Genomic DNA, 229293 nt, shown 5'->3' with positions numbered 1-229293 from the left:
GGTGGAACGGGTTGCACGGTTTCTGGTGGGGCATGAGCGTCCCTGTGCCATCGTCGATGTCGGCCATGCCCGCCAGCGCGACCTGGCCATCGAGGTCCCGCCCGTACCACTCGGCGCGGTCATGGCCACCGATGCCTGGGGCCTGGTGTACGACCGTCTGGCCGCCCTCGCCCGCGAGCACCGCACCACACTGGTATTCGTCAACACCCGGCGCCTGGCCGAGCGCATCACCCGCCACCTCGGTGACCGCCTCGGCAAGCAGGCGGTGGCCGCGCACCATGGCAGCCTGGCCAAGGAACTGCGCCTGGATGCCGAGCAGCGCCTGAAGAACGGCCAGTTGCAGGTGCTGGTCGCCACCGCGTCGCTGGAGCTGGGCATCGACATCGGCGACGTCGACCTGGTCTGCCAGATCGAATCGCCCGGCTCGATCGCCGCCTTCCTGCAACGGGTCGGTCGCTCCGGGCACCAGGTCGAGGGCATCCCCAAGGGGCGGCTGTTCGCCACTTCGCGCGATGACCTGATCGAATGCGTGGCGCTGCTCGACTGCGTGCGCCAGGGCGAACTCGATGAGCTGCACATCGCCAAGGCACCGCTGGATGTGCTGGCCCAGCAGATCGTCGCCGAAGCCAGCAACCAACCCTGGCAGGAACAGGCGCTGTTCGACTGCCTGCGCCAGGCCACGCCCTACGCCGAACTCGACATCGACCACTACCAGGCCCTGCTGCGCATGCTCGCCGAAGGCTACAACGGCCGCCTGGGCGTGCGCAGCGCCTACCTGCACCGCGATGCGGTCAGCGGCACCTTGCGCGGGCGCCGGGGCAGCCAGCTGACCGCACTGACCAGCGGTGGCACCATCCCCGAAACGGCCGACTATGCCGTACTGCTCGAACCCCAGGCGCTGAGCATCGGCAGCGTCAACGAAGACTTCGCCGTGGAAAGCATCGCCGGGGATATCTTCCAGCTGGGCAATGCGTCCTACCGCATCCTGCGGGTCGAACCGGGCCGGGTGCGGGTCGAGGATGCCCAGGGCCTGCCGCCTACCATTCCGTTCTGGCTCGGCGAAGCACCGGGGCGCAGTGACGAACTGTCCTTCGCCGTCGCCCGTCTTCAGGCGCGCCTCGATGAACAGCTCTCGCAGCCTGACGGCGATGGCGCCGCGGTGCTGGCATGGTTGCAGGCCAGCTTCGCGCTGAACCCAGCCTGCGCCAACCAGCTGCTCGACTACCTGGGCCGTGCCCACGCGGTTCTCGGCGCCCTGCCCTCGCAGCAGACCCTGGTGATGGAACGCTTCTTCGACGAGTCCGGCGGCACCCAGTTGATCATCCATTCGCCCTACGGCAGCCGCATCAACCGCGCCTGGGGCCTGGCCCTGCGCAAGCGCTTCTGCCGCACCTTCAACTTCGAATTGCAGGCGGCCGCCAGTGAGGACGCCATCGTGCTGTCGCTGTCGACCAGCCACAGCTTCGAACTGGATGAAGTGTGGCGTTACCTGAACAGCCGCAGCGCCGAGCAGATCCTGATCCAGGCCGTGCTCGACGCCCCGTTGTTCGGCGTGCGCTGGCGCTGGAACGCCGGCGCGGCCCTGGCCTTGCCGCGCTTCGTCGGCGGACGCAAGGTGGCGCCGCAGATCCAGCGGATGAAAAGCGAGGACCTGATCGCCGCGGTGTTCCCCGACCAGATCGCCTGCCTGGAAAACATCGCCGGCGAACGGCAGGTCCCGGATCACCCGCTGGTCGAGCAGACCCTCGACGACTGCCTGCACGAGGCCATGGACAGCGAAGGCTGGCTGGCCCTGCTGCGGCGCATGGAAAGCGGCCAGGTGCGGTTGCTGTGCCATGACTTGCCGGCACCGTCACCGCTGGCCTCGGCGATCCTCAATGCCCGGCCCTACGCCTTCCTCGACGATGCGCCGCTGGAAGAGCGGCGCACCCAGGCGGTACTGAACCGACGCTGGAACGAGGTACACAGCAGCGATAACCTGGGGGCGCTGGACGCCGATGCGATCGAGGCCGTGCAGGCCGAGGCGTGGCCTGAGCCGGGCAATGCCGATGAAATGCACGAAGCCTTGATGAGCCTGGGCGCCATCAGCCAGCAAGAGGTTCAGGCCAACCCCACCTGGGAACTGCCGCTGCGCCAGCTGGCCAAGGCCGGCCGTGCGCTGCGCCTGGTCGACGAGCGCCTGTGGCTGGCCCGCGAGCGCCAGAACCTGCTGCAGGCGCTCTACCCGGGATCGCGCCTGGAACCTGCACTGGCCCTGCTCCCGGGGTTCGACCAAGACATCGACCCGGACAGCGGATTGAGCGAACTGCTGCGCGCCCGCCTCAGCGGCCATGGCCCGCAGACCTTGGCACAGATCAGCGCGCCGCTGGGCAAGCCCGCCGTCGACGTGGAACAGGCCCTGGCCCGCCTGGAGGCCGAAGGCTACGTGTTGCGCGGCCATTTCAGCCCCGGCGAAGCCCAGCTGCAATGGTGTGAGCGGCACCTGCTGGCGCGTATCCATCGCTACACGGTCAAGCGCCTGCGCCGGGAGATCGAGCCGGTCAGCCTGCAGGATTTCATGCGTTTCCTGTTCGACTGGCAACACCTGGCAGCCGACGAACGCCTGCGCGGCCCGCAGGCGGTGGCCGAGGTGCTGGGCCAGCTGCAAGGCTTTCCCAGTGCGGCCGGTGCCTGGGAGGCAGAGTTGCTGCCCGCCCGGATCGAGGATTACAGCCGGCACTGGCTCGACGAAGTCTGCCGCAGTGGTCAGTTCGCCTGGAGCCGCCTGGCGGTGACGCTGGCCAGCAATACCCTGGCCAGCACGCCGCTGGTGTTGCTGCCACGCGAGCACCTGGGCCTGTGGCGCAGCCTGGCACCGGAGGCGTCCCCGGAGGCCCTCGGCGCCCGGGCGCAGCGCGTCCACCAGGCCTTGCAGGCGCAGGGGGCGCTGTTCTTCGACGAATTGAGCGACGAGGCCCACCTGCTACCGAGTGAGCTGGAAGCGGCCTTGCAGGAACTGGTCGGCGCCGGCCTGGTGGGCGCCGACAGCTTCACCGGCCTGCGCAGCCTGATCACCCCGGCGGCCAAACGTACGTCACGCAACAGCCGGCGCGGTCACCCACCGATCTCCAGCAGCATGGCCCATGCCGGGCGCTGGGCCTTGCTGCGCCGGGGCAGCACCGGCGTCGACGAGCAGCGACGCCTGGAGTACATCGCCCGCGCCCTGTTGCGCCGCTATGGGGTGATCTGCTGGCACTTGCTGGAGCGCGAAAGCGATGTGCTGCCGCCCTGGCGCGAGCTGCTGCGCTGCTATCACCGGCTGGAGGCACGCGGCGAGATCCGCGGAGGGCGTTTCATTGCCGGTTTGGCGGGCGAGCAGTTCGCCTTGCCCGAGGCGGTCGGGCTGCTGCGCCAGGTACGCCGGCGAGCGCTGGATGGCGGGCTGGTGGTGGTGAGTGCCAGCGACCCGCTGAACCTGATCGGTTCATTGCTGCCGGGAGCGAAGGTGCCGGCGGTCAGTGGCAATCGGCTGTTGTATCGCGATGGGGTGCCGGTGGCGGTGCGGGTTGCCGGGCGGTATGCGTATCTGCTGGAGGCGCCGGCAGAGGAACAGGACCTCTGGCGGCTCAAGCTGCTGCGCGATACGACCTGACAACGGTTTCGGGTTGCGCGGTCCCACCGGTCTGTATCCGTCTCAACGCCGGACCCAGGCGAGAATGATTTTCGCTACCCCGATTTTAATTTGCAGTGCCACACAAGTTGGCTATGGTCGGGGTTTGCCCCAGGCCCTGAGCCTGACCGCGCCATCGCAAGGATCCCGTATGAGCCTGTCACTTCTCAGCCGCTATGCATTCTTCACCGCCTGTGTCCTGTTCACCCTGGCCAGCCTGCCGTTCCTCCACCACGAGTGGCTGTGGCCGTTCGCCCTGGCCACCGGAGCGCTGAGCCTGATCGGGGTGTTCGACCTGCTCCAGCAACGCCACGCGGTACGCCGCAACTACCCGATCCTCGGCAACATCCGCTACCTGGTTGAAGGCATCCGCCCGGAGATCCGCCAGTACCTGCTGGAGGCCGACAGCGACGCCCTGCCCTTCTCCCGCGCCCAGCGCTCGCTGGTCTATGCCCGGGCCAAGAACGAAGCCTCGGACAAACCCTTCGGCACCCTGATCGACGTGTACCAATCCGGCTTCGAGTTCATCGGCCACTCCATGCGCCCGGCGCCACTGACCGACCCGGCCAGCTTCCGCGTCAGCGTCGGCGGCCCGCAGTGCAGCCAGCCGTACTCGGCGTCGATCTTCAACATCTCGGCCATGAGCTTCGGCTCGCTCAGCGCCAACGCCATCCGCGCCCTGAACAAGGGCGCCAAGCTGGGCAACTTCCACCATGACACCGGCGAAGGCAGCATCAGCCCCTACCACCGCGAGCACGGCGGCGACCTGGTGTGGGAACTGGGCAGCGGCTACTTCGGCTGCCGCACCGCCGACGGCCGTTTCGACCCGCAACGCTTCGCCGCCCAGGCGCGTACCCCGCAGGTGCGGATGATCGAGATCAAGATGAGCCAGGGCGCCAAGCCCGGCCACGGCGGCATCCTGCCCAAGCACAAGGTCACCGCGGAAATTGCCGAGACCCGTGGCGTGCTGATGGGCGAGGACTGCATTTCCCCCTCGCGCCACAGCGCCTTCTCCACGCCGATCGAGATGATGCAGTTCATCGCCCAGTTGCGTGAGCTGTCCGGCGGCAAGCCGGTGGGCTTCAAATTCTGCCTGGGCCATCCGTGGGAATTCATGGGCATCGCCAAGGCCATGCTGGAAACCGGCATCCTGCCCGACTTCATCGTCGTCGACGGCAAGGAAGGCGGCACCGGCGCGGCACCGGTGGAGTTCACCGACCATATCGGCGTGCCCCTGCGCGAAGGCCTGTTGTTCGTGCACAACACCCTGGTCGGCCTGAACCTGCGCGACAAGATCAAGCTCGGCGCCAGCGGCAAGATCGTCAGTGCCTTCGACATCGCCAGCGTGCTGGCCATCGGCGCCGACTGGGCCAACTCGGCGCGCGGTTTCATGTTCGCCATCGGCTGCATCCAGTCGCAGAGCTGCCACACCAACAAGTGCCCGACCGGGGTGGCCACCCAGGACCCGCTGCGCCAGCGCGCCCTGGTGGTGCCGGACAAGGCCCAGCGGGTGGTGAACTTCCACCACAACACCCTGCGCGCGCTGGCCGAGATGCTCGCCGCCGCCGGGCTGGAACACCCGGCACAGCTGGAGGCCAAGCACCTGGTGCGGCGGATCTCGGCCACCGAGATCAAGCTGTTCTCGCAGATGCACGTGTTCCTCAAGCCGGGCGAATTGCTCACCGATGAAGTCAACGGGCAGTTCTATTCGCGCATGTGGCAACTGGCCCGGGCTGACAGCTTCGAGCCGCACAGCGACGCTGCGGCTTGATCGCCCTTGGGCCTCATCGAGGCCCGAATTCCCCGCCCATCCCAAGTGCCCCGACGTCAGGCAACTGACAAAAATGTCAGTTGACGGCGTCGCCTGCCGGGCGCTTGATCGAATTCCGAGAGGCCACCGGTCAACCCATGCGCAGTAGGGGGGAACCGTCGTTCACGGCCATGACTCTTCTGTAACACTTCCACACCAGGGCAGACACCATGAACAACGGCCGCGACCTGCGCATCGACTTCTTCCGCGGCCTGGCCCTGGTGTTCATCTTCTGGGACCACATCCCCGACAACCCGCTGGGCAATTTCACCGTGCGCAACATCGGCTTCAGCGACGCCGCGGAGATCTTCGTGTTCCTCGCCGGCTACGCTGCCGTGCTGGCCTACGGCAAGGTCGCCCGACGCGACGGCTGGCTGGTGGCGAGCATGCGCATACTGCGCCGGGTCTGGGTGCTGTACGTGGCGCATATCTTCCTGCTGGTGCTGCTGATGGGCATGGTGTTCGTCGCCAACCAGCATGCCCAGCGGGACATGATCGAGGGCATGGGGCTGACCTATTTCCTCAATAACCCGCAGCAGGCACTGGTGGACGAGCTGATGCTGCGCTTCAAGCCCAACCTGATGGACCCGTTGCCGCTCTATATCCTGTTGCTGCTGGCCTTGCCCGTGCTGTTGCCGCTGCTGATGCACCGCCTGGCACTGGCGCTGGGCCTGTCGCTGGGCCTGTACGCGCTGGTGCAGGTATTCAAGTGGAACCTGCCGGCCCAGGCCGGTGGCGTCTGGTATTTCAACCCCTTTGCCTGGCAACTGCTGTTCTTGCTCGGTGGCGCGGCGGCGTTGCATGGGCAGCACGCGATAGCCGCCGCGTCCACGCCGGCATGGCGCCAACCACTGTGGCTGGCGGCCGCCAGCGTGGTGCTGGCCAGTGCCGTGATCACCCTTTCCTGGCGCTGGCCGGCCTTGCACGACGTGCTGATACCGCGCGGATTGGGGGAATGGCTCTACCCGATCGACAAGACCAACCTGTCGCCGCTGCGTGTGGTGCAGTTCCTCGCCCTGGCCTACTGCACCGCTCGCCTGGTGCGCAGCGGCCCGTGGCTGGACGGCTGGCTGGCCCGGCAGAGTTGCCGGATGGGGCGCTATTCGCTGGAGGTGTTCTGCCTGGGCGTGCTGCTGGCACCGCTGGCGGACCTGCTCAATGCCCAGGGTGGAGATCACTGGCCGGTGCAACTGCTGACCGCTTTGGGTGGTGTGCTGGCGATGGTGATGCTGGCGGGGTGGCTGGACTGGAGCAAGCAGTTGGGGCGGACGGTGGAGGCACCCGCGGTTGTGGTGTAAAGGGGGGCGCTTTGCGCCCCTTTCGCGACGCAAGGCCGCTCCTACGAGGGATCGCGTTTCCCTGTAGGAGCGGCCTTGTGTCGCGAAAGGGCCGCAAAGCGGCCCCCGGCTTCACATCAGGCGACCGGGCTTGCCAGCCCCGGTTCCTGCTTGGGCGCCAGACGGAACAGGTGGTAGAGCACGGTCAACAGCACCAGGAACGCCGGCCCGATATACAGCGCCACGCGGGTATCCTCGAAGTACGCCATCAGGCCCACCACCAGCACCAGGAAGGCCAGGGCCAGGTAGGAGCTCAGCGGCCACAGCCACATGCGGTACTTCAGTGCCTTCTGCTCGGCGCTCGACAGGCCGGCGCGGAACTTGATCTGCGCCAGCAGGATCATCACCCAGGTCCAGATCGCGCCGAAGGTGGCGATCGAGGTCACCCAGACGAACACTTTCTCCGGCACCAGGTAGTTGGCCAGCACACCCAGCAGCAGCGCGCCGATCGACAGCAGCAAGGCGTTGCGCGGCACCCCGCTCTGCGAGGTGCGGGCGAAGGCGGCCGGGGCCTGGCCGTTCTGTGCCAGGCTGTAGAGCATGCGCCCGGTGCTGAAGATGCCACCGTTGCACGACGACAGCGCCGCAGTGATGACCACGAAGTTGATGATGCCGGCAGCGGTCTTGATGCCCAGGCGCTCGAAGGTCATGACGAACGGGCTGCCCTGGCTGCCGATGCCGTCCCACGGGTAGATCGACAGGATCACGAACAAGGCGCCGACGTAGAACAGCAGGATGCGCCAGAACACCGATCCGATCGCCTGGGGAATGGTCTTCTGCGGGTTGCGGGCCTCGCCGGCGGTGAGGCCGATCATTTCCACCCCCAGGTAGGCGAACATCACCATTTGCAGCGACATCAGCACGCCGGTGACGCCATTGGGCATGAAGCCGCCATTGCGCCAGAGGTTGGAAATGCCCAGCGCTACGCCATCATTACCGAAGCCGAAGGCGATCACGCCAATGCCACCGAGGACCATGGCGATGATGGTGACGATCTTGATCAGGGCGAACCAGAACTCGAATTCGCCGAACGCCTTCACCGCGATCAGGTTGACCGCGCCCATGCTGCCCAAGGCCGCCAGGGCCCAGATCCAGCGCGGTACGTCGGGGAACCAGATGCCCATGTAGATGGCCACCGCGGTGATTTCCGCGACGCAGGTGACGAGCCACAGGAACCAGTAGTTCCAGCCAGTGAGAAAGCCGGCCAGCGGCCCGAGGTAGTCCTGGGCATAGCGGCTGAACGAGCCGGCGACCGGGTTGTGCACGGCCATTTCGCCCAGCGCGCGCATGATCACCAGGATCGCCAGGCCACCGATGATGTAGGAGAGCATGATCGCCGGGCCGGCCATTTCGATGGCTTTGGCCGAACCGAGGAAGAGACCGACACCGATGCAGGCACCGAGGGCCATCAGACGAATGTGCCGCTCGCCCAGCTCACGCTTGAGCGGGCCGCCCTGGGTGGGCTCGGCAGGGGCAGGATGGTTGCCGACTGGCATAGCAATACAACCTCATTTTGTTATTGGATTTGACCTTCGTGCAGCACCGGCCAGGCCGATAGGCGTGGCGTTGGCTCGCCGGGCTGGCCTTGTGGGCCGGCCCGCCTGCCGGACCAGAGCGGTCGGCAAGGCGAAGGGGGCGAGCAGTATAGGAAGACCTTTGCAGGGGTTTTCACTGTAAATGGGCCGTTATTTGGCGAGAGTTCTGCAAGCGGCCGCTTCACTCCGTCACCCTAGCAATATCGCCAGGCGAAGAAACCCACACCAAAGCCGCATATCCCCAGCGCAGCTTTCATACCTTCCTACAAATTTTTCACCTAATCCCGTCAACGTCTAAGCTTCAGACAAGCAAGACGAAAACACCTGGCCGGAAACAAGACTATGGGCGCACTGTGGCAGTCGGAACCAACCAGAAGGGAAGCACCCGAAGCATCGCCGGCCGAGACGCCACCCAGCAAATCCCCACGTCAGCGCAAGCTGTGGTGGCGGCTGATCATCCTCATCCTGCTGGTGGCGCTGGTGGCCATCGGCTTTGCCGCCTATGACGAGTTCCGCACCTCCAACCTGCAATCGCGCGAATTCAGCAAACTGGCCACCACCCTCACCTACTCGCTGAAGTCGGGGCCCAGCGATGCCATCATCTACCCCGGCGAAGGGCCGTTCGACAAACGCCTGGGCTACAGCTCGCTGGGCGAATTCCTGCCGCGCCTGCTCAAGCGTGATTACCTGGTCAGCCAGCAGGTGCAGTTTTCCCCGGCACTGATGAACTATGCCGAGCATGGCCTGTTCGTCCCTTACATCGAGAAGATCCAGGCCGGCCTGTCGATCACCGATTGCCGCGGCGACACCCTGTACCAGTACAACTACCCGCAGCACCTGTACCCGAACTTTGCGGCGATCCCGCCGGTAATGGTCAACAGCCTGCTGTTCATCGAGAACCGTGACCTGCTCGACACCCACGACCCGAAGAACAACCCCGCCGTCGACTGGCCACGCTTCGCCAAGGCCGCCTACAGCCAGGTAGCCAAGTACCTGGCCCTGCCCGGCCAGTCCGCCGGCGGCAGCACCCTGGCCACCCAGCTGGAGAAGTACCGCCATTCGCCCGATGGCCTGACCGTGTCCGGCGCCGAGAAGATCCGCCAGATGATTTCGGCCAGCGTGCGTGCCTACCAGGGCGGCGCCGACACCACCGAGGCGCGCCAGCGCATCGTGCGCGACTACCTCAACAGCGTGCCGCTGTCGGCGGTGCCCGGGCATGGCGAGGTGCACGGCATGGCCGAAGGCCTGCGGGTGTGGTACGGCGCCGATTTCGACCAGGTCAACCAGGCCCTGACCTCCACCGCCAGCGACCCTGACAGCATGGCCGCGCGCGGCCTGGCCCTGCGCCAGGTGCTGTCGCTGATGATCGCCCAGCGCCGGCCTTCGCATTACCTGTCCAAGGGCCGGGTGGAACTTGCCGAACTCACCGACTCGCACATCCGCGTGCTGGCCGCCAACCAGGTCATCGAGCAGCCGCTGGCCGACGCCGCGCTGGCCAGCAAGGCGGTGTACCGCGACTGGGTGGCGCAGCCGACCATCGTGCCGATCATCACCAACAAGGGCATCAGCCTGGCGCGCAACCGCCTGGCGGCGATGCTCAACCGCCCGCTGTACGATCTCGACCGCCTCGACGTATCGGCCACCAGCACCTTGCAGGCCGACCTGCAGGTGCAGGTCAGCCAGTACCTGAAAAACCTCGCCGACCCGGCATTCGCGGCGAACATAGGCCTGATCGGCGAACGCCTGCTCACCGCCAAGACCACCGACCAGGTCAGCTACAGCTTCACCCTGTTCGAACGCACCGCCGACGGCTCGCGGGTGCGGGTGCAGACCGACAGCACCAACCAGCCGTTCGACATCAACGAAGGCAGCAAGCTGGAACTGGGCTCGACGGCCAAGCTGCGGGTGCTGACCACCTACCTGGAAATCATCGCCGAACTGCACGACAAGTACGCTGGCAAGAGCCCTGCCGAGTTGAAGAAAGTCGAGGTCGCCGAACTCGACCGCATCAGCCAGTGGTCGCTGGAGTGGCTGGCGCAGAACAGCAAGAACCAGAGCCTCGACGCCATGCTCGACGCCGCCCTGGAACGCAAGTATTCGGCCAACACCGGCGAAGCCTTCTTCACCGGCGGCGGCATGCATGTGTTCAACAACTTCCGCAAGGAAGACAACAACCGCAACCCGACCCTCAAGGACGCCCTGCGCGAGTCGATCAACCTGCCGTTCATCCGCCTGATGCGCGACCTGGTGCGCTACTTCACCTACCAGCAACCGTTCAACCGGGTGCCGCTGCTCAAGGACGACGCCGACCCGCGTCGCCAGGAATACCTGGCGCGCTTCGCCGACAAGGAAGGCACCAGCTACCTGATGCGCTTCTGGAAGAAGTACCAGCGCAAGACCTCGCAGCAGCGCCTGGACACCTTCCTCGACAGCATGCGCGCCACCCCGCAGCGCCTGGCCGCGGTGCACCGCTACCTGTTCCCGGAAGCACGCCAGGAAACCTTCAACGCCTTCGTCCGCGCCCACAGCAAGGACGACAAGGTCGCCCTGGGCAAGCTCACCGACGGCAAGCTGGCGGAAATGTACGAAGCCTATGGCCCGGGCAAGTACGACCTGCCCGACCAGGGCTACATCGCCAAGGTCCACCCGCTGGACCTGTGGCTGCTCGGCTACCTGCTGAGGAACCCGGCCTCGACCCTGACCGAAATGGTCAACGCCAGCCGCTTCGAACGCCAGGAGGTGTATGGCTGGCTGTTCAAGAGCCGCTACCAGGGCGCCCGTGACAGCCGCATCCGCACCATGGTCGAGATCGAGGCGTTCCTCGACATCCACCAGCGCTGGAAGCGCGTGGGCTACCCGTTCGACCACCTGGTGCCGTCGCTGGCCACCGCCATCGGCAGTTCCGGCGACCGCCCGGCGGCGCTGTCGGAATTGGTCGGCATCATCCAGAACGACGGCGTGCGCCTGCCGACGCTGCGCATCGACACGCTGCACTTCGCCGCCGACACCCCGTACGAAACCCAGCTGGTCAGCGACCCTGACCGTGGCGTGCGGATCTTGCCGGTGGAAGTGGCACGGGCACTCAAGGGCGCCATGTCGCAAGTGGTCGATGCCGGTACCGCACGGCGCATCTCCGGCAGCTTCAAGCTCGACGACGGCACGCCGCTGGTGATGGGCGGCAAGACCGGCACCGGCGACAACCGCATCGAAAGCTTCGGTGCCGGTGGCCGGCTGATCGGCTCGCGGTCGCTGAACCGCACCGCGACCTTCGTGTTCTTCCTCGGCGACAACCATTTCGGCACCTTGACCGCGTTCGTCCCGGGCCGCTCGGCGGAGAAGTTCACCTTCACCTCGGCGCTGCCCGTACAGGTGCTCAAAGGCATGGCGCCGATCCTGATGCCGTACCTGCAGCCGGGCAACCCGAACGAATGCAAGCCGCCGGAGGTGGCCATGCCGGCCCCGCAACAGGGGCCCGGGAGCGATGCATCTAAAACGTAGATGATAATCATCGGCATTTAGCGGCTTGTGTTTCGATATATCTTGAGTAATATCTTGCGATATATCGAAACACAAGGAACCCACCGATGCGCGACCCCGGCGCCCATGATCCTTTCGAACGCCGCCCCGCTCGCGGCGAACGCGGCCCGCGGGTATTCGCCCCGGGCGACCTCAAGTTGCTGATGCTGTCGATGCTGGCCGAGCAACCTGGCCATGGCTACGACCTGATCCGCCAGATCGAAAACCTGTTCGACGGCAGCTACAGCCCCAGCCCGGGCGTGATCTACCCCACCCTCAACTTCCTCGAGGAAGCCGAGCTGATCAGCGGGCAGGTGCACGGCAGCAAGCGCCTGTACGCCATCACCGCCGCCGGGCGCACCGCGCTGGCCGACCAGGCCGTGGCCCTCGATGGCGTGCGCATGCGCATCGAAGTCAGCAAGCGCGCCTTGCGCGGCCATGATCGCCCGCCGCAAATCCACGAAGCCGTCGGCAACCTGCGCCACGCCCTGCACATGCACAGCGGGCGCTGGACGCCGGAAGAAATCGATCGGGTACGCAACCTGCTCAACGACACTGCCAAGGCCATCGCCTCCGGGCCGGCCGATCCAGTCAGGGAGAATCCCCATGAGTGACACCATCCACCGCGTCAACCACGAAATCCGCCAACGCCGCCTGCAAGTGCTGCGGGTCACCGAACTGACCCCGCGCATGCGCCGCATCACCCTCGGCGGCGATGAACTGCAGGGCTTCACCAGCCTGGGCAGCGACGACCACATCAAGCTGCTGTTCGCCGAAACCGCCGAGCAGCAACAGGCCATGGACGCCCGCAACCTCGGGCGCGATGGCGGGGCCCGGCCGACCATGCGCGAGTACACGCCACGGCGCATCGACCTGGTCAACAACGAGCTGGACATCGACTTCGTGCTGCATGGCGATGGCCCTGCTTCGACCTGGGCGGCCCAGGCGGCGCCGGGGCACGTGCTGAATATCGCCGGGCCGCGGGCTTCGCTGGTGGTGCCGGATATCTTCGACAGCTACCTGCTGGTGGGCGACGAGACGGCGATTCCGGCCATTGGCCGGCGCCTTGAGGAACTGCCGGCGGGGCGTCGGGTGCTGGCGGTGATCCAGGTCGAGGATGAGCAGGAGCGCCAGCCATTGCCGAGCAAGGCTGACGTGGAAGTGGTCTGGATCAGGCGGGATGAGGACCTGCTGGCGATGCTGCAAGGGCTGACATTGCCGCAAGGCAAGCTGTACGGCTGGGTGGCGCTGGAGAAATCACTGACCCGCCAGGCCAAGGCGTTGTTGCTGGAGAAAGGCGTGGCCGAGGATGCACTCAAGGCCGCTGCCTACTGGCGCGCCGACGGGACTGCAGACGACGAATAATCTGTGCTCGCCTGCACTGGCCTCTTCGCGGGTAAACCCGCTCCCACCGGATCTCCACTGGCTTGAGTAAGGTGAGATCCCTGTGGGAGCGGGTTTACCCGCGAAGAGGCCGGTACAGGTCAAACCGATCTGTAACGCCCCCGCCACCGATCCAGCCCCAGCAACACCAGCCCGATCCCCCAGAACCCCGCCAGCACCCCCAGGGCATTGAGCATCACCTGCCCATATCCCAGGCTCGCCACATCGATGAACGGGTAGGCATACACGCCGATCTCGCTCCCCCGCCACAGCGCATAGGCGAAATACACCGCCGGGTACAGCGCCCACACCGCCAGGTGCCAGAGCCGCAGCCTGCCCTTGGGCACCTCGAACCACCAGTACAGGACGAACAGCAGCGGCATCACGTCGTGCAGCAGTTCATCCGCCAGCCATTGCCAGCCCTGCGGATGCCAGAGGTGGCGCAGCAACACGCTGTACGCCAGCGCCACCAGCACAATGCTCGCCGCCACCGCCGAACTCACTGCAGGCGACAGGAAAAACCGCCTGGCGCCTGACGCCCGACCGAACGCTGCGTAGCTGAGCACCGTCGCCACCAGGGTGTTGGTCAGGACAGTGAAGTAACCGAAGACATTGACCAGGCCTCCGATCAGGCTGGCCTGCTCCTGCCAGCGGGCCAGCAGCACCAGGTACACCTGCACCGCCAGGGCAAACCAGCCCAGCACGGCCATCGCGGTCAGCCAGGGACGTCGCGGCATGTCAGGCCTGGCGCTGTAGCTTCACGTACAGTTGCTCGACCTTTTCCCGCGCCCAGGGCGTCTTGCGCAGGAAGGTCAGGCTCGACTTGATGCTCGGGTTGCTCTTGAAACAGCGCACGTCCACGCGTTCGGCCAGGCCCTGCCATTGGTAGTGCGCCACCAGTTCGGTGAGGATCTGTTCGAGGGTCTTGCCGTGCAGCGCGTTGTGTTGGGCCGTGCTCATGCCAGTGCTCCGTGGGAAAGATGCGCACCTTACACGAGTGTAGTGGCAGGTGGGATCAGTGATGTCCGAGGAAAAATCGCTGGCCAGGGATAAAACCCCTGTGCTGAAATAGTGATGTTATACAGTAACAATACAAAAGCATCTGCCAAGGAACGCCTCATCCCCATGCTGCACATCCCGCTTCGCCTCTCCCCCCTCGCCGTCGCCTTGTGGCTGGCTTCCGCGCCCAGCCAGGCGCTGGAACTCGAACCCCAGGTGATCACCGCCAACCCCTTGGGCAATCGCCAACTGGCCGCGCCCAGCACCGTGCTCGAAGGTGACGCGCTGCTGCAGCAACAGCACGGCAGCCTCGGCGAGACCTTGAACAAGCAACCCGGCGTCAGCTCCACCTGGTTTGGCCCCGGCGCCAGCCGCCCGGTGATTCGCGGCCTGGACGGCGACCGTATCCGCATCCTGCGCAACGGCGTCGGTGCCCTGGATGCCTCGTCGCTGTCCTATGACCACGCGGTGCCGCTGGACCCGGTCAATGTCGAACGCGTCGAGATCGTCCGCGGCCCGGCCGCGCTGCTGTACGGTGGCAATGCCATTGGCGGGGTGATCAACACCTTCGACAACCGCATCCCCGACTCGCCCATCGACGGCATCCACGGCGCCGGCGAACTGCGCTACGGCGGCGCCGACACCACGCGCAGCAGCGCCGGCAAGCTGGAGGCCGGTGACGGCACCTTCGCCCTGCACCTGGACGCCAACAGCCGCCAGTTCAATGACCTGCGCATCCCTGGCTACGCCCGCAGCAGCAAAGTCCGCGATGGCGACGAGCCAGGCAGCCGCCACCGCCTGGAAAACAGCGACGGCCGCCAGGACGGTGGCGCGATCGGCGGTTCCTACCATTGGGATCACGGTTACGCCGGCCTTTCCTACAGCCGCTACGACAGCAACTACGGCTCGGTGGCCGAGTCCGGCGTGCGCCTGGACATGAAGCAGGACCACTACGCCTTCGCCTCGGAAATCCGCGACCTGGACGGCCCGTTCAGCTCGGTCAAGGTCGACGCCGGCTACACCGACTACGAGCACCGCGAGATCGAGGACGGCGAAGTCGGCACAACCTTCAGGAACAAAGGCTACGAAGCCCGCATCGAAGCCCGCCATCAGCCGCTGGGCCCGCTGCAGGGCGTGATCGGCGCCCAGGTCAATCGCAACGAGTTCTCGGCGCTGGGCGAGGAAGCCTTTGTCCCGCAGAGCGACACCGATAGCCTGGCGCTGTTCATGCTTGAACAATGGCAAGCCACCGAGCGCCTCAACCTGAGCTTCGGCGCGCGCATGGAACACACCCGTGTCGACCCCGACGCCAAGGGCAACGAAAACTTCGTCGACGCCGACAGCGCCAGCAGCTTCAATGCCTTCAGCCTCTCTTCGGGCGCGGTGTATCAACTCGACCCGGTCTGGTCCCTGGCCGCCAACCTCGGCTACACCGAGCGCGCACCGACGTTCTACGAGCTGTACGCCAACGGCGCCCATGTGGCGACCGGGACGTTCGAAGTCGGCGATGCCAGCCTGAACAAGGAAAAGGCCGTTTCCACCGACCTGGCCCTGCGCTTCGACAATGGCACCCACAAGGGCAGCATCGGCCTGTTCTACAGCCACTTCAGCAACTACATCGGCCTGATCGGCAGCGGTGTGCTGCGCGAAGGCGAAGAAGGCGACATCCCCGAGTACCGTTACCAGGGCGTGCGCGCACGCTTCTATGGCATCGAGGCGCAGGACCGCTGGAAGCTGCTCGAGAACCGCTACGGCAGCTTCTCCCTGGAGCTGTCCGGCGACTACACCCGGGCCAACAACCTCGACAGCGGCGAGGCGCTGCCGCGCATCGCGCCGCTGCGCCTGAACAGCGGGCTGGTGTGGGAGCGGGAGCGCTGGCAGGCGCGGGTCGACGTGGAGCATGCCGCCTCGCAGCAGCGCAAGCCGCAGAACGAGACCAGCACCGATGGCTTCACCACCCTCGGGGCGAGTGTCGGCTACCGCTTCGACATCGGCCAGAGCCAGTGGCTGGCGTTTGTGCGTGGCGAGAACCTGACTGACCAGACGGTGCGCTACGCCAGCTCGATCCTGCGCGATATCGCGCCGGCGCCTGGGCGTAGTGTCGAGGTCGGGTTGCGCACTACTTTCTGACCTTACGCGGCTCCCTGTGGGAGCGGGTTCACCCGCGAATGCGATGTTGAGGCCACCGCCGCATTCGCGGGTGAACCCGCTCCTACAGGACATGCATCCTGACTCCAGTTCATCGACACTGTTGCCGGATCGGTAATAATTCCCTGCGACAATTTGTCTTTTTTTATTACAACTTCCCCTATATCCTCTGCGCCGCTGGCTGAATCGCTTCACCCAGCCATCCCTTTTTTTCATCTCCATCGATGCGTTCGCGTCTCGATGCGCTTGCCGTTTGCTCAATAATCAAAAGATAGCGCTATCTCATGTTCCAACTGCCAAAAACCCGCAACACCGGCTTTGCCCTCCTCGCCCTCGCCGCAGGCCTGCCGGCCGCCGCCGGTGCCAGCGAACCCTTTGCCAAGGACTCCCCATGGATGTTCGGCGACTGGGGCGGCACCCGCACCGAGCTGCTGGAAAAAGGCTACGACTTCACCCTTGGCTACACCGGAGAAATGGGCAGCAACCTGCACGGCGGCTACGACCACGACCGTACCGCGCGCTACAGCGACCAGTTCACCTTCGCCAGCCACCTGGACCTGGAAAAGATCCTCGGCTGGCACGATACCGAGTTCCAGCTGACCGTCACCGAGCGCCACGGCGACAACATCAGCAACGACCGCATCAACGACCCGCGCGTCGGCGGCTTCACCTCGGCCCAGGAAGTCTGGGGCCGTGGCGAGACCTGGCGGCTGACCCAGCTGTGGGTCAAGCAGAAGTACTTCGACGGCGCCCTGGACGTGAAATTCGGCCGCTTCGGCGAAGGCGAGGACTTCAACAGCTTCCCCTGCGACTTCCAGAACCTGGCGTTCTGCGGCTCTCAGGTCGGCAACTGGGTCGGCGGCATCTGGTACAACTGGCCGGTCAGCCAGTGGGCCCTGCGCGTGCGCTACAACCTCAACGACGCCCTCTATGCCCAGGTCGGCGTGTACGAGCAGAACCCGTCCAACCTCGAGTCCGGCAACGGCTTCAAGCTCAGCGGCAGCGGCACCCAGGGCGCCGTCATGCCGGTCGAGCTGGTGTGGAGCCCACGCCTGAACGGCCTGAAAGGGGAATATCGCGCCGGCTACTACTACAGTAATGCCAAGGCACAGGATGTTCTCAAGGACAGCGACGGCCAGCCGGCCGCCCTCAGCGGCGCCGCCTACCGCAGCCGTTCGAGCAAGCACGGCATGTGGCTCGGCGCGCAGCAGCAGGTGACCTCGCTGGCGTCCGACCAGTCGCGCGGCCTGAGCCTGTTCGCCAACGCCACGCTGCATGACAAGAAGACCAATGTCATCGACAACTACGTACAGGCAGGGCTGGTGTACAAGGGCCCCTTCGACGCCCGCGCCAAGGACGATATCGGCTTTGCCGTCGCCCGCGTGCACGTCAACCCCGCCTACCGCAAGAACGTCCGCCTGGCCAACCAGGTGGCCGGCCTGGACGACTACGACAACCCGGGTTACCTGCCGGTGCAGGACACCGAGTACAGCGCCGAACTCTACTACGGCATTCACCTGGCCGACTGGCTCACGGTGCGCCCGAACCTGCAGTACATCCGCCATCCGGGCGGGGTGTCGCAGGTCGACAGCGCGCTGGTCGGCGGCCTGAAGATTCAAAGCACTTTCTGACCCTTTTCACTGAACGGAGAACCCACGATGAGCACTGAAGGTGCCACCCAAGGAACCCACTGGCTACCGCGCTTCATGGGCGTGCTGCTGTTGCTGATGGGCCTGGCCCTGCTGGCCGGCGGCATCAAGCTGAGCCAGCTGGGCGGCTCGCTGTACTACTTGGTCGCCGGCCTCGGCTTTGCCGTGTCGGGTGGCCTGCTGCTGGCCCGCCGCCGCCTGGCCCTGGGCCTGTACGGCCTGGTGCTGCTGGGCAGCACCGTGTGGGCACTGCTGGAAGTCGGCCTGGACTGGTGGCAACTGGTGCCACGCCTGGCCATCTGGTTCGCCATCGGCGTGGTCCTGCTGCTGCCGTGGGCGCGCCGCCCGCTGACCGGGCCGGCCGCGAAGCTCAACACTGCGCTGCTGAGCGTTGCCGTGCTGGCCTCCGGCGCCAGCGCCCTGGGCAGCCAGTTCACCCACCCCGGTGAGGTGTTCGGCGAACTGGGCCGCGACAACAGCGAGATGGGCAGCGCCGCACCGGCGATGCCGGACGGCGACTGGCAGGCCTATGGCCGCAGCGAGCACGGCGACCGCTATTCGCCGCTGCGCCAGATCACCCCGCAGAACGCCTACCGCCTGGAAGAAGCCTGGCGCATCCGCACCGGTGACCTGCCGACCGACAACGACCCGGTCGAACTGACCAACGAGAACACCCCGCTGAAGGCCAACGGCATGCTCTATGCGTGCACCGCCCACAGCAAGGTGCTGGCCCTGGACCCGGACACCGGCGCCGAGATCTGGCGCTACGACCCGCAGATCAAGACCCCGGTCGGCACCTTCAAGGGCTTTGCCCACATGACCTGCCGCGGCGTCTCGTACTATGACGAGAACAGCTATGTCAGCCGCGACGGCAGCCCCGCGCCGAAGGTGACCGACGCCGGCCAGGCCGTGGCCCAGGCCTGCCCGCGCCGCCTCTACCTGCCGACCGCCGACGCCCGCCTGATCGCCATCAACGCCGACACCGGCAAGGTCTGCGAAGGCTTCGCCAACCAGGGCGCGATCGACCTGACCACCGGCATCGGCCCGTTCACCGCCGGCGGCTACTACTCCACCTCGCCAGTGGCGATCACCCGCAGCCTGGTGATCATCGGTGGCCACGTCACCGACAACGAATCGACCAACGAGCCGTCCGGCGTGATCCGCGCCTACGATGTGCACGATGGTCGCCTGGTGTGGAACTGGGACAGCAACAACCCGGACGACACCAAGCCGCTGGCCCCTGGCAAGATGTACAGCCGCAACTCGGCCAACATGTGGTCGCTGGCCAGCGTCGACGAAGACCTGGGGATGGTCTACCTGCCACTGGGCAACCAGACCCCTGACCAGTGGGGCGCCGACCGCACCCCGGGCGCCGAGAAGTACAGCGCCGGCGTGGTGGCCCTGGACCTGGCCACCGGCAAGGCCCGCTGGAACTACCAGTTCACCCACCACGACCTGTGGGACATGGACGTCGGCAGCCAGCCGACCCTGGTGCACCTGAAGACCAAGGATGGCGTGAAGCCGGCAGTCATCGTGCCGACCAAGCAGGGCAGCCTGTATGTGCTCGACCGTCGCGATGGCACGCCGATCGTGCCGATCCGCGAGATCCCGACGCCGCAGGGCGCGGTCAAGGGTGACCACACCGCGCCGACCCAGGCCCGCTCCGACCTCAACCTGCTCGGCCCTGAACTGACCGAACAGGCCATGTGGGGCGCCACGCCGTTCGACCAGATGCTGTGCCGCATCCAGTTCCGCGAACTGCGCTACGAAGGCCAGTACACCCCGCCGTCCGAGCAGGGTTCGCTGATCTACCCGGGCAACGTCGGGGTGTTCAACTGGGGCGGCGTGTCGGTCGACCCGGTGCGCCAACTGCTGTTCACCTCGCCCAACTACATGGCCTTCGTGTCGAAGATGGTGCCGCGCGAGCAAGTGGCCGCCGGCAGCAAGCGCGAAAGCGAGACCAGCGGCGTGCAACCGAACACCGGTGCACCCTATGCGGTGACCATGCACCCGTTCATGTCGCCGATCGGCATTCCGTGCCAGGCCCCGGCCTGGGGCTACGTGGCCGCCATCGACCTGTTCACCAACAAGGTGGTGTGGAAACGCAAGAACGGCACCACCCGTGACAGCACCCCGGTGCCGATCGGCATGCCGGTGGGTGTGCCGAGCATGGGCGGTTCGATCGTCACCGCCGGCGGCGTCGGCTTCCTCAGCGGCACCCTCGACCAGTACCTGCGCGCCTATGACGTGAACAACGGCAAGGAACTGTGGAAGGCCCGCCTGCCAGCGGGTGGCCAGGCCACGCCGATGACCTACACCGGCAAGGACGGCAAGCAGTATGTGCTGATCGTGGCCGGCGGGCATGGCTCGCTGGGCACCAGGATGGGCGATTACATCATCGCTTACAAACTGGCCGAGTAACCTCCGGCTGCGGTGGTGACCTCACCGCCGCATTCGCGGGCAAGCCCGCTCCCACAGGTACTGCAGCGACCTTCAGCTCTGTGCAGTACCTGTGGGAGCGGGTTTACCCGCGAAGAGGCCGGCAAAGATGAAACCCGCCCCCACTCCCTTCGTCTACCATTGAAACCCATCCCCCATCGCCCCATCTAAGCACCATAGTCATTCACGCAGGTGCCCCATGAGCGACCAGCAGGATTTCCCGGAACAACCCGACGAACACAGCGAAGTCGAACACCTCGATGCCAAGGCCGGAACCGGCCATGCCCTCGCCCTGCCCGGCCAGCAGCTGCCGGACAAGGTCTATGTGATCCCGATCCACAACCGCCCGTTCTTCCCCGCGCAAGTGCTGCCGGTGATCGTCAACGAAGAACCCTGGGCCGAAACCCTCGACCTGGTGGCCAAGACCGAGCACCACTCGCTGGCCCTGTTCTTCATGGACACCCCGCCGGAAGACCACCGCCACTTCGACACCTCGGCTTTGCCGGAATACGGCACCCTGGTCAAGGTGCACCACGCCAGCCGTGAAAACGGCAAGCTGCAGTTCGTCGCCCAGGGCCTGACCCGGGTACGCATCCGCACCTGGCTCAAGCACCATCGCCCGCCGTACCTGGTCGAGGTCGAATACCCGCGCCAGCCGGCCGAGCCGACCGACGAGGTGAAGGCCTACGGCATGGCCCTGATCAATGCGATCAAGGAACTGCTGCCGCTCAACCCGCTGTACAGCGAAGAGCTGAAGAACTACCTCAACCGCTTCAGCCCCAACGACCCCTCGCCGCTCACCGATTTCGCCGCCGCCTTGACCTCCGCCACCGGCAACCAGTTGCAGGAGGTACTCGACTGCGTGCCCATGCTCAAGCGCATGGAAAAGGTGCTGCCGATGCTGCGTAAGGAGGTCGAGGTCGCCCGCCTGCAGAACGAGATCTCCGCCGAGGTAAACCGGCAGATCGGCGAGCACCAACGTGAGTTCTTCCTCAAGGAACAGCTCAAGGTCATCCAGCAGGAGCTGGGCCTGACCAAGGACGACCGCAGCGCCGACCTCGAACAGTTCGAGCAACGCCTGGCCGGCAAGACCCTGCCTGACCAGGCGAAAAAGCGCATCGACGAAGAGATGGGCAAGCTGGCCATCCTCGAGACCGGCTCGCCCGAATACGCCGTCACCCGCAACTACCTGGAATGGGCCACCGCCCTGCCCTGGGGTGTGTACGGCAAGGACAAGCTCGACCTCAAGCATGCGCGCAAGGTGCTCGACCAGCACCATGCCGGCCTGGACGACATCAAGGAACGCATTCTCGAATTCCTCGCCGTCGGCGCCTGGAAGGGCGAGATCAGTGGCTCGATCGTGCTGCTGGTGGGCCCGCCCGGGGTGGGCAAGACCAGCATCGGCAAGTCCATCGCCGAATCCCTCGGCCGGCCGTTCTACCGCTTCAGCGTCGGCGGCATGCGCGACGAGGCCGAGATCAAGGGCCACCGCCGCACCTACATCGGCGCCCAGCCCGGCAAGCTGGTGCAGGCGCTGAAGGAGGTCGAGGTGATGAACCCGGTGATCATGCTCGACGAAATCGACAAGATGGGCCAGAGCTACCAGGGCGACCCCGCCTCGGCGCTGCTGGAAACCCTCGACCCCGAGCAGAACGTCGACTTCCTCGACCACTACCTGGACCTGCGCCTGGACCTGTCCAAGGTGCTGTTCGTGTGCACCGCCAACACCCTGGACTCGATCCCCGGCCCGCTGCTCGACCGCATGGAAGTGATCCGCCTGTCCGGCTACATCACCGAAGAGAAACTGGCCATCGCCAAGCGTCACCTGTGGCCCAAGCAGCTGAACAAGGCCGGCGTGGCGAAGGCCAGCCTGAGCATCAGCGACAGCGCGCTGCGCACGGTGATCGAGGGCTATGCCCGCGAGGCCGGCGTGCGCCAGTTGGAAAAACAGCTGGGCAAGCTGGTGCGCAAGGCCGTGGTCAAGCTGCTCGACGACCCCGACGCCAAGCTCAAGATCGCCAACAAGGACCTCGAAGCGGCCCTGGGCATGCCAGTGTTCCGCAGCGAACAGGTGCTGGCCGGCAAGGGCGTGATCACTGGCCTGGCATGGACCAGCATGGGCGGCGCGACCCTGCCGATCGAGGCCACGCACATCCACAGCCTCAACCGCGGGCTGAAGCTCACCGGGCAGTTGGGTGACGTGATGAAGGAATCGGCGGAAATCGCCTACAGCTACATCAGCTCGAACCTCAAGCAGTTCGGCGGCACTCCGGGTTACTTCAACGAGGCCTTCATTCACCTGCACGTGCCCGAGGGCGCTACGCCGAAGGATGGCCCCAGTGCCGGGGTGACCATGGCCAGCGCCCTGCTGTCCCTGGCCCGCGACCAGGCGCCGAAGAAAGGCGTGGCCATGACCGGCGAACTGACCCTCACCGGCCAGGTGCTGCCGATCGGTGGCGTGCGCGAGAAAGTGATCGCGGCGCGGCGGCAGAAGATCTTCGAACTGATCCTGCCCGAACCCAACCGCGGTGACTTCGAGGAACTGCCGGACTACCTGCGCGAGGGCCTGACCGTGCATTTCGCCAAGCGCTTTGCCGACGTGGCCAAGGTCTTGTTCTAACCTGGACCGGCCCCTTCGCGGGTAAACCCGCTCCCACAGGTACAGCACAGTTTTCAGATACTGTGCAGTACCTGTGGGAGCGGGTTTACCCGCGAAGAGGCCGGCACTGGCAACACAAAACTCCTCAATCATCGGGTATCCTCGGGCCATCGCCAGCCTCCGGAGCCACCATGACCGCCCCTCGTCTGCTCGTTCCCCTGAGCTTCGCCCTGCTCGCCGCCTGCGCCCAGCAGCCGCAACCGAATGTCGAACTGGACGCCGAAAGCGAATGCCCCAAGCGCCTGCAAGTCGGCCAGACCATCACCCTGACCCTGCCCAGCAACCCCTCCACCGGTTACCGCTGGAACGTGCAGGACCCTGCGGCCAACGTACTGCATGGCCTTGGCCCCGAGGTCTACAGCGCCCCTGAAGACGAAGGCGTGGTCGGCAGCTCGGGCCTTTCCACCTGGCGCTACCAGGCCACCGCCGCCGGCGAAGGCCACCTGGTACTGGTCTACCAGCAGCCCTGGGCCCCGCAAGTCGCCCCGGTGCAGACCTTCGATTGCGCCATCCGGGTACGTTGATCGCACAGCGCTGGTCAGCCGACCATGCATCCGCGCCGCGGTTTGGCTAGAATGCGCCCCCTGCATATCGCCAGCCGCCTGGATCCACCGTGAGCAAACAACCCGACCGCCTTTTCGCCCAGCCCCTGGAGCAAGTCCCCGACTTCGTGTTCAACGAAGACGTGGTGCGTGTGTTCCCGGACATGATCAAGCGCTCGGTGCCCGGTTACCCGACCATCGTCGAGAACCTCGGCGTGCTGGCCGCGCGCTTCGCCCAGCCCAATACCGCGCTGTATGACCTGGGCGCCTCGCTGGGCGCCGTGACCCAGGCCCTGCGCCGCCATGTACGCACGGATGGTTGCCAGGTCATCGCCGTGGACAACTCCGCGGCCATGGTCGAGCGCTGCCGCCAGTACCTCACCGCCCAGGACTCGATGTTCCAGGAGCTGCTGCCGGTGCAGGTGCTGGAGGCCGATATCCTCACCCTGCCATTGGTGCCGGCCTCGGTGGTGGCGATGAACTTCACCTTGCAGTTCATCGCCCCGGAGCAGCGCCAGGCCCTGCTCGCCCGCATCCGCCAGGCGCTGCTGCCGGGCGGTGCACTGATCCTCTCGGAGAAGCTGCGCTTCGCCGATGACGACGAGCAGGCCCTGCTCAACGAACTGCACCTGGACTTCAAGCGGGCCAATGGCTACAGCGAACTGGAAATCGCCCAGAAGCGCAGCGCCATCGAGAACGTGATGAAGCCCGATACCCTGCAGGCGCACAAGGAGCGCCTGCACGCGGCCGGTTTCACCAAGGTCGTGCCCTGGTTCCAATGCCTCAACTTCGCCTCGCTGATAGCCCTGCCATGATCGATCTGTCCCCCCTCGTCCGCCGCCTGGCGGGCACGCCCCTGGCTTGCTGGTCCGAAGGCCTGCAAGCACAACTGGATGCCAAGCTGGAAAAAGGCCACGGCGACCTCGACCGCTGGCGCGGCGCGCTCGACGCCCTGCCGGCACTGACGCCCACTCGCGTCGACCTGGCTGACGGCCTGCGCCTGGACTGCGCCTGCGACGATGCCACCCGCGCGCAACTGCGCCAGGCGCTGATGGGCCTGTCGCCCTGGCGCAAGGGGCCGTTCGAGCTGTTCGGCGTACACGTCGACACCGAATGGCGCTCGGACTGGAAGTGGTCGCGGGTCGGCCCGCACCTGGACCTCAAGGGCAAGCGCGTGCTCGATGTGGGTTGCGGCAATGGCTACTACCAGTGGCGCATGCTCGGTGCCGGGGCCGACATGGTCATCGGCGTCGACCCCAACTGGCTGTTCTTCTGCCAGTTCCAGGCCGTGCAGCAGTACCTGCCGGAACTGCCCGCCTGGCACCTGCCGTTCGCCCTGGAAGACCTGCCTGCCAACCTCGAAGGTTTCGACACGGTGTTCTCCATGGGCGTGTTCTACCACCGCCGTTCGCCCATCGAGCATCTCCTGGCGCTCAAGGACTGCCTGGTCAAGGGCGGCGAGCTGGTACTGGAAACCCTGGTGATCGAGGGCGACGAGAACCAGGTGCTGGTGCCCGAGGACCGCTACGCGCAGATGCGCAACGTCTGGTTCCTGCCGTCGGTGCCGGCCCTGGAGCGCTGGCTACGGCGCGCCGGTTTCAGCGATGTGCGCTGTGTCGATGTCAGCGTCACCAGCGTCGAGGAGCAGCGCAGCACCGAATGGATGCGCTACCAGTCGCTGGGCGACTTCCTCGACCCCAATGACCACGGCAAGACCCTCGAAGGCCTGCCCGCCCCCCGCCGCGCCACCCTGCTGGCGCGCAAATAAAAAAGGCGCCCCTGCGGGCGCCTGAATCACACCTGCGCCGGGGAGCTGTACCGGCGCCGGCGCTGTTGCCTCAGTCCTTGGCCACCTCGCGGGTCTTTTCCTGCACCTTGCGCTCCGCAATCGCCTGCTGCTTGTCGCCATACAGGCGCGCCTGGTCCTGACGGAAGGCCTCCCAGAACTGCTTCGAACGCTCCGCGCCGCCTTCGGCGTAGACACTGGCGCTGCCCAGAGCAAGGGTCGCCAGCAGCAGGTATTGGCTCAGGTTCATGGTGCTTGCCTCGTGGTGAGCGATCAGATGGGGCAAGCGTAACCATTGCCAGCTAACGGCAAGATGAGGCGGGCATTACAGTCTTGCAATGTGGCCTTGTGTCGCCTGTTCGGGCCCTTTCGCGGGTAAACCCGCTCCCACAGGATCTCCACAGGCTGGAATATTGTGAGATCCCTGTGGGAGCGGGTTTACCCGCGAAAGGGCCCGAGCAGGCAGTTAGATAACACCTGGATTACAAATCCGTTATCTGCGCCGCCGAGCCGTTCTCATGCCGTAACATCCTGCCACTTGACCCTGAAGTCCCTTCAGGCCCGAGAATCCCACCCTTTCCATTAGCCCGAGCCCTCCCATGCGCCTACTGATCATCGAGGACGAACTGCGTACCGCCGACTACCTGCAACAAGGCCTGCGCGAAAACGGCTACGTGGTCGATTGCGCCCGCACCGGCACCGACGGCCTGCACCTGGCGCGCCAGCAGCCCTACGACCTGGTCATCCTCGACGTCAACCTGCCCGAGCTCGACGGCTGGACGGTACTGCAACGGCTGCGCGCCGAATCGGCCACGCGGATCATGATGCTCACCGCCCACGGCCGCCTGGCCGACCGGGTCAAGGGCCTGGACCTGGGCGCCGACGACTACCTGCTCAAGCCGTTCGAATTCCCCGAACTGCTGGCCCGCATCCGCACCCTGCTGCGGCGCAACGACCAGCAACTGCAACCCAGCACCCTGCGCGTCGCCGACCTGGAACTCGACCCCAGCCGTCACCGCGCTTACCGAAGCGGGCAGCGCATCGACCTGACCGCCAAGGAATTCGCCCTGCTGCACCTGCTGATGCGCCAGACCGGCGAGGTGCTTTCGCGCACCCAGATCATCTCGCTGGTGTGGGACATGAACTTCGACTGCGACACCAACGTGGTCGAGGTGTCGATCCGCCGCCTGCGGGCGAAGATCGACGAGCCGTTCGACGACAAGCTGATCCACACCTTGCGTGGCGTCGGCTATGTGCTCGAAGCCCGCCCGTGAAGCAGGCCAGCCTGTCGTTGCGCCTGGGCCTGGGCGTGACCCTGATGGGCGCTGCGCTGGTGCTGCTGCTCGCTTGCCTGGCCGTATTCGCCCTCGACCACGAACTGGACAGCCGCGCGCGCAAGGACCTGGCGCGCAAGATGCTGCAGGTGGAACACAACCTGCGGGTCGACCTGCGCAGCGAAGACCTGGGCAGCCGCGCCCACCCGCTGCTCGACCTGGTGATGGGCCACGACAACCTCAGCCTCAGCGTGCTGGCCCTCGATGGCCGCCACCCGCACCTGCTCAGCCTGGGGCCGGCCGTCGAGTCCCAGGTCGGCACGCTGCACACCGACGCGCGCCTGGCCTTCCATGAATGGCGTGAAAGCGGCGGCCGTCAGATCCTCACTGCGACCCGGCTGATGCGCCTGCGCGACGACACCCCGGTGCGGGTGATGATGTCGCTCGACCGCGCCGACGACAGCGCGTTGCTCCAGGCCTACCTGGAATCGACCCTGCTGGCCCTGCCGTTGCTGCTGCTGCTGATCGGCGCGGGCGCCTGGTGGCTGATGCAGCGTGGCCTGAAGCCTTTGCGCCTGTTCCGCCGGATTGCCAGGCAAGTCTCGACCCAGGACCTGCAGCACCGCCTGCCGGTGGCCGGCCTGCCTCTGGAGCTGGCAGAACTGGCCCGCAGCATCAACGTCATGCTCGACCGCCTGGACCAGGGCGTGCGCCAGCTATCGCAGTTTTCCGACGACCTTGCCCATGAACTGCGCACGCCACTGAGCAACCTGATGGGCAAGGCCCAGGTGACCCTCGCCCGCGAGCGCGATAGCGAGAATTACCGGGAAGTGCTGGCGGACAGCATCGACGAACTGACCCGACTCAACCGCATCATCAACGACATGCTGTTCCTCGCCCAGGTCAGCCAGCCGCAAACCCAGGTGGCACTCAAGCCTCTGGCGTTGGCTGACGAGGCAGCGCAGGTGGGCGAGCTGTTCGCCTTCAATGCCGAGCTCAAGGGTATCGAGCTGTGCTTGCAGGGCTGGGGCACGGCGTTGGCGGACCGGTTGATGTTCCAGCGAGCACTGTCGAACCTGCTGAGCAATGCCATTCGCCATGGGCCGGAAGGTCAGGCCGTGCAGCTGGGCATCGAGCGCCAGGGCAGCGAAGTGCTTGTGTGGGTGGAAAATCTGGGGCCGGGGATTGCCGAGGAGCACTGGCCGCAGTTGTTCGAGCGCTTCTACCGGGTCGGGTCGGGGCGTTCGCGGCTGGAGGGTGGGACCGGGTTGGGATTGGCGATCGTCAAGTCGATCATGCAGCTGCATGGAGGGCGGGTCGAGGTGAGCAGCAGCCCTTCAGGGCCGACTCGCTTCACCCTGGTGTTTCAGACTGAATAAAAGGCTGCCCGCGCCGGCCTCTTCGCGGGCAAGCCCGCTCCCACAGGAACACCATAAGCCTCAAGGCTTGCGCGGTCCCTGTGGGAGCGGGTTTACCCGCGAAGAGGCCGGTACAGGCAACCGATGGATCAGCGCGAAGCCGCGACGATCAATGCCTTCATCTCGGCAACAGCCGCCTTGAAGCCCACGAACAGGGCATGCGCCACCAAGGCATGGCCGATGTTCAGCTCATTGATCCCCTTGATCGCTGCCACCGCCTCGACGTTGTGGTAATGCAGGCCATGCCCGGCATTGACGATCAGCCCCTGCCCCACGCCGAAGGCCACGCCATCGACGATACGCTGCAGTTCTTCAGCCACTTCGGTCGGCGTTTCGGCATCGGCATAACGCCCGGTGTGCAGCTCGATGGCCGGCGCGCCGACCCGGCGCGAGGCCTCGATCTGGCGCTCGTCGGCATCGATGAACAGCGACACCTCGGCGCCGGTACGCGACAACCGCTCCACTGCTGCCTTGATGCGTGCTTCCTGCCCTGCCACGTCCAGGCCACCTTCGGTGGTCAGCTCCTGGCGGGTCTCGGGCACTAGGCAGATATGGGCCGGGCGGATCTTCTCGGCAAAGGCCATCATCTCTTCGGTGACGCCCATTTCGAAGTTCATGCGCGTCTGCAGCACGTCCTTGAGCAGCACCACGTCGCGCTCCTGGATGTGCCGGCGGTCTTCGCGCAGGTGCACGGTGATGCCGTCGGCACCCGCTTCCTCGGCGTCCAGCGCGGCCTTGACCGGGTCCGGATAACGGGTGCCCCGGGCCTGGCGCAGGGTCGCCACGTGGTCGATGTTGACGCCGAGAAGCATGCGGTTGCTGTGAGTCACGAAAGGCTCTCCTGTGATTGAGCCCCACAGCATACGTCGTGCTCAGCGCTTGCGAAACAGTTCCCGGCTGACCAGCGGTTTTGCCCCCAGGTGCACTGCCAGCGCTTGGCGCATCAGGCGCTTGGCCGCAAGCAGCGCGCCAGGGGCGTCCCAGTCGGCCTGGGCCAGGGCCAGCAGCTCGGTGCCGTTGAACAGGCCGGGTTGCACCAGGTGCACGCGCTCAAGCCCGGCATCGACCCGCAGGCGGTACAGGCCCTGGGCTTCGACCGGGTCGTCGTTGATGTCGTGGCTCAGCGAAAAGCTGTAGCCGAGGTCGCCCAGCAGGCGCCACTCGAACGAGCGCAGCAGCGGCTCCAGGGGCCTGCCGGCAGCGAGCGCCTGCAAGGTCAGGGCGTAGTGCTCGAACAGCTCGGGCTGCGGCGCCTCGGCGGGCAGCAGGCGCATCAGCAGCTCGTTGAGGTAGAGCCCGCTGAACAGCGCATCGCCATGCAACCAGGCGGCGATGCCGACGGCGTCAAGGCGCCTGACGTTCTTCAGCTCGCCCTTGCCGAACAGTTCCAGCTCCAGCGGCACGAACGGCCGCACCAGGCTCCCGCCCTTGCCGCGCGCACGGCGCAGCACGGCGCGCACACGGCCTTGAGGCGTGAAGAAGTCCACCAGCGCGCTGGTTTCCTTGTAGGCGCGGCTGTGCAGGACGTAGGCCGGCTGGCCGACTGGCTGATCCATGAGCGGTCTCTAGTCGTTACAAACAACTGTGGGAGCGGGTTTACCCGCGAATGCGTCAGTGAATCCACCACCGCATTCGCGGGTAAACCCGCTCCCACAGAGTAACCTGGGAAGTCAGGCAGGCTTACAGGTCGCCGTAGCCCAGCGAACGCAGGGCGCGCTCGTCGTCGGACCAGCCGCCTTTGACCTTGACCCAGAGGTTGAGCATGATCTTGGAGTCGAACAGCACTTCCATGTCCTTGCGCGCTTCGGAGCCGATGCGCTTGATGCGCTCGCCCTTGTCGCCAATGATGATCTTCTTCTGGCCGTCACGCTCGACCAGGATCAAGGCATGGATGTGCAGCACATGGCCTTGCTGCTTGAACTCTTCGATTTCCACGGTGATCTGGTACGGCAGCTCGGCACCGAGCTGACGCATGATCTTCTCGCGCACCAGTTCGGCGGCCAGGAAGCGGCTGCTGCGGTCGGTGATCTGGTCTTCCGGGAAGAAGTGCTCGTTTTCCGGCAGGTGCTTGGCGATCTGGGCTTCCAGCACTTCGAGGTTGTGCCCCTGTTGCGCGGAGATCGGCATCACTTCGGCATTCGGCAGTTGCTCCTGCAGCCACTGCAGGTGCGGGATCAGCTCGGCCTTCTCTTCCATGCGGTCGGTCTTGTTGACCGCGATGATCAGCGGGCCGGTGACGTACTGCACGCGCTCCAGCACCAGTTGGTCCTCGTCGGTCCACTTGGTGCGGTCGACCACGAAGATCACCACGTCGACGTCCTTCAGGGCCGCCGAAGCGTTACGGTTCATGTAACGGTTCAGGGCCTTGTCGTTGGCCTTGTGCATGCCCGGGGTGTCGACGTAGATCGCCTGCACGTCACCCTCGGTCTTGATGCCGAGCATGTTGTGGCGGGTGGTCTGCGGCTTGCGCGAGGTGATCGCCAGCTTCTGGCCGAGGATGTGGTTGAGCAGGGTCGACTTGCCCACGTTCGGGCGGCCGACGATGGCCACGTAGCCACAGCGGGTCGGATTGTTCTCAGTCATTGCCATTCTCCACGCCCAGGGCGATCAATGCGGCGGCGGCGGCGACCTGCTCGGCGATACGCCGGCTCACGCCCTGGCCACGGCTCTTGTTGTTCAGCAGCACCACTTCGCATTCGACGAAGAAGGTGCGGCAGTGCGGTTCGCCCTGGATGTCGACCACCTCGTAGCGCGGCAGCTCGCAGCTGCGCGATTGCAGGAACTCCTGCAGGCGGGTTTTCGGGTCCTTGTTGGTGTCGACCAGGGTCAGGCCCTCGAACTCGTCGGTCAGCCAGGCCAGTACACGCTCGCGCGCGGTCTGCATGTCCGCGTCCAGGTAGATGGCACCGATCAATGCTTCCAGGGCATCGGCGAGGATCGACTCACGGCGGAAACCGCCGCTCTTGAGCTCGCCCGAACCCAGCCGCAGGTAATCGCCCAGGTCGAAGCCTCGGGCCAGGCGGGCCAGGGTCTCGCCCTTGACCAGGCGGGCGCGCAGGCGCGACAGCTGGCCTTCGCGGGCCTGCGGGAAACGCTCGAACAGCGCCTCGCCAGCCACGAAGTTGAGGATGGCATCACCGAGGAACTCCAGGCGCTCGTTGTTGCGCCCGGCGTAGCTGCGGTGGGTCAGGGCCAGCAGCATCTGCTCCTGGTTCTTGAAGGTGTAGCCGAGCTTGCGCTCGAGACGGGCAAGGGAAGCACTCATGCAGCCACCCGTGGGTTGTTCAACGCGTTGTTCAAATCAACTTCCTGAAAGACTGTTTGGCTGTGGTCCGTCGCGGCGAGCGGCGAATCTCTCGTTCCCTGAGAACACAAGCCTATGTCAGAAATGCATTCGGCGCTGTCTGCAGGACAGCGCCGAAGGGTATCAATGGATCAAGCCGACCCGCGACAGGTTGGGCAGGTGACTGAGCTTGGGCTCTGGCCAGCTCATCCATACCGCGAAGGCCTTGCCGACGATGTTGCGGTCCGGAACCATGCCGTGCAGCTCCTTGGGAATCTTCGGGTCATCCCAGTAGCGGCTGTCGTTGGAGTTGTCGCGGTTGTCGCCCATCATGAAGTAATGGCCGGCCGGCACGGTCCATTGCTGGTCCGGCGGCATGCGGTAGCGGGTCATCTCCTTGCGGATCAGGTGCTCGACTTCGCCGAGTTTTTCCTTGTACAGCTCGGCGCTGCCCAGGGTCCCCGGCTCGGCGCCGACCAGCTGTTCGGCGATCGGCTGGCCATTGACGAACAACCGCTTGTCGTTGGTGTAGCTGATGGTGTCGCCCGGCAGGCCGACCACACGCTTGATGTAGTTGACGTTCGGGTCGCTCGGGAAGCGGAACACCATCACATCGCCGCGTTGCGGGTCACCGACCTCGATGACCTTCTTGTCGATCACCGGCAGGCGGATCCCGTAGGAGAACTTGTTCACCAGGATGAAGTCGCCCACTTCCAGGGTCGGCTTCATCGACCCCGAAGGGATCTGGAACGGCTCGACCAGGAACGAGCGCAGCACCAGCACGATGAACAGCACCGGGAAGAACGACTTGCCGTACTCGACCAGCAGCGGCTCTTTGTTGAGACGCTCGACCACGGCCATTTCTGGCTGGGTGACGCTGCCCTGGTAATTGGCGATCGCCGCCCGCCGGCGCGGGGCCAGGAACAGCAGGTCGATCAAGCCCAGCAGACCGCAGACGAAGACGGCGATGACTAGCAACAGCGGGAAATTTAGCGACATAGGACCTAGCTATCCAACCTGAGCACGGCGAGGAAGGCTTCCTGTGGAATCTCCACGTTGCCCACCTGTTTCATGCGTTTCTTACCGGCCTTCTGCTTCTCCAGCAGTTTCTTCTTACGGCTGACGTCACCGCCGTAGCACTTGGCCAGTACGTTCTTTCTGAGCGCCTTGACGGTTGTCCGGGCGATGATCTGGCCGCCAATGGCTGCCTGGATCGCCACGTCGAACATCTGCCGAGGGATCAGCTCCTTCATCTTCTCGGTCAACGCACGGCCTTTGTAGGCGGCGTTGTCGCGGTGCACGATCAGGGCCAGGGCATCGACCTTGTCGCCGTTGATCAGCACGTCCAGCTTGACCAGGTTGGCCGACTGGTAGCGATCGAAATGATAGTCCAGCGAAGCATAGCCGCGGCTGGTCGACTTCAGGCGATCGAAGAAGTCCAGTACCACTTCGTTCATCGGCATGTCGTAACGCACCTGCACCTGGCTGCCGAGGAACTGCATGTCGCGCTGGACGCCACGCTTCTCGATGCACAGGGTGATGACGTTGCCCAGGTGCTCCTGCGGCACCAGGATGGTCGCGGTGACGATCGGCTCGCGGAAGTCCATGACAGACGAGACATCAGGCAGCTTCGACGGGTTGTCGACGATGATGGTCTCGCCGGTCTTCAGTTCCAGCTCGTAGATCACGCTTGGCGCCGTGGTGATCAGGTCCAGGTCGTATTCGCGCTCCAGGCGCTCCTGGATGATCTCCATGTGCAGCATGCCGAGGAAGCCGCAACGGAAGCCGAAGCCCAGGGCGTCGGAGCTTTCCGGCATGTACTGCAGCGACGAGTCGTTCAGGGTGAGCTTCTGCAGGGCGTCGCGGAAGTCCTCGAAATCGTCGGAGCTGACCGGGAACAGGCCGGCGTAGACCTGCGGCTGGATCTTCTTGAAGCCTGCCAGCACTTCGACCTCCGGGGTCGAGGACAGGGTCAGGGTGTCACCGACCGGGGCACCGTGAATGTCCTTGATGCTGGCGATGATGAAGCCCACTTCACCGGCCTTGAGGTCGGCGGTCTGGGTGTGCTTGGGCGTGAACACGCCGACGCTGTCGACCAGGTGCACCTTGCCGGTGGACTTGACCAGGATCTTGTCGCCCTTCTTGACCCGGCCGTGGCGCACGCGCACCAGCGAGACCACGCCCAGGTAGTTGTCGAACCAGGAGTCGATGATCAGGGCCTGCAGCGGCGCATCGATATTGCCTTCCGGCGCGGGGATGGTCTGTACCAGGCGCTCGAGCACCTCGTCCACGCCCATGCCGCTCTTGGCACTGCACGCCACGGCGTCGGTGGCGTCGATGCCGATGATCTTCTCGATCTCGTCCTTGACGCGGTCCGGGTCGGCCTGGGGCAGGTCCATCTTGTTCAGCACCGGCATGACTTCCAGGCCCTGCTCGATGGCGGTGTAGCAGTTGGCCACGGACTGGGCTTCGACGCCCTGGCCGGCGTCCACCACCAGCAGCGCACCTTCACAGGCCGCCAGCGAACGCGAGACTTCGTAGGTGAAGTCGACGTGGCCGGGGGTGTCGATGAAGTTCAGCTGATAGACCTTGCCGTCCTGCGCCTTGTAGTTGAGCGTGACGCTGTGGGCCTTGATGGTGATACCGCGTTCACGCTCCAGATCCATGGAATCCAGTACCTGGGCTTCCATTTCGCGCGCCGTCAGGCCACCGCACATCTGGATGAAACGGTCGGCCAGCGTCGACTTGCCATGGTCGATGTGGGCGATGATGGAGAAATTGCGGATATGACTCAAATCACTCACGGGTCAACACTCGAAAAGGCTGCGAGCCGGACGCCCGCCGAAAAATAGCCGGGAATTGTACCTTAAGCAGTTGGGTTATGGGAGATTCCTCTGCCGAACTGTACACACCTATCACCCTTGCAATTGTGAACTTTCATGAAAAAGGGCAGCCGAAGCTGCCCTTTGCGCCTTGCAGGCCCGCTTATTCGGCGAGTTTGAAGGTGATGAAGCTGGCACGCCCCTGGCGCAGCACGCGCATGGAGACCGAACGGTTCTTCGGCAGATCCTTGGCGATCTCGGTGAACTGCTTGGCCGAGGAGATGGCCTGGTTGTTCAGGTGGCTGATCACATCCCCCGGACGCAGGCCGATCAGGGCGGCCGGGCCATCCTGAACTTCCTTGATCACCACGCCACCCTTGAGCTCCAGGGTCTTCTTCTGCTCGTCGGAAAGGTCCGACACGGACACGCCCAGGCGGTTGCTGCTGCGCTCGGCGCTGCCGTCCGGGCCGCTGCCGGTGCCAATGTCGGCATCGTCGTCCGGCATCGCGCCAACGGCGACGTCGAGGGTCTGGCGCTTGCCATTGCGGATGATCTCCAGCTTGGCCTTCGCGCCGTCCTTGAGGCTGCCGACCAGGTGCGGCAGGTCGGCCGACATGACGATCGGCTGGCCGTTCATGCTCAGGATCACGTCACCCACCTGCAGGCCACCCTTGGCTGCCGGGCCGTTTTCCAGCACCTGGGCCACCAGGGCACCGGCCGGCTTGTCGAGGCCGAAGGATTCGGCCAGGTCCTTGTTGACCTCCTGGATCACCACGCCCAGCCAGCCGCGGCTGACCTTGCCGTCTTTCTTCAGCTGGTTGGAGACGTCGATGGCCACGTCGATCGGGATGGCGAACGACAGGCCCATGAAGCCACCGGAACGGGTGAAGATCTGCGAGTTGATGCCCACCACCTCGCCTTTCATGTTGAACAGCGGGCCACCGGAGTTGCCCGGGTTGATCGCCACGTCGGTCTGGATGAACGGCACGTAGGTGTCGTTGGGCAGGGTGCGACCCTTGGCGCTGACGATGCCTTTGGTCACCGAATGGTCGAAGCCGAACGGCGAACCGATGGCCAGCACCCACTCACCGACCTTGAGCTTCTCCGAGTCACCCAGCTTGACGGTCGGCAGGTTCTTGCCTTCGACCTTGAGCAGGGCCACGTCGGTGCGCGGGTCGGTGCCGATCAGCTTGGCCTGCAGCTCGCTGCGGTCCGACAGGCGAACGATGATCTCGTCGGCGTCCTGGACCACGTGGTTATTGGTCAGCACGTAGCCGTCACTGGAAATGATGAAGCCCGAACCCAGCGACATGGCCTCGCGCTGGCGATCGCCACGCGGCGAGCGCGGCTGCTGCGGGATGTTGCGCTCGAAGAACTCGCGGAACATCGGCGGCAGCCCTTCGAGGTCCGGCATCTGCCCGGCGGCGACACGGCGATCCGGCAGCTTCTGCTTGGTACTGATGTTGACCACGGCCGGCGAGGCCTGCTCGACCAGAGTGGTGAAGTCCGGAAGGGCTTCCTCGGCCTGGGCGCTGAGCGCCTGGCCGAGCATCAGCACGGCGGCGAACATCGTTAGGTAGGATTTCAAACGTGGTATTGACATACGGCTCCCGTCACAACGAGCGGTAGTTGGAAATTGCCCTGCACAAAGCAGGAAAGGCCAGACTCCTGAAAGCCTGACCTATAGAAAATTTGCCGAAGGATTGCAAATGACAATGCTTTAATTTCATTTCAGCCGCATGTCCGTTCTCCTTGGCGCGGGCCGAAAAAAGCACGCCATCACTGGCGTGCCTGGGCATCCTGGGGGCGCATCGACAGGGCGATGCGCTCTGCCGTACCCAACGGGATTTCGCCGACCACGGTAACCTGCACCTTGCCCTTGGGCGTGTTCAGGCGACGCGATACGGCCGAGGTCGGGCCAAGCTGGGTGCGCACGTCGGTGCCGGCGTCTTCCTTCACCGGCTCGAGAAACACCGAGAAACGGGCCAGGCCATCGTCGTACATCAGGCTGCTGATGGTACTGTCACGCGATGTGTCGCGGCGTACGGCGCTGTCGATCAGCTCGAAACCTGGCGGCAGCCAGTCCGAACGCCAACCGGCGACGGCTTCGCCGGCGCTGCTCGCCACCCGCTCCACCGGCTTGCAGGCAGCACTGGCGTGCAGGTCCTGGTCGGCCGGCAGGTCATCGGTGTCCAGGCGGGTCATCTGGAAGCGTTCCAGCAACTGCCCCTTGTCGTTGAGCATCAACGAACGCAGCGGCAGGCCGGTACGACGGTCCAGGTGCAATTCGAATGCATAGCGGTGCTGGTCGCGCGGCGTCAGGGTGACGATCACCGCATCGCGATCGGCAACCCGAGACTTGCCGGCCACGCTCAAGTCGTACCAGCTCATCAGTTTAAGAGGATCGAGCGAACGCTGCGCGGAGTCCGGGGGGCTTGCCGCCCCACTTGCCAGGCCGCCACTGACGCACTGCACCTTGCCATCCACGCGCACGATTTCCTGGGTGGCGCCATCGAGCTGCAACAGCCGCTCGCTGACCTTGCCATCCTGTACACGGTGCCAGATATCGTGGGAAGAGAAGCTGCCGTTACGTTCGTAGACGAAGGAGCCCTGGTAACTCTGTTTTTGCTCGGCCTGTGCCAGCTTGTTCAGCCACTCGGTCGCCTCAGGCGAAGAGTTGGCTGCCAACGCTGGCACCGTCATGCAGCTGCCAATCAACAGCGACAGGAGAGGTAGCGCGCGCATGATCCTCCTTACTTAGCGGTTTTCCAGGCTGGCAGCACGGGCATACGGCAGAGCGGTTTCGGTGCCCTTGAGCGCGGATTCCTGTGCGTGCTGGCGCAGGTAGCCTGGCAGACGCTGATCCCAGCCGGCCTGGTTCTGCAGCACGCCGTTGGCCATCGGCCCGGTCGGTTGCTCACTGCTTTCACTATAGCCGGCCAAAACGGCTGGGCCCTGACTTTGTGGCATGCTCAGCCCCTGCTGGGCAGGTTGCTGGGCGGCCAGTTCGGCGCCGGTGATGTCGTCCTGGTTGTACATGCGCACACCCGCCAGCACCGCAACGGTGACCGAGGCAGCCACGGCCAGGCGGCCAAGGGTGCGCCACGGGCCCTGCTTGGCCTTGACCGGGACGGCTTCGTCAGCCAGCGCGGCAGACACCGCCGAGGCGATATCCAGTTGTGGCAGCAGCAATTCCTTGTGCATCGCCGCACGGGCGACCTGGTAGCGCGACCAGGTGGCACGGGTTTCGGCATCGTCGACGGCGTTCAACACCCGACGCAGTTCCAGTTCGTCCGCTTCGTTATCCATCACCGCGGACAGCGATTCCTGCAACGCTTCACGACTCATGGCGGTTCCTCTCTTGGCTGTCGCCGCTGTCTCAGGTTTCCTGCAACAACGGCTGCAGGGCTTTATCTATGGCCTCCCGAGCGCGGAAGATTCGAGAGCGCACGGTACCCACCGGACATTGCATGACACTGGCAATGTCTTCGTAACTCAACCCATCGAATTCGCGCAGGGTCAGTGCCGTGCGCAAATCTTCGGGCAGTTGCTGGATGGTGCGATGGACGGTGCCTTCGATTTCATCCCGCAACAACGAGCGCTCTGGGGACTCGAGATCCTTGAGACCATGATCGCCGTCGTAAAACTCCGCATCCTCGGAGCTCACATCGCTGTCTGGCGGCCGTCTTCCACGGGACACCAGATAATTCTTCGCCGTATTGATGGCGATGCGGTACAGCCACGTGTAGAAGGCACTGTCACCGCGGAAATTGCCAAGCGCACGGTAGGCCTTGATGAAGGCTTCCTGTGCTACATCCTGGGCCTCGTGGGTGTCGTGAACGAACCGCACGATCAACCCGAGAATCTTGTGCTGATACTTCAGCACCAACAGATCGAACGCTCGCCTGTCGCCGCGCTGCACGCGCTCTACAAGCTGCTGATCCTCTTCCTGGGTTAGCATGAACACTCCTCAGTGAACTCGAAGGAGCGTTGCGACAGCCTTCGCTCAGGCTTGCAACCATAGACTCGGGCTTTACGCAAAAGTTCTCCCCTCCAAGCAAGTTTCCTGCGGCCCTCTGTCGGCTCGCACGGAAGACGCGGCGCGGTCACGGCCCGCTGCGTCGATAATCGGGTTTCGAATACACAGGTGTCAGCCCGGATAGAGCTGCCGCACTGCGTCGCCGCGGCAAAATTGTGGCGTGCGAACAGCCTTCATAGGATTTCCGGCCGTAGCGGAAAGTTCCCACAAAGATTGCCGCAACCTCATGAGCGGCATGGAAATTCGACGCTACAGGCTGCTATAAAGACAGCCCGGCCAGCATTCACGATAGTTTCACATTGCCATCGGCGCGTGACTATTGTGCCGCGCCCCCTCCAAAGATTACTAGTGTCCTGACATGAGCCAACAATTCCAACATGATGTCCTGGTGATCGGCAGCGGTGCCGCCGGTCTCAGCCTGGCACTGAACCTCCCCGGCCACCTGCGCATAGCCGTGTTGAGCAAGGGCGACCTGGCCAACGGCTCGACCTTCTGGGCCCAGGGCGGTGTGGCCGCCGTACTGGACGACACCGATACCGTGCAGTCGCATGTCGAGGACACCCTCAATGCCGGCGGCGGCCTGTGTGACGAGGCGGCCGTGCGCTTCACTGTCGAACACAGCCGGGAAGCCATCGAGTGGCTGATCGAGCAAGGCGTGCCGTTCACCCGCGACGAACACTACAGTGTCGATGACGGCGGCTTCGAGTTCCACCTCACCCGCGAGGGCGGCCACAGCCATCGGCGCATCATTCACGCCGCCGACGCCACCGGTGCGGCCATCTTCACCACCCTGCTGGAGCAGGCCAGGCAACGCCCGAACATCGAACTGCTGGAACAGCGGGTGGCGGTCGACCTGATCACCGAGCGGCGCCTGGGGCAACCTGGCGAGCGCTGCCTCGGCGCCTATGTGCTGAACCGCAACAGCGGCGAGGTGGACACCTTCGGCGCCCGCTTCACCGTGCTGGCCACCGGCGGCGCGGCCAAGGTCTACCTCTACACCAGCAACCCCGACGGCGCCTGCGGGGACGGCATCGCCATGGCCTGGCGCGCGGGCTGCCGGGTGGCCAACCTGGAATTCAACCAGTTCCACCCGACCTGCCTGTACCACCCGCAGGCCAAGAGCTTCCTGATCACCGAGGCCCTGCGTGGCGAAGGCGCCCTGCTGCGCCTGCCCAACGGCGAGCGCTTCATGCCGCGCTTCGACCCGCGTGAAGAGTTGGCCCCGCGCGACATCGTGGCCCGCGCCATCGACCACGAAATGAAGCGCCTGGGCCTGGACTGCGTGTACCTGGACATCACCCACAAGCCGGCCGACTTCATCAAGAGCCACTTCCCCACCGTCTACGAGCGCTGCCTGACGTTCGGCATCGACATCACCCGCCAGCCCATCCCGGTGGTGCCGGCAGCCCACTACACCTGCGGCGGGGTCATGGTCGACGACCGCGGCCACACCGACATACCGGGCCTGTATGCCATCGGCGAGACCAGCTTCACAGGCCTGCACGGCGCCAACCGCATGGCCAGCAACTCGCTGCTGGAATGCTTCGTCTATGGCCGTGCCGCCGCGAAGGACATCCAGGCACACCTGCCTGAAATCGCCATGCCCAAGGCCCTGCCCTGCTGGGATGCCAGCCAGGTCACCGATTCGGACGAGGACGTGATCATCGCGCACAACTGGGACGAACTGCGCCGGTTCATGTGGGACTACGTGGGCATCGTGCGCACCAGCAAGCGCCTGCAGCGCGCCCAGCACCGGGTGCGCCTGCTGCTGGACGAGATCGACGAGTTCTACAGCAACTACAAGGTCAGCCGCGACCTGATCGAGCTGCGCAACCTGGCCCAGGTGGCGGAACTGATGATTCGCTCGGCGATGCAGCGCAAGGAGAGCCGAGGGTTGCACTACACCCTGGACTATCCGGGGATGCTGGATGAGGCCAAGGACACCATCCTCAGCCCCACCTGAACCCGGCGTCGCCTGCTTCGCGGGCAAGCCCGCTCCCACAGGTACAGCGTCGCCCCTGAGGTCTGCGCTATCCCTGTGGGAGCGGGTTTACCCGCGAAGCAGGCGACGCGGTACTGAACCGGCGACGGCTGAACTTCAGCCTGACCCGCAAGCGCCGATGCTGCTCTGCCTCCAAGGCATCCCGCGGCACGCACTGGCTCTCGCCAAACCAGCACCCCGCCCTGACGAACCGCAACACCACCAGCCCCGGCAACGCCACGCTATCCCGACACAAGCGCACCGGCTGCCAGCCCCGCGCGCGGCAGAACACCTTCCAGCCGAGTGCATCACGGCGCAAGCCGGTCACGGCATGGGGATCAGTCAACAGGATACGTCGGGGAATGGCCCAGCCAGCGTGGGCAATGCAAGCGGCCAGAACCGGCAGGCCAAGCCACCAGGGCAGCGCGCTCAGCCACAGGGCCAGCAGCGCCAGCACCTGGCAACCGAGGTAGGCCGCCAGCAACAGGCGCGAGCCTTGCCAGCGGCACTCGAAGAAATCACTTGGGCTGGACACGGTCCAGAATGATGCGGACCATGCGCTGCAACTCCGGGTCTTCGGACTCGGTGCGCTCCATGAACCAGCCGAACATGTCCTGATCTTCGCAGCTCAACAGGCGCACATAGAGTTCGCGGTCAGCCTCGCCCAGGGTCGGATAGACCTCCTGGGTGAATGGCACCAGCAGCACGTCCAGTTCCAGCATGCCGCGGCGGCTGTGCCAGAAAAGCCGGTTGAGTTCAGTTTGTTCGACCATGGGACCCTCCTCGAATGGCCGCGCAGTATACCGCGCAGTGGACGATGCGACACAGGGCGTTGGTCTAGTCACCTACCTATTTTGTTACCGGCGTTCTATGATGGCCGCCAGTCTTTAGCCACCGCGATGACCCATGGCCGATTCCGCTTTCTTCAGCCCCCTGCTCCACGAGGGCATCCTCGCCGTCCGCGGCTCCGACGCCGGCAAGTTCCTGCAGGGCCAGCTGACCTGCAACATCAACTACCTCAGCCACGAGCACGCCGGCCTTGGCGCCCGCTGCATGGTCAAGGGGCGCATGCAGTCGAGCTTCCGCATCCTGCCCGAAGGCAACGGCTACCTGCTGGCCATGGCCAGCGAACTGCTGGAGCTGCAACTGGCCGACCTGAAGAAGTACGCCGTGTTCTCCAAGGCCACGCTGACCGACGAAAGCGCCGCCTGGGCGCGCTTCGGCCTGCAAGGTGGCGATGCCGCGCTGCAGGCACTGGGCATGAGCGTGCCGACCACCCCGGGCGCCACCGTGCGCCACGAGGGGTTGATCGCCATTGCCGTCTCCCCGGGGCGCGTCGAACTCTGGGCCTCGGCCGAGAATGCCGCCAGCGTGCGCGAGCACCTGACGGCCGCCCTGCCCGAGGGGAGCCTCAACGACTGGCTGCTGGGGCAGATCCGCGCCGGCATCGGCCAGGTCATGGGCCCGACCCGCGAGCTGTTCATCCCACAGATGATCAACCTGCAGGCGGTCGATGGCGTGAGCTTCAAGAAAGGCTGCTATACCGGCCAGGAAATCGTCGCGCGCATGCAGTACCTGGGCAAGCTCAAGCGCCGCCAGTACCGCCTGGCGCTCGATGGGCAGGCCATTCCGGCACCGGGTGCGGAGATCTTTTCGCCGACCCATGGTTCGTCCGTCGGCGAAGTCGTGCTGGCCGCCAGCAGTGGCCAGGGCTGTGAACTGCTCGCGGTGCTGAGCGCCGATTCGGTGGAGGACGACAACCTGCACCTGGGCAGCCTGCAAGGCCCGCGCCTGCAGGTGTTGAATCTGCCTTACGAGCTGGACCGCGACCGGGAAATCCAGCGCTGAAGATTGCACCACCCTTGCCATTGAGACGTTCATGAACAAGCTGTCCGAGATGGTCCAGGCGCAATTGCTGGCGGCCATCGACAACGATGACCTGGTCCTGCCGACCCTGCCCGAGGTTGCCTTGAGCATTCGTGAGGCTGCCGAAGACAGCGAGATCAGCGTTGCCGCCCTGAGCAAGGTGATCGGCCGTGACGCTGCCTTGTCGGCACGCCTGATCAAGGTGGTCAACAGCCCGCTGCTGCGTGCCGCAGTGGAAGTGACCGACCTGCACACCGCCATCACCCGCCTGGGCATCAACTACAGCTGCAACCTGGCCATTGGCCTGGTGATCGAACAGATCTTCCACGCCCGCTCGTCGGCAGTTGAGCAGAAGTTGCGGGATATCTGGTCGAACAGCCTGGAGGTTGCGGGCATCAGCTATGAACTGTGTCGACGCTACGCGCCTGAATTGAAACCTGACCAGGCGACGCTGGGCGGGCTGGTCAACCAGATTGGCGCGCTACCGGTGCTGATCTATGCCGAAGAGCACAACGAACTACTCTCCGACCCGGTTTGCCTGCACCACGTGATCGAACAGATCCAGCCAGTGCTGGGCGACAAGATCCTGTCGTCGTGGGAGTTTCCCGAGCAGTTGGTGAACCTGCCGAGCCAGGTGCAGGACCTGGATCGGCGCACCGACAAGATCGACTACATCGATGTGGTGCAGATTGCCAAGTGCGTGAGCCAGCGTGGCCGCAGCCGGCCGCTGGCGGCTTTGCCGGCCTATCGGCACCTCGGGTTGCCGTATGGCACGGAGCTTGAGATGGGTGAGTTGCTGGAAGCGCGGAGCATGTTGCGCTGACGCGGCTTGGCCTGCTCCGGCCTCTTCGCGGGTAAACCCGCTCCCACAGCCTCCGGCCTGTGATATTCCTGTGGGAGCGGGCTTGCCCGCGAAGAGGCCGGCACAGGCAACACATCAATCGGCGATGAAGCTCACCCGCACCTTCAACCCGCCCTTCTCGCCATCATGCAGGCTGATCTGCGCCAGGTGCGCCCGGCAGATCTCCCCGACGATCGCCAGCCCCAGTCCACTGCCCTGCACCCCTCGCCGGTAGAACCGCTCGAACACCCGCTCGCGCTCATCTTCGGGGATACCAGGCCCATCGTCCTCGACCTCCAGCACCGCCGGCGCCAGCACCCGCAGAATCACGTTGCCCCCCACCGGCGTGTGCGCCAGCGCGTTGTCCACCAGGTTGCTGAGCAATTCGTTGAGCAGGGTCGGCTCGCCTTTCAGCCACACCGGCGCCTCGGCCTCCAGCGCCAGGGCCACGCCACGATTGTGCGCCAGCGGCGCCATGGCCATGCCCAACTCGCGGGCCAGCTGGCTCAGGTCCAGGCGCTGTGCGCCACCTTCGGCAATCGCCCGGGCGCCGTTCTCGACCCGCGCCAGCGACAGCAACTGATTGGCCAGGTGAGTCAGCCGATCGGTACCCTGGGCCGCTGACTCCAGGGTCTGGCGCCACTCTTCGGGCTGCTGCGAACGCAACCCGAGCTCTACCCTCGCCTTCAGCGCGGCCAATGGCGTACGCAACTCATGGGCGGCCTCGGCGATGAACTGGGCCTGGCGCTCGAACTGCCCGCGCAAGCGCTCGGTGAAATGGTTCAGGGCACGCACCAGCGGGCCCAGTTCGCGCTGCACCTGCACCACCGGCAAGGCCCGCAGGTCGTCCGGCTGGCGCTCCTCCACCGCCGTGCGCAGGCGCTCCAGCGGGCGCAACGCCGCGCTCACCGCGAACCACACCATCACCAGCGCCCCCAGCGCCAGCATACCCAGGCGCAGCAGGGTATCGGCCATCAGCCCGCGGGCCATGCGCACCCGCGCCTCCTCGGTCTCGGCCACGCGGATTTCCGCCATGCCATTCATGTTCGGTTCGCTGACCGCCTTGAGCAGGCTGACCACGCGCACGTCCTGGCCGAGATAGGTGGCGTTGTAGAAGCGCGCCAACGCCGGGTAGTCGTCGGTGCGCGGCGTGCCCGGCGGTGGTGGCGGCAGGCGTTCGTAACCGGAAATCAGCTGCTGGTCGATGTCCAGCACCTGGTAGTAGATGCGCCCGGCGCTGTCGTAGGCGAAAGTGTCCAGGGCCACATAGGGCACCTCGGCGCTGAGGGTACCGTCGCGCTGGGACAGGCCCGCGGCGATGGTCCGCGCCGAGGCCAGCAGGGTGCGGTCGTAGGCGGTGTCGGCGGCTTCGCGGCCGTTCCAGTAGGCACTCAGGCCACTGGCCAGCATCAGCACCACCAGCAGCAACGCCAGGTTGCCGACCAGCCGCCCGCGCAGGCTGCCGTTGTCACGCATCGCGGTGCTCGAGCAGGTAGCCCAGGCCGCGGAAGGTGACGATGGCCACCGGGTGGCCGTCGAGTTTCTTGCGCAGGCGGTGGATGTAGATCTCGATGGCGTCGGCGCTGGCCTCTTCGTCCAGGCCGAACACCTGGGCGGCCAGCTGTTCCTTGCTCATTACCCGCCCCGGGCGAGCGATCAGCGCCTCGAGCACGCTCTGCTCGCGGGAGGTCAGGGTCAGGGTGTCATCGCCCAGGCTGAAGCGCCGCGTGTCCAGGTCGTAGACCAGCGGCCCGCAGCGCTGCTGGCGCTCGCCGCCGAGCACGCTGCGGCGCAGCAGGGCCTTGACCCGTGCTTCCAGCTCGGTCAGTTCGAACGGCTTGGCCAGGTAGTCATCGGCACCGAGGTTCAGCCCGTGCACGCGGTCCTTCACATCGCTGCGTGCGGTCAGCATCAGCACCGGCAAGGTCTTGCCGCGGCCGCGCAGGCGCGCCAGCACCTCGAAACCGTCCATCCGCGGCAGGCCCACGTCGAGCACGGCAACAGCGTACTCCTCGCTGGCCAGGGCCAGGTCGGCGGCCACGCCATCGTGCAGCACATCCACGGTCAGGCCATGGCTTTTCAGGGCCTGGGCCACGCTTTCTGCCAGTTGCAGGTGGTCTTCGACCAGCAGCACACGCATCGGGTTCTCCCTGTTCGGGTGGACAGTGGCGCGGAGTGTACCGCTGTCGCCACGCCTGTGAAGCCCCTTGCAACAAACCTTTCGCGCTGAAAGGTTCACGAAAGGTTCGTTACCTAGCATCGCACCACGGTCGCTCCACGCGCCGCAAAAAGCACCAGCAAGGTGCAACGAACAAGAATAAGAAAACGGAGTCATCCCGATGCTGTCATTGCAGCCTCAGGCGTTCGCGCCTAGCCGTTCCCTGTCCGCACGCCCATCCGCCATCGCCAGTGCCCTCGCACTCGCCGGCGTCGCCCCGCTGAGCCAGGCCGCCTTCCTCGAAGACAGCACGGCGACCTTCGAAACCCGCAACATGTACTTCAACCGCGACTTCCGCGACGGCACCAGCGCGCAGCAATCCAAGCGCGACGAATGGGCCCAGGGTTTCATGCTCAACTTCGAGTCCGGCTACACCGACGGCACCGTGGGTTTCGGCCTGGACGCCCTGGGCATGCTGGGCATCAAGCTCGACTCCAGCCCCGACCGCACGGATACCGGCCTGCTGCCGACCCATGACGACGGCAAGGCGGCCAACGAGTACTCCAAGCTCGGCCTGACCGGCAAGGTGAAGATTTCCAGGACCGAACTCAAGGTCGGCACGCTGATCCCCGAACTGCCGACCCTGCAGCCCAACGACGGGCGCATCCTGCCGCAAACCTTCGAGGGTGGCCTGCTCACCTCCCAGGAAATCAAAGGCCTGACCTTCACCGGCGGGCGCCTGGACAAGGCCAAGGACCGCAACGACACCAACTGGGAAGACCTGGCCCTGAACAACAAGAACGGCCGCTTCGGCGGTACCTTCAGCGCCGACAACCTCGACCTGGCCGGCGTCGACTACAAACTCACCGACCGCATCACCGGCAGCTACCACTTCGCCCAGCTCGACGACATCTACCGCCAGCACTTCATCGGCCTGCTCGCCACCCAGCCCTGGGGCCCGGGCACCGTCGGCGCCGACGTGCGCCTGGCGATCAGCGACGATGCCGGCGCGGCCAAGGCCGGGCGCATCGACAACACCACCTTCAACACCATGCTCAGCTACAGCCTGGGCGGGCACAAGGTCAGCGCCGCCTGGCAGCAGCTGTCGGGCGACAGCGCCTTCCCCTACGTCGATGGTGCCGACCCGTACCTGGTCAACTTCGTCCAGATCAACGACTTCGCCGGCGCCGACGAGCGCTCCTGGCAGGCGCGCTACGACTACAACTTCGCAGCCCTGGGCATCCCCGGCCTGACCTTCATGACCCGCTACATCAACGGCGACAACGTCAGCCGCGCCGCCGGTGGCGAGGGCAAGGAGTGGGAGCGCAACACCGAACTGAAGTACGTGGTACAAAGCGGCGCGTTGAAAAACGTCGCCGTGCGCCTGCGCAACGCCACCTTCCGCTCCAACTTCGCCCGCGACGCCGACGAAGTGCGGCTGCTGGTGAGCTACAGCGTGGCCCTGTGGTAAGCCCAAGCGGTAACCGATAACAACAACGCTCACGGAGACATTCGATGACCTTTTCACTGCGCCGCCTCGTCCTCGCCACCGGCTGCCTGCTGCTGGCCGGCAATGCCCTCGCCGCCGAACCGAAACGCCCTGAATGCATCGCCCCGGCTTCGCCAGGCGGCGGCTTCGACCTGACCTGCAAGCTGGTGCAGAGCGCCCTGGTGCAGGAAAAGATCCTCAGCAAGCCAATGCGCGTCACCTACATGCCCGGCGGTGTCGGCGCAGTGGCCTACAACGCCGTGGTCGCCCAGCGCCCGGGCGACGCCGGGACCCTGGTGGCCTGGTCCAGCGGCTCCTTGCTGAACCTGGCCCAGGGCAAGTTCGGCCGCTTCGACGAGAACGCGGTGAAGTGGCTGGCCGCCGTCGGCACCAGCTATGGCGCCATCGCGGTGAAGAGCGATTCGCCGTACAAGACCCTCGACGACCTGGTCGCGGCGCTGAAGAAAGACCCGAGCAAGGTGGTGATCGGCTCCGGGGGCACCGTCGGCAGCCAGGACTGGATGCAGACCGCGCTGATCGCCAAGGCTGCCGGCATCAACCCGCGCGACCTGCGCTACGTGGCCCTGGAAGGCGGCGGCGAGATTGCCACTGCACTGCTGGGCGGGCACATCCAGGTCGGTTCGACCGACATCTCCGACTCCATGCCCCACATCCAGAGCGGCAACATGCGCATCCTTGCGGTGTTCTCGGAAAACCGCCTGGACGAGCCGGAAATGAAAGACATCCCCACCGCCAAGGAGCAGGGCTACGACATCGTCTGGCCGGTGGTGCGTGGCTTCTACCTCGGCCCGAAGGTGAGCGACGAGGAATACGCCTGGTGGAAGGAGTCGTTCGACAAGATGCTGGCTTCGGAAGACTTCGCCAAGCTGCGTGACCAGCGCGAGCTGTTCCCGTTCGCCATGACCGGCGAAGAGCTGGACGGTTATGTGAAGAAGCAGGTGGCTGAGTACAAATCCCTGGCCAAGGAATTTGGCCTGATTCAGTAAGCCATTCACGACTTTCCCCCGATCCCTGTGGGAGCGGGTTTACCCGCGAATGCGTCGGACCAGACAACATCGTTTCATGATCTGGCGCTTTCGCGGGTAAACCCGCTCCCACAGGGTCCGCGTCGTCCCGAAAAACCGAGGATTTCTCGATGATCCTGCAACGCATTTTCGCCCTGGCCCTGCTGGCGGTGTGCGCCGCCCTGGCGGTGATGGCCTGGCCCTACCAGGCCGCGTTTTCCTACGAACCGGTGGGCCCGCGCGCCTATCCGCTGCTGATGCTCGGCCTGATGAGCCTGGGCCTGCTGTACCTGGCGATCCGTCCCACCCCCATCGTGCGCAAGGACGACGAGCCAGAACTGGACCGCGAAACCCTGATCAAGATCGCCGTCTGCGTCGGCCTGCTGATCGTCTTCGCCGGCACCTTCGAAACCTTGGGCTTCATTCTCAGCGCCATCCTCGTCGGCATCCCCATGGCCCGCCTGTACGGCGGCCGCTGGCTGCACAGCAGCCTGGTGGTAGTGGGCATGAGCGTGCTGCTGTACTGGCTGTTCGACCGCGTGATGGACGTACCCCTGCCCCTTGGCCTGCTGAGCGTACTGGAGAACTGACACATGGATACCTTGAGCTACCTGGGCCAGGGCTTCGGCGTCGCCCTGAGCCCCTACAACCTGGTCACCGCCCTCTCGGGCACGCTGATCGGCACCGTGGTCGGCCTGCTGCCGGGCCTGGGCCCGATCAACGGCGTGGCCCTGCTGATCCCGATCGCCTTCGCCCTCGGCCTGCCGCCGGAGTCGGCGCTGATCCTGCTGGCCGCGGTGTACCTGGGCTGCGAATACGGCGGCCGGATCAGCTCGATCCTGCTGAACATCCCGGGCGAGGCCTCGACCGTGATGACCACCCTCGATGGCTACCCGATGGCTCGCCAGGGCCTGGCTGGGGTGGCCCTGTCGCTGTCGGCGTGGAGCTCGTTCATCGGCGCCTTCATCGCCACCTGCGGCATGGTGCTGTTCGCCCCGCTGCTGGCGAAATGGGCGATCGCCTTCGGCCCGGCGGAATACTTCGTGCTGATGGTGTTCGCCATCGTCTGCCTCGGCGGCATGGCCGGCGACAAGCCCCTGAAGACCTTCATCGCCGCGCTGATCGGCCTGTTCCTGTCGGCGGTCGGCATCGACGCCAACAGCGGCGTGTACCGCTTCACCGGTGACAGCGTGCACCTGGCCGACGGCATCCAGTTCGTGGTGCTGGTGCTGGGCCTGTTCTCGATCAGCGAGATCCTGCTGTTGCTGGAAAAGACCCACCATGGCCACCAGGCGGTCAAGGCCACCGGGCGCATGCTGTTCAACTTCAAGGAAGCGGCCTCGGTATTCGTGGTCAACATCCGTTGCGGCCTGCTCGGCTTCATCATGGGCGTGCTGCCCGGTGCCGGCGCCACCCTGGCCAGCGCCGTGGCCTACATGACCGAGAAACGCATCGCCGGTGCCAACGGCAACTTCGGCAAGGGCGACGCCCGTGGCCTGGCCGCCCCGGAAACCGCCATCGGCGCCTCCTGCTGCGGCGCCCTGGTACCGATGCTGACCCTGGGCGTACCGGGCTCGGGCACCACCGCGGTGATGATCGGCGCGCTGACCCTGTACAACATCACCCCGGGCCCGCTGCTGTTCGAACAGCAACCGGACATCGTCTGGGGCCTGATCGCCTCGCTGTTCATCGCCAACATCATGCTGGTGATCCTGAACATCCCGATGATCCGCATCTTCACCCGCATCCTCGCCGTGCCGAACTGGGCACTGGTGCCGGTGATCGCCATCATCACCGCAATCGGCGTCTATGCGGTGCATGCCACCACCTTCGACCTGTTCCTGATGGTCGGCATCGGCATCATGGGCTACATCCTGCGCAAGCTGGACTTCCCGCTGTCGCCGATCCTGCTCGGGTTCATCCTTGGCGGGCTGATGGAGCAGAACCTGCGCCGCGCGCTGTCGATCTCCAACGGCGAACTGGGCATCCTCTGGTCGAGCCCGATCAGCCTGTCGGTCTGGGTGCTGACCCTGTGCATGCTGACCTTCCCGCTGCTGCGCATCTGGCGCAAGCGCAGCGTGCAGCGCCGGGCCATGGCCGATGCCTGATCGGTCGCTGCCGCTGTTCGTTGCGACCGGGCTGGTCGGCCTGGCTGGCGGTTATGCCGCCAGCCAGGTCGGCTGGCCTTTGCCATGGATGGTCGGCGCGTTGCTGGCGATCATCCTGGTGCGCTGCCTGACGCCCTGGCAGCTGTCGGAAATCCCCAATGGGCGCAAATGCGGCCAGTGCATCATCGGCATCGGCATCGGCCTGCACTTCACCCCGGCGGTGATCGAGCAGGTGGCCAGCCACTTCGCGCTGATCTTCTTCGGCGCGCTGTTCACCACCCTCTCCAGCGTGATCAGCGTATGGCTGCTGCGGCGCACCGGCGAGGACCGCGCCACGGCATTCTTCGCCAGCATGCCCGGTGGCTCGGGAGAGATGGTCAACCTCGGCGCACGCAACGGCGCGGTACTCAGCCAGGTGGCGGCGGCGCAGAGCCTGCGCGTGCTGGCGGTGGTGCTGTGCGTGCCGGCACTGTTCAAGTTCCTGCTCGGTGATGGCGTGCCGCTGAACCATGCCGGCAGCGTCAGCTGGGGCTGGCTGGCGTTGATCGTGCCGCTGGGCGTGGCCACGGGCTTTGCCTGGCAACGCTTGCGCCAGCCCAACCCGTGGCTGTTCGGGCCGTTGCTGGTGGCGGCGAGCGTGAGCCTGACGGGCGATCTGCAGATCGCCCTGCCCAATGGCGCCAGCCAGATCGGCCAGTGGCTGATCGGCAGCGGCCTGGCCTGCCACTTCAACCGCGCGTTCTTCCGCCGTGCGCCATCGTTTCTCGGGCGCACGCTGGTGGCCACCGGGTTGTGCATGGCGATTGCCGGCAGTGCGGCGTGGGGCTTGAGCGTGATGACCGCGCTGGACTTGCGTTCGCTGACGCTGGGGATGATGCCGGGCGGGATTGCCGAGATGAGCCTGACGGCGGAGACCTTGCAGCTGTCGGTGCCGCTGGTGACGGCGTTGCAGGTGATGCGCTTGTTGTTCGTGCTGTTTCTGGCCGAGCCGTTGTTCCGGATCTGGAACGCCAACTCCCGATAATCGTGTCGCCTGCTTCGCGGGTAAACCCGCTCCTACAGGGATAGCGCAGGCCGTGTAGGAGCGGGTTCACCCGTGAAGCAGGCGACGCTGTTTCAGAGCGGTGGCAACGCCCAGTTGATCGGCGCCATGCCGCGCTGTTCGAGGAAGCCGTTGGCACGGCTGAAATGCCCGCAGCCCAGGAACCCGCGATAGGCCGACAACGGCGACGGGTGCACCGACTTCAGCACCAGGTGCTTGGTACCATCGATCAGCTTCTGCTTGCTCTGGGCATGCGCCCCCCACAGCAGGAACACCACGTTCGGGCACTGCTCGCTGACCACCTGGATGATCCGGTCGGTAAAGAACTCCCAACCCTTCTTGGCATGGGACGCGGCGTTGGCGCGCTCCACGGTCATGGTCGTGTTCAGCAGCAGCACGCCCTGCTCGGCCCAGCTCTGCAGGTAGCCGTGGCTGGCAATCGGGATGTTCAGGTCACGCTGCAGTTCTTTGTAGATGTTGACCAGCGACGGCGGCGTGGCCACGCCCGGCTGCACCGAGAAGCACAGGCCATGGGCCTGGCCCGGGCCGTGGTAAGGGTCCTGGCCGAGGATCACCACCTTCACCTGCTCCAACGGCGTGGAATTCAGTGCATTGAAGATCAGCGGCCCTGGCGGGTAGATCTCCTTGCCGGCCGCATGTTCCTGGCGCAGGAACTCGCGCAACTGGTGCATGTAGGGCTGGTCGAATTCGGCGCGCAGCGCGGCCTTCCAGCCGGGTTCGAGTTTGATGCGATCGTCGTCAGTCATGGGGCCATCCGTAAACAATGGCGCGACACTAGGTAAGCCTCCCCGGCTTGTCAATCGATCCGACCGAAGACCGGCAGGTTCGGCCATGCGGTCCATACTGGGTGGATGACTTGAGCGAGGTAGTCCATGGCCATTCATTGCGAGGTACTGACCGGCGTCGATGGCGCCCGCATCGGCATTGCCACCCTGGATGCGCCCAAGGCGCTCAACGCCCTGAACCTGCCGATGATCGAAGTGCTCGGCGAGCAGCTGCACGCCTGGGCCCACGATCCCGGCATCGTCTGCGTGCTGCTGCGCGGCAACGGCGCCAAGGCCTTCTGCGCCGGCGGCGACGTGCGAGCGCTGGCCCAGGCCTGCCGCGAACACCCCGGCAGCGTACCGCCGCTGGCCGCGACTTTCTTCGCTGCCGAGTACCGCCTCGACTACCTGCTGCACCGCTACCCCAAGCCGCTGCTGTGCTGGGGCCATGGCCATGTCCTGGGTGGCGGCATGGGGCTGCTGCAAGGGGCCGGGGTGCGCATCGTCACGCCCAGCAGCCGGCTGGCGATGCCGGAAATCAGCATCGGCCTGTATCCGGACGTCGGTGCCAGCTGGTTTCTCGCCCGCCTGCCGGGCAGGCTCGGCCTGTTCCTGGGGCTGACCGGAGCACCGATCAACGCCCGCGATGCGCTTGATCTGGGCCTGGCAGACCGTTTTTTCGGCGAGCAGCAGCAGGAAGCGTTGATCGAGGAGTTGCTGCAACTGAACTGGCAGGAGCAGACCGCATTGCAATTGAACAGCCTGCTCAAGGCCGAACAGCATCGGGCCTGGGCCGAATTGCCGGAAGCGCAATGGTTACCACGGCGGCAGGTGATCGACGCCTTGCTCGATGTGGCCGACGCAGCGGCAGCATGGCGCGCCATCGAGGGTTTGAAACACCACCACGACCCACTGCTGGCGCAAGCAGGCCAAAGCCTGCACGAAGGCTGCCCACTGACCGCGCACCTGGTCTGGGAGCAGATCCGCCGGGCGCGGCACCTGTCACTGGCGCAGGTATTCCAGATGGAATACAGCATGAGCCTGAACTGCTGCCGTCACCCGGAATTCAGCGAAGGCGTGCGCGCGCGCCTGCTGGACAAGGACAACCAGCCGCGCTGGCATTGGCCGGACGTGGCACAGGTGCCGGCGGCGGTTGTCGAGGCGCACTTCACCAAGGTCTGGGAGGGGCGCCACCCGCTGGCGGACATGGTTTGATGCTGCCCGTCAGCGTTGCCAGTTGTGGTCGCCACCGCGCCCGCGATCGGGCCGGCGGTCGTTGTCCCCACGCCCATTGGAGTGCCAGCGATCATGTTGATAGCGCTGGCTGCCATTGCGGTAGTCGTTGCGGTCGCGGTCGCGCCCATAGTCGTAGCGCTGGCGATTGCCATAGTCATAGCGCGGGTTGCCGTGCCACTGGTTCACCCCGGGCCGAGGGTAAGAGCGATATACCGGCGGTGGCGCCGGACGGTAGTAACGCGGAGCCGGCTGGTAGTAGTAGCGCGTTTGCGGCACTACGTAGTAGCGGTCATAGCGGTCGTATCCCGGGTATGCATAACGGTCGGTGGTGTAGTAATCCGAACGGTAATAGCCCCCGCTCTCGTAGTAAGGAGCACAGGCGGATGTCATCAGACCCAACAGGGCGATCAACAGAATTCGATAGGACATGGCGGCCTCCTGGACCGCTGGGGTGCCCGAACAGCGGCGCTGGCGAGCGTCGGCGAAAATGCGTTCGTCGACAAGGCATCAGACAGCGACGGCAAGGTGCAGTGCCCTGCGCGCAATAAATTGATACAGGTCGTCGCCTGCGCCGGTCGGATATACTCCGTCCCAGTACGCCTTAGTGAAACACCCGGAACCGAGCATGACGGATACCCAGCACTGCCCCGCCTGCGGCGCTCTCAACCAGTGCACCCTGGCCGACCCTCGCAGCGCCACCCAACCCTGCTGGTGCTTTGGCGCAAGCATCGACCCTGCGGTGCTCCAGGCCCTGCCCGCCGAGCTGCGCAACAAAGCCTGCCTGTGCCCGCGCTGCGCCGCCGTGGAAGATCAACTCGCGCACGCGGCAGCCCCGAGCAACGGCAAAAACCGCTAGACTGCGCCCCCCTTTCGCTGCCCGAACACCATGCGCCTCGACCGCTTCCTCGCCAACCTGCCCTGCTACAACCGCCAGCAAGTGCGCCTCATGCTGGTGCAGCGGCGCGTGCGCGTGGACGGTGAAGTGGCGTCCGACCCCAGGTGCGAAGTGCGCGAATTCAGCCGGGTCGAGGTTGACGACCAGCTGCTGCAAGCCGGCCGCCCGGCCCGCTACCTGATGCTGCACAAGCCCGCTGGCTGCGTCAGCGCGACCCAGGACCCACAGCACCGCACCGTGCTCGACCTGCTGCCCACCGAGCTGCGCGACGACCTGCACATCGCCGGGCGCCTGGACTTCAACACCACCGGCCTGATGATCCTGACCAACGACGGCCAGTGGTCGCGGCGCCTGACCCAGCCGGCCACCAAGCTGCCCAAGCACTACCTGGTCGAAACCGAGGACGAGATCGGCGAACACTACGTCGCCAAGTTCACCCAAGGCTTCTACTTCGCCTTCGAAGGCCTCACCACCCTGCCCGCCCAGCTCGACATCCTCGGCCCGCGCCAGGCACGGCTGGCGATCGTCGAGGGGCGCTACCATCAGGTCAAGCGCATGTTCGGCCATTTCGACAACAAGGTCGTTGGTCTGCACCGTGAAAGCATGGGCTCGATCCGGCTCGATCCTTGCCTGAAACCAGGTGAGTTCAGGGCACTGACGGCGGCAGAAATCGCCTCGGTCTGAATGCCGTAATACAGGCATACGACCGCCGAGCGGCTGGAGTCACAAATTTGCGCAAACGGAACTTGCGCGATTGCAGACCCACTGCTTGACTCCTACCTCGTCAGTCCATGAGTGACCAGCCAGTCACGTAATCTGGACCCTGACACTTTTTGCCGGCCACCCAGCGCCTCGATACGTTGGGGCACGGCAGATCGCCCGCCAAAAACAATCGTCGACACGTGTGCCAAGGATCGACACAGGGCCCCCCGGTTTACTTCAGGCAAATGCCTACCTGTCATAAAGAACGTGCACCCTAGGTGACGCGAATACCCTTTTTGCGCCAGGAGTCGATGACATGAGGCCAGAAATCGCTGTACTTGATGTCCAAGGTCAGTATCGGGTTTACACGGAGTTCTATCGCGCGGATGCGGCCGAGAAGACGATCATTCTGATCAATGGGTCGCTGGCCACCACGGCATCGTTCGCCCAGACGGTGCGCAACCTGCACCCGCAATTCAACGTCGTGCTGTACGACCAACCCTATGCAGGCAAGTCCAAACCACACAACCGCCAGGAACGGCTGATCAGCAAGGAGGACGAGGCGCATATCCTGCTGGAGCTGATCGAGCACTTCCAATGCGACCATGTCATGTCCTTCTCCTGGGGCGGGGCCGGTACATTGCTGGCGCTGGCGCACCAGCCACGGCGGGTGAAGAAGGCAGTGGTCAGCTCGTTCTCGCCGATCATCAACGAACCGATGCGCGACTACCTGGAACGTGGCTGCCGGTACCTGGCCGCCTGCGATCGCTACCAGGTCGGCAACCTGGTCAACGACACCATCGGCAAGTTCCTGCCGTCGCTGTTCAAGCGCTTCAACTATCGCCACGTGAGCAGCCTGGACCGCCACGAGTACGAGCAGATGCACTTCCACATCAACCAGGTGTTGCAGCATGACCTGGAGCGTGCCTTGAAAGGCGCCCGCAACATCGACATTCCGGTGCTGTTCATCAACGGTGACCGGGACGAGTACACCACGGTCGAGGATGCGCGCCATTTCAGCCAGCACATCGGCAACAGCCAGTTCAGCGTGATCCGCGATGCCGGGCACTTCCTCGACATGGAGCACAAGAGCGCCTGCGAGGACTACCGCAACGTGATGCTGGGTTTCCTCAAGCCTACGCTGCGTGAAGTGCGTCAGCAGCAGCCCTATCCATTTGCACAGCAGGGCCAGCATGCAGTTGCCATCTGAGCGTATCGGCGTCCTGTAGCTTCACCCGCAGGCTATGGGCGCCGACAGCTTTTATTTATAACCGGGGCTTCTAATTCGAGGAGGGTTCTGGTAAAAAGTCGAACGCAAACGCGGGTATAGTTTAGTGGCAAAACGAAAGCTTCCCAAGCTTTAGTTGAGGGTTCGATTCCCTCTACCCGCTCCAAATCGCATTTCCCTCGCATGGCGTTCCAGCAACGTCATCGCTGTCAAAAGGAGCCGAGGCTCCTTTTTTCGTTTTTCCACTTTTTGCTCGACCGCTCGGCGGCGGTTACGGAAAAGCCACTGCGCAGCTGGCCATGGCGACGACGTACTTGAAACCTTTAATGGGAACGTCCCTGTTCAGTTGAAGCGGCAATCGTGGAAGGCCATCCAGTCGCTGCCGGACGTAAACTGCAATACGCATTCGGCTTCGAACTTCTGACCTGGGCGCAGCGTGGTCATTACCGCCTGCTGGGCCTTGTCGGTCGTGCTCAGGCGCGCCAGCTCGTAGCCGTCATCGTTGCCAGCGGCAAGAATCGGTGCACCCTTGAGGTTGGTGGACAGTTCCAGGGCGATAGCGGAAATGCGCAGGGGCTTGTTGCGCTCTTCCATGCTCAATGTGGAGTAGTTGTTATTTTCGTAGGCCTGGTACAGCGACGAGAGCTCCACGGCGGCGTGGGCGGCGGATGGCACGATCATGCAGGCGGCAAGCGCTGCGAGTTTGCAGAGTTTCACACTGGCTCCTTGTGTAGATGATCCAGCGCGCAAACGCTGGAGGCAGGCACTTTGCCATCGCTGACCACCCTGTTCCATCAGGCAAACCCTGATGTAGCTACAGCCAGTAACGCATCCGCAAAGATCGGGAGCCCACCCGGAGCAAAAGGATCTTCGGCAACTTGCCTGACATGCTAAAGTCCCCGCCGTTTCCCGCACCACCGAACGGACCCCGCATGCCAGCTCTCGACGCCCGCCTCGCCCCTTGGCCAGACCTCAACCAGCGCCACCCGTGCACCGCCCTGCTGCTGGGCAATGGCGCCAGTCGTGCCCTGTGGAAGCCGTTCGGCTACTTCTCGCTGTTCGAGGAAGCCCAGCGCGCCGGGCGCAAGAAGGGCCTGGCGATCAGCGACCAGGCGCTGTTCAAGTCCTTGGGCACCGAGCTGTTCGAGCCGGTGCTGAGCACCCTCAACCAGACCGTGCGTGCCAACGCCGCCCTGGCGATCAACTCCACCGCGCCGCTGAACCGCTACTACTCGATCAAGGAAGGCCTGATCCACGCCATCCGCACCTTGCACCTGCCCTGGCCGCTGATGCCTGCCGCCACCCTGGCGTCGATCAACCAGGCCTTGCGCGACTACCGCAGCGTGTACACCAGCAACTACGACCTGATCCTGCCCTGGGCCGTGCAACATGCCGCGCAAGGCTTCGCCGAGCTGTTCGACGAGCAGGGTTTCTTCGACGTGCGCCGCACCCGCAGCGAAGGCACCCGCGTGCTGCACCTGCACGGCGGCCTGCACCTGCTCAAGTTGCCCGACGGCAGCACCCGCCAGCGCAGCGCCGATGGCGCCGAACTGCTCGATGGGTTTGCCGTGAACATTCCCGGTGAAGTGCCGCTGTTCGTCAACGAGGACCGTAGCGAGGAAAAGCTGCGAGCCATCCGCCATTCGGACTACCTGGCCTGGAGCCTTGGCCAGCTGGCGCAGGAAAGCCAGGGATTGTGCCTGTTCGGCCAGCACCTGGACAGCAGCGACCAACACCTGCTCGAGGCCATTCGCCAGGCACGCCCGGCGCACCTGTCGATTGCCATCCGGCCGCTGAGCGAGGCATCGGTCATCAACCAGAAGCAGCACTATGTGCAGCGGTTCGGCGATTTGCCGGGCACAGCCTTGCACTTTTTCGATGCGAGCACGCATCCGTTGGGGTTGCCGGAACTGGCAATCGAGGTGCCGGGCACCAAGCGCTGAGGGGGACCGGACACGGGTTGATCAATAGGCCAGGTTCCGCGAAGCCCCGAACACACGCTCATGAGCACGGGCGACGTTGATCGTCATCGCCACCTGGGCCAGATCCAGGATCTCCTGACCAATCGCATAACTCCCCCGAGCCTGCAGCCAGCGGAGAACATCGGCCAGATGCCACAGCGAAGTACCGCCATCATGCATGGGTGCGGGAAAGCTGTGCATATGCGAGAGCATCAACTTGCGCATGTTCTGCCGCGATACACCGATGATTTCGGCGACATCGGTCAGCCCCACGAGATCGGGTGTCGCCTCGATCAGACGGGCACTGGGAACCGCTTCGCGGACGTCGCTCAAGGCACTTTCAATCGCCTCCTTGGCAGATCGGGACTCTCGCAAGAATGCCAAGGCCAGCCGGCCAGGCTGACCCACGCCGACTACCGCGTCATCACAACCCGCCGCGGCCAGGCGCTCCAGAAGTACGTCGACTTCTTCGTCTTCGATCAGTTGATACTTGAGGGTGAACTCGTATTCCATTGCTACCTCTCCCGAGCTGCTTTCGATGTACGGTTGCCGAGGGGTTGGTGCAGTTATCCACCACACGCCGCAGCTGGCGGGCAAAATTGCCAGGATTCTTCGGGGTGCTCCACACGCTGGTTATGCAGAACTCCCCGCAACGGCAATCGGCATCGTTGAAAGGGCAATACAACTTGCCCCAGCAATGGCCTCCACCCACCACGACCTTCCATCCTTGTGATTCAGCGTGCCTCAAGGCCTGCTCGACCTCTTTCTTGGCATGACTGGGGCGTGACATCAGCGTTCTCCAGTGTGGTCGGCTCAGTGCGAGGTTGTCAACTGACAACCTCGCCCGCTCGACGAGCGAGCACACCACACTACAGATCTCTTCAAGCCAAATACGACCGGCAACAGTGCTTGGGAATTGTCCTACGAGTATTCAGGAGCAGCGCCCACGCGGCGCCTGCTCTTCACCTGGCGACCTTCAGATCAGCTTGTCCGCCTGCAACAAGGTTTCCAGGCAATGCTCGCGCACCCCGTAGAACGCCTTGAGCTGCTCGATCTTCTCCAGCAACGCCGTGTTATCCCCCGCCTGCCGCCGCTTCACCGCGAGGATCATCTTGTTCTTGTTGGTGTGCTCCAGCGAGATGAACTCGAACACCTTGGTCTCGTAGCCACAGGCTTCCAGGTACAGCGCGCGCAGGCTGTCGGTGAGCATCTCGGCCTGCTGCCCCAGGTGCAGCCCATACTGCAGCATCGGCTGCAGCAGCCCCGGGCTGTGCAGTTGCGGGCGGATCTGCTTGTGGCAGCACGGCGAGCACATGATGATCGCGGCGTTGCAGCGGATGCCGGTGTGGATGGCATAATCGGTGGCGATGTCGCAGGCATGCAGGGCGATCATCACCTCGATCGCCTCGGGTACCACACTGCGCACGTCGCCGCACTGGAACTCCAGGCCCGGATGCTCCAGGCGCGCGGCGGCGGCGTTGCACAGGTCGACCATGTCCTGGCGCAGCTCCACGCCAGTCACCTGCGCCTCGCGGCCCAGGGTGTCGCGCAGGTAGTCGTGCATGGCGAAGGTCAGGTAACCCTTGCCCGAGCCGAAGTCGGCGACCCGCAGTGCCTGCTCCGTCGGCACCGGGGCGTTGGCCAGGGCGTGGTCGAACACTTCGATGAACTTGTTGATCTGCTTCCACTTGCGCGACATCGACGGGATCAGCGCACCTTGGGCGTCGGTCACGCCCAGGTCACGCAGGAACGGCCGCGACAGCTCCAGGTAGCGCTTCTTCTCACGGTCATGGCCGGTGCTGGCGGCGGCCTCACGCGGGGCCTGCGCGCCATGGCGCTGGAGCATCGGCTTGCCCTTCTTGCTGAACGTCAGCTGCAGCTCGCCGTCGGCATCGAACAGGTGGGCATTGCGGAAGCTTTCCGGCAGCAGTTCTGCGACCAGCGCCAGCGCCTGGTCCAGGGGCAGGTTGCGGGTAATGTCGCGGGTCTGGTGGCGATAGACCAGCGACAGGTTGGCCTGCCCCTTGACCTGCACGGGTTTGGCGATGATGCGCTGCAAGGTCTGGTCGGCGCCGACATGGCGTGCCAGCACCAGCTTGACCAGGGTGTTGCCGTGCAGGGCGGCGCTCAGCAGGTCGAGGAACTGGGCGCGCGCATCCGGCGCGGAGGAAGCGGAAGAACAGGCGGACATGAAGGGACGGTGCCTCGAATAGCGGGAGCGTTACGCAATGCCGCGCATTCTACACCCTCCGCAGGCCGGCTCAGTCGAGAATCACCAGGCGGTTGGGCAGTTCGTTGCGCGCATGGGTGCGTGGCAGCTGTTCGCCGAGCCGCTCGCCACAGGCCTCGATGCACTCGACGAAGCCCTGCAAGGTCCGGCCCTGGCGCACCTGCTCGGCGAACCGGGCGACGATCAGCGCTCGCGCATCGGCGCCGAAGTGGCGGTCGATCCCCTGGTCGACCAGGATCGCCACGTAACGCTCCGCCTCCGCGACGAAGATCAGCACGCCAGTGGCACCTGCGGTGCGCTGCAGGTTCTGTTCGCGAAACTGCTGTCGGGCCAGGCTCGCCGCGCGCCAGCGGCGCAACGCGCGCGGAATCAGCCAGGCGGCAAGGCGCGGCTGGCGCAGCAGCAGGCACAGGCCGATGAACAGCAGCACATTGGCCACCAGCAGCCCGCGTACCCCGGGCCAGCCGAGCTGCCAGTGCAGCAGGCCCGGCACCGCCAGCGCCAGCACGGCGGCCCAGAACAGTGGCAGGTAGGCGTAGTCATCCGCGCGGCGGGCCAGCACGGTCACCAGTTCGGCGTCGGTGCGCCGCTCGGCGCGGGCGATGGCCTCGGCTATCTGGCGCTGCTCGTATTCGTTGAGGGGGGTCATGCCTTCGGTCTCTTGGGCGTTCTTATAATTGTTGTCCCGGCATACGGGGCTTCCTAACCTGGCGACATATTCAGGCATAATCCGCCGCTGGAAGAAAAGCACGCGAATCGTACAACAATAGCCGCCTGAAAAACTCGGCCGCGCACGTATCCCCGTGGATACGTCACAGGCCACGACAATGGAATTCATGATGAAACTGTCTTTGCTGGGCCTGGCCCTGGGCCTTGCCAGCCAGGCGGCCCTTGCCGCCCAAACCGCCCCGCCCCTGCAGGACAAGCAGGCCTTCATCGATCACCTGATCGGCCAGATGACCGAGGCCGAGAAGATCGGCCAGTTGCGCCTGATCAGCATCGGCCCGGAAATGCCCCACGCGAAGATCCGCGAAGAAATCGCCGCCGGGCGCATCGGTGGCACCTTCAACTCGCGCACCGCCCCCGAGAACCGGCCGATGCAGGACGCCGCCATGCGCAGCCGCCTGAAGATCCCGATGTTCTTCGCCTACGACACCATCCACGGCGAACGTACCATCTTCCCGATCGGCCTGGGCCTGGCCGCCACCTGGGACATGGACGCCATCGCCAAGGTCGGCCGCACCTCGGCCATCGAAGCCTCGGCCGACGCCCTGGACATGACCTTCGCGCCGATGGTCGACATCGCCCGCGACCCGCGCTGGGGCCGCACCAGCGAAGGCTTCGGCGAAGACACCTACCTGACCTCGAAGATCGGCCAGGTGATGGTCCGTTCGTTCCAGGGCAGCAGCCCGGCCAACCCCGACAGCATCATGGCCATCGTCAAGCACTTCGCCCTGTACGGCGCGGTGGAGGGCGGCCGCGACTACAACACGGTCGATATGAGCCTGCCGAAGATGTACAACGACTACCTGCCACCCTACCGCGCCGCGCTCGACGCCGGTGCCGGCGGGGTGATGGTGGCGCTGAACTCGATCAACGGCGTGCCGGCCACCTCCAACACCTGGCTGATGAACGACCTGCTGCGCAAGGAGTGGGGCTTCAAGGGCGTGACCATCAGCGACCATGGCGCCATCCAGGAACTGATCCGCCACGGTGTCGCCCGTGACGGTCGCGAAGCGGCCAAGCTGGCGATCAAGGCCGGTATCGACATGAGCATGAACGACACCCTGTACGGCGAAGAACTGCCAGGGCTGCTCAAGGCCGGCGAGGTGACCCAGCAGGAGCTCGACCAGGCCGTGCGCGAAGTGCTCGGCGCCAAGTACGACATGGGCCTGTTCAAGGACCCCTACGTGCGCATAGCCAAGGCCGAGGCCGACCTCAAGGACTACTACGGCGAGGACCGCCTGCACCGCGACGCTGCCCGCGACGTGGCGCGCCGCAGCCTGGTACTGCTGGAAAACAGGCAGCAGACGCTGCCCCTGAAAAAAGCCGGCACCATCGCCCTGGTAGGCCCCCTGGCCGATGCGCCGATCGACATGATGGGCAGCTGGGCCGCCGACGGCAAACCGATGCACTCGGTGACCGTGCGCGAAGGCCTGCGCCGTGCCGTCGAAGGCAAGGCCAAGCTGGTCTATGCCAAGGGCTCCAACGTCACCGGCGACAAGGCGATTCTGGACTACCTGAACTTCCTCAACTTCGATGCCCCGGAAATCGTCGACGACCCGCGCCCGGCTGCGGTGCTGATCGATGAGGCGGTCAAGGCCGCCCGGCAGTCCGACGTGGTGGTCGCCGTGGTCGGCGAATCCCGTGGCATGTCCCACGAGTCGTCGAGCCGCACCACCCTGGAAATCCCGGCCAGCCAGCGCGAGCTGATCAAGGCCCTGAAAGCCACCGGCAAGCCGCTGGTGCTGGTGCTGATGAACGGTCGCCCGCTGTCGATCGGCTGGGAGCGCGAACAGGCCGACGCCATCCTGGAAACCTGGTTCGCCGGCACCGAAGGCGGCAACGCCATCGCCGACGTGCTGTTCGGCGACTACAACCCGTCCGGCAAGCTGGCCATCACCTTCCCGCGTTCGGTCGGGCAGATCCCGATGTACTACAACCACACCCGCATCGGCCGGCCGTTCACCCTTGGCAAGCCGGGCAACTACACGTCGCAGTACTTCGAGGAGCCCAACGGCCCGCTGTATCCGTTCGGCTATGGCCTGAGCTACAGCAGCTTCGAGCTGTCCGGGCTGACGCTGGCGAACAAGGACCTCAAGCGCGGCGAAACCCAGGTAGCCAAGGTGACGGTGAAAAACACCGGCAAGCGTGACGGCGAGACCGTGGTGCAGCTGTACCTGCAGGATGTGTCGGCGTCGATGAGCCGCCCGGTCAAGGAGCTCAAGCGCTTCCAGAAGCTGATGCTCAAGGCCGGCGAGTCGCGCACCCTGACCTTCAGCCTCAGCGAGGATGACCTGAAGTTCTACAATGGCCAGCTGCAGCGGGTGGCCGAGCCTGGCGAGTTCAATGTCCAGGTCGGGCTGGATTCCCAAGCGGTGCAGCAGCAGAGCTTCGAACTGTTGTAACTGGTTTGCCTGCACTGGCCTGTTCGCAGGCAAGCCCGCTCCCACAGGTAACTGGCATGCAGGTAGCCCTGCACGAAACCTGTGGGAGCGGGCTTGCCCGCGAAAGGGCCGGACCTGTTCCTACTGAATCCGGATCCGCCCCATGCCCTTTTCCTTTCGCGCCCTGCGTCTGGGGCTGATCACCCTGCTGATCGTGCTCGGCACCCTGCTCAGTGCCGGCTGGGCCATGCACCAGGCCAAGCGCCAGGCCATGGAAGACGACGCCCGTCGCGCCGGCCAGCAGCTTGTGCTGTATGCCAACGCCCTGCACACCCTGATCGACCGCTACCGCGCCCTGCCCGCCGTGCTGGCACTGGACCCGGAACTGATCGAGGCCCTGCGCGGCCCGGTCGGCGAACCCGTGCAGCACGCGCTGAACCTCAAGCTCGAACGCATCAACGGCGCCGCCAACTCGTCCACCCTGGAGCTGCTCGACCGCACCGGGCTGGCCGTGGCCGCCAGCAACTGGCGCCTGCCGACCACCTACGTGGGCTCCAACTACGGCTTCCGCCCCTATTTCAAACAGACCCGCAGCCAGGGCAGCGGCCGCTTCTACGCGGTTGGCGTGACCAGCGGCGTGCCGGGTTACTTTCTCTCCAGTGCAGTCAACGACGAACACGGGCGCTTCCTCGGCGCCATGGTGGTCAAGCTGGAGTTTCCCGAGCTGGAACGCGAGTGGCGCCAGGGCAGCGATATCCTGCTGGTCAGCGACGCCCGCGGCATCACCTTCATCGCCAACCAGGACGGCTGGCGCTACCGCGAACTGCAACCGCTCAGCGCTGCCGACCGCGCCGAGCTGGTCGAAACCCGCCAGTACGACAAGCAGCCGCTGGTGCCGTTGCAGCACCAGGTGCTCACCCGCTTTGCCGACAACAGCCAGCTGACACGCGTGCAAGGCCCGGACGGCCCGGCCGAATACCTCTGGGAAAGCCTGCCGCTGGAAGGCGAACGCTGGACCCTGCACCTGCTGCGCAAACCCCAGGTGGCCACGGCCGGGCGCAATGCCGCGCTGGGCGCCGCCGCCGTGTGGCTGAGCCTGGTGTTCGCCGCACTGTTCATCAGCCAGCGCCTGCGCCTGGCCCGCCTGCGCCAGCGCAGCCGCGAAGAGCTCAAGCGCCAGGTCGAGGAGCGAACCCGCGAGCTGCGCACCGCCCAGCAAGGCCTGGTGCAGTCGGCCAAGCTCGCCGCCCTGGGGCAGATGTCGGCAGCCATGGCCCACGAGATCAACCAGCCACTGACCACCCAGCGCATGCAGCTGGAAACCCTGCGCCTGCTGCTCGACCATGGCCGCCACGACGAAGCGCGCAAGGCCCTGGAGCCGCTGGAACAGATGCTCACGCGCATGACGGCATTGACCAGCCACCTCAAGACCTTCGCCCGCAACAGCCCGGTCGGCCTGCGCGAACGCCTGGACCTGGCCAGCGTGGTCGACCAGGCCCTGCACCTGCTCGATGCACGGATCCGCGCCGAGCAGGTCGAGCTGGCCCTGTACCTGGCGCGCCCGGCCTGGGTACGGGGCGATGCGATTCGCCTGGAGCAGGTGTTGATCAACCTGCTGCGCAACGCCCTCGACGCCATGGCCGACAAGCGCTACAAACGCCTGGAAGTGCGCATCGGTCCAGACAATGGGCAATGGCGCCTGAGCGTGCTGGATTCCGGCGGTGGCATCGCCGAAGCGGACCTTGCCAAGGTCTTCGATCCGTTCTTCACCACCAAACCGGTGGGCGAAGGCCTGGGGCTGGGCCTGGCGATCTCCTATGGCATCATTCAAGAGGCCGGCGGCCAATTGTATGCCGAGAATGTCCCTGGCGGCGCCCGCCTGAGCCTGACCCTGCCCCGTGACCTGGAGCCTGTATGTTGAATTCAGTGATCGTCGTCGATGATGAAGCCAGTATCCGCTCCGCGGTCGAGCAGTGGCTGAGCCTGTCGGGCTTCAGCGTGCAGCTGTTCGCCCGCGCCGAGGAGTGCCTGGCCGAGCTGCCAGCGCACTTCCCCGGGGTGGTCGTCAGTGACGTGCGCATGCCCGGCATGGGCGGCCTGCAACTGCTCGAACGCCTGCACGCCGACGACCCCGACCTGCCGGTGATCCTGCTCACCGGCCATGGCGATGTGCCGATGGCGGTCGAGGCCATGCGCAACGGCGCCTACGACTTCCTGGAAAAACCCTTCACTCCGCAGCACCTGCTGGGCAGCCTGCGGCGCGCGCTGGAAAAGCGCCAACTGGTGCTGGAGAACCGCCGCCTGCATGAGCAGGCCGACCTCAAGTCACGCCTCGAAGGCGCGTTGCTCGGCATGTCCCAGGGCCTGCAACAGCTGCGCCGGCAGGTACTGGACCTGGCCGGCCTGCCGGTCAATGTGCTGATCCGCGGGGAAACCGGCAGTGGCAAGGAGCGCGTGGCGCGCTGCCTGCACGACTTCGGCCCGCGCGCAGGCAAGCCCTTCGTCGCGCTCAATTGCGCGGCGATTCCCGAAGCGTTGTTCGAGGCCGAGTTGTTCGGCCACGAGAGCGGCGCCTTCACCGGTGCCCAGGGCAAGCGTATCGGCAAGCTGGAATTCGCCAACGGTGGCACGGTGTTCCTCGACGAGATCGAAAGCATGCCGCTGGCCCAGCAGGCCAAGCTGCTGAGGGTGATCCAGGAGCAGAAGCTGGAGCGGCTGGGGGCCAACCAGAGCATCAGCGTGGACTTGCGGATCATCGCCGCGACCAAGCCCGACCTGCTCGAGGAAGCCCGCGCCGGGCGTTTCCGCGAGGACCTGGCGTACCGCCTGAACGTCGCCGAACTGCGCCTGGCGCCGTTGCGTGAGCGGCGCGAGGACATCCCACTGCTGTTCGAGCACTTTACCCGGGCGACGGCCGAGAAGCTCGGGCGCCAGGCGCCTGCCCTGTCGGGCGCGCAACTGGCGCAATTGCTCAGCCATGACTGGCCCGGCAACGTGCGTGAGCTGGCCAATGCGGCGGAGCGGCATGCGCTGGGGTTGGGCTCGCCGAACATCGAGGTGGCGCCTGCGGGGCAGGCGCTGGTCGAGCAGGTCGAAGCCTTCGAGGCCCAGTGCCTGCGGGCGGCGTTGCGTCAGCATGGTGGGGAAATCAAGGCGGTGATGGAAGCCTTGCAGCTGCCGCGGCGGACGTTGAACGAGAAGATGCAGCGGCATGGATTGGTGCGTGAGGACTTTGTCGTGCGGGAATAGGCGGAAATCCGCTTATCCTCGGGAGTTGCCAGGCAAGAATCCGCTTATGCCTACACAAATTCGGGGCTGCTTTGCAGCCCTTCGCGGGCAAGGCCCGCTCCTGCAGTGAATTCTGATGGCCCCAGGTAGCGCGCGGTTCCTGTGGGAGCGGGCTTGCCCGCGAAGGCGCGAAGCGCCCCCATTTGGATCGCCACGCACCCATTTGGCACACCTTCTGCACTCGTCCTGGCAAGCTGCGCTTCGGCGCGCTCCACAAAAACAACGAGAAGGTATCCCTGATGGATAACGCCACCTCCCTGCCAGCCGGGGCGGCCGTCGCGCCCGCCGCTGAAAAAACCACCGCCAGCCGCCTCAAGTCGATCTTCAGTGGTTCCATCGGCAACATGGTCGAATGGTACGACTGGTACGTCTACGCCGCATTCTCACTGTACTTCGCCAAGGCCTTCTTCCCCGCCGGCGACTACACCGCACAACTGCTCAACACCGCCGCGATCTTTGCCGTGGGCTTCCTGATGCGCCCGATCGGTGGCTGGCTGATGGGCCTGTATGCCGACCGCAAGGGCCGCAAGGCTGCACTGATGGCCTCTGTGCTGCTGATGTGCGCAGGCTCCCTGGTGATCGCCCTGACCCCGGGCTACGACACCATCGGCTACGCCGCACCGGTGCTGCTGGTGATCGCGCGCCTGATGCAAGGCCTGTCGGTGGGTGGCGAATACGGCACCTCGGCTACCTACCTCAGCGAGATGGCCAGCAAGGACCGCCGCGGCTTCTTCTCCAGCTTCCAGTATGTGACCCTGATTTCCGGCCAGCTCATCGCCCTGGCGGTACTGATCATCCTGCAGCAGACCCTGACCACCGAGCAGCTGTATGCCTGGGGCTGGCGCGTACCTTTCGTGATCGGCGCGCTGTGCGCGGTGGTGGCCTTGTACCTGCGCCGTGGCATGGAAGAAACCGCCTCCTTCACCAAGAAGGAAAAGGCCAAGGAAAACCTGATGCGCACCCTGCTGCGCCACCCCAAGGAACTGATGACCGTGGTCGGCCTGACCATGGGCGGTACCCTGGCCTTCTACACCTACACCACCTACATGCAGAAGTACCTGGTCAACACCGTGGGCATGAGCATCAGCGACTCGACCACCATCTCGGCGGCCACGCTGTTCCTGTTCATGTGCCTGCAGCCGGTGATCGGCAGCCTCTCGGACAAGATCGGCCGACGCCCGATCCTGATCGCCTTCGGCGTGCTCGGCACCCTGTTCACCGTGCCGATCCTCAGCACCCTGCACACCATCCAGACCTGGTGGGGCGCGTTCTTCCTGATCATGGCGGCGCTGATCATCGTCAGCGGCTACACCTCGATCAACGCCGTGGTCAAAGCCGAACTGTTCCCCACCGAGATCCGCGCCCTGGGTGTTGGCCTGCCGTATGCCCTGACCGTGTCGATCTTCGGCGGCACCGCCGAGTACGTGGCGCTGTGGTTCAAGAGCGCCGGCCTGGAAAGCGGCTTCTACTGGTACGTGACGGCGTGCATCGCCTGCTCGCTGCTGGTGTACACCACCATGAAGGACACCAAGCAGCATTCGCGGATCACCACTGACTAGGTGTGATGCCGCAACGCAAAGGGCGCCCGCAAGGGGCGCCCTTTTTGTTTGGGGGGCGAAAGATCAGGTTCAGGTCATCTCCGAAGCCAATTTTCAGCTCTTAACCCCCGATTAATTTCAGCCCCTCATCCTGCAATGGCTGGCGAAGCCTTGCACTCGCCCAGGGTTCGATACCGATGACAAAACGCTGACGGGAATGCCCGGCCTTCAGGTGTCACGGGGCAATATATCGATTAATACGATTCATAAGCGTAATTTTTTGCGCTTTTTAATCAAATTAATCGGCGTAGCATTGAACCCATAGAAGCAAACAACCTCTCGCACCCAAAGGAGCAACGACCATGAAAAGCAAAATGATCCTCACCCTGGCCCTGTCGATGTTCGCCGCTGGCGCTTTCGCCGAAGATGGCTTCGACCGCACCAACGCCCACAGCTTCGCAGCGGCCCAGACCCAATCGGCCACTTACGCAGAAGATGGTTTCGACCGCACCGGCGCCCAGCGCTTCGCTGAAGACGGCTTCGATCGCACCGGCGCGCAACGCTTCGCCGAAGACGGTTTCGACCGCACCAACGCGTAACGCTTCGCCGAAGATGGTTTCGACCGCACCAACGGCCATCGCTTCAGTTGAGACCCTGATGTGTGCAACCAGCCCGGCTTCGGCCGGGCTCGATCATTTCCAGGCGGACCAAGGCTTGGCACACTAGGCGCCTCGTCCAAGGAAGTAGCACGATGTACTACTACGAACCCGCCAAAGGCCACGGCCTGCCCCACGACCCGTTCAATGCCATCGTCGGCCCGCGCCCGATCGGCTGGATCTCATCCCGCAGCGCGGACGGCCAGCTGAACCTGGCGCCGTACAGCTTCTTCAACGCCTTCAACTACATCCCACCGATCATCGGCTTCTGCAGCGTCGGGCGCAAAGACAGCCTGAACAACATCGAGCAGACCGGCGAGTTCGTCTGGAACCTGGCCACCCGCCCATTGGCCGAGCAGATGAACCAGAGCTGCGCAGCCGTGGCCGCTGACGTCAACGAGTTCGAACTGAGCGGCCTGACCGCCGTGCCCTCGAACCTCGTCAAGGTGCCGCGCGTGGGCGAGACCCCGGTGGCGTTCGAATGCAAGGTGAGCCAGATCGTCCAGCTCAAGCGCGCGGACCAGGAGCTGGTGCCCAGCTGGCTGATCCTGGGTGAAGTGGTGGCGGTGCACATTGCCGAGCACCTGCTCAAGGATGGCATCTACGATACCGCCGCGGCCGAACCGATCCTGCGTGGCGGCGGCCCGGCGGACTACTTCGAGCTGGGCAACCTGTTCAGGATGCGCCGCCCACAGGCCTGATCACCAGATCAGCTCGCCTTCCTCGCCCACGCCCTGCAGGCGTGCGAGCTCGGCGCAGGCGGCCTCATCGGCCGCCATGGCGCTGCTGAACACTTGCCCATCGAGGACCTTGTGGAAGCGCGGCGCGCCTCCCATGCCCAGTGCCTTGACCGCGATGGCGGCGTTGTAGCCGCCGCCTTCCACCGGGACCATCGCCGAAACGGCTTCGAAATGCGGGAATTCTCTGCGTGACATGTTGCCTTGCGCCTGGTTGATCGAGGGCGGCAATTCTAACCCTGTTTCAGTCGAAGGTATGCAGGTCGAGGCTGCTGACCACCTGCGCCTGCACCAGTTCGCCAAACACCTCGAGTGTGGGCGAGGCAAAGTAGCCACTCATGGCCTGCTGGTCCTGCCAGCTGCCACTGAGCAGCCACAGGTCGGCGTCGGCCTGGGAGCGCTGTACGGTGAAGCTCAGGCAACCAGGCGTGCTCAGTGAAGGCGCGAGCAGATCGCGCAGGCGCGCGCCAAGCTCTGCCGAACGACCGCTGCTGGCACGGATGAACGCCAAATGGGTGACCGGTTGTTTCAGGGTCATTGCACAATCTCCTTGAAGCAGGCGAGCGGACAAACCAGGCTGCCAAGGTTAGGGCCTGCCACGCGCGACACGTTAGGCCAATACTGCCTGCCGATTGCCTGATCCTGCAGCGCGGCAGGATCAGGCAATCGGCGTGCAGCTTTCGACTAGCGCCCGCCATTGCCCAAACCTATGCTGCGTCGGTCAGCAGAGGAAAGCCACCATGACCACCGCCCCGTCCATCGACCCGACCCTGGAACTGCAACGCCAGGAACTGGCCACGCTGATCCGCCGCCATGCCGGCGAGCCCCATGGCCCGGCCTCGGCCATCGACGACCTGTACCTGGTGCGTTACACCGAGAACGTCCGCTCGGTTCCGACCTTGGCCCAACCGGCCCTGTGCATCCTGGCCCAGGGCAGCAAGAGCCTGTTCCTCGGCGACGAACAGTACGCCTACGACCCGCTGCACTACATGGTGGTGTCGGTGACCTTGCCGCTGAGCGGCGTGAAGCTTGATGCCAGCCCCGAAAACCCGAGCCTGGGCATCCGCCTGGACCTGGACCCGGCCGAGATCAGCCAGCTGATCGCCGAGAGCGGGCCGATGCTGGTGCCCAACCTGCCTTCGGGGCGCGGCCTGTATGTGGAACGAACCGATCCGCAGCTGCTCGATGCCTTGCTGCGGCTGATCCGCCTGCTGGACACGCCGCGTGACATCGCAATGCTGGCGCCGCTGATCCGCCGGGAAATCCTCTACCGCCTGTTGCGTGGGCCGCAGGGCCATCGCCTGTACGAAATCGCCTTGGCCAATAGCCAGACCCACCGCGTGTGCCAGGCGATCACCTGGCTCAACCAGAATTACCAGCAGCCCCTGCGCATCGAGGACCTGGCGCGCGAGGTCAACCTCAGCAGTTCGACCCTGCACCACCGGTTCAAGGCGGTGACGTCGATGAGCCCGCTGCAGTACCAGAAGCAGCTGCGCCTGCAGGAGGCGCGGCGGCTGATGCTCAATGACGGGCTGGAGGCGGCGGTAGCGGGGTATCGGGTGGGCTATGAAAGCCCCTCTCAGTTCAGCCGCGAGTACAGCCGGCTGTATGGCGCGCCGCCGATTCGGGATGTGGCGCGGTTGCGGGCCAGTGCGGGCTGAAAGCATTGTTTCAGCCTGTGCCGGCCTCTTCGCGGCTAAAGCCGCTCCCACAGGAATTGCACAAGCCTGAAACTGATACGGTCCCTGTGGGAGCGGCTTTAGCCGCGAAGAGGCCGGCACAGGATTACACCTGACCTCAGCCTGCTACCACCGCCTGCCACTGGTTCTGGTCCACCTGGATCAAGGTCGGCCCCTTGCGCTCCACCGCCCTGCCCAGCGCCGCCTGCAGTTGCTCGACATCGACCACCTGCTCGGCCTCGGCCCCCAGGGCCCGCGCCACGCCAATGAAGTCCGGGGTATGGATATCCACCCCCACCGGCTCGATGGCCCGGTTGACCATGTATTTCTTGATTTCCTCGTAGCCCTGGTTGTTCCACAGCAACACGATCAACGGCACCTGCGCTTCCACCGCGCTGGCCAGTTCCGGCAAGGTGAACTGCAGCCCGCCATCACCGATCAGGCACACCGCCGGCGCACGCTCGCACGCTTGCTCGGCACTGCCCAGCCAGGCGCCCATCGCGGCAGGCAGTGCATAGCCCAGGGTGCCGTAACCGGTCGAAGCGTTGAACCAGCGCCGGGGCTGCTGCATGTCCAGGGTCAGGTTGCCGGTGTACACCGGCTGGGTCGAATCGCCCACCAGCACGGCGTTGGGCAGGCGTTGCAGAATGCTGGTCAGCAGTCGGGTCTGGCTCCGGCTTGGCTGGTCCCAGCCGGCTGCCAGCGTGTCACGCAGACGCTGCGCGCGCACCACGCCCCAAGCGCCATCACGCACCGGCGGCGGCAGATCGCCCAGGGCCTCGAGCAATGCCTGCGCCGCCAGCTTGGCATCGGCCACCAGCGCCAGCTCCGGCAGGTAGTTGCGTACCGTCTGATCGGGGTCGATATCGATGCGCAGCAGGCTGCCCGGGATCTCGAATCCGCCCTTGAAGGTCACGTCATAATCGGTCTCGGCCAGCTCGGTGCCGATGGCCAGCACCACATCTGCCTCCGCCACCAGGGCGCGGGTGGCGACCAGCGACTGGGTCGAGCCGATCTGCAACGGGTGGCTGGCCGGCAGCAGGCCCTTGGCATTGATGGTCAGCGCCACAGGCGCTTGCAGATGCTCGGCCAGGCGGGCCAATGGCACGCCGGCAGCCAGCGCACCACCACCGGCCAGGATCAGCGGCCGACGGGCCTTGGCCAGGCGTTCGGCCATCGCCGCCACCGCCTGCGGGGCCGCGCCGGCACGGCTGCTGCGCACCGGGCGGCCCGGCAGCAGATGGTCGGCCGGCTGCACCAGCACGTCCAGCGGGATCTCGATATGCACCGGGCGCGGCCGCCCACCGTCGAACACGGCAAAGGCGCGGGCCAGCACCTGTGGCAGGTCATCGGCGCTCATCAGCGTGTGCGAGAACGCCGCCACACCGGCCACCAGCGCAGCCTGGTTCGGCAGTTCGTGCAGCTTGCCGCGACCACCGCCGAGTTGATCGCGTGACTGCACGCTGGAGATCACCAGCATCGGGATCGAATCGGCGTAGGCCTGGCCCATGGCGGTGGTGATGTTGGTCATGCCGGGGCCGGTGATGATGAAGCACACGCCCGGCTTGCCACGGGTCCGCGCATAGCCATCGGCCATGAACCCGGCGCCCTGCTCGTGGCGCGGGGTGATGTGGCGAATCGACGAGCCGGCCAGGCCCCGGTAGAGCTCCACGGTATGTACACCGGGAATGCCGAAGACATGGTCGACGCCATAGCCTTCGAGGAGTTTGACCAGTACTTCGCCGCAGGTAGCCATCGGGTTTTCACCTTGTTTTTGTTGAGTGGTTTCGTTGAATGGTGTCGTTGAAATCTGTACCCATTGGACCCAACCCAGCGCTACCGCCACAAGGCAAAAAAACACATACTAGCCATGTCCTGTATTCATGGCTTAGAGCAATGAAACGTCTCCCGCCCCTGCCCGCATTGCATACCTTCCTGGTCACCGCCCAGCACTGCAATTTCACCCGCGCCGCCCAGCAGCTGCACATCACCCAGGGTGCCGTCAGCCGGCAGATCGCCGGGCTCGAGGCGCACCTGGGCTATGCCCTGTTCCAGCGCCAGGCCCGCGGCCTGAGCCTGACCCGCGAGGGCCAGGACTGGCTGCCCCGGGTGCAGCAGATCTTCGGGCTGATCGAGCAAGGTGTGCGCGAAGTGGGCGGGCGCAATGCCACCTTGCAGCTCAAGGCGCCCACCTGCGTGATGCGCTGGCTGTTGCCACGGTTGATGGAATGGCAGGCGCTGCGGCCGGACGTGCCGGTGGAACTGACCACCACGGTGCAGCATGGCGTGGATTTTCGTCGCGAAGGCTTCGATGCGGCGGTGGTCTATGGCGACGCACCCAATCATGGGCTGCTGGTGCGCAAGCTGTTCGACGAGCAACTGACGCCGGTGTGTGCGCCATCCTTGCTGGAAGGGCCGGTGCCGTTGCGCCAGGTTCAGGACCTGGCGCGGCACATGTTGCTGCACCCATCCAGGGACGAACATGACTGGCGGCTGTGGCTGCAGGCGACTGGCATGGTGCTCGAGGCACAGGGGCCGAAGCAGCACTTCGAGACGCTGGACATGGCGATGGCCATGGCGTCGCAAGGAACCGGTGTGGCGATTGGCGACTGGTCGCTGATCGGCGATGACCTGCGCGGGGGGCGGTTGTGCATGCCGTTTGCGCTGAAGGTGCCTACCGGCAAGGGGTATTACCTGGTGAGCCAGGCCAGAAGCCTGCCGCCGGGGTTGCTGGAGTTGCTTGATTGGCTGGAAGAGCGCGCCAGCCAACAAGGGCCCTTTCGCGGGTAAACCCGCTCCCACAGGGGTCAGCACTGAATTCGAAAGCAGTGCTGCCCTTGTGTGAGCGGGTTCATCAAGGCGTCGAACCGCCGCGAAGCAGGCGACTCAGTAGCCGACGGTGAAACGCTGCCGCGAATGGGCCGGCTTCTCCAGTTCATCGAGCAGGGCGATAGCGAAATCGGCAAAGGTGATCCAGCTCTTGCCGTCAGCCCCGATCAGCAAGTGATCCTTGCCCAGCCTGTAGTGCCCGCTGCGCTCGCCTTCGACAAACTCCGCCGACGGCGACAGGAAGGTCCAGTCCAGCTCCTTCTCCTCACCCAGCGCATCGAGGAAGCGCACACCGCCGTTGGCCTCGGCCTTGTACGCTTCAGGGAAGTCCGGGCTGTCGATCACCCGCTGCCCGGAAGGCAGCAGTAAACTGCCCGCCCCGCCCACCACCAGCAGGCGCTTGACCCCGGCGCGCTTGACCGGCTCGATCACCGCCTGCGGCTCGAGGGTAGAGAAATGCGCCGCGCTCAATACGGCATCGACACCGGCCACGGCCTTCTCCAGCGCCGCGCTGTCCCTGGCGTCCAGCGCCTGCACGGTTACACCCGGACGGCCCTGCAGTTGCGACGGGTCGCGGGCGATGGCCACGACGCTGTGGCCACGGCGCAGGGCCTCCTCCAGCAATTGGCTGCCGGCACGGCCGGTGGCACCGATGATTGCGATCTTGCTCATGGATTCACTCCTGTCAGTTGAACGAAACTCTTGATCGGGGCTCTTGATCGGAGCTACCACTTCCACTTCATTTCGCCCTTGGCGACCTTGGCACCGAGCTCCAGCGAGCTTTCATCGGCAAGGCCCGGGTAATGCTGCTTCATCGCCTGGATCAAAGCGCCAGCATTGCTCGCCTTGGCGGTTTCGGCATCGAAGTCACGAATGTAGCTGGCGGTGAACCGCACGGCGTCCAGCGAATGGCTACCCTGTCCCAGGTAGTGGCCGGGAACGACGGTGCGTGGCGCCAGCGTTTCGATTTTCGCCAGGGTGGCAAGCCAGTCGGCATGGGACTTGGCCGTCTGGGTGTCGGCCATCCACACGTGAATGTGTTCGCTGACCACCACGCCACCGACCACCGCCTTGATCGAAGGGATCCAGACGAAACTCCGATCAGGCTGCGGGCCATCCAGGCCAACCACGTCGAGGGCTTTGCCTTCCAGCGTCAGGCCATGGCCTTCGAGCACCTGCGGCAGCACCAGCCGCGCCGGTTTGTCCGCGCCCATCTGCGGCCCCCAGTAGGCGAGCTTGGCGTCCATGGTCTGGCGGATATGGGCGACCGTGGCCGCCGAAGCGACCACCTTGGCGTTCGGGAAAGCCTGGGTCAGGGTATCCAGGCCGAAGTAGTAATCCGGGTCGCCGTGGCTGATGTAGATGGTGGTCAGGTGCTTGCCGCCCGCATGCAGGCGTCGCACCAGTTGCTCAGCTTGGGCCTTGCCGAACTGGGCATCGACCAGGATGGCGTCCTTCTCGCCACTGACGATCACCGAACTGACCGGGAAGATCGCCGCTTCGCCTGGGTTATAGACCTCGAGCTGCAACGGCTCGGCGGCCAGCGCCGGGCCGGCCAGGGTGACGCAGGCCAGCAACAAGCCACGCAAGGGAGTGAAAAGGGACATTGGCAACACCTGTCGGCTTAAACGATGCCCACAGCTTAGGTGCCCGATTCATCACAAAAAATGCGATCCTCGGACATAGTTTGTTTCTGAAATCGGGCAAATCATGGACCGTCTCAACGCCATGCGCGTTTTCGTCACCGTTGTCGACCTGGGCAGCCAGTCGGCCGCGGCGGATCACCTGCAACTGTCGCGGCCAGTGGTGTCGCGCTATCTGGCGGAACTGGAGGACTGGGTCGGCGCCCGGTTGATGCAGCGCACCACACGCAGGCTCAGCCTCACCACCGCCGGCCAGGAAACCCTGCCGCGCTGCCGCCAGTTGCTGGAGCTGGCCGGCGACCTGCAGGCCGCCGTGCAGCAGCCAGGCGATGCGCCACGGGGCGCGCTGCGCATCAGCGTCAGCACCTCGTTCGGCCAGGCGCAACTGGTGGATGCGGTGGCCGAGTACGTGCGGCGTTATCCGGGGGTGAAGGTCGAGCTGCAGATGCTTGATCGCACGGTCAACCTGGTCGACGAGCGCATCGACCTGGCCATCCGCACCAGCAACGACCTGGACCCGAACCTGATCGCCCGGCGACTGAGCATCTGCCGCTCGGTGGTGTGCGCGGCCCCCGCCTACCTGCGCGAGCATGGTGCGCCGCAGCGGGTCGAGGAACTGAGCCGGCACAATTGCCTGACCCATGCCTATTTCGGCCACAGCCTGTGGCATTTCGAGGTGGACGGGCAGCCGGTGAGCGTGCCTGTGGCAGGGAACATCAGCGCCAACGAGGCGATGACCTTGCAAAAGGCAGCCATGGCCGGCGCCGGCATCGCCATGCTGCCGACCTACCAGGCCGCCGAGGCCTTGCGCAGTGGCGAGCTGGTGCGCCTGCTGCCCGAAGCGCGGCCGCGGGAGCTGAACCTGAACGCGGTGTACACCTCGCGCAAGCACATGCCGGCGACCTTGCGCAGCATGCTGGATTTCCTGGTGCAGCGGTTCGAGGACGAACCGGCATGGGACCGCGGCCTTTATTGACTATGCTTAGCGGAGTCACCTGTCGCGTTACAGGAGGTGAGCACCATGGGCATCAGATCAAGAAGAGTAGCCCTCGTCATGGCCCTGACCGCGGTCGTCGCGCTTTATGGCTCGGCCTGCTGGCGCGCCGAGCTGCTGCGCAGCCAGCCCAGCGCGGCCAACGTCTGCGAGCACGAACACTGCGTGCCGCACACCGCCACCTTGAGCGCCGTCCGTTGAGCCGACGGCGCCGCGCCGGTCACTCCTCGACGCTCATGTAATCCTTGGCCCAGCGGATGTAGTCCTCGGGCTGGGTATAGGTGTGCGACAGTTCGGTGGCGCTGAGGTTTTCCGACTTGTTCTGCCGGCCGCGCTGCAGGCGCAGGCAGTCGTAGGTGGCCTTGATCGCGGCGAAGTACGCGGCGTGGCCGTCGACCACGATGCGCACGCCCAGGCGCGCCAGGCGCTCGTCGTCACGCAGGTTGGGGTTGGCGTAGGTCACCAGCATCAGCGGCACGGTCAGGTGCTCGGCAATCTTTTCCAACTGCTCGAAGTCCTTCACCCCCACCATGCAAATACCGTCGGCGCCGGCCTTCTGGTAGCTCTGGGTGCGGACAATGATTTCCTCGGTGGTGAGCACGCCGGCGTTGGTGCGGGCGATGATCGACAGCGACGAGTCGACACGCGCCTCCAGGGCCGCGCGGATCTTGCCGACGCCCTCCTCGACCGGGATCAGGTCGGTGGACTTGCGGCCGAACTGGGCGGGCAGCAGGGTGTCCTCGATGGTCAGCGCGGCCACGCCGGCGCGTTCCAGTTCGATGACCGTGCGCATCACGTTGAGCGCGTTGCCGTAGCCGTGGTCGGCGTCGGCCAGCACCGGCAGCTGGGCCACGCGGCCGATGCGGGTGGCCTGCTCGACGAATTCACTCAAGGTGATCAGGGCGAAGTCGGGCGCGGCCAGCACCTGCAACGACGCGACCGAACCGCCGAGAATGCCGACTTCGAAGCCCAGGTCGGCGGCGATACGCGCCGACATCGGGTCGAACACGGAGGCGGTGTGATAGCAGGATCCTGAAGCGAGCAGCTCGCGGAAGGCAAAACGCAGATCTTGATGGGAAGCCTTGGGCATGATCACTCCGCTTATATAAGAAGAAATTGTACGGTTGCTACCGACCCCTGAATCGGGTCTACCTGACCTGTTCCAACCGTCGCCATCTGGGCGGTCATGCTCGACATGCAGGCAGAGGAATAAAAGGTGTGGGAGACAGTGGCCGCGAAAGCCTGCGGCATTTTGCTGCACCATGCTGGTGCAGGCCGCGGAATTCAGCCTCTGTGGCATACCAACGATATCACGCGGCCATGCAGCACTGGATGAATGCGCCAATGCCGATCTTGCATAGGGGATGCAGATAGTACATAGGAAGCTACCTAACTCGGGTTACAATCCCGGGAAATTCGCGTCGCCTGCTTCGCGGGTGAACCCGCTCCCACAGGCACGGTGCAAACCTTGAAGGCTGCGCCGTCCCTGTAGGAGCGGGTTTACCCGCGAAAGGGCCAGCACCGTAATACGAAGGTACCCCTGTGACAGCCGCCCTCCCCCCGACCGCCCTGCGCAACGTGCTCACCGCCCTGATGCTGGCGATCTTCCTCGGCGCCCTCGACCAGACCATCGTCGCCGTCTCGATGCCGGCCATCTCGGCGCAGTTCAACGATGTCGGCCTGCTGGCCTGGGTGATATCCGGCTACATGGTGGCCATGACCGTGGCCGTGCCGATCTACGGCAAGCTCGGCGACCTGTATGGCCGCCGGCGCATGATCCTCACCGGCATCAGCCTGTTCACCCTGGCGTCGATCGCCTGCGCCCTGGCCCAGGACATGCAGCAACTGGTGCTGGCGCGGGTGCTGCAGGGCATCGGCGCGGGCGGCATGGTTTCGGTGAGCCAGGCGATCATCGGCGACTTCGTGCCGCCGCGCGAGCGTGGCCGTTACCAGGGCTACTTCAGCAGCATGTACGCGGTGGCCAGCGTGGCCGGGCCGGTGCTGGGCGGCTGGCTCACCGAGTACCTGTCGTGGCGCTGGGTGTTCTGGATCAACCTGCCCCTGGGGCTGTTCGCGCTGTGGGCGATCCGCCGCGCCCTGGCCGGCATGCCGATGCAGCGCCGCCAGGCTCGGGTCGACTACCTGGGCGCCGTGTTGCTGATCATCGGCCTGGGCAGCCTGCTGCTGGGCATCACCCTGGTCGGCCAGGGCCAGGCCTGGGCTTCACCTGCGGTGCTGGCGCTGTTCGCCTGCGCGGTGATTGGCCTGGGGCTGTTCGTCGGCCACGAGTGGCGTTGCCCGGAGCCGCTGCTGCCGCTGGGGCTGTTCGGCAACAAGGTCGCAGTGCTGTGCTGGGTGGTGATCTTCTTCGCCAGCTTCCAGTCGATCTCGCTGACCATGCTGATGCCACTGCGCTACCAGGGCATCACCGGTGCCGGTGCCGACAGCGCCGCCCTGCATCTGCTGCCGTTGGCCATGGGCTTGCCGCTGGGGGCCTTCACCGGTGGCCGCATGACCAGCCGCACCGGCCGCTTCAAGCCACAGATTCTGGCGGGCGCGGTGCTGATGCCGCTGGCGATCCTGGCCATGGCCATGACCCCGCCGCAGTCCCTGTTCAGCGCCGTCTTCATGCTGCTGACCGGAATCGCCTGCGGGCTGCAGTTCCCGACCTCGCTGGTGGCCACGCAGAGCGCGGTGCAAAGCACCGACATCGGCGTCGCCACCAGCACCACCAACCTGTTCCGCTCGCTGGGCGGGGCCATGGGCGTGGCGTGCATGTCCAGCCTGTTGCTGGCGCTGCTGCACCAGGGCGGCTTCGAGCTGCTGGGCAATCCGCTGCTGGGCAGCCTCAGGGCGGGCGAGCCGGACCCGGTGATGCAGATGCGCTTGCTGGAGACGTTCCGCCACCTGTTGCTGGGCAGTGCCGGGATTGCCCTGCTGGGGCTGCTGGCGGCGCTGCTGCTGCCGGATCGTCAGTTGCGCGGCCGCTGACGTTGAGGCGACGGTAATCTGTTCTATGCTCGATTACCGAAAGGCATTAATCCTGCCTTAATGGACGAGGGAAACACTTCCTCACAATCCTTAACAAAGTGTCATTTGCGCAGCGCGGGGCTCAAGCGCAGCATATCCAGCCCGGTGTCGACCCATTTTTCCGCGTCGCGCAGCAGATCGAAGCTGTCCGGCAGCAGCAACCAGCGCCCGATCAGGCCATCGACGTAGGCGAACAAGGCCACGGACGCACGCGCCACATCCAGCTCCGCGGGCAGCTGCCCGCGGCGCACGGCATTGGCCAGCGCCAGGTCGATGCCCACATGGCAGTCCAGCACCGCACCCTGGCGCTGCTGGCGGATTTCACACATGTCATCGGTGAACTCGCACTTGTGATGCAGGATTTCATTGATACGCCGGGTACGGGCGTCCAGCACCAGCTCGTTGAGCACCTGCAGCAGCAGCTTGCGCCGGGTCCAGCTCATCCTCGCTTTCGCTGGCGCGTGCCAGGTGGTCATGGGTTTCATGCAGGCTGTCGAGCAATGCCTGCACCAGCTCCGCCTTGTTGTTGAAATGCCAGTAGATCGCGCCCCGGGTAACGCCCGCCAGTTCGGCGATGTCGGCCAGGGTGGTGCGCGCGACGCCGCGCTTGTAGAAGGCCTTTTCCGCCGCCTCGATGATCTGGGCGCGGGTTTCCTGGGCTTCTTCTTTGGTTCGACGGACCATGGCAGTGCGACCTCATTTGGGCCCGCGGGTACGTTGACGGCGCGGGGGATCCGCCGGGGCCACCTCTGCAGGGGGGCTCCCGGATAGGCTGATCAAGGGCTGGGATGATAGCGAAGCAGTACCCAGCGGTATTTACAAACAAGCATGAATGTAAGTATATTCGTTAGTAAGCTATTTATCCACCTGATAGCATTAATTCTGACCCGACTCTTCCATTACTCTTGAGCGTCTCCCTGCTCTTGCGACCCGAGGATCCTCATGCAATTCAAGCCAGCCGTTACCGCTCTGGTTTCCGCCGTCGCCCTGGCAACCCTGCTAAGTGGCTGTAAGAAAGAAGAAGCCCCGCCCGCAGCGCAGGCTCCTCAGGTCGGCGTGGTCACCCTGCAAGCGCAGTCCTTCACCCTGACCTCCGAACTGCCGGGCCGCACCAGCGCCTATCGCGTCGCCGAAGTGCGTCCTCAGGTCAATGGCATCATCCTCAAGCGCCTGTTCAAGGAAGGCACCGAGGTCAAGGAAGGCCAGCAGCTGTACCAGATCGACCCGGCCGTGTACGAAGCCACCCTGGCCAACGCCCAGGCCAACCTGCAGGCGACCAGGTCGCTGGCCGAGCGCTACAAGCAGCTGGTCAACGAGCAGGCGGTGTCCAAGCAGGAGTTCGACGACGCCAATGCCAAACGATTGCAGGCCGAGGCCGCGCTGAAGAGCGCCCAGATCGACCTGCGCTACACCAAGGTCCTGGCCCCGATCAGCGGCCGTATCGGCCGTTCCTCGTTCACCGAGGGCGCCCTGGTGAGCAATGGCCAGACCAACGCCATGGCCACCATCCAGCAGCTCGACCCGATCTACGTCGACGTCACCCAGTCCACCGCCGAGCTGCTCAAGCTGCGCCGCGACCTGGACAGCGGCCAGTTGCAGAAGGCCGGCGACAACGCCGCCTCGGTGCAGCTGGTGCTCGAGGACGGCAGCCTGCTGAAGCAGGAAGGCCGCCTGGAATTCTCCGAAGTCGCGGTCGACGAGACCACCGGCTCGGTGACCCTGCGCGCGATCTTCCCCAACCCTGACCACACCCTGCTGCCAGGCATGTTCGTGCATGCGCGCCTCAAGGCCGGGGTCAACGCCAACGCCATCCTGGCCCCGCAACAGGGCGTGACCCGCGACCTCAAGGGCGCGCCGACCGCACTGGTGGTCAACCAGCAGAACAAGGTCGAACTGCGCCAGCTCAAGGCCAGCCGCACCCAAGGCAGCGAATGGCTGATCGAGGAAGGCCTGAACCCGGGCGACCGCCTGATCACCGAAGGCCTGCAGTTCGTGCGCCCAGGTGTCGAGGTCAAGGCCACCGAGGCCACCAACGTCAAGAAGCCGGGCAGCCCTGATCAGGCCAGCGCGGCCAAAGCAGACGCCAAAGCGGAGTAAACCATGTCGAAGTTCTTTATCGATCGCCCGATCTTCGCCTGGGTGATCGCCTTGGTGATCATGCTGGTCGGCGCCTTGTCGATCCTGAAGCTGCCGATCAACCAGTACCCCAGCATCGCGCCGCCGGCCATCGCCATCGCCGTGACCTACCCGGGCGCCTCGGCGCAGACCGTGCAGGACACCGTGGTGCAGGTGATCGAGCAGCAGCTCAATGGTATCGACAACCTGCGTTATGTGTCTTCGGAGAGCAACTCCGACGGCAGCATGACCATCACCGCCACCTTCGAGCAGGGCACCAACGCCGACACCGCCCAGGTCCAGGTGCAGAACAAGCTGAACCTGGCCACCCCGCTGCTGCCGCAAGAGGTGCAGCAGCAAGGTATCCGCGTCACCAAGGCAGTGAAGAACTTCCTGCTGGTGATCGGCCTGGTGTCCGAAGACGGCAGCATGACCAAGGACGACCTGTCCAACTATATCGTTTCCAACATGCAGGACCCGATCTCGCGGACTGCCGGCGTCGGTGACTTCCAGGTGTTCGGTGCACAGTACGCCATGCGTATCTGGCTCGATCCGGCCAAGCTGAACAAGTTCCAGCTGACCCCGGTCGACGTCAAGACCGCGGTGGCCGCGCAGAACGTGCAGGTGTCTTCGGGCCAGCTCGGTGGCCTGCCGGCCATGCCGGGTACCCAGCTCAACGCCACCATCATCGGCAAGACCCGCCTGCAGACTGCCGAGCAGTTCGAGAAGATCCTGCTCAAGGTCAATACCGACGGCTCGCAGGTGCGCCTGGGCGACGTCGCCCAAGTCGGCCTGGGTGGTGAGAACTATGCGATCAGCGCCCAGTTCAACGGCAAGCCGGCCTCGGGCCTGGCGGTCAAGCTGGCGACTGGCGCCAACGCCCTGGATACCGCCAAGGCGCTGCGCAAGACCATCTCCGACCTGGAACCGTTCTTCCCGCCAGGGGTGAAAGCGGTATTCCCGTATGACACCACTCCGGTGGTCACCGAATCGATCAGCGGCGTGATCCACACCCTGATCGAAGCCGTGGTCCTGGTGTTCCTGGTGATGTACCTGTTCCTGCAGAACTTCCGCGCCACCATCATCACCACCATGACCGTACCGGTGGTGCTGCTGGGTACCTTCGGCATCCTTGCCGCCGCGGGCTTCAGCATCAACACCCTGACCATGTTCGCCATGGTCCTGGCCATCGGCCTGCTGGTGGACGATGCCATCGTCGTGGTGGAGAACGTCGAACGGGTGATGTCCGAGGAGGGCCTGCCGCCCAAGGAGGCGACCAAGCGCTCCATGGGGCAGATCCAGGGCGCCCTGGTAGGTATCGCCCTGGTACTGTCGGCGGTGCTGCTGCCGATGGCATTCTTCGGCGGCTCCACCGGCGTGATCTACCGCCAGTTCTCCATCACCATCGTCTCGGCCATGGGCCTGTCGGTGCTGGTGGCGCTGATCTTCACCCCGGCCCTGTGCGCGACCATGCTCAAGCCGCTGAAGAAAGGCGAGCACCACACTGCCAAGGGCGGCTTCTTCGGCTGGTTCAACCGCAACTTCGACCGCAGCGTCGTCGGCTACGAGCGCAGCGTGGGCACCATCCTGCGCAACAAGGTGCCGTTCCTGCTGGCCTATGCGCTGATCGTGGTCGGCATGATCTGGCTGTTCGCCCGCATTCCTACCGCGTTCCTGCCCGAGGAAGACCAGGGCGTGCTGTTCGCCCAGGTGCAGACCCCGGCCGGTTCGAGTGCCGAGCGCACCCAGGCGGTGGTCGACCAGATGCGTGAGTACCTGCTCAAGGACGAGGCCGACACCGTGTCGTCGGTGTTCACCGTGAACGGTTTCAACTTCGCCGGCCGTGGCCAGAGCTCGGGCATGGCGTTCATCATGCTCAAGCCGTGGGGCGAGCGCTCGGCCGAGAACAGCGTGTTCAACCTGGCGACCCGTGCCCAGCAGCACTTCTTCGGCTTCCGCGATGCGATGGTGTTCGCCTTCGCCCCGCCGGCGGTACTCGAACTGGGTAACGCCACCGGCTTCGACGTGTTCCTGCAGGACCGCGCCGGCGTCGGCCACGCGAAGCTCATGGAAGCGCGCAACGAGTTCCTGGCCAAGGCCGCGCAGAGCAAGATCCTCAGCGCCGTGCGCCCTAACGGCCTGAACGACGAGCCGCAGTACCAGCTGACCATCGATGACGAACGTGCCAGCGCCCTGGGCGTGACCATCGCCGACATCAACAACACCCTGTCGATTGCCCTGGGTGCCAGCTACGTCAACGACTTCATCGACCGCGGCCGGGTCAAGAAGGTGTACATCCAGGGGCAACCCAACGCCCGGATGAGCCCGGAAGACCTGCAGAAGTGGTACGTGCGCAATGGCGCTGGCGAGATGGTGCCGTTCTCCTCGTTCGCCAAGGGCGAGTGGACCTACGGCTCGCCGAAGCTGTCGCGCTACAACGGTGTCGAGGCGATGGAAATCCTCGGTGCGCCGGCGCCTGGCTACAGTACCGGTGAGGCCATGGCCGAAGTCGAGCGCATCGCGGGCGAGCTGCCGACCGGCATCGGCTTCTCCTGGACCGGCATGTCCTACGAGGAAAAACTCTCCGGCTCGCAGATGCCGGCGCTGTTCGCCCTCTCGGTGCTGTTCGTGTTCCTCTGCCTGGCAGCCCTGTACGAAAGCTGGTCGATCCCGATCGCCGTGGTGCTGGTGGTTCCGCTGGGCATCATCGGTGCCCTGATCGCCACCAGCCTGCGCGGCCTGTCCAACGACGTGTACTTCCTGGTCGGCCTGTTGACCACCATCGGCCTGGCGGCGAAGAACGCCATCCTGATCGTGGAATTCGCCAAGGAACTGCACGAGCAGGGCCGCAGCCTGTACGACGCGGCGATCGAGGCGTGCCGCATGCGTCTGCGCCCGATCATCATGACCTCGCTGGCGTTCATCCTCGGCGTGGTACCGTTGACCATCTCCAGCGGCGCCGGCGCCGGCAGCCAGCACGCCATCGGCACTGGCGTGATCGGCGGCATGATCAGCGCGACCGTGCTGGCAATCTTCTGGGTACCGCTATTCTTCGTCGCAGTGTCGTCGCTGTTCGGCAGCAAAGAGCCGGAAAAGGACGTCACCCCTGAAACTCCACGTTATGAGGCTGGGCAATGACCAAGTCTTTGTTGACCCTGGCGGTTACCGCTTTCATTCTCGGCGGCTGCTCGCTGATCCCTGATTACCAGACCCCGGAAGCGCCGGTGGCAGCGCAGTGGCCGCAAGGCCCTGCGTACTCGCCGACCCAGTCGGCCGACGTCGCCGCCGCCGAACAGGGCTGGCGCCAGTTCTTCCACGACCCGGCGCTGCAGCAGCTGATCCAGACCTCGCTGGTGAACAACCGCGACCTGCGCGTGGCAGCGTTGAACATCGACGCCTACCGCGCCCAGTACCGCATCCAGCGTGCCGACCTGTTGCCGGCCGTTTCGGCCACTGCCAGCGGCAGCCGCCAGCGGGTACCGGCGAACATGTCGACCACCGGTGAGCCCAACATCACCAGCCAGTACTCGGCCACCCTGGGCGTCAGCGCCTATGAGCTGGACCTGTTCGGCCGGGTCCGCAGCCTCACCGAGCAGGCCCTGGAAACCTACCTGTCCAGCGAGCAGGCGCGCCGCTCCACGCAGATCGCCCTGGTGGCCAGCGTGGCCAACGCCTACTACACCTGGCAGGCCGACCAGGCGCTGTTCAAGCTGACCGAAGAAACGCTGAAGACCTACCAGGAAAGCTACAACCTGACCCGTCGCAGCAACGAGGTTGGCGTGGCGTCCGCGCTGGACCTGAGCCAGGCGCGTACCGCCGTGGAAGGTGCCCGGGTCAAGTACTCGCAGTACCAACGCCTGGTAGCCCAGGACGTCAACAGCCTGACCGTGCTGCTGGGCACCGGCATCCCGGCCGACATGGCCAAGCCGCTTGAGCTCGACGCCGACCAGTTGGCCGAGGTTCCGGCTGGCCTGCCGTCCGATGTGCTCCAGCGCCGCCCGGACATCCAGGAAGCCGAGCACCTGCTCAAGGCCGCCAACGCCAACATCGGCGCCGCCCGCGCAGCGTTCTTCCCGAGCATCAGCCTGACCGCCAACGCCGGCAGCCTGAGCCCGGACATGGGCCACCTGTTCAGCGGTGGTCAAGGCACCTGGCTGTTCCAGCCGCAGATCAACCTGCCGATCTTCAACGCCGGCAGCCTGAAGGCCAGCCTGGACTACTCGAAGATCCAGAAGGACATCAACGTCGCCAAATACGAAAAGACCATCCAGACCGCCTTCCAGGAAGTCTCCGATGGCCTGGCGGCGCGCAAGACCTTCGAAGAGCAGCTGCAGGCGCAACGCGACCTGGTGCAGGCCAACCAGGATTACTACCGCCTGGCCGAGCGTCGCTACCGCATCGGTATCGACAGCAACCTGACCTTCCTCGATGCCCAGCGCAACCTGTTCAGCGCCCAGCAGTCGCTGATCACCGACCGCCTGTCGCAGCTGACCAGCGAGGTCAACCTGTACAAGGCCCTCGGCGGCGGCTGGTACGAGCAGACCGGGCAGGCCCAGCAAAAGGCCTCGATGGAAACGGCCAAGCGCTGATCCACCGGCAACAGCCTCAAGCCCACCTTCGCGGTGGGCTTTTTTGTTTGTGGATTGCCTGCTCCGGCCTCTTCGCGGGGAAGCCCGCTCCCACAGGATCAGCACAGCCTTCAGCTTCTATGCAGTCCCTGTGGGAGCGGGTTTACCCGCGAAGAGGCCGGCACAGGCTAACAATTAACCGGACAGAACATTCCGTTCGATTATCGCCCCGTTCCGTTTGCGGCGAATTGCCTCACCCCCGCCTCGCCCCGCAACATCGGCCACGCAACGTTGCACGGTTCATCACAAAAAAGACCCGCCCCTGCAGGCCGCATCCTGCAGCAGACCGGCTCGCCCATAAAAACAAGAGATCCACGACAGATGAGCATTTCGCAACCCGCACGCCAGCTGCTGCCCGGCCTGTTGGCCATGTCCTGCGCCCTTCCGGCAATGGCCGCCGACGGCGGATTCCTGGAAGACGCCAAGGCCACCCTCAACCTGCGCAACTTCTACATCAACCGCAATTTCGTCGACCCGGCCAACCCACAGGGCAAGGCCGAGGAATGGACCCAGAGCTTCATCCTCGATGCCCGCTCCGGCTTCACCCAAGGCACCGTCGGCTTTGGCGTCGACGTGCTGGGCCTGTACTCGGTCAAGCTCGACGGCGGCAAAGGCACCACCAATACCCACCTGCTGCCGGTGCACGACGACGGCCGCCCGGCCGACGACTTCGGCCGCCTGGGCGTGGCGCTGAAAGCCAGGATTTCGCAGACGGAACTGAAAGTCGGCGAATGGATGCCGGTCCTGCCGATCCTGCGTTCGGACGACGGCCGCTCGCTGCCGCAGACCTTCCGCGGCGGCCAGCTGACCTCGAAGGAAATCGACGGCCTGACCCTGTACGCCGGCCAGTTCCGCGGCAACAGCCCGCGCAACGACGCCAGCATGGAAGACATGTCGCTCAACGGGCGCGCGGCCTTCACTTCAGACCGCTTCAACTTCGCCGGTGGTGAATACACGTTCAACGACAAACGCACCATGATCGGCCTGTGGAATGCACAGCTCAAGGACATCTACCGCCAGCAGTACCTCAACCTGGTACACAGCCAGCCACTGGGCGAGTGGACCCTGGGCGCCAACCTCGGCTACTTCACCGGCAAGGAAGACGGCGCCGAGCGCGCCGGCGAGCTCGACAACCGCACTGCTTCGGCATTGCTCTCGGCACGTTACAAAGGCCACACCTTCTACGTCGGCCTGCAGAAGGTCAGCGGCGACGATGCCTGGATGCGGGTCAACGGCACCAGCGGCGGCACCCTGGCCAACGACAGCTACAACGCCAGCTTCGACAACGCCAAGGAACGCTCCTGGCAGGTACGCCATGACTTCAACTTCGTCAGCGTCGGCATCCCTGGCCTGACCCTGATGAACCGCTACATCAAGGGTGACAACGTCACCGTCGGCAGCGTCACCGACGGCAAGGAATGGGCACGGGAGACGGAGCTGGCCTATGTGATCCAGTCCGGCACCTTCAAGGACCTGTCGGTGAAGTGGCGCAACTCCACCATGCGCCGGGATTTCAGCACCAACGCGTTCGACGAGAATCGCGTGATCGTCAGCTACCCGCTGAATCTCCTCTGAATTCACCGGCCTCTTCGCGGGTAAACCCGCTCCCACAGGTACAGCACAGACATCGAAATCTGTACTGTACCTGTGGGAGCGGGTTTACCCGCGAAGAGGCCAGATGCCTTCTCAAATAATAAAAAAGCATAAACAAATCAATAAACCTTCTTTGACGACATATAAAACAACCGCTTAAATCGAGCCCCGTTCCACCGCAGAGCCTCGACATGGACCTTCGCCAACTGCGCTATTTCATCGCCCTCACCGAGTACCGCAGTTTCGTCCGCGCCGCCGAAGCCATGGGCATCACCCAACCCGCCTTCAGCCGGGCCATCCAGGGCCTCGAGCACAGCTTCGGCTGCCCCTTGGTCGACCGCGCCAGCAAGGCCCTGCCGCCGACCCCCGAAGGCCTGGTGGTGCTGCAACACGCCCGCCGCCTGGTGCAAGGCGCTGCGCAGTTGAGCAACGAGGTGCTGCAGATGACCAAGCTCGACGCCGGCGAACTGCACTTCGGCAGTGGCCCGGCACTGGCCGTGCGCCTGGTGCCGCAAGCCTTGCAACATTTCATCGCCCACCACCCCGGCATCCGCACCGCCCTGGTGGTGGACAACGCCGAACGTCTCGGCCAGGCCCTGCGTCGCGAACAGATCGAGTTCTTCGTCGACGACATCCGCCCCTTCGAAGCCGATGCCAATTTCCACACCGAACCGCTCAGCCCACGCCCCGGCCTGTTCTTCTGCCGTTCCGGCCACCCGCTGCTGGCCAAGGACAGCCTGTCGACCAACGACCTGTTCGCCTACCCCCTGGCCAGCGCGCTGCTCACCCCCGGCGTGCGCAAGCGCCTGGCCAACCTCAGCGGGCGCAGCGACTTCACCCCGCACTTGCAGACCGAGCACCTGGCGGTGCTGCGCAGCGTGGTGCTGGCCAGCGACACGATCGGCATGGCCAGCGAGGAAGCGCTGGCCGAAGACCTGGCGACGGGCAAGCTGGTGCGCCTGCACTGGCGCAACCTGCCACCGGCGCTGGAGGTGCTGAGTGTGCGCTGTGGGGTGGTCAGCCGCAGTGGCTACCGCTTGTCGCCGGCGGCGCGGGCGATGATCGAGACGCTGGTGGCGCTGGATGCGCCAATGCGCGTGGCTGCCATTCGCTGAGCTGATGATGGTGGTGGCTTCAGGCTATTCTCAGCTATATGGGTTGCCAAGCCCGGCCCTTTCGCGGGTAAACCCGCTCCCACAGTGGCACCTGTAGGAGCGGGTTTACCCGCGAAAGGGCCGGCACAGGCGACACAATGCAGATCCGGCCACCCAGGGAGGAACAACAATGAAAAACCTCGTCGAACACCTGAGCCAGTACGCCAACTACCACCGCGACCCACGCAACATCGCCACCCATTTCGTCGGCATCCCGCTGATCGTCGTGGCGGTCACGGTGCTGCTGTCCCGTCCGGGCTGGGACGTGGCCGGCATCTGGCTGTCCCCCGCCCTGCTCGCGGCCGCCGCTGCGGTGAGGTTCTATCTACGGCTGGACCTGCGCCTGGGGCTGGTCATGGGGCTGCTGCTGGGCTTGTGCCTGTGGATCGGCCAGGCACTGGCGGTGCAGTCCACCGGCCTGTGGCTGAGTGCGGGTCTGGGGGCATTCGTGGTGGGTTGGATCATCCAGTTCGTCGGCCATCACTACGAAGGCCGCAAGCCGGCGTTCGTCGACGATATCAGCGGCCTGATCATCGGGCCGCTGTTCGTGGTGGCCGAGGCGGCGTTCATGTTGGGCCTGTGCCCGGCATTGAAACAGGCCGTGGAAGCCAATGCCGGGCCCGTGGCCGTGCGCGGGGCTTAGCCCCGCGACTCCACGCCCAGCTCATCCCACACCGATTCGGCCAGGTGGAAGGTGGCGTTGGCCGCCGGAATGCCGCAGTAGATCGCGCTCTGCATCAGCACTTCCTTGATCTCGTCGCGGGTCACGCCGTTGTTGGCGGCGGCGCGCAGGTGCAGCTTGAGCTCGTCGTTGCGGTTCATGCCGATCAGCATGGCGATGGTGATCAGGCTGCGGGTATGGCGCGGCAGGCCTGGGCGGGTCCAGATATCACCCCAGGCGTGGCGGGTGATCATTTCCTGGAACTCGCCGTTGAAGTCGTTGAGTTTCTCCAGGCTGCGGTCCACGTGGGCGTCGCCCAGTACCGCGCGACGCACCTGCATGCCGGCGTCGTAACGTTGTTTTTCATCCATGGCCAAGTCCTCAGCGAGCCAGCAGGAAGTCGAGCACGCGCAGGCTGAACGCCTCGCCGATCTCGACGTTGGAAAGGTGCGCCGCCGGGAACTCGGCGTAGGTGGCACCAATGATACCGGCCTGCATGAAGCGGCCATGCTCCGGGGTGGTGACCACGTCTTCGGTACCGGCGACGATCAGCGTCGGCACCTGGATGCGGCCCAGTTGCTCACGGAAGTCGGCATCGCGCACGGCGGCGCAGTTGGCCGCGTACCCCTCGGGGCTGGTTTGCGCCAGCATCTGGCAGATACGTTGCGCCTCCTGCGGCTGCGCCTCGGCGAAGGCCGGGGTGAACCAGCGGGCGATGGAGGCATCGCGCAGGTCGACCATGGCCTGCTGGCCGCCCTTGAGCACGGTGTCGATGCGGGTGTTCCACACCTCGTCATTGGCGATCTTCGCCGCCGTGTTGCACAGGGTCAGGCTGTGCAGGCGCGGGCCGGCATGGATGCCCAGCCACTGGCCGATCAGGCCGCCCATGGACAGGCCGACGAAGTGCGCGTGCTGGATGTCCAGCGCGTCCAGCAGCGCCAGCACATCCTGGCCCAGCCGCTCGATGCTGTAAGGGCCCGGGCTGACCATCGAAGCGCCATGGCCACGGGTGTCGTAACGCAGCACCCGGAAGTGTTCGCTCCACAGCGCAACCTGGCTGTCCCACATGCCCAGGTCGGTCCCCAGCGAGTTGGACAGCACCAGCACCGGCGCATCGGCCGGGCCATCGAGTTGGTAGTTCAGTACGCCATCGGCCAGTTGCAAGTGCGCCACAGCGGTCTCCTTCAGGCAGTGAATCGTTGATGTTCGGCCACGGCGCGCGCCACCCAGACGCGGGCCTGGCCGAGGTAATGGGCGGGGTCGAGCAGGCGGTCGAGTTCTTCCGCGCTCAGCTCGGCACTGACCTGCGGCTCGTCGCCGAGCACTGCACGCAGGTGCCGCTGCTCGGCCACCGCGCGCTGGCAGCACTGTTCCAGCAGGTGGTGGGCGCGGTCGCGGCCCAGGCGCTGGGCGAGGACGATGCTTACGGCTTCGGCCAGCACCAGGCCCTGGGTCAGGTCGAGGTTGCGGCGCATGCGCGCGGCGTCCACTTCCATGCCCTCGGCGATCACCTGGGCCTGGCGCAGGGCGCCGGAGACCAGGCAGCAGATGTCCGGCAGGGTTTCCCATTCGGCATGCCACAGGCCAAGGCTGCGCTCATGCTCCTGGGGCATGGCGGCGAACAGCGTCGAGAGCAGCCCCGGGGCGCGGGTCGCGGCGCCGATCAGCACTGCCGCGCCAACCGGGTTGCGCTTGTGCGGCATGGTCGAGGAGCCGCCCTTGCCCGGCGCGGAAGGCTCGAACAGCTCGCCCGCCTCGGTCTGCATCAGCAGGCTGATGTCGCGGCCGAACTTGCCCAGGCTGCCGGCCACCAGGCCCAGCACCGAGGCGAACTCCACCAGGCGGTCGCGCTGGGTATGCCAGGGCTGTTCGGGCAAGCTCAGGTCGAGCTGCTCGGCGAGCGCTTCGGCGACCGGCAGCGCCTTGCTGCCCAGCGCGGCCAGGCTGCCGGAGGCACCGCCGAACTGCAGCACCAGCAAGCGCGGGCGCAGTTCCTGCAGGCGCTGGCGGTGACGGGTCAAGGCGCCGAGCACGCCGGCCAGCTTCATGCCCAGGGTCACCGGCGTTGCGTGTTGCAGCCAGGTGCGCCCCACCAGCGGCGTGTCGGCATGCTGCAAGGCCTGGCGCGCCAGGGTGTCGGCCAGCTTGGCCAGGTCCGCCTCGACCAGCTCCAGGGCCGCGCGCAATTGCAGCACCAAGCCGGTGTCCATGGCGTCCTGGCTGGTGGCGCCGAGGTGCACGTAGCGCTCGGCCTCGGGCACACCGCTGGCGATCACCTTGCCCAGCGCCTTGACCAGCGGGATCGCCGAGTTGCCGGCGGTGGCGATGGCATCGGCCAGGGCGCCGACGTCATAGCGCTCGGCCTTGCAGGCCGCCTCGATGGCTGCCACCGCGCTGTGCGGCACCAGCCCGGCAGCGGCTTCGGCACGGGCCAGCGCGACCTCGAAGTCGAGCATGCCCTGCAGGCGGCCGCGGTCGGAAAACACCTCGCGCATGGCCGGCGCGGTGAAGTAGGCATCGAACAGTTGGTTGCTCATGCAACGTCCTTAATCATCGTGGTGCAGGTATTCGGCCTGCTTCGGCAAACGCAAGCTGAACAGGAAGGCGATCGCCATCATGGCCGTCACGTACCAGTAGAACGTGTTTTCCATGCCCAGGGTCTTCAGGCCCAGGGCCACGTACTCGGCCGAACCGCCAAAGGCCGCGTTCGCCACCGCGTAGGCCAGGCCCACGCCCAGCGCACGTACCTGCGGCGGGAACATCTCGGCCTTCACCAGGCCGCTGATCGAGGTGTAGAAGCTGACGATGCACAGCGCCAGGGTGATCAGCACGAAGGCCATGAACGGGCTGCTCACGGTCTTCAGCGCCATCAGCAGCGGCACGGTGAACAGCGTACCCAGCGCGCCGAACAGCAGCATGGAGTTTCGCCGGCCGATGCGGTCCGACAGCATGCCGAACAACGGCTGCATCAGCATGTACAGGAACAGCGCGCCGGTCATCACGAAGCTGGCGCTCTTGGCATTCATGCCCGCCGTGTTGACCAGGTACTTCTGCATGTAGGTGGTGAAGGTATAGAAGATCAGCGAGCCGCCAGCGGTGTAGCCGACCACCGTGATGAACGCGGCGGTGTGGTTGCGGAACAGGCCCTTGATGGTGCCGGCGTCCTTGTCCTGGCGGGTTTCCGCGCTGCTGGTCTCGTGCAGCGAGCGGCGCAGCATCAGCGAGATCAGCGCGGCGATGGCGCCGACCACGAACGGGATGCGCCAGCCCCAGGCGCGCAGCTCGTCCTCGCTCAGCACCTGTTGCAGGATCACCACCACCAGCACCGCCAGCAACTGGCCGCCGATCAGGGTCACGTACTGGAACGAGGCGAAGAAGCCGCGCTGGCCGCGCAGGGCCACCTCACTCATGTAGGTGGCGGTGGTGCCGTACTCGCCGCCCACCGACAGGCCCTGGATCAGCCGCGCCAGCAACAGCAGTGCCGGGGCCCAGGTACCGATGCTCGAATAGGTCGGCAGGCAGGCGATCATCAGGGAGCCGAAGCACATCATCAGCACCGAGATCATCAACGAATTCTTGCGGCCATGACGGTCGGCCAGGCGTCCGAAGATCCAGCCACCGATCGGGCGCATGAGGAAGCCCGCAGCGAATACGCCGGCGGTGTTCAGCAGTTGTACGGTAGGGTCGTCGGACGGGAAGAAGGCGGGAGCGAAATAGATCGCGCAGAAGGCATAGACATAGAAGTCGAACCATTCCACCAGGTTGCCGGAAGAGGCACCGACGATGGCGAAGATGCGTTTGCTGCGCTCTTCGCCGGTGTAATAGGCAGAGGTCATGGTGTGTTTACTCCTGGAGGGTCACCGGTAAGTCTAGACATACCTAGTAACACACTCGTTCCGCTTGCGGGCTGGCAATTGGCCTTGTGTCTATAGGTGCCGGCCTCTTCGCGGGTAAACCCGCTCCCACAGAGGGAGGCGTGGTTCCCCCTGTGGGAGCGGGTTTACCCGCGAAGAGGCCGGTACAGGTCAAACCCGCTCGATAGCCAAAGCCAGGCCTTGGCCGACGCCCACACACATGGTCGCCAGGCCCTTGCGCCCGCCACTCTTCTCCAGCTGGTGCAGCGCCGTCAGCACCAGGCGCGCACCGCTCATGCCCAGCGGGTGGCCCAGGGCGATGGCGCCGCCGTTGGGGTTCACCTGCGGTGCATCGTCGGCCACACCCAGCTCACGCAGCACCGCCAGGCCTTGGCTGGCGAAGGCTTCGTTGAGCTCGATCACATCGAAATCGTTCACCGCCACGCCCAGGCGCTCGGTCAGCTTGCGCACCGCCGGCACCGGGCCGATGCCCATCACGCGCGGCGCCACGCCGGCGCTGGCCATGCCCAGGACGCGGGCACGCGGGGTCAGGCCGTGCTTCTTCACCGCTTCCGCCGAGGCCAGGATCAGTGCCGCGGCACCGTCGTTGACGCCCGAGGCGTTGCCAGCGGTGACCGTCTTGTCCGGGCCGTTGACCGGCTTGAGCTTGGCCAGCGCTTCGAGGCTGGTGTCCGGGCGCAGGTGCTCGTCACGCTCGACGATGGTTTCGCCCTTCTTGTGGACGATGCGCACCGGCACGATCTCTTCGGCGAAGAAGCCGGCAGCCTGGGCGGCAGCGGCCTTCTGCTGGCTGCGCACGGCGAAGGCATCCTGGTCGGCGCGCGATACCTGGTAGTCGTCAGCCACGTTGTCGGCGGTTTCCGGCATCGAGTCCACACCGTACTGGCTCTTCATCAGCGGGTTGATGAAGCGCCAGCCGATGGTCGTGTCTTCCAGCTTCATGTTGCGCGAGTAGCCGCTTTCGGCCTTGCCCATGACGAACGGCGCACGCGACATCGACTCGACGCCGCCGGCGATGGCCAGCTCCATCTCGCCGCTGGCGATGGCGCGGAAGGCCGTGCCGATGGCGTCCATGCCCGAGGCGCAGAGGCGGTTCAGGGTCACACCCGGGATGCTTTGCGGCAGGCCGGCCAGCAGCAGGGCCATGCGCGCGACGTTGCGGTTGTCTTCACCGGCCTGGTTGGCGCAGCCGAAGAACACTTCGTCGAGCTGGTCCCACTGCACCGACGGGTTGCGTTCGATCAGCGCCTTCAGCGGTACCGCTGCCAGGTCGTCGGCGCGCACGCCGGCCAGGGCGCCACCGAAGCGGCCGATGGGGGTGCGGATGGCATCACAGATAAATACTTCACGCATCAGGCTTCTCCTGCCAGGGTGCTACGTTGAGCCCAGATTAAGGAGACAGGGGGGTGGCTTACAATTCGATAATCGACTATTTGTGCGGTTATCGAACTGAATGTTTCGCCACTCGCCGTTTCCGATTCTGGGGCTGCTTTGCAGCCCTTTCGCGACACAAGGCCGCTCCTGCAGGGGATCTCGCCTACCTGCAGGGGCGGCCTTGTGTCGCGAAAGGGCCGCAAAGCGGCCCCGCCTTATCAGGTCGCGTCGGCGTGGCTCACCAGGCCCTTGACGATCACGCCCACCGTCGCCAGCGCCGCCGGCACCAGCAAGGCGGTTAATACCTGCTCGAAATTCCAGCCCAGGCCCAGCAGCGTCGCACCACTCCAGGCCCCGAGGATCGCACCGAAACGACCGATGCCCAGCATCCACGATACGCCGGTTGCGCGCCCTTGGGTCGGGTAGAAACGCGCCGCCAGCGAAGGCATGGCCGATTGCGCGCCGTTGACGCACATGCCGGCGACCAGCACCAGGGTGGCGAGCACGGTGATGTTGCCCAGGCTTTGGCCCACGGCGTAGGCGAACACCCCGGCCAGCAGGTAGAAGAGGCCGATGACCTTGTGCGGATTGAAGCGGTCCATGGCCCAACCCACTGCCACCGCGCTGAGCACCCCGCCGAACTGGAACAGCGCGCCGATGAACGCGGCCTGCTCCATGCTCGCGCCGCTGTCGCGCATCAGCGTCGGCAGCCAGCTGGTCAGCAGGTAGACGATCACCAGGCCCATGAAGTAGGTCAACCACAGCAGCATCGTGCCCAGGCCATAGGTGCCGGAGAAGATCACCGCAAACACGTTGCGTGCCGCCACGGCCTTCTGTTCCGGCACGCTGAAGCTGGCGGCCTGGGCCACCACATCCGGGGCGATCGGCGCCAGGGTCTTGCGCACCTTGTCGCTGCCGCGGTTGCGCACCACCAGGAAGCGCGCCGACTCCGGCAGCCAGACCAGCAGCACCACGGCCAGCAGCAACGGCAGCACACCACCGATCACCAGCAGGCTGTGCCAGCCGTAGGCCGGGATCATCTTGGCGGAAATGAAGCCACCGCCGGCCATGCCCAGGTTGAAGCCGCAGAACATACTGGTGACCAGCAGCGACTTGAGGCGCTCAGGGGTGTATTCGGAAAGCAGCGTGGTGGCGTTGGGCATGCCAGCGCCGAGGCCAAGCCCGGTGAGGAAGCGCAGCACCAGCAGTTGGTCGACGTTGCTGGCATAGGCCGAGGCCAGGCTGAACCCACCAAACACCAGCACCGCAGCGACCAGCACGCCTTTGCGGCCAAAGCGGTCGGCCAGCGGGCCGGAGCCGAGGGCACCGAACACCATGCCGATCAGCGCGGCGCTCATCACCGGGCCGAGGCTCGCGCGGTCGATGCCCCATTCCTGGGACAGTGCCGGGGCGATGAACCCCATGGCGGCGGTGTCGAGGCCATCGAGGAAAACGATGAGGAAACAGAGAATCACCACCCGCCACTGGTAACGCGACAGCGGTTGGTCATTGATGAAGGACTGGACGTCGAGGTTGAGGCCGACAGATTGGGGCTTGTTCATTGTTGTTATCCAGAAATGGGCACAGTCGGGCCACCGCACATGCTGAGCGGGTACAGGGTTCGAAATCGATGGCGTGCGGCCTGAATCAGCCTGGATACAACGGCACTGCGAACGGGTGCGGCCGCGGCAGTCGAGTGACAGTGGTCATGGGATGCGCCTCTTATGTTTTTCTTGTATCGGTCGGCTGAGCCGACCGTTGCGAGAGACATTAATCAGCGAACCGGGGCGGCGCAATTCACCCGGAGCGACACTGTGCGTTTATCGCACAGGAAACAGGCCGTCAGCCAAACAACTGGTGGCAAAGGTCACGACTGGCCGCCAGCAGGATCGGCAGGAAACGCTGCTCCAGCTCACTGCGCGTCACCCGCCCGACATGGGTGCTCACGTTCAGCGCCGCCAGCACCTGCCCGGACGCATCATAGATCGGCACCGCGATCGAGCGCAGCCCCTGCTCCAGCTCCTGGTCGACCACGCACCACCCTTGCGCCCGCACTTGCTGGATGCAGGCGAACAACGACTCGGGGTCGTTCAGCGTGCGGCTGGTGCGCGCCTTCAGGTCGGCCCGCTCGAGGTATTCACGCAGGCTGGTGTCGTCCATCGCCGCCAGCAGGATGCGGCCCATCGACGTGCAGTACGCCGGCAGGCGCCCGCCCACCGAGAGGTCGACCGAGATCAACCGCTCGACCGTGGCCGAGCGGGCAATATAAAGAATGTCGTCACCTTCGAGGGTGGCCATGTTGGCCGCCTCGTGCAACTGGTCACTGATGCGATCCAGGTAGGGCTGGGCCGACATCGCCAACGGCGTGGACGACAGGTAGGCATGGCCCAGGGTCAGTACCTTGGGCAGCAGCGAGTAGGTGCGCCCGTCGGTGGTGGCGTAGCCGAGCTTGATCAAGGTATGCAGGCAGCGCCGCACTGCCGCCCGGGGTATTTCGGTGCGGTGGCTGATCTGGGCGATGGTCAGGTGGCGCTTGCGCTCCTGGAACGCCTGGATCACGGCCAGGCCGCGGGCCAGCGAAGTCATGAAGTCCGGGTCGCCGGTGAAGGCCTGGATACGCTTGGCGGGCGAGGCCACGATGGGCGGCGCCATGGCCGGCGCCGTCGCGCGTACCGCCTCTGGGTTGGCAGATTCGTTGACCGGGTTTTCGTCGTTCATCGCTCACCTCAAAAAAATCACTGGCTCGTGCGATTATCGAACGAACGGCCGATAATCGCAATTGACCGCCGACAAATTTACTTATACCTTTCTCCTGCCACATGTGGCTTCTTTGGAGAGACTGGTCAGGTACCCACCGTAGAAGTCCCCAGGCAACGGCCTCGCCTTGTGCGGGGCCGTTTTATTTCCCCTCCCCTGCGCTTCAATTGCAATGAACTTCGCCCAGCAGGCCCGGTTCAAACTATGCACGCGCCACCCTGCGTGGAAACTTTGACAGTTGCTGTCAGGGTTGGGTAAATAACGCTGTTGGACGAATTATCGGTTGCTATACTCGATTCAGCTGGCCCGGTTCGATACAGCGATGGGCAACTCCCGCCCTTGATACCGTCAACCAGCACGCCCGTGCATGGGCAACTTGCACAGGCACACAACACGACCACTTTGACTCATTCGGGTATTACTGTGACGAAAGATGAACTGCGCGCGGAACTCGAGCGCCAGGCCGAACGTTACAAGGAAGTTTACGGTGGTGAAGTCACCACCTATGCCGCGCAACCGGAACCGGAGCGCAAGCCCTGGCGCAAACGTGCCACTGTCCAGGACCAGGCGTTCAGCCAGGAGCTGGAAAAAATGGAAAAGGAACTGCGCAGCGAAGAACCCTGAGCGGCAGTCCCCTTGCCTTCGCGCCGCGGGTCAGTGGCCCACGGCGCGGCCGATCATTACCGATTGGCCGTGTATGAAATGGAATTACACAAATTTCATACACTCGTTTGAAGCCTTGGTTCATCGTCATTTTCTCAGGCTTTTGACGATTTTCCGACAATTTCATGATTTTTCACCGAGCTTTTCTTGCACCATCAGGCATACGCTCATCCACAGGGCCTGCCCACAAATCTGCCATCGGTCAGCTGTGGGTGCATCGATTGCCCAGGTTTTCTGGCATAATCCCGCCCCCCTAAGACCGCCAGACAACCTTCATGATCGATTTATTCAGCGGACTGGATGCCTGGGTATTGGTGAGCCTGCTGCTTGCCCTGACCTTCGTGCTCGCATTCGAGTTCATCAATGGCTTTCATGACACCGCCAACGCGGTAGCCACCGTCATCTATACCAAAGCCATGCCACCACACCTGGCCGTGTTCTTCTCCGGGGTGTTCAACTTCCTCGGCGTTCTGCTCGGCGGAGTCGGGGTGGCCTACGCCATCGTGCACCTGCTGCCGGTCGAACTGCTGATCAATGTGAACACCGGGCATGGCCTGGCCATGGTCTTCTCGCTGCTGGCCGCGGCCATCACCTGGAACCTGGGCACCTGGTATTTCGGCATCCCCGCCTCCAGCTCGCACACCCTGATCGGCTCGATCCTCGGCGTCGGCCTGGCCAATGCCCTGATCAACGACATCCCGCTGGGCGATGGCGTCAACTGGCAGAAGGCGATCGACATCGCCATGTCGCTGGTAGTCTCGCCGATCGCCGGCTTCGCCATTGCCGCGCTGGTGCTGATCGGCCTGAAGTGGTGGCGCCCGCTGTCGAAGATGCACAAGACCCCGGAGCAGCGCCGCAAGCTCGACGACAAGAAGCACCCGCCGTTCTGGAACCGCCTGGTCCTGGTGATTTCGGCCATGGGCGTGAGCTTCGTGCACGGTTCCAACGATGGTCAGAAAGGTATCGGCCTGATCATGCTGGTGCTGATCGGTATCGTCCCGGCCAAGTTCGTCCTCGACCTGAACAGCACCACCTACCAGATCGAGCGCACCCGCGACGCCACCCTGCACATGAGCCAGTTCTACCAGCGCAACGCCGCCACCCTGGGCGAGTTCCTGGCACTGGGCAAGGCCCAGGCGACCGACCTGCCGGAGCAGTTCAGCTGCAACCCGCAGCAGACCGAGCCGACCATCGCCGCCCTGCAATCGTCGCTGCAAGGCGTGACCGACTACCACACCCTGGATGCCGACAAGCGCGTCGAAGTGCGTCGCTACCTGCTCTGCCTGGACGACACCGCGAAAAAGGTCGGCAAGCTGCCAGGCCTGGACGCCCGTGAAAAGGCCGACCTGGAGAAGCTGCGCAAGGACCTCACCGCCACCACCGAATACGCCCCGTTCTGGGTGATCGTGGCCGTCGCCCTGGCCCTGGGCCTGGGCACCATGGTCGGCTGGAAGCGCGTGGTGCTGACCGTCGGCGAGAAGATCGGCAAGCAAGGCATGACCTACGCCCAGGGCATGTCGGCGCAGATCACCGCAGCCTGTGCCATCGGCATGGCCAACGTGTTCGCCCTGCCGGTGTCGACCACCCACGTGCTGTCGTCCGGCGTGGCCGGCACCATGGTCGCCAACAAGAGCGGCCTGCAAGGCGGCACCGTGAAGACCATCCTGCTGGCCTGGGTGCTGACCCTGCCGGCCTCGATGGGCCTGGCGGCCGGCTTGTTCTGGCTGGCGTCCAAGGCACTGGCTTGAACTAGCCCGCTGCATTGAAAAAGGCGCCTTAGGGCGCCTTTTTCGTAGATGCTATCCTGCACTGGCCTCTTCGCGGGCAAGCCCGCTCCCACAGGGATATTGACCAGCCTGAGAGCGGCGCCATCTCTGTGGGAGCGGGCTTGCCCGCGAAGAGGCCGGTGCAGGCAGTCACCTTTTCTTGCCCCCCAGCAAAGACCCCATCAAACCCCGCACCAACTGCCGCCCCAACTGGTTGGCCGCCTGGCGCACCGCCGACTTGATCGCCTGCCCCGCCGCACTCTGCAAGAACTCCCCGGCCTTGTCGGCAAGGCTCTCTTCGTCCGCTTTCGGCACCGGCGCCGGCTCCACGGGCTCGCCTTTGCGCTGAGTCAGCATTTCATACGCCGACTCACGATCGAACGGCTTGTCATAGCGCCCGGCCAGCGGCGAGGCCGCGATCAACGCCGTGCGCTCAGCCGCGCTCAACGGCCCGATCCGCGATTGCGGCGGGGCGATCAGCACGCGCTGGACCATCGCCGGCGTACCCTTCTCTTCCAGCGTGCCGACCAGCGCCTCGCCAATCCCGAGCTCGGCCAGCACCGTCAGGCTCTCGAACGCCGGGTTGGGCCGGAAGCCATCGGCGACGGCGCGCAGCGATTTCTGCTCCTTGGCCGTGAACGCGCGCAACCCATGCTGGATACGCAGCCCCAACTGCGCCAGCACGCTGTCCGGCAGATCGCCCGGCGACTGGGTGACGAAATACACCCCCACGCCCTTGGAGCGGATCAGCCGCACCACCTGCTCCAGGCGGTCCTGCAAGGCCTTGGGCGTGCCGTTGAACAGCAGGTGCGCTTCATCGAAGAACAGCGCCAGCACCGGCTTGTCGGCATCGCCGCGCTCGGGCAACTGCTCGAACAGCTCGGCCAGCAGCCAGAGCAGGAACGTGGCGTAGACCTTGGGCGCCTCGTGTACCAGCCGGCTGGCATCGAGCAGGTGGATACGGCCGCGGCCATCGGCGTCGGGCCGCAGCAGGTCTTCCAGTTGCAGGGCCGGCTCGCCGAACAGCGCCTCCGCGCCCTGCTGCTCCAGGGTCGCCAGGCGACGCAGCAGGGCCTGGGTCGAGGCACTGGTCATCAGTGCGCTGTCCTCGCCCAGCAACTGCGGGTTGTCCTTCAAGTGCGCCAGCAGGGCCTTGAGGTCCTTGAGGTCGAGCAACAGCAGGCCTTCGCGGTCAGCCACCTTGAACGCGGCATACAGCGCGGCCTGCTGACTGTCGGTCAGCTCCAGCAGGTTGCCCAGCAGCAGCGGCCCCATTTCACTGAGGGTGGTGCGCAAGGGATGGCCGGACTGCCCGGCCACGTCCCACAGGCTGACCGGATACGCCTTTGGCGCATGCCCAAGCCACGGCATGCCGGCAATCCGTTCGGCCACCTTGCCCTGTGGCGCACCCACCGCACCCAGGCCGCAGAGGTCACCTTTGACGTCGGCCGCGAACACCGCCACACCGGCATCGCTGAACACTTCCGCCAAATGCTGCAAGGTCACGGTCTTGCCGGTACCCGTTGCGCCTGCCACCAGCCCGTGGCGGTTGGCCAGGCGCATGGCCTGGCCGACAGGCAAGCCGTCTGGGCCGGCACCTACAACTATGGTCGAAGATTCCGACATCTCTCTATTCCTCTACTCAAGCTTTAGCTTAATTGGGCCGATACCTTTGGGTGATATTCGCCTTAATAGACAGGAACAACCGAAAAAGGATTTTTCGGGATGTTGCACTGTTTGCAGCGCTACTTGTGCGAACGCCCGATAAAAACCTTAGCGGAACCGATTACGCCATGAACAAAAGCCTTCGTTTCAGCCACAAGATACTTTTGGCAGCTTCACTGATCGTGATACTCGCCTTCAGCCTTTTCACCCTTTACAACGATTACCTCCAGCGTAATGCGATCCGCCAGGATCTGGAGAATTATCTGGCTGAAATGGGCGAATCCACTTCAACCAATATCCGCAATCTTTTCGACGGCCGCATCAAGCTGGTGGAAAACCTGGCGCAGAACATCGCCCAGCAACCGGCCAACGCCGAAACCCTGATGGGCCAGAACGCGCTGATCTCCAGCTTCCTGACCGTGTACCTGGGCAAGGTCGATGGCGGCTTCAGCGTGCGCCCCGATGCGAAGATGCCCGACGGCTACGACCCGCGCACCCGTCCCTGGTACAAGGACGGCATGAATGCCCAGGGCGCGATCCTCACCGAACCGTACATCGACATGACCACCAACAAGATGGTCATCGGCATCCTCAGCAAGGTATCGGGCAACGTCGGCGTGGTCGGCGGCGACCTGTCCCTGGACGGCCTGGTGCAGATCATCAACTCGCTGAACTTCGGCGGCATGGGCTACGCCTTCCTGGTCAACGACCAGGGCAAGATCCTGGTCCACCCGGACAAGGCCCTGGTGATGAAGTCGCTATCGGACCTGTTCCCCCAGCACACGCCGAAACTGTCCGGTGAGCTGACCGAAGTCGACAGCAACGGCCAGGCCCGCCTGCTGACCTTCACCCCGATCGAAGGCCTGCCGTCGGCCAACTGGTACATCGGCCTGTCGGTGGACAAGGACAAGGCCTTCGCCATGCTCAGCACCTTCCGCACATCGGCGATCATCGCCACGGTGGTGGCGGTGGTGATCATCATCGGCCTGCTCGGCCTGCTGATCCGGGTGCTGATGCAGCCCTTGCACACCATGACCCGCGCCATGGAAGACATCGCCGAAGGCGAAGGCGACCTGACCAAGCGCCTGAGCATCCACAACCACGATGAATTCGGCATCCTCGGCAAGGCCTTCAACCGCTTCGTCGAGCGCATCCACGGCTCGATCCGCGAAGTCTCCTCGGCCACCGAGCAGGTCAACGAGGTGGCGCTGCGGGTGATCAGCGCCTCGAACTCGTCGATGAGCAACTCCGACGAACAGTCCAACCGCACCAACAGTGTGGCCGCCGCCATCAACGAACTGGGCGCCGCCGCCCAGGAAATCGCCGGCAATGCCGCCCAGGCCTCGCAGCACGCCAGCTCCGCCCGCCTGCTGGCGGAAGAGGGCCAGCAGGTGGTGGAACGCAACATCGCGGCGATGAACCGTCTGTCCGACCTGATCGTCACCTCGAGCGCGCACATCGAGACGCTCAACAGCAAGACCGTGAACATCGGCCAGATCCTCGAGGTGATCACCAGCATTTCCCAGCAGACCAACCTGCTGGCGCTGAACGCTGCAATCGAGGCCGCCCGCGCCGGTGAAGCCGGCCGTGGTTTCGCCGTGGTCGCCGACGAAGTGCGCAACCTGGCGCACCGCACCCAGGAGTCGGCGCAGCAGGTACAGGGCATGATCGAAGAGTTGCAGGTCGGCGCCCGCGAGTCGGTCGACACCATGGGCCAGAGCCAGCGCCACAGCCAGGACAGCATGGCCATCGCCAACCAGGCCGGCGAGCGCCTGGACAGCGTGACCGTGCGCATCGGCGAGATCGACGGCATGAACCAGTCGGTGGCCACCGCCACCGAAGAGCAGACCGCCGTGGTCGACTCGATCAACATGGACATCAACGAGATCAACATGCTCAACCAGGAAGGCGTCGAGAACCTGCAGGCGACCCTGCGCGCGTGCTCGGACCTGGAACAGCAGGCCAGCCGCCTGAAGCAGCTGGTCGGCAGCTTCCGCATCTGACCTGACGCACCGCCTGCTTCGCGGGTAAACCCGCTCCCACAGGGAACGCAAATCCCTGTAGGAGCGGGTTTACCCGCGAAGAACCCAGCACCGCCCTCCCGCCGAACTCCGATCGAACAATCTATCCTTCAGAAAGGTCAACCTTTAGGCGCGTCATCACCAGATGACACACCCGAAGACGATCCCGGAGGGATGCTGATCGTGCACATCGCTGACATCACCATGTTCTATGCCCCGGCCAGCGGCGGCGTGCGCACGTACCTCGATGCCAAGCACCATCGCCTCCACGCCCTCCCCGGCGTGCGCCACAGCCTGCTGATCCCCGGCGCCAGCGCCCGCCACACCGACGGTATCCACGAAGTCCCCGCCCCACCCCTGCCCTTCGGCAAGGGCTATCGCTTCCCCGTACGCCTGGCGCCCTGGTGCAATGTGCTGCGCCAGCTCGAACCCGACCTGATCGAAGTCGGCGACCCTTACCTCACCGCCTGGGCCGCCCTCGAAGCCCGGCGCAAGCTGGACGTGCCGGTGATCGGTTTCTACCACTCGGACCTGCCGCTGCTGGTGGGCAACCGCATGGGCAACTGGTTCACGCCCAATGTCGAGGCCTACGTCAGCAAGCTGTACGGCAATTTCGACCGTGTGCTGGCGCCCAGCCAGGTGATGGCCGACAAGCTGCGCCGCCTCGGGGTGCGCGACGTGCACGTGCAGCGCTTGGGGGTCGACCTGGACACCTTCAACCCTGCACGACGCGACCCGCAACTGCGGGCGCAGTTGAGCATCCCGGATACCAGCCGGCTGCTCATCTACGCCGGGCGCGGCTCGCGGGAAAAGAACCTGCCGGTGCTGCTCGACTGCATGCAGCGGCTCGGCCAGCCCTACCACCTGCTGCTGGTCGGCTCGAACATGCCAGCCGGCGTGCCCGACAATGTCAGCGTCATCGACCAGTTCCGCCCGCCCCTGGAGGTCGCCCGGCTGATGGCCAGCGCCGACCTGCTGGTGCACGCCGGCGACCAGGAAACCTTCGGCCTGGTCATCCTCGAAGCCATGGCCAGTGCCACCCCGGTGGTGGCGGTGCGGGCCGGGGCGTTTGGCGAGATCGTCGACGCACGCTGTGGCCGCCTGTGCCCGCCGAACGATGGCCGGGCCATGGCCGCTGCCGTGCACGAGGCGTTCGAGGCCGGTGTACGTCAACTCGGCAGCCAGGCCCGTCGTCATGTCGAGCAACACTATTCGTGGGACAGCGTGGTCAACGGCCTGCTGCAGCACTACGAGGGCGTGCTCGGCCATTGCACGCGGGTGCGCGCCCATGGCTGAGGCCGCCAGCGCGACGGGCAGCCTGATGCTGGTGCTGCACGACATCGCGCCGGAGACCTGGCCGGACTACCAGCCCTTCGTCCAGGCCGTGGACGCCATCGGCAACGTGCCGATGACCTGGCTGGTGGTGCCGGACTTCCACCACCGCAACCCGCTGGCCCGCTCGCCGACCTTCTGCCGACTGCTCGAACGGCGCCTTGCCCGTGGCGACGAACTGGCACTGCACGGTTTCTACCATGCCGATGACGGGCCGCCGCCGCGCAGCCTGGGCGAGTACTTCATGCGCCGGGTCTACACCCATGAAGGCGAGTTCTACACCCTCGACCAGCGCCGAGCCTTGCAACGCCTGGAACAGGGCCTGGCGCTGTTCGACGGCCAGGGCTGGCCAGTCGCGGGCTTCGTCGCCCCGGGCTGGTTGATGAGCCAAGGCACTCGCGAAGCGTTGCGCCAATTGCCCTTGCGCTACACCAGTACACCCCGGCACCTGTACCGGCTGCCGGACTTCAGCGCATACGACGCCCCAGGGCTGGTCTGGAGCGCCCGCAGTGCCTGGCGTCGTGGCCTGTCGCGGGTGGTCTGCGACTGGCAGTGTCAGCGCTGGCGCAGCGCCGAAACCCTGCGCCTGGGCCTGCACCCGGTGGACATGCGCCACCGCTCGTCGCGCGACTACTGGCTGCGCACCCTCGACCAGCTGTTGCTGCAAGGCCGTGAGCCATTGACCAAGTCGGCCTGGCTGGAGCGCCAGGTGCTGGCATGACCCGCTTCGCCTGGCTGGCCCTGGCCCTGCTGGGCGCCGCGCTGGTGCCCGCCTGGCTGGGTGGCAGCGAGCTGCTGCCCCGACTCATGGCCTTCGATACCGGCCTGCTGCTGACCCTGCTGGGCATGATCGTGCTGTGCTGGGTGATCAACGCCCTGCGCCTGCGCCTCCTGCTGGGCCAGCACGGCGCCACCCTGGGCCGCGTGCGCAGCCTGGGCGTGGTGATGGCCACCGAGTTCGCCATCTGCACCACCCCCGGCGGCAGCGGCGGACCACTGACGCTGATGACCCTGCTCGCCCGCGAACGCATCGGCCCGGCGCGCAGTGGCGCAGTGTTCGCCATGGACCAGTTGAACGACCTGCTGTTCTTCTTCTGCGCGATGCTGGCAATCGCCGGCTATGCGCTGTTCCACAGCCTGGGCCGAAGCCAGGAAGGCCTGCTGCTCGGCAGCGCCCTGCTGCTGTGCTCGGCCCTGGCCCTGGTGCTGATGCTGATGCGCTACAGGCGCGCGATGATGCGCTTCAACGGGCAGGTGCTGCGCCGCCTGGGCATGTCGGCGCTACGCAGGCGACGCTGGGCGCGCAAGCTACTGCACTTCATCGATGCCCTGGCCCAGACCTGGCGCCTGCCCAGGCGCACCCTGGCGCTGGTGTTCAGCCTCACCTGCGCACACTGGGGCCTGCGCTACAGCGTGCTGTACCTGGTGTTGCAGGGATTGGGGGTGGAACTGGCGTGGATCCCCAGCTTCCTGGTGCAGATGCTCTCGCTCAGCGCCGGGCAGTTCAGCCTGCTGCCAGGTGGTGCCGGGGCTGCCGAGCTGACCTCGGCCAGCCTGCTGGCGCCGATGGTGGGCAGTCCCACCGCAGCTGCAGCGATACTGATCTGGCGCGCGGTCACCTACTACTTTTATCTGCTGGCGGGCGGGCCGGTGTTCGTCTGCCTGCTGGCGCGTCCGTTGCTGGCGCGCTGGCGGCGTCAGGCGGGTTGAGCTGGCGCCAGAGCTCGGCGGCATCGGGGAAGTCGGTGCCGTCCTCGTCGCCCAGGGCTTCGGGGTCGTAGCGGGCGAGGCAACCTTCGCCCAGGGTGGGTGGGGGGGAAGCGGTCGGTTTGTTGCGCGGCCTGGACATGGTGTTTCCTTCGAGATTGCCGGGGGCGCTCTGCGCCCCTTTCGCGACGCAAGGCCGCTCCTACATGCATCCCTTGTGTCGCGAAAGAGCAGCCGCATCCGATATCAATCGAAGACGACGGTCTTGTTGCCGTGCACCAGCACGCGGTCTTCCAGGTGGTAACGCAGGCCACGGGCCAGCACCATCTTCTCCACATCACGGCCGAAGCGCACCATGTCTTCGATGCTGTCGGCATGGCTGACTCGCACCACGTCCTGTTCGATGATCGGGCCGGCATCCAGCTCTTCGGTGACGTAGTGGCAGGTCGCGCCGATCAGCTTCACGCCACGCAGCGCAGCCTGGTGATACGGCTTGGCACCGACGAACGACGGCAGGAAGCTGTGGTGGATGTTGATGACCTTTTCGGCATAGTCCTGGCACAGCTGCGGTGGCAAGATCTGCATGTAGCGCGCCAGCACCACCACGTCGGCTGCGTGCTCCTGCACCAGGCGCGACACTTCGGCGAAGGCCGGCGCCTTGTCCTTGGGGTCGACCGGTACGTGGAAGAACGGAATACCGTGCCATTCGACCATGCTGCGCAGGTCGTTGTGGTTGGAGATCACGCAAGGGATCTCGCAATCCAGCTCGTCGGTGTGGAAGCGGTGCAGCAGGTCGGCCAGGCAGTGGGATTCGCGGCTGGCCATCAGCACCACGCGCTTTTTCTGCGCCGAGTCGGTGATGCGCCAGGTCATGGAGAACTCTTCGGCGATTGGCGCGAATGCCTCGCGGAACGCCTCGATACCGAACGGCAGCGATTCGGCGCGGATTTCATGGCGCATGAAGAACCAGCCACTCTGTTCATCGGAGTGGTGGCTGGCTTCGTTGATCCAGCCGTTGTACAGGGCCAGGAAATTACTGACTTTCGCCACGATGCCAACACGGTCGGGGCAGGCGATCACCAGACGATAGGTGCGCATGAATAAGACTCCAGAACTTCGCAAAGGCGCTCATTCTAGCGGCCCGCCCGGAAAAACGCAGTAATCATTACGCCAGCCGGTCGGCAAAGGCCGGCACAGGATGATGCGGCGGTATCCCGCTACTACCAGATGGCTGACCGGACAAAGTACAGGGTCAAATGTAAAATTTTTTTAACCTTGAGATATTTTGTCACATGCTTATTAACAGTTAATGACCTGATTAATTGGTTTACTTGGGAGTATCGTCTGTCTATTATTGCCCCCAACACATTCCCCGAACACGTAACAAGGAACACTCCATGTCCCTGATCAACGAATACCGCGCCACCGAAGAAGCCATCAAGGAACTTCAGACCCGCCTGGCCAACCTGTCGCAGGATGACAAGCTGAAGAAAGAACTGGAGTTCGAAGGCAAACTGCGCACCCTGATGGGCGAATACTCGAAGTCGCTGCGCGACGTCATCGCCCTGCTCGACCCTGAGTCGAAACTGAGCAAGGCGCCACGTGGTGCGGCCAAACCCGTTGCCACCAAGCGCGCGCGCAAGGTCAAGCAATACAAGAACCCGCACAACGGTGAAGTGATCGAAACCAAAGGCGGCAACCACAAGACCCTGAAAGAATGGAAAGCCAAATGGGGTGGTGACGTGGTTGAAAGCTGGGCCACGCTGCTGGACTGATAGTCCACGCGCGCTCCGCGAGTTGAAACAACAACGCCGGCATCGATGCCGGCGTTGTTGTTTGTTCATTCAAACATTGATGGCATATCGCTCGGCCAGTTGCCGCGCCTGTGCCTGCCATGCATCCAATACCTGGCGCCCTGCCTCGTCGGCATTGGCCCAGGCGCTCTGGCGGGCCTGTTCGAAATCGCCCAGGGTATTCGGCGCGCCCCACTGCGGATCGCTCAGGCGTTGCTGGCAGAAGCCGAACCAGCGCTGGCGCTCTTCGTTGTTCAAGGTTTCCGGGAAGTTGCGCGCGCGGTAGCGGAACAACAACTCCGGCAGGCGCGGATCATCGAACATCCAATGCCCCTGGCCCAAGTGTGCCGGGTCCTGCGTGCGAACTTGCTCGCACAGACGCCGGTCGCGGTCGCCGATAAAACCGTCATACAGCTGTTGTTCCGGGTCTTCACTCGGAGCAAAGTCTTCCTTGCCGTAGATAACTGCCAGCTTTTCCTGCCAGTCCTCTTGCCGGTTGGCCAGGGCCTCGCCGCGTGATTGCAACAACGGCAAATCGATAGCCAACCGCTGCTGATCTGCCGGGCGTAATACCGAGAGCGGCGCAAGCACCGGGCAACGGTTGATCTGCACCAACTTCAGTGGCACCGGTAATTGCCCCTCGGATAATTGGTCATGCCGGGTATACAAGCGCTCGCGCAACACCTCGGCACTTTCCCTTATCAAGGGTAGGGTTTCCTGATGCAGGTCACACACAATCAGTGCGTTGCGATTGCGTGGATGCCAGGCCAATGGCAAGACCACTCCCAGGTAACTACGCGCCGCAGAAAAACGCCCGGATATATGCACCAGCGGTTGCAACAGGCGAATCTGTTCCATCACTTTGTGCTTGCTGCGCAACTGGAACAGCCAGTCATACAACTTGGGTTGCCTGTGGCGAATCAGGCGCGCCAGGGCGATGGTCGCCCGCACGTCGGAAAGTGCCTCGTGGGCATGGCCGTGGTCGATGCCATTGGCCTTGCTGAGCAGTTCCAGGCGCAGGCTGGTACGCCCATCCTGCTGTGGCCAGTTGATGCCTTCCGGGCGCAAGGCGTACGCCGTGCGCACGATATCGATCAAGTCCCAGCGGCTGTTGCCGCCCTGCCATTCACGGGCGTAGGGGTCGAAGAAGTTGCGGTAGAGGCTGTAGCGGGTCACTTCGTCGTCGAAGCGCAGGGTGTTGTAACCCGCGCCACAGGTGCCGGGGCGTGCCAGCTGCTCATGCACACGGGTCATGAACTCCGCCTCGCACAGCCCCTGGGTGGCGAGCTGCTGCGGGGTGATACCGGTGACCAGGCAGGCGGCCGGGTGCGGCAGAATATCGTCACTGGGGCGGCAATAGAGGCTGATCGGCGCCTCGATCTCGTTGAGGTCGAAGTCGGTGCGCACACCGGCCACCTGCAAGGGGCGGTCGCTGCGTGGATTGATGCCGGTGGTTTCGTAGTCGTGCCAGAAAATGCTGGAAGTCACGGGGTCGTCCTGTTTCGAGGTCGAGCGGATTCTAGCAAGCCGAGCTTGAAGAGGGGTTCAGGCAGAGGCGTTAGCGGGGTGGAAACTGAAATAGTCGCGCAACGAACGGACGAATTCGTCGTACTCGCGCGGGGCCTGCAGCAGCATGAAGCCGGAGTCGTAATGGCCCGGCGTCTGGTCCTCGCGGCACCACAGGCAACTGGCGGTCAGGTTGATGAACTGAAAACCGCCACCGTTCAACGGCAGGCGCAGTTGCAGTTCGAAATCCGGCCCGACCAGCACCGGCAGCGAGCTGATCAGCATCAGCCCGTCTTCGGAGGCATTACCCAACTGCCCGATCGCCTGACCGGTGAAACGGTTGTAGACCTTGAGCACGCAAGGCAACTGGTGGCGTTCGATATGGCGCGGGGTAAACATGGTCGCGAGTGCAGTCCGTATCCGGGGCCAGGAATACGTGGTACTGGCAGTTTTTGTAACAGCTGTTTTACAGATTAGCGCAGCCTGCGCGGCAAATCCCGTGAAATAAAACACACCTTGGTGTTAACGCCAAGTGGGGGTATTCACCGGGTTGGCCACCGCCGCCTCGCCGCCACGGTAGTGGCCAAGCTTCTCCAGGGTCTGCAGGCGCGCCTTGGCGCGGTACGCATATTCGTTGCCCGGGTACTGGCGGATCAGGTACTCGTAGGTCTGTGCGGCATCCACGTAGAGCATGTCGCGCTCCAGGCACTGGCCACGCAAGAGCGACACCTCCGGGTGGATGAACGGCCGCGAACGGCTGGCCCGGTCGACCTGCGACAGCTCGAGCATGACCCGCTGGCAATCGCCGCGGTCATAGGCGCGGTAGGCATTGTTCAGGTGGTGGTCCATGGACCAGCGGGTGCAGCCGACAGTGCTGACCGCCAGGGCGATAACGATAAGGGCGCGCATGGGGAGTCTCCTTTGATGCCAGGGTATCGGCCGGCACAGGCAAATCTTCACAGCCTTTTGCAAGGATACCCCGGCCCGTTCAAATGCCACCCTGCGAGGGTCGCAGGTAGTGCAACGGAACAATGACTACAGCGCAATTGAGGAGTAGCCTTTCGCTGCGCTTCACTATAGGAGTCTGTGCATGACCATCCGCCGTACCAAAATCGTCGCCACCCTTGGCCCCGCCAGCAACTCGCCGGAAGTGATCGAACAGCTGATCCTCGCCGGCCTGGACGTGGCGCGCCTGAACTTCTCCCACGGCACTCCGGACGAGCACAAGGCCCGCGCCCGCCTGATCCGTGACATCGCCGCCAAGAACGGCCGCCATGTCGCGCTGCTGGGCGACCTGCAGGGTCCGAAGATCCGCATCGCCAAATTCAGCAACAAGCGCATAGAACTGAAAGTCGGTGACAAGTTCACCTTCTCCACCGCCCACCCGCTGACCGAAGGCAACCAGGACATCGTCGGCATCGACTACCCGGACCTGGTCAAGGACTGCGGCGTCGGTGACGAGCTGCTGCTCGACGACGGCCGCGTGGTCATGCGCGTCGAAACCGCCACCACCGACGCCCTGCACTGCGTGGTGCTGATCGGCGGCCCGCTGTCGGACCACAAAGGCATCAACCGCAAGGGTGGCGGCCTGACCGCACCGGCCCTGACCGAGAAAGACAAGGCCGACATCAAGCTGGCCGCGGAAATGGACCTGGACTACCTGGCCGTGTCGTTCCCGCGTGACGCCAGCGACATGGAATACGCCCGCAAGCTGCGTGACGAAGCCGGCGGCAGCGCCTGGCTGGTGGCCAAGATCGAACGCGCCGAAGCGGTGGCCGACGACGAGACCCTCGACCAGCTGATCCTCGCCTCCGACGCGGTGATGGTTGCCCGTGGCGACCTGGGCGTGGAAATCGGCGACGCCGAGCTGATCGCCATCCAGAAGAAGATCATCCAGCACGCCCGCCGCAACAACAAGGCGGTGATCGTGGCGACCCAGATGATGGAGTCGATGATCCAGAACCCGATGCCGACCCGCGCCGAAGTGTCCGACGTGGCCAACGCCGTGCTCGACAACACCGATGCGGTGATGCTGTCGGCCGAAAGCGCCGCCGGTTCCTACCCGATCGAAGCCGTGCAGGCCATGGCGCGTATCTGCTCGGGCGCCGAGAAGCACCCGACCAGCCAGAAGTCCAGCCACCGCCTGCACACCACCTTCGAGCGCTGCGACGAAAGCATCGCCCTGGCGGCCATGTACACGGCCAACCACTTCCCGGGCGTGAAGGCGATCATCGCCCTGACCGAGAGCGGCTACACCCCGCTGATCATGTCGCGCCTGCGTTCGCACGTGCCGATCTTCGCCCTGTCGCCGCACCGTGCCACCCAGGCCCGTGCCAACATGTTCCGCGGCGTCTACCCGATCGCCTTCGACCCGGCCTCGCTGCCGGCCGACAAGGTCAGCCAGGCGGCCGTCGACGAGCTGCTCAAGCGCGGCCTGGTGGAGCAAGGTGACTGGGTGATCCTGACCAAGGGTGACAGCTACCACACCATCGGTGGCACCAACGGCATGAAGATCCTGCACGTGGGTGATCCGCTGGTCGGTTGATGGCCCCTGGGGCCGCTTTGCGGCCCTTTCGCGACACAAGGCCGCTCCTACAGGGCATCGCAATTCCTGTAGGAGCGACCGTTGGTCGCGATGAGGCCGGCACTTGCCACACCTGCCTCAGGCATGTTCAACGAACACATCGGCAAACACCTGCCCCCGCGGCACCCCGGCAATGAACAGCCGCCGGGCAAACCGCTCGACACTCCCCGCACCGCCGCACACCAGTGCCACCGTCTGCCGCGATGACGGCCGCAACCCCGCCAGCGCCTCATCCATCCGATCCGCCAAGACCAACTCGACGTTCACTCCGGCCATTTCACGCAATGGCCCGGCCAGATAATGCCCTGCGCCATCGCGCGCCACATGCACCACCCGGATCTCCCCCCGATGCCCCTGGCGCAACGCCTCGCGCAGAATGCCCCACAACGGTGCCAGCCCAGTCCCCGCCGCCAGCAACCACAGCGGCCGATCCTGCCAGTCCAGTTCGTAATGCAAAGCCCCGCCACGAAATTCGCCAAGGCGTATCTCATCGCCGACCTGCAAGCCACGTACAAGGTCGCAGAACGCGCCCGGCCGCTGGCAGTCGATGTGAAACTCGAGACAGTCATCCTCTCCCGGCAGGCTGGCCAGGGAATAAGGCCGGGCCACCGTCCCCAGCCACAGCACCACGTGCTGCCCAGCCTGATAGCGCAGGGCCCGGTCGGGCTTCAGGCGCACACGCAAAACGTCAGCAAACCAGTCCACTGCACACACCCGCGCCGGCACGCCATCCTGTTTCGGTTCGAACACCGCCACGCGCAGGTCCTCGACCACCCGGCACTGGCAGGCCAGGCGCCAGCCCTGGGCATGCTTGTCCAGCGCCAGGGCCTCGGGCAAGGCATCCACCGGCTGCCCGGCCTGGCAATGCACCAGGCAGGCATGGCAACTGCCGGCACGGCAGCTGTAGGGCACATTGAGCCCGGCCTCGTTCAAGGCATCGAGCAGGTTGCTGCCGGTCGGCACTGCCCAGCGGCGTTCGCCCACGCAAAGTTCGGGCATGGTCGGTCTTTCTCCATCGATCATCGGGTCACTGTATGCCAAGCGCGCATCGGCAGCAAAAAGGATGCCCGTCAGCTGCCGACCATGGTCCAGACCACGCGCAGGTGTTTCGCCGCCACAGGCGCGCTATACTGCCGCGCCTTTTTACGTCGGCCTGACCTGCCGACGCCTTGCCAGGCGTTTCGACACAACGGTGTGCAGTGTCGAAGGGCCTTTACGAATGTTCCCGTCTTTAAGAGGAGCGCGCTGCATGACCGTGATCAAGCAAGACGACCTGATTCAGAGCGTCGCCGACGCCCTGCAATTCATTTCGTACTACCACCCCGTCGACTTCATCCAGGCGATGCACGAGGCCTACCTGCGTGAAGAGTCGCCTGCCGCGCGCGACTCGATCGCCCAGATCCTGATCAACTCGCGCATGTGCGCCACCGGCCACCGCCCGATCTGCCAGGACACCGGCATCGTCACCGTGTTCGTCCGTGTAGGCATGGACGTGCGCTGGGACGGCGCCACCCTGAGCGTCGACGACATGATCAACGAAGGTGTGCGTCGCGCCTACAACTTGCCTGAGAACGTCCTGCGCGCCTCGATCCTGGCCGACCCGGCCGGTGCCCGCAAGAACACCAAGGACAACACCCCGGCAGTCATCCACTACTCGATCGTCCCCGGCGACAAGGTCGAAGTGGATGTCGCAGCCAAGGGCGGCGGTTCCGAGAACAAGTCGAAAATGGCCATGCTCAACCCGTCCGACTCGATCGTCGACTGGGTACTCAAGACCGTGCCGACCATGGGCGCTGGCTGGTGCCCGCCTGGCATGCTCGGCATCGGCATCGGCGGTACCGCCGAGAAGGCCGCGGTGATGGCCAAGGAAGTGTTGATGGAATCCATCGACATCCATGAGCTCAAGGCCCGTGGCCCGCAGAACCGCCTCGAAGAGATCCGCCTGGAGCTGTTCGAGAAGGTCAACCAGCTGGGCATCGGCGCCCAGGGCCTGGGCGGCCTGACCACCGTGCTCGACGTCAAGATCATGGACTACCCGACCCACGCCGCTTCCTTGCCGGTGTGCATGATCCCCAACTGCGCCGCCACCCGCCACGCCCACTTCGTGCTCGACGGCTCCGGCCCGGCCGAGCTGGAAGCGCCGTCGCTGGACGCCTACCCGGAAATCGTCTGGGAAGCCGGCCCGAGCGCCCGCCGCGTCAACCTCGACGACATCACCCCCGAGGAAGTCGCCAGCTGGAAACCGGGCGAGACCATCCTGCTCAACGGCAAGATGCTCACCGGTCGCGACGCCGCGCACAAGCGCATGGTCGAGATGCTCAACCGCGGTGAAGAACTGCCGGTCGACCTCAAGGGCCGCTTCATCTACTACGTCGGCCCGGTCGACCCGGTCGGTGACGAAGTGGTAGGCCCTGCCGGCCCGACCACCGCCACCCGCATGGACAAGTTCACCCGCCAGATCCTCGAGCAGACCGGCCTGCTGGGCATGATCGGCAAGTCCGAGCGTGGCCCGACCGCCATCGAAGCGATCAAGGACAACAAGGCCGTGTACCTGATGGCCGTCGGCGGCGCCGCCTACCTGGTGGCCCAGGCGATCCGCAAGTCGAAGGTCCTGGCCTTCGCCGAGCTGGGCATGGAAGCGATCTACGAGTTCGAGGTCAAGGACATGCCGGTGACCGTGGCTGTAGACAGCAACGGCGAATCGGTACACATCACTGGCCCAGCCCTGTGGCAGAGCAAGATTGCCCAGAGCCTGGCAGTCGAAGTGAAGTAAGCCTGCTTTAACCGCGGCGCCTGCTTCGCGGGTAAACCCGCTCCCACAAGGGATCGCAATCCTCCTGTGGGAGCGGGTTTACCCGCGAAGAGGTCGCAACGGTTCTACATCATTCTGTAAAACTGCTCCGGCCAGTCCCTGCGGGTAAACACCTGCCCTTCCTGCCTCACCCGCCTAACGTCCTCAAGATCCACCTCGCACACCAGCCACTGGCTGCCCAAAGGGCTCAACGCCTCGCTCAACGCCACCACCCCATCCTCCGGCATCCCGCGATCCGGCGGCACGAACAGCCCTGCCCGGCCGATATTCTCGTCCAGCGCCGGCGACCAGGGCGCCAGCCCCACCGTCGGGCTCTGCAACACTGCAATCTGGTTCTCCAGCGCCCGCGCCTGGGCACCGATGCGTACCCGGTGATAACCCGCTTCGGTATCGGTGCAGCTCGGCGCCAGGATCAGGTCGGCGCCGCCCTCGGCCAGACGCCGGGCCAACATCGGGAACTCATTGTCGTAGCAGATCAGGATCCCGACGCGCCCCAGCTCGGTGTCGAACACCTGCAAGCCCTCGCCTGCGGCAATGCCCCAGTGTTCACGCTCGAAGCGGGTCATCATCAGCTTGTCCTGGTGCCCGATCAGCCCGTTGGGGCCGAACAGCCAGGCTCGGTTGCGGTAGTGGCCATCGCGGTCCAGCACGGGCATGCTGCCCGGCTGCAGAAGGATGCCCCAGCGCCGGGCGATGCCCTCGCACAGCGCCAACCACGGCTCGATCAACGGCTGGATGCCGGCGATCGAACCCTTGAGATCGCTGCGCTGCTCGACCGGCAACTGGCCACTGAGCACCAGCCCGGCGTATTCCGGCAGCAGCAGCAACCGGGCCCCTGCCGCCACCGCCTCGGCGCACAGGCCTTGCAGGTGGTCGGCGTAGGCATCCCAGGTTTCATGCAGCTCGATGGCGTACTGGCAGGCCGCGAGGCGGATCAAATCGGCAGTTCCTTGGTCCAGAACGACATGATCTTGTCCGAACTTTCCTGCTCATCCAGGTCGCGCCAGGCGTAGCTCGTGCGCAGCGAGGGATCGTGCAGGAAACCGCGATTGCGCCAGAAACCGTGCAACGGCTTGTAGTCCGCAGGACGCCGCGGGTGAACCCCGGGTCGCTCGACGGCGCAGAACGCGCAGAAGTCGAATTCGGCCAGCTTGTGGGCATAGGACTCGCGTTCGATGAAGAAACGCACACCCAGGCCACGGCCGCGGTACTCCGGCAGCACCAGCGATTCGCCGAAGTAGTAGACGCTGGCCGGGTCGCGCCCCTGGGCCAGGAATGGTTGCTGGAACGCCGGCGCCACGTCCACCAGTGGCAGGCCGGTCGAGGCGCCGATCACCTGGCCGTCGTCCAGGGCCAGCACCACCAGGCTGCGCCCGGAGCGGGCATAGCTGGCCAGGTAGTCGGCCTCGTACTCCGGGGTGCCGTCGTAGAGGTAGGGGAACTCGCGGAACACGGTCAGGCGCAGGCGCGCGAGGTCATCGATGTAAGGCGCAATAGCGGCGCCGTGCAACAGGCGTATTTCCATGCTTGGCGGTCGTTTTGTCGATGTGGATGACGCGCTCGGCTAAGCCGGGCTTGAGGGGAAACCCTATCATCCGAGGCAACGCACCGCCTTTTCCCTACACGACAGGTATTGTTCCATGACCGCTACCGAACTGGTAAATGCTTACTACGCCGCCTTCAATGCCGGGGACATGCCGGCCTTCCTGGCACTGCTCAGCGAGGACGTGATCCACGACATCAACCAGGGCGAGCGGCAGATGGGCAAGGCCAGGTTCGCTGCGTTCATGGACAAGATGAACCGCTGCTACCGCGAACGCCTGGCCGATATCGTGGTGATGCAGAATGCCGACGGCAGCCGCGCGGCGGCCGAATTCACCGTGCATGGCGAGTACCTGGCGGATGACGAAGGGTTGCCGGCGGCCGAGGGGCAGACCTATGTGCTGCCGGCGGGGGCGTTCTTCTACATCCATTGCGGGAAGATCGCCCGGGTCACCAACTACTACAACCTCAATGACTGGGTCGAGCAGGTCGAGTAAGCCTGTTCCGGCCTCTTCGCGGGCAAGCCCGCGAAGAGGCCAGGTCAGGCGATCCGGGTGCCCAGCACTTTGAGGAAGGCCGCCAGCCACGCCGGATGCGCAGGCCACGCCGGCGCGGTGACCAGGTTGCCATCCACATGCGCCTGGTCCACGGCGATATCGATGAATTTCCCACCCGCCAGCCGCACCTCCGGCGCGCACGCCGGGTAAGCACTGCACTCGCGTCCCTCCAGCACCCCCGCCGCCGCCAGCAGCTGCGCCCCATGGCACACCGCTGCGATCGGCTTGCCCACCTTGTCGAACGCCCGCACCAGTTCCAGCACCCGCTCATTCAAACGCAGATACTCCGGTGCGCGACCACCCGGGATCAGCAACGCGTCATATTCCTCCGCACGCACCCGCACGAAGTCGTAGTTCAGGGCAAAGTTGTGCCCGGGCTTTTCGCTGTAGGTCTGCTCGCCCTCGAAATCATGGATCGCCGTGCGCACCGTCTGCCCCGCGACCTTTTCCGGGCACACCGCATGCACCGTGTGGCCGACCATGCTCAGGGCCTGGAACGGCACCATCGCCTCGTAGTCCTCGACGTAGTCGCCCACCAGCATCAGAATCTTCTTCGCCGTCATCGCACCCACTCCCTCGTTTGCCTGTGAACCGTCACAGCACGATAGCCGGTCTCAGTCGCGGCGGTCGAGCAGGTTCACCACCAGGCGGTCCAGCCAGCCCCAGATCCGCTGCTTCACCCGCCGCCACAAGGGCCGGGCGTTCCAGTGGTCGAGGTCGATCTCCTGGCTGAGGGCGAAATCGCGCTCGAAGCTGGCCACCACGGCGGCGGTCAGTGGCGGGTCCAGGGCCTCGATGTTGGCTTCCAGGTTGAAGCGCAGGTTCCAGTGGTCGAAGTTGCACGAGCCGACGCTGACCCAGTCGTCCACCAGCGCCATCTTCAGGTGCAGGAAACACGGCTGGTACTCGAAAATGCGCACCCCGGCGCGCAGCAGCCGCGGGTAGTAGCGATGGCCGGCATAACGCACCGAAGGGTGGTCGGTGCGCGGGCCGGTCAGCAGCAGGCGCACGTCCAGGCCCTTGCCGGCGGCCCGGCGCAATGACCGGCGCACGCTCCAGGTCGGCAGGAAGTACGGCGTGGCCAGCCACACCCGCTGCTTGCCGCTGTTCAACGCACGCACCAGCGAATGCAGGATGTCCTGGTGCTGGCGGGCGTCGGCATAGGCCACCCGCGCCATGCCCTGGCCCTGCACCGGCGCCTTGGGCAGGCGCGCCAGGCCGAAGCCCTCGGCGGGGCGCCAAGCGGTGCGGCGGTTGTTGGCGTGCCACTGGCGGTCGAACAGCAGCTGCCAGTCGCTGACCACCGGGCCTTCGAGCTGCACCATCACTTCATGCCAGTCGCTGCTCGCCTCGCCCGGCGTCCAGAATTCGTCGGTTACCCCGGTACCGCCGACGGCCGCCCAGCGCTCGTCCACCAGCAGCAGCTTGCGATGGTCGCGGTACAGGTTGCGAAAGCCGCGCTTCCAGCGCAGGCGGTTGTACCAGCGCAGGTAGACGCCAGCGTCCAGCAGACGCTGGCGCAACGCCGTGGTGAAGGCCAGCGAACCATAGTCGTCGAACAGGCAGCGCACCCGCACGCCGCGCCGCGCCGCCTGTTCCAGCGCCTCGACCACTGCCTCGGCGCAGGCCCCGGCCTCGACCAGGTACAGCTCGAGGTCGACCTGGAACTCGGCGCGCACGATCGCCTGGAGCATGCGCGGAAAGAATTCGGGGCCGTCGATCAGCAGCTCGAACTGGTTGCCATCCCGCCAGGGGAAGACCGGCCCCGGCATGTCAGCGGGCGTTGAAGATCAGCACCGCGTTGACCGGCACCGTCGGGTTGATGGATTTCAGCTTGGCGAACTTGCGCAGGCGTTCCAGGCCCGGCAGCAGGCCGTAATCGTTGGCCCGCAGCACCAGCGGTTCGAGGGTCACCACCTGGAAACGGCGCTCGTCCAGGCGGGTGGCCAGGAGCAAGGCGTTGTAGCTGTGGGACTGGCCGTGCAGGGTCACGGTCAGCGGCAGGCGCAGTTCGATCTGCGCGCCGTTGGCCAGGTCGTTGATCGGCCGCAGGTCGAGCTGCGCCTTCACCGTCGCGTCAGGGAAGCGCTCGACCTCGAACAGGTTGTCGCGCATCTGCTCGTCGCGCAGGGGTATGCCGCTGCTGAGCGAGTCCATCTCGATGCTCAGTTCGGCCGTGCCCTTGCGGTCGACGCTGCCATGCAGCACCAGGAAGCGGTGGACCTCAGCGGTGGTGCCGTTCTTGCCGGCGACGAACGACAGGCGTGAAGACTCGCCATCGAGGTGCCAGTTGGCATGGGCGGGCAGGCACAGGGCCAGCAGCAGGGCGGGCAGAAGACGGGGCAGCTTGAACATGGCAGGTCTCGTGAAGCTTGACCGCCAACCTTACCCGCCCGCCCTCACGGCAGCAAGCGGCAACCGGCCTGGGGCCCCTGCCAGGCCGCCTGGCTACGCTGGCCCAGGCCGGCGGCAGTGACCCGGCGCTGCGTGTCGTCTTCCTGCAACGTGCTCAATGGCAGCCACTGTTTCACATAACCCCGGCAATAGGCCGGGTCGAAGCCCATGACGAAACGGCACGAACAGTACTCCTTGGCCGAATAGGCCGAGAGGATGCCAGGGAAGTCCGCCAGTGCCTGACGCTCCAGCCAGGCCCAGCCGAGCAAGGCGACGACGACCAGCAACAGCAGGCGCTTCATGTGCCCTCCCTGGGCAGTGCCGCCAGCACGCGCTTGAGCAACGCGTTGTGGCTGTAGCTGCCGTCGCGGTCATCGGCATAGCGCACGATCACCAGCTTGCGCTCAGGGACGATGTAGAGCGCCTGGCCCCAATGGCCGAGCGCGGCAAACGTGCCAGCCGGGGCGTCCGGCCAGGGCAAAGGCTGGCCCTGCAACGGCTGGTTCAGCCACCAGTGGCCGCCCGGGTTGGCTTCACCGGGCAGGGCCTCGGCCCGGGTAAAGGGCCTGCGGTTGAAGGCCACCCAACTGGCCGGCAATAGTTGCCGGTCGAGCCAACGCCCCTCGCGCTGCATCAACAGGCCGATGCGGGCCAGGTCGCGGGCGCTCATGTAGAGGTAGGAAGAGCCGACGAAGGTGCCATTGCCGTCGCGTTCCCAGACCGCGCTGTCGATACCCAGCGGGGTGAACAGCGCCTGCCAGGGGTAGCTGTCGTAGTGGGCGCCGTCGAGCATGCCGCGCAGGGCCGCGGCCAGCAGGTTGCTGTCGCCGCTGGAATAGAGGAAATGCTCGCCGGGCTTGTGCGCGCTGGCGTGGGCGGCGGTGTAGGCCGCCATGTCGTCACGGCCGCGGGTGTAGAGCATGGCCACCACCGAGGACTTGAGCGGCGCGTATTCGTAGTCCTCCTGCCAGGCCAGGCCGCTGGCCCAGTGCAGCAGGTCGGCCAGGCGCACGTGCGAGTGAGCCTGCATGGGCGGGTAGAAACGCGCGGCCGGGTCCTCCAGCTGGAAGCGGCCCTCGCCCTGGGCCACGCCAAGCACGGTGGCCAGCACGCTCTTGCTGACCGACCAGGTGAGGTGGGCGGTGTTGGCCGTGGTGGGGGCAGCGTAACGCTCGTGGAGGATGCGGCCGTCGCGAATGATCAGCAGGGCATCGGTGCGGATGCCGCTGCGGTCGGTGGTGTTGCGTTCAGGGAAGGCGTAGGCGTCGACGGCTTGCCAGTCGACAGTGGCGTCGTCGACCGGCCAGCTGGGGTCGGGCCAGTCTTCGGCCCAGGCCGGGGTCATGGCTATCGCGACGAGTATCACCAATGCTTTCATTGTCATCGCCTGCTGGGGGCTGCTTCGCAGCCCTTTCGCGACACAAGGCCGCTCCTACAGGGACGCGCGTGTTTTGTAGGAGCGGCCTTGTGTCGCGAAAGGGCCGCAAAGCGGCCCCAGGCTCCAAAGGATCACACAGCCTTGCAGGCTTTCATGACAATCCTGCAGCCCCCCAGGCCTTGGCCAACCGTTTCTCCCGCGCCGCCGCCGCCAGCGCCAGCACCCCTTGGTCGCGCTGCCACAGTTGCGCCCACTGCCGCGGCCCCTCCAGCAGCGCCTGGTCGAGGGCCCCACGCAAATCCTGAAACTGCGCGAACAATCCCCCCAACAGCAAATGGCAACCGGCACTGTCGGCGCACTGCCGGCTCCCCTCGGCACATCCCGCCAGTACACCCAGCAGGCGCAATCGCAACTCCTGCGGCCAGCCGCACTCCTGCCCTACCCCGTACAACCAGGCCACCAGCGCCGCCAGCACATACAAATCCTCCAGCGAGCGGAACGGTTTGACATAGGCGTCCCAGCCATCCCCCGCCAACAGCTCGCAGGCGGCTTGCTCCAGCTGCAACCGCCCATGCCCCACTTCAGGCATCAGCGGCAAGGTCGGCAGGGCCTCCAGCGTCACGCCCGCCTCGCCCGGATACACCACCGCCAGTTTCAAGCGTGGCGCCTCCCCTGGCCCTTCATCGCGTGCCGCCACCAACAACCACTCGGCATCCAGCCCCGCCGTGACGAAATCCTTGCTGCCGCTCAAGCGCAGGGCTTGCAGCCGGGTGTGCATGTCTGCCGGGCGCACGCTGCGCCGCTCGGTGGCGCACAGCGCGCCCAGGCTGGCCGGGGCGCTGGGCCAGAGCACGCGCAGGGCGGCCTGGTAGCCGACCAGGAAGGCCAGCCCCGGGGTGGCCATGGCGCGGCCGCCAAGCACCGCCAGCTCGAACGGGGTGACGGCCCCCAGGCGCTCGAGCTGCGCGGCATAGGTCTCGCCCAGGGTGCCGGCCAGGGGCTGGCGGAGCGGGTCGTTGATTCGTTGCAACCAGGCCATCAGGGCGCTCCTGTCGGGGGCTGTAAGGGGGTGTCACGCAAGCATCACCAAAGATTCACCGAGGTGACACCGCGCCTACCTAGGCTGACTTTGCACAACAAAGCCGACCGGCCGCAACCCTTCATGGCTGGCTTATGGAGACTCGTAATGACTCGGATCGCACGCTCTGGCGACAACAGCACTGAACGCCGTCTGCAAGCCGAACGCCTGGTCGGCGCTGCCGCCCTGCAGGAAGCCCAGGCCTTGCGCTACAAGGTGTTCAGCGCGGAATTCAAAGCCAAGCTCAAAGGCGCCGAACAGGGCCTGGACATGGATGACTACGACGTGCACTGCCGTCATATCGGCGTGCGTGACCTGAGCACCGGCGAGCTGGTGGCCACCACCCGTCTGCTCGATCACCAGGCCGCCAGCAGCCTGGGCCGCTTCTACAGCGAAGAAGAATTCAGCCTGCACGGCCTGCTGCAGCTGCAAGGCCCGATCCTCGAGCTGGGCCGCACCTGCGTCGCCGCCGACTACCGCAACGGTGGCACCATCGCCGTGCTCTGGGGCGAGCTGGCCGAAGTGCTCAACGAAGGCCGTTACAGCTACCTGATGGGCTGCGCCAGCATCCCCATGCAGGATGGCGGCGTGCAGGCCCACGCGGTCATGCAGCGCCTGCGCGAACGCTACCTGTGCACCGAACACCTGCGCGCCGAACCGAAGAACCCGCTGCCGAACCTGGCCCTGCCGAACAACGTCATCGCCGAGATGCCGCCCTTGCTCAAGGCCTACATGCGCCTGGGCGCGAAGATCTGCGGCGAGCCTTGCTGGGACGAAGACTTCCAGGTCGCCGACGTGTTCATCCTGCTCAAGCGCGACGACCTCTGCCCGCGCTACGCCCGCCACTTCAAGGCGGCGGTCTGATGCCCAAGCTGCGGGCCATCGCCCGCCTTGCCCGGCTGCTTGGGGTGCTGTTGCTGGGCATGCTCATGGCCAGCGTCATCGCCGTGGGCGAACGCCTGGGCCTGCAGACGCCGATGGAGCGGCGCCAGCGCTGGACCTGCTGGTTCATGAAGTACCTGGTCGGCGCCCTGCCCTTCGAGGTGCGGGTGCTCGGCGAGCTGCCGCAGCGGCCGATGCTGTGGGTCAGCAACCACGTGTCATGGACCGACATCCCGCTGCTCGGCATGCTGCAGCCGCTGTCGTTTCTGTCCAAGGCCGAAGTGCGCCATTGGCCGCTGGCCGGCTGGCTGGCGGAGAAGGCCGGTACGCTGTTCATCCGCCGGGGTGGTGGGGATGCCCAGCGGCTGCGTGAAGCGATCAGCGAGCAACTGGGCCAGGCCCGGCCATTGTTGATCTTCCCCGAAGGCACCACCACCGACGGGTGCCAGCTGCGAACCTTCCATGGGCGACTGCTGGCGGGCGCCATCGACCAGGGTGTGGCGGTGCAGCCAGTGGCCATCCAATACCTGCGCAATGGCCAGGCGGACCCGATTGCGCCGTTCATCGGCGATGATGACCTGGTGTCGCACCTGCTGCGCTTGTTTGCCGAGCCGCGGGGTGAAGTGTGCATTCAACTGCTGGCGCCGATCAGCAGCGTGGAGCAGGAACGCGCGGCGCTGGCGTTCCAGGCGCAGCAGGCGATTCACCTGGCGCTGTTCGGGGTTGAAGAAGCCTTGCCGGTGGCGCGACGACACGCCCGAGCTGCCTGAGGTCGGGCCCGTGCCTCCGAGCAGGGGCCTCGTCCCTCGGGCGCCGTTTCAATAACCGCGAAGGTCATCGATCGGCATGATCAGGGGTTGCTTGTCGATGATGCGTTCCAGCGTTCGGCTGACAATCTGCAGCGCATTGTCGAAGCAGCCATGCGCGGCCCTGATGGTCTCGGCCTTGTTGTTGTCCGAGTAGGTAGCGACTTTGCTGTCGACCAGCTCCCGCAGCCGGCCTCCCTCCTTCAAGCCAGCCTTGAGCAATGCCGCCCTCCAGTTGCGCAAGGCCTCTGCCGTGGCCGACGACCCATCCCAACGACGATAATCCGCATCAAGGACCTTCATCAACCCCAGAATCGGTGTGCGCAGGTCTTGCTCCAGCGCACTGGACACCAGGTACAGCAGCGACTTGCGGTAGATCAGCGCCGTGTTGTCATCACGCTCGTTCTGGTCGGACAGAATATCCATGTACAGCGACTTCATCAGCCGCTCATGGGGCGCGTAGTGGCGATTGGCGAACTGGACCGTGCAAGCCGGTGCGTAGAGGTGGACCGAATTGACGCTGTCGATGACCTGCCGCGCCGCCATCACATCGAGCAGCCAGCCGATAAAGATCGCTCCGGCAGAGTGGCCCAGCAGGTGGATCTGCAGATTCTCACCCCAGGTGCGTTGCAAATTCTGCAACGCACTGACCAGATGATCGCCCCCACGAGTCGGCAAGGTGGATGCCTCGGCATTCTGCTTCATTTCGCTCCAGATCGGCTTCGCCAGTGGACGTATCACTGGCTCCAGCAGCGCGTCGCTGGCATCACCGATCGCATCGAGCATCCCCCCTGCGCGATCCCCGCCTCCAGGCATGTGCTTGCGCAGGATGTCTCCCAGGGACTCTAGCAAGCCGGTTTTCCAGACAACGAACAACGGATAACAACCATTACCCATGAAATAGCGGCCCATCGCCTGCGCACGCTTTATCGCAACCGCTTCGCTGTTCAGGCCACCATGTACGATGATCACCAGGCGTTTGATGGATCCCGACTGGGCCCGTAACCACTGGTCTGGAAGGACACAGGCCTGATATTGCAGGGTTCGGGTCAGCTCATCCTGAGTCAGGTAGCGCGATACTCGGCCATCGTCGCCCAGCACCACACTGTGTTGGTAGGCCGTTCGCTCGTCCCACCACAACCCCTTGTTTACCCCGGCCCTGCCGGTGCTAGCCTGGCCGCCAGCGGCCAACTGGCCAAGCACGACACCCGGCACGCCCAGCGCTGCGATCCAGGCATCCATTGCGTTGGCGAGCCAGTCGGCATACGTGAGGACAGCAAAGCCACCGTTGCCCCATCCTGCGCCCCAGGAGTTCTGCACGATGAAACCCACCGTGTTGAAGCCGACCAAGGCAAAGGCATGCCCATCCGTTGTTGACGGATGGCCGTCGTACTCGATCTGCGGCAGGTTCTGGTGGGTAGGCTTGGGTGTTCTTTTCAACTCTGGCAGGTCCCAGCCATCGTGGGTGAAGGCAGAAACGTAAATCACTCCCGCTTCCTGGATAGCGGCCTGCAAGTCGGTGATGGTGCTGACGTCGATACGGTAGTAGACACCCAAGGTGTTTTCGGTGGCGCGCTCGGCATAACCGAACTGAGGTTGCACGATGCCTTGCGCCTGATAAGGCCAATCTTTCTCCAGGCACACCCCATGGTGAAACCACCCCTTCAGTGCGCCACGGCAACTGGAACCGTCGTAATCCTCGCCGGCATATTCGTCATAGCGGCGCGCGAAGTCGTAAAGCATGCGCGGGCTGACTGATTCGAAGCCGGCCTTGGGCATGTCCGCCCTGCGCCAGCGTTGGTAATTGATCACGCAGGCCAGGCCAAAGCCCGTGCAAGCCCCTTCTTCACCTTGATCGAGAATCAGCTTTGTCTGGGTATAGCCACTGAGGTAACGGCTGACCTGCGCATTATCGGGGTAGCAACGCTGGAGCATGGCGGGTGGCGGCTGGTACACACGATCGCGAAGATCCACTGGGTCCTTCGTCGCATTGCGACGGGACAGACCCGTTTTCCCGGGCTTGCTCGCCACCTTCGGGGCAGGTATGCCGTTGGCGGTTTCAAACACGCTGACGAAGCCGTCCAGGCCACGATCGTTATCATTGACCAGCTTGCGCGCCACCGGGTAAGCAGGCTTGGCGGCCTTGCCCTTGCCCTTCAGGGCGGCGCCTATGGCTGGCGCCTGCGCAGCGATGTGCAAGGCCAGCAGGGCCGCCGCCACCTCCGGTGCGTTGGCCAGGTCCGGGTCTGCAGTCAGGTCCAGCCCCAACTGCTGGCCCCACCGCTGGTAAGCGGCTCGCCCGGTCAATTGCACATAACCGCGTCCGCGGAAACGGGCACCATCTCCAGGCTGGCTGTTGCCCAGCTTGCTGACACCTTCGTAGCGGCTGAATGCGGCTCGTCCAGAAAGCGTATTGAGTTGCGACGGCAGTTCTGCGATGGGCACGAAACCCTCGCTCTCGGCGCGAATGATTGCCAATGCCGTCAGCAGCAGCGGTCGCCCTTTCACACCGGCGACCTCCAGTGCAGCGACCACATAAGGCAGATAACGGCGCACGTTCGATGGCTTGGTGGCCGGGAACAGATGCTGTACCTGTGGCAACGCAAGTGCTGGCACCGTCAGCGGCAACAGCCCGAGAAGCTCAAGGCCGTAGGCACCGACGATGCCATCGGCTATCACGCCGACACCGGCTTGCCAGTAACGCACCGCAGCTTCTGTCTGCGCGTCGAATGTCTTGCCGGTGGCCAATTTAGGAAATTGCCCTGCCTGCGCCCCTAAAGCCTTGGCCAATGCCTTGCGCAGCTTTGCAACATCGGGCCCCTGCTGGCCCTTGATCAGTACTGGAGTCATGGTGCTGTCTCCCACTCCCTGCGGATCGATTGATCTCAGCACGTCGTGCACTCACGGAAATGCCATCGACCGACAACCCAGACAACTCAGCCACATCCTTCCATGCGAGCCACATGCCGCCTGGCTTGCCGAGCGCCTCGTTGCAGCAGGTGGTCAGCAGCCTGTTCATCACTATAGCCACAACTTTTAGCGCACAATGTTTGCTGCTGGATTAGCGACGCGCGGCTTCGGCAAAGGCCTGCAAGGCGGGATAGAAAGCACGGAAATCAGCCAGAAGCGGATCGTAAAGGCGCTCCAGCTCACCCATTACCCCCTGCAGGGCATCAGGCCGAGACAAGCGCCGGCCAATCCCGCCGAAAACCTGCTCCAACGTGGCGAAATCGCCATACGCACCCAGCCAGTCGTCCGCCGCCATGAATGGCGCAATCCGCGCCAACCGCCCCGGCAATTCGGGCTCCGCCAGCAACACCCGGTAGAAATCTCCCGTGAACTGCTCCAGCGGTTGCTCGGCATAGTCCCGCCAATGCCGTGCCAGGCAATGGTCGAAGAACACATCCAGAACGATCCCGGCAAAGCGCCGCCGCTCACGGGGAAAGCGCGCCAGCGCCGCCAGTACCAGCGGGTGCTGGTCGGTGTAGGAATCGATGCGCCGGTGCAGCCGGATCGCCTCCTCCAGCTCAGGCGCAAAGCGCCCCTCCAGCGAGCCTTTGACGAAATCGCCATACAGGCTGCCGAGCAGTTGTTGCGGCGCCGGGCCGCCCAGGTGCAGGTGTGCGAGGTAGTTCATGGACGCAGTCTAGCACCGCCCCGATCTATATCGTCATAACGCGATATAGCGATTCGTGCTCAGCTCAGAACCTCTTCATATTTGTATATCGCGATTCATCGATATAAATTTCGCTGCATCGCGATACACAACGAGCCTCACCCATGCCACTCGATCTCGACGAAATCATCAAAGCGCTGGCCCACCCGGTCAGGCGAGAAATCCTCAGCTGGCTGAAAGACCCGGCAACGCAATTTCCCGACCAGTACCACAGCACCGAGAACGGTGTCTGTGCCGGGCAGATCGACCAACGCTGCGGCCTCTCGCAGTCGACCGTCTCGGCCCACCTGGCGACCTTGCAGCGCGCCGGGCTGATCCGCAGCCAGAAGATCGGCCAGTGGCACTTCTTCAAACGCGACGAAGCCACTATCCAGGCGTTCCTCGAACAACTGCGCCAAGCGCTTTGACCAGGCAGGTAACCGTTATGACCACGCTTTTCGATCCGATCACCCTGGGCGACGTGCAACTGCCCAACCGCATCATCATGGCCCCGCTGACCCGCTGCCGCGCCGACGAAGGCCGGGTGCCCAACGCGCTGATGGCCGAATACTACGTGCAGCGCGCCAGCGCCGGGCTGATCCTCAGCGAGGCGACTTCGGTGACGGCGATGGGCGTCGGCTACCCGGACACGCCCGGCATCTGGAACGACCAGCAGGTGCGTGGCTGGCACAACGTCACCCAGGCCGTGCACGGCGCCGGTGGGCGCATCTTCCTGCAGCTGTGGCACGTCGGCCGCGTCTCCCACCCCAGCTACCTCAATGGCGAGCTGCCGGTGGCGCCGAGCGCGATCCAGCCCAAGGGCCACGTCAGCCTGGTGCGCCCGCTGAGCGACTACCCGACCCCGCGCGCACTGGAAACCGAAGAAATTGCCGACATCGTCGAGGCCTACCGCAGTGGCGCCGAGAACGCCAAGGCCGCCGGTTTCGATGGCGTGGAGATTCACGGTGCCAACGGCTACCTGCTCGACCAGTTCCTGCAGAGCAGCACCAACCAGCGCCACGACCGCTACGGCGGCTCGCTGGAAAACCGTGCGCGCCTGCTGCTGGAAGTCACCGATGCGGCCATCGAGGTATGGGGCGCCGGCCGCGTCGGCGTGCACCTGGCACCGCGTGCCGATGCCCATGACATGGGCGACGCCGACCGTGCCGAAACCTTCACCTACGTGGCGCGCGAGCTGGGCAAGCGCGGCATCGCCTTCATCTGCTCGCGGGAGAAGGAAGCCGACGACAGCCTGGGGCCGCTGATCAAGCAAGCGTTCGGTGGGCCGTACATCGTCAACGAGCGCTTCGACAAGGCCAGCGCCAATGCGGCGTTGGCGGCGGGCAAGGCGGATGCGGTGGCGTTCGGCGTGCCGTTCATCGCCAACCCGGATTTGCCGGCACGGCTGGCGGCGGATGCGCCGTTGAACGAGACACATCCGGAAACCTTCTACGCCAAGGGGCCGGTGGGGTACATCGATTACCCCCGCCTCTGAGCAAAGGCCATTCGCGGGTGAACCCGCGCCCACAGGGCCCGCGCAGCCTTCAGCGTTGGCGCGGTACCTGTGGGAGCGGGCTTGTCGGGGCGCCGAACCGCCGCGAAGAAGGCTCAGGTGATCTCAAGGCCGAGCATTGATCTGCTGTTGCAGGTTCTGGATCTGGTTCTGCAGGGTGTTCAGGTTACGCGTGGTCTGCCCCCGAAAAGCATCGAACTCCTGCACCGTCGCCCCGCTCGACGACGCCGAGCGGTTCTCCATCTGAGTCTTGAGCACCAGCACATCCTGCTCGAGGCTGTCGATCGCCGCCTTCTGATTACCCTGCTTCTTCAACGCCGCCACTTCATCGTTCAGGCTCTTGAACTGGCCATCGAGCTTGCCGCCATCCACCTGTCCCGACTTCAGCGCGGCGAGCTCGCCATTCACGGCCTTCAATTGCGCCTGCAACTGGGTCTGCAATTCGGTCACGGCCTTCTGCTGCTCACGGGTATCGGCCAGCACCTGCTCCAGGCGCTTGCCCAGGTCTCCCGCCTGCCCGGCCACGCCCTGCTGCTGCTTGCCCTGCTCGGCCAGGCTGGCCTGCAACTGGCGAATCTGCAACTTCAACGCCTCGCTGCCGGTGGTGGTGCTCGACTCGCTGGCAGCGACCTTGCCACTGATCGCCTGCAAGCGTCCGGCGGCGTCCTCGCTGATGCGGGCAAAGCTTTCCTGGGTGGCCACCAGTTGCTGCTCCATCAGCGAAATCTGCTGGAAGCTCCACCAGCCCAGGCCCGCCAGGGCGATGAACGATGCGCCCAGCAACGCCCACAGCGGGCCGGTGCTGCCCGGCCTGGCCGCCTTCTTGCGGCTGCGCGAAACATGGGCGGGCAGCAGCTCGTCGTCATCGGGGGTACCGGCCCGCAGGGTGGGCACATCATCGAAATCGTCGTGGGCATCGTTACGCATAGGTGGCTTCAACCGCGGTGGTAGCAAAGAGACATGAGTATAAACCGCTTGCGCGGCGCACTGATGACCATCAACTGCCGGCCAGGTTCACTGGCCCGGTGGCTGATGCTTCCACCAGGCGCAGAATTCATCCAGCGCGGTCCACAGGCTGACCTTGGGCTGATAGTTCAGGTATTGGCGGGCACGGCTGATGTCCAGGGTGAAATCGCGGCTCATCACCTGCATGCCCAGGCGCGACAGGGTCGGTTGCGGGCGCCCGGGCCAGAGCAGGCAGGCCGCTTCGTTCAATGCCGCGAGGCTGTAGGCCAGGCCGTAGGAGCGGTAGCGGGTGACCTGGGGTAGCTGCATCTGGCGCATCACGTAGTTGACCACGTCCCACAGCGGCAGCGGCTGGCCGTTGCTGATGTTGTAGGCCTGGCCCAGGGCCCGCTCTTCGGCGAACAGGGCGCTGAGCAGCGCGTCGTTGAGGTTGTGCACGCTGGTGAAGTCGACCTTGTTCAGGCCATTGCCGATGATCGCCACGCGGCCCTTGCGCTGCATCTGCATCAGCCGTGGGAAAATGCTGGCGTCACCGGCGCCGGTGACGAAACGCGGGCGCAGCGCCAGCACTTCGAGGCCGAACTCCTGGGCACCGAACACCTTCTGCTCGGCAAGGTACTTGGTCTGCCCGTAGTGGTCGTGGAAGCGGCGCGGCACCTGGTCTTCGCGGATATCCAGGCGCGAGCGGCCATTGAAGTAGATCGACGGCGACGACAGGTGCACCAGGCGCCGCACGTGCTCCTTGAGGCAGCCTTCGACGACGTTCTCGGTGACCAACACGTTGCCCTGGTGAAAGTCCTGGTAGCGCCCCCAGTTGCCCACGGCGCCTGCGCAGTGCACCACGGCATCGACGCCCTGGCACAGACGCCGGGCCAGCTCGGCGTCGCCGAGGTCGCCGGGAATGAACTGTGCGCCACGCTTCACCAGGTGCTCGACACCCTCGGCGCGCCGGCCGCTGACCCGCACGTCCAGGCCCTGCTCCAGGGCAAAGCGCGCGAAGCGCCCGCCAATGAAGCCGCTCGCGCCGGTGACCAGAATTTGCATGTAAGACTCCGCCTAGATTTCAGATGCAACAGACGCCGGCCGCCGCTACAACGGCACCAGCCAGTGGTGCGCGGTGCGGTGCAGGTGCTCGGTGAGTTGCGCGAGCAGGTGCCCGCCGTTGCGCCAATGATGCCAGTACAGCGGCACGTCGATGGGGGTATCGGCGCAAATTTCCACCAACTGGCCGGCGGCCAGCTGCTCACGGGCCTGCAGCTCGGGCACCAGGCCCCAGCCGAGGCCCGCTTCGGCCATGCGCAGGAAACCTTCGGACGATGGGCACAGGTGGTGCAGGAAGCCGTCCTGGATACCCAGCGAAGCCAGGTAGCGGTGCTGCAGGAAATCGTCCGGGCCATAGACGATGGCAGGCGTGCGAGCCAGGCGCCTGGCCTCGAACCCCTGTGGGAAATAGCGCGCCATGAACCCGGGGCTGGCCAGCGCGCGGTAACGCATGGCACCCAGCGGCAGGCTGCGCGCCCCGGCCACCGGTCGCTCGCTGCCACACAGGCAGGCTGCCACGTCACCGGCGCGCATGCGTTTCAGGCCGACTTCCTGGTCCTCCACCACCAGGTCGGTGAGCAACTGCTGCTCGGTGCAGAAGCCGCCTACCGCGCCGGCCCACCAGGTGGCCAGGCTGTCGGCATTGAGGGCGATGCGCAGGCGCTCCGGCAGGCCCTCCTCGTCCAGGGCCGGCACCTGGCGCTGCAGGTCGCGCTCGAGCAGGCGCACCTGCTGCACATGGTTGAGCAATTGCCGGCCGACCTCGGTCGGGCTCGGCGGCGTGGCACGCACCAGCACCGGCTGGCCGACCCGCGCCTCGAGCAGCTTGACGCGCTGGGAGACGGCCGACTGCGACAGGCCCAGGACCTGGGCGGCCCGTTCGAAACCGCCCTGCTCGATCACCGCCGCGAGGGCGGCCAACAGCTTGTAGTCGAACATCGATTCTCCTAATGCGGGATCAGCTTTATTGGTTTTTCTTATACAGCGGCGCCCGTCACAATGGCCAGCATCTTGTTTGGTAGTTCATTCCTGGAGCACGCCATGTGGCAAAGCTATCTCAACGGCATGCTGGTGGCCTTCGGCCTGATCATGGCCATCGGCGCACAGAACGCCTTCGTCCTCGCCCAGAGCCTGCGCCGTGAACACCACCTGCCGGTGGCGGCGCTGTGCATCGTCTGCGACGCCATCCTGGTGGCAGCCGGGGTGTTCGGCCTGGCCACGGTGCTGGCGCACAACCCGACGCTGCTGGCCGTCGCCCGCTGGGGCGGCGCGGTGTTCCTGATCTGGTACGGCGCCAAGGCACTGCGCAGCGCATTTTCCACCCAGAGCCTGCAACAGCAGGAAGGCCAAGGCATGCGCTCGCGCCGGGCGGTGCTGCTCAGCGCCCTGGCGGTGACCCTGCTCAACCCGCATGTCTACCTCGACACGGTGCTGCTGATCGGCTCGCTCGGCGCCCAGCAGACGGCTCCAGGCGCCTACGTGGCCGGGGCGGCCAGCGCTTCGCTGCTGTGGTTCTCGACCCTGGCCATCGGCGCCGCGTGGCTGGCGCCCTGGCTGGCCCGCCCGGCCACCTGGCGCCTGCTCGACCTGATGGTGGCAGTGATGATGTTCGCCGTGGCGGCGCAGTTGATCTTCAACTGAGCGCCGCCGGTCGGCGGCCTGCGACCGCTCTGGAACCTCTATTCCCTATGTTTGTTGCGTGGTTATGCGCAGGGCCCGGTGCTATGATCCAGCCCTTGCGTCGCAAAGAGTAAAAACTCGCCGACGTACATCGGGCCGCCCGTGATCGGCCTTGCGCAAACCGCAAACAGACCTGAATCAGGAGATCCACCATGGCTTTTGAATTGCCGCCGCTGCCGTACGCCCACGATGCCCTGCAGCCGCACATCTCCAAGGAAACCCTGGAGTATCACCACGACAAGCACCACAACACCTATGTCGTGAACCTGAACAACCTGGTCCCAGGCACCGAATTCGAAGGCAAGACCCTCGAAGAAATCGTCAAGGCCTCTTCGGGCGGCATCTTCAACAACGCCGCGCAGATCTGGAACCACTCCTTCTACTGGGAATGCCTGTCGCCAAACGGCGGCGGCCAGCCGACCGGTGCCCTGGCTGAAGCCATCAACGCCGCGTTCGGTTCCTTCGACAAGTTCAAGGAAGAGTTCACCAAGACTTCGGTCGGCACCTTCGGCTCCGGCTGGGGCTGGCTGGTGAAGAAGGCTGACGGTTCCCTGGCCCTGGCCAGCACCATCGGCGCCGGCTGCCCGCTGACCAGCGGCGACACCCCGCTGCTGACCTGCGACGTCTGGGAACACGCCTACTACATCGACTACCGCAACGTGCGTCCGAAGTACGTCGAGGCGTTCTGGAACCTGGTCAACTGGGCCTTCGTGGCCGAGCAGTTCGAAGGCAAGACCTTCAAGGCCTGATTCGTTCGGACCTGACCAAGAACCCGGCCCAGTGCCGGGTTTTTTTATACCTGTGCCGGCCTCTTCGCGGGTGAACCCGCTCCCACAGGGATTGCATCAGGCCCACAAGCGGCGCAGTACCTGTGGGAGCGGCTTCAGCCGCGAAAGGGCCGGCAAGGTTTGGCTTGCTCACCCGGCATAGCACGCTAACATCAAAGCTCTGGAAGATTGATACCGCGCACTCAAGTTGCAGGGTCGGGCTACCGATACACTGCCATGGTCGGCCGATAGTGTATTGCCAACGTTAATGGCAAAATGATGCCATGCGCATGGATTAAGGAAACCCCATTGAAGCTGGAAATGCGGAACAGCTTGTCGGTCAAGTTGCTCAGGGTCGTGCTGCTTTCGGCGCTTGCGGTCGGCGTCATTCTCAGCTGCGCGCAGATCGTCTATGACACCTACAAGACTCGCCAGGCCGTCAACAGCGACGCCCAGCGCATCCTCGACATGTTCCGCGACCCCTCCACCCAGGCGGTGTACAGCCTCGACCGGGAAATGGGCATGCAGGTGATGGAAGGCCTGTTCCAGGACGAGTCCGTACGCATGGCCTCGATCGGCCACCCCAACGAAACCATGCTCGCCGAAAAGTCCCGCCCGCTGCAGGACATGTCCATGCGCTGGCTGACCGACCTGTTCCTCGGCCAGGAACGCAGCTACACCACCCAACTGGTCGGCCGCGGCCCCTACAGCGAATATTACGGCGACCTGAGCATCACCCTGGATACCGCCTCCTACGGTGAAGACTTCCTGATCAACGCGATCATCATCTTCGTCTCCGGGGTATTGCGCGCCCTGGCCATGGGCCTGGTGCTGTACCTGGTGTACCACTGGCTGCTGACCAAGCCGCTGTCGAAGATCATCGAGCACCTCACCCAGATCAACCCCGATCGCCCCAGCCAGTACCAGATCCCGCTGCTCAAGGGCCACGAGAAGAACGAGCTGGGCATCTGGGTCAACACCGCCAACCAGCTGCTGGCCTCGATCGAGCGCAACACGCACCTGCGCCACGAAGCCGAGAACAGCCTGCAGCGCATGGCCCAGTACGATTTCCTCACCGGCCTGCCCAACCGCCAGCAACTGCAGGAACAACTGGACAAGATCCTCGTCGACGGCGGCCGCCTGCAACACCGGGTGGCCGTGCTGTGCGTCGGCCTGGACGACTTCAAGGGCATCAACGAACAGTTCAGCTATCAGGTCGGCGACCAGCTGCTGCTGGCCCTGGCTGACCGCCTGCGCGCCCACAGCGGCCGCCTAGGCGCCCTCGCGCGCCTGGGGGGCGACCAGTTCGCCCTGGTCCAGGCCAATATCGAACAGCCCTACGAGGCCGCCGAGCTGGCCCAGAGCATCCTCGACGACCTGGAAGCGCCGTTCGGCTTCGAGCACCAGCAGATCCGCCTGCGCGCCACCATCGGCATCACCCTGTTCCCCGAGGACGGCAACAGCACCGAAAAGCTGCTGCAGAAGGCCGAACAGACCATGACCCTGGCCAAGGCCCGCTCGCGCAACCGCTACCAGTTCTACATCGCCAGCGTCGACAGCGAGATGCGCCGCCGCCGCGAGCTGGAAAAGGACCTGCGCGAAGCCCTGCCACGCAACCAGCTGTACCTGGTGTACCAGCCACAGATCAGCTACCGCGACCACGGCGTGGTCGGCGTCGAGGCGCTGCTGCGCTGGCAGCACCCGGAACTGGGCATGGTCCCGCCGGACCAGTTCATCCCCCTGGCCGAGCAGAACGGCAGCATCATCGCCATCGGCGAGTGGGTGCTCGACCAGGCCTGCCGCCAGCTGCGCGAATGGCATGACCTGGGCTTCGGCGAACTGCGCATGGCGGTCAACCTGTCGACCGTGCAGTTGCACCACAACGAGCTGCCGCGGGTGGTCAACAACCTGATGCAGGCGCACCGCCTGCCGCCACGCAGCCTGGAGCTTGAAGTCACCGAAACCGGCCTGATGGAAGACATCAGCAGCGCCGCCCAGCACCTGCTGAGCCTGCGTCGCTCGGGGGCGATGATCGCCATCGACGACTTCGGCACCGGCTACTCCTCGCTCAGCTACCTGAAATCGCTGCCGCTGGACAAGATCAAGATCGACAAGAGCTTCGTCCAGGACCTGCTCGACGACGATGACGACGCCACCATCGTTCGCGCCATCATCCAGCTTGGCAAGAGCCTGGGGATGCAGGTGATCGCCGAGGGCGTGGAGAGCGCCGAGCAGGAAACCTACATCATTGCCCAGGGCTGCCACGAGGGCCAGGGCTACCACTACAGCAAGCCGCTTCCCGCCCGTGAACTGACCCATTTCCTCAAGCAGGCGCAGCGCAACCAGGTGTCGGCGCTGTAACGCAACCCTCCCGGTTACAGGCCATGACAGGCATTTACATGAATTGCGCGTGCGCCCCTTTACAGCAAATGCAAATCTTTCGCATGATGTTGCGGTTTCGCGTGCCACGGTGCACGGCCTAACCCTTGGTCCAACCACACGACGCAGGAAAACCAATAATGATCCGTATGCCTCTGGCCTCCGCCAGTCTGCTGGCCATCGCCATCGCTCTCGCCGGCTGCGGCGAAGGCAAGAACGACAAGGCCGCCGCCCCGCAAGCCCAGGCCCCTGCTGCCGCAAGCACCGCCGCTGCGGCGCCGGGCACTGTCGACGAAGCGGCCGGCAAGGCCGTGGTCAAGCATTACTCCGAGGTGGTCTATGCCGTGTACAGCGACGCGCTGAGCACCTCCAAGACCCTGCAGGCCGCCATCGACGCCTTCCTCGCCAAGCCGGGCGACGACACCCTGAAAGCCGCCAAGGAAGCCTGGGCCGCCGCACGCGTTCCGTACCTGCAGAGCGAAGCCTTCCGCTTCGGCAACACCATCATCGACGACTGGGAAGGCCAGGTGAACTCCTGGCCCCTGGACGAAGGCCTGATCGACTACGTCGACAAGAGCTACGAGCACGCCCTGGGCAACCCGGCGGCCAATGCCAACATCATCGCCAACACCGAGATCCAGGTGGGTGAAGAGAAGGTCGACGTCAAGGACATCACTGCCGAGAAGCTCGCCAGCCTGAACGAACTGGCCGGTTCCGAAGCCAACGTCGCCACCGGCTACCACGCCATCGAGTTCCTGCTCTGGGGCCAGGACCTCAACGGCACCGGCCCGGGCGCCGGCAACCGCCCGTACACCGACTACCTGGAAGGCAAAGGCGCCACCGGTGGCCACAACGACCGTCGCCGCGCCTACCTGAAAGCGGTCACCGAGCTGCTGGTCAAGGACCTCGAGGGCATGGTCGCCAACTGGGCGCCGAACGTCGCCGACAACTACCGCGCCACCCTCGAAGCGGAGCCGGCCAACGACGGCCTGCGCAAGATGCTGTTCGGCATGGGCAGCCTGTCGCTGGGCGAACTGGCCGGCGAGCGCATGAAGGTCTCGCTGGAAGCCAACTCGCCGGAAGACGAGCAGGACTGCTTCAGCGACAACACCCACTACTCGCACTACTACGATGCCCTCGGCATCCGTAACGTCTACCTGGGCGAATACACCCGTGTCGACGGCACCAAGCTGAGCGGCCCGAGCCTGTCGTCGCTGGTGGCCAAGGCCGACCCGGCCGCCGACGCCACCCTCAAGGCTGACCTCGACGCCACCCAGGCGAAGATCCAGGTGATGGTCGACCACGCCCTCAAGGGCGAGCACTACGACCAGCTGATCGCCGCCGACAACGCCGCCGGCAACCAGATCGTGCGCGACGCCATCGCCTCGCTGGTCAAGCAGACCGGCTCGATCGAGCAGGCCGCCGGCAAGCTGGGCATTGCCAACCTGAACCCGGATACCGCTGATCACGAGTTCTGATCAGCAGTTTTTCGGATTTGAAAAGAGGCGGCCTTCGGGTCGCCTTTTTTCTGTGCCGGCCTCTTCGCGGGTAAACCCGCTCCCACAGGGACCGCGCTGCACCGGAAGACTGTGGAGGGTTCCTGTGGGAGCGGGTTTACCCGCGAAAGGGCCGGCACAGGTGAAGAAGATGCTGGCATTTCACACCGTTTTCACCCAGGCAATTGCAAATTGCTCTTATTCAAACAGGGCTGGCCTGCTAAGCTTGCACGCCGGTTTTTCGTCCACGCCCAGGATTTTGCATGTCCTCGTCGCTGTCCCGACTCTCCCCTTTGCTGCTGGCCCTCGCCCTTGCCGCCTGTGACGACGCCCCGCGTTTCACCCAGGCCGAGCCCGGCGAAGCGTTGTCGGGCGGCCAGGCCACCGTGCAGCGCAGCGACCGCCGTGCCTTTTCCCTGCCCTCGGCCAACCTGTCGCCCGAGCGGCGCCTGGACTTCGCCGTGGGCAACAGCTTTTTCCGCAGCCCCTGGGTGATCGCCCCGTCCACCACCACCGCCCGTGACGGCCTGGGCCCGCTGTTCAACACCACCGCCTGCCAGAACTGCCACGTGCGCGATGGCCGCGGCCACCCACCAGCGCCCGGCGACAGCAACGCGGTCGGCATGCTGGTGCGCCTGTCGATCCCCGACCAGCCCTACCTGGCCGAAGTGATCGAGCGCCTGGGCGTTGTCCCCGAGCCGGTCTACGGCACCCAGTTGCAGGACATGGCCATCCCCGGCGTGGCGCCAGAGGGCAAGGTGCGGGTCAGCTACACCGAGCAGGCCGTCACCTTCAAGGATGGCCACCGGGTCGAACTGCGCCGCCCTGCCCTGCAGATCACCCAGCTCGGCTATGGCGCGATGCACCCCGACACCCGATTCTCGGCCCGGGTAGCCCCGCCGATGATCGGCCTGGGCCTGCTCGAAGCCATCCCCGAAGCCGACATCCTGGCCAACGAAGACCCGGACGACCGCAACCGCGACGGCATCCGCGGCCGCGCCAACCGGGTCTGGGACGATGCCCAGGGCAAGACCGTGGTCGGCCGCTTCGGTTGGAAGGCCGGGCAACCCAACGTCAACCAGCAGAACGTGCATGCCTTCAACGGCGACATGGGCCTGACCAGCACCCTGCAACCGAAGGACGACTGCAGCACCGCCCAGGCCGATTGCCTGGCCGCGCCCAATGGCGACGGCGAAGGTGGCGAAAAGGAAGTCAGCGACAACATCCTGCGCCTGGTCACCTTCTACACCCGCAACCTCGGCGTGCCCGCCCGCCGCGATGTCGGCGCGCCGCAGGTGCTGGCCGGCAAGAACCTGTTCTTCCAGGCCGGCTGCCAGGCCTGCCATGTGCCGCAGTTCACCACCGCCGCCAATACCGCCGAGCCGGAGCTGGCCAACCAGCTGATCCGCCCCTACAGCGACCTGCTGCTGCACGACATGGGCCCGGGCCTGGCCGACGAGCGCACCGAATTCGCCGCCAATGGCCAGGACTGGCGCACCCCGCCGCTGTGGGGCATCGGCCTGACCGAGGCGGTCAGTGGCCACACCCAGTACCTGCACGACGGCCGTGCCCGCGACCTGCTCGAAGCCGTGCTCTGGCACGGCGGCGAGGCGCAGGCGGCGCGCGACCATGTATTGACCTTCGATGCCGAGCAGCGCGCCGCGCTGCTGGCGTTCCTGAACTCACTTTAAACGCGCAAGGAGCCGGGCATGTTCCGACCCAAACTGTTGTTCACCAGCCTCGCCGCACTCGCCCTCGGTGCCTGCTCGCCGCAGGACCCGCAAGCCGTGACCTCCGCCGCCATCGCCAAGCAGGTGATCCTGCCGACCTACAGCCGCTGGGTCGAAGCCGACCGCCAGCTGGCGGTCAGCGCCCTGGCCTACTGCGAAGGCAAGGCAAGCCTGGACACCGCGCGCGCTGACTTCCTCACCGCGCAAAAAGCCTGGGCCGAGCTGCAGCCGCTGCTGGTCGGCCCGCTGGCTGAAGGCAACCGCGCCTGGCAGGTACAGTTCTGGCCCGACAAGAAGAACCTGGTCGGCCGCCAGGTCGAGCAACTGGTCAACGGCGACAAGCCGGTCGATGCCGCTGCCCTGGGCAAGGCCAGTGTCGTGGTGCGTGGCCTGTCGGCCTACGAGTACATCCTGTTCGACAGCAAGCCTGATGTCGCCACGGCCGAGCAGAAGGCCCGCTACTGCCCGCTGCTGGTCGCCATCGGCGAGCACCAGAAGGCCCTGGCCGAGGACATCCTCAAGAGCTGGAACAGCACCGACGGCATGCTCTCGCAGATGACCAAGTTCCCCAACCAGCGCTACGCCGACTCCCACGAGGCGATCGCCGACCTGCTGCGTTCCCAGGTCACCGCGCTGGACACCCTGAAGAAAAAGCTCGGCGCGCCGATGGGCCGCCAGAGCAAAGGCATCCCGCAACCGCTGCAAGCCGAAGCCTGGCGCAGCCATTCCTCGATGAAGAGCCTGGAAGCCACCCTCAAGGCCGCCCAGGCGGTGTGGGTCGGGGTCGACAACCAGGGCCTGCGCGGTCTGCTGCCCAGCGATCAGAAAGCCCTGGCGCAGAAGATCGACGACGCCTACGCTACCTCGCTCAAACTGCTGGCCGACAACCACAAGACCCTCGGCGAGCTGCTGGCCGACGAGGCCGGGCAGCAGACCCTCAACCAGATCTACGACAGCCTCAACGTCGTCCACCGCCTGCACGAAGGCGACCTGGCCAAGGCGTTGAACATCCAGCTGGGCTTCAATGCCAACGACGGTGACTGATCATGCTGCGACGCCAGGCCCTCAAACTCGCTAGCGTAATGCTCAGCGCCCTGACCCTGGGCGGCTGGAGCCTGTTTCGCAACAAAGGCAGCCAACCCTTGCTGCTGTCGGCGCGTGACGATGGTGACGGCAAGCACTATGCGGTCGGGTTCCGCCTGGACGGCACCCAGGTGTTCAGCACCCAAGTGGGTCAGCGTTGCCATGCCATCATCAACCACCCAGAGCTGCCGATCGCCCTGTTCGTCGCGCGCCGGCCCGGTACCGAAAGCTACCTGGTCGACCTGCGCGACGGGCGCCTGCTGCAGACCGTCACTTCGCAGCCGAACCGGCACTTCTACGGCCACGCGGTGATCCACAAGGGCGGCGAATGGCTGTACGCCACCGAGAACGACACCACCGACCCGGGGCGTGGCGTGCTCGGCGTGTACCGCTTCGAGGGCGAGCGCCTGGTGCACAGCGGCGAGATCCCGACCCACGGCATCGGCCCCCATGAACTGGCCTGGCTGCCCGACGGCGAAACCCTGATCGTCGCCAACGGCGGCATCCGCACCGAGGCCGAGAGCCGGGTCGAGATGAACCTGAACGCCATGGAGCCAAGCCTGGTGCTGATGCAGCGCGACGGCACCCTGCTGAGCAAGGAGACCCTGGCCCAGCAGATGAACAGCGTGCGCCACCTGGCGGTGGGCGACGATGGCACCATCGCCGCCTGCCAGCAGTTCATGGGCGATGCCGACGAGACTGCCGAGCTGCTGGCGATCAAGCGCCCGGGCGAGCCGTTCAAGGCCTTCCCGGTGCCCGAGCGGCAGCTGCAGTCGATGGCCCAGTACACCGCCAGCGTCGCCATCCACAGCGACCTGCGCCTGGTGGCGCTGACCGCGCCGCGGGCGAACCGCCTGTTCGTCTGGGACCTGGACAGCGGTGCGGTGAGGCTCGATGCGCCGATGCCCGATTGCGCGGGGGTCGGGGCGGTGAAGGATGGCTTCGTCGTTACCTCCGGGCAGGGGCGCTGCCGCTTCTACGACTGCCGCAAGGCCGAGCTGATCGGGCAACCGATGGACCTGCCTTCCGGGTTCTGGGACAACCACCTGCACCTGGCCTGATCCTTTCATTGCCTGCGCTGGCCCCTTCGCGGCTGAAGCCGCTCCCACAGGGTACTGTGTGCTCTCTGTGGGAGCGGCTTTAGCCGCGAAGAGGCCGGCACAGGCAATCCCCGCCTCCTTCTGCAATACTTCCCCCATCCGCACGTGGGCAGGATAGCCCGTTGTCGTGTCATAACGAATAACAACCGCATCCAAGGAACCGGACTTATGGTTCGTCGCCGCATGCTCATCATGTTGGCCGTCGTTCTGCTGATCGTGCTGGCCCTGGGGGGCTACAAGGGCTTCTCGATCTATCAACAGATCCAGGTGTTCTCCGCCCCTCGGCCACCGATCACCGTCGCGGCCGCCCAGGCCGAACAGCGCCAGTGGCAACCGCGCCTGCCCGCCGTCGGCAGCCTCAAGGCCTTGCAGGGCGTCGACCTGAGCCTGGAGGTGGAAGGCATCGTCAAGGCGCTGTATTTCGACTCCGGGCAGAAGGTCAAGGCCGGGCAGCCCCTGCTGCAGCTCAACGACGACCAGGAAACCGCCCTGCTCGGCACCGCCCAGGCCGACCTGGGCCTGGCCAAGGTCGACTTCGGCCGGGGCAGCCAGCTGGTCGGCGATGCCGCCATCTCCCGCGGCGAGTTCGACCGCCTCAGTTCCCAGTACCGGCGCAACCAGGCGGTGGTCGAGCAGCTCAAGGCGCAGAAGATCAAGAAAAGCATCAACGCCCCGTTCAGTGGCACCATCGGCATCCGCCAGGTGGACATCGGCCAGTACCTGGCCGCCGGCACGGTGATCGCCACCCTGCAGGACCTGTCCAGCCTGTACGTCGACTTCAACGTGCCGGAGCAGTCGCTGCCGCAGCTGAGCCTGGGCCAGCAGGTGCTGGTGCAGGTGGCCGCCTACCCCGGCCAGACCTTCCCCGCCAGCCTCAGCGCGATCAACCCCAAGGTCGATGAAAACACCCGCAACCTGCTGGTGCGCGCGACCCTGGCCAACCCGGACGGCAAGCTGCTGCCCGGCATGTTCGCCAACCTGCTGCTGTTGCTGCCCGACCCGCAACCCCAGGTGGTGGTGCCGGAAAGCGCCATCACCTACACCCTCTACGGCAACTCGGTGTATGTCGCCACGCCCGGACAGGACAAGGATGGCAAGCCGCAACACGACGACCAGGGCCAGCCCCAGCTCACCGCCGAACAGCGCACCGTACAGACCGGCGAGCGCCGCGACGGCGTGGTGGTGGTCAGCAAGGGCCTCGAGGCGGGCGAGCAGGTGGTCACCGCCGGGCAGCTCAAGCTGACCCCGGGCGCGGCCATCCGCATTGGCCAGGACAGCGCACTCAAGCCCGACCAGGGCGCGAAGCGCACCGACTGAACGGGAGGCAGGCATGGCATTCACCGACCCGTTCATCCGCCGCCCGGTACTGGCCAGCGTGGTCAGCCTGCTGATCCTGCTGCTCGGCTTCCAGGCCTGGAACACGCTGCAGATCCGCCAGTACCCGAAAATGGAAAACGCCCTGATCACGGTGACCACCGCCTACCCCGGGGCCAATGCCGAGACCATCCAGGGCTACATCACCCAGCCGCTGCAACAGAGCCTGGCCAGCGCCGAAGGCATCGACTACATGACCTCGGTGAGCCGGCAGAACTTTTCGGTGATCTCGATCTACGCGCGCATCGGCGCCGACAGCGACCGCCTGTTCACCGAACTGCTTGCCAAGGCCAACGAAGTGCGCAACCAGCTGCCGCAGGATTCGGAAGACCCGGTGCTAAGCAAGGAAGCCGCCGACGCCTCGGCGCTGATGTACATCAGCTTCTACAGCAAGGAAATGAGCAACCCGCAGATCACCGACTACCTGTCGCGGGTGATCCAGCCCAAGCTGGCCACCCTGCCGGGCATGGCCGAAGCGGAAATCCTCGGCAACCAGGTGTTCGCCATGCGCATCTGGATCGACCCGGTGAAGCTTGCTGGCTTCGGCCTGGCGGCCAGCGACGTGACCAATGCCGTGCGCCGCTACAACTTCCTCTCCGCCGCCGGCGAGGTGAAGGGCGAATACACGGTCACCAGCATCAACGCCAGCACCGAGCTGAAATCGGCCGAAGCCTTCGCCGCGCTGCCGGTCAAGGTCTCCGGTGACAGCCGGGTGCTGCTGGGCGACGTGGCGCGGGTGGAGATGGGCGCGGAGAACTACGACACGGTCAGCTCGTTCGACGGCACGCCGTCGGTCTACATCGGCATCAAGGCGACCCCGGCGGCCAACCCGCTGGAGGTGATCAAGGAAGTGCGCAAGATCATGCCCGAGCTGCAGGGCCAGCTGCCGGAAGCGCTGAAGGTATCGATCGCCTACGACGCCACGCTGTTCATCCAGGCCTCCATCGACGAGGTGATCAAGACCCTTGGCGAAGCGGTGCTGATCGTCATCGTGGTGGTGTTCCTGTTCCTCGGTGCCCTGCGTTCGGTGCTGATCCCGGTGGTGACCATCCCGCTGTCGATGATCGGCGTGCTGTTCTTCATGCAGATGATGGGCTATTCGCTGAACCTGCTGACCTTGCTGGCGATGGTGCTGGCAATCGGCCTGGTGGTGGACGATGCCATCGTCGTGGTGGAGAACATCCACCGGCACATGGAAGAAGGCAAGTCGCCGTTCGACGCAGCGCTGGAGGGCGCGCGGGAAATCGCCCTGCCGGTGGTGTCGATGACCATCACCCTGGCTGCGGTGTATGCGCCCATCGGCTTTCTTACCGGGCTGACCGGCGCGCTGTTCAAGGAATTCGCCCTGACCCTGGCCGGGGCGGTGGTGATTTCCGGCATCGTCGCCCTGACCCTGTCGCCGATGATGTGCGCCCTGCTGCTGCGCCAGGAGCAGAACGCCAGCGGCCTGGCCCACCGCCTGGACGTCATGTTCGAACGCCTCAAGGGGCGTTACCAGCGCGTGCTGCACGCCACCCTCGACAGCCGCCCTGTGGTGCTGGTGTTCGCGCTGATCATCCTGTGCCTGATCCCGGTGCTGCTCAAGTTCACCCAGAACGAACTGGCGCCCAACGAGGACCAGGGCGTGATCTTCATGATGAGCAGCTCGCCGCAGCCGGCCAACCTGGATTACCTGAACGCCTACACCGACCAGTTCACCCCGCTGTTCAAAAGCTTCCCCGAATACTACTCGTCGTTCCAGATCAACGGTTTCAACGGTGTGCAGAGCGGCATCGGCGGCTTCCTGCTGAAACCGTGGAACGAGCGTGAACGCACGCAGATGGAGCTGCTGCCGCTGGTGCAGGCCAAGCTCGAACAGATCGGCGGGCTGCAGATCTTCGGCTTCAACCTGCCGTCGCTGCCGGGCACCGGCGAAGGCCTGCCGTTCCAGTTCGTGATCAACACCGCCGGCGACTACCCGGCGTTGCTGGAGGTGGCCCAGCGGGTCAAGCAACGAGCCCAGGCCTCGGGCAAGTTCGCCTTCCTCGACATCGACCTGGCGTTCGACAAGCCCGAGGTGGTGGTCGACATCGACCGGGCCAAGGCGGCGCAGATGGGGGTGTCCATGGACACCCTGGGCGGCACCCTGGCGACCCTGCTGGGCGAGGGGGAAATCAACCGCTTCACCCTGGAGGGGCGCAGCTACAAGGTGATTGCCCAGGTCGAGCGGCCCTACCGTGACAACCCGGGCTGGCTGAACAGTTACTACGTGAAGAACGAGCAGGGCCAGCTGCTGCCGCTGTCGACCCTGATCACCCTCAACGACCGCGCCCGCCCGCGCCAGCTCAACCAGTTCCAGCAGTTGAATGCGGCGATCATCCAGGGCGTGCCGATGGTCAGCATCGGCGAGGCGCTGCAGACGGTGCGCGACATCGCCCGCGAGGAAGCGCCGGAAGGCTTCTCGTTCGACTATGCCGGCACCGCGCGGCAGTACGTCCAGGAAGGCAGCGCATTATGGGTGACCTTCGGCCTGGCGCTGGCGATCATCTTCCTGGTGCTGGCGGCGCAGTTCGAGAGTTTCCGCGACCCGCTGGTGATCCTGGTGACGGTGCCGCTGTCGATCTGCGGCGCGCTGCTGCCCTTGTTCCTGGGGATTTCCAGCATGAACATCTACACCCAGGTGGGGCTGGTGACGCTGATCGGGCTGATCAGCAAGCACGGCATCCTGATCGTCGAGTTCGCCAACCAGCTGCGCGAGGAAAAAGGCCTGGGCGTGCGCGAGGCGATCGAGGAAGCGGCGGCGATCCGCCTGCGGCCGGTGCTGATGACCACGGCGGCGATGGTGTTCGGCATGGTGCCGCTGATCCTGGCGACCGGGGCCGGGGCGGTGAGCCGGTTCGACATCGGCACGGTGATTGCCACCGGGATGTCGATCGGGACCTTGTTTACCTTGTTCGTGTTGCCGTGCATCTACACCCTGCTGGCTCACAGATCATCTGGCCCGGCCCATTCGCGGGTAAACCCGCTCCCACAGAGACCTCATCAGTCCTGAATGCCGTGGTTAACCTGTGGGAGCGGGTTTACCCGCGAAGAGGCCGGTACAGGTGGATACAAAAACAAAGGCCCCGCGATTGCGGGGCCTTTGTCTGCTCAAGCCAATTTCAGCCAAACGGCCGAAGTCCCTGGCGCATGCCGAACAGGAACAGCAACAGATCATGATCTGGCGCCACCTGCGCATGCTGCGGCTTCACTTCCCGGGGCAACGCACACTGCGCCGCCTGTTCAGCCTTGCTGAACACCACAGGCCGCGGCTCTTCCCAGGCGGCTACCGCCGCCGTGGTCACCGCCAGACCCGCCACCAGGAACAAAGCTCGAGCGATTTCTAGTTTCATTGCCCTAACCCTTTGACAGCGCTGCCAAACGCCATCTGATAAAAATAGAGCAGCGATTGCCATTCCGCGTCGTTCAGCGACGAATGGCGGCGCAGCTGACGCAAGTCGTTGCCGGCCGCACGCTGGCAGCTGATGCGCCGCCGGCACTTCTCGAGGTCGAGCAGCGCCACTTCGACACGCGCCTGCTCGCCCTCGCCGACCACCTTGATGAACACATGCTTGCCGTACAGGCAGCCGTGCTGCCAGTGGCCCAGGTGCATGCGCGCCAGGTTGTCGGCCAGGTCCTTGAGCATGCGCTCGTGCACCACCGCCGGGAAGCGCTCGCGCGCACCCTCGGCATGCCAGGTGTCGAGTTCGACGAAACCGTCCAGCGCCTCGCTGACCAGCAGCGCACGCCATTGCTGGTCGGCATCGCGTTCGGCGCCACAGAACACGATGCGCGGCACGCGCACACCCAGTTGCTCGAAGCTGTTCAGCGCATCGAGCTCACGCAGCACGGTTGGCCGGCCGAACGGATGCAGCAGGCTGCGGTAGATGTGCCCGACCTGGCGCTTGGCATACAGCAGCTTGCCACTGGCATCGTTCAGGCGTTGCACGCCACTCTCGCCGCCGCGCCGCTGGTTGGGTTCCTCGACCCATTCACCCTGCTGGCGCCAGTAATAATCGAACCGCGATTCCCCATTCTGGGCTACAGCCATCAAACACTACCCCTTGCGCAATACATAAACCCGCCACATGGCATAGAGCGGCAGGAAGTCCAGGCGTTCCTGGATTCTGAAGCCGGCGGCCCGAAATTCTGCTTCCACTGTTTCTGCCGGTAGCACGAAACGGTTCTGGTAGCTGCCTTGCTCGGCCTTGGCGCTGCGCCTGCGTTCGAGCTTGCCGCGCCGCCAGGCCTTGAAGTTGCCATCGACCCACAATGACAGTATTACGCTGTCACGGGTAACCCGTTGAAATTCATCAAGAATCGTCTTGCGATGAGCAGCCTCGCCAATGTGGTGAAAGAGCCGCATGCAGAAAATGCTGTCGACCGCGTTGTCCGGCAGGTCAATGTCGAACGCCGAAGTCTGCAAGGGCCGTACCCGCGCCACCACTGCTGGCGGTTGCGCGGCACAGGCTGTCGCGATCATCGCCTCGGAATTGTCGGCGCCGATGATCACCCGGTTCGGCTTTTCCGCCAGCAACGGCCAGAAACGGCCCGCGCCGCACGGCAGGTCGAGCACCAGGCCCGGCTCACCGGCCAGTGCCAGGGCATGCCGGGCCAACTGCTCGTCGCGCAGGTGCGAGAGGCGCCTGGCCAAGCCGTCCTGGTGCTTGAGGAAATATTCTTGAGCGTGCTGCTGGTCGTACTTCTCGGAAAATTCGAGTTTGATCGGGCTGCGCATCGGGCATCTCCTGAATCCAATGCGCACACCTTAGGCAGGCAAGCGTAGCTTCCAGGTCATGCCCTTGTGAAAAAAATGTTATCCCGTCTGTAAGATGTTTCATCAGATTACAGCGAAGGATCGGTTTTTTCCGCCCCCTGGCTCAGGTCGACCTGGAAGCGGCAGCCGTGGGGCGCCGTCGAAGTGAGGGTGACGCGCCAGCCCTGGTCATCACAGATCCGCTGCACCAGCGACAGCCCCAGGCCCAGGCCCTCGCCACGGCGCTCCTCGCCGCGCACGAATGGCTGGAACATCTTTTCCCGCTGTTCTTCGGGAATGCCGACGCCACTGTCCTCGACGCTGAAACCGTTGGTCTCCAGGCTCAGGCGGATGTAGCCGCTGTCGGTGTAGTGCGCGGCGTTGCGCAGCAGGTTGCCCATCACCGACTGCAGGAAGGTGGCGTTGTACAGCAATGGCCCGGCACTGATCCGGCCATCGAAGTACAGCGACAGGCCCTTCTGCTCGATGGTGTCGCGCCACACCCCGATCAGGTCGTCGGCCACCTCGCGCAGGGTCGCCTGGGACGCCACGGCGCCCTGGTCGCGCTGGGCGCGGGCGAGCATCAGGAAGGTCTTGACCAGCTCGCGCATTTCTTCGGTGGCGCGCGCAATACGCTCCACCTGGCTGCGTGAACGGGTGTCGAGGTTGGGGTTTTCGATCAGCAGTTCGCACGAGGTCGCCAGCACCATCAGCGGGGTGCGCAGCTCGTGGCTGACATCGCTGGTGAACAGGCGCTCGCGGGTCAGCGCGTCGCGCAGCCGGTTGAGGGTGTCGTCGAACGCCACCGCCAGCTGGCCGACCTCGTCCGCCGCATAGTCCGGCGCCAGGGGTGGCGCCAGGCCCAGCAACTGGTCACGATGGCGGACCTGCTGCGCCAGGCGGATCACCGGGGCCATCACCCGCCGCGCCAGCAACCAGCCAAGCACCACCGCCAGCACCAGGCTGAGCACGAAGCCCACCACCACCACGGCGAACAGCACCCGCTCGCGCTCTTCGAAATCGCTCTGGTCCTGCAGCAGCACATAACGCCGGCCATCGACGATCTCGACCATGGCGTGGTACGACAGCTGGTCGCGAAACACTTCATGGAAGCCCACGTCCAGGTGGCGCAGGTCCTTGGGCAGCTCGAAGTCATCGCGCCCGCCACTGAAGTAGAACAGCTGGTCCGGCCGTGGCCGGTGGCTCCAGTCGCTGACGCTGTCCATGCGCAGCAGGCGCTGCAGGTCACCGCCGAGCACCGACGAAATCAGCCGTTCCTCGACCAGGTGCACAGTGGCGACGATGCCGAAGGCGAAGGCCCCGGCCACCAGCGCGCTCATCAGCGCAAAGGCGATGATGATGCGCTGGGCAAGACTTTGCTTAAACTCCATCGCGGCCCTCGGCGAGGCGATAGCCGACGCCATGGACGGTATGCAACAGCGGCTTTTCGAACGGTTTGTCGATCACCTGGCGTAGCTGGTGCACATGGCTGCGCAGGCTGTCGCTGTCGGGGCAGTCGTCCCCCCACAGGGCTTCTTCCAGCACCTCGCGGCGCAGCACGTGCGGGCTCTTCTGCATCAGCACGGCGAGCAGCTTGAGGCCGACCGGGTTGAGCTTGAGCAGGCGGCCCTGGCGGGTGACTTCGAGGGTGTCGAGGTCGTAGCTCAGGTCGGCGACCTGCAGCGTGCGGCGCCCGCCACCCTGGGCCCGGCGCAGCACCGCTTCGATGCGCGCGGCCAGTTCCGAGAGGGCGAAGGGCTTGAGCAGGTAGTCGTCGGCGCCGGAGCGGAAGCCCTGCAGGCGGTCGTCGAGCTGGTCGCGGGCGGTGAGCATGATCACCGGGGTGTCGCGACGGGCGTCCTCGCGCAGGCGCTTGCACAGGGTGTAGCCATCGATGCCCGGCAGCATGATGTCGAGCACGATCAGGTCGTAGTGTTCGGTGGCGGCCAGGTGCAGGCCGGACAGGCCGTCCTGGGCGCAGTCCACGGTGTAGCCCTTCATGCCAAGGTAGTCGGCCAGGTTGGCCAGGATATCGCGGTTGTCTTCAACCAAAAGAATACGCATCGGGTTCTCCTGTGCGGCGCTTCGCTGGGGTGCGCGGCAGGCGCAGCTTACGGCCATCATCGGCACTGTGCCAGCCCCAGGGAAAATTCAGCAAACTTGACAGTTTTTTCACTGATCCTTCACGAACAGAGGATAGCGGGCGCACGACAATGCCCGGTCTTTTTACCCCTGGAGTCGCCATGCAACAACGCCCGCATCCGCGCCCGATCAACCCCTGGCTGTACCTGGGCCTGCCACTGGCGGTCGCCGTGGCCCTGCTCCTGCTGGAGCTGAGCTCGCTCGACATGGACATCGCCAACCTGTTCTACGACCCCGTCGCCGGCGAGTTCATCGGCCACCATAGCTACTTGCTGGAAACCATCATGCATGACCGGGTCAAGCAGCTGGTGATCCTGATCGGGTTGCTTTCCCTGGGGGCATTCGCCCTGAGCTTTTTCTGGCAGAAGCTGTTCAGCTGGCGCCGCGAACTGGGTTGCCTGGTGCTGGCGCTGGGCCTGTCGACCGCCTTCATCACGCCGTTGAAGAAGGTGACCCAGGTGCAATGCCCCTGGAGCCTGACCCAGTTCGGCGGGAAGGAAACCTACAGCGAACTGCTGCAGCATCGCCCTGCCACCGACAAGCCGGGGCTGTGCTGGCCGGGTGGGCATGCCGCCACCGGGTTCTGTCTGTTCGGGCTGTTCTTCATGCTGCGTGACCGCAAGCCGAAATTGGCGCGGGTGGCATTCGTGGTGGCGCTGGTGGCGGGATCGGCACTGGGGCTGGGGCGGATGCTGCAGGGGGCGCACTTCCTGTCGCACAACCTGTGGACGGCAGTGTTCTGCTGGTTGATCGGCTTGGGGTCGTATTACCTGGTGCTGTATCGCAATGGCATGGCAGAGGCGCCAGCGTCCGAACGCCGCGTTGCCTGATTCGCGGGTAAACCCGCTCCCACAGGGATCGCGGATTCGCGAAGCTGTGGGAGCGGGTTCACCCGCGAAAAGGCCAGCACAGGAGAATGAAAAAGCCCCGCACTAGGCGGGGCTTTTTCTTGGTGCAGAGGGTAAGGCTGGCTTACATCATGCCGCCCATGCCACCCATGCCGCCCATGTCTGGCATGCCGCCGCCAGCTGGGGCTTCGCTCGGAGCGTCAGCAATCATCGCTTCGGTGGTGATCATCAGACCGCCGATCGAAGCTGCAGCTTGCAGGGCCGAACGGGTGACCTTGGCTGGGTCCAGGATGCCCATCTCGATCATGTCGCCGTATTCGCCGGTAGCAGCGTTGTAGCCGTAGTTGCCCGAACCTTGCTTGACCTTGTCAGCGACAACGCTTGGCTCGTCGCCGGCGTTGGCGGTGATCTGGCGCAGCGGCGCTTCTACAGCGCGACGCAGCAGGGCGATACCGACGTTCTGGTCTTCGTTGTCGCCTTTGAGGTCGACAATGGCGGCCAGGGAACGCACCAGGGCTACACCACCGCCAGGCACCACGCCTTCTTCGACGGCTGCGCGGGTAGCGTGCAGGGCGTCTTCAACGCGGGCTTTCTTCTCTTTCATTTCAACTTCGGTGCCGGCACCGACCTTGATCACGGCAACACCGCCAGCCAGCTTGGCCAGGCGCTCTTGCAGCTTCTCACGGTCGTAGTCCGAGGAAGTCTCTTCGATCTGGGCACGGATCTGCTTGACGCGTGCTTCGATGTCGGCGTCAACGCCAGCACCGTCGATGATGGTGGTGTTTTCCTTGGACAGGATCACGCGCTTGGCGTTGCCCAGGTGCTCCAGGGTGGTGGTTTCCAGGGTCAGGCCGATTTCTTCGGAGATGACCTGGCCGCCGGTCAGGACGGCGATGTCCTGCAGCATGGCCTTGCGGCGGTCGCCGAAGCCCGGGGCCTTGACGGCAGCAACCTTGACGATGCCGCGCATGTTGTTGACGACCAGGGTAGCCAGGGCTTCGCCTTCGACGTCCTCGGCAACGATCAGCAGCGGACGGCCGGCCTTGGCAACGGCTTCCAGCACTGGCAGCAGCTCGCGGATGTTGGAGATCTTCTTGTCGACCAGCAGCAGCAGCGGGCCTTCCAGCTCGGCAACCATGGTGTCCGGCTTGTTGACGAAGTACGGCGACAGGTAGCCGCGGTCGAACTGCATGCCTTCGACGACGGACAGTTCGTTTTCCAGGCCCGAGCCTTCTTCAACGGTGATCACGCCTTCTTTACCGACTTTTTCCATGGCTTCGGCGATGATTTCACCGATGGAGTTGTCGGAGTTGGCGGAGATGGTGCCTACCTGGGCGATGGCCTTGGAGTCGGCGCATGGCTTGGACAGGTTCTTCAGCTCGGCGACGATGGCAGCGGTGGCCTTGTCGATGCCGCGCTTCAGGTCCATCGGGTTCATGCCGGCAGCGACGGCTTTCAGGCCTTCGTTGACGATGGCCTGAGCCAGGACGGTAGCGGTGGTGGTGCCGTCACCGGCAGCGTCGTTGGCCTTGGAAGCGACTTCCTTGACCAGCTGGGCGCCCATGTTCTCGAAGGCGTCTTTCAGCTCGATTTCTTTGGCGACCGAAACGCCGTCCTTGGTGATGGTCGGCGCGCCGAAGCTCTTGGCCAGCACCACGTTACGGCCTTTCGGGCCGAGGGTGGCTTTTACCGCGTCAGCCAGAACGTTGACACCAACCAGCATTTTCTTACGAGCGGAGTCGCCGAATTTTACGTCTTTAGCAGCCATGATCGTTTAATCCTTGGAAATTCTTTGGAGTAACGGGAAGTCGGGGGAAATCAGCCTTCGATAACGGCCAGGATTTCGTTCTCGGCCATGACCAGCAGGTCTTCGCCATCGACTTTCACGGTGTTGCTGCCCGAGTAAGGGCCGAAAACCACTTTGTCACCGACTTTGACGGCCAGCGCGCGGACTTCGCCGTTTTCCAGGACGCGACCGGTGCCGACAGCAACGATTTCGCCGCGGTTTGGTTTTTCAGCGGCCGAACCCGGCAGGACGATACCGCCAGCGGTTTTCGATTCTTCTTCGCTGCGACGGATGACTACGCGGTCATGCAGAGGACGAAGCTTCATTGTCGATCTCTCCCAAATTGTGGTTTTCATCGGCCGGTATCGACACCGGCGGGTTGATGCGGTCCGGCGTGGCCGGGGGTGGCCCGCAAAGGGCGAACCACCTGTGTCATGTCTGGCGTTGCCACCAGAAACCTTGCGGTGACCACATACATGAGGCCGCCATATTCAATTACAAGGCTTGTTATGCAAAATTTTTCTTGAGGCCGAAAAACACCGGGGCCGCTGAAGCGGCCCCGGGGGTTGCGGATGACGTCATTTGTCGCGGCGTTCGTACTCGCCCTCGATCACGTTGGGCCGCTGGCCGCCGTCACGCGGCTGCGCCTGGAACGGATCATCCTGGAACGCGCGCTGGCGCATGCTCTGGGCCTCGGCCCGCTCACGCATCTTGCGCGCGGCCAGGCGGCGGGTGAACGGCAGCAGGCACAGCAGGCCCAGCACGTCACTGATGAAACCCGGGATCAGCAACAGGCCACCACCGACGGCCAGCATCAGGCCCTGGAACATGTCCTCGGCGGGCAGCTCGCCACGTTGCAGGCTCTCGCGGGCACGCAGGGCGGTGGCCAGGCCGGCCACCCGCACCACCAGCACACCCAGGGCGGAACCGGCGATGATCAGCAGCAGCGCCGGGAAGAAACCAATGGCACCGGCGACCTTGACGAAGACGAACAGCTCCAGCACCGGGAACAGCAGAAACAGCAATAGAAAAGCACGCATCAAAGCATTCCTCGTCGGAAGAAACCCTTCCTGTAAGACCTACAGATGGATGCGTGGGCGCGGTTTTTCAAGCCTCGACTTCCGTCGCAGCCGGCCACCGGTCGGCGCGCGCCAGCAAAACCAAGGCTTCACGGACTTGTGTCGGCGTGTTGCAAGGGCTCGGGAACGGCAGCCAGTAGATGCCCTGGCCAATGCGCAGGTGCATGCCTTCGCTGTCGATGCCGACCATCTGCGCAGGCGCGCTGCGCGGCAGCTCGCTCAGTTCCACGTAATGGGCGATGGCGTTGGCATGGTCGCTGTTCATGTGCTCGATCATGCTCGCCTCGGCCTTGCCGGCGAAGGGGTTGGCCAGGGTCACCTGGTCGAGCCAGTGGATCGCGCCGAAGCCGCCGATGTAGCGGTGGCGCACCGGCTGCAGCACCCAGAAATCGAAGTCGTGGGCCTTGTGGTAGTTGGCGGCGTCGGGGAAGTAACGGTAGTAGCGCTCGGCGGCGGCCTCGATCGCGGCCTCGTCGACCAGCTTGTGCGCCTCGGCCATCAGCGTCAGGCGGCCGACCGCCTGCACGTCCTCGGCTTCGCGTTCGCCCACCAGCAGCGAGCACTTGGGGTCTTTCTGCAGGTTGTGGGTGTGCTGGGCGATGCGGCTGATCAGGATCAGCGGGTTGCCCTCGGCGTCCAGGCAGTACGGCACCACGGAGCCGAACGGGAAGCCGGGCATGGACTTGGAATGGGTCGAGAGCACGCCGCGGTATTCCTTGAGCAGCAGTTCCCGGGCGGGGCGGATGGCGTTGGTACTCACTTGGGGACGGCTCCTGGTGGCGGACTGGATGGGGACAAGATAAGCATTATCACCTTCAGTGCCAATGGGGCTGCTGCGCAGCCCTTTCGCGACACAAGGCCGCTCCTACAGGATCGCGGTCCCCTGTAGGAGCGGCCTTGTGTCGCGAAAGGGGCGCAAAGCGCCCCCGGCAATTTACCAGGTCACGCCAAAGCCTGCGGTATACCGGGTCTTGTCCAGATCGCTGTCCCGCGTCCCGCTGATGATGTCTTTTTCAGCCTTGAGGTTGAGCGAGGCCCATTCGGTGACCTTGTAGCGCAGCCCCACCTCGGCATCCACCGAGTAGTCCGCGGCGCCGCCCAGCGGCTTGGCGAACTCGCCGTTGGTGAACAGTTGCACGTTCTTGCCGATCAGGTAGCGGGTGTAGTCCCACTTCACCGCCGCCGAGTAGAAGTTGTCCTTGGCGCCGTCCTGGTATTCGAAGTCGGTGCGGTTGATCAGCGAACCCAGCGAGAACGCGCCCAGCTCGTCATCCCAGAACTGGTAGCCCGGGCCGGTACCGACGGTGCGCTGGCGGGCCAGGTCCTCGATACGGTCACGCTTGTATTCCAGGCGCCCCTGCCAGAACCACTTCTCGGTGATGAAGCGGTCGAGGGCGTATTCGGCGCTCCAGTTGTCGGTGGTGGTGACGTCGTCCTTGGTCTCGCGGTTGTATTCGCCTTCGGCGTTGTGCCGCCAGCGCCCGTGGCGGGCGGTGGTCTTGAAGCTGACGTCGTAGTCGTCGCTGTCGGTCTCGGCCCGCTTGTAGTCCATGGCCACATCGACGTTGCCCTTCCAGATGAGGTCTTCGACCACCGGTTTGGGCTTCATGATCTGCTGGACACTGGCCAGGTCGACGGTTTTCGGCGCCTCGCCGTTGGCCAGGATCACCTTGCCCGGCTCGGCGGCCTTGAGCGACTTGGCCTTCTCGCCGGTGTAGGCGTCCTGCTTGACCAGCAGCTCCTGGTCGCTCTCCAGGGTCTTGACCTGCTTCCAGTCCAGCGAGACCGACCCGCCATAGGGCGTTTCCAGCAGCAGCTTGCCGCCATCGAACACACGGATCTTGCCACTGAGGCGGTCACCGTTCTTCATCCAGACGGTGTCGGCAAACGCGGGGGCGGCGCACAGGGAGGCGGTCAACAGGCACAGCAAGGATCTAGAATACATAAGCGTAATTTTCGGACTGCGGGTTCGATTCGACGAAAAAAGCCGGGCATTATCCAGATACCGACGACCAGAGCAAGGACAGACCGAGGAGCATGCCGTTGAGTTCAATACTCATTTGCCGCAACCACCCGTCCGGTTTCATCCCAGGCCAGGGCTGCCCTGATGTCTGAGGGATATGAGCATGTCCTGGACACGCCAGGTGCCCGACGAACGGCGCTGTATTCGGTGCTCGGCCAGGTGCCCGAGGGCAAGGTGGTCAGTTACGGCCAGCTCGCCGAACTGGCCGGCCTTGGCCGCGCGGCACGCTGGGTCGGCAGGACGCTCGGACAACTGCCGGCCGATACTCGCCTGCCCTGGCACCGGGTGCTCGGTGCCGGTGGTCGGCTGAGCCTGGCACTGGGCACTCCGTCGGGCGATGAACAACGGGCCAGACTGCGTGCCGAGGGTGTGAATGTGACCAATAATCGTGTGGATATGACGCGCCATGGCTGGCGTCCGATGGAGCACAGCGGTTAGAGTGCGCGTTTTGTTTCCGCAAACTTTGAGGCAGATGTTGGCCCATGCCCCGTAAAACCTGGCGCGCTGCCCTGGCCGCCTATGCCAGCCCGTCAACCCTGGTGCTCCTGCTGCTCGGCTTTGCCGCCGGCCTGCCCTACATGCTGGTGTTCTCGACGCTTTCGGTGTGGCTGCGCGAAGCGGGTGTGGCCCGCGAGACCATTGGCTACGCCAGCCTGATCGGCTTGGCCTACGCCTTCAAATGGGTCTGGTCGCCGCTGCTGGACCAATGGCGCCTGCCGTTGATCGGCCGCCTGGGCCGGCGCCGCTCGTGGCTGCTGCTGTCGCAAGCGCTGGTGGTGATCGGCCTGGTCGGCATGAGCCTGTGCGACCCGCAACAACACCTTTCCTGGTTGATTGCCCTGGCGGTGCTGGTGGCATTCGCTTCGGCCACCCAGGACATCGCGGTCGATGCCTATCGCCTGGAGATCGCCGACGACCAGCGCCAGGCCGCCCTGGCCGCCAGCTACATGGCCGGCTACCGGGTCGCCGCACTGCTGGCCACCGCCGGCGCACTGTTCTTCGCCGAGTGGTTCGGCTCTACTGGCTTCAGCTACCTGCACAAGGCCTGGGCCGGCACCTACGTGCTGTTCGGCGTGCTGATGGTGCCGGCGCTGTTCACCACCCTGGTGATGCGCGAGCCACCGGTGCCGATGCGCACCCAGCTGTCGGCGGCGCGCTATGGCCTGGTGCACCAGATGGCGTCGGTGTTCGTGCTGATCATCCTGCTGGTCTCGGTGCCGGCGAGTTTCACCCAGATGTTCAACACCGGCTGGTCGAGCGTCATCTCCGGTGACGCCACCCCGCTCGACCTGCTGCTCGAAGACCGCGCCTTCCTGCGCCTGATCCTCTATGTACTGCTGACCTGGGCCTGCCTGTCGGGCATGGGCCGTCGCGGCCTGGCGCCGGTGCTGACGCCGGTCAACGACTTCATCACCCGCTACCGCTGGCAGGCGCTGCTGCTGCTCGGGCTGATCGCCACCTATCGCATGTCCGACACGGTGATGGGCGTGATGGCCAACGTGTTCTACATCGACATGGGCTTCACCAAGGACGAGATCGCCAGTGTCAGCAAGGTCTTCGGCCTGATCATGACCCTGGTGGGTGCCGGTGCCGGTGGCCTGCTGATCGTGCGCTTCGGCATCCTGCCGATCCTGTTCATCGGCGGTGCGGCTTCAGCGGCCACCAACCTGCTGTTCCTGATGCTGTCGGACATGGGCCCGAACCTGGAAATGCTGGTGGTGACCATCTCGCTCGACAACTTCAGTTCAGGCCTGGCCACCTCGGCGTTCGTCGCCTACCTGTCGAGCCTGACCAACCTGAAGTTCTCGGCCACGCAATATGCGCTGCTGAGTTCGATCATGCTGCTGTTGCCGCGCTTGATAGGTGGCTATTCCGGGGTGATGGTGGAGAAGTTCGGCTACCACGACTTCTTCCTGATCACCGCGCTGCTGGGCGTGCCGACCTTGATCCTGATTGCCCTGCACTGGCGCCAGGAAGCAGGAAAAGGCAAGCCCGTGCCGGTTGAGAACCCGGCGGCCGAGCAGCCCTGAGAGATTGCTTCAGCCTGTGCTGGCCTCTTCGCGGGTAAACCCGCTCCCACAGGATCATCACAGGCCTCAGGCCTTGTGCAATACCTGTGGGAGCGGGTTTACCCGCGAAGAGGCCGGTACAGACCTAGAGATTACCGAGCGACAGCCCCTTCCCCAGGCCGCCCGCCCACCACGAACCACAAAGGCCACAGCGCCAGCGCCCCGGCCACGCCTGCCGCCAGCGCAAAGTGCATCAGGCTCGCTCCCGCCCCGATCATCGCCAGCAACGCGCCACCGAGCCCCAGCAGGGCAATGGTGATCATGCCCAGCATCGCCGATACCAACCCCTTGCTCTGATCGCTGGCGAACAGCGTCATGCGGTACAGCACCGCATTGGCCACGCCCAGCCCCAGCGCATACAGCGACATGCCCGCCACCACGCTGGTCACCGATGGCCACAACCAGGTCGCCAGCACCATCAGGCACAACCCGGCCAGGTACGGCGCCATGGCCCCTCGCACCAGCGCTGGCAGCGGGTAGCGGTCGGCGATGCGGTTGATGATCAGGTTGCCGAAGATCAGCCCGCCGAACACCGGCAACTGCCACAACGCGTATTCCATCGTGCTCAGCCCCTCGTCGGTGATCAGCAGCACGGGCGACAGACCGATCCAGCCGATCAGCGGCAGGCCCACCAGCCCCAGCGCGGCACTGCCGGCAACGAACTTGCGGTTGGCCAGCAGCTGGCCATAACCGGCGAGCAAGGGCAGCAGGTGAATCGGTGTGAATGCCAGGCGCGAGCCGTCGCGCCGCTCGACGCCCAGGGTTTCGGGCATCAGCCGGTGCAGCAGCACCCAGCACAGCACGGCACCAATGGCGAAGGCGACGAACAGCCAGCGCCAGTCCAGCCACTGCAGCATCAGGGTACCGATCAGCGGCCCCAGCAGCGGCGAAAGCAAGGCGATATTAGCCAGCAGCGCCATCATGCGTACCGCGTCGGCCTCGCTGAAGGCCTCGTTCAGGGCCGGATAGCTGACGGTCACCACGAAGCCCAGGCCGATGCCCTGCAGCAGGCGCAGCAGGTTGAACAGGCCGATGTCCTGGACCCAGTACGTGGCCAGGCAGGCGACGCCGAAGAAGGCACAGCCGGCCAGCAGCAGCGGGCGGCGGCCGTAGCGATCGGCCAACGGGCCGATCAGCCATTGCAGCACCACGCCGCCGAGCAGGTACAGGTTCAGGGCATGGGGGATGTATTCCGGGCTGGCGTTCAGGTGGTCGACCACCACCGGCATGGCCGGCATGACCGCGTCGCTGGCCAGGTAGGTGAGCAGCTCGAACAGGGCCAGGGTCAGGCCGAACAGCAGGGCTCGCAGGGGGGTGATGTACAGCAGTGGTTTCATGATGGCGTATCGGGTGTGGCAGGAGGGTCAGGCTATATGCCAGAAATGACGGGAATTTGCTGTGAACAAGTGTAAGGGTGGCTGAAAAAGCGGGGGCGCGGCGGCCCCAGCCTTTGAAGCAAGTTACTGCGCGGCAGTCTCCTGCACCACGCGAATCACCCGCTGCGGGAACGGGATGTCGATCCCTTCGGCCTTCAACCGGTCACGGGCATGCTCGTTGAGCATGAACATCACGTCCCAGTAGTCGGAGGTCTTGGTCCACAGGCGCAGCGACACGGTGATCGAGCTGTCGCCCAGGGTCGACACCACCGCCTGGGGCGCCGGGTCGGGCAGCACTCGTGGGTCCTGCGCCAGTTCCAGCAGCACCTGGCGCGCCTTCTGCAGATCGGCCTCGTAGTCCACGCCCACGTCGAACACCACCTTGCGCGTCGGCTGGCGGTTGGTGTTGGTGATGATGCCGTTGGACAGGCTGCCGTTGGGCATGATCACGGTCTTGTTGTCACCGGTGCGCAGCACGGTGTGGAAGATCTGGATGCTGTCGACGGTACCCGACACACCCTGGGCCTCGATCCAGTCGCCGATGCGGAACGGGCGGAACATCAGGATCAGCACGCCACCGGCGAAGTTCGCCAGGCTGCCCTGCAAGGCCAGGCCGATGGCCAGGCCGGCGGCACCGATGGCCGCGACGAACGAGGTGGTCTCGATGCCGATCATCGACGCCACGCTGACCATCAGCAGCACTTTCAGCACGATGTTCGACAGGGTGCTGATGAACCCTTGCAGTGCCAGGTCGGCGTTGCGCAGGCCAACCAGCTTGCCCAGGCGGGCGCTGACCCTGTTGATGATCCACCAGCCGACCGCGAGGGTCAGCAGCGCCAGCAGCACACGGCTGCCGTATTCCATGATCAAGGGGATCCAGGTCTGCGATTGGCGGACCAGCTGATCGACTTCAGCGTTCAAATCCATGTTCATCTCCTGATGCCGAACGGCAAATCGTTAGTAAAGCAGGCCGCCCATCGTTCAACGGCCCCGGAACCGATGGACCGCCTGCGCCGCCACCGGTTCCTCGGAAAAGCCTGATCAATCGCGGAAGTTGTTGAACTGGATAGGCATGTCGAACTCCTTGGTACGCAGCAGCGCAATGGCCTCCTGCAGGTCGTCACGCTTCTTGCCGGTGACACGCACCTGCTCGCCCTGGATGGCGGCCTGGACCTTCAGCTTGCCATCCTTGATGGTGGCGACGATCTTCTTCGCCAGGTCCTTGTCGATGCCTTCGCGGAACTTGGCTTCCTGCTTCTTTTCCTTGCCCGAAGCGTACGGATCCTTGGTTTCCAGGCATTTGACGTCGATCTTGCGCTTGACCAGGGCCAGGCGCAGGATTTCCAGCATGGCTTCGAGCTGGAACTCCTCCTCGGCGGTCAGCACCACGGTCTGCTCCTTGTCCTTGAACTCGAAGCTGCCCTTGCCCTTGAGGTCATAGCGGCGGTCGAGGTCCTTGATGGCGTTGTCGACCGCGTTCTGCACTTCGTGCTTGTCCAGTTCCGATACCACGTCGAACGAAGGCATGGTTGTTCTCCATAAAATAAACGCGCGCTCAGTCTGAACATGGAGCGCGTCGGTGTTAGCGGGTTAAAATGCGGGCTCATTATAACGGGTTGCGAAACGCAGATGAGCAGCACCTGGCATATTCTCGGCGCCGGTAGCCTCGGCAGCCTCTGGGCTTGCCGCCTGGCGCGCGCTGGCAAGGCGGTCCGGCTGATCCTGCGCGACGCGCAGCGCCTGCAGGCGTACCAGCAGACCGGCGGCCTGACCCTGGTGGAGCAGGACCAGGCCCACCACTACGCCATCCCGGCGGATACGGCCGAGGGCAACGGGCCGATCCACCGCCTGCTGGTGGCCTGCAAGGCCTACGATGCCGCCCCCGCCATCGCCCGCCTGGCCCCGCGCCTGGCCGACGGCGCAGACATCGTGCTGCTGCAGAATGGCCTGGGCAGCCAGGACGAGGTGGCCGACCAGGCACCCCTTGCCCGCTGCATCTTCGCCTCCAGCACCGAAGGCGCGTTCCGCGAGGACGACTGGCGGGTGCGCTTCGCCGGCCAGGGCTTCAACTGGCTGGGCGACCCGGCCAACCCGGCCGCGCCGGAATGGTTCGGCGACCTGCACGACGCTGGCATCCCCGGCGACTGGACGGTCGACATCCTCACCCGCCTGTGGCGAAAATTGGCGCTGAACTGCGCGATCAACCCGCTGACCGTGCTGCACGACTGTCAGAACGGCGGGCTGCTCGGGCACCTGGGCGAAGTCGAGGCGCTGAGCGCGGAACTGGCCGAGCTGCTGCGCCGTTGCGGCCAGCCCGAAGCCGCAACCGACCTGGCCGAAGACGTGCAGCGGGTGATCCTCGCCACCGCGGCCAACTACTCTTCCATGTACCAGGACGTGCGCGCGGGCCGGCGCACCGAGGTGCACTACCTGCTGGGTCACGCCTGCCGCGCCGCGGCCCGCCACGGCATGGCGCTGCCACAGCTGGAACACCTGCACCAGCGCCTGGTCGATAACCTGCGGGCGCGTGGCTTGCCCTGCGCCTGACCTCAACCCACAAGGACAACGCCCTGCCCATGACCTTGCGCCAACGCCTGGAAAACCTCCCGGTCGGGCAGAAACTGCTGGCGGCCCTGCTGGTGCTGCTGGTGACCATCCTGCTGGTGGCCAACCTGACCTTCATCAGCGCCGCCTACTGGATCACCCAGGAGAGCATGGCGCCGCAGGCCCTGCAGACCATCGGCCGGCTGGTGGCCAACCCGCAGCTGGCGGCACGTGCAGGCGATTCCGAAGAGTCCGCCACCGCCCTGCTCCAGGAACTGGGCAACTACACGCCCCTGCGGGCCGCAGCGGTGTATGGCGGCGATGGGCGGCTGCTGGCGCAGTTGCAGCACGGCGAACCGCTGGGCCTGCCCAAGCGCTACCGCAACATCGACGGCTGGCGCCTGATGGCGTTTCGCAGCACCCAGCTGATCCGCATTCCCCGCGATGCCAGCCCGCCGGCGCACCTGCTGCTGGTGGCCAGCAGCGAGCTGCCCACCGCCTTCTACACCGGCACCCTCAGCGCCAGCCTGGCGATCCTGGTGTTCAGCATCCTGCTGTGGATCGTCATTGCCCGGCAGATCAAGCGCCTGATCACCCAGCCCATCAACCAGCTCGAGGAGCTCAGCCGCCAGGTCACCCGCGAAGAGAGCTACGCCCTGCGCGCCCGGCGCGGCAACGATGACGAGATCGGCAGCCTGGCCGAGGCGTTCAACACCATGCTGTCGCGCATCGAGGCCCGCGAGCAGCAGCTCAAGCGCACCCGCGACGAGTTCCAGAATGCCTACGACCAGGCCCAGGGCCTGGCCGAGGAGACCCGCCACACCAATCGCAAGCTGGAGCTGGAAGTCCAGGTGCGCAGCAAGATCGAGAAGAAGCTCACGGGCTTCCAGAACTACCTGAACAGCATCATCGACTCCATGCCTTCGGCGCTGATCGCCCTCGACGAGCAACTCTATGTCACCCAGTGGAACCACGAGGCCACGGTACTCTCCGGCACACCGCTGGACGAAGCGCTGAACCAGCCGATCTTCATCGCCTTCGAGCCGCTCAAGCCGTTTCTGCCGCAACTCAAGGAGACCGTGGAAAAGCACCGGGTGGCCAAGATCGAACGGGTTACCTGGCCCAAGAGCGACGAACTGCGCCATTACGCCCTGACCTTCTACCCGCTGATGGGTGGCGGTGGCCGCGGCGTGGTGATCCGCATCGACGACATCACCCAGCGCCTGTCGCTGGAAGAGATGATGGTGCAGTCGGAGAAGATGCTGTCGGTCGGCGGCCTGGCCGCCGGCATGGCCCACGAAATCAACAACCCACTGGGGGCGATCCTGCACAACGTGCAGAACATTCGCCGGCGGCTGTCACCGGAGCTGCCGCGCAACCAGGAACAGGCGGACGAGCTGGGCATCGACCTGGGCAGTGTCAACCGCTACCTGGCCAACCGCGAAGTGCCGCAGTTGCTCGATGGCATCCAGCAGGCCGGGGCGCGGGCGGCGAAGATCGTCACCCACATGCTCAGTTTCAGCCGCCTCAGCAACCGTCAGCTGGCCCCCTGCGACCTGCCGGCCTTGATTGACCAGGCCGTGGAGATCGCCGGCAACGACTTCGACCTGACCATCGGTTTCGATTTCAAGGGCCAGGCCATCGTCCGCCAGTTCGACCCCAACCTGGGGCCAGTGCCGGGCACCGCCAACGAACTGGAGCAGGTGCTGCTCAACCTACTGAAGAACGCGGCCCAGGCCATCCACCTGCGGCCGCAGCCGAGCGAGCCAGGGCGCATCACCCTGCGCACCCGGCTCAACCCGCCGTGGGCCGAGATCCAGGTCGAGGACAACGGCGTCGGCATGCCCGAGGCCGTGCGCAAGCGCACCTTCGAGCCGTTCTTCACCACCAAGGAGATCGGCCAGGGCACCGGGCTCGGGCTGTCGGTCTCGTATTTCATCATCACCAACAACCACAAGGGGCAGATGGAAGTGCATTCCACGCCCGGCCAGGGTACCTGCTTCACCCTGCGCCTGCCCCTCGGCCAGCCGGCGACGACGGCGGCCAGCAAACCGGAGGCATGACATGGGCTATCGCCTGTCGAAGATCTATACCCGTACTGGCGACAAAGGCGAAACCGGCCTTGGCGACGGCCGACGGGTGCCCAAGGACCATCCGCGGATCGAGGCGATCGGCGAGGTGGACAGCCTCAACAGCCAGCTCGGGCTGCTGCTGGCGGGGCTGGCGGAACAGGGGCTGGATGAGCTGAGTGAGGTGCTGGGGCCTTGTCAGCACCGCTTGTTCGACCTCGGCGGCGAGTTGGCGATGCCCAGCTACCAGGCGCTGAACCTGGCCGAGGTGGAACGCCTGGAGGCGGCCATCGATGTGTGGAACGAGGAGCTGGGGCCGCTGGAGAACTTCATTCTGCCCAGTGGCTCGGCACTGGTGGCCCAGGCCCATGTGTGCCGCAGCCTGGCGCGCAGCGCGGAGCGGCGGTGCCAGCAGTTGAATGCGCTGGAGCCGTTGGCGGGGGTGGGGTTGGCTTATATCAACCGGCTTTCGGATCTGCTGTTCGTGGTGGCCAGGATCATCGGGCGACGCCAGGGGGTGGCTGAAGTGTTGTGGCAGCCTGCGCAAAAGCCTCAAAGCTGAAATTAGCCCCTCGCGGGTACGGCGCAGCCTGCCAATCCGGCGCTGTTCCTGTGGGAGCGGGTTCACCCGCGAATGGGCCGCAGAGCGGCCCCTCGAACAGGCGAATCAGGCTCCGGGCCAGAACGCCCGAATCCCGGCAACACCTTGTGCTCCGGCCTCCCAGGCCTGCTCCCGGTCCGCCGGCCCGACGCCACCCAACAGGTAGACCGGCTGGGTAAATCCGGCAATCAATCGCTGCGCCTCATCCCACCCCAGCGGCACCGCCTCGGGATGGGTCTGGGTCGCCTGCAGCGGCGACAAGGTGACGAAGTCCACCCCCATCTGCTCGGCCAGCGCCAGCTCTTCAGCGCTATGACAGGACGCCGCCAGCCAGCGCGCCTGGGGAAACGGCCGGCCTTTGGCCGCATACTTGCGCAATTGCGCGGCGGTCAGGTGCCAGCCGGCCGACGGGAAGTCGCCCAGCCATTCCAGCGGCCCCTTGAGCATCAATTGCGCCTTGCCCGCGCACAGCCCCACCGCATCCACCGCGACGTCGCGGTACTTGGGGTCGTACATGTCCGGGGCGCGCAGCTGGATCAGGCGAATACCGTTGGCCACGGCCTTCTGGATGCCCTTGAGCAGCTGCGGGACCTCCAGGCCGTCCGGGGTGATCAGGTACTGGTCCGGCAGGCGCGCGGCGGCGACGATCGGCTTGTTGGCCTCGGGAAAGGCATACTGTGGCAAGTCGCGTGGCGCGACCCACTCCAGTGGCTGGCCTTCGACACCGTGGGGTTCGCCGGTGAACGTATCGACTTCCCGCACATCCAGCAGCACCTGTTTGTCCGGGTAATCGTGGCTGACCTTGATCAGCGCCCGCGAACGGGTCACCTCGATGCCCAGTTCTTCACGCAGTTCACGGGCCAGTGCCGCTTCGACGCTCTCGCCCTCCTCCACCTTGCCACCGGGGAACTCCCAAAGCCCGCCCTGATGCTGGGTATCGGCGCGGCGGGCAATCAGAATGCGCCCATCGCTGCCGCGAATGACAGCCGCTACAACATGTATCCGTTTCACCCTTCACGCTCCGCCAGGCCAGCTCGCTGCCAGGCCTGGAAGGCCGGCCACTGGTAAATGCTCTCGATGTACGCCGCGGCCTCTGCCGGCACTTCCACGCGGTAGGTGCGCAGGCGCACGGCCACCGGGGCGAAGAAGGCGTCGGCCAGGGTCGGCTTGCCGAACAGGAACGGTCCGCTGTCCTTGGCCACCAGGCGGCATTCGGCCCACAGCGCGACGATGCGGTCGATGTCCACCTGCACGTCCAGGGGCACGCTTTCCAGGGCCTGGTCGCGGGACAGGTCGAACGGCATGGCCCCGCGCAGGGCGGTGAAGCCGCTGTGCATCTGCGCGCAGGCCGAACGGGCCTGGGCTCGGGCGGCGATATCGGCCGGCCATAGCTGGGCGTCGGGATGGCGTTCGTTGAGGTACTCGGCGATGGCCAGGGAATCGGCGATCACGCCGTGCTCGGTCTTGAGCAGCGGCACCTTGCCGGTGGCGGAGAAGGCGAGGATACGGGTGCGGGTATCGGGTTGCCTGAGTTTGATCAGGGTTTCCTGGTAGGGCGCGCCGGCCAGTTCGAGGGCCAGGGCGCCGCGCAGCGACCAGGAGGAGTACAGCTTGTCGCCGATGATCAGGTGATAGCTCATGGTTCGGCTCCATGGTTTGGTATTTGGGGGGCTGCTTTGCAGCCCTTTCGCGACACAAGGCCGCTCCTACAGCAGATCGCATTCCCTTGTAGGAGCGGCCTTGTGTCGCGAAAGGGCCGCAGAGCGGCCCCAGGATCGCATCAGGTACGGTACTCGGCGTTGATCTTCACGTACTCGTGGGACAGGTCGGTGGTCCAGATGGTTTCGCTGCACTGGCCACGGCCCAACTCGATCCGGATGGTGATCTCTTCCTGGGCCATCACCTTGGAGCCCTGCTCTTCGGTGTAGCTCGGGCTGCGGCCACCTTTGCTGGCGATGCACACGCTGTCCAGGTACACGTCGATCAGGCTGACGTCCAGTTCCGGCACGCCGGCACGGCCGACGGCGGCGAGGATACGGCCCCAGTTCGGGTCGGAGGCGAACAGCGCGGTCTTGATCAGCGGCGAGTGGGCCACGGCGTAGCCGACGTCCAGGCATTCCTGGTGGTTGCCACCACCGTTGACCTGCACGGTAACGAACTTGGTGGCGCCTTCGCCGTCACGGACGATGGCCTGGGCCACTTCCATGCACACTTCGAACACCGCCTTCTTCAGCGCTTCGAACAGCGCGCCGCTGGCTTCGGTCACTTCCGGCAGGTTGGCCTTGCCGGTGGCGATCAGCATGCAGCAGTCGTTGGTCGAGGTGTCGCCATCGATGGTGATGCGGTTGAACGACTTGTTGGCGCCGTCGAGCATCAGGTCCTTGAGCACCGCCGGGGCAACCTTGGCGTCGGTGGCGATGTAGCCGAGCATGGTGGCCATGTTCGGACGGATCATCCCCGCGCCCTTGCTGATGCCGGTCACGGTGACGGTCACGCCATCGTGCTGGAACTGGCGGCTGGCACCTTTGGGCAGGGTGTCGGTGGTCATGATGCCAGTAGCGGCTTCGGCCCAGTGGTTTTCCGACAGGTTGTCGAGGGCGGCCTGCAGCGCGCCTTCGATCTTCTCGACCGGCAGCGGCTCACCGATCACGCCGGTGGAGAACGGCAGCACCGACTCGGCCGGCACGCCGGTCAGTTCGGCCAGCTTGGCGCAGGTGCGCTCGGCGGCGGCCAGGCCCGGTGCGCCGGTGCCGGCATTGGCATTGCCGGTGTTGGTCAGCAGGTAGCGCACGGTGCCCTGTACCCGTTGCTTGGAGAGGATCACCGGCGCTGCGCAGAAGGCGTTGAGGGTGAACACGCCAGCGACGCTGGAGCCTTCGGCACAACGCATGACCACCACATCCTTGCGCCCCGGGCGCTTGATGCCGGCAGAAGCGATGCCGAGTTCAAAACCCGGAACCGGGTGCAGGGTGGGCAAAGGACCAAGACCAACAGCCATTAGAGCGCTCCTAGAAAATTCGGTTGAATGCAAAAAAGCGGGGCCGCTTCGCGCCCCATCGCGACACAAGGCCGCTCCTACAGGATTACTGCGATTCCTGTAGGAGCGGCCTTGTGTCGCGAATGGGCCGCGAAGCGGCCCCCGGTATGTCAGGTTACAGCAGTTGGTTCAGGTCACTCGATCTGACCATGGCAGTGCTTGAATTTCTTGCCCGAACCACACCAGCACGGCTCGTTGCGGCCCAGCTTCAGGTCGTTGCGCACCGGGGCAGCGGCCACGGCCACTTCGGCGCCCTCCTCGCTCAGCTGTTCGCTTTCAAGGCCCGGCGCGGCGGCATGCTGGAACTGCATGCGGCTGGCCAGTTCCTCGGCCTCGCGGCGCAGACGGGCTTCTTCCTCGGCCGGGTCTTCGCGGCGTACCTGCACGTGCGAGAGCACGCGGATGGTGTCGCGCTTGATCGACTCGAGCAGCTCCTGGAACAGGGTGAACGACTCGCGCTTGTACTCCTGCTTGGGGTTCTTCTGCGCGTAGCCACGCAGGTGGATACCGTGGCGCAGGTGGTCCATGGTCGACAGGTGGTCTTTCCACAGGTCGTCCAGCACGCGCAGCAGGATCTGCTTCTCGAAGGTGCGCAGGGCGTCGATGCCGGCCTGGTCTTCCTTCTCGGTGTAGGCGGTGGTGATCTCGCTCAGCAGCTTCTCGCGCAGGGTCTCCTCGTAGAGGTGATCGTCCTCGTCGAGCCACTGCTGGATCGGCAGCTTCATGGCGAAATCGCTGGCCAGCGAGGCCTCCAGGCCGGCCACGTCCCACTGCTCGGGCAGCGACTGCGGCGGGATGTGCTGGCTGATGGTGGCGTCCAGCACTTCCTGGCGGAACTCGGCAATGGTGTCGCCAATGTTCTCGGCCGCCAGCAGGCTGTTGCGCATGTGGTAGATCACCTTGCGCTGTTCGTTGGCCACATCGTCGTATTCGAGCAGTTGCTTGCGGATGTCGAAGTTGCGGCCTTCGACCTTCCGCTGGGCCTTCTCGATGGCGTTGGTGACCATGCGGTGCTCGATGGCTTCGCCGGACTGCATGCCCAGGGCCTTCATGAAGTTCTTCACCCGGTCGGAGGCGAAGATGCGCATCAGGCTGTCTTCCAGCGACAGGTAGAAGCGGCTCGAACCCGGGTCGCCCTGACGGCCGGAACGGCCACGCAGCTGGTTGTCGATACGGCGCGATTCGTGACGCTCGGAGGCGATCACGTGCAGGCCACCGGCCTGGATCACCTGCTGGTGACGCTTCTGCCAGTCGGCCTTGATCTGGGCGATCTGCTCGGGGGTGGGGTTTTCCAGGGCGGCCACTTCGGCTTCCCAGTTGCCGCCCAGAAGGATGTCGGTACCACGGCCGGCCATGTTGGTGGCGATGGTCAGCGCACCCGGGGCACCGGCTTGCGCGATGATTTCGGCTTCCTTCTCGTGGTACTTGGCGTTCAGTACCTTGTGGTCGATACCTTCCTTCTTCAGCAGGTTCGACATGTGCTCGGAGGTTTCGATGGTCGCGGTGCCCACCAGGATCGGACGACCCTGGGTCATGCTTTCCTTGATGTCGGCGATGATCGCGGCGTACTTCTCGTCGGCGGTCAGGTACACCAGGTCGTTGAAGTCTTTACGCGCCAGCGGCTTGTTCGGCGGGATGACCATCACGTTGAGGGCGTAGATCGACTGGAACTCGAACGCTTCGGTGTCGGCGGTACCGGTCATGCCGGACAGCTTGGTGTACAGGCGGAAGTAGTTCTGGAAGGTGGTCGACGCCAGGGTCTGGCTCTCGGCCTGGATGTTCAGGTTTTCCTTCGCCTCGATGGCCTGGTGCAGGCCTTCGGACAGGCGGCGGCCCGGCATGGTGCGGCCGGTGTGCTCGTCGATCAGCAGGACCTGGCCGTCCTGGACGATGTACTCGACGTTGCGGTGGAACAGCTTGTGTGCGCGCAGGCCGGCGTAGACGTGGGTCAGCAGGCCCAGGTTGTGCGCCGAGTACAGGCTCTCGCCCTCGGCCAGCAGGCCGGCCTGGGTGAGCATGTCCTCGATGTACTGGTGACCGGCTTCGTTGAGCTCGACCTGGCGGCTCTTCTCGTCGATGGTGAAGTGGCCTTCCTGGGTGACCTGGCCTTCCACTTCTTCGATGTGCTGGGTCAGGCGCGGGATCAGGCGGTTGATCTCGATGTACAGCTTGGAGCTGTCTTCGGCCTGGCCGGAGATGATCAGCGGGGTACGGGCTTCGTCGATGAGGATCGAGTCGACTTCGTCGATCACCGAGAAGTTGAGTTCACGCTGGAACTTCTCTTCCTGGCTGAACGCCATGTTGTCGCGCAGGTAGTCGAAACCGAACTCGTTGTTGGTGCCGTAGGTGATGTCGGCGGCGTAGGCAGCGCGCTTTTCTTCAGGCGGCTGGAAGGCCGAGACGATGCCCACGGACAGGCCGAGGAATTCGTACAGCGGGCGCATCCAGTTGGCGTCACGGCGGGCCAGGTAGTCGTTGACGGTGACCACGTGCACGCCCTTGCCGGACAGTGCGTTCAGGTAAACGGCCAGGGTACCGACCAAGGTCTTGCCTTCACCGGTACGCATTTCTGCGATCATGCCCTCGTGCAGGGTCATGCCGCCGATCAGCTGCACGTCGAAGTGGCGCATGCCCATGACGCGCTTGCCGGCCTCGCGGGCCACGGCGAAGGCTTCGGGCAACAGCTGGTCCAGTGTCTCGCCTTTGGCCAGGCGCTCCTTGAACTCTGCGGTCTTGCCCCGCAGTTGCTCGTCGGAGAGGGCCACCATCTTCTCTTCGAAGGCATTGACGATAGCAACCGTCTTGAGCATGCGTTTGACTTCACGCTCATTCTTGCTTCCAAAAAGTTTCTTTAACAAAGGCGCAAACATATCGGCAGGATCTTCCACACGTAGGGATGGAGGGCGGCCCCATGAGTCGCCCGTGCAGCCCTGAGGCCGCATGCGAACGAGCATTCTACCCGGAAACGATGGTGAGGAAAGTGGTGGATTGCCACGATGCTGGCACAGCGCTTTGGGCGGGGACTTTTCTAAGATAGGGGCATTTTCCCTGAGTTCAACCTCAGGCTTGATGAAACAGTAGCGAGAATGAGTTACATCCTGTGCCGGCCTCTTCGCGGGTGAACCCGTTCCCACAGCTATAGCGCTGTTCTCAAGGGATCGGTGATCCTGTGGGAGCGGGTTTACCCGCGAAGAGGCCGGCACAGGCTGCAGAGGTGTTAGACTGCCGATCTTGTAACTTCATGCTAACCACCATGGCCTTCAAACCCTCCCCCGCCCAGCCCCCCGCCGCTCTGCTGCGCCAGAACCGCCCGCTGCGCCTGCTGCTGAACCAGGCCGAACGCCTGGCCCACCTGCAGCGCCTGCTGGAAAGCCAGCTGCAGCCAGCCGCGCGGGAGCATTGTCATATCGCCTCGTGGCGCGATGGCACACTGCTGCTGGTGGTCACCGACGGCCATTGGGCCACGCGCCTGCGCTACCAGCAAAAGCGCCTGCAGCGCCAGCTCCAGGCGCTGGAAGCCTTCGGCAACCTGCAGCGCATCCAGTACAAGGTGCAGCCACCGCTGGTGCCGGCCAAGCGCGGCGGCAACACCACCGAGCTGTCGAGCAACGCCGCCGAGAGTATCCGCGATTCCGCAGAAGGCATTGCCGACCCCAAGCTGCGCGCCGCCCTCGAGCGCCTGGCCAGCCACGCCAACAAAGAAAAGCGCTGAAATAAAAAAGGCCACCCGAAGGTGGCCTCAATCAACGAACTAGAGAGTGTTCGAACTTACACGGCCGCAACAGGGCGCATGTACGAGATCGGTGCCGTGCTGGCATCTTCGAACGTGACCACTTCCCAGGCGTCGGTTTCAGCGATGAGCTTGCGCAGCAGCTGGTTGTTCAGCGCGTGGCCGGACTTGTAGCCCTTGAACTCGCCGATCAGGCTGTTGCCCAGCAGGTAGAGGTCGCCAATGGCGTCGAGGATCTTGTGCTTGACGAATTCGTCATCGGAACGAAGGCCGTCTTCGTTGAGCACACCGGTTTCGTCGACCACGATGGCGTTTTCGACACTGCCGCCCAGCGCAAGGTTGTGCTTGCGCAGGTACTCGATGTCACGCATGAAGCCGAACGTGCGGGCGCGGCTGACTTCCTTGACGAACGAGGTGCTGGAGAAGTCGACGACCGCACTCTGGGTCTGGCCCTTGAGGACCGGGTGATCGAAGTCGATCTCGAAGCTCACCTTGAACCCGTCGAAGGGCAGGAAGGTGGCGCTCTTGTCGCCCTCCACCACTGTCACTTCGCGCAGGATGCGGATGAACTTCTTGGCTGCGTCCTGTTCTTCCAGGCCGGCAGACTGAATCAGGAATACGAAGGGACCGGCGCTGCCATCCATGATCGGCACTTCCGAGGCGGAGAGCTCGACGTAGGCGTTATCGATGCCCAGGCCCGCCATGGCGGAGAGCAGATGCTCGACCGTATCGACCTTGACGTCACCATTGACCAGCGTGGTGGACATGGTGGTCTCGCCCACATTGGCGGCGCGCGCCGCGATCTCGACCACAGGGTCGAGGTCGGCGCGACGGAAGACGATGCCGGTGTCGACAGGCGCAGGCTTGAGGGTCAGGTAGACCTTCTCCCCGGAGTGCAGGCCGACGCCGGTGGCACGGATGGTATTCTTCAGGGTGCGTTGTCTAATCATGGCATTGGCCGCTTCATCGCAAATTGCGAACAGGTATCAACAAAGGCTGGGGATGATAACAGACCCGGCCTTTGCTGAACACCAATCACCTTTATACCCCTGATAACTTCCATCAATCGGCCTGGCGACGCAGGAAGGCCGGGATGTCGAGGTAGTCCAGGTCATCCTGAGGGTTGAGTTTAGCGGCTGCGGCGGCACCTGCATGGGCCTGGTTGCGCATCACGGTCGGGCGCTCCAGGTCACGGTAGTTCACCGCTGGCTGCTCCTGGCGGACCGGTGCCGGGTTGGACGACTCGTACACCTGCTGGGCGGTCTGCAGGGTGTTGTCGACCACCTTGACCGGTTTTTCGATGCGCGCGCCCAGACCAGTGGCAACCACGGTCACGTGCAGTTCGTCGCGCATGTCCGGGTCGATCACGGTGCCGACCTTGACCATCGCGTGGTCGGAGGCGAAGGCTTCGATGATGCTACCCACGTCGGAGTACTCACCCAGCGACAGGTCCGGACCTGCGGTGATGTTCACCAGGATGCCGCGGGCGCCCTGCAGGTTGACGTCTTCGAGCAGCGGGTTGCGAATGGCCGCTTCGGTGGCTTCGCGCGCACGGTTCGGGCCGCTGGCGCAACCGGTACCCATCATCGCCATGCCCATCTCGCCCATCACGGTACGCACGTCGGCGAAGTCGACGTTGATCATGCCCGGACGCTTGATGATGTCGGAGATGCCGCGCACGGCACCGGCCAGCACGTCATCGGCCTTGGCGAAGGCGGACAGCAGGCTGGCATCCTTGCCCAGGATGGTCAGCAGCTTCTCGTTGGGGATGGTGATCAGCGAGTCGACGCTCTCAGCCAACATGCGGATGCCTTCGTCGGCGATCTGCATGCGCTTGCGGCCTTCGAACGGGAACGGACGGGTCACCACGGCAACGGTGAGAATGCCCATTTCCTTCGCCACTTCGGCGATGATCGGCGCAGCACCGGTACCGGTACCACCACCCATGCCGGTAGTGATGAACACCATGTTGGTGCCCTGCAGCACCTCGGCGATGCGCTCACGGTCTTCCAGCGCGGCCTGACGGCCGACTTCCGGATTGGCGCCGGCACCCAGACCCTTGGTCACGCCGGTACCCAGTTGCAGGATGGTGCGTGCGCCGATGTTTTTCAGCGCCTGGGCATCGGTGTTGGCGCAGATGAACTCGACGCCTTCGATGCTGCTCTTCACCATGTGGTTGACGGCGTTGCCGCCGCCACCGCCGACACCGATCACCTTGATGACCGGGCTTTGCGGGACGTTGTCTACGAGCTCGAACATTTTCCCTCTCCTTACAGTTCTCTAGTTGTCGCGCCTACCACTACTGCTTTGAAACTTAGAAGTTGCCCTGGACCCACCGCTTGAAGCGCTCAAGCACTGGGGCCTTCGGTTCATCGCCATAGCTGTTGTTGCTGCTGCTGTTGCTGTTACCGGTCAGGATCAGGTCCTCGGACTGCTTGAGCAGGCCGTAGGTGAGCAAGCCCACGCCGGTGGAATAGATCGGGTTGCGCACCACGTCGCTCAGCCCCCGAACGCTGTGCGGCACGCCCAGGCGTACCGGCATGTGGAAGATTTCCTCGGCCAGTTCCACGGCCCCTTCCATCTTCGCGGTGCCGCCGGTGAGGACGATGCCGGCCGGCACCAGGTCCTCGTAGCCGCTGCGGCGCAGCTCGGCCTGGATCAGGGTGAAGAGCTCGTCGTAACGCGGCTCCACCACCTCGGCCAGGGCCTGGCGCGACAGCTCGCGCGGCGGGCGGTCGCCCACGCTCGGCACCTTGATGGTCTCGCCGGCGCCGGCCAGCTTGGCCAGGGCGCAGGCGTAGCGGATCTTGATTTCCTCGGCGTACTGGGTCGGCGTGCGCAGGGCCATGGCGATGTCGTTGGTCACCTGGTCGCCGGCGATCGGGATCACCGCGGTGTGGCGGATCGCGCCTTCGGTGAAGATGGCGATGTCGGTGGTACCGCCGCCGATGTCCACCAGGCACACGCCCAGCTCTTTCTCGTCGTCGGTCAGCACCGAGTAGGCCGAGGCCAGCTGCTCGAGGATGATGTCGTCGATTTCCAGGCCGCAGCGGCGCACGCACTTCTCGATGTTCTGCGCCGCGTTGACCGCGCAGGTGACCACGTGGACCTTGGCTTCCAGGCGCACGCCCGACATGCCCAGTGGCTCGCGCACGCCTTCCTGGTTGTCGATCACATAGTCCTGCGGCAGGGTGTGCAGCACCCGCTGGTCGGCCGGGATGGCCACGGCCTGGGCGGCGTCGAGCACACGCTCGAGGTCGGCCACGCTGACTTCACGGTCGCGGATGGCGACGATGCCGTGGGAATTCAGGCTGCGGATGTGGTTGCCGGCCACGCCGACGAACGCCGAGTGGATACGGCAGCCGGCCATCAGCTGGGCTTCTTCCACCGCGCGCTGGATCGACTGCACGGTCGACTCGATGTTCACCACCACGCCTTTTTTCAGGCCGCGGGACGGGTGGGTGCCGATACCGACGATCTCGAGGGTGCCGTCTTCGCCCACTTCACCCACCAGCGCCACCACCTTGGAGGTGCCGATGTCCAGCCCGACGATCATTTTGCCGCTATGCGCGTTTGCCATGGTCCTGCCTCTCTCTAATTCTTCGCAACGGCGGGTTTGGCCGTCGTCGGTGCGTTCGGTTCCCGCCAACCAACGGCAAGTCCGTTGGAATAACGCAGATCAATGCGGGCGATGTTGGTGATCTGCTCTTTGAGCGTCTTGTCGTAAATGGCAATGAAACGGCGCATCTTCTCCACCAGATGGTCGCGCCCCAGCAGCAGCTCGATGCCCGGCCCGGCGCTGCTCGCACCGGTGGTCAGGAACCAGCTGCCACGTTCGCGCAGCTCGAGGCGCGCGATGGAAAAGCCCAGGGGGCGCAGCATCTGGCTCAATACCTGGTACTGCTGCATGACTTGTTGCTGTGCGCGCTGCGGCCCGGCCAGCTGCGGCAGGTGCTCGTAGTTGGCCAGCTCGCGCGGGGTAAAGGCCTGGCCCTGGTTGTTGAGCAGCGCCTCGTCGCCCCAGCGGGCCACCGGCAGCTGCTCTTCCAGGCGGATCACCACCTCGTCGGGCCACACCCGGCGCACTTCGGCGTGGGCGATCCAGGGCATCTGCTCGAGCTCCGCACGCATCGCCGTGAGGTCGACGCTGAAGAAGCTCGCCGCCACGTACGGCGCGATGCGCTGCTGCACCGACTGCTGGCTGATGTAGCTGAGGTCGCCCTGCACGTCGATCTTGGTGATCGGCCGATCGGCGTAAGGCATGAGGCGGATGGCGCCTTCATAGGCGCCAAAGCCTGCAGCCACCAGCACGATCGGCCACAGCAGGCGCTTGAGGCCGCCCAGGCTTGGCCGCGGCAGGCGCGCCGATACGGGCTCGTCGGCCACCAGTCGGCTGGCACCGCGCGGCACCGGCTTGCTACGGCCGGTAACGGGTTGCTGCTGACGTATCATTGCGCCTTGCATGATGGTTAACCTCGCGTCGCCACGCTGTCGGCCAGGATCGCCAGCACCAGTTGCTGGAAGTCCAGGCCGGCCGCGCGGGCCGCCATGGGCACCAGGCTATGGTCGGTCATGCCCGGTGCGGTGTTGACTTCGAGCAGCCAGAACCGGCCCTGCTCGTCCTGCATCACGTCCAGCCGGCCCCAGCCTTCGATGCCGATGGCATCGCAGGCGCGCGCGGTCAGGTCGATCAGTTCCTGTTCCTTGGCACTGTCCAGGCCGCACGGGATGCGGTACTGGGTGTCATTGGCGATGTACTTGGCGTCGTAGTCGTAGAACACGTGCGGGGTGCCCAACGCGATCGGCGGCAGCACCTGGCCCCGCAGCACGGCGATGGTGAACTCCGGGCCGTGAATCCATTGCTCGACCAGAACCTGCGAATCGTAATGGGCGGCGTCTTGCCAGGCAGCGATCAGTTCCTGCTCGCTGTTCACCTTGGCCATGCCGATGCTAGAGCCTTCATGGGCAGGTTTGACGATCAGCGGGAAGCCCAGTTCCGTACTCGCTGCAACACAATCCTGTTCGCTGGCCAGCACCGCGTGGCGCGGGGTCGGAATACCCAGGCTCTGCCACACCTGCTTGGTGCGCAGCTTGTCCATGGCCAGCGCCGAGGCAAGGATGCCGCTGCCGGTGTAAGGGATGCCCAGGCACTCCAGCAGGCCCTGCATGCTGCCGTCTTCACCGCCACGGCCGTGGAGAATGATGAAGGCGCGGTCGATCTTCTCGCCCTGCAGGCGTGCCAACAGGTCGTCACCGACGTCGATGCCGACCACGTCGACGCCGGCGCTGGTCAGTGCGTCGAGCACCGCGGCACCTGACTTGAGCGACACTTCGCGCTCGGCGCTCTTGCCGCCGTAGAGCACGGCGACGCGGCCGAACGCCTTGACGTCCAGGGTCGAATGCAAGGTTGCGTAGGCGCTGGTCATTTCGACTTCTCCTGCTTGGCGCCTGCGAACAGCGGGCTTTTCATCAGTTGCGGAGCCAGGCCGCCGACGTCACCGGCACCCTGGCAGATCAGGATGTCGCCGGCGCGCAGCAGCGGCTGGACCAACGGCGCCAGCTCGGCGCCGCGTTCGATGTAGATCGGGTCCAGCTTGCCGCGCTGGCGGATGCTGTGGCACAGCTGGCGGCTGTCGGCACCGGGGATCGGCTCTTCGCCGGCCGGGTAGACCTCCATCAGCAGCAGCACGTTGGCATCGCCGAGCACTTGCACGAAGTCGTCGTACAGGTCGCGGGTGCGGCTGTAACGGTGTGGCTGGTAGACGATCACCAGGCGACGGCTTGGCCAGCCACCGCGCACGGCCTTGATCACCGCGGCCACTTCGGTCGGGTGGTGGCCGTAGTCGTCGACCAGCATCACGCTGCCGCCTTCGACCGGCAGTTCGCCGTATACCTGGAAGCGCCGGCCGACACCCTGGAAGCCGGACAGGCCCTGGATGATGGCCTCGTCGCTGATGCCTTCGTCGGTGGCGATGGCGATGGTGGCCAGGGCGTTGAGCACGTTGTGGTTGCCCGGCATGTTGACCGAGACTTCCAGCGGCTCGCGGTCGCGGCGCAGCACGGTGAAGTGGGTCTGCATGCCCTGCTGGCGCACGTTGATGGCGCGGATGTCGGCCTCTTCGCTGAAGCCATAGGTGACGGTCGGGCGCTTGACCTGCGGCAGGATCTCGCGCACCACCGGGTCGTCCAGGCACATCACGGCCAGGCCGTAGAACGGCAGGTTGTGCAGGAACTCGACGAAGGTCTTCTTCAGCTTGTTGAAGTCACCCTCGTAGGTTGCCATGTGGTCGGCATCGATGTTGGTGACCACGGCGACCATCGGCTGCAGGTGCAGGAAGCTGGCATCGCTTTCGTCGGCTTCGGCGATCAGGTAGCGGCTGGTACCCAGCTGCGCATTGGTGCCGGCCGCGGTCAGGCGGCCGCCGATGACGAAGGTCGGGTCCAGGCCGCCGGCAGCGAACACCGAGGCCAGCAGGCTGGTGGTGGTGGTCTTGCCATGGGTACCGGCCACCGCCACGCCGTGGCGATAGCGCATCAGCTCGGCGAGCATCTCGGCACGCGGCACCACCGGGATACGACGTTCCAGGGCGGTGGCGACTTCCGGGTTGGCCGGGTTGATGGCGCTGGACACCACCAGCACGTCGGCATTGGCAGCGTTCTCGGCACGGTGGCCAACGAAGATCTCGGCGCCGAACGACTCCAGGCGCTCGGTGACCGGCGACGCCTTGAGGTCGGAACCGGACACCTGGTAACCCAGGTTCAGCAGCACTTCGGCGATACCGCACATGCCCACGCCGCCGATACCGACGAAGTGGATGCGGTTGATGCGGCCCATCTTCGGATGGGGCATGGCTTTCTGGCTTTCAACCATGGGCCACCTCCAGGCAGATATCCACCACGGTGCTGGTTGCGGCAGGTTTGGCCAGGCGCCGTGCGGTGCCAGCCATGGTGTTGAGTTTCTCGGGTTGCATCAGCACCTCGTTCAGGCGTTCAGCGAGCTGCGCTGCGCCAGTTGTCGCTTGTGGCATGAGGAAGGCAGCGCCTTCCCGGGCCAGATAATGGGCGTTGTGGGTCTGGTGGTCGTCGATCGCGTGGGGCAAGGGCACCAGCATCGAAGGCAGGCCCGCCGCCGCGAGTTCGCTGACGGTCAGGGCACCGGCCCGGCAGACCACGATATCGGCCCAGCCATAGGCATGGGCCATGTCCTTGATGAACGGTTCGACCTGGGCCTCGACACCGGCCTCGCGGTAGCGCTCGGCGGTGGCTGGCCCGTGGTGCTTCCCAGCCTGGTGGAACACCTCTGGGCGCAGGTCTGCCGGTACTTCGGACAGGGCCTTAGGCAACAATTTGTTCAATGGTTCCGCACCCAGGCTGCCGCCCATGACCAGCAGGCGCGCGCGGCGCTCGGCAAGGGGGGCGCGCGCGGCGTCCATGAACAGTTCCGGGCGCACCGGGTTACCGGTGGTGCGCAGCTTGTCGCTGGCGGCGAAGGTTGCCGGGAAGGCCTCGCAGACGCGTGCGGCCAGTGGCAGCAGCAGGCGGTTGGTGGTGCCGGCCCGGGCATTCTGCTCGTGGATCACCAGCGGTACGCCGCACAGGCGCGCGGCGACGCCGCCCGGGCCGGTCACATAGCCGCCGAAGCCGACCACGCAGACCGGCTTCAGCTCACGCACGATGCGACGGGCCTGGAGCACGGCCTTGACCAGGGTGAACGGCGCCTTGAGCAGCGACAGCTTGCCCTTGCCGCGCAGGCCGCTGACCTGGATCAGGTGCAGCGCCAGGCCGGCTTGCGGCACCAGTTCGTTCTCGATGCCACGCGGGGTGCCCAGCCAGTGCACGGTGTAACCGCGCGCCTGGAATTCACGGGCGCAGGCCAGGGCTGGGAACACATGGCCCCCGGTGCCACCGGCCATGATCAGTACGTTCTTGCCGTCAGCGGCCATGACTGGTCTCCTCGGCAAAATCGCTCTCGTTGAATTCGTGTTCCTCGCTGCCCAGGTGCGTGCGGCTCTCCCACTCGATGCGCAGCAACAACCCCACGCAGGCACAGCAGATCACCAGCGATGAACCGCCGTAGCTGAGGAATGGCAGGGTCAGGCCCTTGGTCGGCAGCAGGCCGACGTTTACCCCGATGTTGATCAGGAACTGGCCGATCCACAGGAACGACAGGCCGAACGCCATGTAGGCGGCGAAGAACTGCTTGGCCTTTTCGGCCCACAGGCCGATGTACAGGGCGCGGATGGTGACGAAGACGAACAGCGCAATGGTCACCAGCGAGCCGACCACGCCCAGTTCTTCGGCCAAAACCGAGAACACGAAGTCGGTGTGCGCTTCGGGCAGGTAGAACTGCTTCTGCACGCTGTTGCCCAGGCCCACGCCCAGCCACTCGCCACGGCCGAAGGCGATCAGCGCCTGGGTCAGCTGGTAGCCGGAGCCGAACTGGTCGGACCAGGGGTCGGTAAAGGTGATCAGGCGCGCCATCCGGTACGGCTGCGCCTGCACCAGCACGAACACCGCGACCACCGCCAGCACCACCATCAGGCTGAAGCGGAACAACCCCACCCCGCCGAGGAACAGCATGGCGGCAGCGGCACCCATCATCACCACGGTGGCGCCGAAGTCCGGTTCCATCAGCAACAGGGCGGCCATCGGCAGTAGCACGATGAACGGCTTGAAGAAGCCCATCCAGGTTTCGCGCACCTCGGTCTGCCGGCGTACCAGGTAGCCGGCCAGGTAGATGACCACGAAGACCTTGGCGATCTCCGAAGGCTGCACGTTGAAGAAGCTGAAGCCGATCCAGCGCATCGAGCCGTTGACCTCTCGGCCAATGCCCGGGACCAGCACCATGACCAGCAGGCCGAAGGCGCCGATCAGCATCATGAAGCCCATGCGCTGCCAGGTGGCGATCGGCACCAGCATGGTCGCGCCGCAGGCGACCAGGCCGAGGAACACGTACACCAGGTGGCGGAACATGTGGTACAGCGGGTTGCCGGACTGCACCGCGGCCACTTCCGAGGAGGCCGAGGTGATCATCACCAGGCCCAGGCCGAGCAGCGCCAGGCAACCGGCCAGCAGCGGGAAGTCGAGGTCGATGCCACGGCCGCTGATCAGCGGCGACGGATAGGGCTTGAGGATGCCGAAGATCATGCCAGCCCTCCTGCCGCCTGGGCGAACAGGCGCCCGCGTTCTTCGAAGTTCTTGAACATGTCGAGGCTGGCGCAGGCCGGCGACAGCAGCACGGCGTCACCAGGCTGGGCCAGCTCGGCGCACTGCTGTACGGCTTCGTCCAGGGTGCTGACCCTGACCTGCGGCACGCCGTCGCCCAGGGCCTCGGCCAGGCGCTCGGCATCGCGGCCCAGCAGCACCACGGCGCGGCAGAAGCGCCGGACCGGCTCGCGCAGGGCGGCGAAGTCGGCGCCCTTGCCGTCGCCACCGGCGATCAGCACCAGCTTGCCTTCGATGTCGGCGCCCAGGCCTTCGATGGCCGCCAGGGCCGCACCGACATTGGTGGCCTTGGAATCGTCGTACCAGTTCACCGCGTTGCGCTCGCGTACCCACTGGCAACGGTGGGCCAGGCCTGCGAATTCGCGCAGGGCTTCGAGCATCGGCTCGAACGGCAGGCCGGCGGCATGGCCCAGGGCCAGCGCCGCCAGGGCATTGCTCTGGTTGTGGGCACCGCGGATCTTCAGCTCGCGCACCGGCATCAGCGTCTGGAATTCGTAGGCCAGGTACTTCTCGCCGTCGACTTCACGCAGGCCAAAGGCCTTGAAGTCCGGCTGGTTGAGGCCGAAGGTGAAGCACGGGCGGCCTTCCACCGGCAGCGGCCGGCTCAGGGCGTCCTGGCGGTTGACCACGACCTGGCGGGCACCGCGGAAGATCCGGTGCTTGGCCAGGTGGTAGGCCGGCAGGCCGCTGTAGCGGTCCATGTGGTCTTCGCTGATGTTCAGCACGGTGGCCACTTCGGCGTTGAGCTGGTCGGTGGTTTCCAGCTGGAAGCTCGAGAGTTCCAGCACGTACAGCTCGACGTCATCGCTCAGCAGGTCGAGCGCCGGGGTGCCCAGGTTGCCGCCCACGGCCACGCGCTTGCCGGCCTTGGCGGCCATGTCGCCAACCAGGGTGGTGACGGTGCTCTTGGCATTGGAGCCACTGATCGCCACGATCGGCGCCTTGGCGTGACGGGCGAACAGTTCGATGTCGCCGGACAGCTGCACGCCACGCGCAGCCGCCTGCTGCAGGGCCGGGGTGGCCAGGGCCAGGCCGGGGCTCACGTACAGCTCGTTGGCGCGGCACAGGAAGTCCACGTCCAGTTCACCACAGCGCACTTCCACCTGCGGGTAATCACGGCGCAGGGTGTCCAGTTCCGGCGGTTGCTCGCGGGTGTCGGCGACCGCAAAGGCAATGCCCCGGCTCGCCAGGAAGCGAACCAGGGACATGCCGCTCTTGCCGAGGCCGACAACGATGCGGAATTGGTCGGAAGCGATCAGGGACACGCTCATCTACCTCAGTTTCAGGGTGGCAAGGCCGATCAGCACGAGGATCACGGTGATGATCCAGAAGCGGACGATCACGCGCGGCTCGGGCCAGCCCTTGAGTTCAAAGTGGTGGTGGATCGGCGCCATGCGGAACACGCGCTTGCCGGTAAGCTTGAAGGAGGCGACCTGGATCACCACCGACAGGGTTTCGACGACGAAGATGCCACCCATGATGAACAGCACGATTTCCTGGCGAACGATCACCGCGATGGTGCCCAGGGCCGCGCCCAGCGCCAGCGCGCCGACGTCCCCCATGAACACCTGTGCCGGGTAGGTGTTGAACCACAGGAAGCCCAGGCCCGCGCCGATCAGCGCGCCGCAGAACACGATCAGCTCGCCCGAGCCCGGCACATAAGGGATCAGCAGGTAGTCGGCGAATTTCACGTTGCCCGACAGGTAGCAGAAGATGCCCAGGGCACCGCCGACCATCACCGTCGGCATGATCGCCAGGCCGTCGAGTCCGTCGGTCAGGTTGACCGCGTTGCTCGAGCCGACGATGACGAAGTAGGTCAGGACAACGAAACCGACCCCCAGCGGAATGGTGACATCCTTGAGGAAAGGCACGATCAGCGTGGTCTCGACGCTGGTCGGTGCGGTCTTGAACAGGAACAGCGCAGCACCCAGGCCGAACACCGACTGCCAGAAGTACTTCCAGCGGCTCGGCAGCCCGCGGGAGTTCTTCTCGATGACCTTGCGGTAGTCGTCGACCCAGCCGATGGCCCCGAACAGCAGGGTGACGATCAGCACGGTCCACACGTAGCGGTTGGACAGGTCGGCCCACAGCAGGGTGCTGATGGCGATGGCGGACAGGATCAGCGCGCCCCCCATGGTCGGGGTGCCGGACTTGGACAGGTGCGATTGCGGGCCGTCGTTACGGACGGCCTGACCGATCTGGCGGATCTGCAGGGTACGGATCATCCACGGCCCCAGCCACAGTGCCAGCGACAACGCGGTCAGCACACCCAGGATCCCGCGCAGGGACAGGTACTGGAAGACCCCGAAGCCTTTGTGGAACTGTTGCAGATACTCGGCCAACAGCAGCAGCATTAATGTTTCTCCCCGCTGGCACCGCACAGTGCGGCCACGACGTTTTCCATCGCAGCGCTGCGCGAGCCCTTGATCAATATGGTGGTGTCGCTGGCTGTCTCGGCACGAACGGCGTCGATCAGCTCAGCCTGGGTGGCGAAATGACGGCCATTGGCGCCGAACGCCGTGACCGCGTGAATCATGTTGGAACCCACTGCATACAGGGCGTCGACCTTGCCATGCGCGTACTCGCCCACCTGACGGTGACCTTCTTCCGCCCATTGGCCCAGCTCGCCGATATCCCCCAGCACCAGAACGGTGCGCCCGGAAAAGCCGCGGAGTATATCAATGGCCGCGCACATCGAGGTGGGATTTGCGTTGTAGCTGTCGTCGATCACGCGCACGCCGTTGCCGGCGATCTGTGCCACAGTGCGGCCCTTGACCGGCTGCACTGCGTTCAAGCCGGCGGCGATGCCGCTCAGGCTCAGACCAACGGCGTGGGCGGCGGCGGCAGCGGCCAGGGCGTTGCTGACGTTGTGCTCGCCGAGCACATTCAGTTGCACGGCCACCGACTCACCGGCGCCATGCAAGGTGAACGACGGGCAACCACGGGCATCGCGGTCGATGTCGGTGGCATGGAAGTCGGCGCGGGCATCGGTGCGGGCGAAACTGATGACCTTGTGCTGGCCGGCGCGCGCCTTCCAGGTAGCGAACGCCTTGTCGTCCAGGTTGAGGATGGCCGTGCCGCCCTCGCCCAGGCCTTCGAGGATTTCGCCCTTGGCTTCGACGATCTTCTCCGGGCCGCCGAACTCGCCGACGTGGGCGGTACCGGCGTTGTTGATGATCACCACCTGCGGCCGGGTCAGGCCCACGGTGTAGCGGATCTCGCCAATGCGCGAGGCGCCCAGCTCGATCACCGCGGCGCTGTGCTCCGGGGCGATTTCCAGCAGGGTCAGCGGCGCGCCGAGGTCGTTGTTCAGGTTGCCGCGGGTGGCGTGCACCAGGCCACGGGTACGCAGGATGCTGGCAAGCATCTCCTTGACCGTGGTCTTGCCGCTGGAGCCGGTAATGGCCACCACCGGCTTGTCGAACGCGGCGCGGTTCAAGGCCCCGAGCTGGCCGAGCGCGACACGGCAATCGGCGACCAGCAGCTGCGGCAGGTCGACATCGCTGATTTCACGCTCGACCAATGCCGCGACGGCGCCCTTGGCCTTGACGTCGGCCAGGTAGTCGTGGCCGTCGAAGCGCGGCCCGGTCAGGGCGACGAACAGTTGGCCGGCGCCGACGCTGCGGCTGTCGATGCTGACCCCGGCGAAGCTGGCGTCGGCACTGACCAGGCGCGCATTCAGTGCCGTGGTCAGCTGGCTGAGGGTCATGGGCTTAAGCATGTGGAGCCTCCCAGGCTGCAAGTGCCTTGTCGGCTTCGATCAGGTCGGAGAAGGCATGGCGCTCGCCATGGATCTCCTGGTAATCCTCGTGCCCCTTGCCGGCCAGGACGATCACGTCATTGGCGGCGGCGGTGGCGATCAGGTGGGCGATGGCCTGGCCACGGCCGGCGACGAACTCGACGTCGGCGGGCTTGGCGAAACCTGGGCGAATGTCGGCGAAGATACCCGCCGGGTCTTCAGTGCGTGGGTTGTCGTCGGTGACCAGCACGCGGTCGGCCAGGCGCTCGGCCACTTCGGCCATCAACGGGCGCTTGCCGCGATCACGGTCGCCGCCGCAGCCGAACAGGCACAGCAGCCGGCCGTGGGCGTGCGGGCGCAGAGCCTCGAGGACTTTTTCCAGAGCGTCCGGGGTGTGCGCGTAGTCGACCACCACCAGCGGCTTGTCACCGCCACCCAGGCGCTGCATGCGACCGACCGGCCCCTGCAGTTGCGGGGTGATCCTGAGGATCTCGTCCAGCGAGTAATCCAGCGCCAGCAGCGTGGCCACGGCAGCGAGCATGTTGCTCAGGTTGAAGCGGCCGAGCAGTTGGCTACGCAGGGTGCGCTCACCCTGGGCGGTCACGAGGATGGCACGCACGCCATCGTCATCGAAACGGGCTTCGCGGCAGAACAGCGAGGCGTCCGGGTTTTCCAGGCTATAGCTGAGCAGCCGGGTCTCGATATGATCGGCAACCGGACGGTGGGCAAAATCGTCGGCCAGGCGGCGACCGAACGCATCGTCCAGGTTGACCACCTGGCAGCGCAGGCTCGGCCAGGCGAACAGCTTGGCCTTGGCGGCCTCGTAGGCCTCCATGCTGCCGTGGTAGTCGAGGTGGTCGCGGGACAGGTTGGTCATCACCGCGATGTCGAATTCCAGCGCGGCGACACGGCCCTGCTCCAGGGCGTGGGAGGAGACCTCCATGGCCACGGCCCTGGCGCCGCCCTTCTTCAGGTCGTTGAGGGTCGCCTGCACGGCGATCGGGTCGGGCGTGGTCAGGCGGCCGCTCTGCAACTCACCGTAGAAGCCGGTGCCCAGGGTGCCGATCAGGCCGCAACGCTGGCCCAGCACATCGAGTGCCTGGGCCACCAGCTGGGTGACGCTGGTCTTGCCGTTGGTGCCGGTGACGCCAATCAGGTTCAACTGACGGCTCGGCTCGCCATAGAAGCGCCCGGCAATCTGCGACAGCTGGCCGATCAGGCCCTTGACCGGGATCAGCGGCACGTCGGTGAGCGGCAGCACGTTGGCGCCCTGCTCTTCGTAGGCCACGGCAGCGGCACCGCGCGCCAGGGCATCGGCGATGTGCTCGCGGCCGTCGACCTTGGCGCCGGGCACGGCCAGGAACAGGTCGCCCTGGCGCACCTGACGGCTGTCCAGGGTGAGCTCACGGATCAACGGATCCCGGCTGGCGTTGGCGAACAGCTTGCTCAATGGCATCGTCATCATCCACGCCCTCCCTTGGCGGGTACTGTACTGGCCTGCTGCGGATCGGTCGGCGGCGGCAGGTTGTCTGGCGGCACGTTCATCAGGCGCAGGGTGCCGGACATGACCTTGCTGAACACCGGCGCCGAGACCAGGCCACCGAAGTAACCGCCCTTGCCCGGTTCGTCGATGACCACGACGATGGCGTAGCGCGGGTCGCTCATCGGGCCGAAACCGGCGAACAGCGAGCGGTAGGCGTTTTCGGTGTAGCCCTTGGAGCCGACGGTGGCCTTGCGCGCGGTACCGGACTTGCCGGCCACGTGATAGAACGGCACCTGGGCACGGAACACGCCGCGCGGTGCTTCGATCACCTGCTGCAGCATGCCCTGGACGGTTTCGGCGGTTTCCTTGGGGATCGCCTGCACGGCTTCCGGCGCCTTGTCGACCTTGAGGATCGACAGCGGCACCATCTTGCCGTCGTTGGCCAGCGCCGCGTAGGCATGCACCAGTTGCAAGGCGGTGACCGATACGCCGTAGCCGTAGGACAGGGTCGCGGTCTCGGCCTTGCGCCACTCGCGGTGGTTGGGCAGGTTGCCGACGCGCTCGCCCGGGAAGCCGAGGCCGGTGTACTGGCCCAGGCCGACCTGGGACATCACCCGGTAGATGGCCTCGCCGCCGATGTCGAAGGCGATCTTGCTCATGCCGACGTTGGAAGAGTTGATCAGGATGCCGGTCAGGTCGAGGATCGGGCCCTCGCTCTTGGACACGTCCTTGATGGTGTAGCGGCCGATCTGCAGGCTGCCCGGGTACACCTCGACCTTGTCGGACGGCTTCCAGCGGCCGCTCTGCAGCGCCGCGCTCATGGAGATCGGCTTGACCGTGGAGCCTGGCTCGAACACGTCGATGATCGCCCGGTTGCGCATGGCGGCCGGGAACATGCTGCGGCGGTTGTTGGGGTTGTAGGTCGGCTGGTTGACCATGGCCAGGACCTCACCGGTCTTGACGTCCATGATCACCAGGCTGCCGGCCTTGGCGTCCTGCTCGGCGATGGCGTTGCGCAGTTCGCGGGTGGCCAGGTATTGCAGGCGCAGGTCGATCGACAACGCCAAGGTCTTGCCGGCCTTGGCGTTCTTGGTCACCTGGATGTCCTTGATCAGCCGGCCACGCCGGTCCTTGATCACCTGCCGCTTGCCGGGCACCCCGGCGAGCCACTCGTCGTAGGCCAGCTCCACCCCTTCGCGGCCGTGGTCGTCGAGGTCGGTGAAGCCGACCATGTGCGCGGTGACGTCACCGGCCGGGTAGAAGCGGCGGAATTCTTCCAGCCCGTACACGCCCGGCACTTTCAGGTCGAGCACGTGCTGGCCCTGCTCCGGGGTCAGGCCGCGGACCAGGTAGATGAATTCCTTGTTGGCCTGCGCGGTCAGGCGCTCGGTCAGCTGCTGGGCGTTCTGCCCGAGGGCGGCGGCCAGCTGTGGCCAGCGGTCCTTGGCGACCTGCATTTCCTTGGGGTTGGCCCACAGGGTGGTGACCGGGGTACTGACGGCCAGCGGCTCGCCGTTGCGGTCGGTGATCAGCCCGCGGTGCGCAGGAATCGGGATATGCCGCAGGCTGCGGGCGTCGCCCTGACCCTTGAGGAAGTCACGGTCGACCACCTGCAGGTCGATGATGCGCCAGCAGATGGCGCCGACCATCAGCGCCAGCAAACCGACCACGACCCGGAAGCGCCAGGGGTAGAGTGCGCCTTCGAGCTTCATCATGGCGCCACCATCCGCACTTCGTCGGCTGCAGGCACGCGCATCTTGAGCTGCTCGGCAGCCAGGTTCTCGATGCGGCTGGAGGCCGTCCAGGTGCTCTGTTCGAGAATCAGCCGGCCCCACTCGGCCTGGGCCTTGTCGCGCTCGTTCAGCTCACCGTACAAGGTATTGAGCAACTGGCGATTCCAGTGCGCGCTGTAGGACACCGCGATCGCCGAAACGAGCACGCCGATGAACAGCAGGAGCATCAGGAAGCTCCCGCCTGGCAGTGGCTTGGCAAATAGCCGGCTCACCTAAGCTTCTCCGCCACCCGCATCACGGCGCTGCGCGACCGCGGGTTGGCCTTGAGCTCGGCTTCGGAGGCGAACTGGGCCTTGCCGATGAGCTTGATTTTCGGCTCGAAAGCCTTGTGCTGCACCGGCAGGTTGCGCGGCAGGTTGTCGGCCTCACCCTTGACCAGCTTGCGCATGAACAGCTTGACGATGCGGTCTTCCAGCGAGTGGAAGCTGATCACCGCCAGGCGACCACCCACTTCAAGGGCATCGAGCGCGGCCTCCAGGCCGGCCTCGAGGTCGCCCAGTTCGTTGTTGACGTGGATGCGCAGCCCCTGGAAGGCACGGGTCGCCGGGTTCTTGCCCTTTTCCCAGGCCGGGTTGGCGACCTTGAGCACTTCGGCCAGGTCGGCGGTACGGGTGAAGGGCTGCTTCTCGCGGCGCTCGACCACGGCGCGGGCCATGCGCCCGGCAAAACGCTCTTCGCCGTATTCCTTGAACACGCGGGCGATTTCCTCGACCGGCGCGCTGGCAATGAACTCGGCGGCGCTGATGCCCTGGTCCGGGTTCATGCGCATGTCCAGCGGGCCATCATTGAGGAAGCTGAAACCGCGCTCAGGGTCGTCCAGCTGCGGCGAAGACACGCCCAGGTCGAGCAGGATGCCGCTGACCTTGCCGGCCAGGCCGCGCTCGGCCACTTCCGCACCCAGCTCGGCAAAGCTGCGCTGCACAATGACAAAGCGGCCGTCTTCGGCCGCCAGCGCTTGCCCGGTGGCAATCGCCTGAGGATCCTTGTCGAACCCCAGCAGCCGCCCCTGCGGCCCCAGTTTGCTGAGGATCAGGCGGCTATGGCCGCCACGCCCGAAGGTGCCGTCCAGATAGCAACCGTCGGCGCGCAGGGCCAATGCCTCGACAGCTTCGTCGAGCAGGACGGTGATGTGGTTGAAGCCGCTATCTATGGTCACAGGATCAGGTCACGCAAATCGTCGGGCATGGCGCCCGGTTGTTGGATAGCTGCGAGGTCGGCTGCCGAAACCGCGTTCCAGGCATCCTCATCCCACAGCTGGAATTTGTTCAACTGCCCCACCAGCATCGCCTTCTTGTCCAGCTTGGCGTACTCACGCAGGCGGGGCGGAACCAGGAAACGCCCACTGCCGTCGAGTTCGAGGTCAACCGCATTGCCGATCAGCAAGCGCTGCAGGCGGCGGTTTTCCTCACGTAACGACGGCAAGGCGCGCAACTTGGCTTCAATCTGTTCCCACTCGTCGAGGGGATAAACACACAAGCAGGGGTCCACGGCGTCGATGGTCACGATGAGCTGACCCTGGCAACGCGAATCGAGCTCGTCACGGTACCGGCTCGGCATGGCGAGACGGCCCTTGGCATCGAGGCTGACGGCGTTGGCTCCGCGGAACACGGCTGCGATTCCCCACAATGTTAGCTTTTTTGTGCCAGAAAACCCACTTCATCCCACTTTCTGCCACTTGCGCACACTATAGGAATCCGCCCGCTGCACCGTCAAGGCACGTTCATAAGGAAAACCCTTACAGGACCGAGATTTAGCGCAACAAAGGAAGGGGGAAGCATTACCGGAATGAGAAAAACGCGAGAAAAATCAAACCCACTCAAACGAATGCAGTTCGAAGTTAAAGTGATTTATTAAGAGTAAGATCTTTTTGGTATTACCAACGGGCATCTGCTATCGAATCAAGCAGGAGGGGGAAGGGGGTGGAGAGTCGATCTGTAAGCCGGGTTTTGTCGAGGACAGTCATTCCTCTACGACGGCCATCACTGGACGCCTCTAGCAACCTACCCGGTTCCGACGCGGGCCACGCCTGATGGAACCCTATTTGGTCTTGCTCCGAGTGGGGTTTACCTAGCCACGGACTGTTGCCAGCCGTGCGGTGCGCTCTTACCGCACCTTTTCACCCTTACCGGCACCGAAGTGCTTAGGCGGTTGTTTTCTGTGGCACTTTCCGTAGGCTCGCGCCTCCCAGGCGTTACCTGGCACTCTGCCCTATGGAGCCCGGACTTTCCTCCCCCATCTTTTGCGGAACAAAAGACGGCAGCGACTGTCCGATCGACTCTCCGCCGCCAAGGTTAACGGCACGCGCGCGCAAGAACAAGCGATACCGTCATTTATGACTAATTCGCCATCACTGGGCTTTCTGTTTTTCCAGGGCTACCTGGTACAACAGGTTCTTGCGCACCCCGGTGATTTCCGCCGCCAGTGCAGCTGCCCGCTTGAGCGGCAGCTCCGCCAGCAGCAGGTCGAGCACGCGCTGCGCTTCGGCGCTGATCGCCTCCTCGCCTTGCGGCTCGCTCCAGCCACCGACCAGCACCACGCACTCGCCGCGCTGCTGGTTGCTGTCGCCGGCCACGAACGCACGCAGCTCGCCAAGCGGCAGGCCCTTGAGAGTCTCGAAGGTCTTGGTCAGCTCGCGGGCGAGCAAGGCCGGGCGCTCGGCGCCAAACACCAGCTCCATGTCTTCCAGGCACTCCAGGATGCGGTGCGGCGCCTCGTAGAAGATCAGCGTGCGCGGCTCTTCCTTGACCTGCTCCAGGCGCGCCCGACGGCCGGCAGCCTTGGCCGGCAGGAAGCCTTCGAAGATGAAACGGTCGGATGGCAGGCCGGCTGCCGACAGCGCGGCGATCAGCGCGCAGGCGCCGGGCACCGGCACCACGTTGACCCCGGCGGCCCGGGCCTGACGCACCAGGTGGTAGCCAGGGTCGGAAATCAGCGGCGTGCCGGCATCGGAGACCAGCGCCACGTCCTCGCCCGCCAGCAGCTTGGTGATGAAGCGGCCGCCTTCGTCGCGCTCGTTGTGCTCATGGCAGGCGGCCAGTGGCGTATCGATGCCGAAATGCTGCATCAGGCGGATCGAATGCCGGGTGTCCTCGGCGGCGATCAGGGCGACATCGGCCAGCACTTTCAGCGCCCTGGCGCTCATGTCGTCAAGGTTGCCGATGGGGGTAGCGACCACATAAAGCGTCCCCACGGTGGATTTCGAAGCCCCTGCCACATCAGTCACTGCACGCACCCTGTCTTTCGGATCAAAGGCGCCATTGTAGCCCGAGCACCGGTAACAGGGCGCAAAGAACTTCACCTGCAAGCCTTTGCCGGGCACCTATAGTGAAGGTTCCGACATCAGCAACATCGCGCCCGGGCTGCCGCTTGGGTACAATCGTCGGCCAATTTGATCGAGTAACAGGACCTTTACATGATCGCTTGCCTGCGGCTGTTCACAGCCTTCTGCTTAGCTGCCCTGCTGGCAGCCTGCGCCAGCTCGCCCTCATCCAGCCTGGGCGAACTGCCGCGCACCCCGGACGCCAGCATCGAGCAGCTGCTCGAGAAAGCGGCCACCAGCAAGTCTGCGCAAGACGCCGCGCTGCTGCGCCTGAGCGCCGCCGACCTGGCCTACAAGCAGAAGGACTTCCCGCGCGCCGCACGCATTCTCGAGCAGGTGCCGATGGACACGCTCAAGCCGGCCCAGCAGATCTTCGCCGCCACCCTCGGCGCCGAGCTGGCAATGAGCCGCAACCAGCCCAAGGCCGCCCTCACCGCCCTGGCCAACCCCAACCTGCAGCACGTCGGCGAGCTGCCGGCAGAGCAGCAGGTGCGCACCTACAGCGTCCACGCCGCCGCCCTCGAAGCCGACGGCCAGGCCCTGGCTGCCGCCCAGCAGCGCGTGCTGCTGAGCCCACTGCTCAGCGGCCAGGCCGCCGCCGCCAACAATGACGCAATCTGGGCCCTGGTCGCCTCGCTGCCGGCCGAGCAACTGCAGCAGCCGAGCAACAACGAAACCCTGGCCGGCTGGGCCAGCCTGGCCCTGGCCGTGAAAAGCGCCGGCACCCTGGAGCAGCAACAGGCCGCCATCGACGCCTGGCGCAAGCAGCACCCGGACCACCCTGCAGCCCAGCAACTGCCGCAGGCCCTGACCAAGCTCAAGGAGCTGGCCAGCCAGCCATTGACCAAGATCGCCCTGCTGCTGCCCCAGGACGGGCCGCTGGCTGGCGTCGCCCGCGCCCTGCGCGACGGCTTCATGGCCGCCCACTTCCAGGCCCAGCAAGGTGGCCAGCCGGCGCCCGCCGTGCAGGTGTACGACAGCTCGCGCATCGGCTCGCTCGACGCCTTCTACCGCCAGGCCCAGGCCGATGGCGTGCAACTGGTGGTCGGCCCGCTGGAAAAACCGCTGGTCAAGCAGCTCGCCGGCAACGCCCAGCTGCCCATCACCACCCTCGCTCTGAACTACGCCGACGCCGGCCAGAAGGCCCCGTCGCAGCTGTTCCAGTTCGGCCTCGCCGCCGAAGACGAAGCCCGCGAAGTGGCGCGCCGCGCCCGTGCCGACGGCATGGTCCGTGCCGTGGCGCTGGTACCGAGCGGTGAGTGGGGCGACCGCGTGCTGGCCGCCTTCCGCCAGGACTGGGAAGGCAACGGCGGCACCCTCATCGCCGCCGAGCGCATCGCCCAGCCAGTCGCCCTGGCCCAGCAGATCGCCAGCCTGTTCCAACTGCGCCAGAGCGAGGGCCGCGCCCAGAGCCTGCAGAGCACCGTGGGCGGCAACGTCGCCGCGCAGCCGTCGCGCCGCCAGGACATCGACTTCATCTTCCTCGCCTCGACCCCGCAGCAGGCGCAGCAGATCAAGCCGACCCTGAACTTCCAGTACGCCGGCGACGTACCGGTCTACGCCACCTCGAACCTGTACAGCGCCAGCGGTGACGTCAACCAGTACAACGACATGAACGGCATCCGCTTCTGCGAAACCCCGTGGCTGCTCGACACCACCAACAACCTGCGCCAGCAGGTGGTGCAGCAGTGGCCGCAAGCCGCGGGCAGCCTTGGCCGCCTGTACGCCATGGGCGTCGACGCCTACAGCCTGGCGCCGCGCCTGGGTCAGCTCAAAGCCCTGCCGGACAACCGTGTGCAAGGCCTCTCCGGCAGCTTGAGCATCAACGCCAACCAACGCGTCGAGCGCCAACTGCCATGGGCCGAGTTCTCCGGCGGCCAGGTCAAGCGCCTGCCGGACACCCCGCGCTGATGCCCCAGGCGTCGCCGACCCGCGCCGGCCAGGCTGCAGAATGCCAAGCCCTTGAATACCTTCAGGGGCAAGGCCTGCAACCGTTGGCACGCAATTGGCGATGCAAAGGCGGCGAGCTTGATCTGGTCATGCTCGACGCCGATACAGTAGTATTCGTCGAAGTCCGCTATCGATTGCATGCGGCCTTCGGCGGCGCCCTCGGCAGTATCGACGGGCGCAAACAAAAACGGCTGGTGCTTGCCGCCACCTTGTTCCTGCAGAAGGAGGCCCGTTGGGCCAGTTACCCCTGCCGCTTCGACGTTGTCGCCCTGCAGGGCAGCCAGCATGCAGGCCGACCGCTTCAATGGCTGAAAAACGCCTTCGAATGCTGAACCCACTCCGATTTTTTTGCTCTATGTATCGCGGGCTGGTCGCTGTTGCGCGTAGCAAAGGCCACCGCTCCACTTAAGGTCACCAGATGGACATGCAATCCCGAATTCGCCGGCTGTTCCAGGCCAGCATCGACACCAAGCAACAGGCAATGGACATCCTGGCACCGCACATCGAGCAGGCCAGCCTGGTCATGGTCAACGCGCTGCTCAACGAGGGCAAGATGCTCGCCTGCGGCAACGGCGGCTCGGCCGGCGACGCCCAGCACTTTTCGTCCGAGCTGCTCAACCGCTTCGAGCGTGAGCGCCCGAGCCTGCCGGCGATCGCCCTGACCACCGACAGCTCGACGCTGACCTCGATCGCCAACGATTACAGCTACAACGAAGTGTTCTCCAAGCAGATCCGCGCCCTGGGCCAGCCCGGCGACGTGCTGCTGGCGATTTCCACCAGCGGCAACTCGGCCAACGTGATCCAGGCGATCCAGGCCGCACATGATCGCGAAATGATTGTCGTAGCATTGACCGGACGCGACGGCGGCGGCATGGCTTCACTGCTGCTGCCCGAGGACGTGGAGATCCGCGTGCCGTCGACGGTCACCGCTCGTATCCAGGAAGTCCACCTGCTGGCGATCCACTGCCTGTGCGATCTGATCGACAGCCAACTGTTCGGGAGTGAAGAATGACCCCCATCCGCCTGGGCCTGATGGCCCTGACCCTGTGCCTGAGCGTCACCGGTTGCAGCTCGGTGCTGACCTCGACCCGCAACTCGCCGATCGAGGACGATCGCGGCACGCGCACCATCGGCAGCAAGATCGACGACTCGCTGATCGAAACCAAGGCTGCGGTGAACATTTCCAAGGCCAACCCTGATCTGGACCAGGGCTCGCACATCGTCGTCAGCAGCTACAACGGCATCGTCCTGCTCGCCGGGCAAACGCCACGCGCCGACCTCAAGAGCCTGGCCGAACAGACCGCCGGCCAGGTGCAACGGGTGAAGAAGGTGCACAACGAACTGCAGGTGATGCAGCCCTCCTCCATCCTCGCGCGCAACAACGACGCCTGGCTGACCACCAAGATCAAGACCCAGATGCTCACCGACAACGCCGTGCCCAGCTCGCGCATCAAGGTGATCACCGAGAACGGCATCGTCTACCTGCTCGGCCTGGTGACCCAGCAGGAGGCCAACTCGGCCACTGCCGTGGTGCAGGGTGTGTCGGGCGTGCAGAAGATCGTCAAGCTGTTCGAATACATCGACTGATTCCGCCGGCCCTTTCGCAGGTAAACCCGCTCCCACAGGGGATTGCAAGCCTCCTGTGGGAGCGGGTTTACCCGCGAAGAGGCCGGCACAGGTAACAACGATACTCCCCCGACACCCAGGAAACACCGCATGAAAAAGCTTCTGCTGCCCGCCCTGCTGCTCGGCACCTTCGCCACCCTGGCCGGCTGCTCCACCCCGAGCCTGATCACCCTCAACGACGGCCGTGAAATCCAAGCCATCGATGCGCCGCATTACGAGAAGGATTCGGGCTTCTACGAGTTCGAGCAACTCGACGGCAAGCGCACCCGCATCAACAAGGACCAGGTGCGCAGCATCAGCGACCTGTAAGCCCTGCTTCGCGGCAAAGAAAAAGGCGATCCATGCGGATCGCCTTTTTCGTTACTTGACCACCTTCAGGCTTGGCCGACCGCTCGGGCGCGGTGGCTGGCCACCTCCCTCCGGCGGGCCATCGTCATCCGGCTCGACAGCTTCGTCTTCCTGGTCATCGTCATCCATCGACCCTGGCTCCAGCTCGAAGACCATGCCCTGGCCGTTCTCCCGGGCGTAAATGCCCAGGATGGCGCCAGCCGGCACGAACAGCGAATGGGAAACACCGCTGAAGCGGCCTTCGAAACTGACCGCGTCGTTGTCCATGTGCAGGTTGCGCACGGCACTCGGCGAGATGTTCAGGACGATCTGGCCATCACTGGCGAAACCTTGTGGCACCTGGACCGCCGGGAATTCGGCATTGACCAGCATATGGGGCGTGCAATCGTTGTCGACGATCCACTCGTACAGTGCTCGTACCAGATAGGGGCGACTGGAGTTCATCAACAGCTCCTTAAAGCTTGCGCATTTCACGTTCTACGGAGGACAGGCTCGCCAGGAAAGGCTCGCGGGCGAACTGTCGTTCCATGTAATCCAGCAGCGGCTTTGCCTGCCGCGGCAACTCGATACCCAGTACCGGCAGACGCCATAGTATGGGCAGTAGACAGCAATCGACCAGGCTTTGCTCCTCGCTCATGAAGCAGGCGAACTCGCCGAACAGCGGCGAGACGCCGGTCAGGCTCTCGCGCAGGGCCTTGCGCGCCTCGGTGCGGGCGGCCTCCTTGCTGCGCGGGTCGAGTATGGTATCAGCCAACACGCACCAGTCGCGCTGGATACGGTGCATCAGCAAGCGGCTGTTGCCACGCGCCACCGGGTACACCGGCATCAGCGGCGGATGCGGGTAACGCTCCTCGAGGTATTCCATCACCACGGTCGATTCATACAACGCCAGGTCACGGTCGACCAGGGTCGGCACGCTGCCGTAAGGATTCACCTCGGCCAGCTTGGGCGGCAGACGCGCGGGGTCGACATCGATGACCTGCACGCTGACACCCTTCTCGGCGAGCACCAGGCGCACCCGGTGGGAGTAGTGGTCAGCGGGGTCGGAATAGCAGGCTAACCGATTGGTTGCGCCCATGTAGCGCCTCCTCGCAGGGGATGCTTGTAAGACTCTAAATAAAAACGCGCCCGGGGCGCCCCCAGCACATTGGCTGGGGCACCCCGGGCGCGTTCAACTACCAGAAACTACTGCGTGATCAGTGCACGTCCTTCCAGTATTCGCGCTTGAGCAAATAGGCGAACACGAAGAAGAAAGCCAGGTACAGCAACACGTAGGTACCGATGCGCTGGCTCTCCAGTTTGACCGGGTTGGCCGAATAGGCCAGGAAGGTCACCAGGTTCTTGACCTTCTCGTCGAACTGCTCGGTGTTCAGGGTACCGGAATTCGGCGTGATGGTCAGCTGGTCACAGGCTTCATGGGTCAACGGGCTACCGGTCAATGGGTCGAATTGCTTCTTGCCGTCGACCACCATCTGCACCTGCTTGCAGCCGACCACCTGGTTACCCTGCAGGCCGACCAGCACGTTGGGCATGCCGACGTTCGGGAACACCTTGTTGTTGACCCCATAGGGCCGCGACGGATCCTCGTAGAAGCTGCGCAGGTAGCTGTACAGCCAGTCGGTGCCGCGCACCCTGGCAACCAGGGTCAGGTCGGGCGGCGCGGCGCCGAACCAGGTCTTGGCATCATTGGGCTGCATGCCGATCTGCATGTGGTCGCCGATCTTGGCACCGGTGAACACCAGCTTCTCGAGCATCAGCTCATGGGGAATGCCGAGGTCGTCGGCCACCCGCTCGTAGCGCTGGAACTTGGCACTGTGGCAGCCCATGCAATAGTTGGCGAAGGTACGCGCACCGTCCTGCATGGCGGCCTTGTCGGTCAGGTCGATATCGACCTTGTCCAGCTCCAGGCCGTGTTCGGCAGCGAAGGCGAAGGCAGGCATCACTGCCAGCAAAAATACTGCAATCAACTTTTTCATCAGCCAGTCACCCTATCCGGAACCGGTTTGGTCTTCTCGAGCCTTGTGTAGAACGGCATCAGCAGGAAGTAGGCGAAGTACAGCACCGTGCACACCTGCGACAGCAAGGTGCGCCCAGGGGTCGGGGCCAGTACGCCGAGGATGCCGAGAATCACGAAGGCAATGCAGAACACCAGCAGGAAGACCTTGCTGATCCAGCCCTTGTAGCGCATGGAACGCACCGGGCTGCGGTCGAGCCAGGGCAGCACGAACAGCACGGCGATCGCCGCACCCATGGCGATCACGCCGAACAGCTTGTCAGGCACCGCCCGCAGGATCGCGTAGAACGGCGTGAAGTACCACACCGGGGCGATGTGCTCCGGAGTCTTGAACGCGTTGGCCTGCTCGAAGTTCGGTTTTTCCAGGAAGTACCCGCCCATTTCCGGGAAGAAGAACACCACGGAGCAGAACACGAAGAGGAACACCACCACGCCGACAATGTCCTTGACGGTGTAGTACGGATGGAACGGGATACCGTCGAGAGGAATGCCGTTCTCGTCCTTGTGCTTCTTGATCTCCACGCCATCGGGGTTGTTCGACCCCACTTCGTGCAGCGCCAGGATGTGCAGCACCACCAAGCCGAGAATGACGATCGGCAGGGCCACCACATGCAAGGCGAAGAAGCGGTTCAAGGTGATGCCGGAGATCAGGTAGTCACCCCGGATCCATTGGGTCAGGTCGCCGCCGATCACCGGAATGGCACCGAACAGCGAGATGATCACCTGGGCGCCCCAGTACGACATCTGCCCCCAAGGCAGCAGGTAGCCCATGAAGGCTTCGGCCATCAGCGCCAGGTAGATCAGCATGCCGAACAGCCACACCAGCTCGCGTGGCTTCTGGTAGGAGCCATAGAGCAGGCCGCGGAACATGTGCAGGTAGACCACGATGAAGAACGCCGACGCACCGGTGGAGTGCAGGTAGCGCAAGATCCAGCCGTACTCCACGTCACGCATGATGTACTCGACCGAGGCGAACGCCTCTTCCGCCGAGGGCGTGAAACTCATGGTCAGCCACACGCCGGTGACGATCTGGTTGACCAGCACCAGCAATGCCAGCGAACCGAAGAAATACAGGAAGTTGAAGTTCTTCGGCGCGTAGTACTTGCTCAGGTGGTCTTCCCACATCTTGGTGGCAGGGAAGCGCGCGTCGATCCAGTCCATGAACTTGCTCATCATGCTTTCTCCTGGTCGACGCCGATGACGACGATGTCATCCGACTCGTACGAGTGTGGCGGCACTGGCAGGTTGAGCGGCGCCGGCTGGGATTTGTAGACACGCCCGGCAAGGTCGTAGTGGGAGCCGTGGCACGGGCAGAAATAGCCACCGACCCACTTGGGCCCAAGGTCGGCGGGCGCGACTTCCGGGCGGAAGGTCGGCGAGCAGCCCAGGTGCGTGCACAGGCCGACGAGAATGAGCAGCTCCGGCTTGATCGAGCGGACTTCGGGGTCGACATACGCCGGCTGCACCGAGTTCTTCGATTGCGGGTCAGAAAGATCGCCTTCGATCTTCTTCAGGTTGCCGAGGATCTCCTGCGTTCGCCGCACGATGAACACCGGCTGGCCACGCCATTCGGCGACCATCTGCTGCCCCGGCTCGACCTTGGCGATATTCACCTTCACCGGTGCACCGGCAGCCTTTGCCTTGGCACTGGGAAACCATGACCCCACGAACGGTACCGCAGCCCCCACTGCCCCCGCCGCCCCGACCACGGATGTCGCGGCTACGAGGAAGCGGCGCCGGCCTGCGTTGACGCCGTCATTGCTCATTCAGTCCTCTCCCATCAGCTTTGCTTGGCCAGTTGGACCTGGCCTGTACTTAGGTTGTGTCTGTGGCACCAAAATTTGGCCGCCATGGTAAGAAACAAATCCACACAGTGACAAGGTGATTACCCCCGCCAGGGGCCACAACCCGCGCTTTGCTTGATCTGCGTCTATGCGGCACGGCGCCACGGACATGCTGACAGGTTAGTTCAAGACATAAAAAAAGCCCGGTTCCAAGGAACCGGGCTTTTTTCGACTGCCGAAGCGGTATTAACGCTTGGAGTACTGAGGACGCTTACGCGCTTTACGCAGACCCACTTTCTTACGCTCGACTTCACGAGCGTCGCGGGTGACGTAGCCAGCACGACGCAGAGCGCCACGCAGGGTTTCGTCGTATTCCATCAGAGCGCGGGTGATACCGTGACGGATCGCACCGGCCTGACCGCTGACACCACCACCGGAAACGGTGACGTAGATGTCGAACTTCTCAACGGTTTCGGTCAGCTCGAGCGGCTGGCGAACAACCATGCGAGCGGTTTCGCGACCGAAGAACACGTCCAGAGAACGGTTGTTGATGGAAATGTTACCAGTACCCGGACGCAGGAATACGCGAGCGGTTGCGGTCTTGCGACGGCCAGTGCCGTAGTTTTGAGTCGCCGACATAATGAACCTTCCCGTTAGATCTTCAGTTCTTGAGGCTGCTGAGCAGTGTGTGGGTGAGCAGCACCCGCGTACACTTTCAGCTTGCGGTACATGTCGCGACCCAGCGGGTTCTTAGGCAGCATGCCTTTGACCGCGGTTTCGATAACACGCTCAGGGGCTTTGGCGATCAACTTCTCGAAGTTGATTTCCTTGATGCCACCTGGGAAACCGGAGTGGGAGTAGTACATTTTGTCGGAAGACTTGGCACCAGTCACACGAACCTGTTCAGCGTTGATGACGACGATGTAGTCGCCGGTGTCAACGTGAGGGGTGTATTCTGGTTTGTGCTTGCCACGCAGACGGGTAGCGATTTCGGTAGCCAGACGACCCAGGGTCTGGCCAGCGGCGTCGACTACGAACCACTCGCGCTTTACTGTTTCCGGTTTAGCAGTAAAAGTTTTCATTCTCTAAAGCCTCAGAGGCCGCCCAGCGAAAAATAGACGGCGAATCTTACTGGATAGTGCACGGATTGCCAAGGGCAAACGCGCAGCCGAACGCTGACGCTTTTGGGGGCTCGGGTCGGGCACGCCAATGTTCGACGGGGTTCTTCCTGCGTGGTGGTGCATCACTTCCGCCACGCGTAGAGGGTCCGAATTATCCAGATTGCGCGAAAAATTTCAACCTGCTTTTATGGGCGCCTTTGTCAAGGAGTGTCTTTCCGATGGAATACCGCAAGCTCGGCCGTACCGACCTCGACGTCAGCGCCCTGTGCCTGGGCACCATGACCTGGGGTGAGCAGAACACCCAGGACGAGGCCTTCGAGCAGATTGCCCTGGCCAAGGCCAGCGGCGTCAACTTCATCGACACCGCAGAAATGTACCCGGTGCCGCCACGCCCCGAGACTTATGCGGCCACCGAACGCATCATCGGCAACTGGTTCCGCGCCAACGGCGATCGCGACGACTGGGTACTGGCGAGCAAGGTCGCCGGCCCCGGCAACGGCATCAGCCACATCCGCGACGGCCAGCTCAAGCACAACCGCCAGCACATCGTCGCGGCGCTGGACGAGAGCCTCAAGCGCCTGCAGACCGACCGCATCGACCTGTACCAGCTGCACTGGCCCGAACGCAGCACCAACTTCTTCGGCAAACTGGGCTACCAGCACCTGGCCAACGACCTGTTCACCCCGCTTGAAGAAACCCTCGAAGTGCTCGACGAACAGGTGCGCGCCGGCAAGATCCGCCACGTCGGCCTGTCCAACGAAACCCCGTGGGGCACCCTCAAGTTCCTGCACCTGGCCGAAACCCGTGGCTGGCCGCGCGCGGTGTCGATCCAGAACCCCTACAACCTGCTCAACCGCAGCTTCGAAGTGGGCCTGGCGGAAGTGGCGATTCGCGAACAGTGCGGCTTGCTGGCCTACTCGCCCCTGGCGTTCGGCATGCTCTCGGGCAAGTACGAGAATGGCGCCCGACCGGAGAAAGGCCGCCTGACCCTGTTCAGCCGCTTCGCCCGCTACTCCAACCCGCAGACCGTGGCGGCCTGCAGCCGTTACGTGCAACTGGCCCGGGAGCATGGCCTGGACCCGGCGCAGATGGCCCTGGCGTTCGTCACACGCCAGCCGTTCGTGACCAGCAACATCATCGGCGCGACCGACCTGGTGCAGTTGCAGAGCAACCTCGACAGCCTGCAGGTGAACCTCAGCGACGAGCTGCTGGCGGCGATCGAAGCGATCCATCAGGAGCAGCCGAACCCGGCACCTTGAGCGCAATCCTGTACCGCCCTCTTCGCGGGTAAACCCGCTCCCACAGGTACCTCACTGCCCTCAAGGCCTGTGTGATACCTGTGGGAACACAGATATCTCACTGCCCTCAAGGCCTGGGTGACACCTGGGAACACAGATATCTCACTGTCCTCAAGCCCTGGGTGACACCTGTGGGAACACAGATATCTCACTGTCCTCAAAGGCCTGTGTGATACCTGTGGGAGCGGGTTTACCCGCGAAGAAGCCCACGCGGTACGGCGGGCTAGACACAATCGCCAAAAAATAAGACGATCCAGCCGGTGATTGACCACTCTACCCTATAAGAACAATGACAATGATGTTTACCCAACCCTCCGCGTCGTTGCGGCGCGTCAGCATCCTGGCCATTGACAAGGTATTCGCTTCGACCTTGATGCAAGCCAAGGACTTTTTCCACCTCGCCAGCCTGCGTTACAGCAAGCAGCTGGGCCTGGGCCTGCAGCCCATGTTCGAGATCCGCCTGGTAAGCCCTGACGGCCAGCCGGTGGACAGCTTCAGCAACGTGCAGCTGCCGGTCGAAGGCGGCCTCGACGATGCCGATGTGATCATCCTCCCGGCCTTCTGGGACGATTTCGACAACCTCCAGCAACGCTATCCCCAGGTCTTGCCCTGGCTGCGCCAACAGCACGCCCGTGGCGCGGTGCTGTGCGCCGAGGCCAGCGGGGTGTTCTGGCTGGCCGAATCGGGCCTGCTCGATGGCAAGGAGGCGACCACCTACTGGCGCTTCTTCAACAGCTTCGCCGAGCGCTACCCGAAGATCCGCCTGAACCAGGACAAGCACCTGACCGACGCCGACAACCTGTACTGCGCCGGCGGCACCACCTCGGCCTGCGACCTGTACATCTACCTGATCGAGCGTTTCTGCGGGGCCAACGTGGCCCGTGCGGTGGCCCGCGACATCCTCTACGAAGTGCAGCGCAACTACACCCCGGGGCGCATGGGCTTCGGCGGCCAGAAGCTGCACCAGGACCTGATCATCCTGCAGATCCAGCATTGGCTGGAGGAGCACTTCGCCGACAAGTTCCGCTTCGAGGACGTGGCCCGCAACCACGGCATGAGCATCCGCAACTTCATGCGCCGCTTCCAGGGGGCGACCGGCGACAAGCCGCTGCACTACCTGCAGCGGCTACGCATCGAGACGGCCAAGGGGCTGCTGTCGAGCACGCGCAAGAGCATCAAGACCATCAGCTACGAGGTCGGCTATGACGATGCCAGTTTCTTTGCGCGGCTGTTCCGCCAGCACACGGAGTTGTCGCCGAACCAGTATCGGCAACAGTTCCTGCAGGAGGCTTGAGGCCCCGGGGCTGCCCTGTAGGAGCGGCCTTGTGTCGCGAAAGGGCCGCAAAGCGGCCCCTGGACCTTACGGCTTGTGCGCCCGCGACAGGAATTCGTGCGACTGCATCTCCAGCAAACGGCTCAGGGTCCGCTGGAACTCGAAACTCAGGCGCCCGCCGGTATACAGGTCCTTGAGCTCCACCTCGGCCGAGATGATCAGCTTGACGTTGCGGTCGTAGAACTCGTCCACCATGTTGATGAAGCGGCGGGCGATGTCGTCTGTGGTGACGCCCATCTGCTCGACATTGCTCAGCAGCACGGCGTGGAAGATCTTGCCCAGCTCGATGTAGTCGTTCTGGCTGCGCGGCCCGTCGCACAAGGCACGGAAGTCGAACCAGGCGACGTCGTCACAGGTGCGCAGGGCCTGGATCGGCCGGTTTTCGATCATCAGCGTGTCGTTCTCGACAGCCTGGGTGCATTCCGGTGTCAGCGCCTTGAAGCTGGCACGCATGCTCTGGTGAGCGGCGTCATTGAGCGGGAAGTGGAACAGCTCGGCCTGCTCCAGGTGACGCAGACGGTAGTCGACGCCGCTGTCGACGTTCACCACATCGGTGTACTGCTTGATCATGGCGATGGCCGGCAGGAAGCGCGCGCGTTGCAGGCCGTCCTTGTACAGGCCGTCGGGGACGATGTTGGACGTCGCCACCAGCGAGACGCCGTTCTTGAACAGCTCTTCCATCAGCGTGCCGAGGATCATGGCGTCGGTGATGTCTGACACGAAGAACTCGTCGAAGCAGATCACCTTGGCTTCTTCGCTGAAGCGCTTGGCGATGAGGGTCAGCGGGTTCTTCTCGCCCTTGAGGGTCTTCATTTCCTCGTGGACGCGCTTCATGAAGCGGTGGAAGTGCGTGCGCATCTTCTGCTTGAACGGCAGCGCCTCGTAGAACGTATCGACCAGGTAGGTCTTGCCGCGCCCTACCCCGCCCCAGAAGTACAGGCCCTTGACCGGCGTCTGCTCCTTCTTGCCGAACAGCTTGCCGAACACGCCCGGCTTGTTGTTCTGCGCGTGTACGAGGTCGTCGTACAGGCGCTGCAGGTGACGCACCGCAGTTTCCTGCGCCGCGTCATGGAAGAAGTCGGGACGTTTCAGATCTGCTTGATATCGTTCTAGGGGCGTCATGATTTCGTTAGCGAGGCAACAAAAAACGGGCCGTCACTGTAGCGACCGGCCCGCTTAATGGCAATGCGACTTGCGTCAATATGCCTCAACGGGCTTGCTCCAGCCTGGTAGGAGCGAGCGTTGCTCGCGATGGGGCGCGCAGCGGCCCCTGGCTCTCAGCCTCGTAGCCAAAATTGCCGGGGCTGCCTTGCAGCCCATCGCGAGCAACGCTCGCTCCTACAGCAAAACACCTCAGTCTTGCTGTGGGGCAAGGGCTGCGCGCAGGCTTTCGATGGCCGAGTCTCGGGCTTCGGCGCTGTCGAACTGCGGGCCGTCGGCAACCTGCTCATCGTTCAGCCACAGGCTGAAGCCCAGGCCTTCGACGCGCACGTCGGCATCGATGCCCTGTTGCAGCTGCTTGCTCACGGCGCCGGCGCCCTTGCCGTCGGCGAAGCTGCGCGACAGCAGCAGTTGCTCGCCATCGGCGGCCAGCAGGCGGAAGCGGAAGCTGCCGTCTTCATCCCGGAAGCTGACGAAACGCGCGCTCTTGGCGGCTTTCTTCTTCACTTCGGTGCTGGCCTGCACGCTGCTGCGGAACGAACGCAGGCCAACCGCCTCGCGCAGTTGCTCGAGGAACGGGGTGGCGATCTTGCGGGCCTTGGCGGCGCCGGCCAGAAGGATGTCCTCCAGGTCTGCCGGGCGTGCGATCAGCTGGTGATAGTGCTCGCGCTTCTCGGCCAACTGGCCATCGAGCAGCTGGAACAGGCGCTGCTTGGCTTCACCCCAGCCGATGCCCTGCAGCAGCTCTTCGCGGAACTCGGCGCACTGCGCCGGCGTCGAGAAGGCCTGGAACAGGGTGAACAGGTGCGAATTGTCCGGATCCTTGGCTTCGCCCGGTGCGCGCGAGTCGGTGACGATGCGCGAGATGGCGTCCTTCATGTCCTTGGCGCTGGTGAACAACGGGATGGTGTTGTCGTAGCTCTTGGACATCTTGCGCCCGTCCAGGCCCGGCAAGGTCGCCACGCTCTCCTCGATCACCGCCTCCGGCAGGGCGAAGAAATCCTTGCCCTGGCCGAACAGGTGGTTGAAGCGCTGGCCGATGTCGCGGGCCATCTCCACGTGCTGGATCTGGTCGCGGCCGACCGGCACCTTGTTGGCGTTGAACATCAGGATGTCTGCGGCCATCAGCACCGGGTAGCTGTACAGGCCCATGGTCACGCCGGCATCCGGGTCTTCGCCGGTTTCCAGGTTCTTGTCCACCGAGGCCTTGTAGGCGTGGGCGCGGTTGAGCAGGCCCTTGGCCGCGACGCAGGTCAGCAGCCAGGTCAGCTCGGGGATCTCGGGGATGTCGGACTGGCGGTAGAAGGTCACCTTCGCCGGGTCCAGGCCACCGGCCAGCCAGGTGGCGGCGATCTCCAGGCGCGAGCGCTGGATGCGCAGCGGGTCGTCGCACTTGATCAGCGCGTGGTAGTCGGCCAGGAAGTAGAACGAGTCGACACCGGGCTGCTGGCTGGCGACGATCGCCGGGCGAATGGCGCCGGCGTAGTTGCCCAGGTGTGGGGTGCCGGTGGTGGTGATACCGGTGAGGATGCGCGTGGTCATGGGTGTTCGCTTATTCAGGCTTGGCTCAGTTCGAAAGGCGCGGCAGCAGCAGATCCTTCAGATCGGTCAGCTTGCCATGGAAGAAGTGTCCGCATTCTGCCACTTTCAGCAGCTCATGGGGGCGCCCCAGTGCGTCGGACCATTCGTAAACCAGTTGCGGATCGACGACCTCGTCGGCGTCGGGCTGCACCACGGCGATCGGGCAGCGCTGCGGCAGCGGGAAGTCGGCGGTCAGGCGCATCACCGCCGGGGCGATCATGAACAGCTGCTGCAGCGCCACGCCCTGCGCTTCGAGGCGCCCGGCCAGGCTGGTGGCGACGAAACCACCGAACGAGAAGCCCATCAGCACCAGCGGCAGCTCAGGGTGCTTGCTACGCAGCCAGGCCGCGGCGGCCTCGGCATCGGCCACCTCGCCGGCGCCCATGTCGTGGCTGCCAGCGCTTGCGCCGACGCCACGGTAGTTGAAGCGCAGGGTCACGTAGCCGGCGTCGCGGGCGGTGCGCTGCAGGGTCGAGACTACCTTGTTGAGCATGGTGCCGCCCTGGACCGGGTTGGGGTGGCAGATCAGCACCGCACCCCGGGCATCGGCCACATCCAGGTACAAGGCTTCCAGCTGGCCGCTCGGGCCATCGATGAACAAGGGGGTTTCGCGGACAAGCAAGGCACTACTCCGTGACCTCGAAGGGGGTCGATTCGTCTAGGTGAGGAATTCTGTTCTGATTTGCGATCGCTCGCGGTATACAGCGCAGGTCTGAGCCGTTAACGTAAAGCAAAGCCGTTTATAGAGGAAGGACTCGTGGAACTCTCGCTCCTTGTTTGGTTGTTGCCAACCCTGGCCCTGGTCATCGGTGTGGCGGTCGGTTTCATCGTGGCCCGCCTGCTGCCCAATGCGGCGCCCAGCAGCACCCAGCGCCAGCTGGACGATATCCAGAAGCGTTTCGACACTTACCAGAATGAGGTGGTCACCCACTTCAACAGCACTGCCGTGCTGGTCAAGCGGCTGACCCAGAGCTACCAGGACGTGCAGGATCACCTGGCAGAAGGCGCCAACGCCCTGGCCCTCGACGAGGTGACCCGCCAACGCCTGCTGGCTGCGCTGCACTCGGAAGGCACCCAGGGTCCACGTGACCGCCTGACCCCGCCAAAGGACACGGCCGAAGTGCCACGCGACTACGCGCCGAAAGCGCCGAACTCGCCGGGCATGCTCGACGAGAGCTACGGGCTCAAGCGCTGATCCGCTGAGATGAACAAAGGCCTCGCAAGAGGCCTTTTTCTTTGGCTGAATTCACCGGCCTCTTCGCGGGTAAACCCGCTCCTACAGGGACCGCACAGGCTTTGAAAGCTGTGTTGTACCTGTGGCTCCCACAGGGACTGCACAGACTTTGAAAACTGTGTTGTACCTGTGGGAGCGGGTTTACCCGCGAAGAGGCCTGGCCTGGCAACCTAGCTGCAGGCCTTGAGCGCCTGCCCCACATCCGCCAGCAGGTCCTCGACATCCTCCAACCCCACCGACAACCGCACCAACCCCTCGGAAATCCCGTGATGCGCCCGCTCTTCAGGCGTGTAGCTGGAATGGGTCATGCTCGCCGGGTGCTGCGCCAGCGACTCGGCATCCCCCAGGCTCACCGCCCGGGCAAACAGCTCCAGGGCATTCATGAACCGCCGCCCCGCCTCGATCCCGCCCTTGAGCTCGAACGCGATCATCCCGCCCGGCAAGCGCATCTGCCGCTGGGCCAGTTCGTACTGGGCAAACGACGCCAGCCCTGGGTAGCGGATCAGCTCCACCTGTGGTTGCCGGGCGAGAAACTCGGCCACCTGCTGGGCATTTGCGCAGTGGCGCTCCATGCGCAAGGCAAGCGTCTTGATGCCACGCATCAACAGCGAGGCATCGTGGGGCGAAAGCACGGCGCCGGTCATGTCCTTGAGCCCTTCCAGGCGAATCAGGTCGATCAGGGCCTTGCGCCCGATCACCAACCCGGCAGTGATATCGCCGTGCCCACTGAGGTACTTGGTCGCCGAATGCACCACCAGGTCGGCGCCCAGTTCCAGCGGCCGTTGCAGGTAGGGCGTGCAGTAGGTGTTGTCGACGACGATGTGCAGGTCATGCCCCCGTGCCGCTTGCGCCACCGCCGCGATATCGACCAGCTGCATGTTCGGGTTGGCCGGGGTTTCGAAGTAGATCATCCGGGTTCTCGGGGTGATCGCGGCCTTTAGCGACTCGGCGTTGTTGAGGTCGACATGGCGGATCTTCACCCCGAACTCGCCAATGCCATGGTGCATGTAGGCGAAAGTGCAGCCATATACCGTGCGCCCGACGAGCAGTTCGTCGCCAGGCCGCAGCAGGGTCCACAAGGTCGAGGTGATCGCCCCCATGCCCGACGCCAGGGCCAGGCCCGCCTCGCCCCCTTCCAGCGACGCCATGCGCTGTTCCAGCAGGGCCAGGGTCGGGTTGGATATGCGGCTGTAGAAATGCCCGCCCTCCTCCCCGGCAAAGCAGGCCGCACCGTATTCGACGGTCGGGAAGGCATAGGTCGAGGTCTGGTACACCGGTGGCACCAGCGCGCCGCCGTGGGAAAGTGGATCATAGCCATGGTGGATGGCACGGGTGGAAAAACCGTTGTTGTGGGAGTCGCGCATGGCAACAGCCTCTGGTGGTCTGTAATAAGCTTATGCCACCGAGCCGCCTGAATTTTCCTATAATCACCCACGCATTCGCGTGTGTTTTGGAAAGAAAACAATAATTACAACACCGGGAGGGCAAACCATGCCTTCAAGCCTCGACCGCACCGACCGCGCCCTGCTCGCGGCCCTGCAGGACAACGCCCGCCTCACCGTTTCCGAACTCGCCGACCAGGTTTCGCTGACCACCTCGCCCTGCTGGCGGCGAGTGAAGTTGCTGGAAGATACCGGCTATATCACCGGGTACCAGGCCATCTTGTCGCCCAAGTCGCTTGGGTTCGGGGTGACGGCGTTCGTCAGCATCATGATGGATTCGCATACCAAGGACATGGCCCTGGCTTTCGAGCGACGGCTGATGGAGATTCCCGAGATCGTCGCCTGCCACAACATATCGGGGCGCTATGACTTCCTGCTGGAGATTCTGGCCAGGGACCTGGAGTCGTTTGGGGAATTCACCCGGGAAGTGCTGCAACGCTTGCCGGGTGTCAAAGAAATCTACTCGAGTTTTTCCTACAAGGCGGTTAAGGAAAAACGGGTGATCCCTGTATCCGAAACACACATCTGAAACAGGTCTTTCCAGCCGGTAGGAACGCTCCTACCGATTGACGAGCCGCGCCCGACATACGGGAAAAATCGCCTGGAGCACGCTTGCCATGTAGCGACCAGGAGGATGACTACATGGCTCAGAATCAAACTGTTCATCTCGAAAAAACGTACGTCGACGCGCCCAGAACGCTTTATCTCACTGAGGCCGTCTGGATCAGCGCCAATGCCCCGGACCGAATACCCTTCGCTCCACTACCCGGTGGTGGAGGGCCAGGATATGGCGGATGGGGTCTGGACGCGGGGCGACCGCGAGGAACCGGAGGGCCCAGCCCCTTCGCGCAAGAGAAAGGCTGGCGAACCGTTTTCGGCGAAGAACATGCGGCCGTTAATAATATTCACGCCGAGCAATACGCCCCTGTCCTTCACCAGCTTCCCGCACAAATCGGTGTCGAACGCACCGCCATCGAACAACAGGCAATCGCAGGCGCGGCAGCAACCCCCGGCCGGCATGCCGAGCTCCAGCAACAGTTGCTCACGGCAAGCTTGCAACAAAGGCGCGCCGAGTATCTTCAAGTCGCACCAGTGGCATCCAGTTTCTACGGCGCCATCCCTTTTTACAAACGCTACGATTCCTTCGCTACCCGGCTGAACGACGATGGCGCCTTCACCCTCGGTAGTTCTGGCGAGGAATGGGGCCGACAGATCTGGGAAACATTCAACGCCTCGGTCGATGCCGCCTATCGCCTGCATATCGCGGCGCAAAAATTTGCGGCCCTCGCAGCCGACTTGCCGGAATTGGCTCGCCAAGCGGACCAGGCAGAGCTCGCCCAAGCGGTGGTCGACCTGCCAAAGGCCATCGAGCGCCGGCTCGGGCAAATTCAGCAGGAACAGCAGATTTGCTTCGACTGCCTGCCCAACTTCCTGCAATACCAGGTGGCGCAGTCCACACCACTGCAGGAAAGCGACAGCTTCGCCCAACGCTTGTCGGCCTATGTGAATACCGCCAATGCGTTGATCACGGCAAAACAGGCCGAGATACCGCCTTATGGCGAATCCAACCGGAACATCGTCGGGCCGCTGTCCAAGCCACAGACCGAAGCGCTGCAACACCTGGTCGATGAACAGGCTACCCGGCGAGCCGGCGTGTTGTGGGCGGAGTACCACAGGGCACTGACCCTCACGGAATCCATTCGCTACCTGCAGGCATTTGCCGGGGCCATGGCAAATCTCAGCCAACGGGCGCTGGAGGTGGAACAGTTGCGTGCCAGGCTTGCAGCCGAACGTGCAGCGGCTGAGGAAGCGGTCCGCCAACAAGCGGAAGCTGAACGAATAGCCGCGCAAGAGGCCGCAAGGCGAGAAGCCGAGGCGCAACGTCAGCGAAGCGAAACAGCGCGCCAGAGCATCAGCTACATCAACGATACCCGGACCGCCGCATCAGCACCTGCCATCATCCCGCTTGGCGCAGCGACGTTCGCAATCGCCGAGGCCAGTTCCGCAGCGCTGCTGGAGGCGATCAGTGCCGCCGTGGGCCGGTTGGCCGCAGCAGCAGCGGCCTCCACCGGCCCTTTGGCCGTAGCCGTGCTCTCGGCCGCATGGCCCTCGACTCTGGGTAACGCTGAAAGGCGCTACCTGATCAGCACGCCCCTCTCCAGCCTTTCGCCTCCAGGCGGGCCTGACCTGGCCGCCATTGCCCTCGCTTCAGCAAGCGTCGACCTGCCTTATCTGCTGGCAGGCAGTGAAGAGACCGAGAGCATCGGCCTTTACATAGTCCCCGGCGGCAAACCCGTGGCGGTACGCGCGGCGACGTTCGATACAGAGCGGCAGGTCTACAGCTTGGCGCTAGAGAATCCACAGCGCATCCTGACCTGGACACCGGCCAGTGCCCCCGGAGGTGAAGAAGGGAATTCCACCAGCCTGCCGTCCGTGCCGCCGGGCATGGTGGTTTATGCGGGCAGCAGCCTGCACCCGATCAGCACCGGGACGGAAGGTTATCCCGCACTTGACCTGCTGGATCAGGAACGGCTGATCATTACCTTCCCGATAGATTCGGGATTGCCGCCTATTCTGGTGGTGTTCAAGAGCCCGAGGTATGAGCCGGGAACAGTTACAGGTCAAGGTTCAAATGTCGAAGGTGTATGGCTAGCAGAGGACACCCGACAAACAGGCGCGCCAATACCGGCTCCGATAGCTGACATATTGAAAGGACGAGAGTTTCGAGATTTTGACGCGTTCAGGGGCGAATTCTGGAAGATCGTTGCCAATACGCCACATCTATCAAGCCAGTTCAACATCACCAATAATAAATTGATGAGCAAAGGCTATGCACCCAAGGCACGCGATACCGACCACTACAAAGGCAATGCGACTTTCATACTGCATCATGTCATCCCGATTTCCGAAGGCGGCGCTGTGTATGATTTAGACAATATCAGAATCGTGACGCCGGAAGCTCATAACCGAATCCACTACGGGATAGCGCAATGAACGATAAAAAAATATTCTCTGACTTCACTGAAGCTGAATTTCTTGAGTTCATTATCGCCATCACCGACCCAGCAGATGATGTAAGCGAAAGAGAACTGGACTCACGCATTGCAAGATTCAAAGAGATTTCTGAGCACCCCAACGGTTCCGACCTTATTTACTGGCCCGAAGCCGACGGTCTGGATACACCCGAAGAGATTTTACGACTTGTGAAAGAGTGGCGAGCTAACAACCAAAAACCTGGATTTAAAATTACCTGATACCACACCCCGCTTCGGCGGGGTGCATCTAACTGAAGCGGGAGCTTTCCTACAGACTTATAGAAGGATCTTACACCCCTTGCAGAACGGTGAATATTCCCATCTCAAACAACCCCAGCCATGATCCCAGCAATACTTCAAGAGAGAAACGCTGACTTGGCCATTCCCCTCCCCGAACACATCACAAATAAACTGGCAGAACAGACCTTCGCCAATTTCGACGATTTCTCCCAGGCCTTCTGGCTGGCCGTCGCCGAGGACCCTGTCTACTCCCGTCAGTTCGTAACCTCGCAACTCAACCGCATCAAACAAGGCTGGGCGCCGCGTGCCCCCTTCGGCGAAACCGCAAAAGGCGTGCGTGACTACCAGATCTGCCACCTCGACTCGCCCGCCTTTGGCGGGGCGATGTACGATGCCAAGAACCTGCGGATCATGAGTGCCCTGCAATATGCACTGTCTTCGGAGGTAGAGTGGTGATCAGCCAAAAGCACAGCCTCGCCGATTACACCTGCGCCGAGTTCAGACCAGTAGTCGAAGAACTGCTCCAGGCCACAGGCACCCCGGCCTGGCAGGATCGACTGCTTGAACACTTTATCGACATCACCGAGCACCCAGAAGGCTCAGACCTGCTCTACTACCCGGCAAACGAACGGGAAGGCTGTGCCATGGGCGTGATCGCACGTATCATCGCCTGGCGCAAATCAAAGGGGCTTTCGCAGTTCAAGGATGTGCAATGAAAAAGACTGTATGGTTATTGATGCTGCTTCTCGCAGGTTGCACCAACGGCAATTTCTTGCTGCATCCCAATCAACAGGACCTGAAATTCGCCTGCGATATGGACCCCTTCAAACAAGGTTGCGTGCGCTAAATCAATGTAGCTGCAGCTTAGTGCTTGACTTGGGAGTGGTAGTTGCGCGTAAACCGAGCGCCGCCCGCGCGGCGCATCGCGAGCAAGGCTCGCTCCTACGTCTGTTTCGGGCCAGTAACGTATGTGACAAGCGCGCGCGACCGCCTTGTTTGTATGACGACATATTGCGAAAATTTTCAGAACACGTAGGAGCGAGCCTTGCTCGCGATGCGTCGCGCGGGCGGCGCTCGATCTCTCAGGCGCCAAAAGCGCTGCGGCGAACACCCTACTGCCCAGAAACGCAGCCAGGCGATACACACAAACAAAAAACCCCGCCGAAGCGGGGTTTCTCATTCAGCACCAGCGCTTAGATCGCGCCACGCTGACGCAGCACATCCAGCACCTGCTTCACGCCTTCTTCAACGCTGCTGCTCTGGGTATCGATCACCAGGTCAGCATCCAGCGGCACATCGAACGGGAAGCTTTCGCCCGGGATGTTGTCGCCACCGGCAGCGTACAGGCCCTGCGGATCACGCTCGCGGCAGGCCAGCGGCGAAGCCTGGACGTACACGGTCACCAGGCGGTCCTTGCCGATCAGCGCCTTGGCCTGTTCGCGGCCTTCGGCATCCGGGGCGACGAACGCTGCCAGGGTCAGCAGGCCGGCTTCGTTGAACTGGCGCGCCACATGGGCGGCGCGGCGCCAGTTCTCGGTGCGGCCGGCGCGGTCCTGTGGCAGGCCCTTGTTCAGGTCGTGGCGCAGGTTCTGGCCATCGAGCACGTACACCGCACGGCCCATGTCGAACAGCTTGCGTTCCACGGCATAGGCCAGGGTGCTCTTGCCAGCGCCGGACAGGCCGCTGAACAGCACGGTGGCCGGCTGCTGACCGAAGCGCAGGGCGCGCTCTTCGGTGGCCACATGGGCCTGCTTGCCGTGCTGGCCGGTGCCGCCGTGCGGCAGCACTGGCGGGGCGATGATCATGCCGGCACCGACGGTGCCGTTGGTCAGGCGGTCGATGACGATGAACGCGCCCGTGGTGCGGTTGCTGTCGTAACCGTCGAGGGCGATCGGGGTGTCCAGGGCGACCTTGACGCGACCGATCTCGTTCAGTTGCAGCGCGCTGGCGGCGCCCTGCTCCAGGGTATTCACATCGACCTTGTGGGTGATGCTGGCAATCGAGCCCGGCACGTAGCTGGTGGCGCGCTTGATGTCGTATTTCTTGCCCGGGAGCATCGGCTCCTCGGCCATCCACACCAGCATGGCGTCGAACTGGTCGGTTACCGGCGGGACGTTGTCGGCGTGCACCAGCAGGTCGCCACGGGAGATGTCGATCTCGTCTTCCATGGTCAGGGTCACGGCCTGGCCTGGGCCGGCGTTTTCCAGTTCACCTTCGTAGGTGACGATGGACTTGACCCGGCTGCTCTTGCCCGACGGCAGCACGACGACTTCGTCACCCTTGTGCACCACGCCGCTGGCGAGGGTGCCGGCGAAGCCGCGGAAGTTCAGGTTCGGACGGTTGACGTACTGCACCGGGAAGCGCAGGTCGGTGAAGTTGCGGTCGGCGGAAACCTCGACGGTCTCGAGGATTTCCATCAGCGTCGGGCCGGCGTACCACGGCGATTGCTCGCTGTGGTTGACCACGTTGTCGCCCTTGAGCGCCGACATCGGTACGAAGTGCAGGCTGCTCGGCTTCAGGTCGATGGCGTCGGCGAACTTCAGGTAGTCGGCCTTGATCGACTCGAACACGCCTTGGTCGAAGCCCTTGAGGTCCATCTTGTTGACCGCGACCACGATGTGCTTGATGCCCAGCAGGGAGGCAATGTAGCTGTGGCGACGGGTCTGGGTCTGCACGCCGTAGCGGGCATCGACCAGGATGATCGCCAGGTCGCAGGTGGATGCGCCGGTGGCCATGTTGCGGGTGTACTGCTCGTGGCCCGGGGTGTCGGCGATGATGAACTTGCGCTTGGCGGTGGAGAAGTAGCGGTAGGCGACATCGATGGTGATGCCCTGCTCGCGCTCGGCCTGCAGGCCGTCGACCAGCAGCGCCAGGTCGATTTCTTCGCCGGTGGTGCCGACCTTCTTCGAATCGCGGGTGATGGCCTCGAGGTGGTCCTCGTAGATCATCTTCGAGTCGTGCAGCAGGCGCCCGATCAGGGTGCTCTTGCCATCGTCGACGTTGCCGCAGGTCAGGAAGCGCAGCAGTTCCTTGCGCTCGTGCTGGGCCAGGTAGGCGAGGATGTCCTCGCTGATCAGATCAGATTGGTGCGACATGGAGTAACCCTGAAATTAGAAGTAGCCTTGGCGTTTCTTGTCTTCCATGGAACCGGCGCCATCGTGGTCGATGACACGGCCCTGGCGTTCGGACGTACGGGTCAGGAGCATTTCCTGAATGATGTCCGTCAGGGTCTCGGCTTCCGACTCGACAGCGCCCGTCAACGGGTAGCAGCCGAGGGTACGGAAACGCACCTTCTTCTTGACGATGCGCGCCTTCTCTTCCTCGGAGAGGTGCTCGAGGATGCGCTCGTCGTCGATCATGATCAGGGTGCCGTTCTTCTCGATGACTTCACGCTCGGCGGCGAAGTACAGCGGCACGATCGGGATGCCTTCGAGGTAGATGTACTGCCAGATGTCCAGCTCGGTCCAGTTCGACAGCGGGAAGACGCGGATCGACTCGCCCTTGTTGACCTTGCCGTTGTACACGTTCCACAGCTCCGGGCGCTGGTTCTTCGGGTCCCAGCGGTGCTTGCTGTCACGGAACGAGTAGACACGCTCCTTGGCCCGCGACTTCTCTTCGTCGCGGCGCGCGCCACCGAAGGCGGCGTCGAAACCATGCTTGTCCAGCGCCTGCTTGAGGCCCTGGGTCTTCATGATGTCGGTGTGCTTGGAGCTGCCATGGGTGAACGGGTTGATGCCCTGCGCCACACCTTCCGGGTTGACGTGGGTGATCAGCTCCAGGCCCATTTCCTCGACCATCTTGTCGCGGAAGCGGTACATCTCCTGGAATTTCCACTGGGTGTCGACGTGCATCACCGGGAACGGCAGCTTGCCCGGGAAGAAGGCCTTGCGCGCCAGGTGCAGCATCACGGCGGAATCCTTGCCGATCGAGTACAGCATCACCGGGTTGTCGAACTCGGCGGCCACCTCGCGGATGATGTGGATGCTTTCCGCCTCCAGCTGTTTCAAGTGCGTCAGTTTGTCGACCATGGCTACTCACGAAAAACGATCTTATGGACGGCCAGCGGGCCGTGTTCGAGCGAGCCACTTTATCACAGCGGCTGATTCTATTTAGGCGGCGGGCTAGATCGAAAAAGTCTAACGATATGACTGGGGGTTTGGGTTTGGCAGGCCCGGCCCTTTCGCGGGTAAACCCGCTCCTACAGGATCACCACAGGCCTGAAGTCTGCGCGGTCCCTGTGGGAGCGGGTTCACCCGCGAAGCAGGCGACGTCGCTCTCAGATGGGATTCGGGCAGTCGATGAACAGGTGCTCCAGGGCAAACCGTCGCGCCAGGTAATCCCCCAGTGCCTGTACGCCATACCGCTCGGTGGCATGGTGCCCGGCGGCAATGAAGCTGACCCCGTTCTCCCGCGCACTGTGATAGGTCTGCTCCGACGCCTCCCCGGTGAGGTACAGGTCCACCCCGGCAGCAATCGCCGTATCGATGTAGCCCTGCCCGCCCCCGGTGCACCAGCCGACCCGGCGAATCATCTGCTCGCCTTCGACCAGCAACGGTTCGCGCCCCAGCACCTCCTGCACCCGCCGGGCGAAATCACGCGCGGTCACAGGCTCCGCCAGCGACCCCACCAAACCGACCACCTTGGGGTTTTCAGGGTCCAGCGGGCCTTCGACGGTGATGTCCAGTTGCCGCGCCAGCTGCACGTTGTTGCCGACCTCCGGGTGCACATCCAGCGGCAGGTGGAACGCCAGCAGGCTGATGTCGTTTTTCAGCAAGGTCTTCAGGCGACGTTGGCGGATACCGGTGACGCAGGGGTTCTCGCCCTTCCAGAAGTACCCATGGTGCACCAGGATGAGGTCGGCTCCGGCCTCGACCGCGGCGTCCAGCAGCGCCTGGCTGGCGGTGACGCCGCTGACGATGCGGCTGACCTGCGGCCGGCCCTCGACCTGCAGGCCGTTGGGGCAATAATCGTGGATCTTCGCGCTGCCCAGGTAGCGTTCGGCTTCCTCGACCAGGGTGTTGAGAGCGACGGCCATGGAAATCTCCTTCAAATCTGCGCTTTACTCAGGCGCAACGCCCGTATAATGCCGGCCATTATGGGCCGTCGCCGGCATCGGGGGAACCGGTGTATGATCGCGCGCGCTCATGCCCCACTGCGCGGCCGCTGGCCCCTGCTCTTTTCCAGGATTCGTTCATGTTCAAGGCGTTGCGTTACTTTGGCTGGCCCCTGCTCACCGGCGTACTGATCGCCATGCTGATCATCCAGCGCTTCCCGGAATGGGTCGGCCTGCCCAGCCAGGACGTCAACCTGCAGCAAGCCCCGCAGACCTCGCGGATCATGCAGGGCCCGGTGTCCTACGCCGACGCCGTGACCCTGGCCGCCCCGGCGGTGGTCAACCTGTACACCACCAAGGTGGTGAACAAGAGCTCGCACCCACTGTTCGAAGACCCGCAGTTCCGCCGTTTCTTCGGCGACAACCTGCCCAAGCAGCGGCGCTGGGAGTCGAGCCTGGGTTCGGCGGTGATCATGAGCCCCGAGGGCTACCTGCTGACCAACAACCACGTCACCAGCGGCGCCGACCAGATCGTGGTGGCCCTCAAGGACGGCCGCGAGACCCTGGCGCGGGTGATCGGCAGCGACCCGGAAACCGACCTGGCGGTGCTGAAGATCGACCTGAAGAACCTGCCGGCGATGACCATCGGCCGCTCCGACAGCATCCACATCGGCGATGTGGTGCTGGCCATCGGCAACCCGTTCGGCGTCGGCCAGACCGTGACCATGGGCATCATCAGCGCCACCGGCCGCAACCAGCTGGGCCTGAACAACTACGAAGACTTCATCCAGACCGACGCGGCGATCAACCCGGGCAACTCCGGCGGTGCACTGGTCGATGCCAACGGCAACCTGGTGGGCATCAACACGGCGATCTTCTCCAAGTCCGGCGGTTCCCAGGGCATCGGCTTCGCCATCCCGATCAAGCTGGCGCTGGAGGTGATGAAGTCGATCGTCGAACATGGCCAGGTGATCCGTGGCTGGCTGGGCATCGAGGTGCAGCCGCTGAGCCAGGAACTGGCCGAATCGTTCGGCATGCAAGGCCGCCCGGGCATCGTGGTGGCAGGTATCTTCCGCGACGGCCCGGCGCAGAAGGCCGGGTTGCAGTTGGGGGACGTGATATTGAGCATCAATGGCGAACCGGCTGGTGACGGGCGCAAATCGATGAACCAGGTGGCTCGGATCAAGCCGACCGACAAGATCACCATCGAGGTGATGCGCAATGGTCAGCAGCTGAAGCTGATCGCCGAGGTGGGGCTGCGGCCGCCGCCAGCGCCGGCGGCCAACCCGGAAGAGAAGTAACGCATCACTGGGCTGCTCGTAGGAGCGGCCTCGTGTCGCGAAAGGGCCGCGAAGCGGCCCCGACAATCTATGCGGCGAAGCTGAAATCCCGGGGCCGCCATGCGGCCCTTTCGCGACACAAGGCCGCTCCTACAAGGACCGCGCCAGCCACAGACGCTTGCATCAATGCAGAATCTGGCTAAGGAACAGCTTGGTCCGGTCACTGCGCGGCCGATCGAAGAAGTCATCCGGCGCCGCCTGCTCGACGATCTCCCCCTTGTCCATGAAGATCACCCGGTTCGCCACGGTACGAGCAAAGCCCATTTCGTGGGTCACGCAGAGCATGGTCATGCCGTCTTCGGCCAGCCCGACCATGGTGTCGAGCACTTCCTTGACCATTTCCGGGTCCAGCGCCGAGGTCGGTTCGTCGAACAGCATGATCTTCGGCTTCATGCACAGCGCCCGGGCAATCGCCACGCGCTGCTGCTGGCCACCGGACAACTGCCCCGGGAACTTGTGCGCCTGCTCCGGAATGCGCACGCGCTCCAGGTAATGCATGGCGATTTCCTCGGCCTTGCGCCGGGGCATCTTGCGCACCCACATCGGCGCCAGGGTGCAGTTCTCGAGGATGGTCAGGTGCGGGAACAGGTTGAAGTGCTGGAACACCATGCCCACCTCGCGGCGGATCGCCTCGATCTGCTTGAGGTCGTTGGTCAGCTCCACACCATCGACCACGATGCGCCCCTGCTGGTGCTCTTCCAGGCGGTTGAGGCAGCGGATGGTGGTCGACTTGCCCGAGCCCGAAGGCCCGCACAGGACGATCCGCTCGCCCTGGCGCACGTTCAGGTTGATGTCCTTGAGCACATGGAACTGGCCGTACCACTTGTTCACGCCCTGCATCTGGATGATGCCTTCGGGGCCGGCAGGCTGCTTGATCGCTTCACTCATTTCGAAACTCCTAACGCTTGTGGCCAGTGTCCAGCTTGCGCTCCAGGTGCATGGAGTAGCGGGACATACCGAAACAGAAAATCCAGAACACCAGGGCGGCGAACACGTAGCCCTCGGTGGCCATGCCCAGCCACGCCGGGTCGGCGGCGGCTTGCTTGACGCTGTTGAGCAGGTCGAACAGGCCGATGATGATCACCAGGCTGGTGTCCTTGAACAGGGCGATGAAGGTGTTGACGATGCCGGGGATCACCAGCTTGAGCGCCTGCGGCAGGATCACCAGGCCCATCGAGCGCCAGTAGCCCAGGCCCATGGCCGCGGCGGCTTCGTACTGGCCCTTGGGGATGGCCTGCAGGCCGCCGCGCACCACCTCGGCGATGTACGCCGACTGGAACAGGATCACCCCGATCATCGCCCGCAGCAGCTTGTCGAAGCTCATGCCCTCGGGCAGGAACAACGGCAGCATCACCGACGACATGAACAGCACGGTGATCAGCGGCACGCCACGCCAGAACTCGATGAAGGTCACGCACACCACCTTCACCGCCGGCATCCGCGAACGCCGGCCCAGGGCCAGCAGGATGCCCAGCGGCAAGGCACCGACGATGCCCACGGTGGCGATCACCAGGGTCAGCATCAGCCCGCCCCACTGGCTGGTGGCGACGTTGCTCAGGCCGAGCACGCCGCCGTGCAGCAAGGTGTAGGCCAGCACCGGGTACAGCACCAGGAAGCCCAGGCCGTAGATCGCCTTGCGCGGGAAGCGCTTGATGAACAGCGGCGCGGCACCGATCACCGCCAGCCACACGCTGAGGTCGACCCGCCAGCGCAGTTCGGCCGGGTAATAGCCGTACATGAACTGGCCGAAGCGCTGCTTGACGAACACCCAGCAGGCGCCCTCCTTGGTGCAGTCGGCGCGGGTGGTGCCGACCCAGTTGGCGTCGATCAACGCCCAGTGCAGCAGTGGCGGCACGATCAGCCACACCAGGTACACGGCGAACAGGGTCAGCAGGGTGTTGATCCAGCTGGAGAACAGGTTTGCGCGCATCCATGCGAGCACGCCGACGGTTTTCACCGGTGGCGGCATGTCAGGTTTGAAAACATGGGCATTCACGGGCGTATCCTCATCGCTCGATCAGCGCGATGCGCTTGTTGTACCAGTTCATCAGCAGCGAAATGCTGATGCTGATGGCGAGATAGACACTCATGGTGATGGCGATCACCTCGATGGCCTGGCCGGTCTGGTTGAGCACGGTACCGGCGAACAGCGAAACCATCTCCGGGTAGCCGATACCGGCCGCCAGGGACGAGTTCTTCGCCAGGTTCAGGTACTGGCTGGTCAGCGGCGGAATGATCACCCGCAGTGCCTGGGGGATGATCACCTTGCGCAGGGTCGGGCCCTCGCGCAGGCCCAGCGAACGGGCCGCCTCGGTCTGGCCATGGCTGACCGAACGGATGCCGGAACGCACGATTTCGGCGATGAACGCCGCCGTGTAGATGGTCAGGGCCAGGGTCAGCGCCAGCAGTTCAGGGATCAGCACCCAGCCGCCGACGAAGTTGAAGCCCTTGAGCTGCGGCACTTCCCAGTGCACCGGGCTGCCGAACAGCAGCACGCAGGCGCCCGGAATGACGATCAGCAGCGCCAGCCCCACCCAGAACTTGTGAAACGGCTCACCGGTCTCGTTGAAGCGCCGGTTGGCGTAACGCACCATCGCCACGATCGCCGCCAGCGCCAGCACCAATGCCACGACGAACGGCCAGAAGCCGTCGGCCATCGAGGCGCCGGGCATGTTCAGGCCGCGGTTGCTGATGAAGAAGGTGTCGTCGATATTGATGCTGCCCCGTGGCCCCGGCAGGGTCAGGAACACCGCGAAGTACCAGAACAGGATCTGCAGCAGCGGCGGGATGTTGCGGAAGGTCTCCACATACACGGTCGCCAGCTTGCTGATCATCCAGTTCGGCGACAGCCGCGCCACGCCGATGACGAAGCCCAGGATGGTCGCCAGGATGACGCCGATGAAGGTCACCAGCAGGGTATTGAGCAGGCCGATGACGAACACCCGCGCATAGCTGTCGGATTCCACGTAGGGGATCAGGTGCTGGGCGATGCCGAAGCCGGCACTGCGCTCGAGGAAGTCGAAGCCCGAGGTGATGCCCCGGTGTTGCAGGTTGGTTTGCGTGTTGTGGAACAGGTACCAGCCCAGGCCCACCACGAAGACTATCGTGAGGATCTGGAACAGCCACGCACGCACGCGTGGATCGCTCAGGGACAAGCCCTTTCGTGCGCCGATTTGATTTTGCATGAAGTGCCCCGGACAGTAGGGATTCGAACAACCTGCGGCGGCGGGATGCCGCCGCAGGGGCAACCGTCAGCGCACCGGTGGCGCGTACTGGATGCCGCCGTTGTTCCACAGGGCGTTCAGGCCGCGGTCGATCTTCAGGTCGGTGCTCTGGCCAAGGTTCTTCTCGAACACTTCACCGTAGTTGCCGACTTGCTTGACGATCTGCACGACCCAGTCCTTGGGCAGCTTGAGGTCCTTGCCGTACTCGCCGTCGCCGCCCAGCAGGCGGGCGACGTCCGGGTTCTTGGTGGCCTTGGCCTCGGCCTCGACGTTCTTCGAGGTGACGCCAGCCTCTTCGGCGTTGAGCATGGCGAACAACGTCCACTTGACGATGCTGAACCACTCTTCGTCGCCCTTGCGCACGACCGGGCCCAGGGGCTCCTTGGAGATGGTTTCCGGCAGCACCACGTACTCGGTGGGTGCAGCCAGCTTGGAACGCTGGGCGAACAGCTGCGACTTGTCCGAGGTCAGCACGTCGCAACGGCCGGATTCCAGCGACTTGGCGCTCTCGTCGGAGGTGTCGAAGGTGATCGGGGTGTACTTCAGATTGTTGGCACGGAAGAAGTCCGAGACGTTCAGCTCGGTGGTGGTACCGGCCTGGATGCAGATGGTCGCGCCATCGAGTTCCTTGGCACTGGAAACACCGAGCTTCTTGTTGACCAGGAAGCCGACGCCGTCATAGTAGGTGACACCGGCGAACACCAGGCCCATGCCGGCATCGCGCGAGCTGGTCCAGGTGGTGTTGCGCGACAGCACGTCGACTTCGCCCGATTGCAGCGCGGTGAAGCGCTCCTTGGCGTTGAGCTGGCTGAACTTGACCTTGGTCGCGTCGCCGAACACGGCGGCGGCCACGGCGCGGCAGACGTCGGCGTCGATACCGACGATCTTGCCCTGCGCATCAGGTACCGAGAAGCCCGGAAGACCGTCGCTCACGCCACACTGGACGAAGCCCTTCTTCTTCACCGCATCGAGAGTGGCGCCGGCCTGGGCGGTGCTCACGGCGCCCAGCGCGGCGGCAGCGGTCAGGACTGCCAGGGTGGTTTTCAACATCTTCATCTACAACCTCCAAATCGCTCTTGTTGTTCGAGCCGGAATTGCACCGCACCCTTATGAGGCGCATCCGACCCTTGTTGGCTTGTTATTGGGTCAATTGGCGCAATGGGCTGTTCTGTGACAGCCTTCGCGTGCAAGGGGTGTTACCGTGACGGCTCGCCCCTTGCATCCAAGGTTGAATAGCAAAGCGCGTACCACAATTGTTGGCTGTAGCGTTTAAGCATTCGTCAAGTAGTAAAAGTTGTATCGTTGCGACATTCTTTTTCTGACAATCAAGTCCCCCGCCTTCTTTTCACGCACTCCTTATATAGGCACGCACACTTTCGGAGCAGTCATGACCAACCCGCTGATTCTCGAACCACAGAAAACCGCAGACGCCTGTGTGATCTGGTTGCACGGCCTGGGCGCCGACCGTTACGACTTCCTACCTGTGGCCGAATTCATGCAGGAACGCCTGCTCAGCACCCGCTTCGTCATGCCCCAGGCGCCGACCCGCCCGGTGACCATCAATGGCGGCTACGCCATGCCCAGCTGGTACGACATCAAGGCCATGACCCCGGCCCGGGCCATCGACGAGGCGCAGCTGGAGGCGTCGGCCGAGCAGATCATCGGCCTGATCAAGGACGAGCAGGCCAAGGGCATCAGCCTGTCGCGGATCGTCCTCGCCGGCTTCTCCCAGGGCGGCGCCGTGGTGCTGCACACCGCCTACGTCAAGTGGCAGGAAGCGCTTGGCGGGGTGATCGCCCTGTCCACCTACGCCCCGACCTTCAGCGACAGCCACCAGCTCAGCGCCTGCCAGCAGCGCACCCCGGCCCTGTGCCTGCATGGCGTGCACGACCCGGTGGTGATCCCGTCCATGGGCCGTACCGCCTTCGAATACCTGAATACCTGGGGCGTGGCCGCGCGCTGGCACGAGTATCCGATGGAGCACGAAGTGGTGGTCGAGGAGCTGGCCGACATCCATGCCTGGCTGAGCCAGCAACTGCAATAACCAGGCCCGGCCTGTAGCGCCGGGCGCTTTCCACTACGCCGCGCCCGGTTCTTGCATTACACTGCCCGGCGTACATTCCTTAACCAGTTGATGAGACGATCGTGCTCAAGGCACTCAAGAAAATATTCGGCAAGGGAGACGCCGCGCCACAGGCCGTCGCTCCTGCTGCCAGCGTGACGCCAGCGGCGCCCGCGCCCCTGCTCGAGGCCACGCCCGAGCCCAAACCCGTCGAACCTCGCGCCAAACCTGCCGCCAAGGCCGAGGCGCCGGTCGCCGAACAGGCCAAAGCCGACAAGCCGGCCAAGGACAAGCCACGCCGGGAGCGCAAGCCAAGGCCCCAGGCCAGCCTGTGGAAGCCGGAAGACTTCGTGGTCGAACCCCAGGAAGGCAAGACCCGCTTCCACGACTTCAAGCTCTCCAACGAGCTGATGCATGCCATCCACGACCTCGGCTTCCCCTACTGCACGCCGATCCAGGCCCAGGTGCTGGGCTTCACCCTGCGCGGCCAGGACGCCATCGGCCGGGCCCAGACCGGTACCGGCAAGACCGCCGCGTTCCTGATCTCGATCATTTCCCAGCTGCAGCAGACGCCACCGCCCAAGGAACGCTACATGGGCGAACCACGCGCGCTGATCATCGCGCCGACCCGCGAGCTGGTGGTGCAGATCGCCAAGGACGCCGTCGCCCTGACCAAGTACACCGGCCTGAACGTCATGAGCTTCGTCGGCGGCATGGACTTCGACAAGCAGCTCAAGGCCCTGGAAGCGCGCCACTGCGACATCCTGGTGGCGACGCCGGGCCGCCTGCTGGACTTCAACCAGCGCGGCGAGGTGCACCTGGACATGGTCGAGGTGATGGTGCTGGACGAGGCCGACCGCATGCTCGACATGGGCTTCATCCCCCAGGTGCGGCAGATCATCCGCCAGACTCCGCCGAAGAGCGAACGCCAGACCCTGCTGTTCTCCGCCACCTTCACCGACGACGTGATGAACCTGGCCAAGCAGTGGACCACCAACCCGGCGATCGTCGAGATCGAACCGGAGAACGTCGCCAGCGAGACCGTCGAGCAGCACGTCTACGCGGTGGCCGGCAGCGACAAGTACAAGCTGCTGTACAACCTGGTGACGCAGAACAAGTGGGAACGGGTGATGGTGTTCGCCAACCGCAAGGACGAAGTGCGGCGCATCGAGGAAAAGCTCGTGCGCGACGGTATCAATGCCGCGCAGTTGTCCGGTGACGTGCCGCAGCACAAGCGCATCCGTACCCTGGAGAACTTCCGCGAAGGGCGTATCTGCGTGTTGGTGGCCACCGACGTGGCAGGCCGAGGCATCCACATCGATGGCATCAGCCACGTGATCAACTTCACCCTGCCCGAAGACCCGGACGATTACGTGCACCGTATCGGCCGCACCGGGCGTGCGGGTGCCGATGGCGTGTCGATCAGCTTTGCCGGCGAGGATGACTCCTACCAGCTGCCGGCGATCGAAGAGCTGCTGGGGCGCAAGATCAAGTGCGAGATGCCGCCGGATGAGCTGCTCAAGCCGGTACCGCGCAAGCACCACTGATTTGTCAGCACTAGCCTCGCCCTTGTAGGAGCGGCCTTGTGTCGCGAAAGGGCCGCGAAGCGGCCCCAGCAATATCTGCATTCATGCTGAAATCCCGGGGCCGCTTCGCGGCCCTTTCGCGACACAAGGCCGCTCCTACAAAGCGATCTGTGCCTGCCTCACCAGCGCCCGGCGGCATCCTGGTCACTCTGCTTGCCTTCCACCCAGCGCGGCCCTTCCTGGGTATTCTCCTTCTTCCAGAACGGCGCCCGGGTCTTCAGGTAGTCCATGATGAAGTTGCAGGCATCGAACGCCGCCTGCCGATGGGCACTGGCCACGCCGACGAACACGATCGGCTCGCCCGGCTCCAGCGCACCGATGCGGTGCAACACCTCCACCTTGAGCAACGGCCAGCGCTGCTCGGCCTCGACCACGATCTTGGCCAGGGCCTTCTCGGTCATGCCCGGGTAATGCTCGAGAAACATCCCCGCCACTTCCCGCCCATCATTGAAATCCCGCACATAGCCGACGAAGCCGACCACCGCGCCCACGCCGACATTGGCCGCATGCATGGCATTGACCTCGGCGCCCGGGTCGAACGCGCCTTCCTGCACTCGCACCGCCATGTTCAGCCTCCGGTCACCGGTGGGAAGAACGCCACCTCATCGCCGTCCTGCAGCGGTTCGTCGAGCCGGCACAGCTCTTCGTTGCGCGCGCACATCAGGTTCTGCTCGGCCAGCACGGCGTACTGCCCGCCCTTGGCCACCAGGGCCTGGCGCACATCGTCGAGCACATTGAAATCGCCCTCCAGGCGCTCGGCATCGACGCCCAGCAACTCGCGGTAACGGGCGAAGTACATCACCTTGACCTTCATCACGCCTCCGCCTTGTAGTGGCCGCTCTTGCCGCCGACTTTCTCCAGCAGGCGCACCTGCTCGATGACCATGCCCTTGTCCACCGCCTTGCACATGTCGTAGATCGTCAGCGCGGCGACGCTGGCGGCGGTCAGGGCTTCCATCTCGACGCCAGTCTGCCCGGCCAGCTTGCAGCGGGCGACGATGCGCACCGCATCCTGGCCTTCGGCGCTCAGCTCGACCTTGACGCTGGTCAGCATCAGCGGGTGACACAGCGGGATCAGGTCGCTGGTCTTCTTCGCCGCCTGGATGCCGGCGATGCGCGCCACGGCGAACACATCGCCCTTGGGATGCTCGCCGTCGACGATCATCTGCAAGGTCTGCGGCAACATGCGCACCCGCGCCTCGGCCACGGCCTCGCGCTCGGTGACGGCCTTTTCGGTGACGTCGACCATGTTGGCGCGACCCTGGGAATCTAGATGTGTCAGCACTGCTCTGCTCCTGTGGAGGGAACCCGCAGTGTAAACCCGTGGGTCATCTTTGAGCAGAGGAATGTGCCGGCAGGATCGGCCCATTCGCGGGTGAACCCGCTCCCACAAGGTCTCCACTGCATCAGATCAAATGGAGAGCCTGTGGGAGCGGGTTTACCCGCGAAAGGGCCGGTGGAGTTACAGATGCGACTCGGCGTACTCGGCCAGCACCGAGCGTGGCACACCCTGCAGGGTGATGTGCACGCCATGGGGGAAGTCCTTGAAGCGCTCGGTCAGGTAGGTCAGGCCCGAGCTGGTCGCGGACAGGTAAGGCGTGTCGATCTGCGCCAGGTTGCCCAGGCACACCACCTTGGAGCCGGAGCCGGCGCGGGTGATGATGGTCTTCATCTGGTGCGGGGTGAGGTTCTGGCACTCGTCGATCAGGATCAGGCTCTGCTGGAAGCTGCGCCCGCGGATGTAGTTCAGCGACTTGAACTGCAGCGGCACGCGTTCGAGGATGTACTCGACGCTGCCGTGGGTGCTCTCGTCATCCATGTGCAGGGCTTCGAGGTTGTCGGTGATCGCGCCCAGCCAGGGTTCCATCTTCTCCGCTTCGGTGCCCGGCAGGAAGCCGATCTCCTGGTCCAGCCCCTGCACGCTGCGGGTGGCGATGATGCGGCGGTAGCGCTTGCTGACCATGGTCTGCTCGATGGCGGCGGCCAGGGCCAGGATGGTCTTGCCGGAACCGGCGGCGCCGGTCAGGTTGACCAGGTGGATGTCCGGGTCGAGCAAGGCGAACAGCGCCAGGCTCTGGTGGATGTCCCGCGGCTTCAGGCCCCAGGCTTCCTGGTGCAGCAACGGCTCCTGGTGCAGGTCGAGCAGCAGCAGTTCGTCGTTGCGGATCCCCTTGATCCAGCCGACGAAGCCCTGCTCATCGATGATGAACTCGTTTATGTGCACCGCCGGCAGGTTGTCGATCATCTGCACCCGGTGCCAGGTACGACCACGCTCCTGGCGGGTATCGACCTTGCTGACCCGGTCCCAGAAGGAGCCGCTGACCGAGTGGTAGCCTTTGGACAGCAAGGACACGTCATCGACCAGCTGGTCGGTGCTGTAATCCTCGGCGGCGATGCCACAGGCGCGCGCCTTGAGGCGCATGTTGATGTCCTTGGTGACCAGCACCACGTCCAGGTCGGCGCGCCGGCTGCGGACTTCGAGCAGGGTATTGATGATGATGTTGTCGTTGAGGTTTTCCGGCAGCAGCTTGCTGGGCTCGTTGCGCGGCGACATCAGGATCGACAGGTAGCCCTTGGGCCCGCTCTTGCCACGCTGGATCGGCACGCCCTGCTCGACATCGCTGGGCGAGGCGTCACCGAGGGTCTGGTCGATCAGGCGGATGGCCTGGCGACATTCGGCGGCGATGGTCTGCTTGCCGGTCTTGAGCTTGTCGAGTTCCTCCAGCACCGTCATCGGAATGGCGACGTGGTGCTCCTCGAAGTTGAGCAATGCGTTGGGGTCGTGAATCAGGACGTTGGTATCGAGCACATAGAGGATTGGCTTGCTGGAGGAGGGGTTGCGTCCTTGGTCATCCATACTCGGTCACCTTATGTCGAAGCCACACGGCGCGCTCTGTAGTGCGCCGCAGAGTGACTGCCGTTCTTCCCGTATCCGCGTTGCTACGGGCGGGAAGCGTACCTGGCAAGGTGGGCTGGATGACGCCACCTGTGCTGCAGGAATCGGCTGTCTGGTTTCTTCATACCGCAAAAGCGATGACCGGAAAAAGCATTTTTACGTGTTTTTGAAGTTTATTTTTCCGAATGACGAAGAGGCCTTGGCGGCAAGGCTGGACGGGACTACAGTCAGAAATCAAACCCTCTATTCGCGATAAGCGTAATCGCGGCAGTCTTCCCAACCGATCCCGCTCTGCACCGTGCTGCGCAGCAACCACTCCACCGCTGGCTGCGCATTGGGCAGGGTGTCGTGGAACTGGATCACGCCCTTGCGCCACAGCAGCATCAAGGTCACCACGCGCTGGGCCGAAGCCTCGGCGGTCAGTGGGCCATCGTCCTGGGCGTCGATATCCCACAGCGACACGCGCAGCTGCTGGCTGGCCATGAACGCCTCGCCATCAGCGCGGCGCTGACCATAAGGTGGGCGGAACAGCGGCACGTACTGCTCCGGCAGGTCGGCCTGGACCCGTGCCTGGGCCCGCCGGATCGAGTCCTGCCAGCCCTGCCACTGGGCATGCGAGCGGTATTCCCAGCCCTGGATGCCCACGCACTGCCCGGCATACAACAGGCCCAGCGCATTGCCCGGGCCGCTGTCCCGGCGTTGCTGCAGGCGATTGCCCAAAATGAAGAACGTGCCCTGCAGCTTCTGGCTGCGCAGGTATTCGGCCAGGGTATCGGTGCTACCGCCATCCGGGCCAGGGCCGCCAACGAAGGTCAGCAGGAACATGCGGTCGTTCAGTTCATCGCCATTGCGCTCACGGCTGGACAGGCGCTCGACCTCGCTGCTGGTTTGCGGCAGCAGTGCCGCCTTGCGCAGTTGCTCATCCAGATAACGGGTATGGAACTGATGACTGGGCTCAACCCAGCCGGTATAGAACGTGCCGACATCGGTCGCGAACGTCGCAGCCTTGGTGCGCAAATCTGCCATTGAGTCGACCAGGTAGCAGAACGACGCATCCTGCTCGCAACTGCGCTGGGCCTGCTGATAGCCCTGCCATAGCCGCTGCCACATCTGCGCGCGCACGGCGCGGATCTTCTGCAAGTTGATCTGGCGCAGGCCCAGGCGCGCCGCCAGGGTGGCGTCGTCGAGCAGCTCGCTCTCGTGCAGGACCCGGGCGAACGAGAGGATCTCGGCCCGCGAGGCGACGTCGAACAGTGCCGGGCTGTCCAGCTGCTCGGGCCAAAGGCTGCGGTCCAGGCTGGCGGGCGGAACGGGGGCAGCCTGGACGGCCAGGCTCAGCAGGGTGGCCAGCAAGGCAACGGCAATACGCACGATCGGTCTCTCCGTGACAGCCAAACGCGCACTATAGCGCCTGATCCGCCGATGGTCTGTGACTATCGTCGGCATAGTTTGGACTTGCTCCGCCCACCCCGTAGAATTGCCGCCAACGATGCCAGGAGCCGACCCATGCTGACGGTGATTTCCCCCGCCAAGACCCTCGACTACGACACCCCGCCGGTGACCGAGCGCTTTACCCTGCCGCAATACCTGGACGACTCTCAGGAACTGATCCTGCAGCTGCGCGAACTGTCGCCCGCGCAGATCAGCGAGCTGATGCACCTCTCCGACAAGCTTGCCGGCCTCAATGCCGCACGCTTCGGCAGCTGGACCCCGGATTTCACCCCGACCAACGCCAAGCAGGCGCTTTTGGCGTTCAAGGGTGACGTATACACCGGCCTGGACGCCGAAACCCTTGGCGAGGACGATTTCAGCTACGCCCAGGAGCACCTGCGCATGCTCTCGGGCCTGTACGGCCTGCTGCGCCCGCTCGACCTGATGCAGCCCTACCGCCTGGAAATGGGCACCAAGCTGGCCAACGCCCGCGGCAAGGACCTGTATGCCTTCTGGGGCACCCGCATCAGCGAATGGCTGAACCAGGCGCTGGCCGACCAGGGCGACGACCTGCTGCTGAACCTGGCCAGCAACGAGTACTTCAGCGCGGTGAAACGCAGCGCCCTCAAGGGCCGGGTGATCAACGTCGACTTCAAGGACCTGAAGAACGGCCAGTACAAGATCATCAGCTTCTACGCCAAGAAGGCCCGCGGCATGATGAGCCGGTTCGTGATCCAGGAACGGGTGGCCGACCCCGAGCAGCTCAAGCGGTTCGACGTCCAGGGCTATTACTATAGCGCCGAGCAGTCCAAGCCGGATCACCTGGTGTTCCTGCGGGATCACCCGGCCGATTAAGCCTGCCCCGGCCCTTTCGCGGGTAAACCCGCTCCCACAGGTGTTTCACAAGCCTTGAAGCTTGCACAGCACCTGTGGCTCCCACAGGTGTTTCACAAGTCTTGAAGACTACACAGTACCTGTGGCTCCCACTGGTGTTTCACAAGCCTTGAAGCTTGCACAGTACCTGTGGCTCCCACAGGTGCTTCACAAGCCTTGAAGCTTGCACAGTACCTGTGGCTCCCACAGGTGCTTCACAAGCCTTGAAGCTTGCACAGTACCTGTGGCTCCCACAGGTGCT

General features: G+C 64.7%; 206 protein-coding genes, 1 tRNA gene, 1 other RNA gene and 3 pseudogenes (1 of these 211 only partly in view). 95 read left to right on the top strand and 116 right to left on the bottom strand.

All coding sequences use genetic code 11. The features are described 5' to 3' along the window. The 3 genes from ACIP21_RS22330 to ACIP21_RS22320 all read left to right on the top strand — a co-directional run. On the top strand, nt 1–3631 hold the 3' portion of the coding sequence (locus tag ACIP21_RS22330; protein WP_400692173.1) for a DEAD/DEAH box helicase. The gene continues 650 nt to the left of window position 1, outside the view; only the last 3631 of its 4281 coding nucleotides appear in the window; its start codon lies beyond the left edge, outside the window; its stop codon occupies nt 3629–3631. 169 nt (nt 3632–3800) lie between these two features. Then, on the top strand, nt 3801–5420 hold the full coding sequence (locus tag ACIP21_RS22325) for an FMN-binding glutamate synthase family protein (protein WP_400692170.1): 1620 nt from the start codon (nt 3801–3803) through the stop codon (nt 5418–5420). Nucleotides 5421–5629: 209 nt separating this feature from the next. Beyond that, entirely contained in the window at nt 5630–6757 is a 1128-nt protein-coding gene (locus ACIP21_RS22320; protein ID WP_400692168.1) for an OpgC domain-containing protein, read from the top strand. A 116-nt stretch (nt 6758–6873) separates the two neighbouring features. Here the strand turns inward: ACIP21_RS22320 and ACIP21_RS22315 are convergent, their stop codons facing one another. Beyond that, on the bottom strand, nt 6874–8292 hold the full coding sequence (locus ACIP21_RS22315; RefSeq protein ID WP_400692165.1) for an amino acid permease: 1419 nt from the start codon (nt 8290–8292) through the stop codon (nt 6874–6876). Between the two features lie 381 nt (nt 8293–8673). On the opposite strand from ACIP21_RS22315, the gene ACIP21_RS22310 reads away from it, so the two are divergent. The 3 genes from ACIP21_RS22310 to ACIP21_RS22300 all read left to right on the top strand — a co-directional run bounded on the left by ACIP21_RS22310 (nt 8674) and on the right by ACIP21_RS22300 (nt 13212). After that, a complete protein-coding gene (locus tag ACIP21_RS22310; protein WP_400692162.1) occupies nt 8674–11829 on the top strand; it encodes a transglycosylase domain-containing protein in 3156 nt (1051 codons plus the stop codon). Between the two features lie 86 nt (nt 11830–11915). Then, nucleotides 11916–12461 carry a PadR family transcriptional regulator gene (locus ACIP21_RS22305; RefSeq protein ID WP_400692160.1) on the top strand — a complete coding sequence of 182 codons (546 nt, stop codon included), beginning with the start codon at nt 11916–11918 and terminating at the stop codon, nt 12459–12461. Beyond that, nucleotides 12454–13212, top strand: a complete 759-nt coding sequence (locus tag ACIP21_RS22300) for a siderophore-interacting protein (protein WP_400692157.1) — start codon at nt 12454–12456, stop codon at nt 13210–13212. Before ACIP21_RS22305 ends, ACIP21_RS22300 begins: the two co-directional genes overlap by 8 nt. A gap of 119 nt (nt 13213–13331) precedes the next feature. Here ACIP21_RS22300 and ACIP21_RS22295 read toward each other — a convergent pair whose 3' ends face one another. Then, complete coding sequence (locus ACIP21_RS22295) at nt 13332–13967, bottom strand: Pr6Pr family membrane protein (protein WP_400692155.1); 636 nt, start codon at nt 13965–13967, stop codon at nt 13332–13334. A gap of 1 nt (nt 13968) precedes the next feature. Further along, the gene (locus tag ACIP21_RS22290) at nt 13969–14190 is read right to left on the bottom strand and encodes a VF530 family DNA-binding protein (protein WP_023378991.1); all 222 of its coding nucleotides are present in this window, start codon (nt 14188–14190) and stop codon (nt 13969–13971) included. 165 nt (nt 14191–14355) lie between these two features. Here ACIP21_RS22290 and ACIP21_RS22285 point away from each other — a divergent pair, with 165 nt between their 5' ends. From ACIP21_RS22285 to cmoB, 7 genes are all read left to right on the top strand, one after another. Further along, nucleotides 14356–16359 (top strand): TonB-dependent receptor, encoded by a 2004-nt coding sequence (locus ACIP21_RS22285; RefSeq protein WP_400692153.1) that lies wholly within the window; start codon nt 14356–14358, stop codon nt 16357–16359. 302 nt (nt 16360–16661) lie between these two features. After that, nucleotides 16662–18008: a carbohydrate porin gene (locus tag ACIP21_RS22280; RefSeq protein WP_400692150.1), complete on the top strand. Its 1347-nt coding sequence runs from the start codon at nt 16662–16664 to the stop codon at nt 18006–18008. Between the two features lie 27 nt (nt 18009–18035). Continuing rightward, entirely contained in the window at nt 18036–20447 is a 2412-nt protein-coding gene (locus ACIP21_RS22275) for a glucose/quinate/shikimate family membrane-bound PQQ-dependent dehydrogenase (RefSeq protein WP_400692148.1), read from the top strand. A gap of 217 nt (nt 20448–20664) precedes the next feature. Beyond that, nucleotides 20665–23085 (top strand): endopeptidase La, encoded by a 2421-nt coding sequence (lon, locus tag ACIP21_RS22270; protein ID WP_400692145.1) that lies wholly within the window; start codon nt 20665–20667, stop codon nt 23083–23085. A gap of 170 nt (nt 23086–23255) precedes the next feature. Continuing rightward, nucleotides 23256–23648, top strand: coding sequence for a protease inhibitor I42 family protein (locus tag ACIP21_RS22265; protein ID WP_400692142.1), 393 nt, complete (start codon nt 23256–23258; stop codon nt 23646–23648). Between the two features lie 89 nt (nt 23649–23737). Further along, nucleotides 23738–24481, top strand: a complete 744-nt coding sequence (gene cmoA, locus ACIP21_RS22260; RefSeq protein WP_400692139.1) for a carboxy-S-adenosyl-L-methionine synthase CmoA — start codon at nt 23738–23740, stop codon at nt 24479–24481. After that, the gene (gene cmoB, locus ACIP21_RS22255) at nt 24478–25434 is read left to right on the top strand and encodes a tRNA 5-methoxyuridine(34)/uridine 5-oxyacetic acid(34) synthase CmoB (protein ID WP_400692136.1); all 957 of its coding nucleotides are present in this window, start codon (nt 24478–24480) and stop codon (nt 25432–25434) included. The genes cmoA and cmoB overlap by 4 nt, the downstream gene beginning before the upstream one ends. A gap of 70 nt (nt 25435–25504) precedes the next feature. On the opposite strand, the gene ACIP21_RS22250 is transcribed toward cmoB, so the two are convergent. After that, entirely contained in the window at nt 25505–25702 is a 198-nt protein-coding gene (locus tag ACIP21_RS22250) for a hypothetical protein (protein WP_400692134.1), read from the bottom strand. 349 nt (nt 25703–26051) lie between these two features. Here ACIP21_RS22250 and ACIP21_RS22245 point away from each other — a divergent pair, with 349 nt between their 5' ends. Beyond that, nucleotides 26052–26726 carry a heavy metal response regulator transcription factor gene (locus ACIP21_RS22245; RefSeq protein WP_400692131.1) on the top strand — a complete coding sequence of 225 codons (675 nt, stop codon included), beginning with the start codon at nt 26052–26054 and terminating at the stop codon, nt 26724–26726. Continuing rightward, complete coding sequence (locus tag ACIP21_RS22240) at nt 26723–28105, top strand: heavy metal sensor histidine kinase (protein WP_400692128.1); 1383 nt, start codon at nt 26723–26725, stop codon at nt 28103–28105. Before ACIP21_RS22245 ends, ACIP21_RS22240 begins: the two co-directional genes overlap by 4 nt. Before the next feature lie 128 nt (nt 28106–28233). On the opposite strand, the gene pdxJ is transcribed toward ACIP21_RS22240, so the two are convergent. The 10 genes from pdxJ to rpoE all read right to left on the bottom strand — a co-directional run bounded on the left by pdxJ (nt 28234) and on the right by rpoE (nt 38210). Beyond that, the gene (gene pdxJ, locus ACIP21_RS22235) at nt 28234–29007 is read right to left on the bottom strand and encodes a pyridoxine 5'-phosphate synthase (protein WP_400692125.1); all 774 of its coding nucleotides are present in this window, start codon (nt 29005–29007) and stop codon (nt 28234–28236) included. 9 nt (nt 29008–29016) lie between these two features. Continuing rightward, nucleotides 29017–29700, bottom strand: a complete 684-nt coding sequence (gene recO / locus ACIP21_RS22230) for a DNA repair protein RecO (RefSeq protein WP_400692123.1) — start codon at nt 29698–29700, stop codon at nt 29017–29019. A gap of 124 nt (nt 29701–29824) precedes the next feature. After that, nucleotides 29825–30727 (bottom strand): GTPase Era, encoded by a 903-nt coding sequence (era, locus tag ACIP21_RS22225; protein ID WP_400692121.1) that lies wholly within the window; start codon nt 30725–30727, stop codon nt 29825–29827. Beyond that, on the bottom strand, nt 30720–31409 hold the full coding sequence (rnc, locus tag ACIP21_RS22220; protein WP_027917873.1) for a ribonuclease III: 690 nt from the start codon (nt 31407–31409) through the stop codon (nt 30720–30722). Before rnc ends, era begins: the two co-directional genes overlap by 8 nt. A gap of 162 nt (nt 31410–31571) precedes the next feature. After that, entirely contained in the window at nt 31572–32426 is an 855-nt protein-coding gene (gene lepB, locus ACIP21_RS22215) for a signal peptidase I (RefSeq protein ID WP_400692118.1), read from the bottom strand. Between the two features lie 5 nt (nt 32427–32431). Next, a complete protein-coding gene (lepA, locus tag ACIP21_RS22210; RefSeq protein WP_400692115.1) occupies nt 32432–34231 on the bottom strand; it encodes a translation elongation factor 4 in 1800 nt (599 codons plus the stop codon). Nucleotides 34232–34412: 181 nt separating this feature from the next. After that, nucleotides 34413–35819: a DegQ family serine endoprotease gene (locus ACIP21_RS22205; RefSeq protein ID WP_400692249.1), complete on the bottom strand. Its 1407-nt coding sequence runs from the start codon at nt 35817–35819 to the stop codon at nt 34413–34415. 209 nt (nt 35820–36028) lie between these two features. After that, entirely contained in the window at nt 36029–36994 is a 966-nt protein-coding gene (locus ACIP21_RS22200; RefSeq protein ID WP_400692112.1) for a MucB/RseB C-terminal domain-containing protein, read from the bottom strand. A gap of 12 nt (nt 36995–37006) precedes the next feature. After that, the gene (locus ACIP21_RS22195) at nt 37007–37597 is read right to left on the bottom strand and encodes a sigma-E factor negative regulatory protein (protein WP_400692110.1); all 591 of its coding nucleotides are present in this window, start codon (nt 37595–37597) and stop codon (nt 37007–37009) included. A gap of 31 nt (nt 37598–37628) precedes the next feature. Continuing rightward, the gene (gene rpoE / locus ACIP21_RS22190) at nt 37629–38210 is read right to left on the bottom strand and encodes an RNA polymerase sigma factor RpoE (RefSeq protein ID WP_003252049.1); all 582 of its coding nucleotides are present in this window, start codon (nt 38208–38210) and stop codon (nt 37629–37631) included. A 436-nt stretch (nt 38211–38646) separates the two neighbouring features. Here rpoE and nadB point away from each other — a divergent pair, with 436 nt between their 5' ends. Next, entirely contained in the window at nt 38647–40251 is a 1605-nt protein-coding gene (nadB, locus tag ACIP21_RS22185; protein ID WP_400692107.1) for an L-aspartate oxidase, read from the top strand. A gap of 67 nt (nt 40252–40318) precedes the next feature. Here nadB and ACIP21_RS22180 read toward each other — a convergent pair whose 3' ends face one another. Then, the gene (locus tag ACIP21_RS22180; protein WP_400692104.1) at nt 40319–40804 is read right to left on the bottom strand and encodes a protein YgfX; all 486 of its coding nucleotides are present in this window, start codon (nt 40802–40804) and stop codon (nt 40319–40321) included. Beyond that, nucleotides 40788–41042 (bottom strand): succinate dehydrogenase assembly factor 2, encoded by a 255-nt coding sequence (locus ACIP21_RS22175; RefSeq protein ID WP_400692101.1) that lies wholly within the window; start codon nt 41040–41042, stop codon nt 40788–40790. The genes ACIP21_RS22180 and ACIP21_RS22175 overlap by 17 nt, the downstream gene beginning before the upstream one ends. Before the next feature lie 133 nt (nt 41043–41175). On the opposite strand from ACIP21_RS22175, the gene ACIP21_RS22170 reads away from it, so the two are divergent. Both ACIP21_RS22170 and ACIP21_RS22165 read left to right on the top strand, forming a co-directional pair. Continuing rightward, nucleotides 41176–42117 (top strand): YgfZ/GcvT domain-containing protein, encoded by a 942-nt coding sequence (locus ACIP21_RS22170; protein WP_400692098.1) that lies wholly within the window; start codon nt 41176–41178, stop codon nt 42115–42117. Between the two features lie 31 nt (nt 42118–42148). Continuing rightward, nucleotides 42149–42958, top strand: a complete 810-nt coding sequence (locus ACIP21_RS22165; RefSeq protein ID WP_400692096.1) for an HDOD domain-containing protein — start codon at nt 42149–42151, stop codon at nt 42956–42958. 114 nt (nt 42959–43072) lie between these two features. Here ACIP21_RS22165 and ACIP21_RS22160 read toward each other — a convergent pair whose 3' ends face one another. Next, nucleotides 43073–44452, bottom strand: a complete 1380-nt coding sequence (locus tag ACIP21_RS22160) for a sensor histidine kinase (protein ID WP_400692093.1) — start codon at nt 44450–44452, stop codon at nt 43073–43075. Continuing rightward, nucleotides 44445–45116, bottom strand: a complete 672-nt coding sequence (locus ACIP21_RS22155; RefSeq protein ID WP_400692090.1) for a response regulator — start codon at nt 45114–45116, stop codon at nt 44445–44447. Before ACIP21_RS22155 ends, ACIP21_RS22160 begins: the two co-directional genes overlap by 8 nt. A gap of 199 nt (nt 45117–45315) precedes the next feature. Between ACIP21_RS22155 and ACIP21_RS22150 the strand changes: the two genes are divergently transcribed. The 5 genes from ACIP21_RS22150 (at nt 45316) to ACIP21_RS22130 (ending at nt 50780) form a co-directional block, all read left to right on the top strand. Continuing rightward, nucleotides 45316–46605, top strand: coding sequence for an OprD family porin (locus ACIP21_RS22150; protein WP_400692088.1), 1290 nt, complete (start codon nt 45316–45318; stop codon nt 46603–46605). Between the two features lie 44 nt (nt 46606–46649). Next, complete coding sequence (locus ACIP21_RS22145) at nt 46650–47630, top strand: Bug family tripartite tricarboxylate transporter substrate binding protein (protein WP_400692085.1); 981 nt, start codon at nt 46650–46652, stop codon at nt 47628–47630. 149 nt (nt 47631–47779) lie between these two features. Then, nucleotides 47780–48238 carry a tripartite tricarboxylate transporter TctB family protein gene (locus tag ACIP21_RS22140; RefSeq protein ID WP_400692083.1) on the top strand — a complete coding sequence of 153 codons (459 nt, stop codon included), beginning with the start codon at nt 47780–47782 and terminating at the stop codon, nt 48236–48238. Between the two features lie 3 nt (nt 48239–48241). Continuing rightward, on the top strand, nt 48242–49756 hold the full coding sequence (locus ACIP21_RS22135; RefSeq protein ID WP_400692080.1) for a tripartite tricarboxylate transporter permease: 1515 nt from the start codon (nt 48242–48244) through the stop codon (nt 49754–49756). Beyond that, the gene (locus ACIP21_RS22130) at nt 49749–50780 is read left to right on the top strand and encodes an AbrB family transcriptional regulator (protein WP_400692077.1); all 1032 of its coding nucleotides are present in this window, start codon (nt 49749–49751) and stop codon (nt 50778–50780) included. The genes ACIP21_RS22135 and ACIP21_RS22130 overlap by 8 nt, the downstream gene beginning before the upstream one ends. A gap of 92 nt (nt 50781–50872) precedes the next feature. On the opposite strand, the gene ung is transcribed toward ACIP21_RS22130, so the two are convergent. Further along, nucleotides 50873–51565: a uracil-DNA glycosylase gene (ung, locus tag ACIP21_RS22125; protein WP_400692075.1), complete on the bottom strand. Its 693-nt coding sequence runs from the start codon at nt 51563–51565 to the stop codon at nt 50873–50875. A 126-nt stretch (nt 51566–51691) separates the two neighbouring features. On the opposite strand from ung, the gene ACIP21_RS22120 reads away from it, so the two are divergent. After that, on the top strand, nt 51692–52798 hold the full coding sequence (locus tag ACIP21_RS22120; RefSeq protein ID WP_400692073.1) for an enoyl-CoA hydratase/isomerase family protein: 1107 nt from the start codon (nt 51692–51694) through the stop codon (nt 52796–52798). Between the two features lie 9 nt (nt 52799–52807). Here the strand turns inward: ACIP21_RS22120 and ACIP21_RS22115 are convergent, their stop codons facing one another. Next, nucleotides 52808–53248, bottom strand: coding sequence for a hypothetical protein (locus tag ACIP21_RS22115; RefSeq protein WP_400692071.1), 441 nt, complete (start codon nt 53246–53248; stop codon nt 52808–52810). 196 nt (nt 53249–53444) lie between these two features. Between ACIP21_RS22115 and ACIP21_RS22110 the strand changes: the two genes are divergently transcribed. The 4 genes from ACIP21_RS22110 (at nt 53445) to ACIP21_RS22095 (ending at nt 55810) form a co-directional block, all read left to right on the top strand. Next, nucleotides 53445–53675, top strand: a complete 231-nt coding sequence (locus ACIP21_RS22110; RefSeq protein ID WP_400692068.1) for a cysteine-rich CWC family protein — start codon at nt 53445–53447, stop codon at nt 53673–53675. A 30-nt stretch (nt 53676–53705) separates the two neighbouring features. After that, nucleotides 53706–54398: a pseudouridine synthase gene (locus ACIP21_RS22105; protein WP_400692065.1), complete on the top strand. Its 693-nt coding sequence runs from the start codon at nt 53706–53708 to the stop codon at nt 54396–54398. 334 nt (nt 54399–54732) lie between these two features. Then, nucleotides 54733–55626 carry an alpha/beta fold hydrolase gene (locus tag ACIP21_RS22100; protein WP_400692064.1) on the top strand — a complete coding sequence of 298 codons (894 nt, stop codon included), beginning with the start codon at nt 54733–54735 and terminating at the stop codon, nt 55624–55626. Between the two features lie 110 nt (nt 55627–55736). Then, nucleotides 55737–55810: transfer RNA gene (locus ACIP21_RS22095), tRNA-Gly, on the top strand. A 176-nt stretch (nt 55811–55986) separates the two neighbouring features. Here ACIP21_RS22095 and ACIP21_RS22090 read toward each other — a convergent pair. Continuing rightward, nucleotides 55987–56361, bottom strand: coding sequence for a hypothetical protein (locus tag ACIP21_RS22090; protein WP_400692062.1), 375 nt, complete (start codon nt 56359–56361; stop codon nt 55987–55989). A 215-nt stretch (nt 56362–56576) separates the two neighbouring features. On the opposite strand from ACIP21_RS22090, the gene ACIP21_RS22085 reads away from it, so the two are divergent. Continuing rightward, the gene (locus ACIP21_RS22085) at nt 56577–57587 is read left to right on the top strand and encodes a DUF4917 family protein (RefSeq protein WP_400692060.1); all 1011 of its coding nucleotides are present in this window, start codon (nt 56577–56579) and stop codon (nt 57585–57587) included. 21 nt (nt 57588–57608) lie between these two features. On the opposite strand, the gene ACIP21_RS22080 is transcribed toward ACIP21_RS22085, so the two are convergent. The 4 genes and pseudogenes from ACIP21_RS22080 to ACIP21_RS22065 form a co-directional block, all read right to left on the bottom strand. After that, nucleotides 57609–58118, bottom strand: coding sequence for a helix-turn-helix transcriptional regulator (locus tag ACIP21_RS22080; protein WP_400692059.1), 510 nt, complete (start codon nt 58116–58118; stop codon nt 57609–57611). A gap of 19 nt (nt 58119–58137) precedes the next feature. Next, nucleotides 58138–58395, bottom strand: a pseudogene (locus ACIP21_RS22075) (hypothetical protein); the annotation flags it as partial. 186 nt (nt 58396–58581) lie between these two features. Beyond that, the gene (locus tag ACIP21_RS22070; RefSeq protein ID WP_400692056.1) at nt 58582–59796 is read right to left on the bottom strand and encodes a class I SAM-dependent methyltransferase; all 1215 of its coding nucleotides are present in this window, start codon (nt 59794–59796) and stop codon (nt 58582–58584) included. Between the two features lie 70 nt (nt 59797–59866). Next, nucleotides 59867–60484 carry a TPM domain-containing protein gene (locus tag ACIP21_RS22065; RefSeq protein ID WP_400692053.1) on the bottom strand — a complete coding sequence of 206 codons (618 nt, stop codon included), beginning with the start codon at nt 60482–60484 and terminating at the stop codon, nt 59867–59869. A 187-nt stretch (nt 60485–60671) separates the two neighbouring features. On the opposite strand from ACIP21_RS22065, the gene bglX reads away from it, so the two are divergent. The 6 genes from bglX (at nt 60672) to ACIP21_RS22035 (ending at nt 69125) form a co-directional block, all read left to right on the top strand. Further along, complete coding sequence (bglX, locus tag ACIP21_RS22060; RefSeq protein WP_400692050.1) at nt 60672–62963, top strand: beta-glucosidase BglX; 2292 nt, start codon at nt 60672–60674, stop codon at nt 62961–62963. Nucleotides 62964–63105: 142 nt separating this feature from the next. Next, complete coding sequence (locus tag ACIP21_RS22055; protein WP_400692047.1) at nt 63106–64863, top strand: ATP-binding protein; 1758 nt, start codon at nt 63106–63108, stop codon at nt 64861–64863. Then, on the top strand, nt 64857–66191 hold the full coding sequence (locus ACIP21_RS22050; protein ID WP_400692044.1) for a sigma-54-dependent transcriptional regulator: 1335 nt from the start codon (nt 64857–64859) through the stop codon (nt 66189–66191). The genes ACIP21_RS22055 and ACIP21_RS22050 overlap by 7 nt, the downstream gene beginning before the upstream one ends. Nucleotides 66192–66469: 278 nt before the next feature. Further along, nucleotides 66470–67789 (top strand): MFS transporter, encoded by a 1320-nt coding sequence (locus ACIP21_RS22045; RefSeq protein WP_400692041.1) that lies wholly within the window; start codon nt 66470–66472, stop codon nt 67787–67789. A gap of 341 nt (nt 67790–68130) precedes the next feature. After that, nucleotides 68131–68367, top strand: coding sequence for a heme utilization protein (locus tag ACIP21_RS22040; protein WP_400692038.1), 237 nt, complete (start codon nt 68131–68133; stop codon nt 68365–68367). Between the two features lie 152 nt (nt 68368–68519). Then, nucleotides 68520–69125 (top strand): flavin reductase family protein, encoded by a 606-nt coding sequence (locus ACIP21_RS22035; protein ID WP_400692036.1) that lies wholly within the window; start codon nt 68520–68522, stop codon nt 69123–69125. On the opposite strand, the gene ACIP21_RS22030 is transcribed toward ACIP21_RS22035, so the two are convergent. Then, a complete protein-coding gene (locus ACIP21_RS22030) occupies nt 69126–69359 on the bottom strand; it encodes a hypothetical protein (protein WP_400692034.1) in 234 nt (77 codons plus the stop codon). Between the two features lie 46 nt (nt 69360–69405). Next, a complete protein-coding gene (locus ACIP21_RS22025) occupies nt 69406–69699 on the bottom strand; it encodes a putative quinol monooxygenase (protein WP_400692032.1) in 294 nt (97 codons plus the stop codon). Between the two features lie 202 nt (nt 69700–69901). On the opposite strand from ACIP21_RS22025, the gene ACIP21_RS22020 reads away from it, so the two are divergent. Then, entirely contained in the window at nt 69902–70822 is a 921-nt protein-coding gene (locus tag ACIP21_RS22020; protein WP_400692029.1) for an AraC family transcriptional regulator N-terminal domain-containing protein, read from the top strand. Between the two features lie 136 nt (nt 70823–70958). On the opposite strand, the gene ACIP21_RS22015 is transcribed toward ACIP21_RS22020, so the two are convergent. Continuing rightward, a complete protein-coding gene (locus tag ACIP21_RS22015; RefSeq protein ID WP_400692026.1) occupies nt 70959–72596 on the bottom strand; it encodes a 5-guanidino-2-oxopentanoate decarboxylase in 1638 nt (545 codons plus the stop codon). A 140-nt stretch (nt 72597–72736) separates the two neighbouring features. On the opposite strand from ACIP21_RS22015, the gene ACIP21_RS22010 reads away from it, so the two are divergent. Continuing rightward, entirely contained in the window at nt 72737–73630 is an 894-nt protein-coding gene (locus ACIP21_RS22010; RefSeq protein WP_400692023.1) for a LysR substrate-binding domain-containing protein, read from the top strand. 96 nt (nt 73631–73726) lie between these two features. Here the strand turns inward: ACIP21_RS22010 and ACIP21_RS22005 are convergent, their stop codons facing one another. Next, nucleotides 73727–74341, bottom strand: a complete 615-nt coding sequence (locus ACIP21_RS22005) for an NAD(P)-dependent oxidoreductase (RefSeq protein ID WP_400692020.1) — start codon at nt 74339–74341, stop codon at nt 73727–73729. A gap of 53 nt (nt 74342–74394) precedes the next feature. After that, nucleotides 74395–75276 carry an MBL fold metallo-hydrolase gene (locus ACIP21_RS22000; RefSeq protein ID WP_400692018.1) on the bottom strand — a complete coding sequence of 294 codons (882 nt, stop codon included), beginning with the start codon at nt 75274–75276 and terminating at the stop codon, nt 74395–74397. 103 nt (nt 75277–75379) lie between these two features. On the opposite strand from ACIP21_RS22000, the gene ACIP21_RS21995 reads away from it, so the two are divergent. Then, nucleotides 75380–76288, top strand: a complete 909-nt coding sequence (locus ACIP21_RS21995; RefSeq protein WP_400692015.1) for a LysR family transcriptional regulator — start codon at nt 75380–75382, stop codon at nt 76286–76288. Between the two features lie 78 nt (nt 76289–76366). Continuing rightward, complete coding sequence (locus ACIP21_RS21990; protein ID WP_400692012.1) at nt 76367–76507, top strand: hypothetical protein; 141 nt, start codon at nt 76367–76369, stop codon at nt 76505–76507. A gap of 19 nt (nt 76508–76526) precedes the next feature. On the opposite strand, the gene ACIP21_RS21985 is transcribed toward ACIP21_RS21990, so the two are convergent. Further along, on the bottom strand, nt 76527–77396 hold the full coding sequence (locus ACIP21_RS21985) for an oxaloacetate decarboxylase (protein WP_400692009.1): 870 nt from the start codon (nt 77394–77396) through the stop codon (nt 76527–76529). Between the two features lie 452 nt (nt 77397–77848). Between ACIP21_RS21985 and ACIP21_RS21980 the strand changes: the two genes are divergently transcribed. After that, nucleotides 77849–79297, top strand: coding sequence for an MDR family MFS transporter (locus ACIP21_RS21980; RefSeq protein WP_400692006.1), 1449 nt, complete (start codon nt 77849–77851; stop codon nt 79295–79297). Nucleotides 79298–79398: 101 nt separating this feature from the next. On the opposite strand, the pseudogene ACIP21_RS21975 reads toward ACIP21_RS21980, so the two are convergent. Then, a pseudogene (locus ACIP21_RS21975) lies at nt 79399–80020 on the bottom strand (TetR family transcriptional regulator). Between the two features lie 258 nt (nt 80021–80278). Here ACIP21_RS21975 and ttgA point away from each other — a divergent pair. From ttgA to ACIP21_RS21945, 6 genes are all read left to right on the top strand, one after another. Continuing rightward, complete coding sequence (gene ttgA / locus ACIP21_RS21970; protein WP_400692003.1) at nt 80279–81433, top strand: toluene efflux RND transporter periplasmic adaptor subunit TtgA; 1155 nt, start codon at nt 80279–80281, stop codon at nt 81431–81433. A 3-nt stretch (nt 81434–81436) separates the two neighbouring features. Continuing rightward, complete coding sequence (gene ttgB, locus ACIP21_RS21965; RefSeq protein ID WP_400692000.1) at nt 81437–84589, top strand: multidrug efflux RND transporter permease subunit TtgB; 3153 nt, start codon at nt 81437–81439, stop codon at nt 84587–84589. Beyond that, nucleotides 84586–86040: an AdeC/AdeK/OprM family multidrug efflux complex outer membrane factor gene (locus ACIP21_RS21960; RefSeq protein WP_400691997.1), complete on the top strand. Its 1455-nt coding sequence runs from the start codon at nt 84586–84588 to the stop codon at nt 86038–86040. The genes ttgB and ACIP21_RS21960 overlap by 4 nt, the downstream gene beginning before the upstream one ends. A gap of 360 nt (nt 86041–86400) precedes the next feature. Next, nucleotides 86401–87654: an OprD family porin gene (locus ACIP21_RS21955; protein WP_400691994.1), complete on the top strand. Its 1254-nt coding sequence runs from the start codon at nt 86401–86403 to the stop codon at nt 87652–87654. Nucleotides 87655–87863: 209 nt separating this feature from the next. Beyond that, the gene (locus ACIP21_RS21950; RefSeq protein WP_400691992.1) at nt 87864–88787 is read left to right on the top strand and encodes a LysR family transcriptional regulator; all 924 of its coding nucleotides are present in this window, start codon (nt 87864–87866) and stop codon (nt 88785–88787) included. 169 nt (nt 88788–88956) lie between these two features. After that, complete coding sequence (locus ACIP21_RS21945; protein WP_400691990.1) at nt 88957–89469, top strand: DUF962 domain-containing protein; 513 nt, start codon at nt 88957–88959, stop codon at nt 89467–89469. Here the strand turns inward: ACIP21_RS21945 and pcaC are convergent. The 7 genes from pcaC to pcaR form a co-directional block, all read right to left on the bottom strand. Beyond that, nucleotides 89466–89858, bottom strand: coding sequence for a 4-carboxymuconolactone decarboxylase (pcaC, locus tag ACIP21_RS21940; protein WP_028635111.1), 393 nt, complete (start codon nt 89856–89858; stop codon nt 89466–89468). The two genes, ACIP21_RS21945 and pcaC, sit on opposite strands and share 4 nt — an antisense overlap. 10 nt (nt 89859–89868) lie before the next feature. Beyond that, on the bottom strand, nt 89869–90660 hold the full coding sequence (gene pcaD, locus ACIP21_RS21935) for a 3-oxoadipate enol-lactonase (RefSeq protein WP_400691988.1): 792 nt from the start codon (nt 90658–90660) through the stop codon (nt 89869–89871). Between the two features lie 11 nt (nt 90661–90671). Beyond that, entirely contained in the window at nt 90672–92024 is a 1353-nt protein-coding gene (locus ACIP21_RS21930) for a 3-carboxy-cis,cis-muconate cycloisomerase (protein WP_400691986.1), read from the bottom strand. Nucleotides 92025–92033: 9 nt separating this feature from the next. Beyond that, nucleotides 92034–93323: an MFS family transporter gene (locus ACIP21_RS21925; protein WP_400691984.1), complete on the bottom strand. Its 1290-nt coding sequence runs from the start codon at nt 93321–93323 to the stop codon at nt 92034–92036. Nucleotides 93324–93512: 189 nt separating this feature from the next. Next, on the bottom strand, nt 93513–94718 hold the full coding sequence (gene pcaF, locus ACIP21_RS21920) for a 3-oxoadipyl-CoA thiolase (protein ID WP_400692247.1): 1206 nt from the start codon (nt 94716–94718) through the stop codon (nt 93513–93515). Between the two features lie 236 nt (nt 94719–94954). Continuing rightward, nucleotides 94955–96298, bottom strand: coding sequence for an MFS transporter (locus tag ACIP21_RS21915; RefSeq protein ID WP_400691981.1), 1344 nt, complete (start codon nt 96296–96298; stop codon nt 94955–94957). Between the two features lie 280 nt (nt 96299–96578). Beyond that, a complete protein-coding gene (gene pcaR / locus ACIP21_RS21910) occupies nt 96579–97388 on the bottom strand; it encodes a pca regulon transcriptional regulator PcaR (protein WP_400692244.1) in 810 nt (269 codons plus the stop codon). Between the two features lie 528 nt (nt 97389–97916). On the opposite strand from pcaR, the gene ACIP21_RS21905 reads away from it, so the two are divergent. Both ACIP21_RS21905 and ACIP21_RS21900 read left to right on the top strand, forming a co-directional pair. Continuing rightward, entirely contained in the window at nt 97917–98117 is a 201-nt protein-coding gene (locus tag ACIP21_RS21905; RefSeq protein WP_060508484.1) for a hypothetical protein, read from the top strand. A gap of 314 nt (nt 98118–98431) precedes the next feature. Then, entirely contained in the window at nt 98432–99904 is a 1473-nt protein-coding gene (locus ACIP21_RS21900) for an inorganic phosphate transporter (protein WP_400691978.1), read from the top strand. 168 nt (nt 99905–100072) lie between these two features. On the opposite strand, the gene ACIP21_RS21895 is transcribed toward ACIP21_RS21900, so the two are convergent. Further along, nucleotides 100073–101548 (bottom strand): helicase HerA-like domain-containing protein, encoded by a 1476-nt coding sequence (locus tag ACIP21_RS21895; protein WP_400691975.1) that lies wholly within the window; start codon nt 101546–101548, stop codon nt 100073–100075. Nucleotides 101549–101715: 167 nt separating this feature from the next. Between ACIP21_RS21895 and ACIP21_RS21890 the strand changes: the two are divergent. The 5 genes and pseudogenes from ACIP21_RS21890 to ACIP21_RS21870 form a co-directional block, all read left to right on the top strand. After that, nucleotides 101716–102732: pseudogene (locus ACIP21_RS21890) on the top strand (cache domain-containing protein); the annotation flags it as partial. A gap of 93 nt (nt 102733–102825) precedes the next feature. After that, entirely contained in the window at nt 102826–103590 is a 765-nt protein-coding gene (locus ACIP21_RS21885) for a methyl-accepting chemotaxis protein (RefSeq protein WP_400692242.1), read from the top strand. Nucleotides 103591–103782: 192 nt separating this feature from the next. Further along, complete coding sequence (locus ACIP21_RS21880) at nt 103783–104904, top strand: glycosyltransferase family 4 protein (protein WP_400691972.1); 1122 nt, start codon at nt 103783–103785, stop codon at nt 104902–104904. Beyond that, nucleotides 104897–105661, top strand: coding sequence for a DUF2334 domain-containing protein (locus ACIP21_RS21875; protein ID WP_400691969.1), 765 nt, complete (start codon nt 104897–104899; stop codon nt 105659–105661). The genes ACIP21_RS21880 and ACIP21_RS21875 overlap by 8 nt, the downstream gene beginning before the upstream one ends. Continuing rightward, nucleotides 105658–106650 (top strand): lysylphosphatidylglycerol synthase transmembrane domain-containing protein, encoded by a 993-nt coding sequence (locus ACIP21_RS21870; protein WP_400691966.1) that lies wholly within the window; start codon nt 105658–105660, stop codon nt 106648–106650. Before ACIP21_RS21875 ends, ACIP21_RS21870 begins: the two co-directional genes overlap by 4 nt. Nucleotides 106651–106893: 243 nt before the next feature. Here ACIP21_RS21870 and purU read toward each other — a convergent pair whose 3' ends face one another. Then, nucleotides 106894–107745: a formyltetrahydrofolate deformylase gene (gene purU, locus ACIP21_RS21865; RefSeq protein WP_400691963.1), complete on the bottom strand. Its 852-nt coding sequence runs from the start codon at nt 107743–107745 to the stop codon at nt 106894–106896. Nucleotides 107746–108044: 299 nt separating this feature from the next. Between purU and mvaT the strand changes: the two genes are divergently transcribed. Next, nucleotides 108045–108422 (top strand): histone-like nucleoid-structuring protein MvaT, encoded by a 378-nt coding sequence (mvaT, locus tag ACIP21_RS21860; protein WP_400691960.1) that lies wholly within the window; start codon nt 108045–108047, stop codon nt 108420–108422. Between the two features lie 69 nt (nt 108423–108491). Here mvaT and sbcB read toward each other — a convergent pair whose 3' ends face one another. The 3 genes from sbcB to ACIP21_RS21845 all read right to left on the bottom strand — a co-directional run bounded on the left by sbcB (nt 108492) and on the right by ACIP21_RS21845 (nt 110855). After that, nucleotides 108492–109928 (bottom strand): exodeoxyribonuclease I, encoded by a 1437-nt coding sequence (gene sbcB, locus ACIP21_RS21855; protein ID WP_400691959.1) that lies wholly within the window; start codon nt 109926–109928, stop codon nt 108492–108494. Between the two features lie 57 nt (nt 109929–109985). Beyond that, nucleotides 109986–110345 (bottom strand): PilZ domain-containing protein, encoded by a 360-nt coding sequence (locus tag ACIP21_RS21850; RefSeq protein WP_400691956.1) that lies wholly within the window; start codon nt 110343–110345, stop codon nt 109986–109988. A gap of 123 nt (nt 110346–110468) precedes the next feature. Then, nucleotides 110469–110855 carry a tol-pal system YbgF family protein gene (locus ACIP21_RS21845; RefSeq protein ID WP_400691953.1) on the bottom strand — a complete coding sequence of 129 codons (387 nt, stop codon included), beginning with the start codon at nt 110853–110855 and terminating at the stop codon, nt 110469–110471. 181 nt (nt 110856–111036) lie between these two features. On the opposite strand from ACIP21_RS21845, the gene pyk reads away from it, so the two are divergent. Then, nucleotides 111037–112491, top strand: coding sequence for a pyruvate kinase (gene pyk, locus ACIP21_RS21840; protein ID WP_400691950.1), 1455 nt, complete (start codon nt 111037–111039; stop codon nt 112489–112491). 117 nt (nt 112492–112608) lie between these two features. Here the strand turns inward: pyk and ACIP21_RS21835 are convergent, their stop codons facing one another. Continuing rightward, the gene (locus tag ACIP21_RS21835) at nt 112609–113529 is read right to left on the bottom strand and encodes an iron-sulfur-binding ferredoxin reductase (RefSeq protein ID WP_400691948.1); all 921 of its coding nucleotides are present in this window, start codon (nt 113527–113529) and stop codon (nt 112609–112611) included. A gap of 250 nt (nt 113530–113779) precedes the next feature. On the opposite strand from ACIP21_RS21835, the gene ACIP21_RS21830 reads away from it, so the two are divergent. Next, complete coding sequence (locus ACIP21_RS21830) at nt 113780–115303, top strand: fumarate hydratase (protein ID WP_012274004.1); 1524 nt, start codon at nt 113780–113782, stop codon at nt 115301–115303. Nucleotides 115304–115407: 104 nt separating this feature from the next. Here the strand turns inward: ACIP21_RS21830 and ACIP21_RS21825 are convergent, their stop codons facing one another. Further along, complete coding sequence (locus ACIP21_RS21825; protein WP_400691946.1) at nt 115408–116280, bottom strand: carbon-nitrogen hydrolase family protein; 873 nt, start codon at nt 116278–116280, stop codon at nt 115408–115410. Beyond that, nucleotides 116277–116867: a GNAT family N-acetyltransferase gene (locus ACIP21_RS21820; protein WP_400691943.1), complete on the bottom strand. Its 591-nt coding sequence runs from the start codon at nt 116865–116867 to the stop codon at nt 116277–116279. The genes ACIP21_RS21825 and ACIP21_RS21820 overlap by 4 nt, the downstream gene beginning before the upstream one ends. Before the next feature lie 115 nt (nt 116868–116982). Between ACIP21_RS21820 and ACIP21_RS21815 the strand changes: the two genes are divergently transcribed. Continuing rightward, on the top strand, nt 116983–117381 hold the full coding sequence (locus ACIP21_RS21815; protein ID WP_400691940.1) for a nuclear transport factor 2 family protein: 399 nt from the start codon (nt 116983–116985) through the stop codon (nt 117379–117381). 44 nt (nt 117382–117425) lie between these two features. Here ACIP21_RS21815 and ACIP21_RS21810 read toward each other — a convergent pair whose 3' ends face one another. The 6 genes from ACIP21_RS21810 to ACIP21_RS21785 all read right to left on the bottom strand — a co-directional run bounded on the left by ACIP21_RS21810 (nt 117426) and on the right by ACIP21_RS21785 (nt 122252). Further along, nucleotides 117426–118004, bottom strand: coding sequence for a DJ-1/PfpI family protein (locus tag ACIP21_RS21810; RefSeq protein ID WP_400691937.1), 579 nt, complete (start codon nt 118002–118004; stop codon nt 117426–117428). 51 nt (nt 118005–118055) lie between these two features. Further along, the gene (locus ACIP21_RS21805) at nt 118056–119213 is read right to left on the bottom strand and encodes a phosphatidylserine/phosphatidylglycerophosphate/cardiolipin synthase family protein (protein WP_400691934.1); all 1158 of its coding nucleotides are present in this window, start codon (nt 119211–119213) and stop codon (nt 118056–118058) included. A 1-nt stretch (nt 119214) separates the two neighbouring features. Continuing rightward, entirely contained in the window at nt 119215–119796 is a 582-nt protein-coding gene (locus ACIP21_RS21800) for a YceI family protein (protein WP_400691931.1), read from the bottom strand. A gap of 44 nt (nt 119797–119840) precedes the next feature. After that, on the bottom strand, nt 119841–120137 hold the full coding sequence (locus tag ACIP21_RS21795) for an amidase (protein ID WP_400691928.1): 297 nt from the start codon (nt 120135–120137) through the stop codon (nt 119841–119843). Beyond that, nucleotides 120134–121213 carry a serine hydrolase domain-containing protein gene (locus ACIP21_RS21790; protein ID WP_400691925.1) on the bottom strand — a complete coding sequence of 360 codons (1080 nt, stop codon included), beginning with the start codon at nt 121211–121213 and terminating at the stop codon, nt 120134–120136. The genes ACIP21_RS21795 and ACIP21_RS21790 overlap by 4 nt, the downstream gene beginning before the upstream one ends. A 151-nt stretch (nt 121214–121364) precedes the next feature. Then, entirely contained in the window at nt 121365–122252 is an 888-nt protein-coding gene (locus ACIP21_RS21785; RefSeq protein ID WP_400691922.1) for an acyl-CoA dehydrogenase, read from the bottom strand. Between the two features lie 147 nt (nt 122253–122399). Between ACIP21_RS21785 and olsB the strand changes: the two genes are divergently transcribed. Then, entirely contained in the window at nt 122400–123155 is a 756-nt protein-coding gene (gene olsB, locus ACIP21_RS21780; RefSeq protein ID WP_400691919.1) for an L-ornithine N(alpha)-acyltransferase, read from the top strand. Next, complete coding sequence (locus ACIP21_RS21775; RefSeq protein WP_400691917.1) at nt 123155–123943, top strand: lysophospholipid acyltransferase family protein; 789 nt, start codon at nt 123155–123157, stop codon at nt 123941–123943. Before olsB ends, ACIP21_RS21775 begins: the two co-directional genes overlap by 1 nt. A gap of 48 nt (nt 123944–123991) precedes the next feature. Here the strand turns inward: ACIP21_RS21775 and ACIP21_RS21770 are convergent, their stop codons facing one another. Next, on the bottom strand, nt 123992–126829 hold the full coding sequence (locus ACIP21_RS21770) for a C1 family peptidase (protein ID WP_400691914.1): 2838 nt from the start codon (nt 126827–126829) through the stop codon (nt 123992–123994). 211 nt (nt 126830–127040) lie between these two features. Beyond that, the gene (locus ACIP21_RS21765) at nt 127041–127616 is read right to left on the bottom strand and encodes an ACP phosphodiesterase (protein WP_400691911.1); all 576 of its coding nucleotides are present in this window, start codon (nt 127614–127616) and stop codon (nt 127041–127043) included. A 143-nt stretch (nt 127617–127759) separates the two neighbouring features. On the opposite strand from ACIP21_RS21765, the gene ACIP21_RS21760 reads away from it, so the two are divergent. Together ACIP21_RS21760 and ACIP21_RS21755 are read left to right on the top strand one after the other, a co-directional pair. Continuing rightward, on the top strand, nt 127760–128062 hold the full coding sequence (locus ACIP21_RS21760) for an ArsR/SmtB family transcription factor (RefSeq protein WP_400691908.1): 303 nt from the start codon (nt 127760–127762) through the stop codon (nt 128060–128062). A 17-nt stretch (nt 128063–128079) separates the two neighbouring features. Further along, nucleotides 128080–129129, top strand: coding sequence for an alkene reductase (locus ACIP21_RS21755; protein WP_400691905.1), 1050 nt, complete (start codon nt 128080–128082; stop codon nt 129127–129129). Nucleotides 129130–129252: 123 nt separating this feature from the next. On the opposite strand, the gene ACIP21_RS21750 is transcribed toward ACIP21_RS21755, so the two are convergent. From ACIP21_RS21750 to ACIP21_RS21740, 3 genes are all read right to left on the bottom strand, one after another. Next, on the bottom strand, nt 129253–130074 hold the full coding sequence (locus tag ACIP21_RS21750; protein ID WP_400691902.1) for an ATPase: 822 nt from the start codon (nt 130072–130074) through the stop codon (nt 129253–129255). Between the two features lie 87 nt (nt 130075–130161). Further along, on the bottom strand, nt 130162–131157 hold the full coding sequence (locus tag ACIP21_RS21745) for an NAD-dependent epimerase/dehydratase family protein (RefSeq protein ID WP_400691900.1): 996 nt from the start codon (nt 131155–131157) through the stop codon (nt 130162–130164). Between the two features lie 45 nt (nt 131158–131202). Then, on the bottom strand, nt 131203–132093 hold the full coding sequence (locus tag ACIP21_RS21740; protein WP_400691897.1) for a LysR family transcriptional regulator ArgP: 891 nt from the start codon (nt 132091–132093) through the stop codon (nt 131203–131205). 102 nt (nt 132094–132195) lie between these two features. Here ACIP21_RS21740 and ACIP21_RS21735 point away from each other — a divergent pair, with 102 nt between their 5' ends. The 9 genes from ACIP21_RS21735 (at nt 132196) to ACIP21_RS21695 (ending at nt 145794) form a co-directional block, all read left to right on the top strand. Continuing rightward, nucleotides 132196–132795 (top strand): LysE/ArgO family amino acid transporter, encoded by a 600-nt coding sequence (locus tag ACIP21_RS21735; RefSeq protein ID WP_400691894.1) that lies wholly within the window; start codon nt 132196–132198, stop codon nt 132793–132795. A 191-nt stretch (nt 132796–132986) separates the two neighbouring features. After that, nucleotides 132987–133583, top strand: a complete 597-nt coding sequence (locus ACIP21_RS21730) for a superoxide dismutase (RefSeq protein ID WP_400691892.1) — start codon at nt 132987–132989, stop codon at nt 133581–133583. Nucleotides 133584–133910: 327 nt separating this feature from the next. Then, nucleotides 133911–135962, top strand: coding sequence for a putative bifunctional diguanylate cyclase/phosphodiesterase (locus ACIP21_RS21725; protein WP_400691889.1), 2052 nt, complete (start codon nt 133911–133913; stop codon nt 135960–135962). A gap of 158 nt (nt 135963–136120) precedes the next feature. After that, nucleotides 136121–137458 carry an imelysin family protein gene (locus tag ACIP21_RS21720; RefSeq protein ID WP_400691887.1) on the top strand — a complete coding sequence of 446 codons (1338 nt, stop codon included), beginning with the start codon at nt 136121–136123 and terminating at the stop codon, nt 137456–137458. A 281-nt stretch (nt 137459–137739) separates the two neighbouring features. Beyond that, a complete protein-coding gene (locus tag ACIP21_RS21715) occupies nt 137740–139167 on the top strand; it encodes a di-heme oxidoredictase family protein (protein WP_400691885.1) in 1428 nt (475 codons plus the stop codon). A gap of 18 nt (nt 139168–139185) precedes the next feature. Further along, complete coding sequence (locus tag ACIP21_RS21710) at nt 139186–140250, top strand: imelysin family protein (RefSeq protein WP_400691882.1); 1065 nt, start codon at nt 139186–139188, stop codon at nt 140248–140250. 2 nt (nt 140251–140252) lie between these two features. Further along, nucleotides 140253–141350 (top strand): DUF1513 domain-containing protein, encoded by a 1098-nt coding sequence (locus ACIP21_RS21705; protein WP_400691879.1) that lies wholly within the window; start codon nt 140253–140255, stop codon nt 141348–141350. A gap of 207 nt (nt 141351–141557) precedes the next feature. Continuing rightward, nucleotides 141558–142706, top strand: coding sequence for an efflux RND transporter periplasmic adaptor subunit (locus ACIP21_RS21700; RefSeq protein ID WP_400691876.1), 1149 nt, complete (start codon nt 141558–141560; stop codon nt 142704–142706). Between the two features lie 13 nt (nt 142707–142719). Continuing rightward, nucleotides 142720–145794: a multidrug efflux RND transporter permease subunit gene (locus tag ACIP21_RS21695; RefSeq protein ID WP_400691873.1), complete on the top strand. Its 3075-nt coding sequence runs from the start codon at nt 142720–142722 to the stop codon at nt 145792–145794. Between the two features lie 109 nt (nt 145795–145903). Here ACIP21_RS21695 and ACIP21_RS21690 read toward each other — a convergent pair whose 3' ends face one another. From ACIP21_RS21690 to colR, 5 genes are all read right to left on the bottom strand, one after another. Further along, entirely contained in the window at nt 145904–146134 is a 231-nt protein-coding gene (locus tag ACIP21_RS21690) for a hypothetical protein (RefSeq protein ID WP_400691870.1), read from the bottom strand. After that, nucleotides 146131–146832 (bottom strand): lipopolysaccharide kinase InaA family protein, encoded by a 702-nt coding sequence (locus ACIP21_RS21685; protein WP_400691867.1) that lies wholly within the window; start codon nt 146830–146832, stop codon nt 146131–146133. Before ACIP21_RS21685 ends, ACIP21_RS21690 begins: the two co-directional genes overlap by 4 nt. A gap of 6 nt (nt 146833–146838) precedes the next feature. Beyond that, nucleotides 146839–147519: a class I SAM-dependent methyltransferase gene (locus ACIP21_RS21680; protein ID WP_400691864.1), complete on the bottom strand. Its 681-nt coding sequence runs from the start codon at nt 147517–147519 to the stop codon at nt 146839–146841. Nucleotides 147520–147626: 107 nt separating this feature from the next. Beyond that, nucleotides 147627–148928 (bottom strand): sensor histidine kinase, encoded by a 1302-nt coding sequence (locus tag ACIP21_RS21675; RefSeq protein WP_400691862.1) that lies wholly within the window; start codon nt 148926–148928, stop codon nt 147627–147629. After that, nucleotides 148918–149601 (bottom strand): two-component system response regulator ColR, encoded by a 684-nt coding sequence (gene colR / locus ACIP21_RS21670; RefSeq protein ID WP_003255215.1) that lies wholly within the window; start codon nt 149599–149601, stop codon nt 148918–148920. The genes ACIP21_RS21675 and colR overlap by 11 nt, the downstream gene beginning before the upstream one ends. A 179-nt stretch (nt 149602–149780) precedes the next feature. On the opposite strand from colR, the gene ACIP21_RS21665 reads away from it, so the two are divergent. Continuing rightward, nucleotides 149781–150509, top strand: a complete 729-nt coding sequence (locus tag ACIP21_RS21665; protein ID WP_400691859.1) for a phosphatase PAP2 family protein — start codon at nt 149781–149783, stop codon at nt 150507–150509. A 142-nt stretch (nt 150510–150651) separates the two neighbouring features. On the opposite strand, the gene groL is transcribed toward ACIP21_RS21665, so the two are convergent. From groL to ACIP21_RS21640, 5 genes are all read right to left on the bottom strand, one after another. Then, entirely contained in the window at nt 150652–152295 is a 1644-nt protein-coding gene (groL, locus tag ACIP21_RS21660; RefSeq protein WP_400691857.1) for a chaperonin GroEL, read from the bottom strand. A gap of 50 nt (nt 152296–152345) precedes the next feature. Next, nucleotides 152346–152639 carry a co-chaperone GroES gene (locus tag ACIP21_RS21655; protein WP_056801869.1) on the bottom strand — a complete coding sequence of 98 codons (294 nt, stop codon included), beginning with the start codon at nt 152637–152639 and terminating at the stop codon, nt 152346–152348. A gap of 252 nt (nt 152640–152891) precedes the next feature. Beyond that, nucleotides 152892–153353 carry an FxsA family protein gene (locus tag ACIP21_RS21650; RefSeq protein ID WP_400691854.1) on the bottom strand — a complete coding sequence of 154 codons (462 nt, stop codon included), beginning with the start codon at nt 153351–153353 and terminating at the stop codon, nt 152892–152894. A 67-nt stretch (nt 153354–153420) separates the two neighbouring features. Further along, entirely contained in the window at nt 153421–154152 is a 732-nt protein-coding gene (locus ACIP21_RS21645) for a HugZ family protein (protein WP_400691851.1), read from the bottom strand. A gap of 174 nt (nt 154153–154326) precedes the next feature. After that, nucleotides 154327–155337 carry a DUF481 domain-containing protein gene (locus ACIP21_RS21640; RefSeq protein WP_400691848.1) on the bottom strand — a complete coding sequence of 337 codons (1011 nt, stop codon included), beginning with the start codon at nt 155335–155337 and terminating at the stop codon, nt 154327–154329. A 162-nt stretch (nt 155338–155499) separates the two neighbouring features. Between ACIP21_RS21640 and ACIP21_RS21635 the strand changes: the two genes are divergently transcribed. Together ACIP21_RS21635 and ACIP21_RS21630 are read left to right on the top strand one after the other, a co-directional pair. Continuing rightward, entirely contained in the window at nt 155500–155853 is a 354-nt protein-coding gene (locus tag ACIP21_RS21635) for an MGMT family protein (RefSeq protein ID WP_400691845.1), read from the top strand. A 44-nt stretch (nt 155854–155897) separates the two neighbouring features. Continuing rightward, nucleotides 155898–157445: an AmpG family muropeptide MFS transporter gene (locus ACIP21_RS21630; RefSeq protein WP_400691842.1), complete on the top strand. Its 1548-nt coding sequence runs from the start codon at nt 155898–155900 to the stop codon at nt 157443–157445. A 131-nt stretch (nt 157446–157576) separates the two neighbouring features. Here ACIP21_RS21630 and ACIP21_RS21625 read toward each other — a convergent pair whose 3' ends face one another. The 3 genes from ACIP21_RS21625 to ACIP21_RS21615 all read right to left on the bottom strand — a co-directional run bounded on the left by ACIP21_RS21625 (nt 157577) and on the right by ACIP21_RS21615 (nt 160387). Next, entirely contained in the window at nt 157577–158821 is a 1245-nt protein-coding gene (locus ACIP21_RS21625; RefSeq protein ID WP_400691839.1) for an MFS transporter, read from the bottom strand. 123 nt (nt 158822–158944) lie between these two features. Beyond that, nucleotides 158945–159787: a mechanosensitive ion channel family protein gene (locus ACIP21_RS21620; RefSeq protein ID WP_400691837.1), complete on the bottom strand. Its 843-nt coding sequence runs from the start codon at nt 159785–159787 to the stop codon at nt 158945–158947. Between the two features lie 114 nt (nt 159788–159901). Next, the gene (locus ACIP21_RS21615; RefSeq protein WP_167061457.1) at nt 159902–160387 is read right to left on the bottom strand and encodes a YajQ family cyclic di-GMP-binding protein; all 486 of its coding nucleotides are present in this window, start codon (nt 160385–160387) and stop codon (nt 159902–159904) included. A 102-nt stretch (nt 160388–160489) separates the two neighbouring features. Between ACIP21_RS21615 and ACIP21_RS21610 the strand changes: the two genes are divergently transcribed. Genes ACIP21_RS21610 through ACIP21_RS21600 form a run of 3 tightly spaced genes read left to right on the top strand, consistent with a single transcriptional unit; the run spans nt 160490 to nt 164035 of the window. Further along, nucleotides 160490–161407: a putative 2-dehydropantoate 2-reductase gene (locus tag ACIP21_RS21610; protein ID WP_400691834.1), complete on the top strand. Its 918-nt coding sequence runs from the start codon at nt 160490–160492 to the stop codon at nt 161405–161407. Between the two features lie 29 nt (nt 161408–161436). Further along, nucleotides 161437–163467 carry an ATP-binding protein gene (locus tag ACIP21_RS21605; RefSeq protein ID WP_400691831.1) on the top strand — a complete coding sequence of 677 codons (2031 nt, stop codon included), beginning with the start codon at nt 161437–161439 and terminating at the stop codon, nt 163465–163467. A 1-nt stretch (nt 163468) separates the two neighbouring features. Next, on the top strand, nt 163469–164035 hold the full coding sequence (locus tag ACIP21_RS21600) for a cob(I)yrinic acid a,c-diamide adenosyltransferase (protein WP_400691828.1): 567 nt from the start codon (nt 163469–163471) through the stop codon (nt 164033–164035). 105 nt (nt 164036–164140) lie between these two features. Here the strand turns inward: ACIP21_RS21600 and ACIP21_RS21595 are convergent, their stop codons facing one another. The 4 genes from ACIP21_RS21595 to secA form a co-directional block, all read right to left on the bottom strand. Then, nucleotides 164141–165085 (bottom strand): Nudix family hydrolase, encoded by a 945-nt coding sequence (locus tag ACIP21_RS21595; RefSeq protein ID WP_400691826.1) that lies wholly within the window; start codon nt 165083–165085, stop codon nt 164141–164143. Further along, entirely contained in the window at nt 165082–165714 is a 633-nt protein-coding gene (locus ACIP21_RS21590) for a glutathione S-transferase family protein (RefSeq protein WP_400691823.1), read from the bottom strand. The genes ACIP21_RS21595 and ACIP21_RS21590 overlap by 4 nt, the downstream gene beginning before the upstream one ends. Nucleotides 165715–165854: 140 nt before the next feature. Continuing rightward, the gene (argJ, locus tag ACIP21_RS21585; RefSeq protein WP_400691820.1) at nt 165855–167072 is read right to left on the bottom strand and encodes a bifunctional glutamate N-acetyltransferase/amino-acid acetyltransferase ArgJ; all 1218 of its coding nucleotides are present in this window, start codon (nt 167070–167072) and stop codon (nt 165855–165857) included. Between the two features lie 173 nt (nt 167073–167245). Next, on the bottom strand, nt 167246–169981 hold the full coding sequence (gene secA, locus ACIP21_RS21580; protein ID WP_400691817.1) for a preprotein translocase subunit SecA: 2736 nt from the start codon (nt 169979–169981) through the stop codon (nt 167246–167248). A gap of 383 nt (nt 169982–170364) precedes the next feature. Here secA and ACIP21_RS21575 point away from each other — a divergent pair, with 383 nt between their 5' ends. Beyond that, nucleotides 170365–170823, top strand: coding sequence for a DUF721 domain-containing protein (locus ACIP21_RS21575; protein ID WP_400691814.1), 459 nt, complete (start codon nt 170365–170367; stop codon nt 170821–170823). Nucleotides 170824–170879: 56 nt separating this feature from the next. On the opposite strand, the gene lpxC is transcribed toward ACIP21_RS21575, so the two are convergent. From lpxC to rsmI, 18 genes are all read right to left on the bottom strand, one after another. Next, nucleotides 170880–171791: a UDP-3-O-acyl-N-acetylglucosamine deacetylase gene (gene lpxC / locus ACIP21_RS21570; RefSeq protein ID WP_400691811.1), complete on the bottom strand. Its 912-nt coding sequence runs from the start codon at nt 171789–171791 to the stop codon at nt 170880–170882. A 112-nt stretch (nt 171792–171903) separates the two neighbouring features. Then, on the bottom strand, nt 171904–173100 hold the full coding sequence (gene ftsZ, locus ACIP21_RS21565; protein ID WP_027917991.1) for a cell division protein FtsZ: 1197 nt from the start codon (nt 173098–173100) through the stop codon (nt 171904–171906). Nucleotides 173101–173155: 55 nt separating this feature from the next. Beyond that, nucleotides 173156–174421 (bottom strand): cell division protein FtsA, encoded by a 1266-nt coding sequence (ftsA, locus tag ACIP21_RS21560; RefSeq protein WP_400691808.1) that lies wholly within the window; start codon nt 174419–174421, stop codon nt 173156–173158. A gap of 14 nt (nt 174422–174435) precedes the next feature. Continuing rightward, nucleotides 174436–175305, bottom strand: coding sequence for a cell division protein FtsQ/DivIB (locus ACIP21_RS21555; protein ID WP_152954778.1), 870 nt, complete (start codon nt 175303–175305; stop codon nt 174436–174438). 5 nt (nt 175306–175310) lie between these two features. Beyond that, entirely contained in the window at nt 175311–176267 is a 957-nt protein-coding gene (locus ACIP21_RS21550) for a D-alanine--D-alanine ligase (protein ID WP_400691805.1), read from the bottom strand. Continuing rightward, nucleotides 176264–177712, bottom strand: a complete 1449-nt coding sequence (murC, locus tag ACIP21_RS21545; protein WP_400691803.1) for a UDP-N-acetylmuramate--L-alanine ligase — start codon at nt 177710–177712, stop codon at nt 176264–176266. The genes ACIP21_RS21550 and murC overlap by 4 nt, the downstream gene beginning before the upstream one ends. Next, a complete protein-coding gene (gene murG / locus ACIP21_RS21540; protein ID WP_400691799.1) occupies nt 177705–178784 on the bottom strand; it encodes an undecaprenyldiphospho-muramoylpentapeptide beta-N-acetylglucosaminyltransferase in 1080 nt (359 codons plus the stop codon). Before murG ends, murC begins: the two co-directional genes overlap by 8 nt. Continuing rightward, nucleotides 178774–179988: a putative lipid II flippase FtsW gene (gene ftsW / locus ACIP21_RS21535; protein WP_400691796.1), complete on the bottom strand. Its 1215-nt coding sequence runs from the start codon at nt 179986–179988 to the stop codon at nt 178774–178776. The genes murG and ftsW overlap by 11 nt, the downstream gene beginning before the upstream one ends. Continuing rightward, nucleotides 179985–181331 carry a UDP-N-acetylmuramoyl-L-alanine--D-glutamate ligase gene (gene murD / locus ACIP21_RS21530; protein ID WP_400691793.1) on the bottom strand — a complete coding sequence of 449 codons (1347 nt, stop codon included), beginning with the start codon at nt 181329–181331 and terminating at the stop codon, nt 179985–179987. The genes ftsW and murD overlap by 4 nt, the downstream gene beginning before the upstream one ends. Before the next feature lie 6 nt (nt 181332–181337). Further along, nucleotides 181338–182420 carry a phospho-N-acetylmuramoyl-pentapeptide-transferase gene (gene mraY / locus ACIP21_RS21525; protein WP_400691790.1) on the bottom strand — a complete coding sequence of 361 codons (1083 nt, stop codon included), beginning with the start codon at nt 182418–182420 and terminating at the stop codon, nt 181338–181340. Further along, nucleotides 182420–183787: a UDP-N-acetylmuramoyl-tripeptide--D-alanyl-D-alanine ligase gene (murF, locus tag ACIP21_RS21520; protein ID WP_400691787.1), complete on the bottom strand. Its 1368-nt coding sequence runs from the start codon at nt 183785–183787 to the stop codon at nt 182420–182422. Before murF ends, mraY begins: the two co-directional genes overlap by 1 nt. Then, nucleotides 183780–185267, bottom strand: a complete 1488-nt coding sequence (locus ACIP21_RS21515; protein WP_400691785.1) for a UDP-N-acetylmuramoyl-L-alanyl-D-glutamate--2,6-diaminopimelate ligase — start codon at nt 185265–185267, stop codon at nt 183780–183782. Before ACIP21_RS21515 ends, murF begins: the two co-directional genes overlap by 8 nt. Further along, a complete protein-coding gene (locus tag ACIP21_RS21510; protein ID WP_400692240.1) occupies nt 185267–187000 on the bottom strand; it encodes a peptidoglycan D,D-transpeptidase FtsI family protein in 1734 nt (577 codons plus the stop codon). The genes ACIP21_RS21515 and ACIP21_RS21510 overlap by 1 nt, the downstream gene beginning before the upstream one ends. Further along, nucleotides 187000–187293 carry a cell division protein FtsL gene (gene ftsL / locus ACIP21_RS21505; protein WP_400691782.1) on the bottom strand — a complete coding sequence of 98 codons (294 nt, stop codon included), beginning with the start codon at nt 187291–187293 and terminating at the stop codon, nt 187000–187002. The genes ACIP21_RS21510 and ftsL overlap by 1 nt, the downstream gene beginning before the upstream one ends. After that, the gene (rsmH, locus tag ACIP21_RS21500) at nt 187290–188237 is read right to left on the bottom strand and encodes a 16S rRNA (cytosine(1402)-N(4))-methyltransferase RsmH (RefSeq protein ID WP_400691779.1); all 948 of its coding nucleotides are present in this window, start codon (nt 188235–188237) and stop codon (nt 187290–187292) included. The genes ftsL and rsmH overlap by 4 nt, the downstream gene beginning before the upstream one ends. Next, nucleotides 188234–188689: a division/cell wall cluster transcriptional repressor MraZ gene (gene mraZ, locus ACIP21_RS21495; protein ID WP_400691776.1), complete on the bottom strand. Its 456-nt coding sequence runs from the start codon at nt 188687–188689 to the stop codon at nt 188234–188236. Before mraZ ends, rsmH begins: the two co-directional genes overlap by 4 nt. Nucleotides 188690–189000: 311 nt before the next feature. Then, nucleotides 189001–189360, bottom strand: an RNA gene (gene rnpB / locus ACIP21_RS21490) — RNase P RNA component class A. Nucleotides 189361–189428: 68 nt separating this feature from the next. Beyond that, nucleotides 189429–190304 (bottom strand): 16S rRNA (cytidine(1402)-2'-O)-methyltransferase, encoded by an 876-nt coding sequence (rsmI, locus tag ACIP21_RS21485; protein WP_400691773.1) that lies wholly within the window; start codon nt 190302–190304, stop codon nt 189429–189431. A gap of 189 nt (nt 190305–190493) precedes the next feature. On the opposite strand from rsmI, the gene ACIP21_RS21480 reads away from it, so the two are divergent. The 5 genes from ACIP21_RS21480 (at nt 190494) to ACIP21_RS21460 (ending at nt 194285) form a co-directional block, all read left to right on the top strand. Then, nucleotides 190494–192311 (top strand): penicillin-binding protein activator, encoded by a 1818-nt coding sequence (locus ACIP21_RS21480; RefSeq protein WP_400691770.1) that lies wholly within the window; start codon nt 190494–190496, stop codon nt 192309–192311. Beyond that, nucleotides 192311–192682 (top strand): YraN family protein, encoded by a 372-nt coding sequence (locus ACIP21_RS21475; RefSeq protein ID WP_400691768.1) that lies wholly within the window; start codon nt 192311–192313, stop codon nt 192680–192682. The genes ACIP21_RS21480 and ACIP21_RS21475 overlap by 1 nt, the downstream gene beginning before the upstream one ends. 86 nt (nt 192683–192768) lie before the next feature. Continuing rightward, nucleotides 192769–193362: a phosphoheptose isomerase gene (locus ACIP21_RS21470; RefSeq protein ID WP_012274070.1), complete on the top strand. Its 594-nt coding sequence runs from the start codon at nt 192769–192771 to the stop codon at nt 193360–193362. Then, nucleotides 193359–193937: a BON domain-containing protein gene (locus tag ACIP21_RS21465; protein ID WP_400691765.1), complete on the top strand. Its 579-nt coding sequence runs from the start codon at nt 193359–193361 to the stop codon at nt 193935–193937. The genes ACIP21_RS21470 and ACIP21_RS21465 overlap by 4 nt, the downstream gene beginning before the upstream one ends. A gap of 129 nt (nt 193938–194066) precedes the next feature. Then, on the top strand, nt 194067–194285 hold the full coding sequence (locus tag ACIP21_RS21460; protein WP_400691762.1) for a YgdI/YgdR family lipoprotein: 219 nt from the start codon (nt 194067–194069) through the stop codon (nt 194283–194285). 51 nt (nt 194286–194336) lie between these two features. On the opposite strand, the gene ACIP21_RS21455 is transcribed toward ACIP21_RS21460, so the two are convergent. The 7 genes from ACIP21_RS21455 to rplM form a co-directional block, all read right to left on the bottom strand. Next, entirely contained in the window at nt 194337–194768 is a 432-nt protein-coding gene (locus ACIP21_RS21455) for a ClpXP protease specificity-enhancing factor (protein ID WP_400691760.1), read from the bottom strand. A 10-nt stretch (nt 194769–194778) separates the two neighbouring features. Then, nucleotides 194779–195402 carry a glutathione S-transferase N-terminal domain-containing protein gene (locus ACIP21_RS21450; protein ID WP_400691758.1) on the bottom strand — a complete coding sequence of 208 codons (624 nt, stop codon included), beginning with the start codon at nt 195400–195402 and terminating at the stop codon, nt 194779–194781. A gap of 118 nt (nt 195403–195520) precedes the next feature. After that, nucleotides 195521–196300: a cytochrome c1 gene (locus tag ACIP21_RS21445; protein WP_400691755.1), complete on the bottom strand. Its 780-nt coding sequence runs from the start codon at nt 196298–196300 to the stop codon at nt 195521–195523. Continuing rightward, the gene (locus ACIP21_RS21440) at nt 196300–197511 is read right to left on the bottom strand and encodes a cytochrome bc complex cytochrome b subunit (protein ID WP_400692237.1); all 1212 of its coding nucleotides are present in this window, start codon (nt 197509–197511) and stop codon (nt 196300–196302) included. The genes ACIP21_RS21445 and ACIP21_RS21440 overlap by 1 nt, the downstream gene beginning before the upstream one ends. Next, nucleotides 197511–198104: a ubiquinol-cytochrome c reductase iron-sulfur subunit gene (gene petA / locus ACIP21_RS21435; RefSeq protein ID WP_400691753.1), complete on the bottom strand. Its 594-nt coding sequence runs from the start codon at nt 198102–198104 to the stop codon at nt 197511–197513. The genes ACIP21_RS21440 and petA overlap by 1 nt, the downstream gene beginning before the upstream one ends. Before the next feature lie 264 nt (nt 198105–198368). After that, nucleotides 198369–198761, bottom strand: coding sequence for a 30S ribosomal protein S9 (gene rpsI / locus ACIP21_RS21430; RefSeq protein WP_003260797.1), 393 nt, complete (start codon nt 198759–198761; stop codon nt 198369–198371). A 14-nt stretch (nt 198762–198775) separates the two neighbouring features. After that, entirely contained in the window at nt 198776–199204 is a 429-nt protein-coding gene (gene rplM / locus ACIP21_RS21425; protein WP_003251819.1) for a 50S ribosomal protein L13, read from the bottom strand. Nucleotides 199205–199461: 257 nt separating this feature from the next. Between rplM and ACIP21_RS21420 the strand changes: the two genes are divergently transcribed. Further along, a complete protein-coding gene (locus ACIP21_RS21420) occupies nt 199462–200502 on the top strand; it encodes an NADP(H)-dependent aldo-keto reductase (protein ID WP_400691751.1) in 1041 nt (346 codons plus the stop codon). A 412-nt stretch (nt 200503–200914) separates the two neighbouring features. Next, nucleotides 200915–201835 carry a GlxA family transcriptional regulator gene (locus tag ACIP21_RS21415; protein WP_400692235.1) on the top strand — a complete coding sequence of 307 codons (921 nt, stop codon included), beginning with the start codon at nt 200915–200917 and terminating at the stop codon, nt 201833–201835. Nucleotides 201836–201901: 66 nt separating this feature from the next. On the opposite strand, the gene zapE is transcribed toward ACIP21_RS21415, so the two are convergent. The 3 genes from zapE to ACIP21_RS21400 form a co-directional block, all read right to left on the bottom strand. Beyond that, the gene (zapE, locus tag ACIP21_RS21410; protein WP_400691748.1) at nt 201902–202996 is read right to left on the bottom strand and encodes a cell division protein ZapE; all 1095 of its coding nucleotides are present in this window, start codon (nt 202994–202996) and stop codon (nt 201902–201904) included. Nucleotides 202997–203227: 231 nt separating this feature from the next. After that, the gene (locus ACIP21_RS21405) at nt 203228–204577 is read right to left on the bottom strand and encodes a tryptophan--tRNA ligase (RefSeq protein WP_400691745.1); all 1350 of its coding nucleotides are present in this window, start codon (nt 204575–204577) and stop codon (nt 203228–203230) included. Between the two features lie 25 nt (nt 204578–204602). Then, nucleotides 204603–205238: an alpha/beta hydrolase gene (locus ACIP21_RS21400; RefSeq protein WP_400691743.1), complete on the bottom strand. Its 636-nt coding sequence runs from the start codon at nt 205236–205238 to the stop codon at nt 204603–204605. Nucleotides 205239–205373: 135 nt separating this feature from the next. Between ACIP21_RS21400 and ACIP21_RS21395 the strand changes: the two genes are divergently transcribed. Next, nucleotides 205374–205811, top strand: coding sequence for a YhcB family protein (locus ACIP21_RS21395; protein ID WP_400691740.1), 438 nt, complete (start codon nt 205374–205376; stop codon nt 205809–205811). A gap of 209 nt (nt 205812–206020) precedes the next feature. On the opposite strand, the gene ACIP21_RS21390 is transcribed toward ACIP21_RS21395, so the two are convergent. Next, nucleotides 206021–207214: a methionine gamma-lyase gene (locus tag ACIP21_RS21390; RefSeq protein WP_400691738.1), complete on the bottom strand. Its 1194-nt coding sequence runs from the start codon at nt 207212–207214 to the stop codon at nt 206021–206023. A gap of 127 nt (nt 207215–207341) precedes the next feature. Here ACIP21_RS21390 and ACIP21_RS21385 point away from each other — a divergent pair, with 127 nt between their 5' ends. The 6 genes from ACIP21_RS21385 (at nt 207342) to ACIP21_RS21360 (ending at nt 211414) form a co-directional block, all read left to right on the top strand. Beyond that, nucleotides 207342–207821, top strand: a complete 480-nt coding sequence (locus tag ACIP21_RS21385) for an Lrp/AsnC family transcriptional regulator (RefSeq protein ID WP_400691735.1) — start codon at nt 207342–207344, stop codon at nt 207819–207821. 113 nt (nt 207822–207934) lie between these two features. Then, on the top strand, nt 207935–210286 hold the full coding sequence (locus ACIP21_RS21380) for an S-type pyocin domain-containing protein (RefSeq protein WP_400691733.1): 2352 nt from the start codon (nt 207935–207937) through the stop codon (nt 210284–210286). Further along, nucleotides 210283–210546, top strand: coding sequence for a bacteriocin immunity protein (locus ACIP21_RS21375; RefSeq protein WP_400691731.1), 264 nt, complete (start codon nt 210283–210285; stop codon nt 210544–210546). Before ACIP21_RS21380 ends, ACIP21_RS21375 begins: the two co-directional genes overlap by 4 nt. 120 nt (nt 210547–210666) lie before the next feature. Beyond that, nucleotides 210667–211023, top strand: coding sequence for an S-type pyocin (locus tag ACIP21_RS21370; protein ID WP_400691730.1), 357 nt, complete (start codon nt 210667–210669; stop codon nt 211021–211023). Beyond that, nucleotides 211020–211283: a bacteriocin immunity protein gene (locus tag ACIP21_RS21365; RefSeq protein WP_400691728.1), complete on the top strand. Its 264-nt coding sequence runs from the start codon at nt 211020–211022 to the stop codon at nt 211281–211283. Before ACIP21_RS21370 ends, ACIP21_RS21365 begins: the two co-directional genes overlap by 4 nt. Then, complete coding sequence (locus tag ACIP21_RS21360; protein ID WP_400691725.1) at nt 211280–211414, top strand: hypothetical protein; 135 nt, start codon at nt 211280–211282, stop codon at nt 211412–211414. The genes ACIP21_RS21365 and ACIP21_RS21360 overlap by 4 nt, the downstream gene beginning before the upstream one ends. Before the next feature lie 346 nt (nt 211415–211760). Here the strand turns inward: ACIP21_RS21360 and cysN are convergent, their stop codons facing one another. The 3 genes from cysN to ACIP21_RS21345 all read right to left on the bottom strand — a co-directional run bounded on the left by cysN (nt 211761) and on the right by ACIP21_RS21345 (nt 215602). Continuing rightward, entirely contained in the window at nt 211761–213662 is a 1902-nt protein-coding gene (gene cysN / locus ACIP21_RS21355) for a sulfate adenylyltransferase subunit CysN (RefSeq protein WP_400691722.1), read from the bottom strand. Between the two features lie 15 nt (nt 213663–213677). After that, nucleotides 213678–214595: a sulfate adenylyltransferase subunit CysD gene (gene cysD, locus ACIP21_RS21350; RefSeq protein WP_009684445.1), complete on the bottom strand. Its 918-nt coding sequence runs from the start codon at nt 214593–214595 to the stop codon at nt 213678–213680. A gap of 248 nt (nt 214596–214843) precedes the next feature. Next, on the bottom strand, nt 214844–215602 hold the full coding sequence (locus ACIP21_RS21345; protein ID WP_400691718.1) for a Nif3-like dinuclear metal center hexameric protein: 759 nt from the start codon (nt 215600–215602) through the stop codon (nt 214844–214846). Between the two features lie 158 nt (nt 215603–215760). Between ACIP21_RS21345 and algW the strand changes: the two genes are divergently transcribed. Beyond that, nucleotides 215761–216921 carry a Do family serine endopeptidase AlgW gene (gene algW, locus ACIP21_RS21340; protein ID WP_400691716.1) on the top strand — a complete coding sequence of 387 codons (1161 nt, stop codon included), beginning with the start codon at nt 215761–215763 and terminating at the stop codon, nt 216919–216921. Between the two features lie 162 nt (nt 216922–217083). On the opposite strand, the gene ACIP21_RS21335 is transcribed toward algW, so the two are convergent. The 4 genes from ACIP21_RS21335 to ACIP21_RS21320 all read right to left on the bottom strand — a co-directional run bounded on the left by ACIP21_RS21335 (nt 217084) and on the right by ACIP21_RS21320 (nt 221240). Further along, complete coding sequence (locus tag ACIP21_RS21335; RefSeq protein WP_054899237.1) at nt 217084–217848, bottom strand: amino acid ABC transporter ATP-binding protein; 765 nt, start codon at nt 217846–217848, stop codon at nt 217084–217086. A 10-nt stretch (nt 217849–217858) separates the two neighbouring features. Next, a complete protein-coding gene (locus ACIP21_RS21330) occupies nt 217859–218956 on the bottom strand; it encodes an amino acid ABC transporter permease (protein WP_400691714.1) in 1098 nt (365 codons plus the stop codon). Between the two features lie 10 nt (nt 218957–218966). Then, nucleotides 218967–220145, bottom strand: a complete 1179-nt coding sequence (locus ACIP21_RS21325) for an amino acid ABC transporter permease (protein ID WP_400691711.1) — start codon at nt 220143–220145, stop codon at nt 218967–218969. Nucleotides 220146–220211: 66 nt separating this feature from the next. Further along, nucleotides 220212–221240, bottom strand: a complete 1029-nt coding sequence (locus ACIP21_RS21320) for an amino acid ABC transporter substrate-binding protein (protein ID WP_400691709.1) — start codon at nt 221238–221240, stop codon at nt 220212–220214. A gap of 331 nt (nt 221241–221571) precedes the next feature. Here ACIP21_RS21320 and ACIP21_RS21315 point away from each other — a divergent pair, with 331 nt between their 5' ends. Both ACIP21_RS21315 and rhlB read left to right on the top strand, forming a co-directional pair. Next, nucleotides 221572–222228 carry an alpha/beta hydrolase gene (locus ACIP21_RS21315; protein ID WP_400691706.1) on the top strand — a complete coding sequence of 219 codons (657 nt, stop codon included), beginning with the start codon at nt 221572–221574 and terminating at the stop codon, nt 222226–222228. Nucleotides 222229–222329: 101 nt separating this feature from the next. Then, nucleotides 222330–223793 (top strand): ATP-dependent RNA helicase RhlB, encoded by a 1464-nt coding sequence (rhlB, locus tag ACIP21_RS21310; RefSeq protein WP_400691703.1) that lies wholly within the window; start codon nt 222330–222332, stop codon nt 223791–223793. 158 nt (nt 223794–223951) lie between these two features. Here the strand turns inward: rhlB and moaE are convergent, their stop codons facing one another. The 5 genes from moaE to ACIP21_RS21285 all read right to left on the bottom strand — a co-directional run bounded on the left by moaE (nt 223952) and on the right by ACIP21_RS21285 (nt 228098). Next, entirely contained in the window at nt 223952–224398 is a 447-nt protein-coding gene (gene moaE, locus ACIP21_RS21305) for a molybdopterin synthase catalytic subunit MoaE (RefSeq protein ID WP_060499776.1), read from the bottom strand. Between the two features lie 2 nt (nt 224399–224400). Next, nucleotides 224401–224646, bottom strand: a complete 246-nt coding sequence (gene moaD, locus ACIP21_RS21300) for a molybdopterin converting factor subunit 1 (protein ID WP_400692232.1) — start codon at nt 224644–224646, stop codon at nt 224401–224403. Then, nucleotides 224646–225116, bottom strand: coding sequence for a cyclic pyranopterin monophosphate synthase MoaC (gene moaC, locus ACIP21_RS21295; protein ID WP_400691700.1), 471 nt, complete (start codon nt 225114–225116; stop codon nt 224646–224648). Before moaC ends, moaD begins: the two co-directional genes overlap by 1 nt. A 177-nt stretch (nt 225117–225293) precedes the next feature. Further along, nucleotides 225294–226688 (bottom strand): PhoH family protein, encoded by a 1395-nt coding sequence (locus ACIP21_RS21290; RefSeq protein WP_400691697.1) that lies wholly within the window; start codon nt 226686–226688, stop codon nt 225294–225296. Between the two features lie 282 nt (nt 226689–226970). Beyond that, the gene (locus tag ACIP21_RS21285) at nt 226971–228098 is read right to left on the bottom strand and encodes a polysaccharide deacetylase family protein (RefSeq protein ID WP_400691695.1); all 1128 of its coding nucleotides are present in this window, start codon (nt 228096–228098) and stop codon (nt 226971–226973) included. 135 nt (nt 228099–228233) lie between these two features. Between ACIP21_RS21285 and yaaA the strand changes: the two genes are divergently transcribed. After that, nucleotides 228234–229013, top strand: a complete 780-nt coding sequence (yaaA, locus tag ACIP21_RS21280) for a peroxide stress protein YaaA (protein WP_400691692.1) — start codon at nt 228234–228236, stop codon at nt 229011–229013. Nucleotides 229014–229293 lie beyond the last annotated feature (280 nt).

The organism is Pseudomonas sp. NPDC089401, from assembly GCF_044749485.1.
Classification (GTDB): Bacteria; Pseudomonadota; Gammaproteobacteria; order Pseudomonadales; family Pseudomonadaceae; genus Aquipseudomonas.
This window is presented reverse-complemented; position numbering and strand designations above follow the sequence as displayed.

Coding starts and splice junctions, on each gene's coding strand:
- recO (WP_400692123.1), bottom strand. CDS start 29,700: ATGGATCAGCCAGTCGGCCAGCCGGCCTACGTCCTGCACAGCCGCGCC.
- ACIP21_RS21290 (WP_400691697.1), bottom strand. CDS start 226,688: ATGGATGACCAAGGACGCAACCCCTCCTCCAGCAAGCCAATCCTCTAT.
- nadB (WP_400692107.1), top strand. CDS start 38,647: ATGAGCCAACAATTCCAACATGATGTCCTGGTGATCGGCAGCGGTGCC.
- ACIP21_RS22055 (WP_400692047.1), top strand. CDS start 63,106: ATGCCCTTTTCCTTTCGCGCCCTGCGTCTGGGGCTGATCACCCTGCTG.
- ACIP21_RS21845 (WP_400691953.1), bottom strand. CDS start 110,855: ATGCGCGCCCTTATCGTTATCGCCCTGGCGGTCAGCACTGTCGGCTGC.
- ACIP21_RS21895 (WP_400691975.1), bottom strand. CDS start 101,548: ATGTCGGAATCTTCGACCATAGTTGTAGGTGCCGGCCCAGACGGCTTG.
- pyk (WP_400691950.1), top strand. CDS start 111,037: ATGACCATCCGCCGTACCAAAATCGTCGCCACCCTTGGCCCCGCCAGC.
- ACIP21_RS22135 (WP_400692080.1), top strand. CDS start 48,242: ATGGATACCTTGAGCTACCTGGGCCAGGGCTTCGGCGTCGCCCTGAGC.
- ACIP21_RS21650 (WP_400691854.1), bottom strand. CDS start 153,353: ATGCGTGCTTTTCTATTGCTGTTTCTGCTGTTCCCGGTGCTGGAGCTG.
- murG (WP_400691799.1), bottom strand. CDS start 178,784: ATGGCCGCTGACGGCAAGAACGTACTGATCATGGCCGGTGGCACCGGG.
- olsB (WP_400691919.1), top strand. CDS start 122,400: ATGACTCGGATCGCACGCTCTGGCGACAACAGCACTGAACGCCGTCTG.
- ACIP21_RS21680 (WP_400691864.1), bottom strand. CDS start 147,519: ATGCGCAGCCCGATCAAACTCGAATTTTCCGAGAAGTACGACCAGCAG.
- ACIP21_RS21750 (WP_400691902.1), bottom strand. CDS start 130,074: ATGCGTAACGATGCCCACGACGATTTCGATGATGTGCCCACCCTGCGG.
- petA (WP_400691753.1), bottom strand. CDS start 198,104: ATGAGCAATGACGGCGTCAACGCAGGCCGGCGCCGCTTCCTCGTAGCC.
- ACIP21_RS21715 (WP_400691885.1), top strand. CDS start 137,740: ATGTCCTCGTCGCTGTCCCGACTCTCCCCTTTGCTGCTGGCCCTCGCC.
- ACIP21_RS22120 (WP_400692073.1), top strand. CDS start 51,692: ATGGCCATTCATTGCGAGGTACTGACCGGCGTCGATGGCGCCCGCATC.
- ACIP21_RS21605 (WP_400691831.1), top strand. CDS start 161,437: ATGACCTTGCGCCAACGCCTGGAAAACCTCCCGGTCGGGCAGAAACTG.
- ACIP21_RS22010 (WP_400692023.1), top strand. CDS start 72,737: ATGAAACGTCTCCCGCCCCTGCCCGCATTGCATACCTTCCTGGTCACC.
- yaaA (WP_400691692.1), top strand. CDS start 228,234: ATGCTGACGGTGATTTCCCCCGCCAAGACCCTCGACTACGACACCCCG.
- ACIP21_RS21815 (WP_400691940.1), top strand. CDS start 116,983: ATGACCGCTACCGAACTGGTAAATGCTTACTACGCCGCCTTCAATGCC.
- ACIP21_RS22025 (WP_400692032.1), bottom strand. CDS start 69,699: ATGACCCTGAAACAACCGGTCACCCATTTGGCGTTCATCCGTGCCAGC.
- ACIP21_RS22310 (WP_400692162.1), top strand. CDS start 8,674: ATGGGCGCACTGTGGCAGTCGGAACCAACCAGAAGGGAAGCACCCGAA.
- ACIP21_RS22250 (WP_400692134.1), bottom strand. CDS start 25,702: ATGAACCTGAGCCAATACCTGCTGCTGGCGACCCTTGCTCTGGGCAGC.
- ACIP21_RS21985 (WP_400692009.1), bottom strand. CDS start 77,396: ATGCCCAAGGCTTCCCATCAAGATCTGCGTTTTGCCTTCCGCGAGCTG.
- ACIP21_RS21755 (WP_400691905.1), top strand. CDS start 128,080: ATGACCACGCTTTTCGATCCGATCACCCTGGGCGACGTGCAACTGCCC.
- ACIP21_RS22065 (WP_400692053.1), bottom strand. CDS start 60,484: ATGACCCCCCTCAACGAATACGAGCAGCGCCAGATAGCCGAGGCCATC.
- rpoE (WP_003252049.1), bottom strand. CDS start 38,210: ATGCTAACCCAGGAAGAGGATCAGCAGCTTGTAGAGCGCGTGCAGCGC.
- ACIP21_RS22005 (WP_400692020.1), bottom strand. CDS start 74,341: ATGAGCAAGATCGCAATCATCGGTGCCACCGGCCGTGCCGGCAGCCAA.
- ACIP21_RS22110 (WP_400692068.1), top strand. CDS start 53,445: ATGACGGATACCCAGCACTGCCCCGCCTGCGGCGCTCTCAACCAGTGC.
- ACIP21_RS21705 (WP_400691879.1), top strand. CDS start 140,253: ATGCTGCGACGCCAGGCCCTCAAACTCGCTAGCGTAATGCTCAGCGCC.
- ACIP21_RS21805 (WP_400691934.1), bottom strand. CDS start 119,213: ATGCCGGGGCCGGTCTTCCCCTGGCGGGATGGCAACCAGTTCGAGCTG.
- ACIP21_RS22200 (WP_400692112.1), bottom strand. CDS start 36,994: ATGCGCGCGCTACCTCTCCTGTCGCTGTTGATTGGCAGCTGCATGACG.
- lpxC (WP_400691811.1), bottom strand. CDS start 171,791: ATGATTAGACAACGCACCCTGAAGAATACCATCCGTGCCACCGGCGTC.
- ftsZ (WP_027917991.1), bottom strand. CDS start 173,100: ATGTTCGAGCTCGTAGACAACGTCCCGCAAAGCCCGGTCATCAAGGTG.
- ACIP21_RS21960 (WP_400691997.1), top strand. CDS start 84,586: ATGACCAAGTCTTTGTTGACCCTGGCGGTTACCGCTTTCATTCTCGGC.
- ACIP21_RS22170 (WP_400692098.1), top strand. CDS start 41,176: ATGGCCGATTCCGCTTTCTTCAGCCCCCTGCTCCACGAGGGCATCCTC.
- secA (WP_400691817.1), bottom strand. CDS start 169,981: ATGTTTGCGCCTTTGTTAAAGAAACTTTTTGGAAGCAAGAATGAGCGT.
- ACIP21_RS22165 (WP_400692096.1), top strand. CDS start 42,149: ATGAACAAGCTGTCCGAGATGGTCCAGGCGCAATTGCTGGCGGCCATC.
- lepB (WP_400692118.1), bottom strand. CDS start 32,426: ATGTCGCTAAATTTCCCGCTGTTGCTAGTCATCGCCGTCTTCGTCTGC.
- ACIP21_RS21950 (WP_400691992.1), top strand. CDS start 87,864: ATGGACCTTCGCCAACTGCGCTATTTCATCGCCCTCACCGAGTACCGC.
- ACIP21_RS21665 (WP_400691859.1), top strand. CDS start 149,781: ATGCAACAACGCCCGCATCCGCGCCCGATCAACCCCTGGCTGTACCTG.
- ACIP21_RS22290 (WP_023378991.1), bottom strand. CDS start 14,190: ATGAGCACGGCCCAACACAACGCGCTGCACGGCAAGACCCTCGAACAG.
- ACIP21_RS21655 (WP_056801869.1), bottom strand. CDS start 152,639: ATGAAGCTTCGTCCTCTGCATGACCGCGTAGTCATCCGTCGCAGCGAA.
- ACIP21_RS21820 (WP_400691943.1), bottom strand. CDS start 116,867: ATGGAAATACGCCTGTTGCACGGCGCCGCTATTGCGCCTTACATCGAT.
- ACIP21_RS21325 (WP_400691711.1), bottom strand. CDS start 220,145: ATGCAAAATCAAATCGGCGCACGAAAGGGCTTGTCCCTGAGCGATCCA.
- ACIP21_RS21445 (WP_400691755.1), bottom strand. CDS start 196,300: ATGAAAAAGTTGATTGCAGTATTTTTGCTGGCAGTGATGCCTGCCTTC.
- ACIP21_RS21375 (WP_400691731.1), top strand. CDS start 210,283: ATGAACGATAAAAAAATATTCTCTGACTTCACTGAAGCTGAATTTCTT.
- ACIP21_RS22085 (WP_400692060.1), top strand. CDS start 56,577: ATGCCAGCTCTCGACGCCCGCCTCGCCCCTTGGCCAGACCTCAACCAG.
- ACIP21_RS22325 (WP_400692170.1), top strand. CDS start 3,801: ATGAGCCTGTCACTTCTCAGCCGCTATGCATTCTTCACCGCCTGTGTC.
- ACIP21_RS22295 (WP_400692155.1), bottom strand. CDS start 13,967: ATGCCGCGACGTCCCTGGCTGACCGCGATGGCCGTGCTGGGCTGGTTT.
- ACIP21_RS21465 (WP_400691765.1), top strand. CDS start 193,359: ATGACCCCCATCCGCCTGGGCCTGATGGCCCTGACCCTGTGCCTGAGC.
- ACIP21_RS21625 (WP_400691839.1), bottom strand. CDS start 158,821: ATGAAACCACTGCTGTACATCACCCCCCTGCGAGCCCTGCTGTTCGGC.
- ACIP21_RS21590 (WP_400691823.1), bottom strand. CDS start 165,714: ATGAGCTATCACCTGATCATCGGCGACAAGCTGTACTCCTCCTGGTCG.
- ACIP21_RS21600 (WP_400691828.1), top strand. CDS start 163,469: ATGGGCTATCGCCTGTCGAAGATCTATACCCGTACTGGCGACAAAGGC.
- ACIP21_RS21415 (WP_400692235.1), top strand. CDS start 200,915: ATGCAAGCCAAGGACTTTTTCCACCTCGCCAGCCTGCGTTACAGCAAG.
- ACIP21_RS21770 (WP_400691914.1), bottom strand. CDS start 126,829: ATGACTCCAGTACTGATCAAGGGCCAGCAGGGGCCCGATGTTGCAAAG.
- ttgB (WP_400692000.1), top strand. CDS start 81,437: ATGTCGAAGTTCTTTATCGATCGCCCGATCTTCGCCTGGGTGATCGCC.
- ACIP21_RS22300 (WP_400692157.1), top strand. CDS start 12,454: ATGAGTGACACCATCCACCGCGTCAACCACGAAATCCGCCAACGCCGC.
- ACIP21_RS21915 (WP_400691981.1), bottom strand. CDS start 96,298: ATGAACAAGCCCCAATCTGTCGGCCTCAACCTCGACGTCCAGTCCTTC.
- ACIP21_RS21785 (WP_400691922.1), bottom strand. CDS start 122,252: ATGGCCTGGTTGCAACGAATCAACGACCCGCTCCGCCAGCCCCTGGCC.
- purU (WP_400691963.1), bottom strand. CDS start 107,745: ATGCGCACCTATCGTCTGGTGATCGCCTGCCCCGACCGTGTTGGCATC.
- ACIP21_RS21790 (WP_400691925.1), bottom strand. CDS start 121,213: ATGAAAGCATTGGTGATACTCGTCGCGATAGCCATGACCCCGGCCTGG.
- ACIP21_RS21945 (WP_400691990.1), top strand. CDS start 88,957: ATGAAAAACCTCGTCGAACACCTGAGCCAGTACGCCAACTACCACCGC.
- ACIP21_RS22045 (WP_400692041.1), top strand. CDS start 66,470: ATGGATAACGCCACCTCCCTGCCAGCCGGGGCGGCCGTCGCGCCCGCC.
- ACIP21_RS21930 (WP_400691986.1), bottom strand. CDS start 92,024: ATGAGCAACCAACTGTTCGATGCCTACTTCACCGCGCCGGCCATGCGC.
- ACIP21_RS22320 (WP_400692168.1), top strand. CDS start 5,630: ATGAACAACGGCCGCGACCTGCGCATCGACTTCTTCCGCGGCCTGGCC.
- ACIP21_RS21800 (WP_400691931.1), bottom strand. CDS start 119,796: ATGTTCAAGCTGCCCCGTCTTCTGCCCGCCCTGCTGCTGGCCCTGTGC.
- ACIP21_RS21575 (WP_400691814.1), top strand. CDS start 170,365: ATGGCCTTCAAACCCTCCCCCGCCCAGCCCCCCGCCGCTCTGCTGCGC.
- ACIP21_RS21720 (WP_400691887.1), top strand. CDS start 136,121: ATGATCCGTATGCCTCTGGCCTCCGCCAGTCTGCTGGCCATCGCCATC.
- ACIP21_RS21870 (WP_400691966.1), top strand. CDS start 105,658: ATGACCCGCTTCGCCTGGCTGGCCCTGGCCCTGCTGGGCGCCGCGCTG.
- ACIP21_RS21885 (WP_400692242.1), top strand. CDS start 102,826: ATGAGCAACTCCGACGAACAGTCCAACCGCACCAACAGTGTGGCCGCC.
- mvaT (WP_400691960.1), top strand. CDS start 108,045: ATGTCCCTGATCAACGAATACCGCGCCACCGAAGAAGCCATCAAGGAA.
- ACIP21_RS21925 (WP_400691984.1), bottom strand. CDS start 93,323: ATGACCTCTGCCTATTACACCGGCGAAGAGCGCAGCAAACGCATCTTC.
- ACIP21_RS22145 (WP_400692085.1), top strand. CDS start 46,650: ATGACCTTTTCACTGCGCCGCCTCGTCCTCGCCACCGGCTGCCTGCTG.
- ACIP21_RS21900 (WP_400691978.1), top strand. CDS start 98,432: ATGATCGATTTATTCAGCGGACTGGATGCCTGGGTATTGGTGAGCCTG.
- ACIP21_RS21830 (WP_012274004.1), top strand. CDS start 113,780: ATGACCGTGATCAAGCAAGACGACCTGATTCAGAGCGTCGCCGACGCC.
- ACIP21_RS21360 (WP_400691725.1), top strand. CDS start 211,280: ATGAAAAAGACTGTATGGTTATTGATGCTGCTTCTCGCAGGTTGCACC.
- algW (WP_400691716.1), top strand. CDS start 215,761: ATGTTCAAGGCGTTGCGTTACTTTGGCTGGCCCCTGCTCACCGGCGTA.
- rpsI (WP_003260797.1), bottom strand. CDS start 198,761: ATGTCGGCGACTCAAAACTACGGCACTGGCCGTCGCAAGACCGCAACC.
- pdxJ (WP_400692125.1), bottom strand. CDS start 29,007: ATGCTGTGGGGCTCAATCACAGGAGAGCCTTTCGTGACTCACAGCAAC.
- ACIP21_RS21405 (WP_400691745.1), bottom strand. CDS start 204,577: ATGACCACGCGCATCCTCACCGGTATCACCACCACCGGCACCCCACAC.
- ACIP21_RS21620 (WP_400691837.1), bottom strand. CDS start 159,787: ATGGATTTGAACGCTGAAGTCGATCAGCTGGTCCGCCAATCGCAGACC.
- lon (WP_400692145.1), top strand. CDS start 20,665: ATGAGCGACCAGCAGGATTTCCCGGAACAACCCGACGAACACAGCGAA.
- ACIP21_RS21335 (WP_054899237.1), bottom strand. CDS start 217,848: ATGAGTGAAGCGATCAAGCAGCCTGCCGGCCCCGAAGGCATCATCCAG.
- ACIP21_RS21635 (WP_400691845.1), top strand. CDS start 155,500: ATGTCTGAGGGATATGAGCATGTCCTGGACACGCCAGGTGCCCGACGA.
- mraY (WP_400691790.1), bottom strand. CDS start 182,420: ATGCTGCTGCTGTTGGCCGAGTATCTGCAACAGTTCCACAAAGGCTTC.
- ACIP21_RS21320 (WP_400691709.1), bottom strand. CDS start 221,240: ATGAAGATGTTGAAAACCACCCTGGCAGTCCTGACCGCTGCCGCCGCG.
- ACIP21_RS21475 (WP_400691768.1), top strand. CDS start 192,311: ATGCCCCAGGCGTCGCCGACCCGCGCCGGCCAGGCTGCAGAATGCCAA.
- bglX (WP_400692050.1), top strand. CDS start 60,672: ATGATGAAACTGTCTTTGCTGGGCCTGGCCCTGGGCCTTGCCAGCCAG.
- ACIP21_RS21390 (WP_400691738.1), bottom strand. CDS start 207,214: ATGCGCGACTCCCACAACAACGGTTTTTCCACCCGTGCCATCCACCAT.
- ACIP21_RS21835 (WP_400691948.1), bottom strand. CDS start 113,529: ATGCCCGAACTTTGCGTGGGCGAACGCCGCTGGGCAGTGCCGACCGGC.
- ACIP21_RS21345 (WP_400691718.1), bottom strand. CDS start 215,602: ATGGCCGTCGCTCTCAACACCCTGGTCGAGGAAGCCGAACGCTACCTG.
- ACIP21_RS21955 (WP_400691994.1), top strand. CDS start 86,401: ATGAGCATTTCGCAACCCGCACGCCAGCTGCTGCCCGGCCTGTTGGCC.
- ACIP21_RS21875 (WP_400691969.1), top strand. CDS start 104,897: ATGGCTGAGGCCGCCAGCGCGACGGGCAGCCTGATGCTGGTGCTGCAC.
- ACIP21_RS21995 (WP_400692015.1), top strand. CDS start 75,380: ATGGACCGTCTCAACGCCATGCGCGTTTTCGTCACCGTTGTCGACCTG.
- moaD (WP_400692232.1), bottom strand. CDS start 224,646: ATGAAGGTCAAGGTGATGTACTTCGCCCGTTACCGCGAGTTGCTGGGC.
- ACIP21_RS22020 (WP_400692029.1), top strand. CDS start 69,902: ATGACCACCGCCCCGTCCATCGACCCGACCCTGGAACTGCAACGCCAG.
- ACIP21_RS21315 (WP_400691706.1), top strand. CDS start 221,572: ATGACCAACCCGCTGATTCTCGAACCACAGAAAACCGCAGACGCCTGT.
- ACIP21_RS21675 (WP_400691862.1), bottom strand. CDS start 148,928: ATGGAGTTTAAGCAAAGTCTTGCCCAGCGCATCATCATCGCCTTTGCG.
- ACIP21_RS22265 (WP_400692142.1), top strand. CDS start 23,256: ATGACCGCCCCTCGTCTGCTCGTTCCCCTGAGCTTCGCCCTGCTCGCC.
- ACIP21_RS22070 (WP_400692056.1), bottom strand. CDS start 59,796: ATGTCCGCCTGTTCTTCCGCTTCCTCCGCGCCGGATGCGCGCGCCCAG.
- ACIP21_RS21420 (WP_400691751.1), top strand. CDS start 199,462: ATGGAATACCGCAAGCTCGGCCGTACCGACCTCGACGTCAGCGCCCTG.
- ACIP21_RS22195 (WP_400692110.1), bottom strand. CDS start 37,597: ATGAGTCGTGAAGCGTTGCAGGAATCGCTGTCCGCGGTGATGGATAAC.
- ftsW (WP_400691796.1), bottom strand. CDS start 179,988: ATGATCTTCGGCATCCTCAAGCCCTATCCGTCGCCGCTGATCAGCGGC.
- ACIP21_RS21740 (WP_400691897.1), bottom strand. CDS start 132,093: ATGTTCGACTACAAGCTGTTGGCCGCCCTCGCGGCGGTGATCGAGCAG.
- ACIP21_RS21735 (WP_400691894.1), top strand. CDS start 132,196: ATGTGGCAAAGCTATCTCAACGGCATGCTGGTGGCCTTCGGCCTGATC.
- ACIP21_RS21460 (WP_400691762.1), top strand. CDS start 194,067: ATGAAAAAGCTTCTGCTGCCCGCCCTGCTGCTCGGCACCTTCGCCACC.
- ung (WP_400692075.1), bottom strand. CDS start 51,565: ATGACTGACGACGATCGCATCAAACTCGAACCCGGCTGGAAGGCCGCG.
- ACIP21_RS21385 (WP_400691735.1), top strand. CDS start 207,342: ATGCCTTCAAGCCTCGACCGCACCGACCGCGCCCTGCTCGCGGCCCTG.
- ACIP21_RS21380 (WP_400691733.1), top strand. CDS start 207,935: ATGGCTCAGAATCAAACTGTTCATCTCGAAAAAACGTACGTCGACGCG.
- ACIP21_RS21640 (WP_400691848.1), bottom strand. CDS start 155,337: ATGTATTCTAGATCCTTGCTGTGCCTGTTGACCGCCTCCCTGTGCGCC.
- moaE (WP_060499776.1), bottom strand. CDS start 224,398: ATGGCGGTGCGAGTGCAGGAAGGCGCGTTCGACCCGGGCGCCGAGGTC.
- ACIP21_RS22035 (WP_400692036.1), top strand. CDS start 68,520: ATGTACTACTACGAACCCGCCAAAGGCCACGGCCTGCCCCACGACCCG.
- murF (WP_400691787.1), bottom strand. CDS start 183,787: ATGCTTAAGCCCATGACCCTCAGCCAGCTGACCACGGCACTGAATGCG.
- ACIP21_RS22305 (WP_400692160.1), top strand. CDS start 11,916: ATGCGCGACCCCGGCGCCCATGATCCTTTCGAACGCCGCCCCGCTCGC.
- ACIP21_RS22100 (WP_400692064.1), top strand. CDS start 54,733: ATGAGGCCAGAAATCGCTGTACTTGATGTCCAAGGTCAGTATCGGGTT.
- ACIP21_RS22160 (WP_400692093.1), bottom strand. CDS start 44,452: ATGCGTGACAACGGCAGCCTGCGCGGGCGGCTGGTCGGCAACCTGGCG.
- ftsA (WP_400691808.1), bottom strand. CDS start 174,421: ATGGCAAACGCGCATAGCGGCAAAATGATCGTCGGGCTGGACATCGGC.
- ACIP21_RS21730 (WP_400691892.1), top strand. CDS start 132,987: ATGGCTTTTGAATTGCCGCCGCTGCCGTACGCCCACGATGCCCTGCAG.
- ACIP21_RS22150 (WP_400692088.1), top strand. CDS start 45,316: ATGCTGTCATTGCAGCCTCAGGCGTTCGCGCCTAGCCGTTCCCTGTCC.
- ACIP21_RS22130 (WP_400692077.1), top strand. CDS start 49,749: ATGCCTGATCGGTCGCTGCCGCTGTTCGTTGCGACCGGGCTGGTCGGC.
- ACIP21_RS22050 (WP_400692044.1), top strand. CDS start 64,857: ATGTTGAATTCAGTGATCGTCGTCGATGATGAAGCCAGTATCCGCTCC.
- ACIP21_RS22000 (WP_400692018.1), bottom strand. CDS start 75,276: ATGTCCCTTTTCACTCCCTTGCGTGGCTTGTTGCTGGCCTGCGTCACC.
- cysD (WP_009684445.1), bottom strand. CDS start 214,595: ATGGTCGACAAACTGACGCACTTGAAACAGCTGGAGGCGGAAAGCATC.
- ACIP21_RS21510 (WP_400692240.1), bottom strand. CDS start 187,000: ATGAAGCTCGAAGGCGCACTCTACCCCTGGCGCTTCCGGGTCGTGGTC.
- era (WP_400692121.1), bottom strand. CDS start 30,727: ATGACTGAGAACAATCCGACCCGCTGTGGCTACGTGGCCATCGTCGGC.
- ACIP21_RS21765 (WP_400691911.1), bottom strand. CDS start 127,616: ATGAACTACCTCGCACACCTGCACCTGGGCGGCCCGGCGCCGCAACAA.
- colR (WP_003255215.1), bottom strand. CDS start 149,601: ATGCGTATTCTTTTGGTTGAAGACAACCGCGATATCCTGGCCAACCTG.
- murC (WP_400691803.1), bottom strand. CDS start 177,712: ATGGTTGAAAGCCAGAAAGCCATGCCCCATCCGAAGATGGGCCGCATC.
- ttgA (WP_400692003.1), top strand. CDS start 80,279: ATGCAATTCAAGCCAGCCGTTACCGCTCTGGTTTCCGCCGTCGCCCTG.
- ACIP21_RS21795 (WP_400691928.1), bottom strand. CDS start 120,137: ATGAAGCGCCTGCTGTTGCTGGTCGTCGTCGCCTTGCTCGGCTGGGCC.
- ACIP21_RS21745 (WP_400691900.1), bottom strand. CDS start 131,157: ATGCAAATTCTGGTCACCGGCGCGAGCGGCTTCATTGGCGGGCGCTTC.
- ACIP21_RS22105 (WP_400692065.1), top strand. CDS start 53,706: ATGCGCCTCGACCGCTTCCTCGCCAACCTGCCCTGCTACAACCGCCAG.
- ACIP21_RS21880 (WP_400691972.1), top strand. CDS start 103,783: ATGCTGATCGTGCACATCGCTGACATCACCATGTTCTATGCCCCGGCC.
- zapE (WP_400691748.1), bottom strand. CDS start 202,996: ATGACGCCCCTAGAACGATATCAAGCAGATCTGAAACGTCCCGACTTC.
- ACIP21_RS21550 (WP_400691805.1), bottom strand. CDS start 176,267: ATGACCAGCGCCTACGCAACCTTGCATTCGACCCTGGACGTCAAGGCG.
- cmoB (WP_400692136.1), top strand. CDS start 24,478: ATGATCGATCTGTCCCCCCTCGTCCGCCGCCTGGCGGGCACGCCCCTG.
- ACIP21_RS21455 (WP_400691760.1), bottom strand. CDS start 194,768: ATGAACTCCAGTCGCCCCTATCTGGTACGAGCACTGTACGAGTGGATC.
- ACIP21_RS21615 (WP_167061457.1), bottom strand. CDS start 160,387: ATGCCTTCGTTCGACGTGGTATCGGAACTGGACAAGCACGAAGTGCAG.
- ACIP21_RS22285 (WP_400692153.1), top strand. CDS start 14,356: ATGCTGCACATCCCGCTTCGCCTCTCCCCCCTCGCCGTCGCCTTGTGG.
- ACIP21_RS22175 (WP_400692101.1), bottom strand. CDS start 41,042: ATGGTCGAACAAACTGAACTCAACCGGCTTTTCTGGCACAGCCGCCGC.
- ACIP21_RS22280 (WP_400692150.1), top strand. CDS start 16,662: ATGTTCCAACTGCCAAAAACCCGCAACACCGGCTTTGCCCTCCTCGCC.
- ACIP21_RS21470 (WP_012274070.1), top strand. CDS start 192,769: ATGGACATGCAATCCCGAATTCGCCGGCTGTTCCAGGCCAGCATCGAC.
- ACIP21_RS21440 (WP_400692237.1), bottom strand. CDS start 197,511: ATGAGCAAGTTCATGGACTGGATCGACGCGCGCTTCCCTGCCACCAAG.
- ACIP21_RS22155 (WP_400692090.1), bottom strand. CDS start 45,116: ATGCGTGTGCTGCTGGTCGAAGACCACCTGCAACTGGCAGAAAGCGTG.
- ACIP21_RS21450 (WP_400691758.1), bottom strand. CDS start 195,402: ATGGGCGCAACCAATCGGTTAGCCTGCTATTCCGACCCCGCTGACCAC.
- ACIP21_RS21990 (WP_400692012.1), top strand. CDS start 76,367: ATGGCCCTGACCGCGGTCGTCGCGCTTTATGGCTCGGCCTGCTGGCGC.
- ACIP21_RS21480 (WP_400691770.1), top strand. CDS start 190,494: ATGATCGCTTGCCTGCGGCTGTTCACAGCCTTCTGCTTAGCTGCCCTG.
- argJ (WP_400691820.1), bottom strand. CDS start 167,072: ATGGCTGTTGGTCTTGGTCCTTTGCCCACCCTGCACCCGGTTCCGGGT.
- ACIP21_RS22115 (WP_400692071.1), bottom strand. CDS start 53,248: ATGTCCTATCGAATTCTGTTGATCGCCCTGTTGGGTCTGATGACATCC.
- ACIP21_RS22205 (WP_400692249.1), bottom strand. CDS start 35,819: ATGTTCGCCGCCGTGCTGATGCTCGGCCAGGCGCTCAGCGCCCAGGCC.
- ACIP21_RS21630 (WP_400691842.1), top strand. CDS start 155,898: ATGCCCCGTAAAACCTGGCGCGCTGCCCTGGCCGCCTATGCCAGCCCG.
- ACIP21_RS22315 (WP_400692165.1), bottom strand. CDS start 8,292: ATGCCAGTCGGCAACCATCCTGCCCCTGCCGAGCCCACCCAGGGCGGC.
- ACIP21_RS21760 (WP_400691908.1), top strand. CDS start 127,760: ATGCCACTCGATCTCGACGAAATCATCAAAGCGCTGGCCCACCCGGTC.
- ACIP21_RS22040 (WP_400692038.1), top strand. CDS start 68,131: ATGAAAAGCAAAATGATCCTCACCCTGGCCCTGTCGATGTTCGCCGCT.
- ACIP21_RS22245 (WP_400692131.1), top strand. CDS start 26,052: ATGCGCCTACTGATCATCGAGGACGAACTGCGTACCGCCGACTACCTG.
- ACIP21_RS21370 (WP_400691730.1), top strand. CDS start 210,667: ATGATCCCAGCAATACTTCAAGAGAGAAACGCTGACTTGGCCATTCCC.
- ACIP21_RS21775 (WP_400691917.1), top strand. CDS start 123,155: ATGCCCAAGCTGCGGGCCATCGCCCGCCTTGCCCGGCTGCTTGGGGTG.
- ACIP21_RS21710 (WP_400691882.1), top strand. CDS start 139,186: ATGTTCCGACCCAAACTGTTGTTCACCAGCCTCGCCGCACTCGCCCTC.
- ACIP21_RS21610 (WP_400691834.1), top strand. CDS start 160,490: ATGAGCAGCACCTGGCATATTCTCGGCGCCGGTAGCCTCGGCAGCCTC.
- rnc (WP_027917873.1), bottom strand. CDS start 31,409: ATGAGTGCTTCCCTTGCCCGTCTCGAGCGCAAGCTCGGCTACACCTTC.
- ACIP21_RS21700 (WP_400691876.1), top strand. CDS start 141,558: ATGGTTCGTCGCCGCATGCTCATCATGTTGGCCGTCGTTCTGCTGATC.
- pcaR (WP_400692244.1), bottom strand. CDS start 97,388: ATGGCGCCGCCCATCGTGGCCTCGCCCGCCAAGCGTATCCAGGCCTTC.
- cysN (WP_400691722.1), bottom strand. CDS start 213,662: ATGTCGCACCAATCTGATCTGATCAGCGAGGACATCCTCGCCTACCTG.
- ACIP21_RS21515 (WP_400691785.1), bottom strand. CDS start 185,267: ATGACGATGCCATTGAGCAAGCTGTTCGCCAACGCCAGCCGGGATCCG.
- rplM (WP_003251819.1), bottom strand. CDS start 199,204: ATGAAAACTTTTACTGCTAAACCGGAAACAGTAAAGCGCGAGTGGTTC.
- ACIP21_RS21690 (WP_400691870.1), bottom strand. CDS start 146,134: ATGAAACTAGAAATCGCTCGAGCTTTGTTCCTGGTGGCGGGTCTGGCG.
- ACIP21_RS21850 (WP_400691956.1), bottom strand. CDS start 110,345: ATGTTTACCCCGCGCCATATCGAACGCCACCAGTTGCCTTGCGTGCTC.
- groL (WP_400691857.1), bottom strand. CDS start 152,295: ATGGCTGCTAAAGACGTAAAATTCGGCGACTCCGCTCGTAAGAAAATG.
- ACIP21_RS21685 (WP_400691867.1), bottom strand. CDS start 146,832: ATGGCTGTAGCCCAGAATGGGGAATCGCGGTTCGATTATTACTGGCGC.
- ACIP21_RS21810 (WP_400691937.1), bottom strand. CDS start 118,004: ATGACGGCGAAGAAGATTCTGATGCTGGTGGGCGACTACGTCGAGGAC.
- pcaC (WP_028635111.1), bottom strand. CDS start 89,858: ATGGATGAAAAACAACGTTACGACGCCGGCATGCAGGTGCGTCGCGCG.
- ACIP21_RS22080 (WP_400692059.1), bottom strand. CDS start 58,118: ATGGAATACGAGTTCACCCTCAAGTATCAACTGATCGAAGACGAAGAA.
- ACIP21_RS22275 (WP_400692148.1), top strand. CDS start 18,036: ATGAGCACTGAAGGTGCCACCCAAGGAACCCACTGGCTACCGCGCTTC.
- ACIP21_RS22030 (WP_400692034.1), bottom strand. CDS start 69,359: ATGTCACGCAGAGAATTCCCGCATTTCGAAGCCGTTTCGGCGATGGTC.
- ACIP21_RS22140 (WP_400692083.1), top strand. CDS start 47,780: ATGATCCTGCAACGCATTTTCGCCCTGGCCCTGCTGGCGGTGTGCGCC.
- ACIP21_RS21695 (WP_400691873.1), top strand. CDS start 142,720: ATGGCATTCACCGACCCGTTCATCCGCCGCCCGGTACTGGCCAGCGTG.
- ACIP21_RS22015 (WP_400692026.1), bottom strand. CDS start 72,596: ATGGCTACCTGCGGCGAAGTACTGGTCAAACTCCTCGAAGGCTATGGC.
- ACIP21_RS21555 (WP_152954778.1), bottom strand. CDS start 175,305: ATGCAAGGCGCAATGATACGTCAGCAGCAACCCGTTACCGGCCGTAGC.